Genomic DNA, 230,686 nt, shown 5'->3' with positions numbered 1-230,686 from the left:
TTGAGGGTATTTAACCTTCAGCAGAATGCCAAATCAACCTGGGGGAAATTACCGTGACTATCAAAAAGAAGGTCTTGTACGGATTTATAGGGCTTTTAGTTTTACTTCTTATCATCGGAGGCATCTCCATTTTTCAAATGAAAAAAATGGGCGATCAGTCTACAGAAATCAAAGACAATTGGGTACCCAGCCTAGCACTGGTAGGAGAGACGAATGCACTGGGCACAAATGTACCACGATTGCTTAACCAGATCGGTCTGGAAACAGACGATAAAGAAATCGCCAAACTGGACTCTCAAATACAAGTGCTCCTCGATCGAATTCAGAAAGCTACTCAAAGCTACGAAAAGCTCATCGCCACTGACGAAGAAAGACAGCTTTTCAATGATTTTCAACAATTGTGGCAGGAATTTGAAAAAGAGTTGCCTCAAATCGTCGAGATAGCAAAAGGCAACGACCAGCAAAAGACAATCGTCGCCATTAAGCAAGCCATCCCGGTATGGGAAGAGTCGCAGCAGGTGCTGATCAAGCTCAAGGATTTAAATAGTACAGGCGCGACACAAGAAACGACGGAGTCCGTAGAAATTTATCAAAACGCATTACTGAGCATTAGCATCGTCATAGCTATCGCGATCATAGCCGGAATCGTATTAGCATTCATCATTTTCCGCGACATCCGTAGTGTAGCAGACAGCATTAATGCTTCATCGCAAACAGTTGCCACATCATCCGAGGAAATTTCGGCGAGTGTTCAAGAGGTGGCGACGGGTACCCATCATCAAACGAACATGGTCAACAGCATTTCTGAGATGATTGACCAAATGGATAAAGCCATCGGACAAATCGCCTCCAATATCGAAGAGACGAGCACATTGGTAAATCGGACGTCTGTCATTGCAGAGAACGGCGGAAAAATGATGAGCAATGCTCTCGTCGGTATGCAGGACATTTCGAATAAAGTACATCATCTATTGGATAATTCCAAGCAGATTGACTTGATCGTCACGACGATTAAAGACATTGCAGATCAAACCAAGCTGCTGGCACTAAACGCATCGATCGAGGCAGCGCGAGCGGGTGAGCATGGTCGAGGCTTTGCGGTCGTGGCAGACTCTGTAGGGAAATTGGCAAACCAGAGCGGAGAAGCGACAAAAGGAATCATCCAGCTCGTGCATACGATGCAGGAAAGCACGCAGGACGCAGTGGAAACAGTACGCTCAGGCAATGAATTGATTGCCAAGGCAGGCGATTCCTTTACCGAAATCATTCAATATGTAAATGAGTCTGCTGAGCGAATTACGGAGGTCGCTGCAAGCTGTGAAGAACAGTCTGCTCAAACAAATGATATTTTGCAATCGTCCCAAAACATTGCTGCTGTAACGGAGCAAACCTCTGCGAGTACACAAGAAACGGCTTCTGCTACAGAAGAGCTGGCGAGCATGGCAGAAAAGCTCAGTCTATTAGTTACGAAATTATAGAACGAAAGAACAACAAAAGGCACAATCTGCTACGTACAGTCAGATTGTGCCTTTACCTTTTTACTGCTGGCTTATCCTTTTTTTACAACACGGAAAGAAGGTGTGAACAGCTCTTCTGCTCCGAGCTGTTGATAGTCTCTTTCTACATAGCCCAGGCGCATTTTATCAAAATAGCGCTGTCCTTTGGCTTTTATTTCCTCCAGATCTACACCTGGCAGCTCGCGGTCCTTCATGACTGTACGACCTGCGATAATCGAAAGCTTTACATCACGACCTGAGCCGGACATAATGAGCGAGCGAATTGGATCATCAATCGTACCCATGTGGAAGCCGTCCAGATCAATCGCGATAATATCTGCTTTGGCACCAGGTGCCAGTCTTCCCAGATCGTCACGGCCCAGGAAACGCGCTCCACCGAGTGTTGCTGCCCGATAAATATCTGCGTAGCTTGAATCAGCTACATCGCCTTCCTGCAAGCGGGAGAACATGCTGGCTGTCCGAATGTTTTGGATGAAATCAGGCGGGAACGTATCTGTTCCGATCGCAATATTGATTCCGTTTCTTTTATAACGGGCAAATGATTCTAGAGCAGAACCGTGGCGTCCAATCACAAGCGGACAGTGAATGACCGTCGTTCCTGTTTCCTGAAGCAATGCGAGATCGTCGCCTTCCCCGATCGTCGCTTCGCTGTAGCCAGGGATAAAGTGTGCATGCGGAATAGCTGTTTTCTTTCCGAGAAAGCCGATGCTGTGCAAAAATTGCACCGGTGATTTGTTATGGCGACGATACATTTCATTGTACTCATAGCTGCCTTGTGCCGCATGCAAACGAATTGGGCAACCTAGTTCATTGCTGTAGCGCTTGGTGTTAATGAGGTTGTCCGGCGTCTGCGTCTCGATGCGCTCTGGTGCAAGCATCCCGCGAATCAAACCGTTGTGCGCACCATCAAAATCTTTGACAAACTGCACTGCGCGCTCCAAGCCTGCCCCGCCCTCTGCTTCATTCCAGAGCACCTCGATTTCGCCATTCGCCTTGACCACGCGCATACCGGATTGGTAGCTTGGCCCCATGTACATACGCAGACCCAGTCGTCCCGCATGATCGGCAGCGGCTGCAAGCTCTTCATACGTTTCTGCCCAGCGCTTGTAAAAGACCGACGTGATCGGCATCGCTGTCGTTACCCCATTCAAAATCAGCTGGCTGTAAGCAAATAGTGATTTGAACGCCTCTTCCTCTGGCGTCATCACTTCATGATAGCCTTTGCGGTAGTAGTCCTCTGACCAGAGCAGATTCTTGTTTTTGCCTGCTGCCGCTTCCAGATGAACCACGTCATGGTCAATGTCACCTAGTGCATTCAAATCGATAAAGCCCGGGCTGACCACCGCATTTCCCGCATCGATTACTTCGTCAACTTCCCCAGCATAGTCATGACCCACGAACAAAATCGTATCATTCTCGTATACGACCTCACCATCGCGAATAATGATGTGGTCCTCTCCATCGAAGCCGATCACATATTTAGCCGTTATTTTCTTTTTCATGTGCTACCTCCCTCATCGCATTTTGAGATTATCCGTACTTCCCGTCCTCTTCCAGTCCAATTTCTTTGAATCCTCCCCCATTATAGGAAATATTCTGTAAAATAAGTTTCAATTGCTTTACATCTATTTGCACAATCTTTACTACTTTAAGAACGTTAGGAAATTTTAAGAGTCCGCTTTGAAATAGCATCCTTTCTAAAAAATTCCGTAACGCATAACAAGGTGCCTCAGCGTTGCGACTGGCATTACCTCGGTAAAACTTTCCGCTAATCGCGGTCGCTCATCTTGCTAAGGCATCGATATTGTTTTTCTAAAACTAGAAACATTCCTGGTAATACGTAAAGATCATGCAAAAACAAGTAAAGATGCTGAAAATGCTTGTTCGAAATATTCACTACAATTTATTCAGAACAACTAGACGTAAACTAGCACCAGCAGATCGTATCTAGTAAAAGTGAAGGGACTGGTTTTTTGTGAGTCACGCTTTCTGGTTAACCAATGTTCGTTTGGACAGCGGATTTGAGACTGGACATGATGGAGTCGTTCATACGCTATCCGAAATCTGTCATCTCCGCATTGAAGACGGAAAAATCATGCAAATCGCATCCGCTAATGAGCCACTGGACACGACTCTACCCACTGAAGACGCAAAAGGGCTGCTCGCCCTTCCCTCTTTTGTGGAGAAGCATAATCACCTGGATAAAACGTATGCAGGCGCTACATGGAAGTCTTGTCTCCCTCCGAAAAAGCTGATCGATCGCCTGGAATTCGAAGCAACAGAAATGCCTGCCATAACAGGGACGACCACTCAGCGAGCTGAAGCCATGCTGCAATGGCTGCTTCAAGGCGGTGCCACACATGTCAGAACCCACGTCAATATCGATCCGTACATCGGGCTGAAAAACCTGGAAGGGGTCCGCACCGCACTGGAGAATTACAGTGATCGGATGACCTATGAGATCGTGGCGTTCCCGCAGCAAGGCTTATTGCGCACACAAGCCAGCTCCTTGATGAGACAAGCGATGAAGGAAGGCGCAACACTGGTCGGAGGTCTCGACCCAGCCGGGATCGACAACGAACTGGAAGGCTCCCTGCGCGAAATGATGGACATTGCAGTAGAAGCCAATGCCGATGTTGATATTCACTTGCACGATCCGGGCACACTCGGCTTTTATACGATCAAGCGCATTCTCGATTTGACAGAGGAAGCTGGCTGGCAGAATCGGATGGCGATCAGTCATGCATTTGCACTCGGCGATGTCTCTGTGGAAGAAAGCACGGAAATGGCAGAGCGTTTGTCTCGTCTAGGCGCGATGATCATGACGACCGTTCCGATCAACCGGGCGATGCCACCTGTCCCAATCCTGCATGAAAAAGGTGTACGTGTCGCACTCGGCTACGATGGCTTCTACGACTCCTGGTCACCGTACGGAACAGGTGACATGCTGGAGAAGCTGAATCGACTCGTCGAGCGCTATCGCTGGGTAGACGAGCGCTCTCTCGTTCAGTCCTTGTTCTTTATTACGGGAGGGAAAACGACTCTGGATAAGGAAGGAAACCGTGCTTGGCCGAAGGTTGGCGATGAGGCGAGCATTGTTTTTGCCGAAAGCTCCTGCTCCGCTGAGGCTGTGGCCAGAAGATCCAGACGTGCTGCGGTCATGTTCAAAGGGAAAATCGTTCACGGGGCACTTGATAGAATGGATGGAAATAAAGAGTAGTAGGATAGTTGGCTTCGCCGATTTTTGGCGAAGCCTTTTTTGTACTTGTGCGGAAAATAGATAAAATCTTGCAGCAAGAGCGTAGCTATTTCTGCCGATACGCCTCCCTTACCCGCTCAATCTGGGCAATGTGATCACGCACATGCTGGACGCGATACTCCAGCAACTCTTTGAAAGTAAACCGCGCTCCATCGGGATACACCCCTACCCGCTCGGCTTGCTGTGCGGTCAGATTGTTCAAAATGGGCAGCATACTGTTGCGGAGCGATTGGAAGAGAAGTAGATGCTCCTCGCGATCCAGCTGATCATACCCGAGTTCATTCACCCATGAGTTCTGGTCAAACGAATACAGAAACGCCTCTTTCTCCGCCAGGACTTTTCTCATCCGATGTGTCGACAAGATCTCGGAATCTGTTACATGAATAAGAATTTGGTGGATACTCCATTTGTCCGGTGCAGGCTTGAACCGAAGCTCCTCTTCATTCAACCCCTCGATGGCTTCCAGCAGCATTATGTATCCTCGGCTGTACTCTTCAATCCATGTATCCATTTCGTTCCTCCTTAAATTTAACTCAATATGAAATTTACTTCTGACTGTTAAGAATACGCCGAATAAAATCGACAGCATCTTTTTCTGTAAAGCTATCGTTTAGTTGAAAGGTGATGAAGTATGAAGCCTTACCGACATGAAAGGAATAGAAGCAGTATTTCCCTGATTCGACTTCTTTAAAAGAATACTCGACCTCTACGCCTTCAATTTGTTGAACCTTCGCATTAGCAAGCGAATTTTTCTCGTTGCTGATCTCCATTCTGATCAATGGCTTGCCTTCATACTCTCCGTAATAAAATTTCCTTCTCTGCTGTTTTTCGAGGTGCTCCTTCTGCTCGTTGGTCAATTCGATGAGTGGTCCTTTTTGATCCGTATAGACGATCGTTGCGACCCGCCGATCACCTATCACTTCATTATTTACGATGGGAGGATACACAAGCTCAGCAAATTTAACCTGATAATGATCCAACACAGGAACGACCATGTTGATTCCCAGTTCCTGTTCCATTTTCTGCTGGACCTCCTGTGGCAATCCTTTCGCATATGTCCGTAAGTCAAAACGAGCGAACTCTTCTTCGCCAACCGTAAGAATCAATATGGCATCAAATTTTTTGCTTTGCAGTTCATTCATTTGTTCTTTGGGGGGCAACAGTGGAATTTGTTGATAAGACCCTAAGTCCTCTTCAGTTCCCAATTCATAAAAGATGGAATATTCTGCTGCTGCGTTGCTCAGAATCTCACCATCCGCTTTATAGCCACCATCCATCTTTTCGAAATCCAATGCATTTGACCCAACTGTTTTTCTTAATGCTGAGATGAGCTCATCACTAGGTTCGAGTTTGAACCTGACCGGCTTCTTTCTATCACCTATCTTTTGGTTGCCCGTGTTTTTAATGAGAAATTTGTAAGAAAGAACTGTCGGGGGGACATATTTGATTACCTTGTTTCCATCCATGATGCCCCTTTGTATAGATTTGTCTGTGAAGATCTCTGCGGACACATGAACTAGCTCAACTGTAGGTTTACTTGTACAAGCAGCAGTCATAAAACAGATGACAAAAATGAGACTGAAGAGAAAAAGTCGTTTCATTTTCTTTCACCTCCGTCTTTCCTCTGTTTATTTTACCATATTTTAACTGCCCCTCTTCTAAGAACGCGAACTTACAGGATTTCAATTTTCGCAGCTTGGAAGCAAGAAAGGAATTTGGAAAGGATTAGTCGAATGTCAAAAGATATTGTCGTATCAAGGTCTTGAGAGGGTGAATGAAATGACAAGCGCTCAGGAGAAAAAATGCCATGCCATTATACATACAGCAGCGATTGGAGCGGGTGGGGGAAATTTAATTCCAGTACCAGGTGTTGGAATTGCAGCTGATATCGTTGCAATGACGACGATGACAATGAGTTTAGCGAGTGTGTTTGGAGGTAGTTTGACGGAAGAAGCCGCGAAAGCTATGGCAATTACTACCTTAAAAAATTCAATGTTGAAACAACCGATTCAGACATTAACGAAAGAATTATCAAAAATCGTCCCTATTTTGGGCCAAGTTGTAGCTCCTACGATTAGCGTTGCAATGATTGAAGCCGCAGGTTGGGCGATTGCCAAGGATCTGGATCGCAAGTTTGGAGCCTATCACTAGACAGCTACTATATTGCTCAGGCAGCAAAAAAGAGGCAAAACCACCTAAGGTTCTGCCTCTTTTTTGAAGTTTTCTTCTCACTCTTTTACAAAGAGCCTGAGACCACATTTCCACGGAACATGACTGCCTGACGCTTCGCGCGGCGAGCGACAGCCTCTGCAGCAGACGATGCATGGACAAATACGATGTCTGCTTCATCCCCGACATTTGGCCACAAGCGTTTTCCCTCTTTATCCAGCGGTGTTTTGCCGCCAGTAATAAAGCCCAAAGCCTGAGACAAGGAGCGCTCATCCTGCAAACGGAAACGCTCAGCCAAGCGACCTGCTTTTTCCAGGCTGTCTCCCTGACCGAATGGGGACCAGTGATCGGTAATGCTGTCATCCCCGAGTGAAACGGACACGCCTTTTTCATGCAACAGCGGAATCGGAATAGTCGGTTTAATGACCGGAACAGTAGAGGTGATGGAAATGCCAAGCCCAGCCAGCATTTCAGCTACATCAGCCGCTTCCTCCAGGCTGATATCGCCCAAGGAATTCGCATGGCTGATTGTAACGCGTCCTTGCCAGCCTGCTTCCTCAGTCATTTTGGCCAGTCGCTTGAAGGTGAAAATACCCAGATGATCCGGGTCATGCAAATGAACGTCGATTGGCGCATTCGCTTCTACTGCCAGCTCGAAAATAGTTGCGAGCGACTTTTCGATATTTTGGTCAACCGTTGCTGGATCGACCCCACCGACGTAGGTCGCACCCATTTTCAGCGCTTGGCGGATGTTCTCCACCTGATTGCTGCGCAGAAGACCTTGCTGCGGGAATGCGACAATCTCACATTGCAGCTTGCCGCTGAAGGTTTCGATGGCAGCCAGTGTCGCTTCCAGGTTTTTCAGACCGATGTACGGATCGATGTTGCAATGCGAACGAATCTGGGTAGACCCAGCCGACAGCAGCAATGCCAGCATTTTTTCCGCACGCTCCTGCGCTGTAGGTAAGAGCTTTGGCATTAGATCACTTTCTTCTTCCAATCGTCCCAAAATATTTTTAACCGGAGTGACCGCTTTCCATGGACCTCCGTAGTACGTTTTATCGATGTGGATGTGCATATCGCGAAAAGACGGCAGCGCCAAAAGTCCACGTGCATCCTCAGTCGGCAGCTCCGTCTGCGGCACATCGGCACCAAAGACGATCTGTGCGATGCGACCATCCTCTACCAACAGATGTGCGACCTCTGTATCTGTAGCAACTACTTTGTCATTTTCTTTGCGATATCCGCTCTCCAAGCGAACATTGGTTATCCAATAAGCTGTAGACATCTATTCATGACATCCTTTCCATTTGAAAGTAGGATCGAAAAAGAGCTTACCACTCACCAGCTACCCGTGTTCCCTGATAGAGAACGACGCGGCGCTTGGCCCGTCTGGCTACGGCTTCGGCGCTGCAAGAGGCTTCGACAGCCATCAGGCTAGCCTCATCCCCGATCAACGGCCAAATCCGGTTCCCTGCATCATCGAGCGGAATCCGTCCCTCTGTGACAAAACCGAGAGCTTCACCCAGTCTGCGCTCATCGGTCAATCGAAAACGCTCTGCGAGTCGGCCTGCCTTTTCAAGTAGATCTCCACTGCCAAACGGTGTCCAGTTATCTGTCAGACTGTCGTTCCCGAGCATTACAGCCACCCCTGCCTCATGCAAAAGTGGAATCGGGATCGTCGGACGGTTGATCGGAACGGTTGAGGCAATAGAAATACCCAAAGCTGCGAGACGCTCTGCCACTTCCTTTGCTTCCTGGGGCGATACATCGCCAAGTCCGAGTGCATGGCTTACCGTGACACGTCCTTGCCAGCCTGCGTCCTCCGTCATCGCTGCGAGGCGCTTGATCGTAAACACCCCGAGATGACCGGGATCATGCAGATGCAAATCAATGTCTGCATCCGCTTCGACCGCCAGCTCCATCATGGTGGCTAGTGAACGCTCAATATCTCCATCCACCCCGCCTGGATCGACGCCGCCCACATGGGTCGCTCCGTTTTGCAGCGCCTCACGCACGTAGCTTTTGGCATCCGTACGCAGCATTCCATAATGGGGGAACGCCACGATTTCATAGGACAAGCGATCGGCAAATGTGTTGAAAGCTTTGAGCATGCCCTCCAAAAATCCAAGTCCTACCTGCGGATCAACGTGGCAGTGAGTACGAACATGCGTGACACCTGTTTGGACGAGCAAGGACAGAATGCTTTCTGCGCCGTCCTGTGCTTGCCTGAGGTACATCGGTAAAAGACTTCTGTCCTCGGCATGCCGCTCAAACAAGTTTTTCACAGGCGTCGTCGCTTTCCACGATCCGCCGTAGTACGTTTTTTCCAGATGAATGTGCTTTTCTGCCATGGAAGGCAAAATGAGCAAGCCTTTTGCATCCTTTTTGGGAATCCCGTCCTCCAAAATTTCACTGGATGGCTCGATCCGGGTGATCTTCCCGTTTTCAATCAGCAAATCGCAAAGCTCTGTCCGCGTTTCCCTGATGACTCCTTGGTCCCACACATACCCGCTCTCCAAGCGTGCATTAATGATCCAATAAGGGGATGCTTTCATGAGTGATCACTCCTTTACTGCGGTCACTTCTTCCACTTGACCTGCAGCCAGAGTCCCTTTAAAGAATACAGCGTGACGGTTCGCACGACGCGCAATCGCCTCTGCCGAGCAGGTAGCCTCAACCAGAACGAGACTCGCCTCATCGCCTGCTTTTGGCCACTGCTGTGTGCCCTGTGCGTCCAGTGTTGTTTTGCCGCCCGTAATAAAGCGCAGAGATTGAGACAGCGCCAGCTCATCTAAATAACGGTTGCGCTCTGCCAGTCTCCATAGACGCTCCAGCACATCACCGTTTCCATATGGCTGCCAGGTGTCAAAAATATTGTCGCAGCCTACCGCTACATCTACGCCATTTTGGTGCAGCAGCTGTACAGGCGGAATGATGCGGCTGTACGGAACGCTCGTGATGATCGTAATCCCTGCCTCGCGTAAAATGGCTGCCATTTCTTCCGCTTCTGCTACAGGAATATCGCCGAGTGCAAAAGCATGGCTGATCGCTACTCGTCCTTGCCAGCCAGCATCTACTGTCATTTGCGCCAGGCGCTTCATCGTGAACGTTCCCAGATGTCCAGGATCATGCAGATGCAAGTCTACTCCTGCATTTGCTTCAACAGCGAGCTCCATCATTTGGCTGAGGGATTCCTCGATGTCGCCATCCACATTTGCAGGGTCTACGCCGCCGACATGAGTCGCGCCTTGGCGCAGGGCATCACGGAGCAGCCCTTTCGCGTCGGTACGCAGCAAGCCGTGCTGCGGGAATGCCACGATTTCATGTGACAACCGCGTAGAATAGTCAGCCAACGCCTCTTTCACCGTTTCCAGATTCGTAATGCCAGCTTCGGGATAAATATCTACATGTGTACGAACATGCGTAGCTCCATACGATTGCAGGACAGCCAGCAAATTTTTGGCGCGCTCCTGTGTAGTCGTTGGCAAACCCGGGAGCGTACGCTTTTCAATCTCACACCGCTCAATGATATTGGATACCGGAATGACTGCACGCCATGGTTCTCCCATGAGTGTCTTGTCTAGATGAACGTGCTTTTCTACAAACGATGGCAGCGCCAGCAGACCTTTGGCATCCTTTTGCGCAATCCCGTCTTCGAGCGTTTCAGTCGCCGGAGTAATCCGTGCAAATTTTCCGTCTTTTATCAAGATGTGAAACAAGGATGCCTCAGTTCCAGCCACGATACCGTTTTCCACTCGGTAGCCCGTCTCCAAACGAACATTGGTCAACCAATAGGTAACACCCATTCACCATCCATCCTCTCTTATTGTCTATCCATGCCTTCCCTACCAATTATCTAGGAAGCACGAATACTTGATTTGCACAATCTTTACGTCTATTTTCACTATTTTTACGACTTGTTCAAATTGCCTTTACTTCATACATTTTTCTGATAACTTGAGACATAAGCAAAAGGAGGGTTGCATCATGAAGGTTGAGTACGCACCAACCAATCAAGCTCTTCCGCCAAAGGCAACGACTGCACGTCCAGGCAGATGGCGGACTTTTTACAGAAAGCTGCGCAAAAACAAACTGGCCATGGTAGGCGGCTGTATTGTCGTGTTTTACATCGCAATCGCCCTCTTGGCACCACTCATCGCTCCAAGCGATCCGTACGCAATTGATTTGGTGAACAAGCTGAAGCCGCCATCCGCCGAGCACTGGATGGGAACCGATGACAAGGGAAGAGATGTGCTTAGCCGTCTCTTATACGGAACACGCCTCTCGATGTCTGTCGGTTTTGTCTCTGTTTTTATTGGTGCTTTTTTCGGAATTATTCTCGGTCTGCTTTCCGGCTACTACGGAAAATGGGTAGATACCATTATCTCCCGCGTTATTGATGTTCTGCTTGCATTCCCAGGTATCCTGCTCTCCCTGGCCATCGTGAGTGCACTCGGTCCGAGTTTGTTTAACGTAATGGTCGCCGTCGGTGTATTCTCGATCCCTGTATTTGCACGGATTGTCCGCGGTTCTACCTTGACGGTGAAAAAACTGGAGTACATCGATGCGATTCGCTCTCTGGGTGCTAATGACTTCACTATCATTTTCAAACACATTTTTCCAAACATTCTGTCTCCAATCATCGTTCAAGCGACAATGCGTCTGGCAACCGCCATTCTTTCAGCGGCTGGCCTCTCGTTCCTCGGTCTTGGCGCACAGCCTCCACTGCCTGAATGGGGTGCGATGCTCAGTAACGGACGCGACTTTTTGTTTACAGCTCCTTATCTGGCTATGTTCCCAGGTCTTGCTATTGCGACACTGGTTCTCGGCTTCAACATTTTCGGAGACGGCCTCCGGGACGCTCTCGACCCTAGAATGAAACAATAGGAGGGAATGCTCAATGTTTGTCTACATTATCCGTCGCTTGCTGCAGATGATTCCCGTCCTGCTCGGTGTCATTCTGGTCGTCTTTTTGATCATGCAAATGGTTCCCGGCGACCCTGCTGTTCTGCTTGCAGGTGAAGGCGCTTCCGCAGAAACGATCGCCAAAATCCGGACACAGCTCGGCCTCGATCAGCCAATCATGGTCCAGTACTTCCACTACGTTACAGATGTAGCTACTGGTGATTTAGGTACGTCACTGCGCTCCAACTTGCCGGTTTTTGATGAAATTATGGCTCGTCTGCCTGCTACAATCGAGCTTGCTCTTGCAAGTATTTTTGTAACCATCGTGCTCGGTATGATCGCGGGTATCATCTCTGCTACCAAGCAATATTCTTGGGCAGACATCACGATCATGATCATCGCTTTGCTCGGCGTATCCTTGCCTAGCTTTTGGCTAGGTCTTTCCTTGATCTACTACTTCTCTGTGAAGCTTCATCTATTCCCTGTTGCCGGTTGGGGCACATGGCAGCACATGATTTTGCCAGCGATCACACTGGGTACTGGCGGCGCCGCGATTGTAGCTAGGATGACACGCTCCAGCATGCTCGACGTTGTACGTCAGGACTACATTCGCACTGCCAAAGCAAAAGGCCTCAAAGAGACAGTCATTATCTACAAGCATGCGCTTAAAAACGCGTTGATTCCGATCATCACTGTCGTAGGCTTGCAATTCGGTTTCCTGCTTGGCGGTACCGTTCTTGTCGAATCCGTTTTTGCCATCAATGGCCTTGGCCGCTTGATCGTAGATGCGATTCGCATGCGTGATTTGCCAGTCGTGCAGGGCGGTGTATTGATCGCATCCGTTATCTTCGTGTTCGTTAACCTGTTAGTCGATGTTTTGTATCGCTACTTCAATAAACGAATTGATCTGAGCTAAGGAGGGAGTAATCATGCCAAAGCAACAAGATGTAATCCTGGAAGTTCGCAACCGCAAACGCATTTTTTCACAGAAGATGGCGTCAGCAAAGCAGTGGATGGCGTTGATTTCTCTCTGAACAAAGGAGAGACGCTGGGTCTGGTTGGTGAATCGGGCTGTGGAAAAAGTATCACCTCCCTCTCGATTTTGCGTTTGATCGCCAGCCCTCCGGGAAAAATTGTAGGAGGAGAAATCCTCTTTAAAGGACAAAACCTGGTGACCAAATCCGAAGCTGAGATGCGGGCCATTCGCGGCAACGAAATTTCGATGATTTTCCAAGAGCCTATGACCTCACTCAACCCGGTTTATACGGTGGGTGAACAAATTGCCGAGGTACTTCGCTTGCACCAAAACATGGGACGCAAGGAAGCATGGGACAAAGCGGTGGATATGCTGAGACTCGTAGGTATCCCCTCTCCTGAAAAACGCGCAACGCAAGAACCACATGAGCTGTCCGGCGGGATGCGTCAGCGTGTGATGATTGCGATGGCACTGGCTTGCCGTCCTGAGATTTTGATCGCGGATGAACCGACGACCGCTTTGGATGTTACGATTCAGGCTCAGATTTTGGAGCTGATGAAAAAGCTTCAGGTCGAGATGGGCATGAGCACAATCATGATCACGCATGACCTGGGAGTTGTCGCTGAGACATGTGACCAAGTAGCGGTTATGTACGCAGGAAAAGTGGTAGAGTATACAACTGCAAAAAACTTGTTTGCAAGTCCGAAGCACCCTTACTCGGTGGGTCTGATGAACTCTCTTCCTCGCCTCGATGAGGATGTGGAAGAGCTGCAAGCGATCAAGGGGAACGTTCCTAGCCCATTCAATATGCCACAAGGCTGCCGTTTCGCACCTCGTTGCCCTCACGCGACGCAGTTGTGCCACGATAAGCTGCCAGAGCTGCTTTTGCAAGAGGATGAGAGCAAAGTACGCTGCTGGATGTATACTCCTGAGTGGGACGGCGCCAACCAGACTGTTACGGGAACGGGGGTTTGACAAACATGATCACACAAGCAGAATTGAAGAAAAAGCCGTTGCTGGAAGTAAACAACCTCAAGCAGCACTTCCCGATCAAAGGCGGAATCTTTGGTCGCACCGTCAACCACGTAAAAGCCGTTGACGATATCAGCTTCACGATTTACGAAGGAGAAACGCTCAGTATCGTAGGCGAGTCCGGTTGCGGTAAATCCACCACCGGTCGTGCGATTCTCCGTCTGGATGAACCGACTAGCGGCTCCGTATTTTTTGAAGGCCAAGATTTGCTGGCGATGTCCAAATCGCGAATGCGTGACATGCGCAAGCATCTTCAGGTCATTTTTCAGGACCCGTTTGCATCCCTGAATCCACGTCAATCCGTGTCCCAAATTCTCGGTGAGGCGCTGGCGATTCAAAACATCGTTCCTGCGGGCAAGCGTCGCGAGCGAATCATCGAGCTGCTCGGCTATGTAGGCTTGCGTCCAGACCAGATTGACCGCTTCCCGCACGAATTCAGTGGCGGACAGCGTCAACGAATCGGGATTGCCCGTGCACTCGCCATGCAGCCGAAGCTGATCATTTGTGACGAGGCAGTATCCGCACTGGACGTATCGATTCAAGCGCAAGTGCTGAATCTGTTAAAATCATTGCAACGTCAGTTTAAACTAACCTATTTGTTCATCTCCCATGATTTGGGCGTCGTTCGCCACATCTCTGATCGAGTCATGGTTATGTATCTCGGAAAAGTCGTCGAGATCGCTGATAAAAAATCGCTGTTTGACAACCCGCAGCATCCTTATACCCAGGCACTTTTGTCTGCTATTCCGGTACCAGACGCGAGCAAAAAACAGGAGCGCATCATCCTGCGCGGTGATGTACCATCTCCAATTAATCCGCCAACGGGATGCCGCTTCCACACTCGCTGCCCACATGCTGTGGAGCGTTGCAAAACAGAGGTTCCAGCACTCACAAGTCTGCACGATACCCATCAGGTAGCTTGCCATCTCGTTCAATAGAGATTAAATTTTTCTAAAAAGAAAATGGATATCCAGGCAACATGATATGATGTAACTGCGAAAAATCACTACGGCATCCGTACAGAAGGGATCTCATGATAAGCTTCGAGGGTTTCACGTTGCTCATTCTGTTGTTTATTTTGGCTCCTATCATAGGAGCTATTGCTTTATTGTTTTTGTTTATTTTTGAAAAGCGGATTGATTTATTGGAGAACCGCAATGTTAAGATCGAGCTGGAAAAGGAGCTGCAACAGGCCCTTTACAATCAATTAAATCAACAGATTCAACCCCATTTTCTGTTCAATACGCTCAATGTCATCTTGAGTCTGGCAAGGCTAAACCGAACGAAGGAGCTGGTGAGAGCCCTAGAGGTTCTCTCCCAGTTCCTCAAATTCAAATACAAGTCAACTGAGCCGCTGATTTCGCTGTCCAGAGAAATCCAATATACAGAGCAGTATTTGGAGATACAAAAGCTGCGTTTTGGCAGCCGCCTCTCTATCCAACTGGACTGTCCCGATGATCTACTAATGGCCTCTATCCCCCCTTTCGTCCTCCAAACCCTCGTGGAAAATGCCTTCAAGCATGGTTTGGAACGAAAGATGGGAGAAGCCCTGCTAGAGATTCGGATTAGCCCGAAAGAGGAAGATGTTCTGCTCGAAGTCATCGATAACGGCTCCTCTGGTCTCACTGCCTTTCAGGAGGATGGCGAAGCGATAGTGGATCAACACCATGAGAAGAGCGGTCACGGATTGGACAACATCCGCAGGCGGCTCCACCTTTGTTTTGGTGATCATGCAAGCCTGGAGCTGACACCTGTGGCAGAAGGCGGAACCCATGTGACCGTACAATGGCCTTTTATTTATGAACAAATCGACGTGAGGTGAGAGCATGAACGTACTGCTAGTGGATGACGAACCGTTAGAGCTGGAACAACTAGAATATTTAATCCAGCCGATGTTTCCCTTGTGGAACTTGTACAAGGCGGCAGATGGCAGTCAAGCTATGGCTATCAGTCAGAAGGTGCCTCTTCATCTCGCCTTTCTGGATATTAATCTGCCGGGAAAATCGGGGCTGGCGCTTGGCGAGGAGCTGCGAGCTCAGCATAAAGAAATTGAGTTGATCATCGTCACTGCCTATCAAGATTTTCATTATGCCAAGCAATCGATCCGTCTTGGTGTTGTGGATTATATAACGAAGCCTGTCATTGAAAATGAGCTCGTCGAGATCTTGAAAAAATATCAAAAAAGCCCGGCGCTCTCGGCATACACGCGAATCATTTCCGATGCGATGAACATCATCCATCAAAAATTCGCGGAGAAGCTGAACCTCGCCGATTTGGCGTCCGAGGTTCATATCAATCCTACTTATTTGAGTCGGCGCTTCCATGAAGAGGTTGGCGTATCCTTTTCTGAGTATCTCATGCAATACCGAATCCAAATGTCCAAAAAATTCCTGATTGGCCACCCGGACTGGAGCATTTCAACGGTAGCAGAGCGAACAGGCTTTAACAGCCAGCATTATTTCAGCACCATTTTTCGAAAAGTGGTCGGAAAAACACCGAAAGAATATCGGGACAAGGGGAATGTAACTTGACCTACTTATCATTTCGCGAGTATGTGATGGGCGCTGCCAAGATCGGCATTGGCCTCGGCGTCGTCTCCATCCTCGCCCGCTGGGTGACGGGCAACACCATCTTTGGCTCGCCTGAGGCATTGGTCAAATACGGGATCTTTGGCGGAATAGGCTTTGCCCTGATGGGAGCTTTTGCGCTCAGTGCATTCGGGTTTTTGGGGCGCAGAGTGCGGCGTGAATTGTCTGAGGGTATGACGATCGGGGATTACATGCGGGGGAAGCTCCATCCTTTTGGCTACTGGCTGATGATTATCATTTTGCTCATCACGACTGTCGAAGGCATGTTCGTTCAAGGTATGGCGGGCGGAGTGCTTCTAAACATCCTGTTTGGTTTGCCTATTCCACTCGGTCTGCTCTGCTTTTTTATTTTTTGCGTCCTGTTTGCTGGAATTGGCGGGATTCGTTCTATCCACCGGTTTGCCATCGTTCAAATTGTCATTACCTTTGCGGCGGCGATCCTGATTCCCGTCTACTTTTTTGTGGGAAAGGGCGTAGAGCACGTCTACAACGGCTTGCGGCTATACCATCCGTACTTGCTGGTGCTAAACAATTACGAAGGACTCTTTTTCATCATCACAGGGCTTTTAATCGGCTTTGGACAAGTCTTCGTCGATCAGGCTTCCTGGCAGAGACTGTACATGATGGAGGAAAAGAAGGTAGTACCGACCTTTCTTTTGTCTGGACTGATCTTTGCCACAGTCCCTCTCTCTTTTTCTTCGCTCATCATCATTGTGATTTTCACTGGCGGCTTCGATGATATTTACTCGCTGCTCTTTGATCTGGTACGGAAGATCGATACGATGTTTTTGCTCATTTTGTTTGTACTATGCTCATTTGGTGCCATCATGTCTGCCTTTGGTGCGGGTCTTCACTCAATGATCAGCCTCATGGTAAACAACGTCTATCAATTGTTTCGTCCGCATGCAACAGAGCGGCAAAAAATTCGCTTGAGCTATATTCTGGCGATCGCGATTGGCGCCCTGTCATTTTGTCTCACCCTTTACTTTCAACCAACACTGCTTGACCTGCTGTTTTTCTTTGGGATCATATACGCCTCATTGTTTTTGCCTGTTGTCGTTATCGTTTTGACACAGGGCAAGGCACATAATTTTATTTTGATCAGTGCGGGAATTGGTTTAGCCGCCGGCTACGGCAGCAGGGTATTTGTGGACAACATGAAAGCGATCTGGATCGCTTCCTCCAGCACCGCCCTGACCTTGCTTGCGTACTTGTGTGTCACCTGGCTATGGAGAAACTATTTCCGGACACCAGAACGACCTGATTCGCAATAATTCCGCTTTGATTGAACAGGAAGGAACGAATGTCATGCTACGCTCCTATTTACTGCTCATCTTTTGTGTCACCGCCTGGGGCAGTAATTTTGTCTTTGGAAAAATGCTGGTCGCCGAGTTTTCCCCCCTGTTCTTGTCGGCGATGCGCTTATTGTTTATTTCTCTCTTTTTGCTGATTTGGGCAAAAGGACGCTTGAAAATCCCTTCCCTCTCCCGAACAGACTGGCTGCTGCTGGCAGCACTTGGGATCGTTGGTGTCTTTATTAATCAATGGTCGTTTTATAAGGGGCTTGTGACTGCTGATCCAACTACCTCGGCGCTCATTTTGGCTCTGACGCCGATCACGACAGCCCTTTTGGCAGCCCTGTTTCTAAAGGAATCCTTGACCGGTCGCATGGCCATCGGATCGGTGATTGGTACCGCAGGTGTACTGTTCGTCATCTATACGGGCGCTGAGCTGCATTTTGACGCAGGCATTCTATGGATTTTTCTGACGATGCTCACCTTTGCGGCATCCATTATTCTCGTTCGGGTATTGGGGCATCGGCTTCCCCCGCTCGTCACGACGCTTTTCTCCAATTTGATTGGCTTTGGCTCCATGCTTCCATTTGTGCTCGTCAGCCTGCCTGCGGCAACCATAAGCCCAAGCATTTCTTCTTGGCTGCTCTTGTTTGTCACTGCCGTGATCATGCACGGAATCGTGACCCTGATCTGGAACAGTCAGCTGCAAAAGGTCGGAGCTGCCAAAGCAGCAATGTTTTCCAACCTGGAGCCGTTTATCGCCATGGTCTTTGGATTTTTCCTCCTGGCGAAGCCCGTCACGGCTATGCAATTATTTGGCGCCGTGCTAATCATTGGTGGCGTGACGTTGACCACTACCTCTAAAGAGCCTAAGCAGCAGCAACAAGGTCAGCTCAAGCCTTTCTCCTCGTAGTGACGATACCTGATCGTTAGCCAAATCCTTTTCATACAAAAAAGGTCGGAATTATGGTTGTGATTCACAAATCCTGTGGAGTATACTAGCAGTAAAGCGAGGAGGAGCGATCCATGTCTACTGTAAAGCTATCCCAATGGGAAACGATGTTGCTGGAGGCAGCTCGTGCCCATGGATTTGTTGATGAAGAAATCATTCACAAGCTGCGCTCAGGAAACACAGAGCCTTTTTTGGATGTAGAGGGCGGTAAATACGATTTCACACATCTTTTTGAGCTTTCCAAAAACGATCCGCAGACGCTGGAAAAAGCGATCCGCGAGGGCTATCAAATCAAATTCACGACATTTAACGGAATCAAATTCATTTTGAACAAACGGTATGATATACAGGCAGATCGAGATTATCAGGTCGCCGGCGACACGCTTGATCAGGTGCCTCTCAAAGACGAAGCACTTGCTTGGCTGAGACAAGCGATTTCGAAAAACTGGCGGATTGTTGAGCTGGAAAAGCGTGCGGACTCTGGTGAGACGCTTGTGCGCTTTGAACTGGCGACCTCTGCCTCGTAGGAAATATATGAACTGAACAAAAGAGCACTCTCCCCCAGCGGAAAGTGCTCTTTTTTCATTCATAGATGACTCGTCAGCCTTTTACTGCACCTTGCGTCAACCCTTCTACTAGGTACTTTTGACAAAACGCAAATAACAGCATGGTAGGGATAACAGATAGTACAGTTGCTGCTGACATTGCTCCCCATTCAATATCAAACTTCTTGATAAAAGCATTCATCGCTACCGGAATCGTTTTGACCGACTCCTCGTCAATGAACAAGACTGCCATAATCAGCTCATTCCAGCACTGAACAAATGCAAAGATGAATGTGGCGGCAATCCCAGGGAGCATAATCGGAACAATGACGCGAAACAGTGCGCTGATACGGGAGCAGCCGTCCATCATTGCCGCTTCCTCCAAGGCCGTCGGAATACGCTGAAAGAAACCAGACATGATGATCGTACAAAACGGAATGAGCATGACCGTGTAGATCAGCATGAGAGATGCGAGACTGTTTAAGATATGCATCTTGGACATCATGACATACAACGGCGCCATGCCGATGAACATCGGGATCATCTGCGTGATCAAAAAGCCGAACATAACCTGACGTTTCCCCCGAAATGAAAAGCGTGCGAGTACATAGCCGCCAAGCATCGCAATGACAACTACAATGGACGAGGCGACAAGCGAGACGAGAAAGCTGTTCCAAATGTACACCTGAAAATGGGATATTCGGAAGATTTCAATGTAATTCTGAAAGGTAACCTGGTCGGGCCAATAGCTGATCGGCAGTGAAAAAATTTCCTTTTGCCCTTTGAGTGATGTGATAACAATCCAGTACAGGGGAAAAATCGCGAAAGCCAAAAAGCTACCTAGCACGACCACCCTTCCTGTCCTCCACCATAGATGGTCTCGATCCATCTAAAAGTCCCCTCCCTTCTCCACCTTGGTCGCTTTCACGTAGAAAACGGTAAATAGCAGTAGAATTAACACGATGATGACCCCAATCGCCGATGCTTGACCATAATCCTGGCCGAAGATGACCTTATCGATCATATAGGTCGCAAAAATATGCGTTGAGCCTGCAGGACCTCCATTTGTCATCGAATAGATGATATCAGGGAAGTTCAGTATCCAGATCACCCGAAGCAAAATCGTCACAAGCATGGTAGGCATAATGTATGGCAGTGTCACACTCCAAAACTGCTGAAACCGCCCAGCACCATCCATCGCTGCCGCTTCATACAGCTCCTCGGGAATCGACTGGAGTGCAGCCAGAATCATGATCGCAAAGAAAGCGACTCCGTACCAAATGTTTGCGATAATGACTGCAGCCATCGCCCATTTTCCGTCCGCTAAAAAAGGAATGGGGGCATCTATCAAGCCTGACCTCAGCAAAAGATCGTTGATCACGCCGAATTGTGCATTAAACATCCAGCGCCAGATCAGCCCGATCAAAAAGCCGGACATCGCCCACGGAAAGAAGACAAACGCCTGATAAATTCCTCTCCCCCGAAAACGACGACGCATCATCAGCGCAAGTGCGAAGCCAAACAACAGCTGAAAAAACAAGGAGATAACTACCCAGTAGGCACTGTTCATCGCAACCCGCGGGAATTCGGGGCTCGTCACTACATTTACGAAATTGTCCAATCCGATAAACTCGATATTTAGCAGATCAAACAACGTGTAGTTTTGAAAGGACATGATCACGCCGCGCAAAAGCGGATAGTACGTAAATACAGAAACAAACAATATCGCAGGCAAAAGGCACAGGAGGATGAATGCTCCTTCCCTCGAGATACGAAATGTTTTTTTCCGTTCCGGTACGAGCGGCTTCGTCTTTATGACGATGGGTTTTTGTGTTTGCACGACTGTCTTCCCCCTCGCCTATTTCCGTTCTGCCTTTTCTTTTGTCCAATACTGATCCCACTTCTTCAAGAGATCCTCTGCAGACAGCTGGTCTAGCAAATAGCTCTGGATTTCTTTGTCTGCCGTGCTTTGCCACGCTCCCCAGCCCTTGTAATCAACTGGTCTGGAAACATCCAGGAAGGTAGCTGGCTGTTGATTCATTTCGATAAACGGCTTGAAGTAGCCTGACTTGTAAAATTCATCTTCAGCTGCACTCTTCACTACAGGGATGACAGAGGTCTTTTTGGCAAAATGCGTGGCTTGCTCTGGATCGGATAGGAATTCAATCAGCTTCCACGCCTCTTCCTTATGCTTAGAATAGGCAGTCATTCCCCAGCCCGGTCCGCCTACGACCTGCTGAGCCACGCCAGATGGTCCGACTGGTATTGGAGCCGTAGCCCAAGTTCCTTCCTGCATCTTTTCTTTGGCTCCATCGATGACGTCAGGGTCTTGGATCAGCATAGCAGTAGAGCCTGCTACAAAGCCCTGGACCATCTCCTGAAAGCCCCAGCTCACGGAATCGGCTGACGACGCTTCCTTGTACAGCTGCTTATAGTACCGCATCGCTTCGAGAGACTCCGGTGTAGAAAAGAGTGTGCGTCCATCCTTTAAGAAAAATGCCGAAGCCGGATCTACTTGTGTGCCGTTGTACGCCCACATCGTGATCAGCGCGTAATCCCAGCCGGTCGAGCCGCCACGGAAGCTATACCCGAAGCGATTTTTCGCAGGGTCTGTCAGTTTTTTCCCTGCTGCCAACAGCTCGTCCCATGTTTTCGGGACCTCTATGCCCGCTTCCTTAAACCAGTCTGTCCGGTAATACAGGACTCGCTGATACAACCCATTCGGAATGTAGTACGGGGTATTATCAACCCATGTCGCGCGGCGCTTTGCCACATCTGTGAGCTGATCGTAATTTTGCCATTTATCCGTGTACGGCTTCAAATTCTCGATAAACCCGTTCATCGAAAACTGCTTGGCATTGAATTCTCGCACTTCCAGTACATCCAGCTCTTCCTTTGCCATGAGCATCTGGGTAATTTTTTGGTCTGCTCCCTCAAACGGAGGGGAAATTAAATCGACCTTGATACCCGGGTTTTTTTCTTCAAACTTTGCGAGCATCCCCTTTAACATCTCGGTCCGTTGTGGACTGGTAATGCTCTCAACCATCTTCAGTTTGACGGTTTGTCCACTTTGCTCACTGCCAGACCCCGACGCCGGTGACTTAGCCTCTGGAGCAGCGGAAGGCTGGCTACATCCTACCAGCAATGCTGTCGCGACACTCATCTGGAGTGCCATAGAAATCCAAGAACGAATTCCCATACACGAACCCCCTCGTTTATATTTGTAGGACAGTTCGTATTATAATAAATATTCTGAATAATAAGTTTTGATATCTTTACCAATCTTTGCATTATCTTTACTCGTTTTCGCTGTTAGGAAAGAGCCTCGTCAAAAACAGCTTCGATTGCCTCGGCATCCTCAGAAACCACAAACAAAATATAGGATTGATTGGCTTTTAAGACATGCCGTTCGACGAGGTAAAATTCCTTCGGGCGGTAGTCCTTCAGCTTACGCTTCTGAGCTTCAATCCTCTCCCTGATTTTTTCCTGAACGCTTTCCGCTTGATCTGCCTGTTTCACTTTGATCAGAGCCAGTTCATTCGCCTTCACGTTGGAGGTCGCGGTGTACAGTACAAAATCCTCGACTTCCTTTTCATCGATTTGGTACAGCTTCTTGAGCCTGTTCATATCCCCTTTTTGCATCTCTTCCAAAGAAACTGCTTGCTTGATACGCTCTTCAACTGCACTAATGGAAACGTCTTTGCTATCTTCGTTCATGCCGGAACAGCCTACCAAATTGCCGCATAAGATCAAAACGACGGACAGGAAACACAGACCATTCCACTTTCTTCTGTTTAGCATCGTTCTTGCCCTCCCTTGTTTTTCATTCCACAGAATCTCCTACTTTTTTTATGGATGGATCTTCAAAAAATGTAGAGATGTTGTACAAAATCAGCATTTCATCCATGTGCTGCTCTCTCGCAAGCTTCCATACATCCCCGTCGTAATATCTGAGGTCCACTACGTCAATTTCGCTGAAATGCGGCGTCAAAAAAGGGAGAAAGCTGTTGGCATACGAATCTTTCACGACGAGCAGTCTTCTTTTCTCCTGACTGCTTGTTTTGATTCGGATCAAGCCGTGATTCCCATTGAAAAACACGGTGTATTTATCCTTCTTGGCGAGATTTCCCATGTCGTACATCGAATGTGAGCTTTTCTTCTCATCGAGATTCTCCACAGTCAAGCGCTCTTGCTCCCTCGGCTCGTAAAGCTCAATGGAGTCAGGCTGTACGTGCCTGAACCCGCTTTTTGAATAGAGAGAACCATAGAACCCGCTGGTAACCTGACGAATCGTGAAATCCTCTTCATTCTTCGGTGTAAATCCCATCGCCCTCCCCAGCTCCCGATAGGCGATGAAAGCGCCCTTGGTCGTCCAGTGATGGTCTGTTTTATAATAAATCGGCTGCTCTTTGTTTGCCTCCAGCGCCGGATATACATCGATCCATCGTATGCTGCCCGGAAGAGCTCGCCTGACCTCGTCAGAGTAGGCCCGTTCATCACTGCCTGGGGCATAGCGCGGTAATTTGTCCGCAAGCACGGTAACAGCCGTAGGAACCAGCATCACATATTTGCGTAGCTTGGGCGAAGCCTCGTCAAAGGCTTGAATCGCTTTTATCTTGTCTTGTACATCTCCCTTTTCGGGACGGGTAAACTTTTGAAGCAAATACCCGTCCTTGCCGAGGTAAACTCCGTTGCTCTCTTTCTTTCCCATCCCCCGATCAACATTGGCTTTGAGTCCAATCCACAGGTTCCTTAGCATAAACTGATCGGATAGGTACGCTTCAAATTCCGAAGCAAACTTGCCTGTCACCAGCTTGGAAAGCGAAAATTTCGGGAGCTGCTGCAGCATCCTGTTCTCCGATTCGGAAAAGTCTTCACTTGGGGTCAAGAGGTTGACAGCCAATATCACTCCGGTAAACAGCAGCAGCAAAATGGCGATTGCACGATAGTAGGCCTGGGCGCATCCCTTCAAAATAAATCCCCTCCTTAAAAACGAAAGTATAGGAATGGATTGTACGTTACATGAACCAGATAGGCTGTTGACGCCATGAGCATGATGAAAGAAAGGGTGAAAGCGGCAACCGATCCAAATCGCGGGAACTTGCTTCTGATAGTTAACAGTGCTTTGCGAGGCAGCGGGGTAGCGCAAAGTCCGAGGATGAGCAGTAGCAGGGCGTTCGTCGAAAGATCGTAAAGCGACTGGTCGTCCACGAATCCATGTGCTCCCACACCAAACATCGTTCTGATAAAGGCCATAGCTGCGGACAGATGCTCAAATTCGAAAAATACCCAGCCGATGATCACGATGAGCAGTGTGTAGACATGGCTGATGAAGGCCGGGAAGCGCTGAAGCCATTTCAAGAGAACCAGCTTTTCGGCCGTGACAAAAAAGCCAAAATACAGACCCCATATGATAAAATTCCAGCTCGCTCCATGCCACAATCCAGTGACAAACCACACCACAAACAGGTTTCTGAATTGCTTTTGCATACCAACCCGATTGCCGCCGAGCGGAATATAGATATATTCCCGGAACCAGGTCCCCAGAGAAATATGCCACCTCCGCCAAAATTCTGTAATACTCTTAGAAATATAGGGATAACGAAAATTCTCCATGAATTCGAAGCCGAACATTCTCCCTAAACCGCGCGCCATATCTGAATATCCGCTAAAGTCGAAATAAATTTGAAAAGTGAAAGCGATAATGCCAAGCCAGGCTGAAAGAACCGACAGCTCACCCGCAGGCGTCGCTTTCACACTTGTCCACAATAGTCCGATATTGTTGGCGAGAAGCACCTTTTTCGCAAGTCCCGTCATCACTAATTCCGCACCTTCCCCGAACCGGTCCAGTGTGACCCTGCGGGTGGTCAATTGCTCGGCAATCTCTCCGTATTTGACAATTGGTCCTGCGACAAGCTGCGGGAACATCGTCACGTAGGCGCCGAAGGAGATCAGATTCCTCTGAACAGCCACCTTCCCTCGGTACACATCGACAACATAAGACATCGTTTGGAATGTGTAGAAGGATATTCCCACCGGCAGTGGAAGCGCCTCTGCCTGCAAGTTCATGGCAAACAACAAATTCACATTGTCGAGGACGAAGCCAGCATATTTGAAGAAGCCCAAAATTCCCAAGCTCCCCACTAGGGATAGGAGCAGAACTCCACGTGCAATCGCCTTGCGCTGCCTGTATTTCTCGATCAGTATCCCATTCACATAGTCAAATACGGTCGAGAAGATCATGAGGAAAATGTAGACCGGCTCGCCCCATGCATAAAAGATCAGGCTTGCGACGAGCAGGACGGCATTTCTGAGCGTATTTGGCGATAAATAGTAGATCAGAATAGTGACCGGCAGAAAAAGGAATAGAAATAATAGGCTGCTAAAAACCAATCTCCCGTCACCTCCAGTCGTTCACCCGTTTGCAGGTTAATTCACCTGATCTTTCAGCAAATCCAGCATACGAGTATAAAACTTCGGTTTAAAATGAACGCCGTCCGAAGTGAACACATCCTGATCGTCCGAAGCGATGGAGGATACATCCGCATACGCAATCTTTTGCTTGGCAGCCAGTTCTTTCAGCCTGTGATTATACTCACTGATATGTTTGTAAGCTGGCGTTTCCTTCTCCACTTCTGCCGTGACCGGAGTAACCGATAAAACCGTTATGGCGGCATCCGGAAGCTTCCCCTTGATGCCCTCTATCAATTTCTCGTAATAGTTCAGCGAGTATTGCATCGGGTTGTCGGTTATTTGAGGAGGCAGCAAGAGATCATCCGATCCCAGCATGATGAATACGAATTTCGGGTTGCGCTTGGTCAAATCATCGATGTTTGCTAACGCCAGCTCGGTTGTCTTTCCCGCATCTCCTATGACATTCTCCTCATTCAAAATGTCATGGTAGGACAACCCCTCTGTAATGGAATCACCCAGAAACACAGTGTTTTGAAAGATTGTTTTATAGGAAGCTGCAGTTGCTGCCTCCCCCGGATTGACTTGAATCTGAGATGTCGGGCTTTGTTGGTTTTGGCCAGCTTGCTCATTGCCGCATGCTGACAAGGCCAAAGCGAAACTTCCCATGATTAGTGTTGAAATTACTTTTTTTACCATATTCATTGTTCTCTCCTTATTTGAAATTCATCTGATCCCTCGTGCCCTCCGGTATTGAGCATCTCCTTTCTTGTTCGTTCCAGAGTGAGTTTACTAGTCAGAGATAAAGATCAGATGCAGATTCTATCAATTTGATTTATAGAAACATGACGGCAGCGTGCCAGGCAGCAACAAAAAAGAAGCTTCCCCCAAAGGTCGGAAAACCCTTTGGGAAAGCTCCTTGTGATTGGAACGGCTTGTCTACTCTTTTTTATTCAGATAAAAATAGAACATCACGCCTTCTGCAGTATTTTTTGCGCCATACGGAACGTTATGCAGCTCCAGTATCTTTTTGGCGATAGCGAGTCCAAGCCCGGTTCCTCCACTTGAACGCTGGCGGGACGGCTCGCCGCGATAGAAACGATCCCATATCTTCTCCAACTGCTCATTTGGAATATGGGCCCCCTTATTTTCGATCGTTACTTTCACGGTATTTTTCTCTTCAATAGCCGACACCATAATGGATTCTTGTTCTGGCGTGTAGCGAATCGCGTTTGTGAGAAAATTAACGATCACTTGCTCAATCCGGTTTTGATTGGCCACGACTTCGACCTGAGCAAGCTGAGAATACAAGCGCAATTGTTTGTTCTCTATCTGCAACTGCAAATTCTGGCAGATGTGCTCAATCACCGTATCGATATAAAACGAGTCCAGCTTCAGCTTATATGTGCCCGATTCATACTTCGCCAGCTCCAGCATATCTACGATCAGCAAATCCATTCTTTTCACTTCATCTTCCATCGCCGCAAAATAATACTCCCGCTTATGGCTCGCAACCCCGTCTCGAAGGATGGAGAGGCAGCTTTGAATGACGCTTAATGGGGTTTTCAATTCATGGGACACCCCGGAAATAAATTCTTTTCGTGTATTCTCCAGCTGCTTCTCCTTCTCAATGTCTTGCTCCAGCCGATTGATGTGGGAATGCAGACGTTCGGAAAGCTCGTTGATATTCCTTGATAGCTCACCAATCTCATCCTTGGTCGTTACGGGAATTTTCTCAGAAAAGTCCAGGCCGGCCATTTTTTGTGTCGTCTGATTGATTCGCAGCAGCGGACGGGCAAGCCAGCGGGAAAAATAAAACGATGCCAAGAGCACGAGCAGCAGTGTGGCGACGATGATATAAATATAATATCGCTGCATCACGCTCGCAGCTTCACTCACAGGCTGCAGCGAAGTCATCGCAAACATGTAAGCAGGCTTCCCGTTTCGATCTTCGATGCGGTCCACGAATATTTTGTAATTCACATGGTTTTCTTCAAAGCTCATCATCTGACTTTCGTTTGCGCTGCTGTCATAGTCTCCGTATAGAAGATCCGCTTGAAAGGCTTTGATCCGATCCAGAAACAAATGGTTCGTATAGCGCGAGATTCCTGCCCCATCCGGAATCCGAACTTTCGCAATGGTTCCGCTGACAAGCACAGTAGGATATTTCTCATGATAAACAGTCGGATTCTTAAATCGGGGAACGACTTCATATTCTTTCTTCACCATCTGCTGATTTGCCAGTTGATCTTCCTCTCTCAAATTGCGGCTACTCCTTCCCATCCGCTGCGGCACCAAATGATTATTCATGATTAAGCCTTCAATGGCGATCCCTCCCCCTTCTTTAATCCATGGATCAAGAAACGAAGCGCCTCTGCTAAAGTCCTCCACCTGCATGACCGTGTAGAGCGGAATGGTTAACGTTTTACCCGAAAGCTCGGGGAAGTCATCGGAGCGATCCAGCCTGACCTCCATGAAAAAATCGTCGGTCTGTTCGATATTGCCCATGGCATCCACGAATGTAATCCAGGTGTTGTGTTTTTGATAAAATTCCTGTTCGCGTCTGGCCGCATCCTCTGCGTCACCGTCATTTTTCAGGGAGTCCTGTTGATAAGACTGGAGGGCTGCCATCACATCCTCCACCTTTTGATGCTCATAAAATTGTTTGAAGAATACGGTTTGTCCTCCAAAAATGATCGCCAAAATGAACAGACACAACCCGGTCGTTACCAGAAACAGCTTACGCACAATTCCATTTTTCATAGCTGATCCTCAAATTTATAGCCTGATCGAACGACGGTGACGATGAATTTGGCATGCTCTCCCAGCTTGGAACGCAGATTGCGAATATGACTGTTAACCGTACGATCATCCCCCACGAAATCATATCCCCAAATTTTCATGATTAATTGTTCCCTCGTGATAATGATCCCTTTATTTTTCATCAGATGCGCCAAGATTTCAAATTCCGTATGCGTCAAGCTACAGCTCGCCCCGTCGACCGAAACGGTACGGGATGGGAAATGGACAGTAACGCCGCTTATGGACAGGGTATCGTCCTCTGATTCCGGTTGATGCCGTCTTTGCAGCAGCCGTTTTGCCCGTGCCAGTAGTATGGCAGGACTGTACGGCTTCGTTACATAGTCGTCCGCACCCAGCTCGAAGCCAAGCAACGCATCATCCTCGTCCGAACGCGCTGTCAGTATGATGATCGGTACGTTCGACACCTTGCGAATGCGCTGGCACACTGACCACCCATCCAATTCAGGCAGCATGATGTCCAAAATGATCAAATGCACGTCATGCTCCTGGAATAACGCCAGCCCTTGTTTCCCATCGCCTGCCTCCAGCACTTCAAAACCTTCCTCGAGCAAATAATCCTTGATGACTTCCCGTAAAATAGGCTCATCTTCCACAATCAATATCGTCTTTGCCATGTAACAACCTCACTACGTTTTTTGAAAGCAGCACTTCTACGCCTGCCTGATTTACTGGATATCCTATCACGATTGCAAAAACTAGACAAACACGTTCAAGAGTAAACCTGCAACGGAAAGATGCTATAATGAAAACGTTCAAGAAGCCATTTACGTTCTGAAATAGGAAGGAGACTCACCCATGAATACAAAGCAATTGGATCGCATTCACACGGGAAAAGGATTTATCGCTGCGTTGGACCAAAGCGGCGGAAGCACGCCAAAGGCGCTGTTGCAATACGGCATTTCAGAGGACAGCTATTCCACTGAAGAAGAGATGTATGCCCTGGTTCATGAGATGAGAACGCGTATTATCAAAAGTCCTGCGTTTCATTCCGAGCATATTTTGGGTGCCATTCTTTTTGAAAACACGATGGAGCGTTTCATTGACGGGCAATTGACCGCCGACTATCTTTGGGAGCAAAAAGGCATCGTGCCTTTTCTGAAAGTCGATAAAGGGCTCGCCGAGCTGGAAGACGGCGTTCAGCTCATGAAGCCTATCTCCGGTCTGAACGAACTGCTACAGCGGGCACGGTCGCGCAATATTTTCGGAACGAAAATGCGCTCTGTGATCAAGGAAGCCAATGCTGTCGGAATCAAAAAAGTCGTGGAGCAACAGTTTGAGATCGGCAACCAAATCGCTCAGATGGGACTGGTTCCGATTATTGAACCGGAAGTGGATATTTACAGCGCGGATAAGGCAGCATCGGAAAAACTGTTGAAGGATGAGATTTCCGCTCAATTAGCTGCTCTTGGCAAAGACGTAAAAATCATGCTGAAGCTCTCCATACCAACAGAAGACAACTTCTACCGCGATCTCATGGACGATCCTCATGTCGTTCGAATCGTTGCTTTGTCTGGCGGCTACTCGCAAGCAGAAGCAAACGAAAAGCTGTCCCGAAACGACGGATTGATCGCCAGCTTCTCCCGCGCCTTGTCACAGGACCTCACTGCTGGACAGTCTGATGAGGAATTCAACGCGACTCTCGCTTCGTCCGTTCAAGGCATTTACAAAGCCTCTCTGTAATTCCGTTAAAAGATAGACTGCAAAAATCCCGTTCCACATTGAGTGTGAAACGGGATTTTTTATATGGCAGGGAATACGCTCTAGGCACTCGCCCGAACCAGCATCCGAAGTCCTAGCAAAGCAGCCCATGCCTGGCGTTCTGCCTTGAAGAAGAAGCGTAGGGGCATTTCACTTTCTACAAAGACGAGAGTGTCGCCAGCGCTTGCACGCAGCTCGAATTCGGCTCCTGCTACATCGGCTACAGGGATGCCTTCACGCAGAAAAATGCGTAAATTTCCACCTTCTGCTGATTGATATGTACCAACCAGTCTCTCCAGCTCGTCTTTGCTCGCCTCGTAGACAGGCTCTTGCGGTTCTTTTTCCTCCACCGGCAGCTCTAGCGCTGCGTTCACAGCGGCTAGCCATACATTGCGGATCGGCACATTGTCGAGATTGGACAACACTGCTACTACCAGTCCTTGTTCTGGGACAAAGCCAAAGTTGGAGGAAACGCCAGGCTGTCCCCCTCCATGCTCCACAAGTGTAGCTCCGTGATAATCAGGAGTCATTTTGAGGGCATAGCCGTACCACGTATTTCTCGCCAATCTGTGGACCGGCTGCCACATCGTACGGAGCAGCGCTGCACTGGCTATTTCTTTTTTCTCATAGCTGCCTTCATTGACAAACAGTTGACCATACTTCATCAAGTCCAGCACGTTTGAACGAATCCCACCGCCAACCTCATAATTCCCGAGCGTGGGCCATTGTGCCTTTTCCACGGGGCGGTCTCCCCCTTTTTGCACATAAGGAACGGACACATCATCCAGGCGCGCCACCTCTTCGAGACTAAATGTGCTTCGATGCATCTCCAGTGGCTCCAGCAGCTGATCCGTCATATATCTGCGGTAGAGTCGTCCGGTTACGCGCTCAATAATGGCTCCCAGCAGCAAGAACATGTCATTACAGTAGCTAATATACTCACCAGGCTCTCCGAGTGGATCGTAAGTAAGGGAGCCTACGTACTCCAAATGATCATTTAATTTCGTCAATTCTTCCCGGCGAAGCAGTGGCGGTACTCCTGAAGTGTGGGATAGCAGATGACGGATTTTGATCTTTTCGGGATCAGCTTGTCCACCTGGACGAAAGGACGGAATGTATTTGCAAACGGGGTCGTCAAGTGAAAGCTTTCCTGCTGCAGCCAGCTGCATGATTGCCACTGCCGTAAACGACTTGGTGACAGAGGCGATTCCAAATACAGTCGATGGTGTTACTGGCTCCTTTGTATCCAGATTACGGACACCAAAGCCTTTTTGATAAATCACTTGTCCATGACGTGAGATAGCAAGAGAAATTCCCGGAACGCGATGCTCTTCCATGAATTTTTCGACATAGGCATTCAAACTCGATTCGCTTGCAAGCTTCATTACATCTCCCCCCATGCATGGACGATGCGCCCTTTTCTCCCTTTCGTCGTTACCGCTTGCGTAAGTGAATTGTAAATCGCTTCTTCTGTCGCTTCAGCAGCCGCCGCAAACAGCTGATTCATGAGGGGATGATCCTCTCGCAGCTGCATCCGCGACTCCTGATAGCCCTCTGCCTTGTGCATAATGCGCTGCGCAGTAGAAAAGGCGATCACTATATCCCCGCTGCCATGTCCAAAATGACTGCCTGTACGTCCCAGCCCGATCCCCGCGCGCTTTGCGACACGGAGCAGCTGACGATCACTTAGCGGCGCGTCTGTCGCCAGCACCATAATAATCGAGCCGTCCTCAGCCTTTTCTACGGAAGGTGCTTCTTTTAATTGATCAGCAAACAGCTTGTCTCCCAAAAATTCTGTCTTGCTGCCAAAATTACTGAGCACCAGCGCCCCTACTGTAAAAGACTGCTCATCTCCTGCAATCACTCGTGAAGAAGAACCGATGCCGCCCTTGTAGCCAAAGGCGACCATACCTGTCCCGGCACCTACCGCTCCTTCCTCTACAGGAGCTTCTGACGCTCGCAGGATGGCTTCCCTGGCATCCTCCGGCCTTACGACACAGCGCCGAATTGAATTGAGATGACCATCGTTGCATTCCCCCACCACGATGTTGATCGTCCCTGTCGTATCTCCGATTTCCTCATTCGTATCGAGCATGTATTGCAGCGTTCCCTGCGTCACAGCAGGCACGGAAAAGGTGTTGGTCAGCATGATCGGCGACTCGATCACACCCAGCTCGTTAACCTGAACGAGTCCGGTCGTTTTGCCGAAGCCATTGATCACATAGCTGGCAGCGGTCACTTTTTCCCGAAACAGACTGTCTCCATGAGGCAAAATTGCGGTTACACCTGTGCAAGCATAGTCATCGTCCGCTCCTGCAAGCTCCTGCTGAATGGTCACATGACCTACGCGCACACCTGCTACGTCCGTAATATCATTTTTTTCCCCTGTAGGGAGCTGTCCGATCGTCACGCCATATTCCCGAATTTTTTGCTTTTTCTTTTGTGTCATCCTTCTATCCAACCCTTTCTCCCGTCACCTGTGTAAAGGACCGCCTACAGAGGGCGATTGCGCAAAAAGTTTTCGGAGGCAAAGCCGCGTACTTCCTCCTCGGTGTATCGCTTTAATAGCTCATTGATTAGGTTTTGACTGACACCCGCATGCTCCAGCCCTACTACCTTTGCCGTGATGCCATCAAAATCGGAGCCCAATCCGATGTTCCGTACTCCACCCAGTGAGCAAAAATGCTCGATATGTCTGATCAAATCGTCAATCGTGGTCGCTCCTGACTCCTTGATAAACATCGGGCAATAGACAACATGCACGTTTGCCCCTTTGGCGAACATCGCTCTTGCCTGCTCGTCCGTCAAGTTCCGCGGGTTGTTACAGATTGCTTTTGCATTAGAATGACTTGCAATCGGGTATTTTGCTATTTCCATTGTATCCCAAAAGCTCGTCTCAGACAGGTGGGAAACGTCGGTCAAGATTTTATGTTCGTTATGAAATTGAATGATTTCCTTGCCAAACGTGGTCAGACCCGCATTCCTCGGCTCCAAGACACCATCTGCTGCAAGATTCGCCGGATTCCAGGTCAGTCCTACTGAGCGTACCCCCAATTGATAAAGAATGTTCAGCTTCTTCAGATCATTCCCGATCGGCTCGACCCCTTCCAGCGTCAGAATCGCTCCGACTTCTCCCTCTTGCAGCATGTCTATCTCGTGCCATTCGCGAATCTGCTTCATCTCAGGATGTTTACCCAGAACCTCTACATAAAAATAGTGGATTTGATCCAATGCCGCCTGAAATCTTTGGTCAGATGGCATATCCGGAGATGTAAAAATGGCAAAGCATTGCACCTTTACGCCACCTTGCAGCAGGCGTTGTTTGTTGACATCCAGCTCCTCTGCATCTGCAAAGGCCAGCTTCCCTTGTTTTTCCCAGATTTTCAATAACGCATCACAGTGAAAATCAATAATATTCATGCTTGTCATAGCCATCGCCGTCCCTCATTTTTTTCTGCAAAGTATACTACCTATTCTCCTGATTTTACGGTAAGGTATTTTTGAGAGCGATTCCAATAAATTATTACAATAGGCATCTTCAAAAATTTGCATAATGGAGCCTTATCTATGAATATGGAGCAAATAGAAGCGTTTATTTTCGTCGCCCTGACTGGGAGCTTCAGTAAAACAGCTGATTTGCTATACCTCTCCCAGCCTACTGTCAGCATGCGAATCAAAGCATTAGAAACCTCGCTGGACTGTAAATTGTTTCAGCGCACGGGACATACGATCTCCCTGACCAAAGAAGGGGACTTGTTCCTCCCTTATGCCAAAAGTATCCTGCATATGCTACAAGAAGGTCAACAAGCAATTCAGCGATCACATGGCGACGTCGAAGGCGAGCTCACGATCTCTGCGGTATTTGTCTCTGCCTTTTACATTTTACCAACCCTGATCGAGCAATTTCAGATGCTCTATCCCAAAATCAAGCTGACGATTCTAACGGGTCATTCCCATCAGGTACTCGATATGGTGCTCAATCACGAGGTTTCCTTTGGGATTGCAAGAGCCGTCACCCATCCGCAAATCAATCGGATTCAACTGATGTCGGATGATATGGTGCTGGCGATATTTCCAGAGCATCCTTTTGCTTTCCGGCACCAGGTCTCGATCGAAGAGGTTGCCCGCGAGCCGCTGATTTTGTTTAACCGTGGATCTCTCGACTGGAAGCTGATTAACAACGCCTTCAGCCATTATCAGCTTCAAAACAACGTCGTTATGGAGGCAGACAATATCGAGGTCGTCAAACGGATGGTCAAGCAAAAGCTGGGGATTGCCTTTTTACCCCGTTTTGCCATCATTAACGACGTGGACGAGGGTCAGCTGCAAGAGGTTGCCGTCCTCAACCTGCCTCAAATTAACCGGAACTTTGAGTTGATCTATTTAAAGGATACTCCGTTTCACGGGATCATGCGCACTTTTGTTGACTTTTTGATGCAAAGCAAAGTCATGGAATCATAAGAAAACCTCTATCGAGGCCTCCTCAAGGAGGAGCGACCGCGTTTTAGCGGAATGTTTCCATGCGCTCCGGAATTTATAAACGTCATACGCTTATAAATTCCTATACGTTAAAAAAGCCCGTAGCCAACTGGTTACGAGCTTTTTGCCTTGGTTTTTGCCGTACGTAAATTATTTGGCGAGCTTGCTTGAACACATTTCTACAATCAATTCGTTTACTTTCTCCGGGCTATCGACGTTAGGCAAATGAGCGGAGCTTTCAAATGGCACCAGTCTGGCATTCGGAATTTCACTCGCTAGGCGCTCAGCTGTTTCGATAAAGTCGGGATGGTCTAATTGCCCCAGCACTACACATGTCGGTACGCTCACTTCGCCAAGCCGTCCTCGCGGATCAGGCTGAAGCGCGTTTGGCTTATTCGACTCTCTCGGCGGTTGGTTAAAGATATCGCGATAAATGTCATGCAGCCATGCTCGTCTTTGCTGCACGCGCCCCTTTTCTTCTGCTGGACCATCTAAAACGAGATGCAGGTTTAGGTCGAGAGCTTTATCTACTTGTCCGAGACTCATTGCTTCCATTATCTTTTTGAACCATTGCTGTCGGTCCTCTGAAGGTACCTCAAAGCCACCCGGGCATACGAGGATCAAGCGCTCTACCATTTCTGGATAGGCAAGCGAGAATTCTACACTCACATAGCTGCCAAAGGATGCACCTACGAATGTCGCTTTTTTGATGCCCAGCTCATTTAGCAATGAATAGAGGTCTTCATACAAGGTAAAGGGCTGGCCCGGGTCAATCGATTTACCGAGTCCTCGCATATCATAACGAATGACTTGAAATTGTTTGGACAGCACTTCCATTTGCGGCTCCCACATCCGGCTATCCAATGGAGCACCGTGCACCAGTACGATTGGTTCTCCTACTCCTGCAATCTCATAATAAATATCCGTCTCGTTTACCGATAGAAACCCTGTTTGTCCCATGATTTTCACCCTCTATTCAGAGAATTTGGACTTATCCCCTTCATGTTATCACAGTATAAAAAGGAAAGTTTTGGATTTTTTGTGAATAGAAAACTGGCTTGCCATACCTTTTGGCAGTGCTGTGGTTACACTTATACTGGATAAAAAAAGGCTGCCGAGATTATCTCGACAACCTGCTTTTTGCCCAAGGGACATGCTATTAGCTACTGCTGCTCTGATTTTTGTACCTCTTGATTCGTGGCTGTCTCCTGCAATTGCCCTGTCACATATTTTTGCAGCTGTGACGTGTTTACAGTGAGAACCGATGCTCCATGTATTTTTTCTTCCCGCAAAAGCTCCATCGGAGGAAGCTGTGCGGTTTGAATAGAGCCCGTACCTTTATGCAGGCTTACAGCCAGCTGCAGCATTTTGTCAGGACTCATGTTTGTTTGGATGTATGGTGCCATTTCCTTCAACATACTCGGCAGCGTGATCAGCGTAGAGGTTGATTGCAGCTTCTCGGCTACTGCACCCAAAAATTTGCGTTGGCGTTCCGTTCGAGTGAAATCCGACATAGCATCTTTGCGGAATCGTACGTACTGCAACGCCTTTTGACCGTCCAAATGCTGCATTCCTTTTTTTAAGTTAATCTGATATTCCGGCTTATCGGTTGGGTCCAAATATTTCATATCTTTTTCCACTTCCAGATCTACACCGCCTACCGCATCTACCAGCTTGATAAAGCTGTCGAGATCGATGTAATAGTAATAGTGCACCGGAAGTCCTACCAGATCACTGACAGCCTTCATCGAGAGTTCAGGACCACCGAAAGCGAGCGCTGCGTTGATTTTGTTTTTACCATGGCCAGGAATGCTTACGTACGTATCCCGCAGGATGGAGAATAAATGAACCTGCTTTGTCACTGGTTCAATGGAGACGAGCAGCATGGAGTCTGATCGCCCTGCGTCTTCCACTTCCCTGCCATCCCCGCCTAGCAGCAAAATATTTACCCTCTCTGTCCCTTCCCACTCTGGCAATTCGTATACAGGAGGCTTTTGCTTTTGCACGACAGGCTCCTGAGATGCATTGCTTGTGACATCTACTTTTGGTTTGCTAATCGTCATGGCAAACTGCGCGAAGGAATACGTGTAGTAGCCTACAATCCCCAAGCACAACAAGAGAATCGACATCGTTATCCACTTCAATTTTTTAAGCATGCGAAAAATATTCCTTTCTTTATTTAGCAATACTTGTCAATTGATTCATGCTTGGATAACATCATAACAAAAATATTAATTATCGACAATTTTCTCATTTTGCAAAATGATGGTAATCGCCTGCTTGCCCATTTGATTCCAGCCTTGTTCAAAGGTTGATGCGGCCCTTCGGCTGCTTTTTTCTGCCGGTCTGAGAGGATCATGAAAATAAACGTAGGTACCATCAAATCCTGTGAGCAAAACCGAATGCTCATTACGTGTCGTCTGAATCGGTCCATCTACAGTTTGCCATTTCACCGAACGGCTTGTATCCTGTGTGAAAGTTGAAGTCACGATTACCCAGACAGGAATCCCTTGCTCTACGATGCTCGTAATATCGGAAAAATCAAGCTCGGTCAGATTCATGACCTGCTGCCCCGCATATTTTCGTGCCAAGCTCTCGATCGGCTTATGAAATACACCAAAGCCCGGCTTTTTCGCATCATACATGTCTCCGACGAAGCCTTTATACGGGTTGCCCCATCGCATATTATACCCACTGTCGTAGGTAAGAGGTGTTGGGTCCTTTACGATTTCATGGGCAAGCGTCATCTTATCCACAGTAAAGCCGTTATATTGAAGAAGCATAGCCAAGGTCGTCACTTCGCACCCACGCGGCAATTCTGGTAATTGACTAAGATAAGGCGCATCTACAATAGGATGTGCTGCCGATTCCTTTTTCGTGTCGTCATTGGACCAGATCGTTCGATCCTCTTTCGTCAGCCTGATGCTTGCTGTCTGTGGTGATTTTTTGGCAGCCAGAATCGCTTCTTTCAGATCGTTAAAATCGAAAGCAGCATGATCCCCTTGGAACAGGGTGAATCTTTTGCTCATGACTTTTTCCTGATCTGTCACATCGGTCTGCGAAAACGCTGTGGCTAGCGATCGCGCCAGCTGAAAGAACTGTTCGGGAAGGTGTTTGTTTTGGTGCAGGTAGAACACCAAAAAAACAGTGCCCTGTATCAGGCTGATCATCAGAACGATGAGTAGAGGCCTCTTCCATTTCTTGATTATCAACGAGATATTCATCCATTTCTGCCCTTCATTTATTTACGTCGTATTCGTTTGCTATTCGACAATTCGATTCTTTTCCCTTTCCTTCACGGATTTTTACTAATAATCGACAAATTTAAAAGACTCTCACATCACTTGAACAAAAAAGGTTGCCGAGAAAACTCTCGACAACCTTGAATCGTCTTATTCCTGACCCAGCAGGCCTTCAAGTACACGCTGTACCTTTACACCCGTCTCAAACGTTACGAGGCGGCCTTCACCACCTGCCAAGGCAATCGCCAGCTCATCAAGCAAGAGTGACAGGCGATCCAATGGTTGAATCTCGACCGCTGCTGGTGCTTCTCCATTTCCGCCAACAAACAGGTTGCCCCAGTTTACTACACTCAATGTGCCCTCTGTTCCATAAATGCGGTAGTCTAAATGCTCCTGATGCCCAATGCCTGCCAAACCATTGACCGTAATCGGGGTACCGTCCGCCAGACGCAAATAAGCTGATACTCCTTTTTCGCAAAGCTCTGGGTCCTCTGGATACTCTACCTCCGTGCGAACGACCTCTAAATCGCCGAACAGTGCATACGTCAAATGGGTGAAGTGAGGTAAAACCTCGCGGATGAATCCACCCTGTTCACGACCGGACAACCAAGGTGTTTGCTGCCATGGACGCGGCCATTGATGGAAATGAGTCAAAATATCGATGCGACGGATCGTTCCCAGCTTTTCCAAACGGCTGCGCAGCTCCGGAAAGATAGCCTGGTAGTAGAGCGGGAAATTCATCGCATGAACGACTCCCGCTTCTTTAGCCGCAGCCAGCATTTCTTCTGCTTCTGCAAGCGAGTTGGCTAAAGGCTTTTCGCACAGCAAATGCTTTTTGTGCGCCAGGACATCAAGTGCAATGGAATGGTGGAATTTTGGAGGAACGGCCAAATAAATGACATCCAGCTCTTCCTTTTCCAGCAGTTCTTTATAGTCTGTATACCACGGCACATCGCCGGACAGCTTGGCTGCTTCCTGCGCACGATCAGCAGAAACATCGCTCACTGCTGCTACCCGAAATTTTTCATGCGTACGCATCGCATTCATCATGCGCTCTCCCATGACGCCTGCGCCGATAACACCTACGTTCCGTTTGTTCTCGCTCATTTTGTTCCCTCGCTTTTTCCTGGAAGTATGTAACCTGACTTCAATATGTACACATACCCACTTCTCCATTTATCTGAATATTCCTTGTGAATAAACTATTTGTAGGAAAAAGAAGTGGGCGAGCTGTAGTGCCAGGGAGGAAAACGGAGAAAACGCTGCAGATTCTTGGAACACTAGCTCGGGGGATTCACTGTACGGGCACGAAAATGCTTGTTGTATGCTCACAGGCTCTTTATGCATTACACTATTTAACCCTTATATGGTTGTCGTGATACTCTACTTCATCAAAATGTTTTTCTCATCGATTTGGGGGTTCACCGTCTCATTTCGAAGGAATAAAGAACCCGGGTAGCTCGCTCTGTACCTGAACAAAATGTCACCCAGCCGATAGATCGTAATTGTCTCCGAGGCCCCGATGCGTAACTCGCCTTGCAACGATTGACGTTCTCGCTTTCATACGTAAATTTGAAAAGCAAGGCAAAGTGATTGCCTCCATCTGCGTGGGTGCTCTGCCCCTCGGGAAAAGCGGGATTTTGCAAGACGAAACACAACGACCTACAACCTGAATAACCAACTGAGACAAAAGCAGCTGGCAGCGATGGGTGCCACTGTCATCCCTGACCAATCCATCGTCATCGACAACAATATCATCACCTCGTACAACCCTTCGACCGCTTTTGATGTGGCATTCAACTTGCTGGAGTCGCTGACATCCCGCGAAAACACCGACAATGTGAAGCGCTTGATGGGGTTTCTTGTATAATAAAACCGGCATTTTGCCCAGTGCTCTTGGGTAAATGCCGGTTTCTTTCTGCTATTTAACGAACAAGCTCGCCAGCGCTCACTGTGTCTATATGAATGAGAATATCAAATGCTTGCCCAAGCGAAGTTGTTACCGTGTTTGGTTTGCTTGGATCAGCAGAACCGAATCCGATCAAAAACGGCTGTTCTTCCTCTAACCATTTTTGGGTGAGACCTGTAGCATTCCGTAAATCAACAAAGTATTGATCCTTTGAGACTTGTTCCAGAGTATGATTGAATGTTTTTGGATCATTCAATTGAATGGTAGCTGGAACAATTTTATTTTCAAGGTTAAACGCGTTGTAATCGCCTTTCGCGAATGAAGTTCCAATCGTTACATATTCCTTTCCATAATGCTCCAGTAAATGCTGACCGGCGAGCTTCGGGTATACCTCTTGCAACATATTGTTCTTTGCAATGTGCCCATTGTGACCCCATACGATTGTTTTTCCCAGCTGTTCATGAGCCCACTTCGCATTCTCAAACATCGCGATATCATGCTTCAAAAATAATTCAGATGGATTCACCGAGAAGTTGAAAAACATGCCAGTAAATTGCTCAATGACCTTGGCGTGTTGCTTAATCCTTGCGAACTCCTTGGATTGGCCGTTCAGACTGCTTTTGTTTTGTTCCAATATTTCCGTGATTTCTTTCGCTTGCTCCTGATGTTTTTCCTGAATGGCCTGTGGCAAAGCTGAATAGGTTTCCAGGTCCTTCGTAACTTCGGCAAGTTCCTTCATTTTATTATTCACACGGGGCAGCAGGTCAGGCTTATATTTTTTTATATACTCTCTGATCTCATCGTATACATTTTCACTGACATTTTGTACATCCATTCCGACCACCCGCAGTTTCTTTTCGTTCTTGGGATCGGCATTGTACTCACGCATCCATTCCAGCATGTCTACGATTTCTTTTGTTTGAAATATAGGCATTAGGAATTTACTCGGATTCCCTTCTCCTGTGAGAACGTAATGATCAAGTTTCAATGCGTTGCCCCAGTTTTCTTCTAATACAAGGGTCGTAAAGCCCATTTCCATGACGAGAAATTCAACAAACCGGTGTTTCATCGTATAAATTTCACGACTTCCATGATTTGCCTCACCTAAACCTACGATTGAAGCAGAACCGATCATTTGGCGCAGCGGTTCAATATCTTTAAGATCAGTCCCAGGCTCAGCGCTATTCAATTGAAAAGAGTTCAGCTCTAACCATTCTTTTGGACTTAGATTTTCTGCCTTCTTCCCTTGTTGTTCGCTGTCCATCTCAGTTAATGGAGCTGTATTCGTGCATCCTGTTATGAGTAGTAGACCACAAATCGATAACGCGACGATGCTACTTCTGTAAAAGTTCATTTCTCGTTCCTCCTAAAAACTTCGTTGGCGCAAAGTATCGCATGGGCACTGCCTGTACAACAAGTAGCGTTTTGTCATAAGTTTGAGACGCCCTGTTACCAACGGTTTCTCCCTGCCCCATATGACAATTTGTCATCAAAAAAAGCACCGGATCTTGAAGATCGGTACTTTTGAAATAGCATTTCCAATGTCATATGCTGCAATCGGGGATAAGAATAAGCCATCCATCACAGAGAGGGCGAAAGTATAGGAAGAGAGCTATGCTGGATAAATGGATCAATGAAGCCCATAGAACGATTTTGTGTGAGTGCAACGGATGATGACGCACTTATCATTGGATTTAATAATCTACAGTCGACGCTTAAGGGCGTGTTTCACTTTTTTCATTCCGCCTCGGTCGGTGTTCCAAAGATCTTCACTGTTTTCTCCGTTTTCCTCAGCCAGCTTTGGGTGCTCTTATTGGCTTTTTTGAAAGTAAATCAAGAGGATCTCTGTATAGATCGGAAACCTGTTTCTCCCCAACCTCAATATTTAAGTGCCAGTTTAACGATCTTCTTCCCTGATGCGCTATAAACAAGCACCTAGAAAGCACTACCACTCGCCGGAGAAACAGGTTTCCAGGCGAAGCGACTCGCGTAACCCTACTCAGTGGAGCAGTGATTTACGGGCAACAGAAACGTCACCTCTGCCTACTCTACGAAGCGGCTACCACTTTGACGTTTCCCCGTAAATCACTGCGGAGCGGACAGTCCCCTCTTCCTCGCAGGGTGAAGACCGGAGCGTAGATCGGAAACCTGTTTCTCCCCCACCACAGCTATCTTTATGCCGTCCAAAGCTTGAGGTTTAAGCGGAATTTGCAGACGAAGCTATTCTTTATAAATCAAGGATTTCAACGATTCTGCCTGATCCTTGTCCTGTTGACTGACGATTCCCTCAAATTGATACACGTACGTACCATTGTTCGAAATCTTGAGGTAGGCTACGTTCTGCTTCGCAAAACGCTCCAACACTTCATTCGCCTGCGTGATCGACAACTTGGAATTCATCGCAAGCTCAGCAGCGGTTAAATTGCCACCGTAACGCGAAGCAATTTGAAGCACCAAATTTTCCAATGCGTCTAATCTTCGGAGCTTGGAATTTTTTCTTGCCTTGAACAATAGCCAGCCACCTAACAGTGCCGGAAGAACCCCGAGCAGAAGAAAGAGTACCAAATCTGTTGTTACGGTCAATTTTGTCTCTTCGGAAGCTAGGGCCCCAACGATCATAATAAATCCAAATAGTAAAATAATTGCTCCCGCGATGTACTGAATTACTTCTGTAACAAGTCCGCCTCTTGTCGTTTTTGGGTGCATGCACAATCAGCCTTTCCTCCATCGTTAGTTTCCAGTTTATCATATCATTTCCATTGACTCATCATCGTAAATTACAAAGCTCTACACGAATCTCTACAGGATCATTGCAAAAAAGAGCCCCCATTGGGACTCTTTCACATACTCCAATCATGCCGAAGCCGAGCTTGGCTGTGCGGTCTCGGTATCTTTACGGAAAACGCCTTCCCACTTGGCGACGGCGATGCAGGAGAAGACATGTCCAAAAACGTTAACCGCTGTACGTGCCATATCGATGATGCGGTCGATCCCGATGATGAGTGCAACACCTTCAGGCGGTAAGCCTACTGCTGTAACGGTTGCCAGCAAAATGACCATCGAGGACGAAGGAACAGCAGCTACTCCTTTGCTCGTGACGATAAAGAACAGAACCATCATCAATTGCTGCTGCCAGCTCATTTCGATCCCAAACGCCTGTGCAATGAAGGGTCCAGCAATCGTCAAATACAGCGTTGTTCCATCGGAGTTCAGTGGCATACCCGCAGGAATGACAAACGAGGTGATGTACTTGGGAACGCCGTACTTCTCCAAGCGCTGCATCAGCTGGGGCACTACCGTCTCTGTACTTCCTGTAGAGGCACCTACGATCATCAAATCCCAGACCATACGATAAATTTCTTTTATGGGTACACGCAGCATAAGTGCAATGAGCGAAAAAAGTCCAAAGACGACTACTGCCAACCCCAAGTAAGCGGTTCCAATTAGCTTTAATAGCGGAATAATTAATGCAATTCCATACGTACCGATGGTTGCAGCCATCAAGGCAAATACCCCAATCGGCGCAAACATCATCACCATATTCACCAGCTTGAAGGAAGCCTTGGATGCAATCTCGATCATCGACACAAATGGTTTCGACTCATTTCCGAGCTTCACGAGAGCAACCCCAAACAGGATACAGAAAAAGATAACGGCTAGTAAATCATTTTTCGCCATCACGTCAATAATGTTCGTCGGGATAATGTTGAGGAGAAGCGTCTTGCCATCTAGCACCTTTGATGTATTGGAAGCAATCGTGGTCAAATCTGCTTGTGGAAGATTCGTCAGGTCCAAGCCCTTGCCAGGCTTTACAATATTCGCGATCGCGAGGCCAATGAACAGGATGAGCGTCGTGATTACTTCAAACCAGATGACGGTTTTTACTCCGATTCTGCCCATTCGCTTGATATCGCCAATCCCTGCTATCCCTACCAAAAGGGTCGTAACGATTACGGGAATGACAATCATCTTGAGCAATCGGATGAAAGCATCGCCCAAGATTTTAATATCTTTCCCGATTTCCGGGAAGAAGTGACCGAATGCTGCACCGAGTACAGTAGCGCCCAAAATATAAAAGGCAAATCTAGTTTTCATATAATTCCCCCTCTTCTAAAAGTTATGGCATGAAAATATTATTGCAAATTAAAATTCATCATGCAATAATATTTTCAAAAACAAAGGGGCCATGAAATGAAAATTTCATCATTACACCATACGTTCCAAGCAAACAGACCTCATTCTGCCGCTTTCTTTGAACGCGCGAAGCATACGATTTCTGGCGGAGTGAACGGAAATTTGCGTTATTTTGCTCCGTTTCCGATCATTTTTGAAAAAGCAGATTCAGCTAGCTTACTTGATATTGATGGACATCGATATGTGGACTATCTTCTTTCTTATGGTGCGTTGATGCTTGGGCACGCGCATCCTGAAATCGTGGCCGCTGCCCAAAGAACCTGGTTCGAGCAAGGCACTAGCAGCTTTGGCGCGACGCATCCTCTTGAGCTGGAGCTGACGGATGAGCTGCTTGCGCTCTATCCTGCTTTTGATCAGGTGCGCTTTACGAATTCCGGTTTGGAAGCAACATTGTTTGCTCTGCGGCTGGCAGCAGCTTATACCGGAAAAACCCATGTAGCCAAGTTTGAAGGGCATTATCATGGCGCACATGATCAAGTTTTACAAAGCGTAAATCCTGCTGCTGATCAAGCTGGGGAGTCTCTCGCCCCGCAATCGGTACCGGATTCATTTGGTGCGCCAGACTATTATCGCCAGCATAGTGTTATCCTTCCGTTCAATGATTGGGAGGCTTGCGAACGTATCCTAACCGAAAAAGCAGAGGTCATTTCTGCGGTCATCATGGAGCCGATGCTCTCTGGCTATATTGCGGCAGACCATTCGTTTATGAAAAATCTGCGGGAGCTGACTACCCAATTGGGGATTGTCCTCATTTTTGATGAAGTCAAGACTGGTTTCCGTATCGAGCTGGGTGGTGCGCAAGCTTTTTATGGCATTGAGCCTGATTTGACCGCTTTAGGGAAGGTGGTTGGTGGTGGGTTCCCGATTGGAATCGTTGGAGGGAAGCGTCGCTTCATGGAGCTTGCGTCACCGCTACGTTCGGATAAGCGCTCTGAAGTTGTGTTTCACAGCGGCACGTTCAATGGCAATCCGTTGTCCATCGCTTGTGGCTTGGCAACGATTCGCTATTTGAAGCAGCCAGGAGCATTTGCTCAGATTGTACAGAGCACAAACGACTTGCGAGCAGGTATTGATGCCCTTGCTAAGCAATATGACCTGCCATTTACGACGCTAGGAGAGGGGACAATCTTTAACGTGCTTGCGACGAAGCAGCCCGTACGCCACTATCGCGGCCTTGGAGCTAACCAAAATCAGCTTCGTTTAGCTCTAGACTTTTTGTTGATGGAAAACGGCGTGTATTCCAAACCGTTAAACCGCTTTTCATTGTCAGCGGCTCATACCAAAACGGAGATCACAGCGACATTGGATGCTTTTGAGAAGAGCTTTGCAGCGCTTAAACAAGATCCTCTGATCTAATGGCTCACCGATTGTCACCCAAGGAAACCTATCGTATACTTATTCCAGAATTTATGCTGGACAAGATAGGTGATCATGCTTGAATCCAAGTCCTACCGTTTTACAAAAGATATCTCATATGTATCAGCAAATGAGTCCTTCGCAGCAAGCGATCGCAGATGTCATCCTGCATGATCCCGAGTCGTCTGCCTTTTATAACGTAGCGAAAATGGCAAGAGAAGCCAATGTCAGCGAATCGACGGTTACTCGCTTTGCCACCTTTATCGGCTATTCCGGCTTTCCCGGCATGTCACGCGAACTGCAGGAAATGGTGCGGTCACGCCTCACAACAGGCGAGCGGTTCCAGTTGTCTCGCAATGCCACGACGGTTGGTCAGCAAGCAGTCTTGCAGCATTTTGAGGAAGATGTGCATAACCTGAACCTGATGATGGAGCGTATTGATTTGCAAGCATTTGAGCGAATCGTACAGCTTTTGTTATCTGCCAAGCGTATCGGTATCGTCAGCTCACGAAGTACCCTGTCGCTTGGCATGTTCTTTGACTTCTATCTCAATTTGCTCAATAAGGATACGCTTTTATTTAGCGGCGAGCCACGGACAGTTGACCGAATTCACCGATTTGGTGGAGATGATGTTATCGTAGGAATCGGCTTTGCCAGATATACGCGATTTAGTGTCGATTGCTTGGAAGTTGGCAAAAAACGAGGTGCCCGCATCGTCGTCATCACGGACTATCCGTCATCGCCTTTATGCCGCTATGCGGACGAAATCCTCTATACACCTACCGGGATTGCTTCGCATATGGAGTCCTTCGTCGCTCCACTTTCGCTTTTAACGGCGATTCTGCGATCCATGTCCCATCAGGATTCAGATAAGGCAACGAGCTTATTGCATGATTTGGAGGATGCATGGAACGGTCTTGGGATCTACGTCGATTCTGACAAGTAAAGCTGGCATTTTGGAAGTGAAAAGCAAACCCGAGTCGCTGCACTCGGGTTATTTCTATATTTGAAGTGAGGCAAGTTTTCTTTGGGATGGACGTGATGGTCTATGAAAAAAACGAAAATACATACAAACGGAATCGAGCTCATGGTTCATCAATACAGCACAACGGGGACGCCGATTCTTTTTCTACACTTTATCTCGGGCAATGCCTGGGTCTGGAATGGCGTCATCCCTGCATTCACAAGCGGTTACAGAGTTTACGCCATCGATATGCGTGGTCACGGAGAATCGGATCAGCCTGATTTCGGCTATGAAATCGAAGCCTTTGCCATGGACCTGCTCGGTGTACTGGATGAATTGAGGCTGGAATCAGTACATCTGGTGGGAAGTTCTCTTGGCTGTTATGTGGCTGCAGTTTTTGCTGCTATCTACCCTTCTCGCGTACGATCGATCAGTCTTTCGGACGGGGCCATGCAGAATCACTCAGGTCCTGACGGGAAGTTTACGACTACGCGTGAAGAACATGTACAGATGTTAAAACAGTCTGACCTCTTATTCCCCTCAGCTTCGGCTTATGTTCAATATGAACAGCAGCGACGCAAGGTGTGGAATTCGATTGTCGAAAAGGCCGTTCTCCAAGGGTGGGTCCCTTCCCTGCGGACTGTAGGCGATGGCTTACTTTCCCCCACAACAACGAATGACACCTACACGCAAATCATGGCCTCCCTATACGATCTTCAGCTAGAGCCGCTCTATGCCAATATCCAATGCCCCGTCTTGTTTATGCCTGCTGCCAAACATCGATTCTTTGAATGGAAGAATCAGTTTATTCAAAGGATAATAAGCGACCTCCCATTTCCAAGCAGGTCCGTAATCATTCCCGATACAGAGCACATCATAGTATTCGAGCATTACGAAGCGATGAGTCAAGTCATTCTCACTTTTTTAGAGCAAGTGGATTCAAACAGATTAAACTCTTGACGCGCAACCATTTGGTTTCATATACTCAAAAAAGCGAAACTTTTTGGTTTCCTATTTTTAATGCCAATGTTGATTGAAAACTACTTACATTTGGAGGCTCATTTATGACTAACTCTGCTAGCAATTCCATCCCGGATATTGTACAAACCCTTGTATTACAAGCTCCTTTGCAAAAAGTATGGGATGCTGTCGCTACAGCTGACGGCATTTCCGCTTGGTTCATGCCTAATGACTTTCAACCGATCGCAGGACAAGCCTTCACGATCCGTTCTCCTTATGGTGATTCGCCATGCGTGGTCAAAGAGATTGACCCTCCGAACCGACTTGTTTTTGGTTGGGGTAAGGATTGGACAATTACCTTCAGCTTGAAAGACCTGGATGGTCAAACAGAGTTTACGCTGATTCATTCCGGCTGGTCCCTGGATACAGTTACCGAGTTTGGCGAAACTCATACAGTGGTGCGCGACAGAATGAACCAGGGCTGGGATTCAAGTGTTCTGCCTAAGCTGAAAGCATATGTGGAAGCGTAAATGAGCGCGTCTCCTGCGAAGCATGACGTCTTTCAGGCGATAGCAGATCCGACTCGCCGAAAGCTGCTGGAGCTTCTTAGCGAGCAGGAAATGGCTGTAACGGCAATTAGTTCTCATTTTCCCATCAGTCGGACTGCCGTTTCCAAGCATCTGCGCATCCTGTCTGAAGCGGGACTGGTCAAGGAGCAAAAAATCGGCCGCGAAACGAGATACCGCATGCAACCAGAGCCTCTTCGGGAGCTGCAAAGCTGGTTAGCCTACTATGAGCGCTTCTGGGAAAATAAGCTGCATGCCTTGAGACGACTGGTAGAAGACGATGCCTCGTCTAAAGACCAACTGTCAGGTCCTCGTCTCGTTCCGGATAATCACGGCTCGACTACAAAACAAAGCTAGCTGATCGACAAGTAAAGAAGGATAGCGACATCAGGGCGGTGCCCCGTGTCTCTCTCCTTCTACTTTGTTTACTGAGAATCTCGCTTTTCGATCGCGTCTCGTGCCCCCTGATTTCCTTCCTTAATGATTCCACGCCACTGCTCGTTTCCATTATCCACAGACTCTCTCCACAACCCGTTGCCAACATCTACTGCATACTGCCATATTTGCTGCTTCCGATCTATGATCGCCGTATCGGTATCCATAATCTCGCCTTTTCGATTGAACCTTTGTTTCAAATATTCTCGCGCTCGAAGCAGTCGTTGTTTTTCTTCTTCGACCATCACTTTGATTTTATCCTTCGTTTCATGCGCAAGCTTTTTCTTCTCTTCTTTCATGTCCAGTGCTTGCGCTTTGCCTTTTTCCTTCCACTCATACCAAGCTAGCTTGAGCTTGTTGTATTCGCCCCGCAAATACTGCTTTAATGCTTTTTCATCCTGAACCGTTATGTAGACGCCTTTTCCCGCATCTGCGACCTGCTTTAACATGCGCTGACCGTCGTTGTCTACGTCAAAGCCAATGATATTCACGACAGTTTGAATTTTCGATTGACCGAGTGTTTTAGCTGCTTCTACGGCATTTCCCCCACATGTCTCGATGCCGTCACTCACCACATACACAATCGTTTCCGTTGTATTTGGAGGAATATCTTGTTTAACAGCTTCAAGCGCTTTGGCGATTGGCGTCCAGCCTGCCGGCTCAATTTTGGCCAGAGCCTCACCGAAAGCCTTTGCCTCATAGCCCGCTTGCGAATAGAAAACCTCCGTGCTTCCACAGGATAATGCCTTGTCTTGATCACTTCCACTACCTTTGTGACCGTACACGCGCAATGAGATGGTAGCGTTTTTCGGCAGCATGGCGGCGAATTGGTCAATGGCTTCCTTCGCAGCGGCCATTTTCGTTTTTCCGCCCACTTTTCCTTTCATACTTCCACTCGCATCAATTAACAGAGCAAAATGAGTACGCTTATCCTCTGGCAGCATTATGTCCTCAGTTGGCCGCGCAAGGTCCACCTCTACACTCGAGTCAAAATTAGCAAACGTAACGATATGCGGGCGATAATCTTCACCCATGAGTTTCAACAGCTCTTGCAAATATTGATCAGCGCTTAGATCAGCAGGCAGCTTATCCAGCTCTTGATTTATTTTCTGCTCATCATAGTTTTCACCGGCGTACTTCCCTATCGGTTGATTGGCAAGGCTGAGCTCAAAGGCGGTCAGCTCTCGTTTTAACGGCGGCAATGCTTCTCTGGCAGGCGGTTCTTCCACAAGTGTCACTGCCGTTTCCGTCACGGGCGCCTCCTCCCGCTTTGGTTGATCCTCCTGCTTAGCTATTTCCTGCTGGACAGGTGCTGATTGCACGTCAACACTTTGCTGCTGACTACAGCCTATCACCATCATCACCAAAAGAAGCAGCATCATCATCTCTTTTCTCAAAGATAACGTCCCCCTCCAAAATCACTACGCTCCATTATCCTAAATAATGGCAAGGGAGACAATTGGACCGATTATCCATTCACGCTCAGGTCTTTTTTCCTGTATTGGGACATTATCCCAAACCCTGAACCATTCATTTCAAGTACATAAAAAAGAGTAGCACAAAGCTGTAAATCCACTTTGTACTACTCTTTCGTTCCATACTAGTTATTTATGCAGCAACTTGCTTCAATTTGCGACGTCCTTCGATTCTGGACAGGAACAAGCTGAGCACCAGAATGATCGCTCCAAACAAGTAAGGCGCGTTCAAATGGAAACCGTACAATGTACCCGCAACGGCTGGGCCAAAAATATTTCCCAAGCTCATATAAGCGTTGTTCATCCCTGCCACAAAGCCTTGCTCATCTCCTGCACGCTTCGAAATCAACGTATTGATGGCCGGGCGCATAATGGATGTCAATGTGAAGAAAAGAACAGTGAGTACGAGCATGTACCAGAAGTTTCCTGACAACAGCATCAATACCATGGCTACAGCGGAAAAGAAGAAAGTCCAGTTGATCAGCTTTTTCTCGCCAAAACGAGTAATGAGCTTGCCGATCAGCGCTGCCTGAACAATCGTTCCAGCAAGTGCACCGACAGTGATAATGATGGAAATATCACGCGGTGTGTAGCCAAACTTGGCATCTACAAAAAGTGGGAAGATGACTTCGAAATTCGCTAACCCAAAGGTCATAGTGAAAATCAGCACGAGCATGATGAAATACGACGAGCGGAAGGAAGTGCCGAGCTGAATAAAGATGTTTTCCTTCTTTGACTTATCGTTTCGTGCCGCCAGTTGTTTTTCTTTAGCAAGCGACTCAGACAAGAAGAGCATGGAACCAATCGCTGCTACAGCACCAACTGCTGCTGAAATGTAAAACGGCATCCGTAATCCCAGCTCCGCAAGAAAACCGCCAATTCCAGGTCCGATAACAAACCCGAGGGACATGGCTGCGCCGAGAAGCCCCAAACCTTTTCCGCGATTTGCTTCAGACGTAATGTCTGCAACATACGCAAGCATGGATGGAATCATCGCCGCTGCGCCGATCCCACCGATCAGGCGCGAGAGATAGAGTACCCATGTATGCTCAGCCAATGCAAAAATCAGATTGGAAATCGTAAAAAGCACGAGACCAGATACGATCATAATTTTTCGACCGTATTTATCTGACCATTCCCCTGCTAAGGGTGAAAACAGAAACTGGGTTAATCCAAACGCGGCAACCAGGTATCCGGCTGTTTTTCCGCCCGCGCCGAACTCTTTTAAAAACTCGGGCAGAATCGGAATAATTAGGCCGATTCCCAGCATTGCAATAAACATGTTAATCATCAGAAAGAGAATCGGTCGTTGACTATTCCCTGAAGAACTCATTATTTTTTCCATTCCTATCCATTTATAGATTTTTCTTTTGTCTTTATCCTTTTAGCTTTGCTTTCACACTTTCAATGACAGCACGCCAGATGGTCGGATCGGAAGTGATGGTTTCCTTGAACGAACGATACAGCTGTTTTTGCTTCTCTTCAAAATCAGGCGCATCTGCTGCTGGCAGCGTCGTTCTCAAAGAAGTAATCATTTCCTGGACTTCTGGAGCCCGAGGTCCCCATACTGCTGTCTCGTGTCCTTCCTCATCGAGGAAAATAAAAATCGGAATCGCTCTGGAGGTCCCGTTGGTCAAGTACTGATCCATCAGCTCCAAATTCTCGTCGCGAATGAGAAAGCGCCATTCGATATTCGCTTCTTCCGCAATCCGCTGCAAAACAGGTACGTTCAAAGCAGCATCTCCACACCAATCTGCTGTAAGAACAATCCCTTTGCTGCTTTTCGCAGCCAGCTCTTGCCAAAATGCGTGATCCTCTTCGGTAAATTCAAGCTGTTCATAAACGCGTGTCAGCTCATCGCGATTTACCTTCATGCTCTCCAAATACTGTGCAAATGTCATTCCTTTTTCAAACCATGCGCTTTGAACGACCGTAGCCATCTTACATTCCCCTGCCTTTATTGTAAATGTGTTATTGCTCCCAAATAGCTGATCTGCCTAACCGATTTCGAACACCCGATTTTCTGGCACGATCTTCCTCAGTAATACGTTTCGATTGCTTTTTCGTTGCGTTTTTTGTAGATAGTTCAGTAAACCACTCTTTATCCTTGGTTACAAGAGCTAAATCGATCAAGTCACTCAGCTGTTCTTCATCATCAAAGGTAGAAACAGGCAGGACGTCGATCCATTGCTTGACAGTCACAACACTTTTTCCCACGGCAACATCATTATCACTGTTCACCACATATACTTTGACGGTACCTCGTAATGAATCCGTGCTTTCAACAAAGCCGTGTATCAATTCTCCATTTTTGGTTTTACCCTTGACCCAGTCACCAACTTCTACAAGCTCTTCATGATTCATACTGTCGCACCACCTTAATTGTTGTTAAAAAAGTTACAGTTAGAGTAAGAGTACTGGCAGCTACTTTTCCTTCTCTAGCGGACACGGACCTTGCTTGATTTTTTCCAGTACGGATGCAATTGTGATTCGATCCAGGTAATTGGTAAAGTAAACTTCGGCTTCACAAAAAATTTGATCCATAACACTATGCATATTAGAAGAAACCATGCAAGATTCTTCCGGGTCTCCAGAGCACCAATGCGGCTTTAGAGTTCCATTGGAAACAGAGCGATAAATCTGTGCAAGCGTAACTTCTTCTGGATCACAAGCGAGTATATATCCGCCGCCAATTCCTTCTTTTGTCCTCACAAAGCCATGGTTGCGCAAAATACTCATGATCTTGCGAATTCTCGCTGGATTGGTACGTACATTTTTTGCGATTAGCTCACTGCTAGCCATATGGTCCGGGATGTGCGCCAAGAGGGCTAAGCTGTGGACAGCTATAGTAAATTCACTATTCACGTCACAGACGTCCTTTCGGGAACGATACTGTAATCTTAAAACGTACAGTTTGGAATGTCAATATACGAAGTGTTGGTGGCGGGCGGATATGAGGAGCTGGCGTGGTGGGAGGAAAAAGGAGAAAAAGCTCCAGCTTCTTGGAACCCAGCTAAGGGGGCTTCACTGTGCGGCTTCAGGGAAAAAGCGAAACCGCGTCCAAAGTGGTTGATTCAGGTTGCTGATCAGGGGTGGACGCTTAAAGGCGTGTTTCGCTTTTTCCCTTTCGCCTGGGTAGGGTTCCAAAGAGCTTCGCTTTTTCTCCTTTTTCCTCGGCCAGCTTTTCATTATTTTGTTGCTTACATGATTGAGAGCGAATTCAAATAATGATTTTTATCTCAAAAATAGACGAAATAGGCACTTCCTTTACAAAAAGTGCCCTCTCCTAATTCCGTGATTTCCTTACAGCTTTTTCACCAACAGTATTTCATCACGAATTGGAATTCCATTATCCGCTACCAGAGGAATCTCCGGCTTGATCCTGCGGGCCTTGTCCACTGCGTTTATGTACAGCTCGCTGAATTGGTAGCCTCGTCTTTGGTAAAAGCCGAGAGCGTGCAGGTTGTCGTTGGTCGTCACTAGCTTCATTTGACTGCAGCCTGCTTGTTTGGCGGCTTCCTCTGCTTTTTGGACGAGTGCTGTACCGATTCCTTTTTGTTCGACGAGGCTGTCGAGTGAGATGATCTCACAGGTATCGCCATCAATGACGTAGGAAATGTAGCCGGTAATAGTGCCATCGTCTTCGTGCACGGCGTAGCCTTCCAGCTCATCGCATTGAAAAACACCGCTTGATATCACCATTTTCGGACTTCCCCAATGAGTGGTGAAAAATTCTTGTTTGGACTGTTTGGATAGCTCATAAGATGATTTGATTTGCATCTGATTGAACCACCTTATTGACGTTTACGTGTTTGCGGCTGTTAGGAACGCACATCGAGCAGTACTTTGCCTGTGCTGGCTCTGCTCTCTACCCATTCGTGCGCACTTGCGGCGTCTTCCAGCGCAAAATGCTTCCCGATTTTTATATCCAAGCTTCCCGCAGCCAAAAACTCCAGTACGTGCTTTGCCGTATCCTGGAGAAGATGCGGGCGCAGCTTTCTCGTCGTTCCAAAGCTGAAGCCGAGCACTGAGCGGCAGCTGGCATGTAGATCGATGGTCTTGATTTGACCGATTTGACCGCTGGCATTGCCAAAATGAACGAGGCGACCATACCAGGCAAGGCACTCCAGGCTTCGCTCACTCACGGTCCCGGAAATGGAATCGAGAATGATATCTGCTCCTGATCCATCTGTCAGCTCGCGTACCTTTTCTACAAAGTCCTCGCTGTCATTGCAAATGACATGATCAGCTCCGGCTGAATAGGCAAGCTCGGCTTTAGCTTTGCTTCCGACTGTACCGATGACCTGCCCTGCACCCAAGAGCTTGGCTAATTGAATCGCTGTCGTCCCGATTCCTCCAGCCGCTGCATGGATCAGTACCGACTCCCCTTTTTCAATACGTGCGACCTTGGCTAGCAGCTGATAAGATGTAAACGAAACGACAGGGCAGGCCGCTGCCTTTTCCGTGCTTAACTGATCAGGTACAGCGAAGGTTAGCGCCTCATCCGCAACGATATACTCCGCATAAGATCCATTTGCCGGAAACGCGATTACCCGCTGTCCTACCGTAAGATGCTGAACCTGCGATCCAACCTGCTCAATCACACCTGTCGCATCGAGCCCTGGTATAAACGGCAGCTTTGCTACTCCTTTATTTCCGTATCTGGCCTTAATGTCGGCAAAATTGACACTCGTCATCTCCACACGAATAAGGACCTGTGTCGGACCCATAGTGGGCATTTCGACCTCTGCGTATTTCATCGTTTCAGGACCACCAAGCTCCGTAACCAAAATCGCTTTCATCGCCAGACCCTCCAAATCGAGATAGAATTCTCATCTTACTTTTGCAAAATCTCCAAGATTACAGCCTTCTTTTGTGCAAATTCATCGTCTGACAATACAGGTACAAAATCATGGCGAGGAATCTCCACGAGCAGATCATGCCACGATTTGCAGCCTTGATAAGCGGCTTCGATCGGAATTTGTACTGGCTGCTGCAGGCGATACATGCGTACGAACAAAATATGAAGGGGCTGCTTTTTCTTCCAGTGCAGACGAACATCCGCGAAATTGTCTGTCCAGATGTGATACGGTGAGAGCGCACGCAGCTTGTCTTCGTCCATCAGCTCAACATCGTCCGTTACTTCGGCAAAATATTCGATCCTTACCGTCTTCTGTTCACTCGTCCAGCCCTCATAGGTAGCGTCTAGCAAGGGATGATACTCTGCTTTGACCATTTCCCGCTTTTGATGCTCGTATGTCGGATACAAATAAAATTGATTATTTTCCAAGCGGAATTCTCGTGTTTCTTCGTATAGCCCACCCTTGCGGATCGTGATGATCTGCACTCCTTCTCCGAGGGCTTTGACGGCAACCGCCCATTCCTTCAGGCTCAAAGGCGATGCCGGCTGTGCGATCGTCTGCATGAAGTTCAGCTCCCTTCTTATATCAGAATCATTTGATGACTTCAGTCTAGCAAATTTTCATGCTCGCTGTGAAGCCGTCCGGAGCAATCTGTCCACTTCATGGATTGCTTTGCTCAAACGCTCCTGATAGCTGCCAGAAATAATAACATAGGGGATGCTTCGCTTCTCGACCATCTGCTTCAGCTTTTCATGATTCGCCCAGCGTACTTGTTCTTCGCCGTGGACGCGCAGCCCATCATCTACCCAACTCACATCCGGCTCTAAAAAAAGCCACAAATCGTACCCCTGCTCGCTCGCCATTTGATCCAAGACTGCAAAGGAATGTCCAGTATACAGCTGCGAGTAAAACTGGGTGACAATCGCCTCGGTATCCACAAACAGCAGCTTGTTTGCCTGTCTCTGTGCCTCATATTCCTTCACTTTATGCGCGTAGGCAATGTGCGGAAAGTATTCTTTGGTCATAATCGTTTCACAGCCACCGATCTCTTCACACATCGTCCGTCCGTATTCTTCTACAAAGGCCGTGTTGTAGATTTTTGCGAGATAGCGCGTCAAGGTCGACTTCCCGCAGCTTTCGGTTCCGATAATCACGACCTTCTTGACGAAATCGGGGCGCACGTAAGCTGGTATATGCTCCCAGTGGCGAAAAACACCCTCTATTCTGATTTGTGTTGCAGAAATCTGCACGTGAGCGCGTGCTGCATCAATTACCACGTGCTCGGCCTCTGGATACAAGCTGCGAAAAATCGGATCGTATGCGACTTCCGAGCTGAATACAAAATCAATTTTCTTGGCAATCTTGCGCTTTATAGCTGCTGCTCCTGTCTCCCAATCATACACCTCATCGCTTTCTGCCTGATCTTCTACCTCGATGACTTGGACGTTCTCCATATCCTTGACCAGCGTCGAGAGCCATCTCAGCCTGACCTCATAAGGCATTTCCTTGATCCCGGCCTCCTGACACAGCTTTTTATCACGCAGAGGACTGTGGGACAGCACGACATACAGCTCATCACAGCGGCAAGCGGCTTGAGTAATCGCGTATACATGCCCTTGATGCAGCGGTAAAAACTTCCCACCAATAAAGCCTACTGTACCCATACCGCTCCCTCCTTTTGCAGCCGGTATTGCTTGATCCAGTTCCACAAGCCGTAGACGGCATTCACCAAATAGGCGCACCACATGACGAGAATCGAAATATCGCTGCCATCAGCCATGAATGCAACCAGCCACATATAAATCGTAAAAATGTCGATGATGACCCAAACGACCCACTGCTCAACCAAGCGCTTCACCATAAAAATCATGGCGAGAATCGAGAGGATCGCGGTCAACGAGTCGACAAATGGCAAAGCGCCGCCCATTTGCTTCAGCACCAATCCGTAGATGACTGTAGCTGCGATGCTGAGCGCACTCCAGCCGAGACGGGCACGATTGGTTAATACCGCTACTTTTACATCGTTTTGTTTCGTTTCGGACACCCGATTTTTGCGCCACATGATCAGTCCAATAAACTGCATCGGCAAAAAGTAAAGAAGATTCAGCATCACTTCTCCGTAGTATTTTTGCCCATAAGCGATAAACGCGTAGAGCACGACATTGACGATGCCCGGGTAGTAGTTAAACGTTTTGCCTTTGGCGACGAGCACCACGCAGAGCATACCCGTTAGCGATGCACACAAGCCGATCACGGTATCATCCAGGGCAAAAAACAGATAGACCGTAATCAGTGTAAATGAGAGCAGCCATAGACGCTCAAACCAGCTCCAATCAGCGAATAAACCCAACCGTTTGGCATTCATGCGAATCTCTCCTTAAATGCTCGCAGATTTTCCTGCCGAGCAGAGTTGTCATAGATGGCGAAGACGATTCGCTCAAAATGGTTCGCGAGCTTTTCTTCCAGCAGCACTTCTGCAAAGTAGCCAGCTACATCCTCAGCCGGGTTCCGAAATACTCCGCATCCATACGCTCCCAAAATGATCGTGCGATTCTCGTGGATGACTGCGGCTCTTAAAACCTTGCGTATTCTCTCCTTCATGACATCACGAATCATCGCTGCATTTTCCGGTTCCCGCTCCCGAACCACTCCTGCATTCACTGCCGGCGCGGTAATAAAGGAAAGGAGATACGGAGAGTCCAGCAATTGATCAGCATGATCGCGGATGACGGGCACACGCGGTGAATAGATCATGTAGTCGGAGTAAAAGCATGTTTTCAGCCTGCGATTATGGCTGTACATTTCCTGCATCTGGACAATGCACGGATACAGTCCGGATGATCTCGCCAAGCTCTCTTCCTGTGCTTGACTTCCTCCGAGGAAGCCGCCGCCCGGATTTTTTGCCGAGGCAAAGTTGAGACAGACCGTGTCTGACCGTTTTTCTGTGACAACGAGCCTTTGCGCTGCTTCCAGGCTCGATTCAGAGGTGACCTCGATCACCGGTCTGGCTTCATTGTCCTGTCCCGTTATTACCTGTTCCCCCAGATCATCGGGTCGATACAAGACGGAATGCTGGATCGCATTCGCCAGCTCCTGTGACAGGCTGATCTTTGTTCCTTGCGCATTTTTGTAATATCCTTGCTCCAATATTTTCAGCGTTTCTTCCGCGATTTTTACTCGTTGACTGCGATTATATCCCTGCTTCATGATTGTTTCCCCCTAGTGAAAAGAGCTATGCCTGATCCATCCACTCCGGATTAAACCGAAAGTATTTGGACGGCCTGTGCCCAGCGTTTTTTCGATATTGATTCGTTTCAATTACTTTGTCGGCAACCTTTCTACGAAAGGCGGCAGCCAGCAGCTCCTTGCCCAGAATGACTTCATACACCTGCTGCAGCTCTGTCAAAGTAAACAGCTCCGGCATAAGGGCAAAAGCGATATCCGTATATTCGATCTTGTTGCGCAGACGCTCCAGTGCATATTGAATGATCTGGGCATGGTCAAAAGCGATTTGATTCGCTTCTACGATTTCTCGGGTTTCCCGGACGCTTCGGCCTGTGACGGTTTTCGTTACCTTGATCGTCGCTGACAACTCCACATCTTCATGTCTGAGGTGCAGCTCTATCCATTTTTCTGTGATCGAGCCGTCAGGAGTTGCTGTCTTCGTCTCACGTAGCCACTTGTCTTCGAGCTGGAACCACTCTGCTTCATCTGCGTCATCCCCTGCGATCACCTCCAGAGCTTCGCTATTCACTAACGCCATATACGAGGTACTGATGACGCGGGTTCGAGGATCTCTGTCCACCTCTCCCCATGTGTAGAGCTGCTCCAAGTAAATGTTGTCGAGGTTCGTTTCGGTGCGCAGCTCGCGTCTGGCTGCCTCCTCCAGACTTTCGCTTGGTGAAACAAAGCCTCCTGGCAGTGCCCACTGTCCCATAAAAGGGTGATCACCGCGTTTGACCAGCAAGATGTTCAATGACTTCGGTGAAAGCTTACGGTAGTTTTTCTCCTCCTCATCGGAAACAGTAAAAACGAGCATATCGACAGTAACGGATGGTCGGTCGAATTGGCTGGCATCGTAGGCTTGCAGAAATTGCTGCTCTGTCTGACCCTGTTTGTTTACTGGCGATGATTGTTTCATGGCACATGGCACCTCTCTCGCGAAAACTTATTATTAGTTTGTTATTATCAAAATGTTATTATCAAGTTATTGGTATCATATTACTGCTTCCAGCAAATGGTGTCAAGACTTGTTCGGGCATTAGTGGAGGCAGCATTTGGTTTCTTACGCGCAAAAAAAAAGAACTTCAATAGACGACTATTCGAAGTTCACCGGAGGAAGCAAGGGCTTATTTGGAAAATACGAAATTCTTTTGAAACATTTCTCGAAAACTAGCGATTGAATCTCCTCTTGCTTGAGGTTTTATAATCGGGACCAGGGGGCTGATGCGTTGACAAATCGGCGCTTTGCATCTAAAGGAGGTCAGATATCTTTCAACATTATGTCGTCATGTAGATATTTTAAACAACACAGAACAAAGGAGCTGTAACATGGTAAAGAAGAAACAGAGATTTCACGGTATTATTTTAGGATTACTAATAATGATATGTACGTCGTTGGTGGTTGCATGCAGCACACAATCAACCACCCCTGAACCAAATCAACAGCCAGAGGCTGACAAACCAAAGACAGGCGGAACCATCACTGTGGCTTACGCAAGTGAAGCAGATACCTTAGATGTTCACAAGTCAGTTGGCAACGATATGGGTGTTACTTGGAATATGGGCGGATCACTGGTCTACAAGGATCCAGTTACAAAAGAATTCAAACCTAATCTTGCAAGTGAATTCAAGATTTCAGAGGATGGAAAAACGTACACCTTTACCATTCGTACTGATGTTACGTTTCACGATGGAACACCTCTGACTGCCAAGAGTTTCAAAGATACCTTTGAACGCATTAAGAATCCGAAAACAAAAGCAAAACTGGCGGGAATAGTTATGATGCCGGTGAAGAGCGTCAGTGCCCCTGATGATAAAACCCTCATCCTGGAATTACATGAACCCAATGTGTCGATTCTTGAAGATTTAGGCACTGGTGTAACTCAACCGCTATCCATGAAGGCCATTGAAAAATATGGTGAGGAATATGGACGAAATCCTGTAGGAATGGGTCCATGGAAGTTTGAGAGCTGGAAGGCTGGCGAGGGGGTTACATTGGTTCGCAATGAAGCCTTTAAGTGGGCCATGCCGCTCGATGAAAATCAAGGACCGCCAAGAGCTGATAAACTGGTGATCAAAACCATTCAAGATAAAAGTGTTGTGTTGTCCGCTTTGGAAAGCGGTACCATCGATGTTGCATTCGAAGTACCCGCAAAAGATATCAAGAAGTATCGAAACAACCCAAAATATCAGGTTCTGGAACTCTTACGGGCTGGGATACCTCTTAGTTTATATATGAACTTGACAAAACCGGAGTTCGAGGATATCCAAGTCCGAAAAGCATTCAATATGCTGGTTAACAAGCAAGCGATGGTCCAGGCGGTTTTGATGGGTGAAGGAGAAGTTGCCCAATCGTTGTTATCCCCTTCAACATTGGGGTACGATAAATCATTGGAAAAATATGGGTACCAATACAATGTGGAAGAAGCAAAGAAGCTCCTTGACGCTGCTGGATGGAAGGTAAACGGAGAAGGCCTAAGAGAAAAGGATGGAAAAGTATTTACCCTTTCCTTTTTGAGTTCGTCTAGGTTTGAGAAGCAAGCTCAGTTGTTGCAAGCTATGCTGGGCGAGGTGGGTATCAAAGCTACCATTCAAAATTTAGAGGATGCAGCGTTTAGTGATGGCCAAATGAAAGGAAATTTTGATGTGACGCTGGTTACTTATAGTTACGATGACCCTGATGCTTTATACCAAAGTTTCCACTCTAGCCAAATTGGTGCTGGCTTTAACATAAGTAGTCTAAATGACAGCAAGCTGGATGCCTTATTAACAAAAGGACGTGCAACCGCTGAAACGGAAGTCAGAAAACAAGTATATGTAGATGCCCAAAAACATCTCCTTGAGCAAGCATATGTTGTTCCCATCTATAGTGACAAGCTCTTTGTGGTAGTAAGCTCGCGAGTAAAAGGCGTGAAATGGACGTCTTATCTTCCCAATTTCCAAGATAGCTGGGTAGAATAGCCTCTTTTTTAGAATGACTTGGAAGATTGCAACCGAGACAAGATTAAAATATTGCATCAGTCGAGGGGGAATGATCGATGAATTTTCAACATGTGATTGATAAGGTGCCAAACTACAAGGTTTTTCTAACAGTTGATGAAATGGATGAAAGCACCAGAAAGCTGGCCGAAGAGTTTCCTGATGCTGTAACCGTATTTGAGGCGGGAAAGTCCCGCGATGGACACCCCATTCAATGTATCAAAATCGGAGACGGGCCCAAAAATGCGTTATGCTTTGCCTGCCCGCATCCTAACGAGCCAATTGGCGCGATGACGATGGAATATCTCTCCCGCGCATTGGCTGAGGACAAGGCTCTGCGCGACGAGCTAGGCTTCACGTGGTACATCATCAAATGTGCTGACCCTGATGGTACGCGACTAAATGAAAATTGGTTTAAAGGACCATATAATATTTTTAACTACATTAGAAATTACTATAGACCTGTCGGCTACGAGCAGGTGGAATGGACTTTTCCGTTTGAATATAAAGAATATCGCTTTGACAAACCATTGCCTGAAACGCAAGTGCTCATGAAAATCATAGACGAGACTAGACCTGAGTTTATGTATTCTCTGCACAATGGGGGGTTATGCGGTGCTTATTGGTATATTTCTCACAATTTTCCAGAATTATACGAGGGATTTCACAATTCAGCAAGGAAGGAAGACGTGCCTTTAGATCTAGGAGAACCAGAGACACCATTTGCGACAGAGTTTGCTCCGGCCATCTTCAGTTTAAACGGGCAAGACGAATACTTTGATTATATGGAGAAACATACAGGAAAACCCCCGACACTTGATGTGGGGGCAGACAGCCACACATACGCCTCTTCGAAGGCGGATTGTGTAACATTAATCACCGAGCTGCCATATTTTTTCGATCCACGAATAGAGGATCAGAGTGACTCAGATATCTCCCGCAGAGAGGCACTTCTGACCGAAGCAGATCAAAGTGAGGCTTTTTTTGAAATGCTGGAGGGACTTGTGGGTGGCATACGGTCCTATATTTCGCAGGATAACCCGTTTTTCAAGTTGATGGACCCCTCTTCCCCGGCACGCAAAGAAAGGAACGAAGCACAGAGAAAACGGGCAATGAGCGAACCTGAATTTGAAAAGCCGGCAAAGGGTTCCCAAGTTTTCAGCAGTTTCGTGGTATCGAAGTTTTATCGAGGATTGAGCTTAGGACTAGCGGTCCGCACTTGCGAATTTGAGCTACAGCGGCTAGCAACGGAAGACTCAAACGACCAAGAGGCAATTACAAAACTGACAGGAGTGCTGCAAGAAGCGCTTCACCAACTGCGACAGTATACGGATGAGCTTGAACGAGAACTAAACTATACAGTTATTCCCATTCAGAAATTGGTACGTATTCAGTTGGAATGTGGTTTATTAGTCTCCAATCACATCAGTAAGAATCGGTAGTCTTGCTGATGAATTCGCCAGCACTTCTATAGAGGTTGAACGTGTAAGGGAACCGAGCAAAAAGAGCGTTTTGAATATGGTTTAAAAAAACGATTATCTATTGTTCATTTCTACTGGCAAATCTTCTTTCTCCCAGTTGGTCGGTCCTTCATTGCTCGGGATAAACTTTCTCCACATTTCGCCTGTTTGCTTATTGAATAAGACGACGTTGTTGTCGTTTACTCTGATGAATTCGTAACGGTTTTCGATTGTTAGTCCCGTGGGTTTTAGTGCGGTGGTGTTTACGTTCCAAAAAACGCCGCACGCGACGATGACTGCTGCAAGGATGGATACACCTATGATCAGAGCTGAAAAGCTTTTCATTGATGGATAACCTTCTCCCCTGTTTAATTTACCAGTATATTCCTGTCACTCTTTAGTCTAACAATTCTCTACACTCGTCGCAACTTTCGGCCATTCGCCATATACAAAAAGAAGCCTATTGCCAGTACAACCTGACAATAGGCTTCTTGCTATATGACTACTTAAGCAGCAGTTGTATTTGCGTTTGCTTTCACTTCATGAAGGTATTCGCCAGCTTTCTTTTTATCAAACTGACCTTCCCAACGAGAAATCACAACCGCAGCCAGCGCATTTCCAACTACGTTTACGACTGTACGAGCCATATCGAGCAAACGGTCAACCCCTGCAATAAAGGCGAGACCCTCAAGCGGAATCCCTACAGAGCCCAGAGTTGCAAGCAATACGACGAACGATACGCCTGGCACGCCCGCAATTCCTTTGGAGGTAACCATAAGCACGAGCATAAGCGTAATTTGCGCACTGATCGGCATATGAATTCCGTACATTTGGGCAATGAACAAAGCAGCGATCGCCTGATACAAGGTAGAACCATCTAGGTTAAACGAATACCCCGTCGGAATAACAAATGAGGTAATCGCCTTCGGACAGCCCATTTTCTCCATTTTTTCCATGATCTTCGGCAGTACTGTTTCAGAGCTGGACGTGGAGTAAGCCAAGAGCAGCTCGTCCTTGAGCACACGCAGGATCATCGTGATTTTGATACCGCTGATCCGTGCAATCACACCCAGAACGACGAGAATAAAGAACAGCATTGCCAAATGAACCAGAATGACTAATTTCGCCAACGGAACGAGTGAAGAAAGACCAAATTTGGAAACGGTAACACCAATCAAGGCAAAAACCCCAAACGGAGCAAAACGCATGATTGCATTTACTACCCAGAACATCGCGTCTGCTACACCTTGAAAGAAGGCGAGAACGGGCTTTCCTTTTTCGCCTGCAGCAGCAACTCCCAAGCCAAACAAAACAGAGAAAAAGATAATGGCCAACATGTCTCCACGGACAATGGCATCAAAAATGTTTTTGGGAACAATATTCACAAATGTATCGATCATGCTGTGACTTTGCGTCGATTCAGCAGTTTCTACATACGTATGAATATCGGTTTTGGCCAGATGGGACATATCGACACCCACACCCGGTTGAAACACGTTGGCTGCCAATAGACCAACAAAAATAGCAACTGTGGTAACGATTTCAAAATAGAGAATCGTCTTACCACCAATCTTTCCTAGCTTCTTGACGTCCCCTACCCCTGCTACTCCGACGATGAGAGTGGCAATGACAATCGGCACGACAATCATTTTAATCAACCGAAGAAAAATATCACCAATTGGCTGCAAATAGGTTGCCACGGCAGGGTTGCCAAAGAAGATGGCACCCACCAGGATACCCAGAATGAGACCGATGACAATCTGAATCGCTAATCCAAACCGCTTCATTCTGACACCTCGCTATAAGTATTAGATTGTCGTTTTGCAACGCTATATTCATCACCGTAATAATAATTGTTGATGATATAGATCAAAATCATAGCATAAATTTTTTCAAACTCCCTTTTTTCTATTTTTGCTCCTACTCACATTTTTTTGACTTTTAGCGAAAAGTCCCGTCTGATGCGGCCAGATTGTTTTATAGCTGGAAAAGATGCTAAAATAAGTGAATCATTATTTCATAGAATGACCGCTAACAGAATGGAGCCTTTTGATGACGATTCGTAAAATTCTATTGTTGGGATTTATACTTGCAATCGCTCTCTATTTACTGCCCTATTCAATTCCATTTTTACTCGCTCTCTTGACCGCGATTTTGCTCGAGCCTCTCGTCTTGCTTCTCATTCGCGCCCTAAAAATCAACAGAATGGCGTCTGTCATCCTTTGCTTTCTCATTTTCCTTGTCACATTTGGCCTTGGCTTATACTGGATCGGTACCCAAATCGTGATCCAAGGCATTGAATTGGCACAGCGCTTACCAGCACTTTCACAGCATTTATTTGAGCTCGTAGAAGCAAACCTGTTGAGCTGGGAAACGTATTACGCCTCACTTCCACCGGAAGCCATCGATCAAGTGCAATCGGTATTTTCCGGCTTGAAAACATGGGCGATTAATGGAGCTTCCAGTTTGGCCAAAGGCATCTTAGGTGTGGCTGCTGTTGTCCCTGGCTTTTTAATTTCAACAATTATTTACTTGGTAGCCGTATTCCTCATGAGTCTTGACCTGCCGCGTCTTCGTGCCGGCTTCATGCGCATGTTTACCACCTCGGCACGAGAAAAAGTGGATGTCGTCCTGTCCCAGCTGAACCGTGCGACAGTCGGCTTTTTACGCGCCCAAATCATCCTCAGCTTCATGACGTTTGGGATGTCATTTATCGGGCTGCTGATTTTGCAGGTTAAATATGCTGCTGTGATCGCCTTGTTGATCGTTCTCGTAGACATCCTTCCAATTCTCGGAACAGGCTCGTTTTTAGTTCCCTGGGCCATCTACAATTTCTTTACCGGGCGCTCTCACTTGGCGATCGGCTTGATTATCCTTTTCCTCGTAATTACGGTGGTACGCCGGATCATCGAGCCCAAAATTCTCGCCTCCCATTTGGGAATCAGCGCGCTTGCTGCATTGGTCAGTATGTTTCTCGGTTTTCAGATTATGGGATTCTTCGGTCTGATTCTGGGTCCTGCTCTGGTCATTATTTACGAGGCGCTGCGCAAGGCTGGCTTCCTCAACTTTAAAATCGACTTCTAGGCAATTATGGTCCATCCAAAGAAAGGCCGTCCGGTAATGAAACCCGAACGGCCTTTTTCCTTCCCTATTTCCTTGGCTTTACACCTGACGGATAACTGTTCCACCAGTCACACCGGTAAACTGCCCATTTGATACCGCCATCTGCCCATTCACGAGCACATACTGTATTCCGAGTGACTGCTGTAGCGGATGCTCATACGTAGCCTGATCCGCCACGGCGGCTGGGTCAAAGACAACAAGATCCGCCCGGTATCCCTCACGCAGAAAACCTCGATCTCGCAAGCGCAATAGCTGTGCAGGTGCGCCCGTCATTTTTCGAACAGCTTCCCAGATCGGAAAGGCCTCCTTCTCTCGTGAATAATGTCCCAGCACTCGTGCGAATGATCCGTAGAGACGCGGATGCGGCTTTCCACCGAACACACCATCGGAACCGACCATTTGCAATGGATGCCTCATGACCCTCTCGACATCCTCCTCATTCCCCCAGTGAATAATGATCATGACCTCGCCCTCTTCTTCGAGCAGTAAGTCAAATGCTGCATACGCGGGTTCCGTCCCTTTTCGCTCAGCCACTTCAAGCAAGCTCAATCCTTCCAGCTCCCGGTTGCCCTCAGAGGAGACTGACGCAATGACGAGATTACCCCAGCCATTGTTTCTTACCGGATTGTCGTACTCTCCGCTGTGTAAAATCTCTTCCTTCGCCTCTTCTCGCATTCTTCCATCACGCAACCGCTCAAGCATTTTGGGGACACCCCCGTCATGCATCCACGGCGGCAAGATCGCATGTAAAAAAGTAGATGCAGCGGCATACGGATATTGATCAAATGTTATCTCGATTCCCTCAGCACGCCCCCGATCCATCTTCTCCAGGGCGATGTCCAGCTTTTCCCGGTTTCTTTCGCCGCACACTTTGAAATGAGACACATGCAGCCGAACACCCGAGATGCGAGCTGCGTCGATAACCTCGTCCAAAGCCTCCACCGAATAATTGCTTTCGTTGCGGATATGCACCACGAAGCAGCCATCGTATTTGGCGGCACCCCTGCAGATTCCAACCAGTTCGTCTTTATTTGCGTAGACACAGGGTGGGTATTGAATGCCCGATGACACTCCGAATGCCCCTTGCTGCATCCCCACTTCCACCAGCTCCTGCATGGCGGCAATTTCTTTTGGTGTAGCCTCCCTGCCGTCGAATCCCATCACCATGGAGCGGATATTTCCATGTGGTACGAGATAGGCGATATTTCCTGTCATTTTGGTATTTTCCAGGAAACGCAAATATTCATCAATACTATTCCAAGGCCATTCTCCGATGTCGCCGTTGACTCTATTCAATTGCTTTCTCCATAAAGGCTTCGTTTCCGGCGTAACGGGGGCAACAGAGACTCCATCCTGCCCCGCCAGCTCCGTAGTAATTCCTTGCAACACCCTGATGTTGTGGATATCAGGCCTTGTGCACCACAAATCGGAGTGAACATGCGCATCTATAAATCCCGGTGCTACAACGAGGCTAGCAGCATCTATTTCCGTATCTCCTCTCGCCGCCCCCAAATGAGCAACACTGGAAATCACGCCATTTTTTATACCAATATCGAGTCGCGTCCATGGATTTCCTGTCCCGTCGCAAACCATACCGTTACGGATGATGAGATCAAACGTTTTTTCTTCCATTTTTCGCCTCACTCATTTCGCACAATCTATTGGACAGACACATTCCAAAACGGTGAATCCATGAAGTATTGATAGCCTTTGACGTAATTCCGATGAGCAGCAAGTCCATGCAAGTCTCCTAGCTTCACACTCGGGAGATCTTCCCAGTAAAGCGTCTGGATCTTGTCAAAAATCGCTTTTTGGTCTTCAAATGTGATCGTATGACGAAGCTCGTCTAGCAAAGCATCCATCTCGGAATTGTTGTACCAGCCGGGCCATTTGTTACGCGAATCCAGGTATAAGGTTTGGACCGGGTTGGTGTAGGTAGGAAATCCGGTAAAGAATATGTTCCATTTCGTTTCGTCAGAACGTTTGCTGACCAGGGTTGGCCAGTCGTATATTTCAAAATTGACTTTGACACCGATCTTTTCCAGCTGGTCTTTGACCATCAGTGAGCTTTTATAAATATAGTCGTAATCCTTTGTTGTGATGATAGTGACGGGCTCTCCTTTGTAGCCGGCATCACCCAGCAGTTTCTTAGCCAATTCAGGGTTCTTTTGATTGTATTTTTCCTTCCCTGCATCCGAATGCCACGGCTGCTCCGCAAACATCAGACTATGATCCAGACGGAAGAAATCCGGGTTTCCGGTTATTCCGATCATGATGACTTCCTGGTCTAGTGCTGCATTCACCGCTTGCCGTGCCACTACATTGGAGAACAAGCCTTGCTTCTTGTTGAAAATCAGACCGACATACTTTTGCGGCTTCGCGACGACTGTCACCAAATTCGGATCGGCTTTCAGCTGCTCGTAATTGTCAAAGGGAAGCTCATCCGCAAAATCGTATTCGCCCGATTGCAAGCCGGCAACCCGTGTAGCCGCGTCTGGAACGGTGTGGAAATAAATGCGGTCTACTTTCGCTTCCTTTTTCCCACCAAGTCCATTGGCAGGCTCGGACAGTGCTTTATAATCAGCAAACTTCTCCAGCAGAATGTACTGATCTTGCTTCCATTCCACAAATTTGAACGGCCCTGTGCCGATGTATTCTTTTACACCCTCTTCTGTTGCAGCTTCGATGACTTCCTTTGGCATGATGACTGCACCCTGCTGGGGAAATGCCAGGGACGTCAGCAACGTGCCGGACGGTTTTTCTAGCGTGATGACTACCTTGTCATTTTCCTTTGACGAGATCGTCGCACTAGCAAGCGCTGTTTTTCCGTTGGGAGAAAGCTCCTTCCACCGATTGAGGGAAGCGATCACATCCTCGACACCAAGGACTTTTCCGTTGTGAAAGGTAATACCCTCCCTGAGTGTAAACGTCACTTCTTTCCCGTCTTCACTTACTTCAAAGGACTTCGCAAGCATTGGCGTAGGTTTATAGTCTTTATCAAGCGTGACCAGCGGCTCAAAAATATGCCAGCCTACCTGAAGAGCGACTGTCGTCGATGTTTTCACCAAATCAATCGAAGGCGGAGATACAGACAAGGCTACACGCAGCTCGTTCTTTTCCTTAGGCACTGCCTCAGCTTGCTCGTTTATTTGGCTAGAGCTGTTAGCCGTTGGTGAAGAAGAACATCCCCAGAGCAATAGCGTGATACTCAGTACCAATGTCAAAAGAATTCCGACCGGCTTTCTGACCATGGAAAATCCCCCTTTTGTCCGTTGAATATTCAGGTAATTTTCAAGCTGATCTCTTCCCTACGAATTACTTTTCCTGCGGTCCTGCCGGTAAAAAGCGAGTTGTTTACGGCTATTTCTCCATTCACAAGCACATAGTGGATGCCTGTCGGCTCAAGAAGCGGCTCTTCGTATGTCGCAAGGTCCGCCACCGTGTTCGGATCAAAAATTACGATATCGGCCCAGTACCCTTCTGCGATGTACCCTCTGTCCTTTAATCGAAGCAATTGAGCAGGAGCTCCCGTCATATGGCGAATCGCCTCAGACATCGTGAGAATCTCTTGATCGCGGACAAAGCGTCCAAGTATTCGCGGGAAGGTTCCGTATAGTCTGGGATGCGGTTTTCCTCCAAAAATTCCATCCGACCCGACGATCTGCATTGGATGCGCAAGTGCATTGGTGATATCCACTTCTTCACCCCAGGAAATGACCATTGTGACGCCCGCATTTTCCTCCAAAAGCAGGTCAAAGACCGCATCAGCAGGCGATGTTCCCCGCATTGCCGCTATCTCCAGCAGATTTTTTCCTTCTGCTGCGCGATTTTTCTCCGTTGTCACGGAGGCGATGACAATATTTCCCCAGCCACAGCTCTCCACCCAGTTTTCAAAATCATGGTTGTGATCAAAGTCAGCTTTGATCTTGTTGCGGATATCCTCGTCTTTTAATTTGGCAAGCAGCTCTTCCGTCCCCCCATCGTGCATCCAAGGGGGCAGCAAAGCGTGCAGTACCGTCGAGCCAGCGGTGTACGGATATTGGTCAAATGTAACCTCGATCCCCTCCGCCCGGGCCTGGTCCATTTTTTCCAATGCCTTTTGAAAGCTGGCGCGGTTTCTTCGTCCAATTACCTTGAAGTGAGAAATGTGGAGACGAACACCCGAACCGCGAGCTACATCAAGCATCTCGTCAATCGCTTCGAGGATATGGTTGCTCTCATTGCGCATATGGACAACGAAGCAGCCATCGTATTTGGCAGCCCCTTTACATATTTCGATCAACTCTTCTTTGCGCGAGTATAGGTTCGGAGGATAGATGAGTCCTGACGATAATCCGACAGCCCCCTGACGCATCCCTTCTTCTACGAGCTCACGCATCTTTTGCATTTCCTCTTTTGTAGCCCGGCGCCCTTCAAACCCCATCACCAGCGTACGGACAGCACCATGCGGAACCAGATATGTGACGTTTCCTGCTAAAGATGATTCGCTTAGAAAATCAAGATATTCATCAATCGAATTCCACGGCCAATCTCCGATGTCACCATTCAATCCGCGGAGCTGCTTTTGCCATAACGGCTTTGTCTGGTCATTGACAGGCGCAACGGAAATGCCGTCTTGACCGAGCAGCTCCATCGTCACGCCTTGGAGTACTTTTATTTTGTGAATGTCCGGCTTGGTGCACAATAAATCCGAGTGAACATGGGTATCGATAAAACCGGGAGATACTGCCAGTCCTTTAGCGTCAATCTCTACCATCGCCTCCTGTTTGTGCAGCTTGCCCAGCTTCACGATCTTGCCATCCTTGATTCCGATATCCGTACGGGTCCACGGATTACCTGTCCCGTCGTACACCTGCCCATTTCTTATGATCATATCCAGCATTGTCATTGCTCCTTTCTTCTTTTCACATCCATAATTTAAACGAGATGACAAGCGACACGGTGATGATTAGAGAATTCCCGTAGAATCGGAACCTCTTTCTTGCAGCTCTCGATCGCTTGTGGACATCTCGGGTGAAACACACAGCCACTCGGTAGATTGATGGGGGAAGGCACATCGCCGGAAAGGACGATCCTTTCTCTTCTTTTCTTTGGATTGGGCTCAGGAACGGCTGACAGCAATGCCCGGGTATAAGGGTGCAGCGGCTCGGAGAATAGAGCATCCGTAGGAGCTTCTTCTACTAAATGACCCAAGTACATCACACCGACGCGATCAGAAATGTGTCGGACAACACTAAGGTCATGAGCGATAAACAAGTAGGTGAGCTGAAAGTCTTCCTGCAGCTGCTCTAATAGATTGAGTATTTGCGACTGGATGGAGACATCAAGCGCAGATACAGGTTCATCACAAACGATAAAAGCCGGATGCACCGCCAGTGCCCTCGCCAAAACGATCCGTTGTCTTTGTCCGCCTGAAAACTCATGCGGATATCGGTCATAATGCTCCGGCTGCAGCCCCACTTTTCGCAGAAGCTCAAGAACTGCCTCTTTGTGCTGCTTCGGGTCACCGATGTTGTAGATGCTCATTGGTTCCTGAATCGCTTTTCCAATTTTTTTACGGGGATTGAGAGCCGAGTATGGATCTTGAAAAATAATCTGCATCTCTTTTCGGATGTTTCTCAGTTCTTCCTCGGAAAAACGGGTCACTTCTTTTCCTCGGTAAAGTACACTGCCAGACGTCGGTTCAAGCAAGCGCAGGATCATGCGGCCTGTTGTGCTTTTTCCACAACCTGATTCCCCCACTAGTCCATACGTTTCTCCTTGGTAGATCGTCAAGGATAGGTCGCTGACCGCTTTTACATAGGTTTTCTCTCCGAAATAGCCTCTTTTCATCGGGAAATGCTTGACGAGATTGGATGCTTGCAAAAGTGGCGCTTCCTTGACCTCATTGGTTACCAATCGCAATCGTGCTTCCTCCCTCCATACCGATTCTTTCATGATGCCAGCACCGGGCTTTATGACTGTGACCCACCTCAATTAAATCTGGTGGATGACTCCTGCACTTTTCATCGGCAAACGGGCATCTCGGTGCAAAACGACAGCCCGCCGGAATCTGGTGCAAAGACGGGACCATCCCTTCAATCACGTGCAGCTTTTCACCGCGTTTTCCATCAATTGTCGGGATCGATTTCATCAGACCGATTGTGTACGGATGCTTTGGATTCTCAAACAATGTCTCAACAGTCGCTTCTTCTACGATTTGACCCAGATACATTACAAGAACGCGATCGCAAACCTCCGCTACAACGCCCAGATCGTGGGTGATGAGCATGATTCCCATCTGTAACTGCTCTTGCAAACCTTTCATCAAATCAAGAATCTGCGCCTGAATTGTAACATCCAAAGCTGTCGTTGGCTCGTCTGCAATTAGCAGCTTCGGATGACAGCACAGCCCCATGGCAATCATCACGCGCTGCCTCATCCCTCCTGACAGCTGATGCGGATAGTCGTTTACTCTCTTTTCTGGCGAAGGGATCCCGACCAACGAGAGCATTTCAATCGTTTTTTCATACGCCTCCTTCTTGGACAGTTTTTGATGCAGCATAAGTGACTCACTGATCTGATTGCCTACTGTGTACACGGGATTGAGAGAGCTCATTGGGTCTTGGAAAATCATAGAGATTTGGTTGCCGCGAATCTCTTGCATCTCTTCCATGGACGAAGTGAGCAGCTCTTTTTGCTCAAAAAAGATTTCGCCCGCAAGCTTTGTTCCACTATGCTTTCGAAACAATCTCAGGATCGATAAGGATGTAACACTTTTCCCGCATCCCGACTCCCCAACCAGTCCGACCGTTTCCCCAGCATTCACATGAAAGGAGACTCCGTCGACAGCGGTTACCTCCCCGAGCTCTGTGCAGAAGCGCGTTTTTAAGTTTTTTACTTTCAAGAGCGGCACATAAACCATCTCCTTCCCGGCTAGCTGCGTTTATTTTTTCGCTTTGTTTGTATGCGGGTCTAATAAATCGCGGAGACCATCTCCGAGCAGGTTGAGTCCGAGTACGGTCATCATGATGGAGAGGCCAGGAAATACGGTCATCCACCACGCTTGCTTCATGATTGTCCTGCCATCATTCAAAATGTTTCCCCAGCTGGGCTCAGGTGGCGGTGTTCCCGCTCCCAAAAAGCTGAGCGATGCCTCAGTAATGACGGCATACGCAAAAATGAACGTGGCCTGAACAATCAACGGAGACAAACAGTTGGGAGCGATGTGCAGCCATATGATCCTCCACGACTTCCCACCGAGTGCGCGAATCGCTTCAATATACGTCTGTTCTCTCACGGTGATGGCAACCGACCTGATCGCACGGGCGACGGTAGGGATATAAACGACGCTAAGTGCAATAATGACATTGCTCATTTTCGGTCCAAGCGCAGCCAGTATTGCAATCGCAAGTAAAATCGCAGGAAATGCCATTAAGCCGTCATTGATCCGCATGAGAAAGTTGTCCAATCGGCGGTAATAGGCTGAGTACAGTCCGAAAATCAGCCCGATGATCGACGTGATCATGACGACAGAGAATCCGACTCCCATGGATATTCGGCTTCCGTATACGACCCGGGTAAATACGTCTCGTCCGAATTCGTCGGTGCCAAACCAGTGATTTGCACTTGGCGGCTTTAGCCGATCTTGTACATTCATTTCTATTGGGTTGTAGGAGGTGAGCACAGGAGCGAGGATACAAATCAAGGTGATAAGTAAAACCAGGATGCTTCCAGATACCGCCAAACGATTTGCAAAGAAGCGGTTAATCACAATTTTCGCATGATGCTTTGGAGGTGTAGCCGTTTGCGTTCCGATCATCGTTACAGAAGATGTTTCCATTCATCCATCCCCCTTTAGCTTTTGTCGTATCGCACACGCGGATCGATGTACGCGTACAAAATATCAACAATCAGATTGATGAAAACATACGCAGCCGCGATCATTAGGACGGTCCCTTGGATGACCTCGTAATCTCGTCTTAATACAGAGTTGACGATTAATTTGCCAATCCCCGGAATGTTAAACACCGTTTCAGTTACAACAGCTCCGCCAACGAGTGTCGCAAAGGATAACCCAATCACTGTGAGAATCGGGATAAACGCATTGCGCAGCGCGTGCTTGTACGTCACGATCCACATCTTCAAACCTTTTGCTTCGGCTGTACGGATATAGTTCTCATTTAGCACTTCCAGCATTGAAGATCGGGTCATGCGAGCGATCAGCGCTCCTTGCATAATGCCCAGTGAAATGGCCGGCATGATCAAGTATTTCAAATGGTTGAAAATCCCGCTGGACAACGGCTGATAGCCTGCAGCAGGCAGCCAGTTAAACTGGACGGCGAATAGCAAAATCAAGTTCAACCCGATCCAGAAGCTTGGGAGCGAAATACCGAGCATGGCAAATGTCATAAAGGATTGGTCCATCCAAGAACCTCGTCTGTTAGCCGCCATCACCCCCAACGGTATGGCAAACAAAATCGCAATGATCTCTGCCAGGATCGTCAAGGAGAGGGTAGGGCCCAAGTGCTCCCAAATCGCTTCGGTTACTGGCATATCCATGAAGATCGACCACCCTAAATCTCCTTGCAGGATGCCGATTATCCATTGAAAAAATCGGGTGTATATCGGAAGAGTCAAGCCCAGCTGCTCCCGTAATTTCGCCAGCTCCTCTTCCGTGGCTTGAGATCCCAGCATGACGGAAGCAGGATCACCCGGTGTCAGGTGGATGATAATAAAATCCACAATTGCTACAACCAAAAGCACAGGCAATAATGAAACGATCCGCTTTAACAAGTAGCCTCCCATATACGCTTGCCCCTCCTTGTTCCGTTACTCACATTTGCAATTTCAGCTCATACATCTGGCGCGGCCTTCCTTTACAAAGCGGCTGCTCTTCTCCAATAATTTCAGCCAGCTGACTTTGCTCTAGCTTGCTAAGAATTCGTCTGGCACTGCGTAATGAAACACCAAATCGGCTGGCCAAATCTGCAGCAGTAATTTGGGAGCTCCCATAGCTTTGACAAAACGAGATGAGCTTGTTTATCGTTCCGATACTAAGGCCCGATTTTCGAGCAGCATTCAATCGCTGTGGGTCATTGCTTCGGAGAGAGTATGCCAGCTGAAATTCTTTCCCGAGTGGACCGACAACATTTCCGTCGTGCATAGCAATGAAGCAGCTTCCGCCATCACCTACTTTCGCTTTTGACAATGCTTCTGAGGCTTTACTCTGTGCTTCGTTCGCTGTGCGTCCCAACCCGATTCCGATGCTAGCGGATATGTTTAATCGGTGGACAATTCTCTCCAAAAGGGGAAAGCGGGTAAACATGCTTGTCGTCCGCTCAATTACCCCGCGAGTCGTAACAAAAATGACCTCATTTCGATCCGGCCAATTCATTAATGCCTGAATTTCTTCCCCGTAATCGATCAAAATTTCTTGAATTGCGATTTTCTTGCGCTGAAGCTCGTATTCGGAGGCACTCCACTTTTTCACGATGTTTTCGATATTGATGATGCCTATCGCGATTTGGGTATCCGCTAACTGAAAGTTCCTTCCTTCGATTTGCGCTCGCTGTAAACCATCTTGAATCGTTGTTTTCGTTGGAGTAACTCTGTAGCAGGGGATACCGAGTCGCGTCAGCTCCCAATAAACAGATGCTACACACGTAAATATCGCGTCTACCTTTTTGCTTGTCCACAAATCGTAATGAAACCGAAGTATGTCTTCTGCACGTTGATTGAGCTGATATTCCATCGCATACATGTGATCAACATGGATAGACAGCTCATCCAATCTCTGCTCCACCTCTTGCAAATTCAATACGTCGATGCTAAAGCGCAGACGACTCTCAGTAAAAAGAGTGCCGCTATCTCTCAGTAATTGAAAGAATACACGGTATAGGCTCGTTCCATTGTAGGGCAGATAAACCATGGGCTTTGGATCGCCAACATGCTCGCGAGCAATTTGGTACGGAATCGGACCGGCAAATAAAAAAACATCGATCTCATCTTGGCATTGAGGGACGATTTGTTTTACCTCTTGAACGTCTTTGTAACCGAGCGGAAGCACTGTTAAGGCTGGATATGTTGCTGCAATACACATCACCTCATCAAGCAAATCATAAGGACCTATCACTGCAACCCTGATTTCCATCGAACCCTGCCACTTCCTCCCCCATTTTTTACTTCCAGAAACACTTTGCTTAATATTCAAAAAATTCTTTCCATCATCATACATTCGGACATCTTTATATGCAATTTCCGTTAGTTGTCCGTATATTCTGCTTCAAAACGAGAAAAAACGCGGGGGAGCCCGCGTCTTTTTACTGGATATTCATACTAGTAGGCCTACGCATTTTCAATCAAAAGGAGCGACTTCTGACCAATATCCCTCAGCTCAGCATCTACCACTTTCGCTTCCATTTGGAGCTCGCCAAGCAGCTTTTCGATTTTTGCCTTTTTGTCCTTTGCCTGCTGCAGCGATGTGGAAATACGATCCTGAACAATCCAGTCGGTAATGATATTATCGAAGAAAAAGTCCGCAAAAGTCAGCATTTCACCAATATCGATCTGAATACGGCTTTCGCGCTGAACATCGTACAGTTCACGTTCAAATCTTCGCAAGCTTTTTTGTGCTAGGTGAATGGCATCACGTGCTTCGTTGATCCGCCCGTGCTTGATATAGGTGGACATCGCGCCACCACCAAGCATATCCCATGCACCCCAAGAGCTTGCCGATTCCAGCTTTTCGATGGCTTTATCCACGTGCCGCTTCGTCGCCATACCAGCCTCTATGGCTTCATTCAATTCCTTTTGGCTCGCTTGCAGCTGTGACTGTTGATTGGTATAATCCCTGAGCTGCATCACGAGATCAGGTCGTTTTTCCCGAATCAGCCGCTCCTTTTGAAGCAGCAGCTCAGCGTACACACTCTCCGCGTCAGACAGGCGAGAGAGCTGCTCCTCTATCATTTGAATTTCTTCTGCCAGATCCTTTACGGCTGCCGCGGCTGCCTCATATTTGATCTTCGCCTGCAGCAGCTCTTCCTTTTCTTTTGTGAGCTTTTCATCCTTTTTTCCAATCAAGCTGTAAAAAAATGCACCGAAGGACATCCCCATTAATTTATCAACATCTTGCTGCTCAGATTGCAGCTTCTTATGTAAGGCTTTGAGCTTGCTTACTTCTTGTTCATACTGCTCTCTCAGCTTTTTACTATTATGCTCCCCATGCAGCTTTTGGCGCAGCTCTACTTTTTGTGCAGCCAGCTGCTCATTTATCTCTTGAAACATCGCTAACACTCCCCTCAATCTCTCCTTTTCTATACGACTGGCACTTCGATTTCGTTTCAAGTATTTGGAATCGGCTAGAAGAAAAAAAGCCCTCGCTATTCCGGTTTCATGACCGGATAGCCAGGACTTGTCAGCAATCTCTATTGTTTGGTTTGCATTTGTGCTTCTTTTCCACTCTGCACACGCGCCAGCAAATCTACCAGATGGACAGCCTCCATCTTTCCTTCCAAACCAGCACGTTGGATACCGGCTTTCATTTGCAGAAGGCAGCCTGGATTCGAGGTCACGAGAATATCTGCTTGGGTCGCAGCGACATGCTCCATCTTTTCATCCAGCAGACTTCCCGCCATCTCTGGCTGCACGAGATTGTAGATGCCTGCAGAGCCACAGCAGCGATCGCCCTCGCAAAGCTGTACGTAGGTCGCACCCGGAATACTTTGCAGCAGGTTCACTGGCTCCTTTGTTACCTTCATCCCATTCCGCAGATGGCACGAGGACTGATACGTTACCCGCTGCGGCAGCGCCTGCCATGTCTGCGGCTCTACTAAATCACTTAATACCTCACTGATATCCTTCACGCGGGATGAAAACCATTTTGCCTGTTCATGCCACTCATCGTCCTCTGCCAGCAGATGATCATACTCCTGAAGCAAGGCTCCACAGCCGCCTGCATTGGAAACGATGATATCTACATCGGCTTTGCGGAAAGCAGCAATATTTTTCCTTGCCAGCTCACGTGCTCCTTCTCGCTCACCGCTATGTGCATGCAGTGCGCCACAGCATACCTGATCGGGAGCGATGACCACTTCACAACCGGCTTCCGTCAAAAGCCGCACCGTATTGAGATTGGTTTCGCTGAACAGCACATCCATGATGCAGCCGTGGAACATGCCCACACGCATCACTTTCACACCGACAGCCGGGATCACGGTTGCGCCGAGAAGCTCACGCGTTCCTTTTCCAGAAGCTTCTGGCATGATCGCTTCCATTTCACGTAATTGCTTTGGCAAAATGCGCATGACACCCGTCTTGCGAACCGTTTTTTGCAGACCAGAGCGCTGATAAAAACGCAGGAGCCCGCCTAGCTTGTTCATCCGCTTTTGGTGAGGGAACAGATGGGTAAAAGCTACCTTGCGCATCGAGCTTACCCACCATGGATGCTCCTGCACGTCTTCGATCGCCTCACGCGTTTGCTCAATCAATTGTCCATAAGGTACTCCCGCTGGACAAACCGGCTCACAGGCACGGCATCCGAGACAAAGATTCATTTGGTCGATGAAGTCTTTGTCCGGCTCCATCACGCCATCTGCTACGGCCTTCATCAGGGCGATGCGACCGCGCGGCGAGGCTGCCTCATACCCAGTTTCGCGAAAGGTCGGACACGCTGGCTGGCAAAAGCCGCAGCGCATACAGTTGGACAGCTCATCGTAATCCAGTTTGTTTATGAGCGCTTCTTTAAGCACGATTAACCACCACTCTGTTCCGCGATTGCTTCGCAAACATCTTGTCGGGATTCAGGAGATTGTGAGGGTCAAAGGCATGCTTGATGCCCTTCATGACCTCCATGCCAGCTGCTCCCACTTTCCACTCCAAATAAGGCGCTTTGACGATCCCGACACCATGCTCTCCGGTAATCGTTCCACCGAGATCGATTGCTGCGGCAAAAATTTCCTCGAAGGCATGCTCGACCCTCTCGATCTCTTTTTCGTTGCGCGCATCCGTCATACAGGTAGGATGCAAATTGCCGTCACCGGCATGACCAAACGTACAAATCTGCAAACCGTAGCGATTCGTAATTTCTTGAATAGCGGCAACCATCGGAGCGATTTGCGCACGCGGGACAGTCGCATCCTCCAAAATCGTTGTCGGACGCATCCGGGATAAGGCAGCAAGGGCACTGCGTCTCGCCGTCATAACGTCATCCGCTTCCTCTGGTGTTGTTGCGACTTTGATCTGGACAGCTTCGTTGTTTTCACAAATGGCTGCGATCCGTTCCATGTCCTTGTCTACGGTCTGTGGTTCCCCATCCTGTCCGATCAATAGAATGGCAGCTACATCTGTAGGCAAGCCAATTTGTTTAAAATCTTCAACCACACGAATCGTTCCCTGATCCAAAAACTCCAATGTACCCGGGATGATCCGATTCGCAATAATATCCGAAACCGATCGTGCTGCCTGATCCATATCGGCAAACATCGCCAGCATGACGCGTTGCGATAGTGGCTTTGGAATGAGCTTGAGGATGGCCTGTGTAATAATTGCCAGTGTGCCTTCGCTGCCTACGAGCAGCTTGGTCAGGTCGTATCCCGCTACATCCTTCATCAGCTTGCCCCCGGTACGTATGATCTCCCCGTTTGGCAGCACAGCTTCCAGCCCGAGCACATAATCCTTGGTCGTTCCGTACTTCAATCCGCGCAGTCCACCGGAATTAAGTGCAATGTTGCCGCCAATGGTCGAGATCACCATGCTTCCCGGGTCTGGAGGATAAAACAATCCACGCGCTTCTACCGCCTGATGGATATCTACCGTCCTCACTCCCGGCTGAACGGTGATAGTCAGATTTTGCTCGTCGATCTCCACAATCTGGTTCATACGGGAGAGCACAAGCACGATTCCACCACCAACAGGAATCGTCCCTCCGCACAAATTCGAGCCTGCTCCACGGGTCACAATCGGTATTTGATGACGAGCCGCAACCCGCATCACCTGCTGCACCTCTTCGGTACTTTTTGGCAAGACCACCACGTCAGGCAGTGCTTGCTGCATCGGTGTCGCGTCATACGAATAGGCAACCAGTGCTTCCTGCCGATCGAGACAATTTTTCTCTCCGACGATTGCGACCAGCTCGGAGCGTATCGATTCTGACAACATGGAAATCCCTCCTCCCTATAGACATCGAAGTGATTGGCTTCAAACGTTTAGCTAAACTGCTGAATCGCTTCTCTGATTCTTCCATTGGTTACATTCAACAGACGCAGTGCTTCTTCCCTGCTCGCACCTGTCAATTTCATCAGGATGGCTGTCTTGGCGTCACCTTCAGCCAGCTCGGACAAGCGCTCTGCTTCGGCGTAGCTCACACCGGTCACTTCCATCACAATTCGCTTTACGCGTTCTTTCAGCTTGAGGTTCGTCGCTTGCACATTCACCATCAGGTTTCCGTACACTTTGCCCAGTTTGATCATTGTTGCTGTCGTGAGCATGTTGAGCACCAGCTTTTGGGCTGTCCCTGCCTTGAGTCTCGTCGATCCAGTCAACACCTCAGGACCGACCACAACATTGATCGCTACATCTACACCTTTGTTTATAAAAGATGGCTGGTTGCAGGAGAGAGCAATCGTTTTAGCCCCGATGTTCTGCGCTTCAGCCAATACGCCGAGCACATAGGGAGTTCTACCGCTTGCCGCGATACCGACGACAACATCCGCTTTGGTCACTTCGTACTTGTGGATATCCTCCTGCCCCAGCTCGTAGGAATCCTCCGCGCCTTCTACCGCACGAATCATCGCCGAAGGACCGCCAGCAATGACGCCCTGAACCAGCTCTGGATCAGTCCCAAAGGTAGGAGGGCATTCGGAAGCATCCAGGATTCCGAGGCGTCCGCTCGTTCCTGCTCCAAAGTAAAAGAGTCTTCCTCCGTTCTCCAATGCGTGAGCAATTACTTCAACCGCTTCGGATACGTGATCCAATACACGCTCAACCGCGTACGGAACTTTTTTATCTTCATCATTCATCATTTGTACGATGCCCCTGGCACTCAACCGATCCAGTTCCTTGGAGCTTTCGTTTTTTCCTTCAGTCGTTAATTGTTGCAAGTTCTCCAGCTTCATGCTCTGACGAACCTCCTCTTAATGTACTAGCAGCCTTTTGCTTACACGTGATCCAGATGGCAAGAGACAAAATGGCCAGCTGTCACTTCTTTAGCTGCAGGAGCAACCGTTTTGCAAATATCCATACAATGGCGGCAGCGTGGATGGAACGTGCAGCCAGATGGCGGATTTGCCGGGCTAGGCAGGTCTCCCTCTAAAATGATTCGCTCGGTCGTCAGGTGCGGATTAGGAACAGGAACAGCCGATAGCAAGGCTTGTGTATACGGATGGGTCGGCTTTTCATATAACGAGTGCTTATCTGCCACCTCAACCACTTTGCCCAAATACATGACAGCCACCCTGTCGGATATATGGCGAACGACACTGAGGTCATGAGAAATAAACAAATAGGTGAGCTTGAATTCCTTTTGCAAATCTTGCATCAGATTCAGGATCTGCGCCTGAATGGATACGTCCAGCGCTGATACCGGCTCATCGGCAATGATCAGCTTCGGGCGTAAAATCAGTGCCCGTGCAATTCCGATCCGCTGTCTTTGCCCTCCAGAAAATTCATGTGGGAATCTGTCCAGCTGCTGCTTGGACAATCCGACGATGCCAATCATCTCTTCGACCTGCTTGCGGCGCTCTGCCGGGGTACCGATCCCGTGAATAATAAGCGGGTCCTCCAGCAGTTGGCCAATCGTTTTGCGCGGATTGAGCGATGCAAACGGGTCCTGAAATACCAGCTGCATATTTCGTCTGGTACGGCGCAGCTCAGCTTCGTTCAATTTGCGAATATCCTGACCCTCAAACAAAATTTCTCCGTCCGTCGGCTCAATCAAGCGCAAGATGCAGCGACCCGTAGTCGATTTTCCACAACCGGACTCGCCGACAATGCTGACTGTTTCGCCAGGATAAACGGTCAGATTGACGCCATCGACTGCGCGTACGACCTTTTCCGGACTGAAAAAGCCTTGCTTGCTTTTGAAATGCTTGGTCAGCGATCTGACTTCGAGCAGTGGTTTTGTCATTGTACTTCCCCCTCACGATACAGCCAGCACCGGCACTTTTGCGTGTCTGAGACGGGCAGCAGCTCGGGATTTTTCTCACGGCAAATATCCATGACCTGAGAACAGCGCGGTGCAAAACGGCAGCCTGCGGGCATTTCGCTGAGCAGCGGAACCGCTCCCGGGATCGCATCCAGACGCTCCTGATTGACATTGACACTCGGCATCGACTTCAAAAGCCCGCGCGTGTACGGATGCTTCGGATCGTCGAACAGCTTCCCTACTGCGGCTTCCTCCACAATTTGTCCAGCGTACATCACAATGACGCGATGACACATTTCAGCGACGACACCGAGGTCATGTGTGATAAGCAGGATCGAAGTGCCTTGTTCTGTACGCACCTTTTTCATCAATTCCAAAATCTGTGCCTGAATCGTAACGTCCAATGCTGTTGTTGGCTCGTCGGCAATCAACAGCTTGGGCGAACAAGACATCGCCATCGCAATCATCACACGCTGACGCATACCCCCGGACAGCTGATGCGGGTACTCTGAGAAAATTTCTTCCGCGCGCGGAATTCCTACTAGCTTCAGAAGCTGAATCGTCTTTTCCTTTGCTTCTTGCTTGGACAAGCCCTGGTGGCGCCGCAACGGCTCACTGATCTGCTTGCCGATCGGGTGTAAAGGGTTAAGGGAAGTCATCGGCTCCTGAAAAATCATCGCAATCTGATTCCCGCGGATTGCTTGCATTTGTTTATCTGAAAGTGAAAGCAGCTCTTGATCCTGAAAACGGATGCTGCCTGTCATCTCTACATTTCGTCCCAATAGCTGCATGATCGACATGCTGGTCACGCTTTTACCGCATCCTGATTCGCCGACCACCCCGACGGTTTCTCCCGGTTCGACGCTCAGGCTGACGCCCTCGATCACGGTCAGCTTTTTGCCTGCTTGTTTAAAAGATGTGCGCAAATCTTGGATCGTAAGCATTGCTGCCATGGGTACTCCCCCTTTTCTTTAGGATGTGCCGACAATATTGAAGCCTGAAAACAGCTGGTTATGATGAGCTTGCCTCCAGGAACCAATCAATGGACTTACTTCTGGATGAACACGATTGGTAAGCGTAATGATTGTCACTTCTCTGGCCGGGTCTGACCAGATTGAGGTGCCCGTAAAGCCTGTGTGCCCAAAACCGCTCGCCGATACCACATCTCCTCCGGTACAGCCCGCTGCGATTTGCTCAAGCGACCCACCTGTTGAGGAAACGATCCAGCCAAGCCCTCTACGGTGTACAGACGGATCGGTGAGTGAGCGAGTGGACAGTGAAAATAGCGTAGGATCAATGCTCACAGGAGCATCCTCTGTCGTCCATATTTGCATGTAGCGCTCTGTATCAGCCAGGGTGGAAAACAGTCCGGCATGCCCACTGACTCCTCCGAGACCATAGTAAGCATTGCAATCGTGAACGGTTCCACAGATGATGCCTTTGCGCCATGTGTAGGTGGCCAGCATTTGCTTCCATTCTTTTGCAAAAAGTGGCTGTCCTGCTGACAGTTCAGCCATATAGCCCGCTGCCATGTTTCTTTCAAATGAATTGCCGTTTTCTGTTGGGGCTATCGTCCAAGCTGAGCTTCCTGCCTGATTGAGCGGCAAATAACTCGTATGAATCATCCCGCTCGGCTGAAAAATCAGCCGTTTGGCAAGTGCATCCAGCTCCTCGTCCCAAATCCTTTCCAATAAAAAACCGAGCAGCATAAAGCCTAGATCACTGTAGATCACTTCGCGTCCTACAGCGTCTGCCATCTGTTCACGAGCGATGAGACGCAGATACTCACTCTTGCCAGCTCCGAGCAAAAAGAACGGCCGCCATGCAGGCAATCCAGATGTATGGGTCAAGAGATGGATCACCTTGATCTTCTCTTTGCTTTCTTTGTCCTCGCCTTCTGCTAGTTCAGGCAAATATTTTGTAACCGGATCAGTTAGCGAGAGCTTGCCTTCCTGCACACTGATGAGGACCAGCGGCAGCGTAACCATCACTTTTGTTAAAGAAGCCATATCGTACACCGTATGAGTATCTACAGGCTGAGCATCGGGACCGTTTCCTGTCATGCCCTTGCAAACGGTCAGGGCTGACTTGCCCCCTCGCAGAACACTGACTGCGCCCCCTGGAAATATTTCCTGGTGAATGCCGCTATCCAAGCTACGTTCTATACGTTCCCTGATTTGCTCCGTATTCATTGCTTCTCCTCCACGCTGTAAATCCTTTTTGGGCTGCCTTACTTACTCCGATGACGCGGGTCCAGGATGTCGCGAATCGCATCCCCGAACATATTACATGCAAGAATAGTCACCGTCATGGCGATACACGGCCAAATAATCATGCCTGGAGCCAGCTCCATGTATCGGCGTGCTTCGGAAATCATGCCACCCCACGAAGGATCAGGCGGCTGGATGCCCAGTCCCAAAAAGCTGAGCGCTGATTCGGTCAGAATGGCACCTGAGATTGCCAGCGATGATTGAACCAGCAGCGGTGCTGTTACGTTCGGGAAAATTTCCAAGAACAAAATTCGCTTTGTGCTCGCGCCAATGGCTCTGGCGCTTTCCACGTATTCGAGGTTTTTAATCGATAAGACCGCGCCCCTCACTGTACGCGTAAAGATCGGGATATTCACAATACCGATTGCCATTATCGTGTTGAACGTCCCTGGTCCCAGTGCAGCCACAATCGCCAAGGCCAGCAAAATTTCCGGGAAGGCAAAGAGCACATCCATGACACGCATGATAAAGCCATCGACCCAACGACCGAAGTAGCCTGCAATCAAGCCAAACAATGTACCAAATGCCACGCTAACCAGTACAGCAGAAATTCCGACTACCAGCGATACCCGCGCTCCATAAATGATTCGACTCAAAAGATCGCGCCCAAACTGGTCAGTCCCCAGCAAATAATCAGCAGAGCTTCCTTCCATCCGGTGGTCCTGAAACATTTCAGTCGGGTCATGCGGAGCCAAGACCGGTGCCAGCGCTGCTGTCAAGCAAAGCAATGCCAGCAATATGGAGCAGAAGACGGCTGTTTTATTCGTCAAAAAACGCTTACGAAAAGTGCTCATGTCGCATTCCCCTTGTCAATACTTGATACGCGGATCAATCCAGGTATAAATCAGGTCGATGAGCAGATTGACCAGGACAAACACCAGAGCGACGAAAAGCACGCCTCCCTGTACTACCGGATAATCACGCTGATAAATTCCCTCCAGAATGTACTGGCCAAGGCCAGGAATCGAAAATAGCTGCTCCACGATGACTGAACCGCCGAGCAGGTATCCAATCTGCATTCCTGCAATCGTGACAATCGGAATCGAGGAGTTGCGGAACGCATGGCCCATGACGATGGTCCATTGGCTGTTTCCTTTAGCCCGCGCCGTACGAATAAAATCTTTGTCCATCGTTTCTAAAAAGGCAGAACGCGTCATCCGCATGACACCTGCTGCCACTACGATTCCCATCGTTGTCGCTGGCAAAATAAATACCTTGAACGCCTCGACCGGATCTTCCCAGAAGCTGACGACATCAATTGGCGGGAACCAGCCGAAATAGAGGGAAAAGCCGAGCAAAAGCAGTGTCCCTATCGCAAAATTCGGTACTGAAATCCCTAACAACGTAGCAACACGTACGACGATATCTGTTTTGGAATGGGCGCGAATCGCCGACAAAATACCAAACGGGATAGCAAGTAACCAGCCGATCAATACACCCAATACCGTCAGTTGCAATGTGATCGAAAAGCGTTTAATAATTTGCGGCAAAATTTCTTCGCCAGTATGAACAGATACCCCAAAATTCCCTTGCAGCATTCCTGTAATCCAACTCATGTATTGACTTAGCAATGGTTGGTCCAGGCCCATGCTCTTATTCAAAGCCGCAATCGCTTCCGGTGTGGCATTGGTCCCCAGCATGATGGAGGCTGGATCACCTGGCACCAAGTGCAGGATCGTAAAGACCAATACGGAAATGCCAAACAGGATGGGAATCAAGCTGGCGACGCGTTTAAGTAGATAAGACCCCACTTTTTTTCCCTCCATATTTAGAAACTTGGCTCCGCCTAGCAACTGGCGGAGCCGTAAATAACTCGTACTATTACTTGATAGATGTTTTGATCAGCGAGTACACTTCACCAGCAGCTGTTGGTGTGAAGTCGATATTGTCACGAACAGCATAGTAGTTTTTCGGGGAAGCGAGGAACAGGTTCGGTGCATCTTGAACCAGCATCATTTGTGCTTCTTCATACAGCTTTTTGCGTTCTGCTTGATCTACAGTGGACAGTGCTTTCTCTACCAGCGCATCGTATGCCGGGTTGGCGTAGTTCCAAACGTTAGCAGAGCCAGTAGAAGCGAAGAAGAAGCGCATGGAACGGTCAGCATCTACACCGGAAGTGTTGCGTCCAACCATCAAGTTCATATCTTTTGATTTCCAAGTATCAATGTAGTTACCCCACTCGAGCTGGTTGATTTTCGCATTGATACCGATCGCTTTGAGTTGTTGCTGGATCACTTGCGCAGTTTCTACCATGTCTGGGTAAGTAGCAGCTGTTTCAATCTGGGTTTCGAAGCCATTCGGGAAGCCTGCTTCAGCCAGCAATGCCTTTGCTTTTTCTACATCCGTTTTGTAGCTTGGGTAAGAAGCTGTATCTACAGCCCAGTTTGTGAGCGCAGGTGCGATTGGTCCGGTTAGAGACGCTTCGCCTTTCCATACGGTTTGAACGATTTGGTTACGGTCAACCGCATAGCTGATTGCTTCACGTACTTTCGGGTTGTCAAACGGCTTTTTGTTCACGTTGATACCCAGGTAGCTGTACTCAAGGGATTGATAGTTTTTCACCTGTACGCCAGGCTTGCCTTCCAAAAGCTTCGCGGAGTCAGCAGAAATCACGCTAACGTCGATTTTGCCGGAGCGCATTGCTGCCAGACGCTCTGCTTCATCCTTCATGATTTGGAATTTGATTGTTTCTACTTTAGGCAAGTCTTTATTGAAGTAGTCCGCATTTTTCTTCAGGAGAACATATTGGCCAGATTCAGCCTTTTCCAATTTGAATGGGCCAGTACCGATTGCTTCCTTGGTCAGATCAGTCGAGCCTGCTGGAACAATAGAAGCATACGCACTTGCCGTATTGGCAACGAACGCTGCGTCTGCATTTTTCAGCTTGAATACGACAGTCGTCGCATCTTTTGCTTCAATAGACTCTACGGAAGAGAAGTACGATTTCGCAATCGCTCCCGTATCTGGGTTCAGAATGCGCTCGAAGCTGTATTTTACGTCTTCAGCTGTCATGTCTTTACCGTTGTGGAATTTCACACCTGCATGCAGGAACATGGTGATGGTTTTGCCATCTGGTGCAATCTCCCATTTTTCTGCCAGGTTCGGAACGATTTCCATGTTTTCATCCAGCTTGGTCAAGCTGTCGTAAATCAGTGCATACACACGCACACTGGATGCCGCTGGAACCTTGTGCGGGTCATAGCCCACTGGCTCTTGCTCAGCTGCAACGATCAGCTCCGTTTTAGCTGCAGCAGCTTGCCCGTCTTTTGGCTTAGCTTGGTCAGCCGGAGCAGTTCCTCCACCGGAACAGGCGGAAAGCATGAGGGATAAAGATAGGAAAAAGCCTGCCAACACTCGTTTTTTCACGATGGTACCCCCTACGTTATTCTAGTTAGAAGCATATATTTCCTAACGGTACGGCCTTCTTCGCTCCCGTTACAGAAGGAACATTGGAAGGACGTCCCATTAGTGTCTCATGGCCCAAAATGGCAAACGCAACTGCTTCCTTCGCGTCATCCGGCATGCCGAATTGCTGTGTCGTCGTGACAGTTATACCTGCCGGCAATTGACTTTGCAGCATATGAAGAAGAGTTTGGTTATGAGCGCCTCCACCAGAGACGATCACTTCCTCCACTTTGGTGGTTGGTAAAACGAATTGCTTGTACGCATTAGCGATAGAAGTTGCAGTCAGGGCGGTAACAGTAGCTAGCAAATCAGCTTGACTGATGCCCAGCTGCGTCGCTTGTGTCAGCAGCTCCTGTGCAAACGCTTTGCCGTATACTTCCCGACCTGTGCTTTTTGGCGGTTGTATTTGGTAATACGGGTCTTGCAGCAGACGATCCAAAAGCTCTTGGGAAACGGTGCCACTCGCTGCGATTTCTCCACCCGCATCGTAGCGTAATCGTCCATCTGTCATGACCTGCACGATCTGATCCATGATCATATTGCCAGGACCTGTATCGAATGCAACCACTTTTTCAATACTCTCTCCAGCAGGAAGTACCGTGACATTGGCAATCCCGCCGATATTTTGCAAAAGTCGTCCTTTTTGAGGATCACGGAACAAGATGTAATCCGCATACGGCACGAGTGGTGCGCCTTCGCCATCCGCAGCCAGATCTCGTGCACGGAAGTTTCCTACCACCGGAATTCCTGTGCGTTCCGCCAGTGTAGACAGCTCGCCGATTTGCAAGGACGCTCTAACCTCAGTCATACCTGTAGGTCCTGGAAACGGCGTACGTCCGGCAATATGCCAAACCGTTTGACCGTGCATGCAGACCGCATCGACGTCTTCAGCTGTTACATTGGCTTTTTTTATCAATTGCTCTACGGCATATGCATACCACTCGGATAATCCGTAATGAACCGCAGTGAGCTGATCCAGTTTGGCAGTCTCGACGCTGCACAGATTCATCACCCATTCACGCAGATCCTCTGAGTATGGCATATAGAAAAAATCGCGGAGTGTAACGTCAGCAATCTCTCCTTGCTCATCTGTTCGAATCGCAACCAATGCTGCGTCAATTCCATCCAAGGATGTGCCAGACATAAGGCCAATGAGCAGATGTTCACTCTTTGTGCGATAATCCAGTAAATTTGCTGGTTGATTCAAGTCATCGCCCCCCATTTGGGATTCGAGAATAGTAGAAATATTCATTGTGTTTCCGTTTTCATTATATGTAATAAAATTACGTCAGTCAACTTAATAATAGTAAACTTTATTTCTTTTTGGCAACAATTATTCTCTCATTAGTGCGTGGAGGGAACAAATAAAAAAAGGACGCATTACACGTCCTTTTTTGTCTTTCTTCTATTAGAAATCAAAGTTATCCGGATCTGGACCTACGCGGTGATTTTCATTCAGGGCATCGATTTTCTCCATGTCTTCAGCTGTCAGCTCGAAGTTAAATACATCGGCGTTTTCCTGGATTCGGTGTTCCTTCGTTGATTTTGGAATAGTCACGATACCGTGCTGCAGGTCCCAGCGCAGGATGACCTGAGCGATCGATTTTCCATGACGCTCTGCGATTTCTTTGAGCACCGGGTTGTCCAAAAGCTGCCCTTGCATCAGGGGAGACCATGCCTCAACTTGAATACCTTCTTGCTTACAAAAATCACGAATCTCTTTTTGCGTCAGGCGTGGGTGAAGTTCGACTTGATTGATCATCGGCTTGATTTCGGCATCCTGCATCAAGTCTTGCAGGTGATGGATTTGGAAGTTACTTACGCCGATTGCTTTTACTTTGCCTTCTTTATATAGCTGCTCCAGAGCACGCCAAGCATCCTTGTATTTTCCAGCTACTGGCCAGTGAATCAGGTACAGGTCCAAGTAGTCGAGACCGAGCTTTTTCAGACTGAGATCAAAGGCAGCCAGCGTGGACTCATAGCCGAGGTCAGCATTCCATACTTTTGAAGTCACAAACAGCTCTTCTCTGCTGATTCCCGTTTCTTTCAAACCTTGGGCAATTCCTTGGCCCACTCCCTCTTCGTTACCGTAGATCGCCGCTGTATCAATGCTTCTGTAACCATTTCTGATCGCTGCTTGTACGGCATTAACCAGCTCTGGTCCTTCTTCTACTTTAAATACGCCAAGTCCAAACCACGGCATTTTCACACCGTTATTCAATGTAGTTGTTGCTTGCAATTGTGTTGTCATGATAGTTGTACCTCCTGTTTATTGTTTAAGCTTGCTTTAAGCCTTTTCGCTCAAGCAGTTGACTCCACCCTGTAAGGATAACCGCTCCCGTCACCATTAATCCTCCAATCCATGTCGTATGGATCAGACCAATCGAATCTGTGATGATTCCACCCAGATAAGCACCGATTGCAATACCAGCGTTGAAAGCGGCGATGTTTACAGCAGAAGCCACATCCTTCGCGCTTGGTACGTAGCGTTCAGCCAAGATTACAACGTATACCTGCAAACCAGGCACGTTCATAAAAGCCATAAGCCCCATGAACATAATTGTGATCAAACCGGCAATCGGGAATGGCGCTGTAAAATATAGGATAAACAGGACGAGAGCGTGCACGATAAACATACGAAACAAGGCAGACAGCGGATTTTTATTGGCGACCTTCCCTCCAATCACATTGCCGATTGCAATTGCGATCCCGTATACGAGCAGAATGACTGCGATTGCTCCACCAGAAAAGCCGGTGATACTCTCAAGCATTGGGGACAAATAAGTAAAGACGACAAACGTCCCACCATATCCCAGCGCAGTAATGAGGAACATGAGAACTAGACGGCCATTTGTTACCAGCTTCAGCTGATCACGGAGTGTAGTTCGTACACCTTTTTGCAAACGGCTAGGAATGAGTATGCTATTGGCAAAAAGGGCAATCAAACCAACAACAGCAATGGCGACAAAGGCGAATCGCCAGCCAACCTGCTGACCCAAATACGTTCCCAGTGGCACACCTGTTACTGTGGCAACTGTCAGTCCTGTAAACATCATGGAAATGGCACTCGCTCGCCGATTCTCAGGCACTAAATCCGCTGCAATCGTAGAGCCGATCGACATGAAAATCCCGTGGGACAACGCCGATACGATCCTACCCACAAGCAGCACGCCGATACTTGTCGACGCTGCAGCGATACTGTTTCCGATAATGAAAACAATCATGATCCAGAGCAGCAAATGCTTGCGTGATACTCTGGACGTTACTGCGGTGAGAACTGGTGCTCCAAATGTAACTCCCAATGCATATAAAGTAACGGTCAATGCTGCTGTAGTGACCGGAATCTGCAAATCATTGGCGATCAGTGGCAGCAGACCCACGCTGATAAATTCGGTCGTTCCGATAGCGAAAGCACTCACTGCCAAAGCGAGCAGCGCCAAAGTGCTTCGATTTGTTTCCTTCACGAGGTATCTCCTCCCCTTCATCAAATTGTGTATGGTGTTTACCAGCTGGCAAATGCTATTATGGATGATAGGGTGAATATTGAAAAGTACACACTTTCAAGTGCCCTAGATACCAAAAAGTAATATAGGCACTTTTTAGTGCCTATAGAAAGAAGGAGCGATCATGGAGAAAAAGAAATACAATATTTCCGTGGAGGCCACACTGGAGGTTATCGGTGGCAAGTGGAAATGCGTGATATTGTGTCATCTGACCCACGGGGAAAAGCGCACGAACGAATTAAAGCGGCTCATGCCCGGAATCACGCAAAAAATGCTGACCCAGCAGCTACGAGAGTTAGAGGATGACGGAATCATTAATCGGATCGTCCACCATCAGGTACCGCCCAAAGTGGTATACGAGCTAAGTGAGTATGGCTGGAGCCTCAAAGGCATATTGGACACACTGTGCGCTTGGGGAGAACGGCATATCATTCGCGTCTACGGTGACACCACTGATATGCTTGAGGACAGCATCCTCAATCAGAAACAGACCACATAAATTAGATTTCCCTTTTCCAATGAAAAAAGCCGATTCCCTGTAAGTTGCGGGCGTCGGCTTTTTTATACTCCATCTACACTGGTCTATGAAGAAAATGCGTTATACAAAAAGACTGATGAGATTACCGTCCGGGTCTTTGACAATTGCATAGCGCTGCCCCCACACTGCATCCCATGGCTCTCGGTGGCCTACATATCCATGTGAAGTGACCTTTGCATACAATTCGTTCAATGAGTTGGCGTCATCGCAAGCAAAAGCAAGCTCGATCCGATGACCGGTTGCTTCCTCCCAGCCTCCATACACGCTTTTGGCAATCTCAATCGTATCAAACGCCAAACGAACACCGTCTCCGGCTACCTCTACATGATGGTCCTCATTTGCACTCTCTGGAATTTCCAGACCAAGCAGGCGATAAAAATCCAACGCTTTTTTCATGTCTGCCACAACGATACCGACCATATCCAGCTTTAAACCCATAGCGACTCACTCCTGTTCTCTATTTTTACAAAGCCGATTACTTACAAAACAACTTCCTGCTGCACACGCTTGGGGAGCTTTTGCAAGACCAGCGTATAAGAATGCTCAATCAGCTTTTCCCACAGCTCCTCAGGAATATCCGTATCAAAATAGAGAGAATTCCAATGGGTTTTGTTCATATGGTACCCGGGAATAATCCCTTCGTAGATTTCTCGCAGCTCATCTGCACGAGCCGGATCGCATTTTAATGTCAGGATCGGTACGCCTTTGCTATCTGCTCCCAGCATCGCAAACATTTTGCCACCAATATGGTAACGATCCGCTTCCCAGTCCACCTGATAATCATGCGTCGATCCCTTTTGTTTGCGGCACAATGCATCTACTGTTTGTTTGTCCACAGTTATTCTCCTTCCGATCTTTAGAGTACCAGCTTTCCCCGCTCTTGAATTGTAAAAAACGGACATGTTCAAGTCTCCAGCAACTCTTTCCGATCAAGTAGAAAAAATGTGCCGAGGTGACACGCCGTAATATGCTTTAAAATTTTTGATGACGTGTGATTGATCATAATAGCCATATTTGAGGGAGACGTCCGTAAACGTCGCTTCGGTACCTCTATATAGCTCCTGCAGCAAGCTTTGGAATTGAATAATTCGAATCAACTCCTTAGGACTGACTCCCAGCTCGCTTTGAAAGATTCTGCGCAAGTTTCTTTCACTGTAGTTTACCTTTTCTGCCAAAGAGCCAATCGTCAAGCTGCCTCGACACTCGTATATGTATTGCATACTTGTCTCAAGCAAACCGCCTGCACGGATGGGGCTCCTGAGCAATAGCTGTAGCAAGCTCTCTTCGATCATTGCGATTCTACCAGTGATATCAGTCGCTTCGCATAAGTCCTCCACAATCGTGCGGGCATCATGTCCCCATAAATCCTCCAAATACACCCGGTTGTCATTGATCGAGGATATCGGATAGCGCAGAAAAAGATGTGCCGTTTCCGAATAGAGGCGAATCCCGAATAACGATTGATGCCCCAGGATCGGCATGAGCTCATAGGTTCTCATCAAGCCTGAAACAAACGCCCCTTTTGAAGTAGAGGTAGTCCTCAGGTCAAAAATGATGTCTACACAGCCATCCGGGATGACCCGATTCCATTGGTCCCCATCGATTTCCCCAGTAAGCGAGGTCCAATAGCAGGCCACATACTGCTCCAGCCTTTTGCTAGGAGCGTATTCCTGATAGTAGGCAGACATTTGACTATGCTTCAATACAGGTGGCTGAACGGGACGAAACAATCGCATCTGATTTCGCATCCTTTGCACATTCTCTTACCCCTTCCTATTTTCCATAAACCGTCTTACTCCTGCTCACTCTTTATCATTTTTGCGTATATCATGGGTAGGAATGGATTTTTCGAAGCGAGGTGCATGAAATGATCTCTTCTTCCAAATGGAGCCTGCATCAGTTCTTTTCCAAGAACGCGTACATCCGTCCATTTTTGCCCCCCACTTCCCTATATCAGCCTGCTCTTTTGGGCACTTATCTTGCCAAATACCAATCTGTCTATATCAAGCCGACCCGGACCCATATGGGAAAAGGAATCATGCGGGTCTGGAAAACGGACGCTGGCTATCAATTTGTAAAGGAGCGAGGCGAGCCTGAACACGCGAGCTCCCTGGAGGACTTGCAGAGCAAAATCGCAAAGCAATGCAGCGAGAAAAACTATATCATCCAGAAAGGGCTAGACTTGGCCCAAATCGATGGACGTTCTTTTGACATTCGGGTCATGATGATGCGAAACGGCCAAGGCAGATGGCAATACGCCGGGATGCTCGCCAAGGTAGCGGGTTCAGATAGTGTCATTACAAACGTAGCCCGCGGTGGCGGCTATGCGGTAACGGTCCCACACGCTCTTTTGAAATCAAAAGCGGTAGATGCTACTAAAGTCAAAAGCATCGTCACGCAATTGATCCAAATCAGTCATCGCGTCTGCACCCACTTCAAAAAGTATAGACATACTTCCCAGATCGGAGTCGACTTTGCCATTGATAAGCAAGGGAATATTTCCATTATCGAGGTCAATTACGATTTTCCCTCCCATGCCTTGTTTGCCAAGCTCAAGGACAAAACGTATTTCCGTACGATCAAGCGCCTGCACTTCCAATATCGCAATCGGGTGAAGGCCAAAAAGAAGAAAGTTTAATTGCTTACACAAAAAAGGATAGGGCGCCAGTTGTCATCTGTAGCTCTATCCTTTCTGTGTGGTTTCTCTATGAGGATTGCGTCCCAAACCGCTTTGCATTTCTCGCACGAGCACGCTCCATCTCGACTTCCCGATTTTTTGGCTCTGCATTGGAAACGAGCGAGGTGAGCAATTTTTGTGCTGCCACAGTTACTTCTTCAACAGCTTGTTCAAAAGCGGCTTCGTTCGCCTTTGAAGGCTTTTGAAAGCCTGAGAGCTTTCTCACAAACTGAAGTGCTGCGGCCTGAACCTCGTATTCTGTTGCTGGAGGATCAAAGTTGAACAATGTTTTGATGTTTCGGCACATAAGGTTACTCCTTTCGGCTATTTGTCATGTATACTTCCTCTTGTGGACGAGCCCTTTTTGATTTTTCAAAGCCATACCAGATGACGTGAAACAGCATGTGACAAATCATAGCGGATAACAAGCCACTTTTCCAGAACAACCACCCGCAACAAATACCAACAAAGACATTGGCCGTGATCGCATACGTAAGTAAGGGCGGAGTCAGCTTTCCGACGGTTTGTTTGGCACCTGGCAGGTGAATCAAGGCGAACAGCAGAGAGGAAATCACGATCGCCAGCCAGTACACCAAATTCACATCACTGATTGCCAACCACTTGTTCATGCTCCAAACGAGAATGCTCATGAGTCCCCAGCGGAAGATCAGCTCTTCGACGATCCCACCATATAATACCCTCGTATCAAATCCTACATTTTGTCTTGCCCGATCAATCTTTGCAATCACGTTTTTTTCAGTGACCTTTACGAGATAACCGTAGTAATAAATCAGATGTGCACCAGCACATAGGAGGGAGATGAGGAAGGTCATGACTCCTATCTCAGAAAGAGTTGGTGCTGCGAAACCAGCGTCCTTGTATAACCAGGTACCAACCAGAACACTCGGGACAACGAGAACCATGTGGCTCACCAAACGAGCGAAATACGGGATGTCTTCAGCGCCAGTTTCTTTGATGAGCTTTGGCTCTATTCTTAGCATCGCGAGCACACCCGGTAATGCCAAAGCGAACAGCAGCACTGCCAACAACCAATCCATGCTCCATCTCCCCTTATCCAACGCGTCATCAGGCTCTCGTTATTTCGATTTTTCCGCAAGTATCAAGTCATGCAGTCTATTCGTGAAACGCTGAAAATGGATCATTTCTTCTTCTTCCAGTTTGGAAAAGTATTTTTCAATGACGACATCGTCGATAGCCTCGATCTCTGCATACATCTGTATCGCCTTTTCTGCCAGCTTGACAAATGTCTCACGCCGGTTTGCTGAATTTACTTCACGTTTTACATAGCCGTCCTGCTCTAGCTTCGCTACCAGCTGACTAGTTGAGCTAAGAGACATATTCAAATGCTTGGCGAGCTCACCAATTGTGATCTTTTCATGCTCCTGCACCTGCTGGAGAAGGATGGATTGCTTTGGGGTAATTTCAAAATGGTAAAGGGCCTGAAAATCCTCTGCTAATAAGGTATTGATTTTATCCATCATTTTGAGTGTTTCTTTTATCGTTTCTATCTTCATCAGAAAAGCACCTCATAACACTTTAAAAACTTAAACTATTTATTTTTATTTAATGTTAAAGTGAGAGAAATGTCAAGTAATGCCATGATTGTTTACCCCACATCCCGCACTCCCTGAATAAAAAAAGTGGGTGACTATGCCAAACTCCACATAGTACCCACTCAAAATCACTTATGTCGCAAAAATGATGCTAGCTGTGCGCAGGCTCCGTTCCTTTTACCTCGAGCATCGACGTGCAATTCGGGCAACGAGTCGCTTTAATCGGAATAGACGTGATGCAGTGCGGGCACTCCTTGGTTGTCTCAGGAGCTTTGACCACTTCTTGCTTGCGTTTGAAACGATTCAATTGCTTGATGACGATAAAAATGGAGAAGGCAATAATGATAAAATCGATCACGCTGTTGAGAAAAAGGCCATAGTTCAGAGTAGCTACACCACTCTTTCTTGCTTCCTCTAGCGTATTGAAGTGTTCTCCGTTTAAGCTAATATACAGATTGGTAAAATCCACTTTCCCGAGTAATAGCCCAATGAGAGGCGTAATAATGTCATTGACCAAGGACGTCACGATCTTACCAAAAGCAGCCCCGATGACAACCCCGACTGCAAGGTCCATTACATTTCCTTTTAAGGCAAACTCTTTAAATTCCTTTAACACGGCGAATCCCTCCTGTTAATCCATCACATATTGCAAAAAATGACTGACAAACCTCTCTGAATCTACTTCCAAACACACTTCTATATTCGGTGCTTTCTCAGGATGCTCACGCCTGTCTCCAATTGTGCGGGCATCGCTTGGTCCACCTGATGTATCTACCTCCACATGCATCGGGACAGTACGCACAAATGTCGGATCGATCACGACACCAACCGCCAGCGGATCATGCAGGCCGCAACCGCGAACATTTCCAACCGTAACATACGCATCCATATAGACATCGCACATGTCAGCAAAGAAATGGCTGAGCTTTGTATCACGGGCTCTCCACTGTGCCAAATGCTCACGCGTAAGCAGTGTCTGCATCGTTACATCCAATCCGACGAGGGTGAGTGGTATGCCTGATTGAAAAATATACGATGCAGCTTCTGGATCGGCGCAAATATTGGCTTCTGCTACTGGTGTGCGATTGCCAGGCACCGTAACGGCTCCGCCCATGACGACAACCCTCTCCACCAAGGAAACGATTTCTGGCGCAGCCATGATGGCCAAAGCCAGATTGGTCATGCTGCCGACGGTAACGAGAGTGATTTCGTGTGGATTTTCCTTGATCGTAGAAATCAGAAACTGCACGGCACTCTGAGACTGCGCTGATGAAACAGGAGCAGGCAATACTACATTACCCAATCCATTTTCACCATGAAACAGTCTGGCTTTGGCTGTGACTTCGCGAACAAGCGGCTTGGCTGCACCCTGGTAAACGGGAATATCCGCAGCCCCGATCAGCTCAAGCACTTGCAGCGTATTGCGCGTCGCTTCCTCCACGGTAATATTGCCGAATGTCGTAGTGACACCTACAACGTCAAGCTCAGGCGAATGAACAGCATACGAAATCGCCATCGCATCATCAATACCAGTATCCACGTCAATGATGACCTTTTTCATCGTCTGTTCCCCTCCTGTTCCAATGCCGCCTGCAGCCATAGATACTGCTTTTCTGTTTCGATACGTACGCAAACATCCATATCGCGCCCTACACTCGGTTTCGCTCGCAGGTCAGCCAAAACCGCTCCTCGGGACAGCGTACTGGTGCAATCGATCGTCAGCTTCATTTGCTGAGTAGCTATGACAGACGGATCGAGAGCTGCAATCATCGCTCCCCACGCAGACAAGCGCAAATCGGTCGCATCTGGCTGCCAGTCTACATGGATCATACCAGTGTCTCTGGCAATCGAAACAACCGCCTGTGCTTGCTCATTTGTCATAGTTAGCTTATAAGTAGCATCCATGGGCACCATGAGGAGCGGCAAGCCAGCTGCCAGGACGAAAGAAGCTGCCTCCGGGTCCGCATGCATATTTGCCTCAGCAATCGCGGTTACATCACCAGGTACACGAATCGCCCCTCCCTGTATGACGACGCGCTTCAACTGTTTTGCGAGCATCGGTTCAGCTGCTACTGCTTTTGCCAACGTCGTCAAACGCCCAAGTGTAACAAGCGTCAGCTCACCCTCTGCTTCCTGCGCTTTTTCCAGCAAAAGACGTACACCCGCTGAGGACTCGTCCACTCTAGCCGTATTGCCAGACAGTGACGCGAACAAAGGGCGCTGCTCTCCTGCTACAATATCAATCTCGTATCCAGGCTTTGCCCAATCGATTACTTTTTGCGCTAGGCTGATCCCTCGCCCTGCATCGGTATCGCTGCATATGACCCCAACAACCTTGGTGTCTGGAGCTTGCAGCGCATACGCCAAAGCGATAGCATCATCGATTCCCCCACAAAAATCAATGAGCAACTGTTTTTGTGCCAAATCCCTCACCTCTCCCTCTTTCAATCAGGTTTCTAGTAAAAATCGCTGTTCTTTATGCTATCCAAATCAGCAGTAGTCGTCAAATGACTATTCACCTATACGTATACTGCGATTCTCTCTTGCTTCCTGCCAGCAACTATTTTACACTTAATCGTGAATTCGACAAAATACGTCAGATTCCCCAAGCACCCTGACTGATGTAGAAGCCTCTACATAAAAGAGCAAAGGAGCATGGAACATGCTTTCTCAGACTCAGCAAGCTACTGAATCGATCTCACTTGCAACCAATCAGCTCATTTACGTGCTGACTCTCTATAAAAAGAAACCTTATTTGCCAATCTGGGGGGAGATCTTTCACGCCTTGCGCGAAATCGCCAAGCTCGGACGGAGGCATCAGGAAAATATTTTTATCTATCACCTGGAGCATTCAGGAAGTCTCTGGTATCGCTATAAAGAGGATCAATTTCTCGCTGACCTGCCCGATCACTCGATCACGATCTCGCTTTCTGGCGAACAGCTGATTGATGCTTTGATGAAAGGAAGCTTTGCTCCAATGCAAGAGACATTCCCAAGCAAATACAAAGAAAACCCAGAGTAGCTATTCTGGGTTTTCTTTGTTCTATAGATGCAGGTCACCCTGCTTTTTGGCGAAATCGCGGTTTCACATATACTGAATAGAGCGTATAAATTCCTTACGTTAAAAAAAGAGGCGGCCCTCCTGCACAGTTTGGGTGCCGCCATCCCGAACTTCCCCAAGTTCGTTCATACAGGAATTGTACTATGAAACTCTCTTATCGAAAAGTGTCAGGTTTTGTTTTATAGCGAAATTATGGGAATTTATATGTAGAATTCGGAAAAAAATCGAAAATCCCTGACCCACCTCGGTGAATCAGGGCGCTTATTACTTGCTATCATTGCCTACCACATCTGCTGCTCTAGGTCCAAAGATGATGTACAAATAGACATATTGACTGACGCTAACTCGTGGAAAAACGAAAGCAATGTTCGTTTTCCCTTCCATCTGTTTGACAAAATACCGCAATTTACTTGATTTGATCTTTTTGATAATACGTGTCGCTTCTCGCCACGGTACGGAAAACTGGACGTTTTTTTCCATAGTACAAACACCTCACCCGGCTAGTATGCCCGGATTGGAAAAAAGTAACACATCCCTCGTTATTCATAGCGGAGCGCATCAATTGGCTTTAGCTGTGCCGCTTTTCGCGCTGGATATACACCAAAGATCACACCTACCAGCGATGACGTCAAAAATGCATACATGATCGGTGACAAGCTGATCGAGGTAGCCATGCCCCCCAGCTTGCTGATGACGAGAGCTGCACCTACTCCGAATAATATCCCCACAACCCCGCCGATCAGACTAAGCGTAACAGCCTCAATCAAAAACTGCCGAAGAATATCGCTTCGTTTTGCCCCGATCGCTTTGCGAATCCCAATCTCCCGTGTACGCTCTGTAACGGACACGAGCATGATGTTCATGACTCCGATTCCACCTACTATCAGTGAGATCGCAGCGATCCCTGAAAGCAGTGCGGTCATCGAGCTGGAAACCTGTTGCGCCGTGCTCAGGATATCTGATTGAGAGGTGATCCGAAAATCATCTGCCGCTGTTGGTCTGAGATTATGCTGCGCGCGGATAGTAGACGCGATATCCAGCTTGGCTTGGTCCATCTGGTCAGATGAGGTGGCGGAAACATAAATCGTTCCGACATTTTTCCCACCAGTCAAGCGGCTCATCGCAGTTGTAATCGGAATGAGAATGCGATCGTCATTGTTTGTCATGCCAGAGCTTCCTTGACTTTTTAGGACTCCGATAATGGTGAACGGAATTCGGTTGATCTGAACGGTTTGTCCAATCGGGCTCGTGCTTGAATTCGCAAACAGATTGTTCACCACTTCAGTACCAACTACAGCCACATTAAACTGCTGCTTTACCTCAAAGTTTGTAAAAAAGCGTCCCTGCGCTACCTCGACATTGCGCACATCAGGAAAGGCAGCCGTCGTGCCTTCCAGCGAGCTTGAATAGTTATTGCTGCCCCAAACGATCTGACCACGTCCATTCACGCTAGGGGCGACACCAGCTACCGACTCCTTTTGTGCAATGGCTTCTGCATCCGCCAGCGTCAAGGTGTTCAAGGAGCCAGCTCCCAAGCTCACTCGTCCTTGCGTCGCCTGTCCTGGCGCTACAATCAAGAGGTTACTGCCCAGCCCGTTGATCTGGGAAGCAACGCTAGAGGACGTTCCTTCCCCAATCGCTACCATGGCGATAACCGCTGCGACCCCGATAATGATTCCCAGCATCGTGAGTATGGAGCGCAGACCGTTTGCTTTTATACTTCGAAATGAAATGCGTACACATTCCAGAAAGCTCATCGTCTCACTTCCTCTGACAACACTCTTCTACGCTCTGCCACCAGTTCATTCGCGATAATCTGACCATCACGAAAACGGACGATCCGTTTGGCGTATTCCGCGATATCCGGCTCATGCGTAACCAGAATGACGGTTTTTCCTGCATCGTTTAGCTGCTGGAAAATCCCCATGATCTCTTCGCTCGTTTTAGTGTCCAAGGCTCCTGTCGGCTCATCCGCAAGTAGAATGACCGGATCATTCACCAGAGCGCGTGCAATGGAAACACGCTGCTGCTGCCCCCCCGACAGCTCGTTCGGTTTATTGTTCAACCGCTCGGCCAGACCGACACTGATAAGTGCCTGGACCGCCCGCTGTCTACGCTCCTTTGCCGAGACGCCACCATAAAGCAAGGGAAGCTCAACATTTTCAACCGCTGTCGTTCGCGGGAGCAAATTGAAATTTTGAAACACGAATCCGATTTTTTGATTGCGGATTTCCGCCAGCTCATCATCATGTGCTTCTGATACAGGAAAGCCATCTAAGTAAAACTCACCAGAGGTAGGCTTATCCAGGCAGCCAATCACATTCATCATCGACGATTTGCCAGAGCCCGAGGGACCCATGATCGCAACGAAGTCCCCTTCCTCGATCGTGAGGCTTACTCCGCGCAGCGCCTGGATTTCCTGATCACCGATCTGATACTGTTTTTTCAACGATTCGATTTGAATAACGGGTTTCATCTCATCATCGTCCTCTCATTTGGACGACGCCTCCGCCACCGAAGCCTCCACCGCCTCCAAAACCGCCCATACCTGGCATACCACCCGTGCGGCCAGAGTTTTGGTTTGAGCTAGACGTCGCTGTATTCATGAGGATGGCAATACGATCACCTTCTTGTAAACCTTCGGTGATTTCTACCTTGTCAGAAGCGAAGTAACCAATCTTGACCGGTTGGAAACGATACGGCAAGTTTGCTCTGCCTTCACTCGCTCCTGCTCTTGCTCCTTCCCGATTTTTCCCGCGCTGCTGCTGCGCATCGCTTGCTGCCGGCTCTGTTGCCTGTGCTGCACCATCAGTATTGCCCGCCAGCAAATAAACCCCATCTTGGCCATTACGCGTTTGCAGGGCTTGAGCAGGAACAAGCAGTACATTTTGGTGTGTGCCAATCTCTATCGTAACGTTCATCGTCATCCCAATTTTTAGCATACTGTCCTTGTTTGCTACAGAAAGCAGCACGTCATACGTCGTAACACCGGAAGTTGTTTTCGCCTCTGGGTAGACGAGCTTCACCTTCCCGCTGAAGTTCTGATCGGTATAGGAGCTTGTCGTGAACGAAACATCCAAGCCTTCCTTTACTTTACCGATATCGCTTTGGCTGATTTCCGCCAATACTTCCAGGTCACCGGAATTTGAGTTGTCCATGATGATGAAGTCATTCGCAGGAATTTCTCCCACATTTCCATTCAGCTGCACAATCACACCATCCATCGGTGCTTTCAGCGTCACGGCTTTCAACGCTTTTTGCGCTTGCTGAAGCTGTGCTTTTGCCTGTTCCACGGCAGCTTTGGCAGCGAGAACCGTAGCAGCTTCTGGACCTTCGTTCGCATCGCTTAATGCCTCCAGCGCAGTTTGGTATGCTGCCTGGGCTTGCTCTACTTTTGCCGACGACTGACCTTTTGTCTGACCAGCCGTTAGCACCGCGGTATTATAGTCCCTCTGTGCCTGATCGAGCGCGTTTTGTGCACTGTCATATTCAGTTTTGGAAATCGCTCCTGCCTCAAACAACGCCTTTTGTGAGGCGAAGGTTTTTTGCGCGGTTTCCAAATTCGCTTTCGCCTTCGCTTCGTCATTGGCTGCTTTTTGGGTATCAATGCTCTGTTTTGCCACGTCCAGCTCGGCTTTCGCCTGATTAACGTTTGCTTGCAGGGTGCTGATTTCCGCAGCCGATTTGCGCTTTTGGGCATCCTCCAGCTTGGCCTGTGCGGAGAGCAGGTTCGCCTCTGCATTTGTTACCTGGATTTTGGCTACCGAGTCATCCATCATAGCCAGTACCTGACCTGCTTTTACATGATCGCCTATTTTCACCTCAATGGATGAGATCGCATCCTTGGCGTCTTCTGCGTCAGAAAAGGAAAGGGAGGTTCGCTTGGACGCTTGAACAGTACCCGACGCCAGCACTGTTTCCGAGATGTCTCCCCGTTTTACCGTTTCCGTCAGAAAAGCAGCCTGTGCGCTTTGCGGGGTCATCAAGGTCTTATATCCAAACACGCCACCCCCGCCAACCAGAACAACAGCCAGGCATGCCAAAATGATTTTCTTTTTTTTGCTTTTTGATTTTGAAAGAAATGATTGCTTCTTTTCTGTTTCCGCCACAAAAAGACCCTCCTACCCTCTGCGGTTGTACGTGCCCGCAACTGATGGGATCAATATACGGAACGAATACGTCAGGGAAAAGTCAGATTGTCCCGTATAAAAAAGAAAAAACGACCTTGCCCAATCGCAAGGTCGCTTGCCAATCCACAATCATTATTTCCGCAAGATCAAAGTAAATGCACTGCCCTGCGGCGAGCTCGTTGTGAGCACGAGATTACCGCCCATCGCCTGTGCAATCATCCGACTAAAGGACAAGCCCAGCCCGAGCCCCCGCACGAGTTGTTTTTTCTCCTCACCACGGTAAAACCGGTCGAAAATAAGGGACTGCTCCTCCACAGGAATTCCCTTGCCATTATCCTTAACTTCAATCATGATTTCCTGCTGGGTCTCGGACAAAGTAACCTCGATCCTACCTTCTCCTGGTATCGCCTGGGCCGCATTATTTAACAGGTTGTAGACGATTTGCTGAATGCGCAGCGGGTCCGTAGTGATCGTAATCTCATTTGGCGGCTTATTGACGCAAAGCTCCAGCCGCTCCTCTTCCTGTCCGATCCGCCATTGATGCGTAATTTCCTGAACCAAATCATTCAGATTTTGACTCTCCCGCTGGATGCGAATATCTCCTACGGCGAACGTATTGAAATCGAGCAAATCCTCTACCATTTTTTGCAGGCGGGTCGTCTCTTTTGTACAAATATCCAAAAACTCTTTCGCTTCATCGCCAGTAACAATGTCGTCCTTAACTGCCTGGACGAGGCCACTAATCGAGGTGACCGGTGTCTTCAGCTCATGCGTCACGCCTGCAAGCAGCTCCGTGCGCATCAACTCCAGCTGCTTCAATCGATCAGCCATTTCCTTAAAAGAGTGGACCAGCTCATAAATTTCATCTTCCCGACTGTTTTTATCGAGATGAATCTCATAATTGCCCATGACAATTTGCTTGGCTGCGTCCGCTACATCCTTGATCGGCTGTGCCAGCTTTTTGGTCAGCAAATAAATCACCAGCCATCCGAGCAGTCCGAGGCCACCCAGCATAATAAACAGCAGCTCGAATTCTGTACTGCTTCTCGTTATGTCCTTTTTATGCGTAAACAGGACCACCCAACCGACATGCTTCTGGTTGACCTGTATGCTTCTTTTCACATAGAGCAGTTCATCCCCACGCTCGAGCTTGACCTGTGTCGTATTGTCATTTGCCTCTACCACTTGCTCGGCCATTCTCGTCAGCTCTCCTGAAAACGGACCGGGAGCATTGAAGAGGGGGCGTTTCTCCTCATTGAGAATGAGAAAGAAAGGCTTGATATTCAGCCGCAGTGATTCCTGGCGCCTGTCCAGAATACGAAACAAGAACGGGTCTGTCTTCAGCTTTCCATCTGCGTCAACGACTCGATCGGAAATCTCTGCTGCCATCAAGCGCATAATATCCAGCCGCTTCTGGGTTTCACTGTAGGTAATCCACAAACTGGAAAGAACTCCGATGACGAGCAAACCGATACAAAGCGTAATGACGTAGCGCGTTGTCCAATACCGAAAAAGCGAGGTGCGTCCTTGTTTACTCATACACACACAACTTGTATCCCAAACCTCTAAAGGTTTTTATTTCGCCTTCGGTAACGGGCCAGTTTTCCAACGATCTTCTGATGCGTTTGATTGACAGGTCCACGGCTCGATCACTCCCCTCATAATCCAGGCCCCATACTTGCTCAATAAGCTGCTCACGGGTAAAGGTCTGATTCTTATACTGAGCAAGAAACAGAAACAGTGAGAGGTCTTTTGGAGTAAACGTGAGCTCGACTCCGTGCAGGGTGACCGAATACGCTTTGAAATCGATCTTGAGGCTGCCAAACTGCTTTATCCGATCACCCTCGATAATTTGTGTAGATCGGCGCAGCACGGCCTGAACACGTGCCACCACCTCGTCAGCTATAAAAGGCTTGGTTATGTAATCATCTGCTCCCTGGCCGAGACCAGCCAGCTTATTTTCAATCTGACCAAGTGCGGTCAGCATGATAACGGGGCAAGAGCTTTTCGCTCGTATGTATTCTAAAATGCTCCATCCACTCCGCCCAGGCAGCATTACGTCTAACAGGACGAGAGCCGGGTTGACCGAGTCAAATTTACGCTCTGCCTCATCTCCGGTAAATGCTTGTTCCACTTGAAACTGATGCTTCTCCAAATACGCTTTCAATACACGGGAGATGGGTAACTCGTCTTCCACAATCAGGATGTTTTTCATTCCCGGTTCCCTCCTCTTTCGCTAGGACAGACTCTTACCTAAGAGTAAATCAGGAATATGTCAAGCGGAAGTCTGGAATGACTCTATCTTTCCTATTAAAATGAAAAAGAGTCTACGTAGAAGATCAGGAGGTTTCAAAGATGAATCGCTTGACCGAGGAAGAAAAAAACGGGCTGTACAAGGCCATAAGCAATCGCAGAGATATACGCACGTTTCGCAAAGAGCCGGTCCCACCCGAAAAATTAGCAATGATTCTCGCTGCCGCCCATCACGCACCTTCTGTCGGGTTTATGCAGCCATGGAATTTTATTCTCGTCCAAGACGATGCGCTGAAGCAGGAGCTGGCGGATTGTGCGGATAAAGAGCGCCGTGCACTGGCTATTCATTATGAAGGAACAGGAAGAGAATCGACCTTTCTCGATTTGAAAATTCAGGGGATCAAGGAAGCTCCCGTCACGATCTGCGTCACCTGTGATCCAACTCGCGGCGGTGACCATGTTCTGGGACGCAACTCCATCCCGGAGACCGATATCATGTCTGTCAGCTGTGCGATTCAAAACATGTGGCTCGCTGCTTACGCAGAGGACTTGGCGATGGGCTGGGTCAGCTTTTATAAAAAAGCGGATGTTCGCCGTATTTTGGATATTCCGCCACATATTGATCCAGTCGCACTGTTGTCTATTGGCTATACGGACCACTACCCGGATCGACCGCTACTGGAGCTGCATAAATGGAGGGAACGAGAAGCTTTGCAGGAGTTGATTTACCGGGATCGTTGGGGTGTCAAGCCTCCCGGCAAAAAGTAGCTGCACAAAAAAAGGGTTGCCCACTTGTTTGAGCAACCTAGATGCAATGGAGGGGTAGTACGTGAATAAAACAGTACCCTCCAGACGTGATAGTTTCCGTATAGGTTTCAAAAAATAGCTTACTCACGAACATTGAACTAGCAAAATGGGAACGTTCACCCAGGCTGAGGGTAGATGGTACAAGCCAAAGCAGACTTGATTTGGGTCTATGTGCGGGGGCGAGTCCTGTTCGTAGGCATAGCCTGCAGGGGATCTTCCGGCCAATAATGCTTCGGATATCGTCCCTTCAAGTCTTTCTTTACCTCAAAGTATGTGTTTTTCCAAAAGCTCTGCAAATCTTGTGTCACCTGCACGGGGCGATGGGCCGGTGACAATAAATGAAGGGTCAGTGGCACCCGCCCTCGTCCTACCCTTGGCGTATCCTGCCAGCCGAACAGCTCCTGCAATCGGACGGAAAGAACGGGCGCTTCGGGATTGCTGTAATCGACAGGTACACGCGAGCCGCTCGGTACGACGATATGTGTAGGTGCGCTCACGTCCAGCTCCCGTCGCTGCTCCCAGCTAAGCATTTCTTCGAGAATCGACGACAAAGACAAGTGCTGCAGCTCCGCCAGCTTTTTACAACCATACAGATGCGGCCCCAGCCAGTCTGCAAGCGAGCCAATCAATGCCTGTTCTGATACATCTGGCCAATTTGCATCAAGCATGTGCATGAAAAGCAGTCGTTCCTGGAATGACCGCGCATGACGATTCCAAGGCAGTATGTTCAGTCCCTCTTCGGCAATTCCACCGAGCAATGCGGTGAGCACTGCCTCTGGATCATGAGCTGCTTCTGGCGCTTCTTGAATCGTCAACGCCCCCAAACGCCTGCGGGCCCTCGTACGAACAGATTGGGATGACCGCTCCCACCATACCTTCACTTCCTCCTGTATCTCATCTGCAAAGTCCCTCTCCAGATCGCTTTCATCGAGTCGTGCTGCCAGTGTGATACGACTATCCACGCCTTGGTCGTCGAGCATGGCTGCTACGACGTACTTTTCATAGGCGAGTGGCTGATTGATCATAAATGCGGCACCTCGTCCATTGCGGAGCAAGTATCGCCCATCCCCTCTGCGCTGGGCGATGCGATCAGGATAGGCGTAAGCAAGCAGCCTTCCTGTTGCTGCTATGTCTGTTGCCTCAGCATTTTCAAGCTCACTCCACTGCCGCTTTAGTTGAGCCGCTTCTTCCCAAATCCGCCGGACCGCACCTTCATCAACCTGTAGCTCGCCAAGATGCGCTCGCTCTAATTTCTTGTGGCGACTGATCATTCTGAGCAGCTCGACGCGCACCTGCAAGTCTGCATCCTGGCTCGCCCCCCTTCCTCGGATGATATCTCGCTCGTTTATGAGCACAGCAAGCTCACAGGCAAGCGAGCGAAGCCCCAGCTCCTCCGCTTTGCAGATCATGTGTCCCAGTCTTGGATGAAGTCCCATTTCTGCCAGCTGTCTGCCATGCTGAGTAATCCGGTTGCTCTCGTCCATCGCACCGAGCTGAATCAGCAGGTCGCTGGCCTGTGCCATCGCTGCCTTTGGAGGCGAATCCAGCCACGACAACTCGTCTGCATCCGTGACTCCCCACGCAGAAAGCTCCAGTGCTAGCGGCGCTAAATCAGCTTCTTTGATTTCTGGTGGCTGATGCGCCGCGAGCATTCTGTCCTCCGACTCTGTCCACATCCGGTAGCAGATGCCGGGCGCAAGTCGTCCCGCACGGCCTCGTCGCTGATCAGCCGATGCTTTGGATACTTGGATCGTCTCCAGTCGTGTCATGCCTGTCCGCGGGGAGAACCTGGGCACGCGCATAAAGCCGCTATCAATTACAATGCGCACGCCCTCTACCGTTAAGCTTGTTTCAGCAATCGAGGTCGACAATACAATTTTTCTCTCTCCAGGCTTTCCTCGACTGATCGCTCTATCTTGTGCTTCCTGCGGAAGTGCTCCATACAATGGGGCAATTTGTACACTGGGACTTATACCCGCCTCCCGGAGCAAGGCTTCTACCCTGCGAATCTCTCTAGCACCTGGTAAAAATACGAGCATATCTCCAGCTTCAGCCACCAGGGCCTGTTGTATCACCCGCGCTATTTCCGGCTCCATGCGACCGTCCAGTGGCCGAGACAAAAATCGTGTCTCTACCGGATAATGACGTCCTTCACTCTTAATGACGGGAGCATCGCCGAGGAGCGCCGCTACCGGCTCTGCATCCAGCGTCGCTGACATGACCAGAATCCGTACGTCTTCACAAAACAGGCTGCGTGCCTGCAAGCTGAGGGCAAGTCCCAAATCTGCGTGAAGATTCCGCTCATGAAATTCATCGAAAATGATGAGCCCCACATCCTCTAGTGCCGGGTCAGCCTGGAGCATACGGGTAAGCACTCCTTCTGTAATGACCTCAATGCGAGTTTGCGGCCCGACCTTTGCATCCATTTTGACGCGATAGCCTACCGTCTCTCCTACCTTTTCACCCAGCAAAGCCGCCATGTAGCCGGCGGAGGCACGTGCTGCCAAACGACGCGGTGTCAGCATCAATATTCGCCTTCCTGCTAGCCACGGCTCGTCGATGAGCGCCAGTGGCACTCTGGTCGTTTTTCCTGCGCCAGGTGCGGCGACGAGGACGGCACTTGTTTGTTTCTGTAATACTGCCTTTACTTGCGGTAGAACCTGATCGATTGGCAGCTGTTTCATTTTTTCACCTCTCGCTTGCGTAACCTCATTTGTTCATCATACACACAATTGACCTCATTCAAAAAGCACTTCAAAAAATGACTGAATAATCATTCAATAGTATAATCAATTTGTTGCCCGGAACTAGAAGGAGGTGTCCAATGTGCTCCGCATTCACCAGCATGAAGCTGTCACCTGCGCAGAAGGAATCGTGCAAAAAGCAGGCCGTGATTCTTCGATTTATGTATTTATTACCGATGGAATGATGATCGACACGGGTCCCCAGATTATCGCGGACGACCTGATTCCTTTTCATCAGGAAGCGTCCTTTGATTCTGTCGTACTCACTCACAGCCACGAAGACCATGTAGGAACCGCAGGTTGGATTGAACAGCACACACAGGTACCTATTTACATTCACGAAAACGGCCTAGACAACTGCACTGCAAAAGCACGCTATCCCAAATACCGCCAGCTCACGTGGGGTATTCGCGAGCCATTTACAGCTTTGCCGATACGAGCTACTCATCATTCCCGTACCCTTGACTGGAAGGTGCTTTATACACCGGGCCATGCTCACGACCACATTGCCCTCATACACGAGGGAACCGGACGCTTGTTCTCGGGCGATTTATTTTTAGGAATCAAGACAAAAGTGATTTTGCAGGAGGAATCCATCCCGCTTCAGATCGAATCCATCCGGCTTGTTCTTTCCCATGACTTCGGAGCCATGTATTGCGCACATGCTGGATACATCGCAGATGGACGCACTGTATTGCAACAAAAGCTAGACTATCTGGAAAATTTGTCGGGGGAGATTTGTCGTCTCCACTCCCTAGGGCTTGCGGAAAACGAAATCCAAGCACGCCTGTTTACAGCAAATCTACCGATCGTCGAAATATCCGAAGGGGAGTTTGATTCACTTCACATCGTTCGCTCTGTGCTTGCAGACAAGCGAAAAGAAGAGAAAAGCTGCTAGGGGCATGTCAGTCGAAGCTGCTTACAAAACGAAGAGACCGACTGATTTGTCGGTCTCTATTCTTTATCAATCGGATTGGACATCTGGTCATCGTACAAATCGAAAATCACTTTCCCATTGGAGTTTTTCACCGCATAGTTCACCTGATCAAGACGCAATCCTTTTTTGTTCAAAAGGCCCATCAGCCAATCGAGTTGGAGCTGATTCTGTTTTAAATTATGGTGAATGATCTTGCCGTCCATGATTAACTCGATGGGAAACCATTGTCGTTTATTATATTTTAGCTTGAGATCCTTACGTGTGACAGGAAGGTATTCCGCCTTGCGTAAAATAGACAATTCACCGTTCAGCTCCAGCACCGCGAACTGGACTTCTTCAATGTTGTAAATGTTTCTTTCCCGTAACTCCTGATTCAGCGTATCTAGGGAAAACTTTAGCTTTCGCATGTTATCTTCCAATATTTTTCCGTTTTGAATAATAATTGTTGGCTGTCCGGAGAACCATTTACGTAAATAGCGGTTTTTGAGGGACAAAATCATTAGCAAATAGGCAATCGCACTAAACGTAAGTAATGCCGCAATTAACTGTCCCATTTTAATTTGGAGGTTAAAAGCGAGGTTGGCCGTAAGCGCTCCCAACGTAATCGCTGCAACAAAATCATGATACGTCATTTGGGCGATTGTCTGCTTGCCCAGCAGCCTTGTAATGATCATCATAATGGTAAAAGCGAGAATTGCTCTTCCGATCGTTTCGATAATCGTGTCCATCATGCACCGCCGTATAGTCGATATGTTAGTCTCGCTATAGTTATATCCAGTATTTCACTCTCCAAATCAATGGTCGCAGCTGTATACAGACTTTTGCGGAAAAATCTTCTACAATAAATAGTAATCTCATACGTGGCAGGAGTGAAATCAATGGCGATCAAAAAAGTAGAGCACGTCGGTTTGATGGTAAAAGACCTGGATACTTCTATCGACTTTTATACCAAGGTGATCGGAATGGAGTGCTTGGGCAAGCTAGTGCATACCAATTCTGCCATTACCCTTGCTTTTCTCGGGTTCGCTGGCAGCAAGGAAACCGAGCTCGAATTAGTCCAGGGCTACAACGATTCACTTCCCGAAGAAGGCAAGGTCCATCATCTCGCTTTTGCCGTAGACAATCTGGAGGAAGAAATCGAGCGTCTCAAGGGGGTTGATGTAGTTTTCATTGACGCTGAAATTACGACTTTGCCGAACGGCTCACGTTACATATTCTTCAAGGGTCCTGATGGAGAATGGCTGGAGTTGTTCGAGAGCACACGCTAAATGCCTTTTAACAAGACAAAGACCATCCAGGCACTCAATTCCTAGGATGGTCTTGTTCTGTGGTAAAAAACGTCTCGACGTTTTTCATAAAAGTAGATGTGACCGCTTACTATTTTATTTATCCACGCTGATAAACGGAGTCGCTCCACCTGTCACGTTAGGCAATTTTCCATCCCATTTGCGGATAGCTTCCAGCTGTGCTTCGATTTGTCTGAGCTGGATCAGCTCCGGCGTTACTTCCTGCTTTTGCAAACGCAATGCTTCTGCTTGTGCTTGTGCTCTCGTAATTTCCTGTTCCTTTTCTATTTTGATCCGCTCCAGGTCCAGCTTGGATTTGAGCGCCTGCTGCTCGGCTACCTGCTTGGATTCGATGGCACGGTTGAATTCATCGCTAAATGTAAACTCGCGAATATTGATCTCATCCAAAATAATGTTATAAGTGGACAGCTTTTCGCGCAACACTTCTTTTACCTTGGCGCTTACTTCAGAACGCTTGGAAATGAGTTCTTCTGCTGTATATTGAGCAGTAACCGCTTTCAACGCTTCCGCTATGGCGGGGTCAACAATCCGGCTATTGTATTCCAATCCGACCTGCTGATACAGTTTATTTACATTTTCAGCATCCAGATGGTGGTTGACTGCGATCGTAGTCGATACGGTTTGCAGGTCACGCGACGCCGATGTCTGACTCATCTCTGACTTTTGTACACGGACCTCGATTGGTATTACGGTTTGAATAAACGGAATTTTGAAGTGCATGCCTTCTTGCATTACTTTTGGCTGTACGGCTCCCAGCTGCAACACGATTCCACTGTGTCCGGCCGATATAATCGTAAAGGATTGACTTCCGAGTAGTACCAATACCGCAAGAACCAGGATTGTCGCAATCAGCTTGCCCCCTGCTTGAAAGGGACTCATCTTTACTACATTGTTGTCGCTCATGTTCCGCCTCCCCTTTATATATATCATCATTTATGCATACGTTTCAGAAAACAATTAGTTTCAAAAACTTTCTGTATTCGCTGCTGCCTCTACTAACACCCTTCCCATCCGCTCTGCTTCGAGCCTGCACAGCTCAAACTCGACCTCGCCTGATACATGCGAAATAAGCTGGATGACTTCCTCGCACCCATGGCTGCAAATGAGAAACTGCTCCCATTTTACTTGGGCACGAGGTACTTTACGTGCATGAAATCCGCTTTGGAATCCTCCGATAGACATTATGGGCGCCTCCCTTATCCAAAAAACAAATCAACAATATCACGTGTGGCAGACGGGTCTCTTTTATACATCTCACTGTATCCACACGCGACACAACTAACCACATCAAACCGTTGGTACTGTAAATTTAACATCCGCGACAAAATTCCGCCCGTCGCCGACATTTCCGTTATCGTGGCCGAGGTGCAGCCGCATTTGAGGCAGCCTTTTCTGGCATTTGCCTCATCTCCTACTCGCGTTGTCTTTCTTGTACAGCTGCATTGGAAGCGATAGTCGAGCGGCTCACTACAAATTCCACATATATCCGCCATGGCTATATCCTCCCTTTTTTGGTTTTACGATAAGAAAGCTGAACAGCCACAGATGCAGATAAAGCAGAGACGCCACGACCTCAAAGCGGAAGTCTCCATTTGCAAACAGTGATGAGCCCGATTTTCCTCCTGACATGACGAACATAAACAGCATCATCGCAACCAATCCGGCCAAGCTATATGCAATCAAGCGGAATACATAATTGACAACAGAGTTAACCCAGCCAATTTTTGCAGTGATAAATTCGATCAAGATTGACAGTGGCACTCCTCCTAGCAAATATACAGGGGCTGCGTACATCAGATACACCATGACCAAGGAAGCATATGACCAATAATATGTATTTGCTTGTTGCTCATCCAGCGGGGTGTAATTCAACCAGGCTAGTCCCATACAAAAGATGATCGCTGAAAGCAGCGCGACCACAATTTTGCGAATCATAAACCTATCCACCTCTCATCCTATTTACCAAACTCCCCCATAATGATACCCTTTATTTGGCAGTGGGGAAAGAAAACTTCCCCTCATAGCTTGAAAAAAGCAGTGAAAATAGGCGACCTAAACGGGAAAAGGGGCTTTTCAAATGAGCGATCTGAAGTTGATTGATGCGTACAAAAGCAACTTGCAAGCATACTCATTAGAACAGCTAAGACATATCCCTGAGCGAGGAACCTGGTCTCTTGGTCAAATGTACAGCCACTTGATTCTCGTGGCGCTGGAGTACCTAGACAATGTGGAAGCTTGTGCAGAAGCCGTATCGGAGCAACCGCTAGGAAAAACGACCGCTGGTGAAAATTTATACGCGAGGGGCGGATTTTTGCCCATTAAAATCAAGCTTCCGGACTTGCCCGAAAATACCCCTAGCAATTCGGAAGAAAAAGAAGACCTATTTGCAGGTCTCGATCTCGTTCAGAAGAGAATGCGGGAATGGAAAGGAAAAGTAGACCTCGTAAATCCAAACCATAAAGCATTACATGGTGGCTTTGGATGGCTGAATGCGCGGGAGTGGTACGATCTTGTCGATATGCATTTTCGCCATCATCTGAACCAGAAGCAGGAATTAGAACAGAAACTGAGCTTATAACGTAAAAAACCGCGGGATATGAGCTCCGCGGTTTTCATTATAGAATCTGGATGAACGTCAGCTTTTTACAGGTACGTCGTTATCTAACGAAGCTGTACTGCTTACAGGAACGACTTTGGCTAACCGCTGAACGAGGACAAATCCGATCAGCATAAAGATGACAATCATCCCTACGACTCCGCTCCAGCCAAAGGAGGACCAGAATACGCCCCCCATCGTTCCTCCAATACTTGAGCCTGCATAGTAAAAGAACAGATAGAGCGAGGATGCCTGAGCTTTGTCGTGCAGAGCGCGACGCCCTACCCAGCCGCTCGCGATGGAATGGCTACCGAAAAAGCCAAATGTGAGGATCGGCAGTCCGAGTATTTTTATCCACAGCCATTCATGAAGTGTCAGACAAGCCCCGATGAGCGTCAACAAAAGAGAAATCATCAGTACTTTTTGCCGGCCGTATTTATCCGCCATTTTTGCCATCCACACGGAGCTGAACATCCCTACCAAAAACACGATGAAAATCCAGCCGACCAGTGTCTGGGAAAGCGAATAAGGCTCCCTCGTCAGCACATAGCCCATGTAGTTGTACATTGCGACATTGCTCCCCAAAATAAGAAAGCCGATTCCGAACAGGCATAGGAGGCCAGGGTCCTTCAGATGACTGCCCATCGATGCCATCAGCTTTTTGAATTCAGGTGTACGAGCATGAAAGTTTTGTGATTTTGGCAAGCAAAGCCAGAAAATGAGGCTTGCTACCAAGCTGATAAAGCTGATTGAGCCCATCGCCACATGCCAGTTGAACAGATCAGTAAGCGTGCCCGATATGATGCGTCCAGAGACCGCCCCAAGTGAATTTCCGCTTATGTAGAGCCCCATCGCGACACCAAGGCTTTTGGGCTCCATTTCCTCTCCCAAATATGCCATGGCAATAGACGGCAGGCCCCCTAAAGCAATTCCCTGAATGATGCGAAATAGTAATAATGATTCAAAAGTCGAGCTAAAAGCAGTCAAAATTGATAAAACGGATGCCACGAGCATGGAGCTTATCATGACGGGTTTTCGTCCCCACACCTCTGACACAGTCCCGAATAGCAGCATGCTGATCGCAAGTGAGATCGTCGTCATGGATAGTGACAAGCTTGCCATCGTGGGGGAGATGTGAAATTCTTTGGTGAATTCTGGCATGAGCGGCTGCGTGCTGTACAAAATCGCAAACGTATTAAACCCTGCTGCAAAAAAGGCTAGATTGGACTTCCGAAAAGCAACAGTTCCTTGCTCGATGTAGCCCATGATGATGAACCTCCCTGAATCCTTTCCGTCTCACCGTTATACTATCACCCCCAATTCATAATGTATAATTTATTGTAATCATGATTTTCATGCATACGAGTAATGATATATTCAGCTTTTCTGACACAGACTGGAGGGTTACTTGATGGAATGGCAGCAGCTTGAATACTTTCAAACCTTGGCACGGATTCAGCACGTCACTCGTGCCGCCGAGCATATGTCGCTCTCTCAGCCAGCACTAAGTCGATCCATCGCTCGACTGGAGGAGGAGCTGGGTGTTCAGCTGTTTGAGCGGCAAGGCAGAAACATCATGCTCAATCGCTATGGTCAGCTTTTTTTGAAACGGGTCAATCGCATTCTCAAGGAATTTAACGACGGGAAGCAAGAGCTGCATGATTTGGTCCATCCTGAGCACGGCGAGGTTGCCTTGGGCTTTCTGCACACGCTGGGAACCAATCTGATTCCTGATTTGATCGGGGCCTTTCGCCAGCTCTCCCCTTCCATCAGCTTCACGCTTTTACAAAATCACAGCTATTCGCTGCTAGAGCATTTGAGTGCTGGTGAGCTCGACCTCTGTCTGCTTGCGGAGCCTACTGAAACCAAGCTGCCGATCCACTGGACACCGTTGTGGACCGAGGAGCTTTTTGCCGTAGTCCCGCTCGGTCATCCATTGGCAGATCGGGAAAGCATTTTGCTTCAGGAAATCGCCAGCGAGTCTTTTATCTTTTTGAAAAAGGGCTATGCTCTTCGGCGTACAACCGATCAGTTGTTTCAGCAAATCGGGGTCACTCCGCAAATTACGTTTGAAGGTGAGGAGGCGGCTACGGTTTCGGGGCTTGTCGCAGCAGGTCTTGGGGTATCGCTTTTGCCTGACTTGCACGGGATTAACATGAGCAAAATTGTACAAATCCGCATTCGTGAGCCCAAATGTCAGCGGGTGATTGGGATGGCTCTCGTGCAGGGAGGGTATCTTTCTCCAGCTGCTGGACGGTTCAAGGAGTTTGTATTGAACCATTTTTCGGAATCGCAGTAGTACTTGCTGTAGTGAAAGAGAGGAAAACGGAGAAAAAGCTCCAGGTTCCGCCTGAGCTGTGCCCCAAAGACCTTCGCTTTTTCTCCGTTTTCCTCTCACTAGCGTTGTAATTTATCCGAAAGTCATTCAAAAAAATAGGGGAACCACTCTTCGTGGCTCCCCTTTGTGCAACATTATATGCTTCATTTTTTTACCCCAGCTGGTTGATCTATAGAACGGGGGCTACTTCGTATGAAACCCGGCTACAATCGATTTCAAATGCTCCGCTCGGGCACGAATCGTCTGTGCCATCTGGCTGACCTGCTGGGAGGCGGTGAGCTGCTCTGTTGCATGCGTGACAACCTGCTGGCTATGGGTCGATACGGTTTGTGCAGCGGAGGTGAGCTGCTGTACGGAAGCAGAGGTTTCCTGCGCGCCGGCGCTTACCTGCAAGGAGGTAGCCGATATTTCCTGCAGCTGTGCCGTAACCTCTTCGATCAGGATCATGATTCGTTCAAAGGCTTGTCCCGTTTGATTGGCTGAGTCTAGTCCAGATTCTACACCAATCACCATACCCTCCATCGCGCTGACTGCATTTTGCGAGCCGCTCTTGATCTCCGCTATCAATTGTTCGATCTGGGCAGCGGAATGCTGCGATTCCTCGGATAGCTTTCGTACTTCGTCAGCGACCACGGCAAATCCGCGTCCATGCTCGTTTGCCCGTGCTGCCTCAATCGCTGCGTTGAGCGCAAGCAACGAGGTTTGCTTGGATATTCCCGAAATGACGCTCAGGGCTTGGACGATCTGCTGTGATTTCTCTCCCAGGTTTCGTATCGTGACAGCTGTTTCTTTTACTCTTTCATCCATAAATCGGATTTGCTCCACGACGGCTCGCAGCAAGCCATCCCCTTGCTGAGCTTTTCCTGTCATCACGGAGGACGCATCTGCGATTGCTGTCGTCCTGTCCGCAATTACCTGCACGCCCGTACTCACCTGCACGACAACAGCCGCCACCTCCTCTGTGCTGCACAGCTGCTCTGCCGACAGGGCCGAGACTTCATGCATCGAGGTCCTGGCGCCTGTCGATGCTGCATGGGACTGTGTGGCACTTTGCTGCAAGCGCTCAGCTGATTGAAGCAGCTCGTCGACACTCTCCTGTGTTGTATGGACGATCTCCTGTACCTTTTCGATAAACAGATTAAAGGAAGTGATGAGCGTACCGATCTCTCCGGATGCCTTCACCTGAATACGCTCGGACAAGTCCGACTCGCCAGTCGCTGTTTTCTCGGCGAATGCTGTAATCCACTTGGTTACCTTTTGCACAGGCTGTGAAACGGTGCGCGCAATCCCGATTCCAAAGAGTACGGACAAGAGGCCCGCCCCTATAAGAATCGCAATCATGATCTTGTTCGCATCCCCACCGTTCTCCGCTGTTTGGCGGTAGTTCTCGAATGCCTCGGTTTCCTTAACTGTCATCAGCTCCTGGAAGCCGTTGTTGATTTTCTGCAGCAAGGGCGATAACGCTTGATACTGGCTCGCTGCAGCACTTCCCTCCTGGTGAAGCACCAGCTGAATCAGCTCGGAGCGCTTTGCCTGGTATTCCTTCAGCATGACCATCAGCTCATCCAGCTTTTGCTTTTCCGCAGGCTCCTTCACCTTCTCGGCGAACGAAGCAATCAGCTGGTTATTTTCACTGATTAGCGCCATCATTTCTCCGATAATGGCATTATGCTTGGCAGTGTCCGTTTCCAGCGTCAATTGATAGAAATGGGTTTCCAGCGTACGCAGATTCGTTCGCACCTTGCCAATTTCCAGAATCGGCACCAGATTGTCTTCATGCACGTGATGCATACTGTCATTTGCCTTGTCCAAATAGTAAAAGCCGGAGAACCAAATTCCCGTCATCGTGATCAGCAAGATGGCCAGCATGATCATGATTCGCGGAAAAATCCGCAATTGATAGAGCCTCTTCACAATTTTTCCTCCTGATGTATGACTAAACAAGTGAGCGAAAAAAACGGATGGGGAGCAATCTCCCCCATCCGCTGTTAGCACAAGAAGTCTTTAGCTGTTCACGATGACTGTACTGTTACTCGAACCGATGCGAGAAGCGCCCGCTTCGATCATGTTTTGCGCCGTTATCAAATCACGGACACCACCCGAGGCTTTCACGCCCAAGCGATCTCCCACTACCTCTCTCATCAGAGCGACATCCTCAGCAGTAGCTCCTCCTGTAGAAAAGCCAGTAGAGGTTTTGACGTAATGTGCCCCTGCCTTCTCAGACAATTGGCATGCGAGAATCTTCTCTTCGCGAGTCAAAAGGCACGTCTCAATGATTACCTTGACCAGCTGCCCCTCTGCCGCTTCTACCACTGCACGGATTTCATCCTCCACAAGCTTGGCATCGCCTGCTTTTAGAGCGCCGATATTGATGACCATATCGATCTCCTCTGCGCCCTCACGGATAGCCTGCTTGGTTTCCTCCACTTTTAGCGCTGTGGTGTTAGCACCCAGAGGGAAGCCTACGACCGTGCATACTTTTACTTCCGTATCCTTGAGCATAGAGCTAGCCAGCTCAACAAATGCAGGATTGATGCACACCGATGCAAATTTGTACTCGCGCGCTTCCACGCACAGCTTCATAACTTGTTCTTTTGTTGCCTCTGGTTTCAAAAGGGTATGGTCAATGTAGCTTGCAATCATCGTTGTAGCCTCCTTATTTCATTTGGGCAAATACGTCTTTTTCGTTATAAACATCCTTTGCGTTGGTTGCATCGATCAGGCCCGTGCCACCATCCACGTATTCTGGAACCTGTTCGCCTTTTGCTACCTTGAGTGCTGTATCTACTACGATGGAGCCAAGCTTGGTTGGATCATTGAACACCGTTGCGCTGTATTTTCCATCCACGATCGCTTTTACCGCTTCAGACAGGCCGTCAATACCTACGATTTTTACTTTGTCGAGCATTTTGGCTTGCTCCAGTACTTGTAGGGCGCCAAGTGCCATGTCATCGTTGTGTGCATAGACCAGGTTTACATCCGGGTTTGCTTGCAAAAGGTCTTGGAATGCTTTTACAGCTTTTGCGCGAACGTAGTCTGCGTATGGACCTTCCACGATTTTTACCCCAGATTCCTTGCCTACGATCTCATGAAAGCCATCATGACGATCCATCATTACTTTACCGCCCGCGTCACCTTGCAGCTCGATAACTTTTCCTGTTGCTTTGCCTTCTCCACCGAGGATAGCAACGGCTTGTTTACCTGCGATACGGCCCATTTCCTTGTTGTCACGTCCTACGAATGCTGCTACTTTTTCCTCAGTTGGACGGTCGACAGTAACTACCTGGATGTTTGCCTGCTTCGCTGCGTTCAGTGCTGGTACTACGGCTGTCGGGTTGGTTGGGTTCAGGATCAGCACGTCAATTCCTTTGGTGATGAGATCCTGTACATCAGCGTTTTGCTTCTCGATGTCGTTTTGTGCATCCATGACAACCAATTCTGCGCCTTGCTTCTGAGCCTCTGCCTTCGCGCCATCAACCAATGCCGTGTAAAACGGTGATTCAGATGTTACCTGAGAGAAGCCAATAACGATTTTTTTGTCTCCGCCACCAGCATTTGCGCCTCCACCCTCAGCTGCAGGCTGTTGAGAGGAGCAGCCTGCAAATACCAGGCTAGTTAACAGTGCTGAAACAACGAACAGTTTGTTTCCCTTCTTCATATAAAAATCCCCCTTACTATTTTTTAGAGAATTTGAAACCTAGTTCAGGTGTTACCCATTCTTGCTTTGCTTGGAGATAACAAAGCGGTTGAGCACCAGCGCCAGAACGATAATGACGCCCATGAAAATAGATTGGTAGTAAGACGACAGCCCCAGCAGGTTGAAGATATTGGTGATGATGCTCATCAGCAATACCCCGACGAAGGTTCCGCCGACGCTGCCCACGCCTCCAAACAGGCTCGTCCCACCAAGAACAACGGCTGCGATCGCATCGAGCTCAATGCTCTTTCCTGCGGTTGGCTGCCCTACAGTGAGCCAGGAGGCAAGAACGATTCCCGCCAAGGCAGAAAGGGCGCCGCAGATGATGTACGTATAGGTGATATATCTGTTTACATTGATACCTGACAAATGCGCGGACTGCGGGTTGCCTCCAATGGCATATAGCTTTCGTCCAAATGTCGTGTAGCGCAGAACCAGCACCGCCAGAATCGTGAGAACAATCCAGATGATTCCCGAGACCGGGATACGGTCAAACAGATTAGCCCCGAAAAAGCGAATCGATTCAGGCAGGTTGTAAACAGGCTTTCCGTCTGTAAAGAGCAGAGCCAGACCGCGTGCCGCTACCATCATGGCCATCGTGGCGATAAAAGCAGGTACCTTGAGTTTGGTTGTCACCAAGCCATTGATTAATCCCATGGCAGCACCAGCGATAATTCCAAGCACGATAGCTCCAAAAACCCCCACATACGGAATAGAAAGTGCCATGACCATCCCCGCCAAAGCGAGGACCGAGCCGACTGACAAATCAATTCCGGCTACGATGATGACAAACGTCATTCCAATACTGATGATCCCGACCACAGCGGATTGCTGCAGCAAGTTCAAGAAGTTTTGGACCGTCAAAAATTTAGGCGACAGCGCTGCGCCAATCGCGATGAAAACAACCAGCAAGAAAAAAAGATTGTACTTGCGCAAAAATTTTCCAAACTCAAATGAGGGCGCTTTCTTTTTCACGTTGCTGACTTCCTTTACGTGTTCCATAACGTTGTCCCCCCTGTCACTGCCGATTTTAGAATCTCTTCTTTCTGACTTAGTGGATCGCGGAATTCCCCGACGATGCTGCCACGGAACATGACGAGAATGCGATTGCATATTTCCTGCAATTCATTGATCTCTGACGATGCGACGATGACACTCGCTCCATCAGCCACAAGCCGCTGAATGATCTTGTAAATTTCTTGCTTGGCTCCGATATCCACACCTTGGGTCGGCTCATCAAACAAGATGATTTGGGACTGGCGGATCAGCCATTTGGAAATGATGACCTTTTGCTGATTTCCTCCACTCAAATTGCCCATCAGGGTCGTCGCATCCGGGGTTTTCACGTTCAGCTCGCGAATTTTGTCCGCAATCTCGCTACGAATACGTCCTGGACTAATGATCCCGCCACTGGCAAAACGGTCGTAGGCTGGTAAAACAGCATTTTCCTCAACAGAAAGACCGAGAATTGCCCCTTCTGTCTTGCGATTTTCCGGCACGAGTCCCATCCCTACGCGAATCGCTTTGCTCGGGCTGTCGATCTTCACCTGACTGCCTTCCAAATAAATGGCTCCAGATGATAATGGATCGACTCCGTATAAAGCCTTCAACAGCTCTGTCCGACCAGCTCCAACCAGCCCGTACAAGCCGAGGATCTCTCCCTTTCCCAGTGAAAAGGAGACATTCGAGATCTGCCGGGTTTGCAGTGCCTCTGCTCTCAGCAGCTCCGGAAAGTGAAGCTGCTCTCGGCTGCGCTCCTGCTTTTCCATTTTGTAGCCAATGATCAGCTCCGTCAGGCTCGTCTGATCCAGCTCGCCAAGCTCTCGGGTCGCGACCCATTTGCCATCACGTAGTACCGTCACTCTGTTCCCGATCGCGAACAATTCCTCCAGCTTGTGCGAAATATAGATGATCGTGATCCCTTGCTTGATCAGCTCTTCGATAATCGTAAAGAGCGTGCGGATCTCGTTTTCTGACAATGTTGTGGACGGCTCATCCATGATGATGACTTTGGCATTGCTCTCCAGTGCTTTGGCTAGCTCTACAATCTGCTTGTGACCCATGCTGAGCTCTGACACAGGCGTATCGACATCAATAGCAATTCCCAGACGATTAATCAGCTCCTGCGCCTGTTTGCGCAAGCGCTTCCATGAAACAAAGCCAAATCGCGGTTGTGCGTACGAACCCAAATAGATGTTTTCTGCCACAGTCAAATGCTCGACCAATGACAGTTCCTGGTGAATAGTAATCACACCGAGCCGTTTACTATCTGCCGGGCTTGAGATTTGAATCTTCTCCCCTTGGAGATAGATCTCTCCCTCGTCCTTTGGATAGACGCCAGCAAGAATTTTCATCAGTGTGGATTTTCCTGCCCCGTTGGCGCCGATCAAGCAGTGAACCTCCCCCTTACTTACAGAGAAATCCACGTTTTGCAGCGCTTTTACACCGGGAAATGACTTGGAAATATTCTGCATCTTGAGTATCTCGCTCATCACATCTTAAGTCCCCTTTCTCAGGTGGCGCCAAGCTCCTTCATGATGGGAAAGAGTGCTTTATGCAAATCCAAATAGGCGGCAAAATATCGATTGTACTGCTCATGAGCGTCCCTGCTCGGCGTATAAACATGCGCTTTTTCCGCATTGGTCCTCGCAGCATCAGCAAGGCTCGGGTAATGACCCAATCCATACGCTGCCAGAATCGCCGCCCCTTTGCTGCCTGCTTCGGTCTCCTCCAGCGTTTCAATGACGAGTCCGGTCACATCGCTTAAAATTTGCATCCACAAAGCATTTTTCGTACCGCCTCCACACGCAATGATTCGTGTGATCGGCACATTCGAAGCAGCAAACGTAGAGATGATATTGCGCGTACCATAGGCTGTCGATTCTAGAATCGCACGGAAAATATGAAAGCGTGTGTGCGCCAAAGTGAAACCGACCATAGAGCCAGTCGCATGCGGATTCCGGTAAGGGGTACGATTTCCCTGCCAGCTGTCCATCATGACCAGCCCATCGCTTCCGGGAGCAATTTTTCCTGCTTCCGCAACGACTTCTTCATATACAGCTCCCAGCTCTTCAGCGGGAACATGCGGGTAAAACTGCTGCAAAAACCAGGTCGTCAAGGAACCGCAGGAGAGCTGTCCGCCCTCGATCAACCACTTATCAGGAAGGATGGCATTTTCATATGGCCCCCATAGCCCTTCGTGAAAGACAGGTTCTTCTGTATGAACCAAATGGACAAAGCTCGTTCCCATCACCAGACTCATGATCCCCGGCTCGACTGCACCCGCACCCAGCATGCCAATATGGGCATCAATCCCGCCCTGAAAAACGGGAATTCCTGCTCTAATACCAAGCTCGGCTGCTGCTTGCTCAGTAATTTCGCCTACCTGACTGCCGACCGGAATCACTTCGTCTGGCCATAGCTCTTGATAGTCAGGCAAACCGATTGCTTCATAAAAGGCTGGAGAAAAGCCTTTGCCTCCCAGGTAGTTCCATTTGCAAACGGCATTGCATTGGGACGCTACCCACCGGCTCGTCAGTCTGAAATTCATCCAGTCCAGCTGCTCTACGACTTTTGTCCCTGGGATCAAAAAGCCGTTTTCCTTTAAATACAGTGCTTTGGCGACCATCCATTCCTCGGACACCTTGCCACCTGAATACCGCAGAACTTCTTTTACGATCGGGTCCGGGTTTTCATTGATGGCGATTGTTTGGGCAACCGCTCGTTTATCCATCCACATGAGGGCTGGTGTTTGCGGTACACCCGCTTCATCTGTTACCAACACTGTCGATGATGTCGCACATACTCCGATCCCTTCGATGCGGGATAGTGAAACAGATTTCGCCGCTTCTGCCAGCACCCGCACCAAAGCTTGCCACCAATGCTCAGGCTGCTGCTCAGCTCTTCCTGTGAGAGGAAAAGAGGTCGGATAAGAGCTCTCCCCTCGCCAGACGAGTTTTCCTTCTCGTGTATACATGCTGACCTTCAGTGCTTGTGTGCCAAAATCAAAGCCAGCTACGATGGTATGATTATCAGTCATGTTTTCTCCCCCTTTGCTTAATTGGGCAGAAACATTATTTTATTGAAGATCAGCTCTTTATTCTTAATCTTTTGAAACACCTCAGGAGCTTGATCGAGCTGGTAGCGATGCGAGATCAATGGCTCTGCCTTCAGCTTTCCTTCTGCCATCAGCTCAGCTGTATACGACCACTCACGACCTGGGAAAGGATTAGAGAAAGAGTTCCAGGAACCGAACAAAGCCAGCTCGTAACGCAGAACGTTGTTCATCGCTTCTTTACTCAAGGTCAGTTCACTGTTGGAAATGCCAAGGAATACGATGCGTCCTTGCTTGGCTGCTGAGCTTACGGCTTGATTTTGCGCAATAGGCGATCCCGATGTATCCAGAATGAAGTCTGCGCCGCCTGTTTGCGCTGCGATTTCGCTAGCCGGATCGACTTTCAAGGAATTCACCACAATGTCTGCACCGAGTTCCTTTGCCAGCTCCAGCTTTTCATCGTGAATGTCCACTGCGATCACTTGCTTTGCCCCAAGCACCTTGGCAAACTGAATTGCGAACAGCCCGATTGCACCAAGACCAAAGACCGCTACCGTATCGCCTTCTTTGCAGTTTCCGCGCCACAATCCGTGAATCGCATTGGCTGCTGGATCGATCATGGCTCCAGATTCGTAGGAAACCGAATCGCCGAGGCGCACCAGATTTTCTTGTGTCACCTTGATGTAATGAGCCATGGCACCATCCGTGCGCGAGCCGTAGTAATTGTAGTCCTCGCATAGTGAATAGTCGCCTTGTCTGCAATATTTGCACTCATTGCAAGGGATCAAGGGAGCTACAGAAACACGATCTCCTTCTTGCCAGCCTGTTACCTCAGCACCACACTTGACGATCTGTCCTGCAAACTCATGTCCAAGCGTCAAGCCTTGGTAATAAGCACCTTTATACAACGCGCGTGGAATGTCTGATCCGCATACGCCAACCGCTTTTACCTCTACCAGTACTTCACGTGCTCCGATTTCCGGGACGTCAATCTCTTCTACTTGCAAATTTCCAGGCTCATACAGTTTAACCGCTTTCATTTTTGCTGCACCTCCGCTGTTTGCACTAGATCATGCTGTTTGATTAATTCTCTTGCCGTATTTTCATCAGTAAACAATGTATTGAAGTATTTGCCTCGCACTGCGCCAAGCACAGCCGGAACCTTTTCCTCTCCGCAAGCGATGGCAATCGTGTGCTTTTTACGGCGCAGATCCTCCAGCTGTAAGCCGATAGTCCGATCGTTGAGCTGCTCGTCACTAATCGTTCCGTCTATGGAGTAAAAACGGGAACAAATATCTCCGACCGCCCCTTTTTGCAGCAGCTTGTCGTATTCGTCCTGTTTAAAATATCCCGCCAGATTCAGCACGGACTCATAAGAAGTACGACCGATTCCGAAGACTGCAATATTCGCTTCTCGCCCCACCGCCATGATGTCACGAATACTTGAGTCACTCATTAGAGCAGACGCAATTTCACGTGAATCCAAAATCGTCGGTACAGACAAGGCATGAGGCTGCGCTTCAAAGGCTTTCGCAAACTGATCGAGAATGTTTGTCGCACCGGTTGAGAAAGCAGTCGTGCTCACTCCTCCGTTCAACTGCACCACACGAACATTTTTGCGCTTCACGGACAGCAGCTGCTTCGCTGCATACGTGAGACTGTTCCCCCAGGAAATGCCGATCGTATCACCGTCCGATACCAGCTCGTTTAAGTAATCGCTTAGCAGCTTGCCCACATCTGTCAGGATAAAGGAGGGCTCGGGAATAATGACTGGAGCGACACAAACCTTCATGAGCTCGAATCGTTTTTTCAATTCGTCTTCCAGATCATCAACCGACTCCAGCGGATACTGGATCGTAAAAGTGACTATCCCTTCCTGAATCGCTGCGTCCAAAATACGGCTGACGGTTGGGCGCGATATATTTTCCAGCACCGCAATTTCTTGCTGGGTCATCCCTTTTTCGTAGTAGAGCTTGGCTACCCGAATCATTTCTCTTTGGGAGTACATCATGTCCCTTCTTTCGTGAAATTTTGTTCACGCGCTTGCACTTTGTTTCATTTCACACCTTGATTATAGCCAGCAGGGGTACGTTTCGCTACAGAATTTTACTAATCATTAAAATATTGCACAAAATTTCATTTTTGCCTCTGGGCAACTTTTAGTTTTTAGTCCGTGGGATTTCGTTGAACTTGTGAAATCGAGTGTTCTAGCTACTCGTTTTCTGTCATCTACACATGCTAAAAAGACCCTTGAGCAAACTAAGGGCCGGAGCGTATATTTGTTTGAATCGTACACGAACATCTTTGACCCTGACTCATGATCGTACACTGCAAGCTCCAATTAGTGAATTATACTTTTTTGTATCAACTTTGCCTATCAGGAGGTCTCTATGAACCACGTACACCTGCTTGACATTGAATTTGAACAAAACGGACAAAAGCAAATCATCACCCCTGTCCTGCTTCACGACGATAACCATACGATATTGATCGACTGCGGCTACCCGGATTTTCTCCCTCTTTTGGAAAAAGCGGCGCAGAAGCATGGCATTCTTCTCGAATCGCTGACAGCCGTGATCGTCACCCATCACGACATGGACCATATCGGATCGCTGGCTGCATTAAAGCGCACATATCCTCAAATCGAAATCATTGCGTATGAGTCGGAAGTTCCTTACCTTGCCGGAAGCAAAAAATCGCTGCGCATCGAGCAGGCAGAAGCAACTCTGGATGATCTCTCGCCTGAGGAAAAACCACATGCGGAAGCATTCATCCGCTTTCTTGAATCAATCGAGCCTGCCAACGTGGACAGGACAGTGTCTCATCAAGAACGGCTGCCTTGGTGTGGGGGGATCGAGATCATCCATACGCCAGGTCATATGCCTGGTCATATCTCGCTGTATCTGCTGGAAAGCAAAACCATGATCGCTGGTGATGCGGTAGTAGCCTCTTCCGGTAAGCTCGAAATTGCCAACCCACAATTTACGATGGATATGGAGACGGCCATTCGTTCTGTCCAGCTTTTGCTTACTTACGACACCCGGCAGCTCATTTGCTATCATGGCGGATTGTTTGTAGGTGACGCCAGACAAGCGCTGCATCAGCTCATTCAAGCGCATACGACTAACGGACTGTCTGAAAAGTGAAGAAGACAGAAAACGGCTACCCCAATGAGGTAGCCGTCCCTTTTATTCCGAAGCCATCTGGACATTTTTAAACTGGTTAGAAAACAGCTGGTAGTAGAAGCCTTGCTGCTGCATCAGCGAATCATGGCTGCCTTTTTCGACGAGCTCACCGCGGTCTACAACCATGATCGTATCTGCATCTCTGATCGTATTCAGTCTGTGGGCGATGACAAAGCTTGTGCGCCCTTGCATGATGCCAAGCAAAGCATCCTGGATATGCAGCTCCGTCCGGGTGTCGATACTGCTGGTCGCCTCATCCAAAATCAAAAGAGACGGCTTGGCGAGAATCACGCGGGCAATCGCCAAAAGCTGCCGCTGCCCCTGACTCAGATTGCCTCCATTTTCCGTCAAAAGCGTGTCGTAACGCTTTGGCAATCGATTGATAAACACATCCGCATTGGCAAGCGCCGCCGCTGCCTCGATTTCGGCGTCTGTCGCATCTGGCTTGCCGTATTTAATATTTTCCTTGATCGTTCCCGAAAACAGGTACGTATCCTGCAAAACAAAGCCAAAGCTTTTGCGCAAGCTGTCTCGGGTGTACTCGCGAATATCTTTGCCATCCAAATAAATGTTGCCGCTCGTCACATCATAAAACCGCGTCAGCAGATTTACGACCGTCGTTTTGCCTGCCCCTGTTGGACCCACCAGCGCCGTAATGCTGCCCGCATCTGATTCAAAGCTAACATTTTTCAAAATCAGCTGATCGGGGCGATAGCCAAAGCTGACATTGTCAAAGACGACATGTCCCTTGGGCTGCTCGAGCAACGCAGCATCTGGCGCATCATCCGGCTCCTCCCGCTCATCCAGCACTTCAAATACACGCTCCGCCCCGGCCACACCGGATTGGAGAACGTTGAAAATACTCGCCAAATCATTCAGCGGACGGACAAACTGCCTGGAGTAGCTGAGAAAGCTGGCAATGACACCGACTGTGATCAAGCCTTTGACTGCGAGCACGCCTCCAACGATGGAGACCATCGCAAAGCCAAGGTTATTGATCACGTTCAGGATCGGCATCAGAAAGCCTGACCAGATTTGCGCCTTCATCCCGATCTTGCACAGCCGATCATTGATCTCGTCAAAATCCTCGATCGCTTTTTGCTCATGGTTAAATGCCTTCACGACCTGAATCCCGGAGATCGTCTCCTCGATGTGACCGTTGAGCTTGCCCAGCTCGACCTGCTGATTTTTGAACAGCACGCTCGTTCTTTTCGCGATTGAGCGGGTCAGCAAAAAAACGAGTGGAACCGTGATTAAGCATGCGAGCGTCAAAATTGGGGACAGAACAAGCATCATCACCAAGGAGCCAGTGAGAACAATAGCTCCAGACATAAGCTGAGTCGTTGATTGCGAGATGGAATTGCTGACGTTGTCGATATCATTGGTGAGACGGCTCATCAGCTCGCCATGTGTGCGCGAGTCAAAAAAGGCGACTGGCAGCTTTTGCAGCTTTTCAAACAACGCTTGCCTCATACTCGTTACCACTCGCTGCGAGATACCAGCAATCACCCAGCCCTGTAAAAACGTCAGTGCCCCATCCAGGACATATGAGCTGAGCAAAGCAAGGATAATGATCGATAAATAGCTGTAGGTTTCTGCTCCTCCAGCCATCGCATCAATCGCTTTTCCGATCAGGTAAGGGGCAGAGAGCATCAGCAGAGAGTCTACGAATACGATGACAAAAACAAATGGCAAAAGCCTTTTTTCCTGACCAAATGCTTGCCAGAGTCTTTTTACTGTACCTAAAAAGTTTTTCGGTTTGCTTACAGGTCCACGCCCTGCCCCATGCCTGAAGCCGCGTCCAGGCTGTGTCGGAAAAACAGGCTGTTCCTTCTGCTGCTGTGCCATCCTACTTCACCTCCCTGCCGATTTGCGACTGAAAGATTTCCTGGTATACCTTGCAGCCAGCGAGCAATGATTCATGTGTCCCGATGTCCACGATTGCACCGTTATCAAGCACGATGATCTTGTCCGCATCCATGACGGACGTGATCCGCTGCGCAATCAGGATGCAGGTGAGACCTCTCGCATAGGTTTTAAGCGCTTCCTTTATTTTGCCTTCCGTCGCTACATCGACGGCACTCGTGCTGTCGTCGAGGATGAGAATCTGCGGTTTTTTTACCAATGCCCTCGCGATGGAAATACGCTGCTTTTGTCCGCCGGAGAAGTTGATTCCGCCCTGTCCTACTCGGGTATCATAGCCCTCGGGAGTCGTGGCAATAAACTCGTGGGCCTGCGCCATCATGGCCGTTTGTTCCACTTCTTCCATCGTCGCATCCTCTTTACCCCAGCGAATATTTTCGAGGACAGTTCCGGTAAACAGCGTTGTTTTTTGCGGGACAACGGCCATTTTCTCACGGAGCTTTTTCGGGTCCAGCTCGCGGACATCCTGCCCGTCCACACGAATAGTCCCTTCTGTCACATCATAAAAACGAGGAATAAGCCCGACCAGGCTGCTTTTTCCTGATCCCGTCGAACCGATGATGCCCACAGTCTCCCCTGGCAGGCAGGTGAATGATATTTGCCTTAAAACAGGCTCTCCCTCTTCGCCTTCATATGAAAAGCTAACGTTTTCAAAATCGATGCGCCCAGAATCTCCTGACTGTTCTTGTAGCTGCCCCTGCTTCCAGGTCATCTGATTTTCCTCGGCGAAGACCTCACCGATACGGCCAGAGGATGCTTTGGCGCGTACAAACATGTTAAACACCATCGAAATCAGCATGAGGGAAAACAAAATCTGCGTCATGTAGTTGGTAAACGCAATGATATGCCCGACCTGGATGCTGCCCTGCTCCACACCAAGTCCTCCCAGCCAAAGCACTGCCACAATCCCGAGATTGACTGTCAGCATGATGGCAGGGCTGAAAATAGACATGACGCGAGTAGCGGATACCGATTTCTTTTGCAGCTCTTGGTTGGCACCGGTAAACTTGCCAATCTCAAAATCAAAGCGGTTGAATGCTTTCACGACGCGCACACCAGACAAATACTCGCGCATCGTCCCGTTCACCCGATCAAGTGCTTGCTGGACCTTGAGAAAGAATGGAAAGCCGATTTTCATATTCAAATAAATGAACAAGCCTACGATTGGAACCACGATGGCGAGCACAACAGCCAGCTCGGCATTCAATTGCGTCGCCATGATCAGTCCCCCGATGCACATCAGTGGAGCCTTGACGAAAATACGCATCATCCCGTTCACAAAAACCTGGACCTGATTGACGTCATTCGTCAAACGTGTTACCAGCGAAGCCTTGTCGAACTTGTTTAAATTATCGAAGGACAATGATTGCACCTTGGAGAACAAATCCGAGCGAAGCTGCGCTCCAAAATTTTGTGAGACATATGTAGCCAAGACATTGCGTATCGAAGCAGCGACTGCTCCGATTGCAGTAATGAGCAGCATCATGCCACCTGTCTGAAGCACGTAATCCATGTCCCGCTGTGCCACACCAACGTCAATAATCCGGGACATGATAGTTGGCTGCAAGAGATCACATACAGCCTCAATCGTCAAAAAGATCATAGAAACCGCAGCGATGAAGCCATATTTCTTTATATACTTTTGATAGAAACGCATTTGTTCACCTCATCCCCGCACTGCTTTCGCTGTAGTGAAACTTCTATGTAAAATAGGCAAGAGTACCCCCACTTCTACAAGCAGCAGGGTGAATCACTGTTCTTTTTGTCCGTTTTCGTATAGAATGAAAGCGCACAAAAGGAACGTACGTTCTGTTATAATCATTTTGAAAGGGGGTGAAACAAACAGGATGCAACAAGATAAACGATATCGAACGTACCAAATGTGGATCAAGCCAGGACATCGCTTGTTTCCGTATTTTCAAGGATTGTGCGGTCAATCCAAGAATCTGTACAACACGACGAACTTCTTCATCCGTCAGGCGTATACGGCGTTAACACAAGACAAGGAACTACAGCCCCTTCAACAAGAGGTGTTGGATACACTACATTATTGGATCGACAAGATGAATGAGGCAAAGCTGCTCGCCTATGAAAAAAAGGTCGCAAAAGAACTTCTGAAATCTGCGGATGAGCGTAAACGAGTTAAGCCAACATTATTCTCCCTTCCAAAGAAGGAGAGTCCAATGGTGAGCTACTTTTTCCTGGATGCCCTGTTTAAGGCAATGGGACAAGAAAACTACCGTTCGTTGCCCACCCAAAGCAGTCAGAATATCATGAAGGGCGTGTTTCAAAACTGGAAGAGCTTCTTTGCTTCCCGCAAAGCGTATCAGAAAAATCCTGAGGCTTTCACCGGAATGCCACGCATCCCAAAGTATTTCCGTACACTTCAAAAAGAGGTGATCCTCACCAACCAGGATTGCGTGATCAAAGAAGGGAAATACCTCAAGCTTCCGTTTACCAAACATCGTTTGAATATAGGGAAAGTAGGCTCTACGAAAGGAAATCTTATGCAAGTACGAGTGATCCCTTCGTACGGACGATACGTGGTCGAGTGCGTCTTCTCTTGTGAAAGCCATCCGCAAGAACATCCTTTGGATCGGGTAATGGCGATTGATCTGGGCATTGACAACCTGGCAACTATTGTGACCAACACTGGCAAAACGCCTACGTTAGTCAAGGGCAAGGCGGTCAAGTCGATCAATCAATTCTACAACAAACAGAAAGCCTATTATTTGGGCATCTTGCGTCAGGGGAAACAACCAAACGAAGGGCAGAAAACCTCCCATTGTTTAGAACGCCTGCATCGCAAGCGATTCCTGAAAATCAAGGACTTCTTTCATAAGGCAAGCCATCATATCGTCCAGATTGCCCTGCAAGAAAAAATCGGTACGATTGTGATTGGTCATAACACCCATTGGAAGAGCGAATCCAACATGGGAAAGCGAAACAATCAGTCGTTTTGCCACATTCCGCACACCTTGTTGATTCAGATGATTGTGTACAAAGCCAAACATCTGGGAATCGAAACCATTGTACGGGAGGAATCGTACACATCGAAGGCAAGCTTTCTGGACGGCGATGAGGCTCCCACCTATGGAGAAAAAGGCACCAAGAAGTCGTTTTCAGGGAAGCGGATTCATCGCGGCATGTATCGATCCGCTAAAGGAACGCTCATCAATGCAGATGTAAATGGAGCATACAACATTTTACGAAAAGAAGTTCCAAATGCCTTTGCAAATGGAATAGAGGGGTTGGATAGCCTGCTGGCTGTCGCTGTGTCAACTCCCCTTGTGTTAATCGTCCGATAAGGGCGACACATAAGAAACCCCCCACTGGGCTAACAGTTAGTGGTGGGAGTATTCATGTACCACGATACCTCTTGATTTTTGAATTGTCACGAGGTAAAAATTTTCCGAAGGCATGAACCTGCAAGAGATAATCACATTTACAAATCTATAAAAATAGATATAATGACTGTTATGGAACCTACCCTCATTTACAAAGCATTGTCGAACGATACTCGTCGTCAAATCTTGGAATGGCTCAAAAATCCCGCGGACCACTTTGATGATACTCCATATGTCCGGGAAGGAATCAGCTTTCAAACAGGTGTGTGCGTAAGTGATATTCAGATGAAATCGGGCCTTGCCCAATCCGTCATTTCAAGCTACTTGTTGACGATGCTAAATGCCGGACTGCTGGAATCAGAGCGGGTCGGAAAGTGGACCTTTTACCGCCGCAACGAAAAGACCATACGTGATTTTGCCGCGTACATTCAAAAAGAACTGTAAACATTCTATGGAGAAGGGAGTTTTTTTCTTCTTACATATCTATTTATCTAGATATATAGTTTGTTATATTTTATGTAGATAGGAGCTAAAACCGTCATGACAACCAAAAATCCTTTGCTCATCTTGATGCTGGCACTTGGCGTATTCGGTATCATTACGACCGAGATGGGCATTGTCGGGGTTCTTCCCCAAATCACGCAAAAATTTCATGTAACAGCAGCTGAAGCTGGCTTTCTGGTCAGTATTTTTGCCTTAGTCGTGGCGATATCGGGACCGTTCTTGACGCTGCTGGCATCCGGTATCAACCGCAAAGTCATTCTTCTGATTGCGGTCCTTCTTTTCGCTATTTCGAATCTGGCGTATGCGTACACTACCTATTTTGAAATCATGCTGGCTTTTCGTATTGTACCTGCCCTGTTTCACCCCGTCTTCTTTTCTGTCGCGCTGGTGACGGCAGCGAGGCTGGTTCCACCTGAAAAGAGCGGCCAGGCAGTCACGCAGGTTTTCGCTGGCATTACAGTTGGCTTTGCCTTTGGCGTGCCACTGACATCCTATCTTGCCGAAAATATTTCTCTCGAAGCAGCCTTTCTGTTTAGCGCAGTGGTCAGCCTGATCGCCTTTGCAGGAATTTTTGCCTGGCTTCCGTCGATGCCTGTATCGGAAAAAATGACCTACGGCAAGCAGCTTCGCATCCTCCGCAATCCGCGTCTCTGGCTGCAGATTGCATCAGTCGTCTTTATTTTCGCAACGATGTTCTCTGTGTACAGCTACTTCGCCGAGTATTTGGGGCGAGTCACGCAGATGAGTGGCTCATGGATCAGCTTCATGCTGATGGCCTTTGGTCTGATCATGATTTTGGGGAATTTCCTGTTCGGTAGCCTGCTTCAGAAAAGCATAAAGAAAACCGTCTTCGCCTATCCACTCCTCTATATCGCCGTGTATGTGCTCGTTTATTTTGCAGGTCCAAGCTTCCTGTGGATGTCCGCTGCTGTGTTCGTTTGGGGAATCGTTCATTCCGGGGGACTCGTAGTTAGCCAGGCGTGGCTTATGACCGAAGCTCAGGACGCCCCGGAATTTGGCAACAGCTTGTTCGTGTCGTTTTCTAATTTGGGAATCACGCTCGGGTCTGCACTTGGGGGCTGGTTCATCTCGGAGTGGGGTGTACATCAGCTCATGTGGAGCGGAGTTTTGTTTGCCGGATTGGCTTTTTTGATGATTTTGCTTTGGATCAAAGGCTTTACAGCTGCCAGACATAAAGACACGCAAGACGCTGCCTAGTTAAAAACCCACCAGCCATTTTCATGGAGGTGGGTTTCTTCGCGTTTATTTTTCGTCAGACTCTTTGATGGTCTGATTGAGCCGATGATACGAAGGAAGCAATCTACCTATCACAGCTACCACTGCTTCAGACGCTCCTGCTAAAAGAAACACCATTTTCGCGCCAACAAGGGCAGCCAAGCTCGTACCCACTCCGCTTGAGAGCAGGCTGACAGGCTCACTGCATGTACTGACAATCCCGTATACCCGGCCACGCATATCAGCTTTCACTGTCTTTTGAATGACCGTATCTGTAACAATACTGTTGACTGTCCCGACAACACCTAAAAATACCCAGATCGCAATTGCCGCATAAAGGTCTTTACTGACTGCGAAAATGATGACAAGAACGCCGTCCAGTGCCAAGCTGAGCAAAAATAACGGAATCATTCGGATAAACACGAGCATTTTGTTCATAAACAAGGCTCCAAGCAAACCACCAATGCCTGTTACCGAGAACAATACGCCCACAATCGTCTCCGTATCGCCATATCCGTAAAAATGCTCTTTCACGTACAGGAACGTGAGTGCTGCCTGCATAGAGATGACAAACGTCACCAACAGCTGGACGAGTATCAAATACGTGAGGGACGCTTCCTGACCAACCAAACGTACCCCTTCGAAAAAATCGTGAAGACCGCGACTACTGCTGCGTGCCTGGTTTTCGCTCTGATTCGGCTTTTCTTCAGACTTTGGAGTATGGATCGGCAGCATGAGTAAAGCCGCGATCAAACAAAGCGCACCAGCCAACAAAAATGCTTGATGGGCACCGAGAAAGGCCACTAGCATTCCGGCAGAAGCAGGACGGATGATTTGAAAAATATTTTTGAGCATAGCCTCCAGGCTGTTTAGCTCCAGATAGTGCTTTTCTTCGACCAGTGACGGCTGCAGCGCCTTTTTGGCAGGAAACGAAAAGGCATAGGCGGTTCCCGTTACGAAGGCAAGAAGATTAAGGGACCACAGCGACCCTGCGAAAAAAGCGGCGGAAATGGCGCAAGCAAGCACCAGATACGAGCAGATGATCTGCACTTTACGGTTGTATCTGTCAGCCAGCACGCCGGCGTAAGCGCTGAACAGCATAAAGGGCAGCGTTTCCAGCATCGTCATGATGCCTACATCCAGTGGATGATCACTCATTTCCATCACCAGAGCGATACTCGCAAAATAAGCGATGCCATAAGCAATCGTTTTCAAATAATAACCTGCGAAAAGCAAAACAATGTTTCTATTCAATGCCTGTCTCATAATCTCCCCCGAGATCGCTTAGAATTTGGGTATCTCGGGGGGAACAACATTCATAAGTACCACATCGTCACCTCCAGCCTGCTTGCTGTGCATTGCTAATCCCCATGTGGAAGATGTGTTGATGATTATATATGGTCCCTCAATTATATGCAAAGTATTTTGTTAATTGAATTCGACTCAAACAATCGCGACCGTAAAGCATCTCGTGTTTCTTCTATATAAACCAGCTTGCCCACTATTTCCAAACGTCCTCTCGTCTGGAGCTTCCATCCTGCTATTGCTTTTTTCAACCGATACGTTATATTAGGTATTACCTAATATTTTTAGTCGTTACCTAATAATCTGTGCAGGAGAATGTAATAAAGGAAAGGTGGGTTTGGCATGCTTGTATGGATGCTGCGAAAAGTTATGGCAGACAGAGGCATCTGGTCTGGTGCGGCACTCGCCCGTTTATTGGAGGAAAAGGCGGGTTACCATATTTCCGCGCCGTCGATCAGCGCTTTGCTCAATGGTCAGCCCAAACAGATGAAAGCTGATACGCTTGACGCTTTATGTACGGCTCTGGATTGCACCCCGAATGATCTTTGGGTCCATACTCCATCCAAATGCAAAGGCGCTTAAATAACCCCAGCGGAGGATAACGATGGCAGAAAAAACAATCGTTCCTTTTGGAGAGCCAATTCTCCGAAAGGTCGCAAAGCCGGTAGTAGATTTCAACGATAGACTCGCCAAATTGGTAGATGATATGGTGGATACCTTGTACGCCGCAGAAGGCAGAGCAGGGCTGGCTGCCCCACAAATCGGGATTTTAAAAAGAGTGGTCGTCATGGATTGCGGGGATGGCTTGATCGAGCTGATTAATCCCGAAATTCTTGATAGTCATGGCGAACAAATTGGTCCAGAAGCCTGCTTATCTTTACCCGGATATTCCGGCATCGTCAAGCGAAGCCATTACGTAAAAGTGAAGAGCAACACACGCACAGGGGAGAGCTTTATTCTCGAAGCAGAAGATTACCTGGCTCGCTGCATTCAACATGAAATCGATCATTTAGATGGCATCCTCTACGTGGACCGCATCGAGGGCACCAGCTTTTTCCACGACCGCTCCAAGCGAAAAGCGAACCTTTTAGAAGTCTTGCGGCTCACGAATCGAAGCCTGTAGCTACGAAACTGAGAGCTTTTGACGTGAAAAAATCCACCTGATTACTCAGTGTGGATTTTTCTGCTTCTATGGCTGACATGCTTGCATGTTATGACTTGGCAATGTTCTCCCCATCTTTGGCTGGATGAAAAGAGCTGCTGCTTTCAGCTTTTCTGCATCAACTCCTGTCTTCATCCCCATCCCATCCAGCATGTACAAGAGATCATCAGTAGCCAGATTGCCAGATGCCCCTGGCGCGTACGGACATCCGCCAAGACCGCCGACAGAGCTATCGAAAATCGACATGCCCATCTCGATAGATGTCAGGACATTCGCCATCGCCATGCCCCGGGTATCGTGAAAATGCATCGCCAGCTGTCCGGCATCAAAATGCCTGAGAAGCACCTCCAGCACGTCGTGTACTTGCCCTGGATTTGCTACCCCGATCGTATCACCTAGTGAGACTTCACGGACTCCCATCTCAAACAAGGCTTCTGTGACACGGATGACATTCTCGACTGGAACAGCCCCTTCATATGGACAGCCAAACACTGTAGAGACATATCCCCGGACGCTTTTTCCAGCTGCGAGAGCATCCCGCGCCGTCTCCGCGAGAATCGGCAGTGTCTGTGCAATCGACTTGTTAATATTGCTTTGGTTATGCCCTTCGCTGGCAGACAAAAAGATAGATACCTCGTCTATATTGGCAGCGAGTGCTCGTTCCAAACCACGTGCATTGGGCACCAGTGCCGCATATGTGACTCCTGGGACACGCTCGATGCCTTGTGCGACCTCTAGCGCATCCGCGAGTGCTGGAATCCACTTCGGGTGGACAAAGGATGTGATCTCGATATAGGACAAGCCAGTATGCGAGAGCTGATTGATCCACGCAATTTTGTCCTGGGTATCCACGAAGACCGATTCATTTTGCAAGCCGTCTCGTGGCGCTACTTCCTTAATGCTAATCGATATCGGTTCGATCTTCATTTCTCCATCACGCTCCCAACAGTTTTGTCATCATGTACGTGGAACCATAAAAAATCATGAATTGTACACCGGAGCTTACACCGAGTACACGGTTCAACAGTCCACCAACAGTTGCCATAGTCAGTGTCAGCATGATCCCCACCAGCCCTGCCTCATGGAAGGCAAGCAGGCATGCAAGCCCGATAAACATTCCGACAATCGCTTCCTGGCTGATATTCTTCATGACAAATACGGTAGCTGTGCGCGCGTAGTTCATCGCAAACGGATAAGCAATGATCGACGCGATGACCAGACCAATCAGGCCGTAGAGGAAAAACTCCCATGGTGTCAGCATATTATGCAGGTTGTTAACCGGATCACTCGTAAAGACAGGTGGTGCATTAAACAACGGAGAAGCAGGTCCGAGTGCAACCGGGCTGAGTGGAATCCCGAATGCCAAAAGCGGAATGATCGCCTCCGCAATATACGTGGACTCCGTTACCCCATTCATCGCAGCCAGACTGGAGGTCGACTTTTTGTAAACGCCTTTGTTTCGCGAGCCGACAATCTCCCCCATCAGCGAGGTCATTCCCACCGGGCTAAAGGCAAATGTAAGGGAAGACACAAAAGAGGTCGCTGCTGTATGAGCTGTCTGTCTGCCGGTCAACACCTTAAACGGATTCGGGAAAAACCCTTTCCAGCCCTTGACCTCTGGTGCTAGATGATACTCTTTTGGTGCAGAACGAACGAGTGATTTTCTCGCGCTCGACGACAGGGACACGAGAATATCGGAAAACATCGGACCGATCGCGATCCCCAGGAAGAAGCTGATGCTCAGATGCTTTTCTACGACACTGAAGCTGAACGTGTCGATACTTTTAATGAAGAAGGCAAACGGGATAATCATCAGGACACTTACCCATTTCCCTTTAGAAAAATAGGCAATGAGAATCGCAGCCAGAGTAAAAATCAAGCCGGAAGCCGATTTGAAAAAGTCTGCGAACTGTCCAAGAAACTGTCCGAACAATACAGCTGTTGGCAGCGCGATGAAAGCTCCGATCAAGCCACCGGACAGCATTTTGCGCAGCGCGACGTGAGGAACACCTAGTCTGCGCAGAGCGGACGCGTGGTCAATCAACGGAACAGCTGTCGTATCTCCCGGTACCCCCATGAGGGCGGTCGGTATCGCATGGGTCAAGTGCTTGGATAAAACCGCTGCCATGAAGAAGGAAAAGACTGCCTCTGGCGGAGCGCCAAGCAAAATAACCAGCAAGGTAAACGGAACAATGATAGCGGTTTCATCAGTGCCCGAAACTAAACCGATCAACGTAAAGATCAGCGCTCCTGCTAAAGCAAACAAAATCGAAATCATTAATACGCTCATTGGCTTCTCTCCCCGCTACGTTTGAATGTCTCCAAAATCCCCAGCTCTTCCATCTCTTTTTTCGTCACGGGGTCGTTTTTGATCAGTTCATACTCGGACTTGGCATCTGCTTGCAAATCTTGCAAAATTTCTTCCAAGCCTTCAGAAGAGGTCTCTTCTTCCATCAGGATGCGGCTTGGCTTGAACAGCTTGGAGCAAATAATGAGGGCAATCACACTCCCGCCGATACCGAGCAGCAGCGAGTAAGAGGAAACCATTTTTGCCTCAGCGATCTGGGGAAAAATGCTTTTCCCCAGAAAGTAGCCACCGATACTGGCGATGACGCTGATGATGACCGCCAGAAGAATACGCGATGGCACAACCGTATCTCCCAAAATCTCAATGTACTCTTGCTTGGACGTGTTCACTTGCGCTTCTTTCACGACCGCTTCAGTTTTCATTCGCAACCCCCGCCTGCAATTGTTTTGTCAGCTCCAAAATGCGATCGTACCGAACGTCTTTGGCCAAGATCGCCTGCTTCACCACTTCATCAATCTGGTCGTCCTTTGCACCAGCCATTACTGCGAGATTGCGTGCATGCAGAGCCATGTGTCCTTTTTGAATTCCTTCGGCAGCAAGTGCGCGCATCGCAGCCAGGTTTTGCGCGAGGCCAACTGCGGCAATCGTCCCTGCCAGTTCTTCTGCGTTTTGAATATCCATCACCTTGAGTGACATACGTGCTGTCGGATGGGATTTGGTTGCTCCCCCTACGATTCCAACTGCCATCGGCAATTCGATAGTTCCTACGAGATTTCCGTCTTTATTGATTTCCCAGCGGGTCAAGGAACGGTAGCGTCCAGAGACTGACGCATAGGCATGTGCACCCGATTCAACAGCACGTGTATCGTTTCCAGTCGCCAGTACGACTGCCGATATTCCGTTCATGATGCCCTTGTTATGTGTCGTCGCACGATATGGGTCACATTCTGCAAACTCGTAAGCACGGATAATGTTACAAACGACCTCGGCACCACCCAGCTCTTCTGCGGAAAAAACGGCTCTGGCACGGACGAGTCGACGATCTGCCAAATTTGAAATAATGCGCAGTACCACTCGCCCGCCTGTTACTTCTTCTATGTAAGGCGCAACAGCCTCTGCCATGGTGTTTACTGCATTTGCCCCCATCGCGTCACGAGTATCGACCAGCAGATGGATCACCAGCATGGGTTCTTTTGCACGTTCAATGACATGGACCTCTACATCGATGGCTCCCCCGCCGAGCGACACAAGCGTAGGATCTTTGGCATTACAGCGATCGAGAATTCCTTGCTTGTTTTCATAGATGCGAGCCATAGCCCCATACGGATCTGGCAAATCTACTACTTGAATTTGTCCGCGCATAATCGACCCGCTCAGTGAAGTGAAAAATCCGCCCAGCTCATACGCTGTCCGTGCAGCATTGCTCGCAGCGGCAACGACCGATGCTTCTTCTGTCGCCATTGTAACAAAGCGGTCGACTCCATTAATCTTGAAATTCGTGGCAATTCCCAAAGGGATCGACATGACGCCAACTGCATTTTCAATCATGGCGTTTGCGCTTTTGAGCGGAAAAGGTGTGGCCCCGCTGAGGATTTGCTTTTCTTCCTCACTCAGTTGTCTTGCATCTGCAACTAGATTCAGACGTTCCTGTGGAGATAGTTTGTAAAAACCGGATACGCGACTCGTACTCATTGTGCATTCTCCTACTCTATGATGATTTGTGCTAGTTTTATCAATCTTGCTTGCCTTATCGAGCGCTCGATTTGTAAAACGCTTTCAAAAAAGATATCAATACAGCTCAATCATGTTTCTTTTTATTCAACTTTGTTGAATGACCATATACTACTACATGTTGCACTGCTCTGTAAATGGGGATGATTCAAAATTTTCACGAGATCGGGTTGAGAGAAGATGCTGAGGGAAGCTGAGAGAAAGACAATTTACCGCACCTGCAAATGAAACGGTACGGTAAACATCGCGTGAGTCTTGCTAATCGGGGGTTGTTCTGATAGAAAAAGTCAGGCTAGGTGGACGGCTGAATGAATACACTCAGCACCTTGGCTTCCTGATCGCCGTGGGGGAGAAAAATATGCGGCTTACTGCCTGAAAAATAAGCGGTGTCGCCTTCTTCGAGGATATGCTTGTCTCCGTCGTAATACAAAACGATGGCTCCACTTACGATATAAATAAACTCTTCTTCCGGATGGGTGAACGGCTCTGTTGTATCAATATCCAATGGAACGGTAACAAGTACAGGCTCAATTTTACTGAACCGCGAGCGGTTTGCGAGTGTTTCATACAAATAGCCCATTTCCTTGCTGCCGATTTTGGAGGTACGTTTGTTTTGAGGGGACAGAACCAGATGCTCCTCGCGATTTTCTTCGAGAAACCACGCCAGCGGGGTCTTCAAGTGATCGGCAATCTTTGATAGTGTCGCAACAGCTGAGGCGGTTTGACCGTTTTCTATTTTAGAAAGAAGACTTTTGGTGAACCCACAGCGGTCAGCGAGCTCCTGTTGTGTGAATCCCTGGCTAAGTCTTGCTTTCCTGATTCGTTTCCCAATTTCTGATAAATCGATGACAACCATCCCCTTCTTCCGTTGTTCACTCATTGATTATACCGACTCATGATTGATCTATCAACAAAGTTGAACGAAATTCAATCACCCCAGTTATTCGGTCAACAAAAGAAAGCCTCCCTTTAAAAGGGGAGGAAATTCATTTCAATATTCTTTATTTTGCGATAATATTTTCCAGAACGATTTCGGTTGTCGTTTCGGAAACACTTTGCTGCTCCTCCTGCTCTCTTTGGATCTTACGCTTCATCGGATAGTAATACAGCACAGATGGAACGATAAGTCCCAAAATCCAGGCAATATCTGCTCCATCCAGAGCCTCAGCGACTGGTCCTACATAGAAGGAGGTGTTGATAAACGGGATCTCGACGATGACCGATACGATATACGCAACCGCCGTAATCCAGTTGACGGCACCGTATTTCCCCTTGCGATCAAAAATGTCTTTTACACTGTACTCGCCTCTGCGCAGCAGATAGTAATCGACCAGATTGATCGCGGTCCACGGAATCAGGAAGTAGCTAATGAACAAAATGAAGTTGACAAACAGACTAAGGAAATTGCCTTGTCCACCGATCTCGATTGCCGTACCGACCACCGTTACCAGAAGCATAAGGACGAAACGCACTTTTGGCGTAATTCGCAATTTCATGAAAGGCTCAATTGTCGTTGTCAGGGACATGAAGGCACCGTAGAGATTAAACACGTTAATGGATAGCTGTCCGGCTACCAGTACAAGATACATAAACAGCGCGAACGCCCCGAACATCTTGGCAAAATTCGCACCTGCCTGATCGAGATAGCCGGGAATGGCAACCGTTAAAATGACCCCAAGCCCCATCATCCACATCGTACCGGAAACAGAGCCTGCGTACGTATACCAGAACGTTTTCGCCACAGAGGTTTTGACGGGCAAATAGCGGGAATAATCGGCGACATAGGGCGCAAAGGATAATTGCCACGTAGCAACAACGGCGACGGATAGCATGAAAGCAGAGAGATTGAGGCTGCCAGGAGACCAGCTTCCTGCTGGCAAAGGTAATTGAAAGACCATGTAAGTGGCAATCAGGAAAACGATGAAGAACAGCCATGATAAATACTTCTGCATTTTATGGATAATGTCATGACCATATAACGTAATCAAAAACGTAACCCCGTTCATCAAAATGATGCTCCACGTAAGATCCAGATTGAATGCACTGGCCAAGGTTTGTGCACCGAATAAACCACTACTCGCAAAAAATCCGAGGTACATAAATATCACGATCAAAAGCGGAATAATCGCGCCGATAACACCAAACTGAGCACGGCTCTGGATCATTTGCGGTATTCCCAGCTTGGGTCCCTGCGCGGAGTGAGAAGCCATGAATAACGCGCCCAGTAAATTTCCGACGATAATAGCGACGATACTCCAGAACAGATTCAAGCCAAAGCTGATACATAGTGCACCCGTGACCAGCGTCGTGATATGCATTTGTGCGCCAAACCAGACCGGAAACAGGTCTCTTGCCTTGCCATGCCGCTCATCTACAGGAACAAACTCAATACTCCTCGTCTCTACCTTCATGCTAGCTCCCCCCATCATTTGTTGTAGTAGAAGGCAGAAGATGATTCTGCCCCCAAATCCACCTAGTCGCTTTACTGACTACTTTCTTTCTCTCTCTTTCAAAATAAAGCTGACAAAATCAAGAATGATCCGTGCGCCTACCTGGCTCGTAATCCCGGTCGTATCATAAGGCGGGGACACCTCGGTCAAATCAAAGCCGATGACCTGCCCACGCTTCGCAATTCCCTCCAGCAGCTCGTTCACCTCGTCGTAGCTGAGTCCTCCTGGTGATGGTGTACCGGTACCAGGCGCGATGGAAGGATCAAGCCCATCAATATCAATGGTGACAAAATAGCGTTCTCCTGCTGGAATTTGTTCCAGTACAGCGTCCAAGCCCGCTTTCCGCATTTGTCGCGGAGACATGATTACGCTTCCATAATTCTTGGCAGCATCGATGTCTTCTTTTTTACTGCTGCTGATCCCACGAATTCCAAATTGGAAAATCTGCTGGACATGGTCCATTTCAGACAGACGACGAATGCAGCTGCCATGTCCAAAGCGTTGGCCGGAGCGATGATCGGCCCAGTCCATATGCGCATCGACTTGAATCACATGAAAAGGTCCAACCGAATCGAGTGCTTTGCCGACTGGAATTGTAATCGAGTGATCGCCACCCAAAACGATGGGCATCGCGCCTTTGCTAACAATTTTTCGGATCGCCTCTTCGGTATTTTCGAAAGATTGGAATAAATCGCCATGTACCATATCTACATCGCCACAATCCACGATCCGCCAGTTGGGTCCGAGATACATTTCGTCGCGCTCGATGTCATAGGCACCATCCAGGCCAAAGCTGTAGAGCGTCGAGCCTTCACGTAAGCCTCTCGGACCCATTCTCGCACCGGATTTCCATTGAGCGCCCATATCATATGGGACACCGATAATTGCTACATCTGCATCCAGCTGATCCAAATCTGTACAAATCGGGTATTTTCCAAACGAACAGATTCCTGTGTACGGTAAATTCAATACTTGCTTTTCGCTTTTATCTACCATTGTTACTCCTCCTCATTTTAGGCTTTCCCTTTTTCGGTCGCATGCTCCTATCCAAAGACTCCTGTTGCTCCCCTTCTGACTATCCCCTTTCGTTTTGCACTTGCCTCTCTCTTATAGCAATTCTGATGCCAAACCAATAGAGGATAATGAAGAAAAATGTCGATTCCCGCCGTTATAAGGGTTTTCAAGCCATTTATTAAAAAGGAGGAGGTTATTCACGCTCATTCCTAGTCATTTTTGACTAACTCCTGTCCGAGGTACTTTCTAATTTTGCGGTTCGCTGTTGACTGGCTGATTCCTAGCTTTGCTGCGAGCTTTACGCTGCTCGGGTATTTTCTGTACATGCGCAGGATGAAATCCTTTTCGAGCATCTCCATATACCCATCCAGTGTCAGCTCCTGTTCGTGATCCCCCTGCTGCTGTTTTTTCCCTGTCATCTCTTCATCCCACTCGATGAGCTGATCGTTGGCGGTAATGATTGTTTTTTCAATGAAATGTCGCAGCTCTCTCACATTCCCCGGCCAATCCTGCTGACTCAGCCACGTCACCATCGCGGTCGAAAACTGCTTGTTCATTTTGTATTTCTGATTGATTTCGTCCGTGAGATCGTAAATGAGAGACACCATCTCTTCGCGTCTTTCCCTAATTGGAGGGATCTCGATCTTGATGACATTGATTCGGTAGTACAAGTCCTCACGAAACGTTTTCTCAGCAATTCGGCGTTCCAAATTCTGATTTGTCGCACAAATGATCCGGCACTTCAACTCGATCTTCTGATTGCCACCCACGCGCGTAATCGTTTGATTTTGCAGTACGGACAAAAGCTTCACCTGCAAATGCAGCGGCAGCTCGGCAATCTCGTCCAAAAAGATCGTTCCCCCTTCAGCTGCCTCGAAATAGCCCTTTCTCCCGCCTTTTTTCGCTCCTGTAAACGCTCCGTCCTCATAGCCAAACAGCTCCGATTCCATCAAGGTCTCCGGGATCGCCCCACAGTTGACCTCGATAAACGGGTTCTCTCTTCTTTTGGACATCTCATGGATCGTCTGCGCCAGATGGTTTTTCCCGACCCCTGACTCACCTACGAGCAGCACAGTCACATCAAGCCCCGCTACCTTGGAGACGACATCGTACACCTTTTCCATTTTCCCTGACCGCACATACGAGCTTGGCTTGTTGCTCTTTTTTCTTTGTTCCAGCTCCTTTTGGTAGTAGAGCATCGTTTTAGCGACCTGGTCATCTCGCTTTTTCAAGTATTCCAGCTCAGTGATGTCCCTGGAAAAGCTGACGGCACCCACGAATTCACCCTGTTCATCAAAAATGGGATAGGCGGAAGCGACATTTTTTCTTCCCGTTTGGGTGTCTTGTATGACCGTTTCTTTATTTCTCGTTTTCAGTACCATAGCGGTAACAGACGGTGAAAATATCCCTCTGGCTTCGAGGTCGTAGACGTTTTGCTTGACCATTTCCTCTGCAGGGATACCGAACATTTCTTTACAGGTAGGGCTGACAAAGATGACATTTCCTTTTGTATCAATCACAAAGATCTCGTCAAACGAGTTTTGAATGATATGTTTGAGAAAAACATCATGCTTGATTTCCATTGCTTGCACCACCTAGTCATTATTGATTATAGAATAGTCAAAAAAGACTAGATTGCCTAGAGGGGGAGGGGGAACTGAGGGCGATTTTGTCGTCGTTCTATGCGGGGTGAGGAAAAAGGAGAAAAAAGCTCCAGATTCTTGGAACACTTGCTAGGAGCATTTGATGTCCGGCTGCATGAAAAAAGCGAAACCGCGTCCAAAAGTCGCCCTTTCAGGATGCCTCACAGAGGTGGACGCTTAAAAACGTGTTTCGCTTTTTTCATTCCGCCTGGGCGGTGTTCCAAAGATCTTCGCTTTTTTCTCCTTTTTCCTCTGACTAGCTGTAATCGTCCTCGTGTTTTTTAAAACGAGAACATCGGAAAACCTAGCTAGTCGCTCGCGGATGCGCACGCCCCCCTACGCGAATACGATTGTTTTATTGCCGTAGACGATGACTTTGTCTTCAACGTGCCAGGAGATGGCTTGGGCGAGGACGTTTCGTTCGACGTGGCGCCCGGCGACTTTCAGGTCGGTTTCGTTTTGGCGATGGTTGACGCGGATGACGTCTTGCTCGATGATCGGTCCTTCGTCGAGGTCGTTCGTGACGTAGTGTGCAGTGGCTCCGATCAGTTTTACGCCGCGGGTGAAGGCGCGCTGGTATGGATTGGCCCCAATAAAGGCGGGCAGGAAGGAGTGATGGATGTTGATGATTTGGTTTGGATACTTCGCAATAAAGCGTGGGGAAAGAATCTGCATGTATCTCGCCAGCACGATGAAGTCTACTTTATCCTGCAAAAGTGCAAGCGCAGCACGCTCCGATTCTTCCTTGCTCTGCGATGACATCGGGATATGGTAAAAAGGAATGCCGTACGCCTCTACCGTTTCCTTGGCGTCAGGATGGTTGCTGATAACCATCGGGATATCCACGAGAATTTCTTTGGATTTCCAGCGCCATAGCAGCTCGACGAGGCAATGGTCCATCTTGGACACAAAAATAGCCATGCGTTTGATCTCGTTCTCCTTGCTGAGACGCCATTCCATCGGGTATTCCTCGGCCATGGCAGACAGGTCCTTTTCCAGCTTCGGGTAGGCTTCTGGGAGTGCGTCCAAATCAAATTGAATCCGCATGAAAAACATGCCGTCGCGCGAATCTGTCGTATGCTGATCGAATTGAACGATGTTGGCTTTGTAGCTGAAAAGCAGGTTGGAGACTGCGGAGATAATGCCTAGTCGCTCCGGGCAAGAAATTAAAAGTACAGCTCTGTTTTCGTTTTTCATCAGGTTGCGATTCATACTGGTTCCTCCGTTTTTTCAATTCCACGTACAAACAGGAAGCTCCCGTTGCCAGTAAAAATAAGCACGGGAGTTTTTCCTTTTGCGACGCAATGATTAATTGATTTACTTAGCCATAGTTGCTTTCTCAACCTGTTCGTGGGCGTGATAAGAGCTGCGAACAAGCGGGCCTGATTCTACGTGATCAAAGCCCATTTCGAGTCCGATTTCTTTTATCTCGCGGAACTCTTCTGGCGTGTAATATTTGATGACAGAAAGATGCTTTCTGGTAGGCTGCAAATACTGCCCCACCGTGAGGATATTGCACGCTACTGCCCGCAGGTCGCGCATCGTTTGTACGATCTCTTCCAGCGTCTCACCAAGCCCCAGCATGATGCTCGACTTGGTCATTTGCCCTTCGCGAAGCTTCTTGGCATTTTGCAAGAGTGTCAGCGAGCGATGATACTTTGCCCTCGCCCGCACACGATCGGACAAGCGCTCCACCGTTTCGATATTGTGGTTCAAAATATCTGGCTTCGCTGCCAATACGACCGCTAGCGATTCCTCGCAGCCGTTAAAGTCGGGTATCAGCACTTCCACTCCGGTGATTGGATTACGCGTGCGAATGGCACGAATCGTTTCTGCAAAAATGGCTGCTCCGCCATCCTGCAGGTCATCACGCGCCACGGAGGTTACGACCACATGTTTCAATCCCATTTGGGCAGTAGCTTTGGCTACCTTTTCCGGCTCTGCTCTGTCCAGCTCGGTAGGCAAGCCTGTATTCACGGCACAAAAGCGGCATGCCCGTGTGCAAATGCTCCCCAGAATCATAAACGTCGCTGTTCGATTGCTCCAGCACTCGTATATATTGGGGCACTTCGCCTCTTCGCAGACGGTGTGCAGCTCACTGCCACGCATGATCGCTTTTAGCTCTTTCATCTGGTCGTTCGTGTTTAGCTTTATTTTTAACCAATCAGGCTTGCGCTCAGACGTTGACACCCTCATTTACTTTGCTCCCCTCCTCTTGAAGCGCAGCTTGTTCTTCAAGAGCCTTACGATAACGCAGGATCGGTTTACGTGCAGCTGTTACCTCATCCAGACGGGAGACGACCGTAGTGTGAGGCGCTTCCTGAACAATCGCAGGATTTTCTTCCACTTCCTTGGCAATTTCGATCAACACGTCAATAAATTTATCCATGGTCTCTTTGGACTCGGTCTCTGTCGGCTCGATCATCATGCATTCATCGACAATGAGCGGAAAGTAAATCGTTGGTGGATGATACCCGAAATCAAGCAAACGCTTGGCGATATCGAGCGTGCGCACACCGAGCTTCTTTTGACGACGACCAGACAAGACAAATTCATGCTTGCAGATGCGGTCATACGCGAGATCGTAGTAAGGAGCCAGCTTGCGCATCATGTAGTTCGCATTGAGCACAGCCTCTTCCGATACACGCCGCAATCCTACGGGACCGTTCGCGCGGATGTAGACAAACGTGCGCAGCAAAATGCCAAAGTTGCCGTAGTATGCCTTCACACGCCCGATGGATTGTGGAATATCGTAGTCCAGGCGATACGTCTCGCCATCCTTTACTACTTTTGGACGAGGCAAGAACGGCACCAGTTCCTTTTTGCAGCCAATCGGACCCGCACCAGGACCACCGCCGCCATGTGGCCCGGTAAATGTTTTATGCATGTTCAGGTGAACGACGTCAAAGCCCATATCTCCGGGGCGAGTAATTCCCAGGATCGCATTTGTATTCGCTCCATCGTAATAGAGCATTCCGCCCGCTTCGTGGACGATTTTCGCGATTTCTACGATGTTTTCTTCAAACAAGCCAAGCGTGCTCGGGTTCGTCAGCATAAGGGCAGCTGTGTTTGGACCGACTGCCTTGCGCAGCTCATCGAGGTTTACGTTCCCTTGTTCGTCTGATGAAATCGTGACGGTTTCCAAGCCAGCTACTGCTACACTCGCCGGGTTGGTTCCGTGCGCCGTATCCGGTACGATGACCTGTGTCCGATTCTCACCGCGGCTCTCGTGGTAAGCGCGAATCATCATCAGTGCAGTCCACTCGCCTTGGGCACCTGCCGCAGGCTGCAGGCTCACTTCATCCATGCCCGTAATTTCACACAGCTCGGTCTGCAAATCATAAAGCACCTGCAGAGCGCCTTGCAGTGTCTCTTCCGCTTGATATGGATGGATTTTGGCGAAGCCCGCATAGCGAGCCACATCTTCGTTGATTTTCGGATTGTATTTCATCGTGCAAGAGCCGAGCGGGTAAAAGGTAGTGTCGATTCCGATGTTGCGATTGGACAGCTCCGTATAGTGACGCATCAGGTCCAGCTCGGATACCTCAGGCAGCTCTGCCGGCGTTTGACGCAGGTACTCGGCAGGGAAAACAGAATCGAGCGCAACCTCTGGAACATCACATTCAGACAAGCTGTACGCTACGCGACCTTTTTTGCTCATTTCAAAAATAAGTTCTTTCTCCTTGTTGTTACCCACGGCCGATTTCCTCCAATCCTTGGACAAGTGCATCAATTTCTTCTTTTGTACGTGCTTCTGTCACAGCCAGCAGCATATGGCCCTCAAGTTCAGGATAATCGCGTCCCAAATCGTATCCACCGACGATTTTGCGCTTGAGCAGCTCGCGGTTTACTTCTGCTACAGATTTTGGTGCCTTTACAACGAATTCATTGAATACGGGATTGTGATGAACCAGGCTGTAGTCGGGTAGCTTGGCGATTTCACGAATCGCATACTGTGTTTTTTGTACGTTCAACCGCGCCATTTCCTGTACGCCTGTTTTACCCAATGCAGACATGGCGACAGAGGCAGCGAGTGCATTTAATGCTTGGTTGGAGCAAATATTGGACGTCGCTTTTTCCCGGCGGATATGCTGCTCACGCGCTTGCAGGGTGAGTACGAAGCCTCTTTTACCTTCCTGGTCTGTCGTTTGTCCTACGATTCGTCCAGGAATTTTGCGCATCAGCTTTTCTTTCACCGCGAAATATCCGCACGATGGTCCGCCAAGCTGCATTTGAATACCTAAAGGCTGCACTTCGCCCACGACGATATCCGCGTTGTACGCTCCGGGTGGCTGAAGAACGCCCAGAGCCAATGGATTGGAGCTGACAACAAACAAGCCTTTTTGTTTATGGGCAATCTTTTCGATCGAGACCAAATCCTCCACCGCACCGAAGAAGTTCGGGTATTGAACCATTACCGCTGCTGTATTTTCATTGACGGCACTCTCCAATGCTGCCAGGTCCGTCACGCCGCCTTTGCAGTCCACCTCAATGACCTCATAACCCTGACCTTTTGCATTGACATGCAGAATCTCGCGTGCTTCCGGATGAACGGCTTTGGATACAACCACGTTTTTCCCGGATGCTCCGCCAACTGCCAGGTTCGCTGCCTCGGCAAAAGCAGTAGCTCCGTCATACATCGAGGAGTTGGCTACCTCCATTCCAGACAGCTCGCAAATCATCGTCTGGAACTCGAAAATCGCTTGCAGCTCTCCCTGGCTGATCTCAGGCTGATACGGTGTATAAGCTGTATAAAACTCGGAGCGCGAAATTACATGGTTGACCGTGCTTGGGATGTAATGATCGTAGATGCCCGCTCCGAGGAAATAGGCATACTCACTTGCGTCTACATTTTTTCTGGCAAGCTTGGTGAAATGCCGGACAGTATCCGGTTCTGATAAAGCAGCAGGAATTTGCAGGCTTCCTTTGAAACGTACGCTTTCAGGAATATCCGCAAAAAGCTCTTCGACGCTCTCAATTCCAAGAAAGGAGAGCATTTCAGCTTTGTCTTCTGGGGTCGTAGGCAGATAGCGATAATTCACCTTTATTCCTCCTCAACGAATGCTGCGTATTGCCCTGCAGTTAGCAGCCCGGACAGCTCATCTGGATTGGAAAGCTCAATCACGATCATCCAGCCTTGGCCGTATGCATCGGAGTTGATGACCTCAGGACTGTCCTCGAGCTCTCCATTTACTTCTACGACTTTTCCGCTTACCGGGGAAAACAGATCCGATACCGCTTTTACCGATTCAACCGTTCCCATCGTGTCGTCAGCGGTTACTTCGTCGCCTACTTGCGGGATTTCTACGAAAACGAGATCACCAAGCTGGTTTTGGGCAAAATCAGTAATCCCTACACGTACGCGATTTTCTCCCAATACTTCTACCCACTCGTGTTCCTTGCTGTACAACCAGTTCTCGACTACTTTACTCATGATTTGTTCTCCTCCAATGTATCTGCTAGTGGTTGATCTTTTTGTGCCAGCCTTGCTTTAGCGTTTATAAAAAGGTGCCTTTACCGTAACAGCTTCGATTCGTTTGCCGCGAATTTCGACGGTGAGTGTGGTTCCAATCGCCGCGTAATCTGCTTTAATCAAGGCCAGACCCAAATTTTTCTTCAAGGTAGGCGATTGGGTTCCCGAGGTGACATAGCCGATAGCTTCATCATTTTCCGCAGCATCTGCCGCATAGACTGGATAGCCGTTGCGCGGGATGCCGCGTCCGATCAGCTCGATTCCGACAAGCTTGCGGGATACGCCCTCTTCTTTTTGCTTTTGCAGCGCTTCCTTGCCGATAAAGTCCGCTTCCTTTTGCAGCTTTACAGCAAAGCCGATGCCTGCTTCGAGTGGGCTGATTTCTGGGCCGAGCTCCTGTCCGTACAATGGAAGTCTGGCTTCAAAGCGCAGCGTGTCTCTCGCACCTAATCCGCACGGAACCACGCCATCTGCTTTGCCTTCCTCGAGAATTTTTTCCCATAGTGCGGGAGCATCCGCTGCATCCAGATACAGCTCAAAGCCGTCTTCACCGGTGTAGCCAGTACGGGAAACCAGCGTTTTGATACCAGCCACGTCTACGTCATCCCTGAAGGTAAAGTAGACAATCTCGGACAGGTCAGTTGCTGTCATTCGTTGCAGCACCTTTTCTGCGATTGGGCCTTGCAGAGCCAGCTGCGCTGTTTTGCTGCTTATGTTTTCGATCGTCACATCGCCAATCGCATGGGATAAAATCCAGTCCACGTCCTTGTCGATGTTGGATGCGTTTATGACGAGCAGATACTTCTGCTCTGCCTGCTTGTAGACGAGCAAATCATCTACGATGCCGCCGTTGGGATAGCACAGCGCAGCGTATACCGCCTGATTGATTTGCAGCTTCGAAATGTCATTCGTAATCAAATATTGGACACAAGCGGTTGCGTCTGGCCCTTCTATCGTCACTTCGCCCATGTGGGATACATCGAACAAGCCAGCCAGTGTCCGCACGGCATGATGCTCTTCGATAATGCTGCTAAATTGAACAGGCAGCTCCCATCCGCCAAAATCAATCACCTTGGCACCATAATTGGCGTAGAGCGGGAACAAAGGCGTTCTTTTTAAAGCTTCCATCCTGGTTTTCTCCCCCAGTCTTTTATTTCATGATGCGTTCTTTAATCGCTGCTCCTGTCGGTGTTACGGCAAGACCGCCAAGTGCTGTCTCCCGCAATGCCCGCGGCATTTTTCTGCCTATGTCATACATTGCGCCGATCACCTCATCGCATGGCACCTGGCTCTCAATCCCTGCCAAAGCAATATCCGCTGCGGAAAATGCGATGGATGAACCGATGACGTTTCGCTTGATGCACGGCACCTCAACCAGCCCTGCTACCGGATCGCACACCAGACCCAGCATGGATTTAAGCGCAATCGCTGCAGCATTGATCGCTTGGCGAGGCGTCCCTTGCTTAAGCTCCACGATGGCAGCCGCCGCCATAGCAGTCGCTGATCCTACCTCTGCCTGACAGCCTCCCGCGGCACCTGAGATAAACGAACGGTTGGCAATCACATATCCGATTGCGCTCGCCGTAAACAATCCCATGACCAGATGCTCAAACGTGAACTTTTGATTTTCATGGAGAGAGAACAGGCAGCCTGGCAAAATTCCTGCTGAGCCAGCTGTTGGCGTCGCTACAATAATCCCCATCCTCGCGTTCATTTCGGACGTGGCAAAAGCGAATTTCATCGCATCGGCGACAAGATTGCCCGTGAGCTGCTCGCCTTTTTCCAGATAGCGCTCCATCTTGTACGCATCTCCACCAGAAATACCGCTCGGGGCAAGGCTTTGGTCGATGACTCCCTGGTCGATCGCTTCCTTCATTCTGACCAGACGCAGCTTCATTTTTTCGCTGATTTCCTGTTCCGACTGTCCCGACTTGCTGCTTTCGCGAGCCAGCATCGCCTCGGCAATACTCTTTTTGCTGCTTTCGCAAACCTCTTGCAGCTCTACCATTGATGTGAAGTTCATTTACGCTCCCCCTACGTACGCTGCACAGCGTGGTTTCTCCTCATACAGCACCCTGATCTCAGTCAAGTCATAATCAGCGTTCAACGGAATATCGACCGCGCATCCATTGATATGAAAGATTTTGGAGATTCCGCCTCCAAGCGAGACTCCGCCGATGACCACCGATTCATTTTCTTTTCGCGCTGTGATGAGAACGGTATTGGGATGATCGTAATAAGGGCACTCCCCTTCACATACAAAAGCAAAGGCAACGCTGCGCTCTGCTGCGATCTCGATGGCATCCCTGATTCGCTTGTCATCAGTTTCCATTCCGAGCAAGCCGCCAATGACTGCTTTATCCGTTCCGTGCCCTTTGTAGGTCTCCGAGAATGAATCGTAGAAAATGATTTGTACTGCTTCCGGTTCTCCTCCGAGAAAGTCATAAACAAACTTTCCGATCGATACCACTCCCGCCGTATGAGAGCTGGACGGACCTACCATGATCGGACCGATAATATCAAAGCAGCTATTGTATACCATGGTTGTGCCTCCTACCTACTGGACTGCGATCTTTTCGTACAATGGATAAGCCTCGCAAAGCTTGCCGATTCGCTCACGCACCTGTTCGCTGACAGCAGCGTTGCCTTTTGCCTTCAGCACGGTAGCGATTGCGCTTCCAATCACTTGCATTTCCTGCTCTCTCATGCCGCGAGTGGTGACAACTGCCGTACCGATACGTACACCGCTCGTCACAAAAGGGCTGGCTGTTTCGTACGGAATTGTATTTTTGTTAACCGTGATGCCTGCATCCTCCAAGAGAGCCTCCGCTTCCTTGCCCGTTAATCCCCATGGGCGTACATCCAAAAGCACGAGATGATTGTCCGTTCCGCCAGACACCAACGTAGCGCCTTCTTGGAGCAGGGTAGCAGCCAATGTGGAAGCATTTTTGACAACATTTTCTGCATAGGTTTTAAAGCTCGGCTGCAGTGCCTCTTTAAAGGAAACTGCCTTTGCCGCGATTACATGCATCAATGGACCGCCCTGAATACCAGGGAAAATAGCCTTGTTGATGCCTTTGTAAATTTCCTCGTCATTGGTCAAAATGATGCCGCCGCGTGGACCACGCAATGTTTTATGTGTCGTGCTCGTCACTACATCCGCGTACGGAACAGGAGACGGATGCAAGTCTGCCGCCACGAGACCGGCGATACGTGCCATGTCCACCATGAACTTGGCTCCGATTTTGTCAGCGATCTCTTTGAATTTGGCAAAATCAATCTGGCGCGGGTAGGCGCTTGCTCCGGCAATGATCAGCTTTGGACGCTCGCGCAGTGCTGTCGCTTCTACCTCGTCATAATCGATCAAGTGACTGTCTTCTCTCACGCCGTAAGCCACTACGTTGAACCATTTCCCCGAAAGACTAACCGGGCTTCCGTGGGTCAGGTGTCCTCCATGGGAAAGATTCATGCCCATGATCGTATCGCCAGGCTGGAGCAGGGAGAAAAAGACTGCTGTATTCGCCTGTGCGCCAGAGTGAGGCTGCACATTGGCGTATTTGGCACCAAACAAGGTGCAAATGCGATCAATCGCGAGCTGCTCAACCACATCTACATGCTCGCAGCCACCGTAGTAACGTTTGCCTGGGTAGCCCTCTGCGTATTTATTGGTCAGTACTGAGCCCATCGCTTGCATGACTTCTTCGCTGACAAAGTTTTCCGATGCGATCAGCTCCAGCGTCCGATGCTGCCGCTTGTTTTCGTTCTCAATAGCCGAAAAAATTTCAAAGTCACGATCCTGCAAACTCATGAACGCTCCTCCTATTTGCTACCTTTCCTCGTGCTTTGCCTAAGAAAAAAAGGACGAAGGAAAGATAGATTAACGTGTAATCTACCTTTCCTCTGTCCTTTTTACCTGAGAGTTTAGCTTCGTCGCGAGCTCCTGCGTGTATGACATCAGGCTGTTGTCGAAGCGTTCCCCTTGGGTGGCTTTTTCAAGCGCTCTCCAGAGGTGCGTCCAATTGTAGTACTCTTTACCTGAGAGATTAATCCCAAGGGTTTTTGGGACTTGCTCCTTCGGTGCCAGTCAAAGCATCTGGTCTCTCCTACAATCATCATCCGCCATATGAAATTTTGTCATTCTTGCCAAAGATTATCGGCTCAGCTGATGAATTCCTTGCCCAAGTGCTCCTTCTGCCGCTTCCATGATGATTTCGCCCAAGCTTGGATGTGCATGGATCGTATGAGCAATGTCTTGCAGCTGGTGCCCTTTTTCAATCGCCAGACCAATTTCTCCGATCAGGTTGGATGCTTCTGGTCCAACAATTTGTCCTCCCAGGATTGCACCCGTGGCGCTGTCTCCGATGATTTTTACAAATCCGTCTCCCGCATTCAAAGAAAGTGCCCGACCATTTGCAGCATACGGGAATTTCCCGATCGAAACCGTATAGCCCTGACTTTTGGCTTCTGTCTCATTCAGACCGACACTTGCAATCTCCGGATCTGAGAAGACGACGGCGGGTATTGTTTTATAGCTGACTGAGCTGTCCAGACCAGCAATGACTTCTGCTGCGATTTTGCCTTCGTATGACGCTTTATGCGCCAAGGCCAGACCCTCCACGATATCACCAATCGCATAAATGTTAGGTACACTCGTTTTACACTGCTGATCGACCTGGATGAAACCACGTTCCGTCAGCTTCATATTTACCGCTTCAAGTCCGAGCTGATCGATGTTCGGACGTCTGCCTACCGTAATTAGCAAATATTGTGCGGATATCTGCTGCAGCTCACCTTTTACTTCATACGTGATGGTGACTTCATCTACTGTTTGCTCCGCTTCTTTGGCGATCGCTCCGGTATGCACCTCTACGCCCAGCTTCTTCAGCTTTCGTCCTACGAAGCGGGACATTTCTTTCTCAAACCCCGGCAAAATCGAGTCCGATCCTTCTAGAATCGTTACTTTGGCACCGAGCTTGGCATACGTTTGCCCCAGCTCGATTCCAATATAGCCTCCACCGATCACAACCAGGCTTTTCGGAATTTCTGTGAGCGTAAGCGCTTCCGTAGAAGAAAGTATGCGTCCCTCATACGGGAAAGCTTTTAGCTCAATCGGTCTGGAGCCAGTAGCGAGGATACAATGTGAAAAGCGGTAAAGACTCGTTTCCTCTCCGTTTGTCACCTGGACCAGATCATTCCCCACGAGCTTCGCTTCGCCCTGGATTCGCTGGACCTTGTTTCCTTTGAGCAGCGATTTGACGCCACCCGTTAGTTTATCGATCACACTTTGCTTCCAATCCTGTACTTTGGCAAAGTCGACGCTGACTCCCGCTACCTGCAACCCGATCTCCTGGGAATGAGTAGTCGCTTCGTACTGATGTGCTACCGAAATGAGCGCCTTGGAAGGAATACAGCCTTTATTTAAACAAACGCCGCCGACCACCTCTTCTTTTTCCACAATCGCTACTTGCTTGCCTAATTGAGCCGCTCGAATCGCTGCGACATATCCCCCTGGACCAGAGCCAATGACCAGGACATCAAGCTGCTCCACTACTCCGTTCTCTGCCATGGTTTTCCCCCACTTTTTTCTCTCTAATTACGCGCTTTGTATGATCAGCTTGTGCGAATGCGCAGCCGATCTGAAAACAATTCCTCTGGACTCGACAGCGCAAAGCCTTGGTCCGGATTGTAGTCAAGCGTCAATACGTCACCCAGATTGCGCTTCGTCAAAAGATCCATGCAGAACGGAATCTTGTTCAGGTAGACCAGCGTATCGTTTTTTCTCAGCTCATCAACCGCCAGCTGGACGGAAAAAGCACATCCACAATCTCCCGACATCACTACGTCTATCCGCAGAGCAGTGTCCTGTGGAAAGCTGAGCTTGCTGAGTTCACTGCGAGCAGCATCCTTCACCGTAAGCTCCATGTTCTCGTTCCCTGCCTCCTTTCCCATCCCGCCATCCTCCACTTAAACCTTTTTTGCGAACACCAAAAAAGGACAGGGGAAAGATAGAGTGACGATACTCTACCTTTCCTCTGTCCTTTTTACCTGAGAGTTTAACTTCAGTCCGACTAGCCCGAAGTATTCCCCTTGGGTGGCTTTTTCAAGCGCTCTCCAGAGGTGCGTCCGATTGTAGTATCTGGTACCTGAGAGATTGATCCCAAGGGTTTTATGGGACTTGCTCCTTCGGTGCTAAACCTGTCTGTTTAGTCTCTCCTACAATCATCATCCGCCGCTATTCAATTGATGGATAACTTTTCATTAAGTAAATCACATCCATCTTATCAATGTCAATTCTGAAAAAAAATATTATTCAGTCAACCTGTTCATCCAGAAACGCTTTTACCACCCGATAAAAACCTTCAGGATCATCAGAATGAACCCCATGACCGCATTGCTCAAACGTTTCAAGCTTTGTGTTTGGTCTTCGCGATACCATCAGCTCTGCCTGGTTTGCGTCTAAGATAAAGCTCTTTTTGCCATGAATCAGCAAGATTGGGCACGTAGAGGAAAGCCAGTCTTCCCACCAGCTGCCATTGATGTTTTGCTGCGAGATTTTCATTCCTTTTAAATCAGTGCGAAACCCCCATCCTTTTTTATCCTCAAATACACTTTCAGAAAAATAATCGATGGCTCTCACACCTACACGTTCAAGCGATGCCCTCAGTTCATTTAGCGTTGCAGAACGTTCGGGGAGCTGCTCTGTGAAAGATAAATCAGCAAAAATTTCTGTGCCAACGTCCTCCACAATAACGGCTTTGACCAATTCAGGGTAGCGTGCAGCAAACTGGTATGCATTGACTCCGCCCAAGGAATGCCCCACGATCGTCACTGATTGACCGCCCAGCTCTGAACGAACCAGGTTCAGGATATCATTGACGTAGCTCTCCCTTGTGTAATCCTTTTCCGGCGGATGCTCGCTCCAGCCATGACCGCGTTGATCCAACCCAATCACTCGCCAATCTTTTTGGAAAGCTGCGGCGAATGTGGAAAAGGTGCGGGCATCATTCATATGTCCGTGCAGCAGGAGCAGTACATTTGGACTTTCTCCCCCATAGTCGAGGTAAGAAAGCTTGATATCACCTGATTGAAAAAATTTTCTTGTCGCCAAATGATTGTCCGTGGAATGAGACATGTCATTTCCTCCTTTTTTCTTCTGAATCGTAAATGACTTGCTTTCCCCTTCACTCTACCAGACAATAGTGACAGATCATGTCATAATTAAAAACGGGAGTACAGAATATCCATGTCTAAATCCAAGAGACTGCTGGAATTAATGCTGACCGTCAATCGCAAACGGAAATTCACCGTCAAGCAGCTTGCCCAGGAGTTTGGCGTATCCACGCGAACGATCCTGCGAGATTTGCAGGAGCTGAGCGAGCTTGGTGTGCCTCTGTATTCGAAAGTCGGTCCACATGGTGGCTACCAAGTGCTAAAGGAAAGAATCTTGCCGCCTATTGCTTTCTCCGAGGAAGAAGCCGTTGCTATCTTTTTTGCCATTCATGCCCTTCGCCACTATTCCTCGCTGCCTTTTTCGGCTGAAGCTTCTTCGGTCTTGAAAAAGTTTACTCAGTTTATGTCACAGGACGTCCGCGATCGGATAGAGCAGATGAAAAACCGTGTTGATTTCATTACTCCGACCAGACAAGCCAGTTCACCGTATTTACCCGTCCTCCTTGACGCCGCGATCCTGCAAAATGTGCTCCGCATCGATTACGAATCCAGAGATAAACGGGCTGATCGCCATATACAGCCGATTGGCATTTATACAAGAAATGGCCTGTGGTACTGTCGCGCTTATTGCTTCCAAAACGATGATATTCGCGTATTTCGCTGTGACCGCATCCATTCTGCGGTTCCATCCGCCACAAAGCCGAGAGATTTATGGCATATGCACCTTGGCAACAGTCCCAGCCATCCGATCGAGGAGCAGCTCGCGCTTTTTGCAGAGCTGAATAAAGCGGGCGTACAGGCTTGCGAGGCAGAGCCCGGTCTTGTAACCCAGCTCCATATTCGCGAGGATGGAACCGGCTGGCTGGAAGGCAGCATAGCAAAGAAAGACGTGCTTTATTTTGCCAAGTTCTTCATCGGCGTGGGAAAAGACGTAACGGTAAAGCATCCGCCAGAGCTTTTGGACTGCATGAAAAGCTACTTAACTGAGCTCTCGTGTCACTATTCGTTTTCTTGAACAAAGCAAAAAGCCAGGGCCAACACTCCCTGGCTAATGCATGTAACAGGCTACAGCAGTCCTTCCTCTTGCGCTTTTTGTATCGCATCATCCCGATTCCGCACACCGAGCTTGTCATACAGAGCTGAGGCATAATTACGTACTGTCCCGTCTGACAAATACAGCTTGGCTGCGATCGTTTTATAGCGCATGCCTTGGGAAAGCATCTGCAAAATCTCCCGCTCCCGCTTCGTTAACCCATAAAAATTATCATCTTTTCCGCTTATTTGTGATGCAACGAGCAACTCTTCCTGCTCGTTTACTGGCTGTGCATCCAGCATTTTATGAAACAGGTCCTGTGCAATCATCGTACCACCGCGATGAACGAGGCGAATCGTTTCCGCAAGCTCGCGTGATTCAATCGATTTCAACAGATAGCCGTCTGCGCCACTGCGCATGATTTCCTTGGCTTTTTCGGTATCCTGAAACGTAGACAGGACGAGGACACGAATATCTGGCCATTTTTCCTTCAGCCGTTTAGTCGCAGTGATCCCATCCATATTCGGCATTTCGAGGTCCATCAGCACGAGGTCTGGTTCCAGCTCCTCGCACAGCTCGAGAGCCTGTGCCCCATCCTCGGCCATCCCGACAACCTGCAGATCCCGCTGACTCTCCAGTATGGTGCGCAAGCTTTCCCGAATGAACGAGTGGTCATCAACAATAAATAAACGAATAATTTCATCGGCGCTCTCTATCAGCCTCGGCACAAAGCAGGTAACGAGAGTTCCTTCTCCCCGTTCCGAGTATACCGATACTCTTCCTTGCAAATGAGCGGCTCTCTCTCTCATCGCCGTGATCCCGAAGCCATCCTTCCAGTTTTCTACCCCGTGACCGTTATCCTGTACTTCCAGCCTCGTCTGTTGCGGTTCAAAATGCAATGAAACGACGATGTCCGTTGCTTGTCCGTGGCGTACCGCGTTCGTCAAAGATTCCTGCAAGCAACGAAATAAGGTCATTTTCACCTGCTTCCCGACCGGATACTCTTCTCCGATTGCACGAAACCGTACATTTACCTTTGCATGTGTCTGAAATTCTTCCGCAACCTGCCTCAGCGTATGGACCAAGGGAAGCGTCTCTTGTGGTGACTCCATCTGATGCAAGTACCCTCGCACTTCCTCCATGCTTTTTCGAGCAAGCTTCATGAGAGATTCGAGCTTTTGCTCCCCTTCCTGCGACGCCACCTCCGGCCGCAAGGTTTCCAGCCCCATGATAATCGAGGTATAGGAATGCCCCATCGTGTCATGCAGGTCCTTGGAAAGCCGATTTCGCTCCTCCAGCAGCGTCACTCTCTCAATTTGAGTGAGGTACTGCTCCAACACACTATTTTGCTTGCGGATTATTTCATTTTGCCGATGATTGACGATGAGCAAATGAAAGGCAAATCCGATCAAATAAGCTAGCCCGACTTGCAGAGAAATCCCCCACACATCTATTTCCCGCGAAAACAGCATCATCAGCAGCGGAAGTAAACCAATCGTAATCGGAGCAGACCAGCGATATGATTTCTCCGCACTATTGGCGGCAATCAAAAAAGCTGGTGTCAAAAACGTAAGGTACGCCTCCGGAAACAAAGACGTGAGATAAAGAGATAGTCCGCCAAACAGGAGCATTTCTGCAATCAGGTAGTAGCGGTAGCTCAGCATTAAACAGATCCACGGGATGGAAAAAGCCATAATTCCCCAGAGTACAACGATCCATAAGGGCAGAGTAAGATAATTTTCAAATTGTATAGTCGTAATGGTGAGTGAAGAGCAAATGAACAGTCGTATAAAAAACATCACCCAGTCATACCAGGCCCATTGTTTTACGATATCTAACAAACCATCATCTCCTAATTGCTTTGAACATCAAGCGCGTGTACCCACCAATGATCTGTACGAGTCCGTTCCCAATCTTGGAGCACCCGATCATGAGTATGAATCCCACAGCCATAATTTGCAATGCCCTCAGCTCTGAATCCACAGGAATCCCAAAAAAATATAACTCCAAATGCGGATAGAGTAACGGTACAAACGCACACAAAACAGGTCCAATGTAGATGAGCACTCCGATCACCAGACAAATGCACCCTAGGATGAATTTCTGCATCAGCCAATAAACCGATATCCAATTTTCTCCATTCGTTAATTCCACCTTTGCCTGTATCCATTGATTTCCCTCTGCTCTTTGTCTAGCTGCCAACGGCTCAATAGAAATATCGGTGTAAATCTTCGTCTGAATACGTTCATGCTGGACAAAAGCTTGGGTTGTACGCAGCACATTGGTGAGCAATGGAATTCCCACTACGGTAAATGACAATGCCAAGCCAAGCGCAATCCCACTCAAATAAAAACAAAAGTAAAACACACCCGAAGCAAATGTAAACAGCAAGAAGATAAAATTTTGCACGTTTCTCATGATCGCTCTTTTCAACAAAGCCAAATCTCTCCTGTCTATACCTTTTCCGACACGATGATGACGGTCTGCCCTTACCGTAATCCGCCGCGCGTCACATGAGCCAGTGCCAAAATGTCATATGACATCCAAAGACAGCAGCTTTTTTGTAATTCGGAAAAATAATGACAGGAAGTAACTACCGAGTATGACACGAGCTTTGCCATACTGTGCTCAAGCGCTACCCCTAGGAATCGATGCGCCAAAACGTGTACCACACCAAAAGGAGAATCGCACATGAAAAAAGTGATACAAAAAATGAGTCTAGTCGTTTTTCTTCTCTCCACGACCTTGATTGCCGCATGCACGCAGCCGCTTGGTGCTGTGGAATCAAAACAGACTGCTTCCATTACTGAAACCAGCATAAAAGGACCGATGGATGCCAAAGAAATAGAAGCATTTGCCGATCCACTGTTTGCAGAAAAAATGAAAGAATACAATGTGGCTGGTTCCAGCTTTGTTGTCGTCCGTGATGGCAAAGTCATCGTGAACAAAGGCTACGGCTTTGCTGACAAGGAAAAGAAAATCCCTGTTGATAAAGACACGGTGTTCCAAATTGGCTCAGTATCGAAAACCTTTACCGCCTTGGCTGCTATGCAGCAAGTCGATGCGGGTAAAATTGACCTGCATCGCAATATAGAGGAATATCTCGGTGGACTAAAAATTCCTAATAAGACAGGAAAACCTGTCACCATGTACGACTTGCTCACCTACACACCCGGCTTCGAATTGCCGGACGAAACTACCTTTACCGGTCCACAATACATCGGGCAGGACATCTCTATGGATGAATTCCTTCCAAAGCACTTGCCGACCGTCATCCGACCACCTGGCGAAGTCTATACGTATGATAATACAGGATTCTTACTCGCTGGCTACGCCGTGGAAAAAGCAAGTGGTATCCCCTTTGCCCAGTATATGGATGAAAAAGTGTTCAAGCCTCTCGGAATGGCCTCGACCAGTGTACGTTTGAAGCCTGAGCTCATGAAGAGAATGGCTGCCAATTACTATAATACTGGCGAGCAACGTCCGCTAGAAGGACACGCTCCAACTGATGGTCCGCAGGGAAGCATTATATCAACAGCAGAAGACATGGCAAAGTACATGATCATGCAGCTGCAAAACGGAAAATTTGACGGCAAAGAAATCGTCAGCCAGAAAAGCTTGGATTTGATGCATACGCACCAGATTTTCGCGGATGACATCCCGATCACAACCGTAGGCTTTGAAAACTATTTTCCAGAGTATACAAATGGTCAGCACGTTGTTTTGAAGGGCGGAAACATGCCAGGCCATTCTTCCCTAATGGTATTGATCCCGGAACATAGAACCGGCTTTTTCATGTCCTACAACAATGATTCAATGGTTAGCGCTGATATTTACAAAGAATTCATGGATCATTATTTCCCAGAAACAGAAAAAAAAGCTGAGCCTGTTTACTTGCCCTTGAGCGAAGCGGATGCGCAAAAATATTTCGGGCTGTATCAAAATACGCGTGCCTATTGGACACGCAATTCTATTACCTATGAGAATGGATCACTCGTGCTTGAGAGTGAGGCAACCGGAAAACAAAAGCTGCGAATGATTCACCCATTGCTATTTGTAGATGAGGAAGGCGAAAAAATCGCGTTCAAGGAAGACAAAAACGGTAACATCAAATACTTCTATTATACAACGGAAAAAGGCGTTAACCTTGCTGGCGAATCACAAAAAATGGAAATGGAAAAGACCTACTCAGACGTCCCTAACACTAGCAGCTATAAGACCCATATCAACAACCTCAGCGCCTTTTCCATTATGGGAGCGAAATCAGGAAGTAAATTTGATCCTGCAGGGACCATGACACAAGGCGAATTTGCTGACGCCCTGATCAAAGCCGAAGGCCATTACGTAATGGCTGGGAGTGAAGACGGGCTTAGACAGCAATTGGCCACGGGTATCCCTACTTTGAACCCACAGGCACCAATCACAAGACAAGTCGCTGCTGTCATGATTCAAAACTTGAAGCAGCTTGAGCCTGTGGCAACCAGCAAAGTGACGCTGCAAGACACAGCTGACACATGGGCAGCAGATTCGATCACTGCACTTGTTTCACAAGGCATCGTTGATCCTGATACAAAGGTAAACGCAGATGGCTCTTTCACATTCCGTGCAAAAGATTTACTGAAGCGCCAAGAAGCCAGCGCATTGCTGGATTTAGCGTTTGGCTACTATTCGCTGCCGATTAAACAATAAAAAGCATTTTCCTCTTTTTGGGATAAAGTAGGGAGTTGTTGTATACCCTACTCCTTTGAGGGAGGTGACTGGTCGTGGAAAATAGCGATAAACACAACGGACAAGCTGAACAAAAAACGACAAGCGAATTAAATGAAAAGGAAATCGAGCTTCAGCATCAATATCAAATGTTCCCTTCCCCAGATGAAAAGCGTGCTTCAAAAGTGATTACCGAGTTGAAAGATTAAAGATACGAAGAAAAAAAGAATGGGAAACTCTCTCCCCCATTTTAGGCTGTCGAGATGCTCGGCAGCCTGTCTTCGTGAAAATAAAAGAATCCGCCTAGAGGAGACGGATTCTCGCCAGTACCCTCATCATTTTCTAGTAACTGCTGCGTTTCCCAAAGATGAGAGACAGAACGAACAAGATCAAAAAAACAACGAACAAGAATTTCGCGATACCCACCGCTGCCGAAACAATCCCTGAAAACCCGAATATCGCCGCAATAATGGCAATGATCAGAAACAGCATAGACCATCGTAACATGTGGATCACCCTTTCCTGGTTTGTTTCCTCTTGTATAATCGTTCCTGCTCATTATTAACCACTTTTCTTGCGGTTGAAACAAAAAGAACCGCCACGAAAGCGATCTGTTTCATCTGCAAGCGTGGCGGTCCTCATTTTCATAGAAATGCTTTATTTCCTGTAGATTTTTTCCTGTGGATTGAAATCGGTGTAGGGAAGGCCATCCGGCACAAATAGAATCGACTCCTTACTCCCTAGCCCTAAAAAGCCCCCGTCAGCCAAGCTCCCGTAAATCAACCGATGGACATGATGCTGCAACTCTTGATCGAAATAAATCAGGACATTGCGGCACAGGATCACATGAAACTCATTCAGAGAGCCATCCGTCACCAGGTTATGCTGAGCGAACACGAGATTCTCACTCATACTGGGGCGAAAATAGGCAAAGCGATGGTCGGTGGCGTAATATTCGGAAAAGGCCTTCGTTCCCCCGGCGTCCAAGTAATTTTTCGTATACTGCTGCATTTTCTTTAAGGGAAATGCTCCTTTCTGCGCAGCCTCAATCGCCTTTTCATTCATGTCCGTTCCATAAATCCTCGTCTTGTGGGCCAATCCCTCCTCCAACATCAGGATCGCCATGGAGTAAACCTCTTCCCCCGTTGCACAGCCAGCATGCCATATTCGAATTTCAGGCAGTTTCCGTAGTATGGGCACTACTTCTTTACGGAAGGCGATGAAAAAGCTTGGATCTCGAAACATTTCTGTCAGGCGAATGGATAAGTCGTTCAGTAATCGTTCCAAAGCTCCTTGCTCATGCAGCACCTTTTCCAATAATGCTGTGATTGTGGGAAGTCCCTCCGCTATCATCCGATTTACGATTCGCCTGCGCAGCGATGCACGCACATAACCGCGAAAATCGTAGCCGTACATTTGATAAAGACCTTCCAAGAGCAGGTTGATTTCTATTTGTTGCCGCTCGTCGTGAACCACATTCTCCATAGCTGTCAAAGAATCGGTGGATAGGTCTGGTAATGGAGTGTCCATTTCGAGTTCACCTACTTCTATTTCGTCAGCCACACCCGCATGAGCGAGAACAGCTGGTCTATATTTAATGGCTTCATAATATAATCGGAAGCACCGGTTTCCAAGCATTTTTCTCTTTCGTGCTTCATCGCTTTGGCAGTCAGCGCGATGATAGGCAACTGGTCTAGCCCCAGCTCCTCACGTATGATCTTCATCGCTTCATAGCCATCCATGACCGGCATCATAATATCCATCAGGACTAGATCGTACTCCCAAGAACCCTGCAGCTTCTCCAATGCCTCTCTGCCATTCTCTGCTACCTCTACCGAGACTCCTTTTCGTTCCAGTGCGGTAACGAGCGCATACACATTTCTGGCATCGTCATCGACTAGCAGTACACGCTTTCCCTGGAAGAGCTTTTCTTCTGGAGCAGGTGTGACCATATCCAACCAGCTCGCATTCTCTTGTTCCGAAGCGACCATACTTCCGGTTGCTGCCACTTCGTCTGTCGCCAGAAGTCCCGTATCTTGTCCATCTGGAGTAGCCTCGTCCCGTTTGCTTGGAAGGTACAAAGTAAACGTACTTCCTTTATTCGGTTCGCTCTCAACCACGATAGCTCCACCCAATAGGCGTGTAAACTCACGGCAAATCGATAGTCCAAGTCCGGTCCCACCGTACTGTCTATTGGTCGTGCCATCGACCTGCTGGAACGCTTCGAAGATGAGCTCCTGTTTGTCGCACGGGATTCCGATTCCTGTATCTATCACTGAAAATTCTAATACCGTCTCTTCTTTCAGGTCAGGAAGCAGCTCCTGAACACGCAACGAATTCGCTGGTCCTATCCGCAGTGTCACACTTCCCTGTTCGGTGAATTTACATGCATTTGACAACAGGTTTTTCAATATTTGATGCAGCCGTTGCCCATCCGTCAAAATAAGATCGGGTGTGTCTGGATGGACGTGCACTTCAAAGTCCAGCTGCTTTGTCGAAGTTACTGGTTCAAACATGCTTTGCATCAGCTGCGGGATTTCCGAGACGTTGACTTCATCTGTCATGATCTCAATTTTCCCAGCCTCGATTTTGGATAAATCAAGAATATCGTCAATGAGGCGAAGTAAGTCTTGCCCCGCTGTATTAATGACCCGGGAGTACTCTTCCACTTCCGCCTCGTCCGTTTCTGACTGACTGTTTTCCATGAGCATTTGTGACAGGATCAAAATGCTGTTCAGCGGCGTGCGCAGCTCATGGGACATGTTCGCCAGAAAATCAGTCTTGTACTGCGAGCTCTCCTGCAGCTTGCGCGCGTATTCTGCCAGCTCATCCTTTGCTTTTTGCAGTTCAGCTGCCCTCTGCTGCGCAAAAAGATTTTGTTCTTCCAAAAATTCATTGGTCATGCGCAGCTGCTCTTGCTGCATCTGCAGTTCTTCCGATTGAGTCTGCAGCTCCTCGGACTGTGTCTGCAGCTCTTCGGTCATCACTTGAGACTCGCTAAGCAAGCGCTCCACTTCCATCCTTCCCATAACGCTGACGATCGATTGTCCAAACTTCTCCTGCAGCAAATCCAAGAGTGTTAAGTGCGCTGCTTCAAACGGCTGAAACGCAGCCAGCTCGACGACTGCCTCTACTCTTCCTTCTACCATGATCGGAGCGACCACTAAATGGCGAGGTGAGGCTTGCCCTAATCCAGAGGTGACCTTGATATAATCTTCTGGCAAATGATCGATGAGAAAAATACGTTTATCCACCGCACACTGACCAACTAGACCTTCCCCCAAGCGAAAGCTGTCCGCAGCATGCTCCTGATTCGCAAGTGCATAGTCTGCCACGCGAATGAAGATCGTCTCAGCGCTATGATTTTTCCGTAGATAGACGACCCCGTATGCCGCTCCGAGCTTTGGCGCAAGCCTGCCAACAAAAGCTTTAGTGAGCGTATGAATATCCGTTATGCCCTGATAGATCGTAGAAATTTCCGTCATGCTCTTCTGTATCCAGCTCTGCCGCTCCAGACTGCCGAGCAAATCATTCGTCGCAAAAGCGAGCTCCTGCAGCTCGTCTTTTGTTTGCACCTCAATCCTTGCTGTCAGGTCCACATCGGATGAGGGATCGGTTATCTCTCGAATCGTTTTCACGACCTGCTTGATCGTGCTGACGATAGTTCTGGACAGATAGAGGGACAAGGCAAAAGTGATGATCGTTACGAAGCCGATAATCGCATACCAAATATAGAGCACCTTTTCATTGCTCTGATTCAGCCTCTCGATGCGCTCTGCTGTCACTCTCTTCTCATCTACAAGAAAAGAATCAAGCTGCGTCCGCAGCTGATCCATCGTTTTTTTGCCTGTATTTTGTTCAAAATGATGCTGTAGAGCTTCTGCGTTGTTTTCCTTCTTTTTCTGGACGACGTACTCTCCGGTATTCGCCACCCAGCTTAAAATCAAAGGGCGGATTTGTTCCAGATTCCGCTGTTGCCCCGGATTATCCGCGAGCATCGTGTACAGCTTGTTGTAGTTATCCTGCCAGCTGCGGCTTCCGATCTCATAGGGCTCCAGATACTGTTCATCCCCAGTAATCACATATCCGCGCATCCCTGTTTCCATGTCGAGCACATTTTTTTGTACCTGACTGGTCAACTCGTGTACGGTCATGTCATGATTGGATATAAACTCGATTTCAGCCTGCAAATCCTTCATCGCATGATTTACGATAAGAAGGGAAACGCCCAGACAAGCCACGATCAATACGTACACGATAAAAATTTTCGCCTGAATGTTCAGATTAATACCTTTCATCGAGCTCGCCTTCTTTCATACGCTTCGTGTCGGAAAAAAATATACCAACTATTCTATCACATTTGCTGCCACGAAACGAAAAAAGGGTAGACGCTCATGAGTAAGCCTTACTCTGATAGTGCATGCTTTAGCTTATCGATGGCCCGCTTCTGAATTCGGGACACGCTCATCTGGGAAACGCCCAATTGCTCAGCAATTTGTCTTTGGGATTGTCCTTCGGCGTAAATAAGCGAAATCACTTTTTGTTCTTCTTTTTTCAAGCAGCCAAGCGCTTCATTCAAATCAATTCTCTTCTCCAGCAGCTGATAATCATCAGCGGGTGTGGCAATCATATCGGCAATCGTCGCATTACTCTCCCCTTCAGGCGAGAGCTGTGTGTCTAGCGACGTATAGTTGTAGTAGTCACGACCAACGAGAACCTCGATGGTTTCCTCCACAGTCAGCCCCACCTCATCTGCGATCTCTTCCACGTGGGGGGAGCGCTCCAGCCTGATAGTCAGCTCGTCAATCATCCGCTGAACAAGTGCGCTCTTTTCTTTAATTTTTCGCGGCACCTGTATGTACCAGGACTTGTCCCGCAAGTAATTTTTCATATGTCCGACCAGATGCTTCATGGCATAGCCTTCAAAGGGAATGCCATGCGCGATGTCATATTGCTTGAACAAGCGAAGCAAGGTGATTCGCCCCACCTGATACAAATCCTCGTTCAAGTCGGGACGGTTGCGTGACATCTTTCCTGCTGCCATCTGGACGATTTGATCATAATGCAGCAAAAGCTCGGTTGCTGCTTCGCCGCATTCGGTTTCCCGATAAATTTTCATTTTGGAGTACAGCTTGTACAAAGCCTCCGAGGGTTGGTTTGGATTCATACCCTTTCCCCTTTTCTGCTCAGCCGCTTGGACAAAACGATCCTGGTTCCTGTGGTGCTCCCCGTGTCCACCTGAACTTCATCCATCAATGCTTCCATCAGGAAAATACCAAGACCGCCTACCGAAAGCTCGCTAATTTCTTCTCGCTCGCCAGGAACGCCATTTCCCGGCACCCCTGTATTCACAAAGCTATGTCCATAGTCTTGCACAGTGATCACCAGTTGCTCCCCGTCATTCTCCAAGCGCAGGTCGATCATCCCTGTATCAGCATCCCTATAGGCGTGCAAAATGGCATTATTGCAAGCCTCCGAAACAGCCACTTTCATGTCCTCAATTTCTTCAAAAGAAAAGCCTGCTTTCGTCGCGAAGCTGTATAAGCTCAGTCTGACAATATCCAAATATTCCGCCTCGGCGGGTATTGTAATGCTCACAAATGGATTCATGGTCGCTCCTCTTTCCTTTCCTGACTCCTGCTCTCCCTACAAGTGTAACAGATTCCACTGACAGTGCTCATTCGCCCGCCCTCTTGCCAGCCGGTTGTGCGCGTGCAGACTTCATTCGCAGCCAGACATCTACCACTGCAAGAGCTCCTTCCAAAACCGCTTGCCATTTTTCTATACGCTGTGCTGGTGCTGGCCCTCTTTTCGGCTGCTTAAAAGAAGCGAAGAATCCTGTAGCCGATTGTCTGACCGTCGTCGTGAGCTCATGGACAACCTGACCGACATCACCCACACTGCTAAACAAATGATCCAGCTTCGTCAGCTTCGTGCGCAAATCAACCGCCATTTCATTTGCATTTCCTACTACTGCCTTCACTTCATCGCCAATTTCTCTGACTTCTATTTTCATCTGCCCCAAGGTCTGCGTGACTTCGTCCAGGGAGCTTTTCACCGATTGTAATGTCCGAATCAAGAAAAACGTCAGGATGACAAACGCAATCGCAACCATAACGGCGCTCATTTCTAGTAACATAACATGCCCTCCCTATTAACCATTTAAGAGCCATTACCCACCCCCGCTTCTACTGAAACAGTTGTCCGGAAAAAAATTGCCTGTTTCGATCTGCAACTAAGTGGGTAACTATTGCTATCCACACCATTCTTCAATAAACGGAGGTACTTATGATGACAAACACCGTAACGTATTCCATTTACTTGACGAAGACGCTCAATCAGCAGGTTGCCAACTTTTCAGTGCTGTATATGAAGCTGCACAATTATCACTGGTATGTAAAAGGCGAGAACTTTTTCACGCTGCACGTTAAATTCGAGGAGCTGTATACAGAGGTCGCACTACATCTCGATACTATCGCAGAGCGGATGCTGGCTCTTGGGTCCGTACCGACTGCGACGCTCAAAGAACATCTGGAAATGGCAACGATCAAGGAAGCGACAGGCGAGGAAAATGCAGAGCAAATGGTCGAAGCCTTGTCAGAAGACATGGAAACCATCATGAAGGAGCTTAAAATTGGTATTACCTTGGCAGAGGATCAGCGCGATCAGCCTACAGCCGATATGCTCACGGCCATCCACACTTCTTTTGAGAAGCATCGCTGGATGCTCAGTGCCTACCTTGGAAAATAAAGATAAATCAAAGACCCACGGACCTGACAGTGTGATTGTCAGCCCGTGGGTCTTTATTTGATCAAGCAGCCCATTTACGCGCCACCCTTTACTCCTTGCAGCAGAAATTTGGCAATTCCGGTAATTTCCAGTAGCTTAAGTACTCCTGGTGGAATATTGCGAACAGTAAGCGGCGCCCTCTTTGCATCCCGTATTTTTAAGATAGAAACGAGGATACCGATCCCTGTGCTATCTATGTAAGAGAGGTCCGTCAAATCGAGAATGAGTTCTTTTTCTGTACCAGACACCACCGCTTCCAGCTTATCACGGAATAATGTCGCTGCTACCTCCAGATCCAGCTCACCATGGAAATGAAGAACAATCGCATTGTCGGTTTCCTTCTGCTCAATCGAAAATTTTTCAGCTGCCATGTAGCTCACTCCCTCTATCTTTTTATATTGGTAGCTTTTATCTATTTCGTTGAAATCATGACCAGGCACCTATCGTCCTTTAGATCGTCTCTTCCTGCACCTAGTTGCAGCTTTTCAACAAGCCTGACTGGATCATGTTCAGCCTGTTCATGCAATCTGCTAACAATCGGGACCATTCCATTGTCATGCTCTACACCCAAGCTCTCAACCAAACCGTCCGTGAACAAAATAATTCGTGCCTGTTCGTCGTAAGAAATCTCATCTTGGACAATATCAATTCTCTCAAAAAACCCCAAGGCACAGCAACCCTTGTCGAGCATGACCGCTTTTCCATCGACCATGGCAACACCTGCGGGATGTCCGGCATTCACGTATTGAATCGTCCGCTTTTCCGTATCCAGTACCAGATAAATAGCCGTGAAGTAATAATTGATAAGTCGGTCTGACATCTGCAGCTGGTTCATGCGCCGATTGAGCTCATCCATAACCGCTTTTGGGTCACTTACCCCCATAATCGTATCCTTTAAGCCCGCGTACATGTACATGCACACCAATGAGGAGGAGATGCCGTGCCCCATCATATCAAGCAAAATGACAGCATAGCGGTTCGGCGCAATTTGATACCAGGCGTACAAATCACCAGCCAGCTCCGAGGATGGCTCATAGACTGCCGATATGTCTACTGCCTGATCATGGATCGGACTGCTGAGCATACTGCGCTGAACCTGCTTGGCTAATGCCAGCTCATTTTGAATCCGTTTATCCCGTTCCTTACGTAGATCCTTTTCATGCTTCAAGCGAAGCGTCGAACGGATACGTGCCAGCAGCTCGACCTTGTTGATCGGCTTCATGACATAATCGAGCGCACCCGCATCCAGTGCCTCCGCCATCTTATAGGAATCTCCCATCGCCGTGACAAAAATAATCGGAAGATCACGCAGTCTCTCCTGCTTCAATACGGTTCTGCATGCCTCTACCCCATCAATTTCCGGCATCATCAAGTCCATCAATATTAAATCGACCGGTACCTCTCCAGCTTCCTTTGAATCCATGCCAAGAAAATGGTAGAGCTCTTTGGCCGATGACAGCAGCACCAGATTATCATAGCCAGCTTTTCGCAAAATTTTTTCAATGATCACTAGATTGGTTCGGTTGTCGTCTACAATGACAATACTCATAGCAACCCCCTATCACGAAAAAAGTCAGGGGATACTCCCCACGTTCATTTCTTTTATCATAGCATGATACGGCAAAGAGCTCCTTCCCTTTACTACCCACCCGTTTGTTGATTCAAACAGATGAATTTGAAAAATGGATCATTTTCCTGTTTCAAACACCAAAAACAAGTTTATAAAAGAGTAGGAACAAAATACGAGACACAAAAGGAGAGATGGACGATGAATCAAACACCAGAAAACAATAAAGGCGGTCTTTTGAAAGGAATGCTGATCGGAGGCGCGATCGGAGCTGCCGCTTCATTGCTGATGGCACCCAAATCAGGGTCGGCTCTGCGAGAGGATTTGTCCAACGCCATTAACTCTCTCGGCGAAAAAACTCGCGATCTCGCCACCACCCTCAAGGAAAGAACAACCAATGCAGCAGACACAATCAGCATACAAGCTTCCGAGCTTTCGGAAAAAGCACAGGAAGGAAAACAGATCGTCGCAGATACCATACAAACAGTCAAAGAAGACATGCAGGGCAAAAGCTGAGCAGCTTCATTCCGCTTTTCGCGTAACGAACTTTCTGTAAAAGGGGAGATGTATATGGAGCCAACGAGGATGCATCAACAATTGGTAGAGCTAGGCTTGGAAAGAATCCATCACGCTGTCACCTCAACGTATCGCCTCAACATCGCTTGCGAAAAAACAGGCGTTACGTATCCGCTGCTAGTCACCGCTGTCACCTATGAACAAGGCCATCACGTCATCAACTTTGAAGAAGCGGAATTTGAATCCAACAACACCGTTCCTCTACACGTACAAAAAGCCGCTCTCGATAAGCTGATCGAGCTGGAGCAGCATTTCCGCCAGTGGACGCAAATGACACTGGAGGGAGCACAAAACAGCTCGATGGCACAAAATATAGACGAGATGAAAAAGCTCGGAGATGAAATGAAGGATTTGAAAACAGGTAGTGAGATTATTGATAAAAATCAGGTTCCCGATCCGATCCAATAGGAAGCAAACCCGATTAGCCATAGTCCGATGTGTAAACTGGACTATGGCTGTTTTTTGAGGTTGATACATCTGGCATAGAAAAAAGCCGGACATCCGCTTGTGTCGGATACCCGGCTTTCCTATTTTTTGCGAGAGTCATGGCCCTCGTCCTTTTCTCTCTGATTCAGTTTTTCGGTTTTTCTCGTTCAGTAAATAGCGATAGATAAGATTGTCCAGCTTCCGCGATTTATTCAGGATGTAAGGTTCACTCATCCCGTTAGCGCCGCTTGTCGTCGATACAGCCTTATACAGCTCCTGCCTGGCCCTTTCGATTTCGCTTAGCATCATTTCACGCAACTCCTTCATCCCCTTTCCTGTAGCGGTGATGATCAATTATTCCCAAGGAAAGAGCTTCTCCCCAATTTTCCTGGAAGAAAGCTCCCCTCCTTGAGATTTACTTAGTAGTATCTGTCCCGCTAAAAGATAGGCGGATAGTAATAAATCGTTGGATCGTAGTCGTTTCCGTCGTAGTAGGTTCCACCCCATGCGATCACCACGATATGGTCGTTCTCCATTTCCATTTCAAGGCGCTCCGCATCAGAAGCAATGAACCCCATTGACCTCAGCTTTGCACGCAGCTCCTCATCACGGGTGCGGAAAACGTTGGCAATCGCTGTGCCAAAGCCTTCTTCCAAGACGCCTATCTGCTCTGCATTTGCTCGGCTTGCCACGCGCTCGGTGCGATCTTTGTCATAGGCAAGCACATAAATCTGATCTTCTCGATAACCATCTCGTCTGAATTTTGCGACTTGAAGCTGCGCCTCATTTACGTTTCGGACTGTTTTCACTTTCGTTTCCATGGTATTCATCTTAATCCCTCCTAAGTGGAATGTGGATGATGGATGGAGACGATTGTCTCAATCCTTTGTAATTATCTTGCTGACCATTATTACCCATGAAAATAGCAGCTGAAACAGTCATCGGGCATTTCATAGATCGATCTCTCAAAAAAGGAAATAGCCGCTTCCCCTACAACCTAGGAAAGCGGCTATTACAACTAACACGCAAGCTATTGGATAAGTGTCGATTGTGTACTTAATTCTTGCACCGTTACCTCATCCACATCCACACCCAAGCCTGGACGATCCGTTACCATCAATTGATCTTTTTCATAATGCAGCTTGCCGAAATCTTTGGAAAACATGAGTGGTCCCACCATCTCATTGGAAAAAATCATGCTCTTGGCAATCGAGAGGTGTGCGCCCGCTGCAGTCGCAATCGAGGATTCCACCATGGAGCCGACCTGACAGCCTAAGCCCGCTATTTCTGCCTGTGCTACCAGCTTGCAAGCAGGATACAGTCCCCCGCATTTCATCAGCTTGATATTGATCAAATCGGCCGCCTGTCTCATGATGACTTCTCGCATTTCCTTGTCACCATGCAGTCCTTCATCGATCATGACTGGAATGGTTGTCTTCTGTCGCACCTCTGCCAATCCTATGATGTCGTCTGCCAGCACAGGCTGCTCGATCCATTCCATCTCACAGTCCTCCACCTGCTTCAACACCCGCATGGTCGTCGCGACATTACGCCATCCCTGATTTGCATCTACTCGCAGCTGGACATTTTCACCGATTGCTTCCCGTACGGCTCGAATTCGCTTGACATCAGTCGCCGGATCATCTCCTACCTTGATTTTGATGCTTGTATAACCATCCGCTACAGCCTGCGCCGCTTGGCTGGCCATTTCTTCTGGCGGCAATATGCTGATCACGAAAGGAACGGATAAGGACGCGTGCATCTTTCCTCCCAGCAGATTGTAGACGGGCTGACCCGTCGCTTTTCCCATAATGTCATAGCAGGCAATATCGATCGCAGCCTTTGCTGTTGGCGCGTGGTATACAGTGGCTGCCATGATTTTATGGAGCTTTTCGATCGCAAATGGATTTTCTCCAATCAACAGCGGTGCTACATCCTTGCTCAGCATTTCGTACGTGCTGTAAAAGCTTTCTCCCGTGACATGGGGGTCCGGCATGCCCTCGCCATAGCCTACAATTCCTGTATCCGTCGTCATTTTGACGATAATGCTTGGCAGCTTATGGAATGTATCGTACGCAACGATAAACGGCCGTACCAAAGGAAGCTCGGTGGCAAATACCTCTACGGAAACAATTTTCATGCGAAACCTCCGTTATTTAAAATGGTCCATAATGCATGAGATTCGCTACCAGGACAGCAATGAGTCCGATCGCAAATTGGGTCAAGATTAAAGGCATAATCCATTTCGCCCAGCGGCTCCACGGAATACCCGCGAGTGCCAGTCCAGCCATAAAATAGCCTGAAGTCGGGAAGATGATGTTTCCAATCCCGTCAGCCAAAGAAAAGGAGAGTACTGCTGTTTGACGGGTTACGCCAACCAAATCCGCCAACGGTGCCATGATCGGCATGGTCAATGCAGCTTGTCCACTGCCTGACGGTACGACAAAGTGAATCAGCGCTTGCAGGATAAACATTCCTCCCGCACTCATCGTAGGCGGGATCTCATCCAGAACACTAGAAGCATGGTACAAAAGCGTATCAATAATATGACCTTGGTCTAGCACAACCAGTGTCGCGCGCGAAAGACCGATGATCAGGCAGCCAGCTAGCATGCCAGCAGCACCTTTCATGAATGCTTCGATATACTGGTTGGCGGACAAGCGTCCAATGAAGGTGATTACGATGGACAGTACGACAAACAGGGCAGAAATCTCTGTAATGTACCACTTGAATTGAAGAACTCCGTAAATCAGGACCGCAAAATTAAGCAGGAAGCACGTTAGTACGATTTTGTGGGTTCTGGAAAGAGGCTGATGGTCTTCCTGCTGCGCGGTGTCATAGGAGACGCCTTCCCCGTAAAAACCAAGGGACCGGTCCTTTTTCACCTTCATCGCATAGCGATAAATAAAAGTGACAGAAACGACATACATAATGACGAACAACACGATGCGGTAGCCGATACCTGAAAAGATGGGAAGCTGGGCAATTCCTTGGGCAATTCCGACTGTAAACGGATTCATAATGGCTGTCGTAAATCCGATTGATGCCCCAACCAACACGATTGCCGTCCCGGTGATGACATCGAATCCGAGTGAGACAGCGAGCGGAACCAGCATCGGGATATAAGCCAGCGATTCCTCCGCCATTCCGGTAAATGCCCCCGCAAATGCAAAAAACAGCATCATGACGGGAATTAGCCACTTTTCCTTATTACTCAGCTTTTTGGACAGGGCTCGGATAAACGCATCGACAGCACCTGTAGCTGTCAGTACCCCAAATGTCCCCCCAATGATGAAAACAAAAAAGATGATGTCCGCTGCTTCAACCAGCCCAGTATGAATGGCACTAAACAATTGAAAGAAAGAGACAGGGGTTGATTCGAGCTTTTTGAAAGAGTGTGGATCTACTACGCTTCTACCGTCTACTTCGACGCGGGCGTATTCTCCGGCAGGCACGATGTGGGTAAGAAATGTAGCGATTAGCAGTACACCAAACAGCAACACAAAAACGTTGATCGCTTTTTTTCGGCCTGATGCTTGCACCTTGTCGTTTTGCACACCGATCTCTCCTTTTTCATAATTCTGTTTATTTATAGTAGTTCATTTGAGTATTCATGAAAAATGAGTTTGTTTAATGGTAACTATTAAAAAATCTATAGTACGGCGCTCGGGCTGGTGTGGTGGGGAGGAAAAAGGAGAAAAGGCTGCGGCTTCTTGGGCCTTCAGCTAGGAGTGGGGCTGTCCGGCTGTATGGAAAAAAGAGAAACCGCGTCCAAAAGTGGTCCTCTCGGGATGCCGCTCAGGGTTGGACGCTTAAAGGCGTGTTTCTCTTTTTCCCATTCCGCCTTGGTAGAAGTCCCAAAGAGCCTTGCCTTTTCTCCTTTTTCCTCGGACCAGCTCTCCTGCCCTCACTTGCTTCGGCAGGAAAAAAATAATAAAAGCGAAATCGGGGAGAACCGAATTCGCCTTTTTTCTATCAAGTGCGAAAGGTTGGCCATACATCCAATAGGACATCGATAAAGCTGCTCACTGTACTGTAATCTCGCAGATCTTTTGGGTAGATCAAGTGTGTCAGCAGTCGTTTTGGAAAGCGATGCAGGGCTTGCAGGGTGCCTTGTTTGAGTTCTTTTTCGATGATGACGTCGCTGATCAGGGCGATTCCTGCCTGAGACATGACAGCTCGTTTGATGGTCTCTTCACTGCCGCATTCGATTGTGGAATGAGGGACGCAGCCGATTTCGTCCAGGCACTCTTTGATGACGCCTTCCAAATCGTAGGAAATAAACGGGTACAGCTCAAATAGCTCTTGTGCGCTGTGGTCTTTGACGATAAGGGGATTGACGACGAGCACCAGATCCTCCTGATCAATCAAAATCTCCTCGATCCCCGGTCGGTTGCACGTCCCTGCAATGATTCCGATGTCGACCTGACCCGTATCGACCAGCTTGATGGTTTCCTTGCTGTTATAACAGAGCATTTTCATTTGAACCTGTGGATGAAGCTTCAGATAAATACTCAACAGCCGAGACAGGTAATAGCTGCAATAAAACTCAGGTGCGGATATGTTCAAATTCCCATAAGGCTTTTCCAGCCTGCGCAGGTCCTGCTCCAGCTCTTCCAAATCGCGGAATAGCTTATCTGTATGTCTTTTTAACAGCTTCCCTGTTGGCGTGAGGAAGGTTCGTTTCCCTACCCGATTTAAAAGGGAATGGCCGATGTCCTTTTCCAATGCCTGTATTTGCAAGCTGATCGTCGGTTGACTGTACCGAAGCCTATCCGCTGCCTTAGTCAAATTGAGGCATTCTGCAACGACGTGAAATGTTTTCAAATGACGCAATTCCATTTACAATCACCTCAGAAATCCTCAGTCGGATTCTCCCCAAGTTGGTTTTGTCCATCGTAGAACATCTCTTCGCTCCAGACAAGAAAAACTCCATTCATTACTACTGAATAGTCTCGACTGATGGTAAAAAAAGGTTGCGATAACGTTTGAAAATGTTCAGGAATGCAACGGTATCTGAGCGTTCGGGTAGCCTATAATTTACATTGAGGATACATCCAAGTGAAAAACCAATGAGAGTAAGAACGGAGTGACTGGCATGTATAGACGATTATTAACCATTCCGATGACGGCCCTCCTCGTCCTGCTGGCAGCTTGCAGCACAGGTGGCCCTTCGGGAAATTCCTCTGACAATACCGCTGAACCCAAACCGACACGAGCAGTCGAGTATCTGGGTAATAGCTACAAGGTTCCTGCCCGCACCAAACAGATTGCTTTTGTCGGGTCCCACGGCTCGTATGAAGATGCCCTTTTGCTCGGAATTCCACCATTTGCGGCAACGATGGACAAAAACGGTACGTTCCCGCACGAGTACGCGACTATCACCCAGAATGCGAAGCATCTTCCGTGGAACGTAGCAGACAACGTCAGCGAATTGTCAGCGCTGCAGCCTGACGTCATCCTGACAACGGATAAGACTACAGCGGAGGACGTCCAAAAGCTGCAAAGTGCAGCAACGGTTATCCCGGTTTCGACAAACGGCGCCTATTGGGCAGAAAATTTGCGTCTGCTGGCAGATGTTCGGGGCAGAGAAGAAAGTGTGGATACACTCATTCAAAAGCTGACGCAAAACATACAAAATACGCGTGACAAGCTCGCTTCCTTTCAGGACAAGCAATTCCTGACCGTCTGGTTTCAAGAAGGCTCCTTTTTCGTTTACCCACAAAACGAGAGGTACAACCATCTGCTCTATACCGAATTAGGCTTACAGGCACCAGACATAGTCGCAAAAGCAGCCGAGCGCACACCACTCACGATGGAAGCACTGGCACAAGCAGATCCTGATTTCCTTTTCGTCATGGTGGACAAAAGCGGTGCACCTGCCGACGCAGCTGCATTCGAACAGGTACAGCAAGGCTCCCCATGGACAGGCTTGAGGGCAGTAAAAGCAAACCAAGCCTTCCTCAATGCAGTCGATCCTGTCTTGGCTGGCGGCACTGTTTACAGCAACCAGCAGTTTTTGATCGCGCTCCAAAAGCACATTCTGAAATAATTTCGCCCGTGGGATGCATGAAAAAAGGAATCTAGATCATACTAACTTCATCGAGCTCGGTGGTGTGTTTTCAATCAGGCTTTAGTCTTCTAGGAGGCGATGTGCCATGGATGATTTACACGATCACCTAGTGAATAAGGGAAACCGCAGCAACACGTAAGAAAGCTTCTAACTCAGCAGGAGGTAGATGCGTCGCACGTGATGATCGGTAACACCCCAAAACTAACGAGCTCGATGTATGCCGTCTCCTTTTAGGAGGCGGTTTTATTTTTCCCTCCGCTATTACCACGGCAAAAAAGTACAGTCCTCCCATATGAGAACTGTACTTTATCCTTTGTTGATTTTTTACTTTTTAGTCAAACCGTCGTAAATCGTCTTGATGTTCCACTCCATCATTTTGATGTAAGTATCGCCATCCTCGCCCGGTTTTCCGAGAGAATCCGTAAATACGGTTCCGACGATTGGTACGTTTGTTTCTCTTGAAACCATTTCCATGCTGCGTGGGTCGATACTCGTTTCTACAAACAATGCCGGAATCTTTTTCTCACGAATCACATCCACAACCTGCCGGACCTGCTCCGGCGTGCCTTGGTTTTCGGCGTTGATTTCCCAGATATAAGCCGCGTCAAAATTGTAGGCTTCACTGAAATATTTAAACGCACCCTCGCTCGTCACCAAAACTCGCTGTTCTTTCGGGATCAGGTTGTATTGCTTGACTGCCTCTTGGTGCAGAGCATCGAGCTGTTCGATATATTTCTTGGCATTTTGCTCATACGTTTCCTTATGGGCAGGGTCGATCTTGATGAGGCCATCTCGGGCATTTTCTGCGTATTTGATTCCATTGCGAATATCCAGCCAAGCATGCGGGTCTTCTTCACTTTCCTTACCTTTAGTGGTCAAATGCTTTGCGGCTACGCCTTCACTCATCCGAAACACCGGGGCATCCTGACCGGATTTTCCTGCCGTATGCAGCAGCTTCTCAAACCACGAGTTACCTGCCTCCAGGTTCAAGCCGTTATAGAAGACAGCGTCTGCATCTGTCGTTTTTTGCACATCAGCAGGCAGTGGATCGTATTCATGCGGATTGGAGCCTACTGGAGCCAAGCTGTGAATCTCTACACGGTCTCCCCCTACGTTTTTGACGATGTCGTACAAAATCGAATAGGTGGTCACGACCTGCAGCTTGTCATTATCCGACTTTCCGGGCTCAGCGCCATTTTGGGGTGTGCCGCAAGCGGCCATCAATACAGTTGATACGAGAAACACAAGAAACAAATTCCACTTTTTCATCGTCGTTCTCCTTTACTTTGAAAGCTCGACTCGTTTTTGCCGAGCTCGAATTGATTTCCATACAACCCCGTGTTTGCGGGAGAACAGAAATGCGAGCAGGAAAAGCGCAGTCGCAACCATGACAATCGTTGCACCAGACGCCAGATTGTAGGTAAAGCTAAAGTACAGTCCGATAATCGCTGAAATCACCCCGAAGCCAGCAGCCAAATAAATCATGACCCATAAGCGGTCTGTTAGCAGATACGCTGTCGCTGCCGGGGTAATCAGCATGGCAACTACCAGAACGATCCCGACCGTCTGCAGAGATGCGACCGTTACCATGGTCAAAAGCGTCATCAGCAAGTAATGGATGAGATTGTTGCGCAGACCATATGCCGCGGCAATCGTCGGGTCAAATGAAGTTAGCAGGAGCTCCTTGAAAAACGCGTAGACCGTTACGATCACGACAATACCGATCCCTACCGTTACCCACATGTCAGAAGGACGCACTGCCAGGACATTCCCGAACAAGATGTGATACAGATCGGTACTGCTTTTCAGCATTGTGATCAGGATGATCCCCAGAGCAAAAGCGGAGGTAAACAAAATCCCGATCGCCGTGTCGTTCTTGATACGGCTATTTTGACTGACATAGCCAATTCCAATTGCTGTTAGTACGCCAGTCGCTACTGCTCCTATGAAGAAATTCACTCCAAATGCATAAGAGAGCGCAACACCAGGTAATACAGCGTGAGAAATGGCATCCCCCATCAGAGACATTCCCCGCAAAATGATAAAGCTGCCGATGATCCCGCATATAATACCGACCACCACTGACGTAAACAGCGCTTTTTGCAAAAACTCGTATTGCCCAATCGCTTGAATAAATTCCATCACGCAGTTACCTCCGCCTTCTCGAGAAATTGGAGCTCGCGGGCGTAAGCTTTGGACATGACCTCGCGATTCAGAACCTCATCGACAGCACCAAACTTGATTAATTCCTTGTTCAGCAAAAGCAGCTGATCAAAATACGTATTCGCTTTGCTCAAATCATGGTGAACAACCACGATTGTTTTGTGCTCCAGCTGAAGCTCCTTCAAGATGCGAATAATAGTTTCCTCACTGGAGACGTCGATGCCTACAAACGGCTCGTCCAAAAGCAGTAGTTCCGGTTTTTGGGCCAAGGCTCGTGCCAAAAATACGCGCTGCTGCTGACCACCTGACAGCTCCCCGATTTGCCTGTCCCGATATTCCTCCAAGCCAACTTTTTTCAAGCACTCAAGCGCCCAAGCCTTCTCCTTTTTCTTTGGAAATTTGAATAATCCGACACTTGGATACGTCCCGATTAAAACTGTATCCATCACAGTAATTGGAAATGTCCAATCAATTTGACTTCGCTGAGGTACATATGCGATTTGTTTTCTGACTTCATTTGTCTCTTTCCCATAAAAGCGAATGTCACCCTTATCCTTTGGGATTAACCCGAGCATCGCCTTGATCAAGGTCGATTTTCCTGCTCCATTCGGGCCAATGATGCCTACCATACTTCCCTGCTCGACGGAAAACGAGACATCTCGCACAACTTCATTCCCAAAATAGGAGACGTGAAGCCTACTTACTCTGACTGCTTGAACCATAAGTTTCCCTCCAAAGTAACCCGATTGTGATTTTTCTCGAGATGACCTTCATCCATTTTGCAATCTCATTACATATATGCTCAAACACAACAATGTGAGTTTGTTCCAATAATATTCACTCTAGTAAAATAATATGCCTGCGTATAAAAAAGTTGCCTTAATGCAAAATTAACGGATTCCCATCTTTTTGTCAATAATCATTTTCATTTATCAAACAAAAAAGAAGCACAGCCCTTTTCACGAAGAGCTGTGCTTCCTAAAAAATATACTCAGACCACCAAACGGAGCTTGTGCCACAGACGGTCCGCCATCATTCATGCCAACGATTCTGTACCTTAATCTCAAACTCACCCTCGATGGTAAGCTGTTTCCACCTTTTGAGGATAATCATGAAGGGATAATAAGAAATCAAACTGAATATCAGCCCCCAAAATGCATGAGTCAGCGGCACAGCCAAAAGCAGAAGAAGCTTAGCCGGTACACCTGTAATGGTCATACTTACGATTTGTACTTCAGCACCCCCGGTGCTTCCCGAGATCAAACTGAACAGAAAGCTGATCAAGCCATACAGGATCCCGACCGACAGCGCAGCCCATACACACAGCCTTATGTAAGAAGAAATTTTGATGGATTTGATTGTGATGCGTGTATTCATTTAAACCAGCCCCCTTTACCAATATATTACATCGAAAAAAGCGTGCCGAGGGAATATCACGCAAAAAAAGAGCTAGTCCGCACGTAGAACTCCTACGCATGGCGCCAGCCCTATTTTTCACATCCGTCTACTGCATCGGATTCGCATAGTTATTGATGAGTACTTGTGCTGCATCTCCCACCTTGATTGCTCCCGGACATTCGACGGCACACACGATGCCTCTGCGCTTATACGCTGCTTTGACAAATCGAGCCGCCAGCTTCGGATGCTCTTGTTCATCGTAATTTTTTTGGATTTCTTCTCCAGGATGGAGACAAGGCAAGTTTTCTCCCATACAAATGAGGCCTGCTCCGCTAGGCAGCAAGATTCGAGAGCCCAGTGTCAGACTCGTCAAATCAGGAAATCCACTGATCAAGAGATTCGCTCCCAGCCATTCAGGCAAAACCGTAGGAATGCCCAGGTTCTCGGCGATTCTCGCACAATCCTCTTCGGAGACAACAGTAATTTGACGCCGATTCAAAATCTCGGTTCCGCGTGGGTACATCTTTTGACGTGAGTCTGCTCCGAACGTGACACCAAAATGGCGATCACCTGGTATCCCCCCGAATTCGAGCTTTGTCTCTGGCAAACGGCGGGTTACAAATGTATCTGGGGTATCCGCTATGAGTATAGCGGCAACGGATGCTGTGATTTCCTTCATGGTGTCCTCCCTCTTTTGTGATTGATGATGCCCTAGCATCGCAATCTCTTCTCCGCTCATTGTAACACGAAACTCTTCCCTTTATTAGGAAAAGGAGTAGCACTTGTACTCGTATTGATTAGGAGGACCAATCGCGATCCATAGCTGTCCTTTGGACGGTTCGGCAATAACCGATGCAAATGTAATGGAATCCGTCCCATCGTCACCAGGCATTCTGCACAGTGGATACGGCTCACTTCCACGATCGCGCAAAATGTTCTGCATCATCTGAGCATCCAACTGGCCATGATGTCTTTCCAGCAAGCTGCGCATACGAGCATAGCGTGTCTTCGAATTTTCCAGATGCATTCCGGTCAATCTCTCCTCCGCGAGCAACTCCTGCCCGATGTAGTGGTTGGAGTGCGCCAATAACCCATTAACCGGCTCGATGAGCATATCAGTCGTCGGTGTTGTTTCCAAATCAGCAGCGTTCCCTTTTTTATCCAGCATAATCAAATTACGAGAAGATGCTCGGTGAACACTGCGCACCAGAGTAATTGCTTCTGGGACGGTCTCTTTTGTCAATGCCAGTCTCGAGAGAAGATAGCGTGGAAACCCGACTCGCCACCCGTCGCATGTGAGGAAATTAGCAAATACCCCGAGTCCATGCTTGTTAATCCCGATGTACGAAATCTGGCCTGCCGGAGTGAGCATCAGGCATGTATGACCATCGTCCGGTACAAATTCAGCGACAATCCCGATTTCAGAGTAAAAATTCGGGAGATCGGCATTTTGTCCAACCAACGGTGTACCATCTGCTGTCGCCTCCGTCTGTATAGCGAAAGTGGTGCATTCGTCATTGGAATCAAATTCGTTGTAAATTTCTGCCCGAAGTTGAAGTAGGTATGCCTCTCCTAACGTGAGGCCAGTGCTCTCCGAGATCCCTTGAATTTCTTCATCAAAGAAGGGAGCATATTTCAGTACGTATTCTCGGTATGTTAATGCAGCCTCTTCAAGCGCTTGCATCGATGGGACCCTCACCTTTGATTCCAATCGCGCCAGTGCGTAATCACGATGCTTTCGGATCAAGTCCGCGCAAGCTTCGCCGTATTGTCTGCCGATTTCACGATGGCTGCCTTCAAACCGGTAAAATGGAAAGGTTTTTTGATTCATGTTCGTGCTCCTCCCTTGGACTTTCATCGACCACTTACTTTTGTTTTTGCGAGAACGTACGTAAAGAAATCTTTTACCTCTGTTACAACCTTGCCCCCATCGTGCGCAACACCAGGAACCACATCATAGCGAACGCTAATCCCTTTCCGTTCATAATTGTCCCGGAGGGCGCCGAGCCGCTCGAGCCTAGTCTGACCATATGCATCCGTCCCTTCCATCCAGTGAGTAGACATTTTATTGTTGATCTCCCATGTTTCATTGTCCTCGCTGCCAATGACCATCTGCACAGCAACGCGCCGCATTTCCTCGAGGTCCAGCTTTTTGCCAAATACCTCCTCCAAGTCTTTAGTCCCGACATAAAATGGTTTGGACGAATCCAGATAAGTGATGATGCCAGGCGCGCCAATCGAAACCCCCAAAAGCCGCTCAGGGTGCAAATAGTAGAAGCGATGAGCAAAATGACCGCCCCCCGAAAAGCCGAAAAGCAGGAACCGCTCTTTTTTAATGCGCACCTTCTCGGAAAGCTGATCAATCATCGCCAGTAAAATGTGATCAAAGCGTATGTCATCCCACTTTATGTACTTATAAGAACTGACTTCCCACGGCGACACGATTCCGGCTGGGAACAAAGGGGCAAGAATAATCGTGCCTGTTGCCTCTGCGAAATCCGCAAATGCATCCCGGTAGGCTTGGGCAGTACGTGCTGTTCCATGAACAACGACAGCAAGCGGCCAGTCCTGTTCTTCTTCATCCTTATAGCTTTGGGGGATGTAGGCACAGAACGAAAAACGGCTGTCATACTGGCAAGCAAACATGGTAGTAGCACCGCGCTCATAAAATGAAAGACGGTTTGCAGATTGACTCATAGGGTGTCATCCTCCTCAAATTGAGTTTTCCAGTCTTCGCTCCTCCACCAGCGGAAAAAAGCATGATACCTGATGGGATTGCAAATCGTGATAAGCGAGAGTAGGTATATGATTGCGACAATGTTCCTCGGCACGTGGACACCTGACATGAAACGTACATCCCGATGGCGGATTGCTTGGTGAGGGAAGATCTCCCTTCAGGACAATGCGCTGCCTTTTCCTTTCCAGTCTCGGATCTGGCAACGGAATCGCTGACAGTAGTGCATTTGTATACGGATGGTGCGGATGCTCGTACAGCCTGGCACATTCTGCTGTTTCAACAATTCGTCCCAAATACATGACCGACACACGATTCGATATGTGTTTCACGACAGACAGATCATGGGCGATAAAAATATACGTAAGCTGAAATTCCTTTTGCAAATCTTCAAGTAAATTAATGACTTGGGCTTGAATGGATACATCCAGTGCACTGACTGGCTCATCGCATATAATCAGCTTTGGTTTTAGCGCAATTGCCCTGGCAATTCCTATCCGTTGGCGCTGTCCTCCGGAAAACTCGTGAGGATAGCGATTGTAGTGCTCCGGATTCAGTCCCACAATCTCCAAGAGGTCCTGCACCTGACGCTTCAAGTTTGTCTTTGCTCGTTGTGCCTTCAGCGGTTGTGCGATGATATTGCCTACTGTCATTCGCGGATTCAGACTGGCAAAAGGGTCCTGAAAAACGATCTGCATGTCTTTGCGCAACCGAAGCATCTGCTTTTGGTTGTAGTTCAAAATATTTTCTCCCTCAAACAAAACTTCACCTGAAGTAGGCTCCAGCAAGCGCAGCATCAGTCTGGCTAACGTACTTTTCCCACAGCCCGATTCGCCGACGATCCCGAGCGTCTCTCCTCTGCGCACCTGCAGATTCACTCCATCTACAGCTTTCACGTACCCGACCCTCCGCTGCAAGATCCCTTTCGACACAGGAAAATGCATCTTGAGATCACGTGTTTCCAGCAAAAACTCACTCATTGCCTCCCCTCCCTCCAGATTCTACCAGTTTGATGTTCCGCTCCATTTCTGCCCTGTCCAGAAGACAAGCGGCGCGATGTGCAGTACCTTTTGCTACAAGCTCGGGAACTGTAACGGAGCAATCCTCCAGCGCAAACGGACATCGCGGACGAAAGGAGCAGCCTTCAGGTAACGAAATCAAGCTGGGTGGCTGTCCTTTTATTGGAAGTAGTCTCACCTTCTCATTCGTGTCCAGACGGGGCTGCGAGCGCAACAAGGACCATGTATACGGCATGGCAGGCTGGTAGAATACGTCGTCAGTACTCCCCTCCTCCACCACTCTCCCTGCATACATCACCATAATCCGATCAGCCAAGCGTGCCACTACACCCAGATCATGCGTAATCATGATAATGGCCGTCCCATACTTTTCCTGCAGACTCACCATGAGCTCCAAAATCTGTGCCTGTATGGTTACATCCAAAGCCGTCGTCGGTTCATCGGCAATCAGTACCTTTGGATTGCAAGCAAGCGCCATCGCAATCATCGCCCGTTGACGCATCCCTCCCGAATACTGATGCGGATATTCATTCATCCGCGTCTCGGGATTGGCAATACCGACATCCCTCAGCACCCCAATCGTTCGTTCTCGCGCTTCTTGTCGGGAGACCCTTTGATGAGCCCTGATCGCTTCCATGATCTGATCCCCTATCGTAAAGACGGGATTCAGACTCGTCATCGGGTCTTGAAAGATCATGGCAATGTCGTTGCCACGAATCTTTTTCATCTCGTCTTCACTGATTTCAAGCAGATTTTTCCCCTCAAACAGAATTTCACCGTCTGGATAAAAAGCAGGTGGGGTTTGGTTCAAACGCATCAGGGAGAGGGACATCACGCTCTTGCCGCTGCCTGATTCGCCGACGATTCCAAGTATTTCGCCACGGTTCAATGTGAACGAGATGCCATTCACTGCCTTTATCAATCCGTCCGGGGAATGAAAGTACGTTTTCAGATTCGTCACTTTAAGTAGATCCACTGGTATCACCTCTCCATCCACTTTGTTATCTTGACGGCCATAGGCAAACGGTGAGTCGATTCCTGCTCTCGATTCGATAGGGATGTTTTTGGTCTGCGCCTTCTTCTCGAATGGGGATGGAGCCAATCACGCAATAGATCACCAAATAGATTGAGAGATAATACGGTAATGACAATGGCAATCCCGGGAAAAATGGAAAACCACGGGGAGACCGTCAAATAAATCCGCGACTCTCCGAGCATGTTCCCCCACGTCGGTGTAGGCGGCACGATCCCCAAGCCTAAAAAACTCAGTGCCGCTTCTGCCAAAATTGCCTCTGCAAAGATAAACGTAGCCTGCACAATAATGGGTGTCATCGCATTCGGCAAGATGTGGAAGAACAAGACACCAAAATGATTGGTTCCAGCAGCCCGCGCTGCCTCTACATACTGCATTTTGGACAACTGCAATGTAGTGGAGCGAACTACTCTCGTCATGAAAGGCCAAAAGGCAAACACTAACGCAATGATCAAATTGAGCATGTTGCCACCTAGTGCTGCTACCAAAGCAATCGCCAGCAAAATAGACGGAAAGGCACTGACACCATCCACAATCCTCATCAACACATTGTCTAATTTCCGAAAATAGCCCGTGACCAATCCGGTAACCGTTCCCAAAATGGTTGTACAAAGGGCAACAATGAAGCCGATGCTGAGGGAAATCTGTGCTGCATAGACGACCCGGCTGAAAATATCGCGCCCAAAGTGATCGGTACCAAAGTAGTGTTCTCTCGAGGGTGGCAATAGCCGTTGATCAGGTGCCATTTCAACGGGGGAAGCACTAACCCACAGTGGCGCTGAAACTGCCATCAGGACGAGCAGCAGCAGTACCACCCCTGCCAGTACACCGATACTGTGTCCCTTGCCCTTTTTATGTTTACTCTCCATCCGCGGCCCTCCTTTCGCTTTAGTCATATCTGATTCGCGGATCAAGAACGGCATATGCCAAATCAACCAGAAGATTGACGATCACATACACAGTAGCTACAAACAATACAGTCCCTTGCAGCACTGGATAATCCCGCCGTGCAATTGACTCGACAATCAGTCCACCAATCCCCGGAATGGCAAAAATCGTCTCTGTAACGACCGCTCCCCCCAAAAGTCCCGCGATACTCGCGCCAATCACCGTAGTCGTTGGTATCATCGCATTGCTCAAGGTGTGCTTGATCAGCACGACACGCTCTTTCAGCCCTTTTGCACGCGCGGTCCGGATGAAGTCTTGATGCATAATGTCTAGCATACCGTCGCGAAGCATCCGGGAGATAATCCCCGCCTGTTGAACCGACAGCACTACCGCCGGGAGAATCAAATGGCTAAGCCACGGCCACACTCCCTCACAAATCGGAACGTACCCTGCAACAGGCAGCCACCTCAAAACAACCGCGAACAAAAGGATCAACAGAAGCGCCAGCCAAAAATTCGGAATGGAAACACCGAGTAGCGTCACCGACATAAAGGCTGGATCTAGCACGCTATCACGTTTCCACACAGCCAAAATAGCAGTTGGAATCGCGATGCACAGACTCACCATACAGGCTACGATGGCCAAACTAACCGTTGGACCGAGACGATCTATAATCGTTTGAGCTACCGGCTCGCCCGAAAAAACGGATGTGCCGAGATTGCCTGTAGCGACCTGACCTATCCAAGTAATGAACTGGGACATCAGCGGTTGGTCGAGCCCGAGCGCCTGCCGTAGTTGGTCTACTTCTTCCTGTGTCGCAGACTCTCCCAGAATGACCGATGCAGGATCGCCGGGAGTCAGATGAATAATGGTAAAAACGATGACCCCAACCACAATTAATACAGGTATTAAAGCAAGTAACCGACGTCCGATATACTGTAGCAATTGCTTCCCTCCTCTCCGCCGTTTCTTACTTCGCTTTCAGCCACGTGTTCCAGAATGTTACGTTTTTTCGCTCGCCAAAACCGTCCAGCTTTGCTCCGATAACACTCATGCCGACTTCATTGGCAATTTTGATGACTGGTAATTCCTCATACATGGTCTTGTTGAAATCCCCGAGCAGCTTTTTTTGCTCTTCCTCATTGCTTGATTTTGACCACTCATCTAACAGCGCCATGATTTTGGGGCTTTCATATTTGCCTGGAAACTGCGGATAAAACCAAGGAATTGTGGTTGGATCGTATTTAGGTGAAAATCCTTGGATCTCCAAATCAAAGTTGGCTGTATTTTTCTCCTTCTCGAGCAGCGTCGCCCATTCATAAATTTGCAAATCAATCGTCAAGCCAACATCCTGGAGCTGTGCTGCAACCACTTGAGCTGTCTTGAAATGGTCGTCGTAGCTGCTTGTTGCAATCAACCGCACCGGCTCTCCCTTATATCCCGCTTCCTTCAGCAGTTCCTTGGCCTTTTCCGGGTTGTAGGAAAGATAAGCGTCTGTTCCTTCTTTGGTGTACAAGCTTTGCTGATCCGGGAAGAAGATCGCACCATCCATCTCATAAAAATTTCCGTACGTTGCAATCGCGATTTTTTCCTTATCCAGCGCATATTGAATGGCTTGGCGCATGCGGATGTCATTAAAAGGGGGCTCCGATTTGTCTGGAATAACAGCCATCCAGCTATCTGGCTTAGATACTCGTGTCGTTAGCTCTGTCGAATCTTTGAGCTGTGAATACAAATCTTGTGGAATTCTCAGTGCAAAGTCATATTGACCAGTTCGTACTCCGTCGATCCGTACTTGAGCATCCGGCACCATATCAAAGCGAACCTCATCTGCGTAAGCGACCTTTTTCCCACTCAGACCGCCCCAGTCTTCTTCTCTGGCTGCGTACTCGTCAAAACGTTTCAATGTAATTCGTTGGCCCCTCTTCCAGCTATCCAAGCGATAGGGACCTGTGCCGATGAGGTGTTCACCTTTCAACGGAGCCGTGCCTGCCGACTCTGCAATCTTGGCTGGAATGACTACCATCGCCTGCGTAGGATCAGCCAAATTACGAATCAGCGGGGCATATGGCTCCTTGAACGCAATTTCTACTGTTTGAGCGTCTACCGCTTTTACCGCTTCCATGCTTTTAAATAAACGCTTGCCGACGGCCGACATTTCTCCCCACCGCTTGAAAGATGCCACCACATCATCCGCGCTCATCGTTGACCCATCATGGAATTTGACCCCATCGCGCAGGACAATTTTATATACCTTCCTGTCTTCACTCAGTTGGAACTCTTTTGCCAGCATCGGTTTCTCCATCATGCTCTCATCCAGCGAAAACAACTGTTCGAACATATGAAAGGCAACAAGCTTGGTTGCACTTGAAGAGGTGCTCATCCAATCAAGCGTAGACGGGTCTGAATCAAAGGCAACTTTAATAATCCCGCCCTTTTGCGGTTCTTGACTGCTTGTCGCGGCAGACTGCTCTTTGGCAGCTTCTGGAATTGGGCTTTGGGCTTGCGGACTACAGCCGGTAAAAACGAGAGCCACTACTAGACTTGCAAAACTAAACCACCTTCCGTAGCGCTTGGAACTCATGACAATTCCCCCTTTTGTTCATTCATCACGTAAGTTTTACCTAATCAGGGCGGTTTTAATTTCTAAAAATTTCACCTATTCAAAATATACACCCGTTCATACCAGCTGTATATTTTAGTTTTTTTGCTTTTTTCCAAAAAAATTTTTTGGTATATACTCCTTCATCATTATTCGTGATCAGAAGAACGAGAGGAAAAAGAAGGGCGCTGACGAAACAAAGAGTATAGAAGGCTGGCTTCAGGGAGGGAACTAGATGAATGAGCGTGACTGTTTATTGTTGCAATACATTTACGAAGAGCAAAATCTGACCCGTGCAGCAGAACGTCTCTTCATTACCCAACCAGCACTCACCTATCGGATTCTTCAGCTTGAAAAAGAATTTGGGGTTGCGATTATTTCCAAACGGGGGAAAAGCATCAAGCTCACTGCCGAAGGTGAATATTTGGTTACGTACGCAAACAAGCTGTTGATCGACCTGCGAAAAACGAAAGATCATCTCGCCAACATGCAAAACGAGGTGCAAGGCTCTCTACGAATAGGCTTCACCAGTTATTTTGGCCGCTACAAGCTTCCGCCTCTTTTAAAAGAATTTATCCATCTCTATCCGAAAATTGATATTAACGTAGACTCAGGATTAAGTTCAGAAATATTCGAATTGTTGTTGAGTGAAGATATACATGTGGCGATTATACGAGGAGATTACAAGTGGTTTGACCAAAAACATCTAATTGACGAAGAACGAATCTGCGTCATTTCCAATGAAGACATTCGGTTGGATCAACTGCCTCAATTGCCGCGAATCATTCCCAAAATAGAACGAAAGGCAGCACACAAATACAAAAACTATACGTACTCCTCCCTGCACCAAACCATCGAAAGCTGGTGGAACGAACGATTTTTCGCTCCCCCCAACATTACGATGAAAGTAGACAGCTACGAAACCTGTACGGAAATGGTCAAAAATCAGCTGGGATACGCCATTGTTCCCAGCGTCTTTGTGAAGCCCGAAGACGGATTACACTGCACGGACCTGATCACTTTAGATGGGCAAGCTATCACCCGAAAAACATGGATGCTCTACCGGAAGGCTTCCTTGCACTTGAATGTCGTTGATCGATTTGTTGAGTATTTGAAAGAGCATTATGTGAGGGAATAGCCTTTTCATCGACTAGACTATGTTTCTTTGCCTATGTACGATATGATATAACGCAAATCGTTTCGAGAGGAGACTACATACGATGACTAATGCTGCATCTGTTTTCTCACGTCCGCCACTGGCAGACTGCATTCCCGACCTTGTGACTTTTTCCAGAGGGGAAAAGAAAGCAACGCTCTTTATCCGCAATGGTACCTTGGTCAATGTTGTTTCAGGAGAAATATTGCCCGACATGTGCGTAGCAGTTGTTGGCACCCGTATCGCCTACGTCGGTCCATATATGGAGGAAATGATCGATGACTCCACCCGTGTGATTGATGCAAACGGAAAATACATTGCACCTGGTCTATTGGACGGGCACTGTCATATTGAAAGCAGTATGTTGTCGGTCACACAATTTGCCAATGCGGTCCTCCCACTGGGAACGACTGGCGGTTTTTTTGATGCACATGAAATTTCAAATGTTCTCGGACTTCCCGGGCTGCGGATCATGCTGGACGAAGCACGCCAAACGCCAATGGCTGCTTATATGCAAGTAGCTTCTTGTGTTCCATCAACGAATTCGACCTTTGAGACAGCCGGAGCAGAATTCGGTCCCGCTGAAGTGGCAGAAGCACTGAGCTGGGGACCAGACATGATTGCGCTCGGAGAGGTCATGAACTTCCCCGGTGTCGTCTATGGCGATCCGAAAATGATTGGAGAAATTCAAGCTACTCTGCGTGCTGGGAAAGTCGTAGATGGTCACTATACCTGGCCGTCCAACGATCCACGTCTGTCTGCCTATGCTGCCGCTGGTGTTTCTGGCGATCATGAGTGTGTGACAAAGGAAGATGTCGCGAATCGCGTGCGCCTTGGCATGTACGCAAAAATGCGCCGTGGTTCTGCCTGGCATGACGTAGCTGCTACAATCAAAGCGCATACTGAGCAAGGACTCGATTCTCGGCGCATGATGCTAGTTTCAGATGACCGTATTTGCGATTCGTTAAAAGAAGAAGGCCACATGAATTTTATCGTGAGACATGCCATTTCTCAGGGAGTAAAGCCAGTAACTGCCTTCCAGATGGCAACCCTCAATACGGCTGAGCGCTTTGGTGTAGCAAGAGATGTCGGTTCGGTTACACCTGGCACGATTGCGGACATTATTTTGCTCGACGGAAATTTAGCGGATGTGAATGTGGTGATGACCATTGCCCGTGGCGAGGTCGTTGCGGAAAATGGAACCATGACGGTAGAGCTGGCCGCTTTTCATTATCCCGATTACGCCATCAACTCAGTAAAGCTCACCCCTGAGCTTACTCCTGCCAGCTTCCACATCCAGACACCGAATCAATTCGGAACGATCAAAACGCGTGTCGCGATGGTGAGAGAAAACCATGTAGAAACCGAGGAAATATTCGCCGATGTTCCTGTGAAGGATGGTCTGCTCGCTATTACTCCTGAGAGCACCCTGTGCAAAATGGCTATTTTTGAGCGTCACGGGAAAACAGGAGGCTCTGCTATCGGGATCGTAGGCAACGTCGGATTCGATCAGCCCGCTGCGATTGCCATGACGGTTGCACATGACTGCCACAATGTCCTCGTCATCGGAAACGACGATGAACAAATGGCGAGAGCAGCCAATGCTGTTATCGGCATGCAGGGAGGAATTGCGGTCGCGTCTTCCGGCAACGACCTGGTCGAGCTGCCGCTGCGTCTTGCCGGCTTGATGTCGACTGAGCCTTACGAAACGGTCGTGGAGCAATCGATGGCGATCAGCCGTGCACTTGCTTCGGCTGGCTGCACGATGAATTACGCGTTTATGACGCTATCCTTGCTCGCTCTCGTCGTCATCCCTACCCTCCACATTTCGGATACCGGGTTGATTCGTATCTCGGATGCTGGCTTCGAGAAGGTCTCACTTTTTGTTGAATAAGCCATGCATAAAATACGCCTAATACAAGGACAGCAGGTGCCTCAATTTCCCTGCTGTCTTTTTATTACGTTTTACATAAATAGCTGATGAATCTAGCAAGATATATTTTAAATAGTTTTTTAATTCATAATTTTTCGTTTGACTTTCATCTTTCCAATCATTAATATGTAAGGGACGCATATGAAAAACATAAGCGGTTGAGTATTGTGGGAGAGACTGGACGTAATGTTCGGCACCGAAGGAGCAAGTCCTGATCATAGGGCAAATCTCTCAGGTAAAAGGACCACAATAGGACGCATCTCTGGAGAGAGCCTTCGCGGCCACCAAAGGAGTTATACTCTCAGGTAAAAGGACAGAGAAAATGGGACTACTCCTATTTTTCTCTGCCTTTTTTTGTAATTTCATAAACTTCACTTACGATAACGCGATAACGGATGAAAGTATCATCAGCGAAAGATAGGAATCACTTAAACAGAAGGGGGGTTACACGTTTCATTCGCATCAAAAGACCCGAGCAAATCAGGGACTAAGTCATTTCTTATTAAACTAAATTTTTGTTATATTCAAATTTGTAAGCGTTTTTTCCAATAAAAATTAGACAGAAAAATAACTTTTATTGGAAATTTAATTTGCAATTCACTGATTTATATTTATTATTAACATATATAAAATCATCTTAATTGCAAACTGCTTACACAAACGAGAAAGTGGGGGATCATATGCAAGAACAAACACTAGAAAGAGGTCTGAAAAACAGACACGTACAATTAATCGCGATTGGTGGAGCTATTGGTACCGGATTATTTCTCGGCGCAGGTAAATCCATTCATTTGGCTGGGCCCTCTATTTTATTTGCCTACCTAATCACAGGGATTATTTGTTTTTTAATCATGCGCGCTCTAGGAGAGCTGCTTCTATCGAATTTGAACTACCATTCTTTCGTTGATTTTGTAAAAGACTACTTGGGCAATATGGCAGCATTCGTCACTGGCTGGACGTATTGGTTTTGCTGGATATCGATTGCCATGGCTGACTTGACCGCTGTTGGACTCTATACGCAATACTGGTTCCCGGAAGTACCACAGTGGATGCCTGGATTAATCGCACTTGTTGTTTTGCTCATCATGAATCTAGCAACGGTCAAGCTTTTTGGTGAAATGGAATTCTGGTTCGCGTTAATCAAGGTTATTGCGATTCTCGGTTTGATTGTGATTGGACTCTTCATGATTATCAAAGGGTTCTCTACTAATTCAGGCCCATCGAGCTTCTCCAATCTCTGGAGCCACGGAGGTATGTTCCCGAATGGGATAAACGGCTTCCTACTCTCATTCCAGATGGTCGTGTTTGCTTTCGTTGGGATTGAGCTCGTCGGTCTGACCGCCGGGGAAACCAAGGACCCTGAAAAAGTAATTCCGAAAGCAATCAACAACATTCCGATCCGCATCCTAATTTTCTACATCGGGGCGCTGATCGTCATCATGAGTATTTATCCATGGAGTGCTATCGTTCCAACAGAAAGTCCATTTGTCCAAGTATTCGCAGTGATCGGTATCGCTGCAGCTGCTGGAATCGTCAACTTCGTCGTGCTCACATCGGCAGCTTCGGCATGTAACAGCGCCATCTTTAGTACAAGCCGGATGGTTTACTCGCTTGCGAAAGAGAAAAATGCACCTGTCCCATTTACTAAGCTGACAGCAGGAAAAGTACCTTCCAATGCACTGTTCTTTTCCACGATTGTCATCCTGATTTCTGTCATATTGAACTATGTCATGCCTGAGGGCGTATTTACCCTCATCACAAGCGTATCGACGGTTTGTTTCCTATTTATCTGGGGAATTACCGTCATCTGTCACCTGAAATACCGGAAAACAAGACCGGATCTGGCGGCAGTAAACAAGTTCAAGCTGCCTCTGTATCCTTTCGCCAACTACTTGATTCTTGCTTTCCTCGCGTTTATTCTCGTCGTTCTGGCACTGGCAGAAGACACGCGTGTGGCACTGTTCGTCACTCCGGTATGGTTTATTATGCTGGTAGCGATTTACAAAATGCGCAAGCCAAATGCTGATCAAATCAATCATGGTGACGTAGCAGATAACAAATCTGTTAGCTAGTAAAAACGCAAGCATCCCGCTTTCACTTGAAATGGTGAAAGCGGGATTTTTTTGTTTGAAAGCCCTCCTTCTAAATTTCTGTACCGGTACAATTAGTCTTTTTCTACATTGATGATAGAGCCCACTCGACTTACGATGATGTCAAGGCGCCTGTGAAAAGCTTTGATACATTTGCAAACCACCACTAAAAAGCGAGGATCTTTCTTATGAATACAATCAACTACTTGCTCCTGCTTGGTATCGGCATCATCTGGGGATCGCAGTTTTTCTTTGTCGATTTGGTCATCGGCTCTATCACGCCAATTACGCTCGCCGCGTACAAAGCCATTCTTGGCACTGTCACCCTTGCTGTCCTCTATATGTTCAATGGAAATAAAGAAAAACGGTCAGCTGGCCTTGGTCGAAAAGTGTGGAGCTTATTTATTTGGATTGCACTTCTTGAGGCTGTTATTCCTTTCATTTTAATCGGCTGGGGGCAGCAGTACGTCAATAGCAGCACAGCTTCCATTTTGCTTGGCACGGTGCCGATTTTCACCCTGATTTTCATGAAAATAGCAGTACCACGCGTAAAGCTGTCACCCTGGAAATGGGTCAGCATTTTCAGCGGCTTTGGAGGCTTGTGCCTGCTGTTTGGCCCTACCCTTTCCTCCCTTTCTTTTAGCGGAAATGTAATGGGCTATTTAGCTCTCGTTGGAGCATCCATGAGCTTTGCACTCTCTCTAATTTTACTGAAGCACCTGCCACCCATTTCATCGACTTTAGCCATGCGCAATGTTTTATTTGTTGCCTCCGTGCTGTTGTTGCCGCTTGCCTTTCTCTTTGAAGATCCCTTTCACATGAGCTTGGGCAGGCAGCAGGTTATAGACGTCTTGATCTTGGGTGTGGTTCAGGCCGGGATTGTCTACATGCTCTACAACACGTTTATCAGGCGCACGAACGCCGCATTTGCATCGCTTACGAACTATTTGGTCCCGCTGTTCGGCATCCTGCTCGGAACGCTCATTTTAGGGGATCAGGTAACATGGAACTCCATTGCCGCGCTTGTCGTGATTTTCATCTCTCTGGCGATTGGAGAGAAAAGCTAGGAAGCACTACCACCTCTCGCTTGCTGCAAGCTCTAGCTCGAACATCTCCAAAAATAATGCCAGCAAATAAGCCGCTTCCTCTTTCCCACCGCAATACTCGGGAGAAAGAGCAACAGTAACCACATCCCATTGATATAGATTCCGCAAGGCCTGCAGTTCGTCGCGAATCTGTGCTTCTTGCATGAGCTTGGGTGCTATCTCTTCGGACACATTGAAATAATCAAGATCGAGATCAAGAATCTTCGTTTGCTCTGTGCTCCACCTCTGATAGTCACAGCTGCTTAAAAATGAAGGCACATCCATATAGCGCTGATGCTTGTATGTACAGCCCTCTGGCAGCTTGGCAATAATATTTTGGCAGTTTTCATTTCGTTTTTGGACGGCATCATGGCGAAGCATATCCAATGACAGCACCTCGTCATCCTGATGAGACACAAAAATCGTTTCTCCGATCGTGTCTCTTGCTACCGCTGCCCAAATAAAATTATCAATTTGCATACAGTCGGGCGGACATACTCGCCCGCTCGCATAGTCATGTCCTTGTGCCACGGCGATCAGCTGCTCCACACTCTGTGCCTCATGCAAGCCCGGAACAAAAACACCATCCGGGGTATCATCCAAATGAGCATCTACATGCACGAGCAATGACTTTGGCTGCAAATTTCCTTTTAGCCTTTCGATCTCCCACGCCGCAAACGCCCAGTTATGCTGCCGCATGAGATAGATTCGCTTTTCTGGAAAAGCGACTTTCCAATCAAAATCGTAAAACCACTCCAAGTCAGTACCCTCCGATATAAACACGATTCTTTTTTTTTTCATTGTAAAGCAAGTACGCATACCGTCACCACTGAAGAGCCTACAATAACGAAAAAAACCAATCCTGATCAAATAAGATTGGTTTTTCTCGCTTTCTTCTGTTCACTAGTTCGTATTCGTTGCGGCAACAGGTGTATATCCAGTCTTTTCTACGAGAGACTGTCCCTGCTCGGACAATATCCACTCGATCAAGCGTGGGACATTCGGGTTTTTACTGCCCGCTGTCACCGCATAAAATTCCGCTGCGAAAGGATACTCTTTACTCACGATTGCCCTTTTTTCTGGCTTGATTCCGTTCACTTCAAGCAGCCGGATATTCCCGTTGTTCACCATTTCTGTAGCGAAAAACAAGAATGAATACCCGATTGCATTGTCGTAATTTTTATAGTTGGCAGTTCTATCAATAATTCCCCCCATTCCTCCCACCACATCGTCCTTAGGCGGCGTCATGATCTTTTTATTTACCATGATTTTTTCCAGCATCGTCTGGCTGCCACTATTTTCTGGGCGTTGGAAGGCACGAATGTTTTCATTTTGGCCGCCTACCTCCTGCCAGTTTGTAATCTTCCCTTCATAAATACTTTGGATTTGCTCCATCGACAGTCCCTTTACCGGATTTGAAGCGTTGACAAAAAATACGAATGCCTCACGTCCGATCGGGGTCAGCTTCAGCTCCACGCCTTTGCTTTTCGCTTCTTCCAGCTGCTGCTCTGACGGTCCCGCGGCAAAGATGATATCTACGCTTCCGTCCATCAAATTTTTATAGGCCTCTGGAGTAGTACTCGCCATAACCTCACTATCGAATTGGTTGTACTGCTTCTTCGGATAAACCGCCTGGGCAAAGGCTGCGTACAAGGGGTACAGCGCAGTCGCTCCGTCCATTTTCGGCAGATCTCCCTCTAGCTTGAGCGTTGACGACTCGTCCAGCTTCGCTGCCTTTGTATTCTCACGGTATGGCTGGTATTCATCCAAAACAAAATCCTGCTCGCTTACGGTCGGAATGCTGTTTACATAGGCTTCCTTGATCTCGTATCCCCCTACAGTAAGTGCTGCTAGAGAGAAAAAAGCAATGAGCGAGCGATTAAATATCCGCGCGCGGACCGGGATGAAAATTCGCCAGATGATAAATATAGCAAGCACACTCGTTGCGACTATGACAAATAGCGTGTAGAACTTCGTATCCTCAGAAAATAACGAGAATATCATGGCTACGAACCCCATGAGCCCAAGGAAAAAGAGCAAAATAATACACATCAGTATTTTTTCTAGCCAGTTTACTTTCACGATGCTCAGCCCCACTTTGTTATATTTCCATTTTTTGGGTTGTTATTATAAATATTTCGTTATCTTTTTATTACTTTTACTCGTCTGATACTTATTTTTCTTTATAATGGGAAAGGTAACCAAATTACTCACTTTAGGAGGACTTCATGAGGCAAAGAAAACACGTTACACTGCTCTTATCGTTTTTCCTGCTATTCACTACGCTCTTTGCGAGTATGGCTGCCGCCCAAACCTATACGGTGAAAAAAGGGGATACCCTGTGGCGCATCTCAAGAAATCACGGAACGACTGTAGCTGCCATGCAAGAGGTTAATCAACTACCTGATGTGAACTTCCTGCGTATCGGACAAGTCCTTCAATTGCCTGAGGGGACTGTGGCAGCAGTAGTTCCTGCGGCAAAACAAGCACCGACGACGCAAACAGCAAATACTTCAAAGCCAGCAGCACCTATCGTACCGGCAACCAAGCCACCTGTGGCGCCTGCACCGGTCGCACCTGCTCCAGCCGCTACAACAGAAGCAGGAGCAGACACAACCACCATCACGATTCTCGGTACATCTGATGTTCACGGCAACCTGTACGGCTATGTTTATGAGGATGGAAAAGAGACCTCAAACAATGGTCTTGCTAGAATCGCAACCTATGTAAATGAAGTAAAGAAATCCAATCCACATGTACTTCTTATCGACAATGGCGATACTTACCAAGGCAATATTTTGACAGATGATATTTATCGGAAAAAACCTGAGGTTACGCACCCTGTTTCGGTAGCCATGAATGCTATGAACTATGATGCCATGACCTTAGGAAATCATGAATTCAATTTTGGTCTCGACTTGATCAAGCGAATCGAAAAAGAAGTAAAATTCCCTGTCCTCGGCGCAAATATCTCGACCAAGGATGGAAAGTCTTTTGTTAAACCATACACAATCGCCGTTGTAGATGGAATCAAAGTCGGGATTATTGGCGTAACGACACCGAACGTTCCGCGCTGGGACGGTGAAAAGGTAGACAGCCTTTCCTTCCAGCACATGGGTGAAACTGTAAAGAAGTATGCGAAAGAGCTGCGGGAAGTTGAAAAGGTAGACGTACTGATCGCAAGCGCCCACTCTGGCATGATTGCCGAGTTTGACGAAGACGGCGGATCTGATGCGGCAGCCAAAATCATCGAAATGGTTCCTGATCTCGATGCCCTGCTCGTAGGACACATGCACATTATCGTAAAAGACCAAGTGGGACAAACTGTTGTTGGCGGTCCTCGCAATCTGGGACGCGATATCGTTCGCTTTGATCTGACAGTGAAAAAAGAAGCTGACAAAGCAACTGTCACAGATCGCAAGGTAGAAGTCATCGATATGACGGGCTACGAGCCTGATCAAAAAATCAGAGATATCATCAAAGACGCCCATGAAGCAACGATTTCGTTCATTGCTGGTGGCGGCGGCGCTGGTGAGGCAGGCGGAAGTGGCGGTCTTTTTGGACAAGCAAGCGCAGATTTCCAGCCTGAAAATGAGATCAACGGAATTCCTGAGGGCAAGCTGAAAGATACAGCGGTAGTCGACCTCATCAATAAAGTACAGCTAAAAGCAACTGGCGCAGATGTTTCTGCTGCGGCGTTGTTCAAAGATACATCCAACCTGAAAAAAGGCGATATCACCTACGCCAACATTTTCGATATCTACAAATTCGACAACACCCTGTATACCGTAAAAGTAACCGGCAAAGAACTGAAGGCGTACATGGAATGGTCTGCTAGCCACTACAACCAGTGGAAGGAAGGCGATATTTCCATCAGCTTCAATCCGGATGTACCGGGCTACCTGTATGACATGTTTGCAGGTGTAGATTATAAAATTGATCTGTCCAAGCCTGCCGGAGAGCGCATCGTTGATGTCATGTACAAAGGCAAACCTTTGTCTGATACCGAAGAGCTGAAGCTCGCTGTCAACAACTATCGCTACAGTAGTGGACTTAAGGCTCTCAAGCTCGTGAGCGCAAATCGCGACTGGGAATCTCCGCGCAGCATTCGCGACTATTTGGTTGAATACATCCAGGAGCAAAAGGTAGTCTCCCCAGAGGTCGACAACAACTGGGAAATCATCGGAATCGACCTCAGCAGTCCATACCGGGATGAAGTAATCAAGCTCGTGAACAATGGCAAGATTGAAGTGCCTTATGCAAAATCCTTGAATGTAAACGAGCTTATGCAGCAAGGGATTATTCAAGCAAAATAACCGCAGCTGCTCGTTTCGTGGGTATCCCGTTTTCACATCAGGTTGTGATAACGGGATGCTTTTTTTATAGCTCGGAGTCACTTTCGACTTTTTGAAACTTATCTGCATAATTCTCAACGATTCTTTTTATCATGTCATTCCCATACCCTCGTGAAAAAGCATTCTCATCGAGCCAGTACAAAACGGAAAAGCTGGAGTTGTCATGAAGATAAAAACGGACAAGATAATCTGATTCACGATTCCTCGATTGCTTCTTATACATCTCTTCAAAGGGAACATAGTCCAGGTTCACAAAGCTTTCAGCAAATTGAACACTGTCCTGTTCCGAGAATTCAACCGAATAGCGATCATAGTCATAAGGAGCATCCTGACTTTCTTTTGTATACTCCAACGTCACCTTTTTTACTTTTCCAGCCACATCGAATAAATCTCCCATCGTTTTTGCATCTGGACCATCCATGGCTTCGTATAGATCATCGCCAACAAAGAGGCGGAACCTTTCATCGTAGCCTTTCACTTGAGAGATTGGAGTTCCAATTTCTGCCCAAGTCGCATCACCATTTTGGATTCGATATCCGGGGCAGACATTACCACCCAGTTTAAGTGATACCTCAGCGATTTTTTTTCCTTTCTCAAGCTCACTCGTGTCTGATTCCCGGTTCCACATATACCTGATGTCATTCCATTTTAGCTCGTAATCATATTCCTCTATCTTACTGATACAGTTTTCCGTAAGCTGGATTAGCATTGGCACTTTTCGGGGTTTCTGCTGCGGCTCCTCCGCGTAAGCTGTCCCCTCTACTAAAAACATGAGCGTCAATGAAATGAGAGCAGATTTCATTCGTTCACCTCCGTACATTCTCTTACTAAGACGTATTCCGATGACCATTTGCCACATATTTACATAATATTTTTCCGATACTTTCTAAATTCACACCTTGATACTCGGATATAAAAGCGTGTAAGATAATGGTAACGAGCATGTGAATCACTTTCGAGCAATCTTACAAGGAACGAGGATGAGGTGAGCTTATGGCAAACGAATTAATCAGAGCATTCCAATTATTGAAAGAAAAAGAGTGGGTGGACCTGACACATACATTTGGTCCGGAATCTCCTCATTTTGCCGCATTTGCTGATGCTGAATTTACGACGTTGTTTAATCATGATGACGGCTTTTTTGCTCAACGCTTTTCATTTGCGGGGCAGTATGGCACTCATTTAGATGCTCCGATTCATTTTGTGCGGAACAAACGGTTTTTGGATGAACTGGATTTGAAAGAGCTTGTGCTGCCACTCGTTGTGATCGATAAATCTAAAGAAGCCGAAGCGAATCACGATTATTCCATCAGCGTGGACGATATTCTGAAATTCGAGGATGAGCACGGCAAGATCGAGGAAGGAACGTTTGTAGCCCTGCGTACAGACTGGAGTAAACGCTGGCCGGATAAAGAAGCCTTCAACAACAAAGACGCTGATGGCAATAACCATGCGCCTGGCTGGTCGCTTGAAGCCCTCCAGTTTTTATTCCAGGAAAGAAAAATCAAAGCGGTTGGTCATGAGACGTTTGATACGGACGCGAGCATCGACTATTTGAAAAATGGAGCATTGCTTGGCGAGTATTACGTACTGGAGCAAGATACATACCAGGTGGAGCTGTTGAAAAATTTGGACAAAGTCCCGGCAAAAGGAGCCATTATTTTTAATATCGTTCCCAAGCCGGAAAAAGCATCCGGGTTTCCTGCGCGGTCCTTTGCAATTTTGCCATAGAATTAGCGTACAACACGAAAAAACACGCCCGCTTCCTCGCAGGCGTGTTTTCTATCGCTTTTACACCATGATTTTACAAATATCGTTGGTAAACTCAACCGGGTCTTGCAGTGGCAAGCCTTCGATCAAGAGCGCCTGACTGTACAACAGATTCGTGTACAGTTTGAGCTTTTCCTTGTCGTTAGCATAGGCGTCCTTCAACGACTGGAATACATCGTGATGAATATTGATCTCAAGCACCTTATCAGCCTTTACGTTCGGGTTATTTGGCATCGCGTTCAAGATTTTTTCCATCTCAATCGTGACTTCACCCTCGGTGGACAAGCATACCGGATGTGACTTTAGGCGCTTGGATGCTTTGACCTTGGTTACTTTGCCAGACAGCTGGCTCGCCATGTAGTCAAATAGCTCTTTGCTGTCCTCGTTATTTGCATCGGCGTCCTTGTCGTTCTCGTCTGCTTCTATTCCAAGATCGCTGCTGGATACAGATCTGAACTCTTTTTCTTTGTAGTTCATGATCATTTTGATCGCGAATTCGTCGATGTCCTCTGTGAAGTACAAAATCTCGTAGCCTTTATCCGCAACAAGCTCAGTTTGCGGCAGCTTCTCGATGCGTTCGATCGACTCTCCAGATGCGTAGTAGATGTATTTCTGATCCTCTGGCATACGGGATACGTACTCATCCAGCGTGACCAGTGCTTTTTCTTTCGAAGAGTAGAACATGATCAGGTCTTGCAGGACGTCCTTGTGCGCTCCGAAATCGCTGTAGATTCCGAATTTCAGTTGGCGTCCAAATGCTTTGTAGAATTGCTCGTACTTCTCGCGTTCATTTTTCAGCATGCTTTGCAGCTGGCTCTTGATTTTGCTGGCGATGTTTTTTGCGATCAGCTTCAATTGACGGTCATGCTGGAGCATCTCTCTGGAAATATTCAGAGACAAGCTCTCCGAATCTACCATCCCTTTGACAAAGCTGAAATAGTCCGGGAGCAGATCGGCGCATTTGTTCATGATCAGCACGCCATTGGCATACAGCTCCAGACCTTTTTCAAACTCCTTGGAATAGTAGTCAAATGGAATGTTCTCCGGAATGTAGAGGATTGCCTGATAGACCGCTGCTCCATCCGCGCTGATATGGATATGCTTCAGCGGCTTGTCGAAGCCATAGTGCTTGCTGGTGTAGAATTGCTCGTAGTCTTCATCCGTCAGCTCGCTCTTGTTTTTACGCCAGATCGGAACCATGCTGTTGACGTTTTGTTCTTCTACATACTCTTCAAATTCGTTCTCGCTGCCTTCGACTGGTCGCTTTTGCACAACATCCATTTTAATCGGGTAACGGATGAAGTCAGAGTATTTTCTAATAATCGCTTTGAGGCGGTATTCATCCAGATACTCGTCGTAGCTTTCTTCTTCAGCATTCTCTTTGATTTTCAGTGTGATTTCTGTACCGACAAAATCACTTTCCCATGGTTCAATCGTGTAGCCGTCTGCTCCGCTCGACTCCCACTTGTAGGCACTGTCGCTGCCAAGTGCTTTACTGATTACGGTAACAACATCGGCAACCATAAAAGCTGAGTAAAAGCCCACGCCGAATTGACCAATGATGTTGTAGCCATCTTTGGATTCATTCTCTTTTTTGAACGACAAAGAGCCGCTCTTGGCAATCACACCGAGGTGATTTTCCAGCTCGTCTTTTGTCATACCGATCCCGGTGTCGCGAATCGTCAGCGTCCGGTTTTCCTTGTCCACACTCACCTTGATGAAATACTTTTCTTTATCAAAAACCAAGCTCTCATCAGTCAAGGCCTTGTAGTAAATCTTGTCAATCGCATCACTAGCATTGGAAATGAGCTCACGGAGAAAGATTTCTTTTTGCGTATAGATGGAGTTGATCATCATATCCAATAGTCGGGTAGATTCTGCTTGAAACTGCTTCTTTTCCATTCGAATTGCTCCCTTCTCAGCTACGTCATAAAAGAGTTTGTTTTATGGTCATAGGCTTATGTTAGCACTCTCACCCCGAGAGTGCTATTCATTATTTTTTATAGCAGTCTTCCATTTTTCTGTCAATATGTGTCTTTACTCTAACAACTGAAGGGATCGGCACAAGGCATACAAATAGTACATGCCACGCAGCTGTTTTTGATTCATCTTGTCCAAATATTGTGCTGTCTGTTGGGCAATTTTTCTCGCGTGGGCTACATCTTCATGATTCAGCTCTGCGATAGCCTGTTTGAGCTGGACAACTGTATCCGAATAAACAGCCGAACGTAATGTGCGCAAAAGTGAAATTTTACGCAGCTGAGAACGATTGATCCTGCGATAGCCATTTTGCGGGTCACGCTCCAATGTGATCAGCCCTATCTTTTCCCAGTGCCGTATGGTTGAGGCGGGTATCGAGGTCTCTGCCGAAGCCTCACCGATCGTCATCCACTCTAGCTCTGTCCTCTCCTCCCTGCTGCTCGTCTCCTTTTCTTGGCTTTCCAGCATCTGAATATTTTTCTCAGCTAACTGTCGATCACGGTACAAATCCGCTTGTGATTTCGTAACCATCCAGAGGACTGAATCCACCTGTTTTGCTTGCAGCCCTCGAACAACCTGTGCCGTTATTTCCATCCCGAAGCCTGGAGACATTGCCTCGATGCATTCGAAATAAGCGAGATGTTCTTGTGTATACATCCGATAGCCAGTTGACGAGCGCTGACTTGGTGGAACCAGTCCTTGTCGCTCATAATTGCGTAAGGTGCTCGTGCTCAGCCCAAGTCTCCTTGCGATATCGATTGGTCTCATCAATCGTGATCACCTCGTGCACGTATCTACAAAAGATTAAAGTAAGATTATAAGGTTATTGGTAGTATAAGCGCTTTAATTAAACACTTTCAATCATCAAAGCTTCCAATTCGCTTCACTGTTGTAAGATAAAGTCGTATTCGCAACAAAGCTACAGAAAAAGAGCATAACGGGAATTGAAGGAGGTACCTGCCGTATGTTACAGCAAGAGTTTGAGCGTCAAATCAGCAATCTCATTCAAAAAGGCTATCCCAGTATTACGGACAAGAGTGAAGAGGACTTCCGAAAACAGCTTGAACCTCTCCGCCAAAAGATTGTGGAGCTGGAGCATATCGGGGTATCCGCACAAAAAGGGGAGGTTCCGTTTGTCATTGTTATCAAACGTGAGTGGATCGACGCGGAACGGGCGATGCAGCTAGTCGAGAGGAAAAATAAAGCCGGGTTTAGCATCATGGCCTCTGAGGAACTCAACCGTTTTACACCAATCGAAGGAATTGAACTGCCAGAAGGGTTCGCCTATTTGCTCGTCGATATTGATACAGGACAAGAAACGCTAAATGTCACCCCAATACAAGCGATGGAGATGATCAAAAACGAAAATCGCTCTCCGTTAACAATCGAAGAAGGAGTTGCCCTGATCACCCATTTTCCCGAGGTAGTAAAGAAAAATAACGGTTTTTCCTTGCTCGCCTCTCGCTGTGGTGATAAGAGGGTGACTGCTTTATGGATCAGTGAAGGCAAGCCGAAGCTTGGCTGGTGTTGGGCAGGCAATCCTCACACGTGGCTGGGTTCGGCATCTTGTCAGTACCGCTTCGGATAAATAAAAAGCAGCCACGAGGACTGCCCTTGTTCCTCCTGGCTGCTACCTATTTGCTTAATAAGGCTCTGCTTCATGCCCCTTCTGTACAGCCTCCTGTGGCGCTTTATCTCCGCCACGGTTCCCAAGCGGCTTTTGGCTGGAGCCGCTCTTTATCGCTTTTTCCAAGCCTTCTCGTAGTCGTCTTCCATACTCCTCGTCGGCTTCCTCTGCGAGTGCGATCATTTTCTTTTGAATCCGCTCGTCACAGGAAGCGAGATCAGCAACCAGATTGGAGATCAGATCGTCTTTTTCCCAAGCCTCGAATTTGCGGTAGGTTTCACCCGCTTGCTTCGTGTTGCTTTGCCTATCGATCGATGCGCGAACCAGCTCACCCTCAATGAACGGGGTGTATTCTTTTCCAGGCTGGGTCGCTTCCTTTAGCCCACCCAAAATGGACGGTTCATAATTGATATGCGGGTTTTGCCCTGGTGCGAGGTCGACTGTGTATTGCATTTGACCGCCTCGCTGATTCGTCGCCACCTGTTTTTTCGGGGCATTGATCGGGAGCTGCAAATAGTTCGGACCTACGCGGTAGCGCTGTGTATCGGAATAAGAAAACGTCCGGCCTTGCAGCATTTTGTCATCTGAGAAGTCAAGACCGTCTACCAGGACTCCCGTACCGAATGCGACCTGCTCCACCTCTGTAAAATAGTCTTCCGGATTTCGGTTCAGCACCATTTTCCCGACTGGCAGCCACGGGAATTGATCCTCTGGCCATAGCTTTGTATCGTCGAGTGGATCAAAGTCGAGCTCAGGATGCTCTCCATCGCTCATAATTTGGACGAGCAGCTCCCATTCGGGATATTCACCACGCTCAATCGCTTGGTATAAATCTTGTGTGGCATGATTAAAATTCGTCGCCTGAATTTCACTCGCTTCTTTTTGCGTTAAGTTTTTGATACCTTGCTTCGGCTCCCAATGGTATTTCACGAGGACCGCTTCTCCCTCGCTGTTTACCCATTTGTATGTATTCACGCCTGAGCCCTGCATCATCCGATAGTTCGCAGGAATCCCCCAAGGCGAATATACAAAGGTCACCATGTGAAAGGTTTCGGGGGAGCTGGCACAAAAATCAAAGAAGCGCTCGCCATCTTGAATGTTTGTCACTGGGTCTGGTTTAAAGGCATGGACCATATCCGGGAATTTCATTGCATCGCGGATAAAGAAAATCTTCAGGTTATTGCCGACCAAGTCCCAGTTTCCGTCTTCTGTATAAAATTTGACGGCAAAGCCACGTGGATCGCGCAAGGTTTCCGGAGAATGACCTCCATGTATAACTGAAGAAAAGCGGACGAATACCGGGGTTTGCTTGCCCTTTTCCTGAAACAGCTTCGCCCGTGTATATTTGGACACCGGTTCGTTACCTACAGCTCCATACGCCTCGAAATAGCCGTGCGCCCCAGCACCACGGGCATGAACAACACGCTCGGGAATCCGCTCGCGATCAAAGTGGCTGATTTTTTCGATGAAATCGTAATTTTCCAATGTACCCGGACCGCGATTGCCGACGGTTCTGATGTTTTGATTATTCGTGATGGGATGCCCTTGCCGATTCGTCAAAATATGGTTGTCTTGCGATTCCTTCGTCACCTGTAGCCCTCCTGAATCGATGTAGTTGAACATTTGCATTTACAAGCCATATTTTGCCGCTACGATTGGATAAATATTCTGGTTCAATTTCATTTCCAAAAGGCAAAAACCCATTGGCATGCCAACGGGTTTTCGGGTCCTATCATGTGTGCTATTACGAAATTAATTCACTGCGCTGAGGCTCTCGTTCGTCACATCGAGCAAGACAGCATTGATTCCGTTCAAGAAAGCCATTGCACTCGCTTTGATGATATCGGTGTCCATCGCCCGGCCAGAGTAAATCTTGTCTTGGTAAGCGATGCGGATATTGACCCGTCCAATCGCTTCCTTGCCTCTGGACAAGCTGTTGATTTTGTAATCCTTCAGCTCTACATCTATTCCTACCAACGTCTTAATGACGGTGTACAGGGCATCGATCGGGCCGTCGCCTACAGCACTGTCTTTGAAAATTTCTCCGCCTTTGCGCAGCTTTACTGTTGCTGTCGGATAGACGTCATTGGTGACGACCTGGAAGGCTTCCAGCTCATACAGATGACCGCTGTTTACGTCCATCATCCGGTGATTCGTCACCAGGTAAAACACATCATGGTCGTATACTTCTTTTTTGGAGTCAGCCAATTTGAGGAACTTATCGAACAGCACCTCAAAATCCTCGGTGTCGCCGATTTCAAAGCCCATCTTTTCAACTGCATTTTTGAAGGCATGACGTCCAGAGCGAGCAGTCAAAATCAGCTCCATACTCTCTGCTCCGACTTCTTCTGGCTCGATAATTTCGTATACCTGCTTATCCTTCAGCAAGCCATCCTGGTGAATACCTGAGGAATGGGCAAAAGCATTTTCACCTGTAATCGCTTTGTTTACCTGAACATCCAAACCTGTCAGGTATGTAAGCAAACGGGAGGTGCGCAGCAGCTCTGGCGTCTTAATACCCGTAGACGCTTGGTAGAAGTTCTCTCTCACCTTGAGGCCCATTACGACTTCCTCCAGTGATGTATTACCAGCCCGCTCACCCAATCCGTTGATCGTACACTCTACTTTTTCTGCGCCATTTTTGATCGCACTGAGTGTATTGGCTGTCGCCATCCCGAGGTCATTATGACAATGGACACTGAGAATCACGTCTGGATTGAGGTTTTTCAAGCGATCGTTGATACGGCGGATCAAATCCCCGAATTCCTCAGGAACCGCGTAGCCAACTGTATCTGGCACGTTGATGATCGTTGCGCCAGCTTTGACAACCGCCTCAATCGTTTTCCACAAATATTCAAACTCCGACCGCGATGCATCCTCTGTTGAGTATTGCACATGCGGGAGTAATGTTTTCGCATATTTTACCGCGTCTACCCCTTGCTGCAAAACAGCATCCTTGGAGCGGTTGAATTTCTTTTCTACGTGAATGTTGGATGTCCCTAAAACGATATGAATGAACGGATTTTGCGCGAGCTTGATGCTATTGTATACCGAATCGATATCGCCTTTTACAGCGCGTGCGAGGGCAGTAATGGAAACCGTGTCTCCAACGCTGCGTGCAATCTCCTGTACCGCTTGAAAATCGCCTTCAGATGAGGCAGGAAAACCGGCTTCGATCATGTCTACACGAAGACGCTTTAGCTGCTGGGCAAACTCCACCTTTTGATTGACGTTCAGCTTGGCGCCCGGAACTTGCTCCCCGTCGCGCAGAGTCGTATCCAAAACGATAATTTTACGGTTCATCTTCATTTCCTCCTAGACCATGTTTTTTTCTTTATAAGCCCTATATATCAAGCGGGGTCGGTTAAACCCGGAATTTAACCAACAAAAAAACCCCGTCTCTACGTATAGAGACGAGGTTGAACCCGCGGTACCACTCTAATTCATTTCATTTAAGAAATGAGCTCATTCGATGGCCATCACCATCTATCCCTGTAACGGTGGAATTCCGGCTTACCCTACATTGTCAGGCAGCTGTTCATAGACGAGTTCGAAGTGAATTCTACTACCGTTTCGCACCAACCAACGGCTCTCTGAAAGATCATTGCACTTCTACTATTTCTAATCGTAACATTTTGATTTATTTGCGAAAGTCTTAATTTATTGGAAATTATATGGCATGCGATCTATATTGTCAACAGTTGAATTTTTCACTTCTTATCCAGGCTTCTTTTTGCTCTCGCCACAATTCGTTTTGTTTCCTTGGAATCCGAGCGCTTCAACCAGTCCCCTCAATGCTATTCTAGGCTGCTATTTGATTAGTTGAAAGGTCTCTTTGATTTTTTCGACATCTTGAAACATATCGTTATACGCTTTTTTCAAGCTTTCATCTGTAGCCGTATATTGCACATCAGTTGGTGTACGAAACGTGTAGACCTCACCGTTTGCTTCTGCCAACTTGGTTAAACGGATGATTTGGGCGAGCTCCTCTCCCTCTGCTTTCCACTTTTCCTGTGTCCAAACCTCGATTTGAAACAGCTCACCGCCTGCTGCTTCTTTATTCGCTTTATTTACAAATACGACTCTGCTTTCCGTCTCGATGACTTCATACTTTTCAGCCCATGTTGCTGGAAGCTCAATTTTGAATTTGTGCGCAGTGTTCTCATAGACGATATTTTGAGTTACGCTGGTATTCGTCGAACAGCCAGTCAGCAATACGAATAGAACTAATAGCGCCGATTGTATGGATAACAAAACTCTCACCCGTAGTTCCTCCCCTTCCTAACCCCTCTCCTTTTTCTATATTTTTCCACAACCCTCGCGATTCCCCTTCCTCTCTGCCAAAAAACCTTTATTGACGCATTCTAGCTATCTTTCAAACAAAAAACCCTTGGTATACAAATATCCAAGGGTCTCGTCTATCCTTTGTCTGCTTATGCCTGTGGCATCTGACTCATGTCCATATACAATACATTCCAGCGATGACCGTCCACATCTGCAAAGCCAGCACCATACATGAAGCCTTGTTCGCTTGGCTCGGCAAATATTGCTCCCCCTGCCTGCCTCGCCTTCTGAATCAACTCATCAACCTCTGCTTTGCTTTGTGCGTCAATGGAGAGCAATACCTCTGTGCCTTGTCTGGTGTCAGCCAGCTCGTTTCGCGTAAAGCTTTTGAAAGCACTTTCGGGAAACAGCATCACCAATACTTTATGTTCTCCGATGATGAGTCCCGCTACCTCGTCACTTTTTTCATGGCGAGGATGAAACGAAAATTCTAGTGCAGCGTAAAACTCTTTTGCTTTTTTCAGGTCTTTCACGGGCAGGTTGATCCAAAGCTCTTTTGGCATTTATATTTCCTCCCATATACCAGCATAACTATAGTATATATCAAACACTTTTACTTACCGAAGCTTTTTCACCTATCAACGACGCTGCCACTAATCCCAGAGTCAAGATCAAAGCCAGCAAAATGAACGTTTGTGTATAGCCCCCTACTTCCATGAAGCGAATCGAGATGATCGGACCTAGGCTCGTTCCCACAAATAGGATAAACGTATAAACGGACACGGCAATCCCGCGAGACTTCCCTCCCAATTGCCCCACAAGTGCTACGAGAGACGGTACAGCCAAGGCGATTCCGGCGACGAACAGTACGCTTATGGCAACTAAGAGAGGAAGAGATGTGGTTAACCCCATTGCTGCAAGTCCGACAATCGCCACGGCAAGGGCAAAACGCAGCATAAAACACACCTCTTTCGCTTAATTGTATGAGAAAAAGTACCCGGAAATATAGTTAGACAATCTAATTATTATTCGAAATTTATCTTCCTACCCCTAACCGATTCTCTATCACGCTGTTCAATTTTACTAGAACCTTCTCGAATACTTGTTGTTCATCTGGCTCAAGCTCACTAACTAACGAGGAGGAGGTAGACCAAAAGGTAGGAAGAACGGCTTCTACCAGTGCTCGCCCTTCTGTCGTAATCCTGACATGAACCATACGGCGGTCTGTTGAGCTCTGCTCTCTGGAAATCCAATTTCTCTTCTCTAGCCAATCCAGCAGGGCTGTTACCGAAGCGCGCCGAATGATGTTTCCATATCTTGCAAGCCCTCTTTCTAAACTGAATCATTTTCATATACAAATCGTTCTGAGCCCGGCAACAAACCGAGCTCGCTCTTACTACCGTATTTCCTTTGCGTCAGAAGGCAAATTCCGCACGCAGCTCAAATATTCCATCATGCTCGCATCGTCTTTGGCAGGATACGTAAATCCGAGAGAATCTGCCACATCGAGTGCCAATCGGCGGAACAATTCACAGGTGACAAACAAGGCATCCCACGTATGCTCGTAATCGCTATCGGAGTAGGTCTTCTTGTACAGCTCCCAATAAGGTTCGGGAAGATCGTTCTTGAAGTATTTTCCCAGCTTGCCGGTGGAAATTTGGAAGTCATGTCTCGAGCCGATCCACCAGGAAACCATCTGGTCCAAAAATTCTCTGTTCGTTAATTCATACATCCTTTTGGCGTATGGCAGTTCATCCCGCCATATCCCTTTCGCCACGTTTTGCAGGCACCACAAAAAATCATTGCAGCAGCTAAAATAAAGCGCCTCCGTTGGCTTTTTCACATGGTAGTCGATATCTGTCGGGGCAGGGATGTGCGGCAAGCAATTGTCCTTATCGAGCAGGGGCATGGTGAGCTTATCCTTGATGTAATTCTCCTGCATGGCTTCTTTTGTTTCGATATGTAGATCAATCCGGTTTCCATCGGTAAACAGCATTAAATATCCATACGACCGATCAAAATCCATCTGTATGCCAACCATTTGGTCATTTTTATCAGGCTCTTGTATCATAATCAGATCGCCAAATTGCTCGATCCAATGCTCATCGTTGATAAATGAGGCTGTTTCCGTCACAACATACACGATATCGTAGTCTTGAAAAATATCTTTGGGTGCATTTGCATTTGTTCTAGAGCCATTCATGTAAACAGCCCGAATACGCTCATCTTTTTCAGCAATTCCAAGGATCAAATCAAGCATGTCTTCTTCACTTCTCATCGAATGACCCCCCCCTCATCATATCACGATGCTCATCCCAACAATTTTATTTCGTAATCTCGTCGAATAAAATTGCTATCCATTCAAAATCCTGTTATGCTTGTAGAGAATTATTTTTGTTCGCAGAAAAGGATAGCGTAGATAACACATTCGTCTTGAACATCCTGAAGAGCAAGGATAGTAACACATGTGCGTATTGCACTAGGAGGCAACAACAATGGAACAAGGTACAGTAAAATGGTTTAACGCAGAAAAAGGTTTCGGCTTCATCGAGCGCGAAGGAGCAGAAGACGTATTCGTTCACTTCTCCGCTATTCAAGGCGACGGCTTCAAATCTCTTGACGAAGGTCAAAAAGTAACTTTTAACGTAGAGCAAGGTCAACGTGGCCCACAAGCTTCTAACGTTCAAAAAGTTTAATTACCACACATATAAAACAGACTCTATTTTTAGAGTCTGTTTTTTTTGTTTAGCTGCAGACGTGCGACCTTATTTCCAAATGGAAATGTACCGACTGTCCACTATGTCAGCTAACCACACCATCTCATTCCCGTGGTAAAAGCTGACGCCATCCTCCCACGCTTTTTTTGCCTGAATGAGCAGAATAACTGGAACGTCATCTCTTCTTTTACCGACTTGCAGAGCCGTCTTCGTTTCTTCAGAAAGATGGACGTATTGTCTTCCTTTTGGAACAAGCCCTTGCTTCATAATCGAATCGACAAACTTTTTTGGAGTTCCATGATAAAGAAGCTCGGGCGGCTCGCTTTTCTCTTTGACGACTTTTTTCGGGATCGAATGACCGTAGAGAGCACGGATTTTTCCTTCTTTCATTTCATGACGCTTTTTTTCTGACTGGGCGATCATTGTGTGCAAATCGCTCTCATTCAAGTGGCGCCACACGTGCTGCTCCTGCAAAGAATAGAGAAGCTGCTGGATATCTACCCAGCCGTATTCGTCCAGCTCAAGCTCGTATTCATGCGGCGCGTGACGAAGCGCATAGGACAGCTCCTTGCTTAATTTTTGGTAATCCATTCTCCCGCCACATCCTTTCTTCGTTTCAAACGTGCAGGATAAAACACAACCAGCTTCTTGGTTATCAGTAGACTATACTTGGGGCTTTCACCCCATAGAAAGCTCATTTACCTTTCCTTTCATTCTTCTCTATTTTTCCTCATCAGTTCCGTTTATGATTCCAATTTTCCCCATCTCTCTATACTTTTCATATCGCTGTTGCGTAAGCTCTTCTGGAGACATTCGTACCAATTCTTTTAGAGATGATTCGATTACAGATTCAACCATTTCCGCCTGCCATTTTATATCATTTTGTGCTCCACCTTTCACTTCAGGGATGATTTGATCAATAATTCCTAAGTGCTTCAATTCTTTTGCTGTAATTTTCATGTATTCAGCCGCTTTTGGAGCATACTTAGCATCTTTCCATAATATCGATGCCGCTCCTTCCGGAGAAATAACTGAGTACCATGAGTTATCTAACATATGAATATGATTGCCAATACTAATACCAAGGGCTCCACCACTTGATGCCTCTCCTATTACAATACAAACAATCGGTACTCTAAGTGTTACCATTTCAAATAAATTACGAGCTATTGCCTCGGAAATTCCACGTTCTTCAGATTCTTTCCCGGGATAAGCACCTGATGTATCAATGAATGTAATAATAGGGCGATTAAATTTTTCAGCTTGCTTCATAAGTCTTAAAGCTTTTCTATAACCTTCTGGGTGTGCCATTCCAAAATTTCTTTCTATGCTTTCCTTTGTGTTCCTACCTCTTTGGTGACCAATAATCGTAACTGGCATGCCTTTATATTTCGCGATTCCACCCATTATTGCTTTGTCATCTCCATATAGCCGATCGCCATGAAGTTCGATAAAATCTGTAAACAATAACGGAATATAGTCCAATGTTGTAGGCCGGTTACGAAGCCGAGCAATTTGAACTCGTTGAAATGGTGAAATATTAGTATAAATTTCACATTGCATTACTTTTAATCGTTCTTTTAATGCATGGATTTCTGAAGATAAATCGAGATCATTTTTTTCCATATACTTCTGTAATTCATCGATTTTTTCTTTTAATTCTATAATTGGCCCTTCAAAATCCAAACTCATTCATTGCCTCCATATACTACGATTTTCCATTCCTATTTAAGGCAGCGGATTTAGATATCGTTTCGATTAAGAGTTCAAAGCCATTGACAACTGTTTTCCGTTCGGATTCTGATAAATCATTAAGAATTCCTTGATAAAAACTTATCGATTGCTCCCGTAAAGAATTAACAGTTATTTGCCCCTTTTCTGTAAGATGCAGATAAACCTCCCTTCTGTTATTTTCATTTACTTCACGGCAAATAAGCTCATTTTTTACCAGCTTGTCTACTAATCTACTTACCGTTGATTGTTCTAATTTAAGCTTATTAGCTAATTCCCAAATAGTTAATTTCTTGAGCTCTAGTTCTTCTAACGCCATCATTTGGGAAACCGATAAAGGTTTTTCAAACAAATCCTTTGGGATTCTTTCTGGTTCGAGAATTCCAGTCATTCTAATAAATTTTTTAATATCTGTTCTTAGTTTCAAGGCTTCTTCTCTATTCATAAGAAATTAATTACCTCCTTAACTAGTGTGTTATACATAATATGTACAATACATTAATTTCATTATACATGAGATTGATGTAATAACAAGTCACCGCCTTATTTCACATCCAAATAGAAAAAGCCTGCCGTATTGCGACAGACTTCTTCCCTGCTTCCGTGCTTATACTGAACGTGATACTATTTCTTGTTTGCTAATAATGTATTTACGATTGTGTCCAACTGAAGCTCCATGGAGTACGGATCTTCCATTACAAACTCATCATGGAACTGATCACCGTATCTATACACTTGATTCTTCTTCGTAGCAGGCAGGTTCTTCCACAGCTCCGTGCTCATTACTTGCTTCACTACTTCTGGAAACCCGTTGTAAACAAAGATATGGTCTCCCAAATATTCCGGCAGGACTTCCATCGAGACAGACTCAAACCCATCCTTCATGTTCCATGCACTCTGTGTCGGAGGCAACCTGAGCATTTGATAGATCGTAACAGAGCCATAATTTCCGTCTTTAGCTGCAAGAACGTATGTAGCCTTTTCAGAAAGCTGCACGATCGAAACGTTTCACCCTCTTTAATGATTCCCTCGATCTTTTTCCGCGCCTCCGCTACTTTCTTCTCATATTCCGTAATCCATGCTTCTGCTTCCTTCTCTTTCCCGAAAATTTCACTGACGCTCCTGAATTTCTCTAATGGTCCGGCTGTTGTTTTGCCTGTCCAATATGGCAAAAAGACGATGATTCCTATTTTTTGGTAATTCTCGATATCATCTTCCTTTGAACCGATAATCAAATCTGGCTCTAAAAAGACCATCCCTTCAGCTATCATTCCGGTCTAACAAAACTAGGTTCATTGTAATTGATAACGATTCTCACAAACAACATTTCATTCGTTCGCTTTTATCGGCGCTAGATGTAATTATGCTAGCTTAAGAGCAAAAAAGGGGTTTTAGTTAAAATATGGAATATCATCATATAACTCTCTTTTTAAAAAAACAAAGGATCATCTATGAAAAAAATCGCACATAAGCAAGGCGCCAAAAAATGGATAAAACGCTTGGGGTTAAGTATACTTCCCCTAATCATCGGAGGCATTTGGCAAAATGTGATGCAAGAAAAAGAGTCACAGCTGTTTCCTCCGCCAGGAAAGATCATTGACGTCCAATCACATGACATGCACCTTTATGGTACAGGCACAGGTAAGTCCACCATTGTTTTCATTCCCGGCTCGGGTACGCCGAACGCTTTTAGCGACTTCTACTATTTGCAAAAGGAATTGCAGCCCTACGCACGAACCGTCAGCTATGACCGTGCAGGGTATGGCTGGAGCGCAAAAACAACGAATCCAAGGACGATCGACACAGTCACAGAAGAACTCCATGCGCTGCTCGAAAAAGCAAATGAACCCGGACCATATCTATTAGCTGCTCATTCTTTAGGATCTCTGGAGGCACTACGGTTTGCTCAGAAGTATCCTGATGAAGTAAAAGGGATTGTGTTACTTGATGGAGGCAGTCCTGAATATTACGCTAATGATTCGGAAGCAAAGTCCTATGTATTGAATCGGATAATGGCTGGGTTACGTGTGACAGGTCTTGTCAGGGCATTAGGAAATGTAGGCATCCTTCTTCCTTTTTCCGGCGAGAATTTACGCTATCCTTTACTGCCTGTCGAAATGAAAGAGTTGGATGCAGCTATGTACTACAATCATCTTGGCGACGCTAGCAATCTATCGTTTATTACCCATATGAATGAAAATGCGCAAGCGGTAGTCGAAGGAGGATATCTGCACGATATTCCACTCCTGATTCTATCCTCGGATGGTGACCAGGAATGGGGAGAGGTGCAGCAGCAGCTGTTGCATTGGTCCAATAATAGCGTCCAAGAAACCATTCCCGCATCTGCGCATTATATTCATTGGTCACACAAGGAGATTGTTGCTTCGAAGCTGGTGGAAATGCTGCGCATGGTAGAAAAAAAGAGCCTTGGAATCCCATTCGATTCCTAAGGCTCGGGTCTTGTACTCGTATTTACTTAGTCAGGCTCATCATAACGTCTTGAATATACGGATCAGGCTGCGTCCCCAGCTCTTGCTGCAAGGTTTCCTCTAGCAAACGGTATTGCCTAATCGCGTCATTCTTTCGCCCCAATTCGATGTACAAGAGGATGATTTCATGACTGATATCCTCTCTTAGTCCATCTACTCTTAAAATTTCCAGAAAATAATGTAATGATTTATGCAGTTGATTTTGGTTGAGATGACTTCTTGCGGCAACCTCCAACAAGGAGATGTACTCCTGTTCCAGCCGTCTGGTCTTTTCGCTCGCCCACTCATAAGCTTTTCCGTTTAGAAACGGTCCTGTATACAGCACTTCAATGCGCTCCAGCAAATCCGCTCGAGCGTATGGCTGGAGCCTGATTTGCTTCATCACCTGTTCAAATTCATACAAATCGCAGGATACAACGCTCTTGTCAATCCGAATCTCATTTCTGCCAGCTTGGATACACTCGCCCACTTCACTTGTGCCAATTGCCTTTCGAATATAGTACAAGGTGGAGTTCAAATTTTTCAATGCTTTTTCATGCTCAAGCTCTCTCCACAGCGTATCGATAATTTCTTCACGGCTAACCGTGCCTTTGAAAATAAGAAAAGCAAACAATTCTTCCGTTTTCGGGCTTCTCAATTTAATGGACTGCTCCTCTTGACCCTTCCAATAAATTTTTAGACCGTTAAACAGCTGAACAGCCAAGGACGGTGTGGCCTTTTCTATCCGATGCCTTGCTCGAAGCTTGTCTAGCGTTTTGGACATACGCAAAGCGGAAACGGGCTTCATCAAATAATCCAGTGCACTCATGTCAAAGGCTTGAACAGCATACTCATCGAACCCAGTTACAAAAACAATGTCAAGCTCCCTGTATGATTCACGCAACAAACTAGAAAGCTTCATCCCGTTAATTTCCGGCATGGAAATATCTAAAAAGGCAAGATCAATCTTGTTGTTCTTGGCATATTCATACGCATCGAGTGGGTTTTGAAACGTTTCTCGTATGTCAATCAAATCGTTGTCAGACAATATTTTCTTCAAACGCTTCACGGACAGTTCTTCATCATCCACGATAATTGCTCGCAGCAATGCTTCACCCCTCCATTTCTACCTTTGGCAGAGCGGGTATGTCAAAAGAAACCTTTGTGCCTATTCCTTCTTTGCTTTCAATCCGAATACTGCTGCCATAAAGAAGCTTGATACGCTGACTGATGTTCCACAGCCCTACTCCTTTTTTGCGCACATCGGCGGCCATGAGTTCTTCGATTTTCTTATCACCCATACCGCATCCATCGTCTTCTACTGTAAATTTGATTGCATTGTCCGCCGACTGCATTATTGATACTTTTACAGTCCCACCCCGGAAATTCGACATCAGCCCATGTCTGATTGCATTTTCTACCAATGGCTGCAAAATCAGCGGTGGAAGTTGAAAGTCCAAATTCGCCTCTATATCATATTCCACTTGTAGCCTGCTTCCAAACCGCGCTTTTTCGATCATAATATATGCATTTACAAGACTTAATTCATTTTCGATCGTCGTCAAAGAATCGAGCTGCTTAAAATCGAAGCTGCCTCGCAAATACTCAGAGAGCTGAAGAGTTAGCTCCTCCGCCTTTTGCGGTTCATCCATGCACAGTGCCGCAATCGAATTCAAGGCATTGAACAAAAAGTGTGGCTTGATTTGGGAGCGCAAAAAAGCAATTTCAGCATCCTTGGCCATTTTTACGGATGCTTTCAATCGGGTCAGATTTCTCACCCGCGCCATCAGTTCTTCGGCTTCAAATGGCTTCCCGACAAATTCATTAGCGCCATTTTCCATCGTTACGATCATGTCAGATACTCTATTTTTTGCCGTAAGCATCAGCACAGGCAGCTCAGAGGTAGAATATCGCTCGCGAATCAACCTCAGAACCTCATAGCCCGACATGTCTGGCATCATAATGTCCAAAATAACCAAAAAGAAATTCGTTTTCTTGCTGAGCTCCTCCAGCGCCAATCGCCCGCGATTGACGACAACAATCGAATACCCTTCCAGCTTGAGCAAATTAATCATCGCTTGCAGATTAGCAAAATCATCGTCCACTACCAAAATCGTTTCATCCCGCATCCCTTTGATAGAGATCGGATAGGCTCCGTGAGTTTTCGGGGGAAGCTGGTGCAAGCGCTGCTCCGTAATCCGTCTGATGGTGCGATCTGCTTTTTTGGCTGCGGGTATCGTGAAAATGAATATCGAGCCCCGACCCGGACTGGATTCTACCCGAATCTCACCCCCGTGTAGCTCTACAAGTTTTTTAGTTATGCTCAACCCAAGGCCCGTTCCGCCATAATTTTTCGTTACCGAAGCGTCTTCCTGTTCAAATGCATTGAAAATCCGTTCTTGCATAGCTTTCTCAATCCCGATTCCTGTGTCTGCTACTCGAACCTCTACCATCTCACGGACAGCAACGGCACTTATCTCAACGATACCCTTTTCCGTGAATTTGATTGCATTGTCGAGCAAGTTATGCAAAATCTGGATCAAGCGATTCCCGTCCACATACACCTGTGGAGCATCTTCCGCTATTTTATTTACCAGCGTGATTGGCTTTCCCCCCAGCAAAAACATGTGAATTCCAATGACCGAATCGACCGCAGCCTTCAGGTCAATTTGGCTTTTATACAACGAAATATCGCCATGCTTCATTTTGGAGTAATCAAGCAATTCATTGACGAGATGAGTCAGTCTTCGCCCGCTTTCTAAGACGATTGCCAGATTGGACGCTTGCTTTTCTGTTATAGGTCCTTCAACACCCTTGATCAGCGTATCCGTAATGCTCACAATTGCATTGAGCGGCGTTTTCAGTTCATGTGAAGTATTCGATAGAAAATCATCCTTAATCTTGTCTAATTGAAGCAATTGGTCCTTCATCTCATCGATAGTATGATAGGCTTCGAAAAAGCGAAACACAATCAAGAAGACCATGATGATATTAAACGCGACGATATAAAGCTGCCCTAACCAAATATTATCCTTGATTGAAAAAGCAAATAGGATAAGGTCAAGGGAATACAGATTAATCGTAAGAATCGCCATGAACATCAAAAATGATTTAAAGGAGTTGTTATTTGTTTTTTTGATATATAAAATGGCTGTTCTCATTAATAGCCAAAATAACATCAGCTCGTACAAGACCATAATATAACCCTGAAATTCCATGTAAACGTGAATCGGCAGGAAAACAATGAGCAGAAGATAGGCTCCTAAAATGGCTGAAACGATTTGTGCAAATTTCAAAGAAATAATGCTCTTTTGCAATTGATAGAAAAAAATGGCGAGAACAATAAAGCAGATCGTGGAAACAATATCCTTCCATTTGTACATGGCTTCAAATGAAACTTGATGGAAAAACAGCAAAAGCGGCCGCTCACTGATCAAACCGCTGTATATGGCATAGAGGAAACAAACGATAGCAAAGAACAGCAGGGAATAATCTTTTTTTCCGTACAGGCTCGCGGTTATGAAGCAAATGAAGTAAATCGTCGCCAGCGTCCCCAGAATAACAAAAGTGCCCAGCTCGTACCCCATGTTTCTCTGCTGAATTTCGTTCATATCCGTTTGCCCGCCAAAATAAATCGATAGCGGAATGCCTGAATTGATGTAATCATAATTGGCAACTTGAACAATGATCTCGATGTCCCCTTTTTCGCTTGAAAAAGAGCCGAACTTCGGGACATTTCCAGCACGATATGTAGTGACATCACTAGTAGGCTTGCCATCCTCAAACAGTTTATGTCCATTTGCATAGACCGCACTTGAAAAACGAATATTTGTTTTTTTCAATGCAAAAATTCCACTGTAGGGTACATTTTTGAGGACCATCCGGTAGGTAGCATAACCGTAAGCAGGCAATGGCTTGTTATCGATTATTTTTCCGTTCCATTGAGAGGGTACCGTCATGAAAGTAGTGGGAGAGGGCTTGTCTCTTTGCTTGAAGTCTTCGGGGGTTAACAGCTGATTCCAATAAAATTCCCATTCGCCATCCAGCTTGATTCGCTTATCGTGTTCATAATCCCATGCCGTCAAATCCATGACACCATGTCGAACAACCAAGTCATTCATCGGTTCATCAAGATCCCAAAAAACGGATAATGGTAGAAGCGAAAAGGACAGCAGGCTAATAAATATGATGATAAAAGTCCTTTTGAGCAATCGTATCGCCCCTTAATGAGGATGCGTCTTTCTATTTCTTCTCGATTTTACTTATAGATTGGGAGCGATTCAACAATTTTCGACTAGTTGGATTTATAAAAACAGCACTTTGTGCAAAAAAAATACGCTCGGAAATCCAAGCGCCATGCATGAGATAACATTTATTAAACTGGCATCTAGTCAATCGCTCTCTACGAAAGTGATTTTCTTCATGAGCTTCCTAATTCCCTTTGGCAAGAAATAGGCAGTTGGAAAAGCCAGTGCAAACGCCATAGGCCAAGCGTGCAGCCATTTTTCTAGTAAAAGCGAATTGAATCCAAAATTAACTGCCATCATGAAGAAAGAGATAAGGCAAGACATCCCGAATGCCATGAAAAAGGTAAACAAAACATGCTCGTATTTTTTATTGATCTTCAAAACAATCACCCTTCACCGAATTTGCTTTTTCATCCACAAGCAATGGCTTGTCGATTAGCCCAGTCCACTCATTCATAAATCGTGTAATGACTTCTAATTCATGATCTTGAAAAGAGTCCAGCATTTGTTCATATCGCCGGATTACTTTTTGGTGCTGCTCGTCATATAGGATAGCAAGCCTTTGACCTGCCTCTGTTAGCGAGTAATATACGCATTTTTGATCATCTTCTTTTTTGCCTGATACGACCATCCCCTTTTCCAGCAAACCATTAACAGCTTTCGTAATCGCTGGCTTGGATAGACGTAACTGACAGGCGAGAAAAGTGTTGTTCGCCGAAGATGAATGCTCCTTTATAAGTGAGACGATGTGCAGCTGTGTCATTGTCCACTCATTTTCAAGAGAGCTCAGCTGCGTCGTGCGCTCTTTCGTTTTTTTCTCTCGTAGTATAATGAATGACCGAATTGCCTGTAGCGTTTTTTCTTTCTGACTAGGTGACAAATATATAACCACCTTTCAACATCGTTAACCGGTTAACAATAATGAAATACTTTACTGTACCAAACCGGATTCGTCAACTCTTTATTTGAAGTCAAAAAATTTCCTCATAAAACTGAAAGATGCTTATACCCTTATGCGTCTTTACAGTGGACATTGGAGGTGGAAAACAATTGGATGACAATCGCATCGAACAATGGTTTCGAGCATACAGCAATGATGTATATCGTTTTCTTGTCTACTACACAGGGCGAAAGGATATAGATGATCTTGTCCAAGAAACCTTTATCCGAGCTCTAAAAGCTCACCAGCATACCGAGATTGTGAACCCAAAGACGTGGCTTTTTGCCATTGCGCGAAATGTCGCCATCGATGAGAAGCGCAAGAAAAAACTGCGAAACTGGTTGCCCGACCTATTCTTGCAGCATCTTGTCTCACGCGACAAAACACCGGAAGAGTCTTTGGAGCTTGGTGAGAACAAACGGATTCTCTATGACACCATCAATCAGTTGAAAAGGTCGTATCGGGACGTGTTAATCCTGCGCGGAATCAAAGGCTTATCCAGCACGGAAACCGCGGAGGTATTGGGATGGAGCGAAGCCAAGGTACATATTACTTTGCATAGGGCGTTGAAAGCTGTTCAAAACAGCAAGAATGCTCCTGCCACGGAGGCGATGACAGATGCCGTCACAAGATAAGCAAATAATTTGGGATGAACTACAAGATTTCCCCGAACAGGTTCTGTCCGGTGACCGAAACGAAAAAATACTAGAGAACATACGAGAGGAACGTCGAAAAATGCTTTCACAGCAAAAGCAGAGAAAATATTTAGTATGGGTGGCAAACGGACTAGTCACATGTGCCCTGTTTTTTGTGTTTATCTGGATGAAGCCATTCTCATTTCCAGCTGAAACAACGGGAAGCACTTCTAACGTGGACCAAGTGTATAGTATAGCTGCCCAAAAGGCGATTGAAGCCGTTGGCATTACTAAAAAATTTCAATTTGAGGAAACGGAACAAGATACAGATTTCTTTGTCGTACGGACAAAGAATCGCGAGGCCATCGTAACTTTTTTACCGAATACGAAGGATGTTCGTACTGTCTCCGTAATTGTAGCTAGCGATGAATTACCGGAAATGTACCAATCGTACGCGAATACTGCACGAGCTGCTTTTCAGGAAGCGAAGCAAGATGTGTATATAGAGCAGGCTCATCTGTTTAAAGACACGGAAGGAATAACCCTTTCTTTTTATCCAAAAGACCCGAGCAAGATCAACAATCAGCATGTTAGCGTCGACGTGAAAACAAATGAAGTGACCTCTTTCTCGATCCATTACCAGCCTACGGATGTCGATCAAAAGGTTGTATCCATCGCTCAAAAATCGCTGATGCATCTGTCAAATAATAAGAGCATCTCCTTTTCCGAGGCGACAAAATCAACAGATAAGAAAGAAGAGGTTTGGACGCTCGGTAATACAAAAGACAAATATTCCGTTAAAGTAGGAGCAACATCCGGAAAAATCTATTACACCCGTTATGTATCGGATTACAAAATCAAGTCCATACATGAGGCTATCTCTGTGACCAAACCACTTATCCAAAACATATTTGGGTTGGATATCACGGGGTATACGGCTTATGGCGGGAGAGACTGGGGCGGATATGTGTTAAAGCAACAGGGCAAACCGGAAATTTCTGTAACACTCGAAAGCTTGGACATTGGCAATATTAGCAATATCACTGTGAAATGGTAGAGTCGGTAACGGCAATACCATTCCATTGAACAGCGACTGGCCTAGGATGATATTGTTTCGTCCTTTGGCTGCCGCTGTTTTTTACTTTTGGGAGCTGCTTCCATAAACAAAAAAATCACTCAGGCAGCCGTATCGGTTCACCTGAGCGAGAATCGTACCCGTATTCGTTTTGTTCATTACTCATTTATTTCTTGTTTCCGGTCGCTGCCATAATATCAGCATACGCCCAGAAACTAACTGGAACATCTGACCAGCTCTGCTCTGCAGTCTCGTTGAATGGCGCTCTTCCGGTCAAGCGATTTAAGATCGTGACAGCCTCTGCACGAGTCAGCACCTGATTCGGACGGAATGATCCATCCTTAAAACCGATCATATACCCTTTTTCAGCTACCGCAGCGATGCCCGCTTCTTGTGCGAGACCTTTTGTATCTGTAAAGACTACCGTCTTACCGCTGTTAGTAAGCTGTTTCCACCTTGCGATGACGCTTGCCATCTCTGCCCGGCTGACTTTGGCATTCGGCTGGAACATACCGTTTGCATCTCCTGTCATCAGCTTTTCACTAGAAGCCAGCGAGACCGCATCAGCTGCCCAATGTTCTGGCCCTACATCACGATAACTCACCAGAGCTGAGGCTTGTTTTCCTTCTGCTTGTAGTAATTTGTACAGGATAGCTGCCACTTCTGCTCGAGTCAACTGGCTGTTTGGTCGAAATGTTCCATCAGGATATCCTGTTATATAAGGCTGCTGCTTCTTCCCCTTCAAGGACAAAATCGTGAACGTACTAAACTTGTCAATTTCAATTTCGATTCCTAAGAATTTTCCATTTTGATCGTACTTAAGCCTGCCATCTAGCAGCTCTGTTTCTCCATCTTTATGCTCCACATACACGGACAAGGAGGCGAGAAGGGCTTGCCGCTCAATAGGGTTGGTAGGCAAGTCGGCGTCTTTCAACTGGAACAGGATCGATGTGGTTCTGTTTTGATAGTTGGCTTCGATCACCATCGGAGCTCCTACGACTTGAATGTCTTGTCCTCCTGCTGCTTGCTTCACTTCTTTTGCGTTGATAGCTCGTTCAATAGCCTCTTGCTGCTCATTTTTATCAGGAACAGGAACGATGTGGAAATACAGTTCGTCTGTCGAAATTGTTGCTAACATTTCTTTGGAAATCGTAATGATCAGAGACGGTGTCTGGATTTCCAGTGAAACCTCATTCTGTAGTCGGTCGAGTGCTCTCTTCATGATATTGATAACCACTTCATCAGCTGGATCTCTCGGCAGATCGTCTACAACGATTCGAATGGTTTCCTTTTTGTTTTCCTCGGCAAGATTCAAAATTTCTTTTGCATCGTTTGTATCCAACACAACTTCATCGATCTTTTTGCCGTTGGAAGATTCCTTTCTCGTAATTTTGATCTGTTCCCGCAAACTATTGGACGTCCCTGCTTCTACTACAGCTGAACGCGTGGAGTTAGATCTGCTTCCCGAGCTGCTACCTGAACTTCCCGAGCTGCCTCCAGATTTCCCACCCTGATCTTCATCGTCGTCGCGGTCATGATCCCGAGGCGCTGCAGCTACTGTTATCTGGATTTTTGCCTTCAGCTTTTTACTGTTACTTACTCCAGTTGGAAGCTTCGTCAGTACTCCCTCAACCGTAAAGCGTTGCCTTTTGGTGCTGCCAGGATTGTAGTCCGCTTCATCCAAATCCCAGTTGACACCAACAAAGAGCGTTTTGCCATTATCCAGCGTGACTTCTACTTCATCCGGTAAACCCAGTGCAGATGCAGTTTTCCTGGTCCCGTTTTCGACACCTGTAATGTCATCAGGGTCTGTTACAGAGACGATGTCCCTGTTCTCACCCTCTGTATCTGCTGCGTCAACACTGACTTGGATGCTTGCCCGCTGGTTCTTGGTATTGGTAATCCCTTTTGGCAGGATCAGCTGTCCACGTACCCTAAATGTCTGTGCTTCTTCATTTTCGGGATCGTAGTCTGTGCCCTCTACATCCCAATCCACACGAATATCCATGCTGCTTTCGTCATCCAGAATAACTTCTACCAGCTGAGGCAAACCCAGTGCCTTTGCGGTTTTCGCTGTCCCATTTGCCACACCTGTAATCGCTTCAGGCGTCTGGACTGAAACAATGTCTTTCGGTTCTGTTTCATCATCTGCTGCATTTACTGTGACACGAATGGTTGCCGAATGTTTTTGGCTATTGCGGACATCCCTTGGCAAATTGACTAATCTGCCGGTTACGGTAAAACGCTGCTCCTCCTCTACCGCAGGGTCGTAGTTCGCATCTGCTATTGCCCAGCTAACATCAATATTGATTGTGCTGCCATTGGACAAGCTTGCCTCTACCTGTGAGGGCAGTCCGAGAGCAGAGGAAGTTTTCGCCGTACCGTTTGGAATGTCTGTAATTTCCGCCGGCTGTGTGACAGACACGATTTCATCGAAGACTGGTACGGGTGTGTAGGTCCATTGGGCGTATAGTGTGATGTGGGCTGTACCCATTGTTAGTGTAGAGCCTGCCGCATACGATGTGCCACTTCCGTTTGCTGCGGTGTTCCAGCCTGCGAAGGTGTGGTCTGTCTTCGCAAGGTTTCCACTTCCCAGAACCGCTACGGTATCTCCTTGTTGGTAGGTGTAGTTGTCTGTTGGAGCTACTCCGCTGGTTTCTCCGTTGCCGTTATACGTTACCGTGTAGGTCGGCACTTGAACTGGCGTCCACTGCGCGTACAGGACGACATTCGCTGTGCCCATAGTCAGCGTGGAGCCTGCTGCATAGGAAGTTCCGGTTCCGTTTGCTGTGGTGTTCCAGCCTGCGAAGGTGTGACCCGTTTTTACGAGAGATCCGCTTCCCAGTACTGTTACGGTATCGCCTTGTTTGTACGCACTGCTATCAGTAGGAGCTGTTCCGCTCGTTTCTCCATTTCCGTTATACGTTACCGTGTAGGTTGGCGCTTGGACAGGATTCCACTGTGCATACAGGGTGACATTCGCTGTGCCCATAGTCAGCGTGGAGCCTGCTGCATACGATGTGCCACTTCCGTTTACCGCTGTGTTCCACCCTGCGAAGGTATAGCCTGTTTTTGAGAGAGAACCGCTTCCCAGTACCGTTACGGTATCACCCTGTTCGTAGGTGCCGTTATCTGTTGGAGGTGTTCCACTTGTTGCTCCGTTGCCGTTATACGTTACTGTGTAGGTCGGCACTTGAACTGGCGTCCACTGTGCATACAGAGTGACATTCGCTGTGCCCATAGTCAGCGTGGAGCCTGCTGCATAAGCAGTTCCGCTTCCGTTTGCTGCGGTATTCCAGCCTGCGAAAGTGTGGCCGGTTTTTGTCAATGTGCCGCTTCCAAGTACCGTTACGGTATCTCCTTGTTCGTAGAGACTGCTATCTGTTGGGGCTGTTCCGCTCGTTTCTCCATTTCCGTTATACGTTACGGTATAGGTCGACGCTTGAACTGGCGTCCACTGCGCGTACAGGATGACATCCGCTGTGCCCATGGTCAGCGTCGAGCCTGCTGCATAGGGAGTTCCGCTTCCGTTTGCTGCGGTGTTCCAGCCTGCAAAGGTGTGGCCGGTTTTTGCGAGAGAGCCGCTTCCCAGTACCGTTACGGAATCACCCTGTTTGTAGGTGCCACTATCTGTTGGGGCTGTTCCGCTCGTTTCTCCATTTCCGTTATACGTTACGGTGTAGGTCGGGGCTTGATCTTGCGTCCACTGCGCGTACAGGGTGACATTCGCTGTGCCCATAGTCAGCGTGGAGCCTGCTGCGTAGGCTGTTCCACTTCCGTTTGCTGCTGTGTTCCATCCTACGAAGGTATAGCCGGTTTTTGCGAGAGAGCCGCTTCCCAGTACCGTTACCGTATCTCCTTGTTCGTAGGTGCCACTATCTGTTGGGGCTGTTCCGCTCGTTTCACCATTTCCGTTATACGTTACCGTGTAGGTCGTCTCTTGAACTGGCGTCCACTGTGCATACAGAGTGACATTCGCTGTGCCCATAGTCAGCGTGGAGCCTGCTGCGTAGGCTGTTCCACTTCCGTTTGCCGCTGTGTTCCATCCTACGAAGGTATAGCCGGTTTTTTCGAGAGAGCCGCTTCCCAGTACCGTTACGGTATCTCCTTGTTCGTAGGTTACGTTATCTGTTGGGGCTGCTCCGCTCGTTTCTCCATTTCCGTTATACGTTACGGTGTAGGTCGTCTCTTGAACTGGCGTCCACTGTGCATACAGAGTGACGTTCGCTGTGCCCATAGTCAGCGTGGAGCCTGCTGCGTAGGCTGTTCCACTTCCGTTTGCTGCGGTATTCCAGCCTGCGAAAGTGTGGCCGGTTTTTGAGAGAGAACCGCTTCCCAGTACGGTTACGGTATCTCCCTGTTCGTAGGTGCCACTATCTGTTGGGGCTGTTCCGCTCGTTTCACCATTTCCGTTATACGTTACGGTGTAGGTCGGGGCTTGATCTTGCGTCCACTGCGCGTACAGGGTGACATTCGCTGTGCCCATGGTCAGCGTGGAGCCTGCTGCGTAGGCTGTTCCACTTCCGTTTGCTGCTGTGTTCCATCCTACGAAGGTGTAGCCGGTTTTTACGAGAGAGCCGCTTCCCAGTACCGTTACGGTATCTCCTTGTTCGTAGGTGCCACTATCTGTTGGGGCTGTTCCGCTCGTTTCTCCGTTGCCGTTATACGTTACGGTGTAAGTCGGCACTTGAACTGGCGTCCACTGTGCGTACAGGATGACATTCGCTGTACCCATTGTCAGCGTGGAGCCTGCTGCATAGGCTGTTCCACTTCCGTTTGCTGCTGTGTTCCATCCTACGAAGGTGTAGCCGTTTTTTGCGAGAGAGCCGCTTCCCAGTACCGTTACGGTATCTCCTTGTTCGTAGGTGCCACTATCTGTTGGGGCTGTTCCGCTGGTTTCACCATTTCCGTTATACGTAATGGTGTAGGTCGGCGCTTGAACTGGGGTCCACTGTGCATACAGAGTGACATTCGCTGTGCCCATAGTCAGCGTTGAGCCTGCTGCGTAGGCTGTTCCATTTCCGTTTGCTGCGGTATTCCAGCCTGCGAAACTGTGGCCGGTTTTTGAGAGAGAACCGCTTCCCAGTACGGTTACGGTATCGCCCTGTTCGTAGGTGCCGTTATCTGTTGGTTCCGTTCCGCTCGTTGCTCCGTTGCCGTTATACGTTACGGTGTAAGTCGGCACTTGAACTGGCGTCCACTGTGCGTACAGGATGACATTTGTTGCACCCATGGTCAGCGTCGAGCCTGCCGCATAGGGAGTTCCGCTTCCGTTTGCTGCGGTGTTCCATCCTGCGAAGGTGTAGCCTGTTTTTGCGAGAGAGCCGCTTCCCAGTACCGTTACGGTATCTCCCTGTTCGTAGGTGCCACTATCTGTTGGGGCTGTTCCACTCGTTTCACCATTTCCGTTATACGTTACGGTGTAGGTCGGGGCTTGATCTTGCGTCCACTGCGCGTACAGGGTGATATTCGCTGTGCCCATGGTCAGCGTGGAGCCTGCTGCGTAGGCTGTTCCACTTCCGTTTGCTGCTGTGTTCCATCCTACGAAGGTATAGCCGGTTTTTGCGAGAGAGCCGCTTCCCAGTACCGTTACGGTATCTCCTTGTTCGTAGGTGCCACTATCTGTTGGGGCTGTTCCGCTCGTTTCTCCGTTGCCGTTATACGTTACGGTGTAAGTCGGCACTTGAACTGGCGTCCACTGTGCGTACAGGATGACATTCGCTG

General features: G+C 47.8%; 215 protein-coding genes, 3 pseudogenes, 4 riboswitches and 1 other annotated feature. Of the genes and pseudogenes, 56 read left to right on the top strand and 162 right to left on the bottom strand.

Annotation, left to right across the window (positions count from 1 at the left end; genetic code table 11):
• Nucleotides 1-53: 53 nt before the first annotated feature.
• On the top strand, nt 54-1,478 hold the full coding sequence (locus C3B52_RS08755) for a HAMP domain-containing methyl-accepting chemotaxis protein (RefSeq protein ID WP_103105698.1): 1,425 nt from the start codon (nt 54-56) through the stop codon (nt 1,476-1,478).
• 71 nt (nt 1,479-1,549) lie between these two features.
• On the opposite strand, the gene C3B52_RS08750 is transcribed toward C3B52_RS08755, so the two are convergent.
• Nucleotides 1,550-3,019, bottom strand: a complete 1,470-nt coding sequence (locus tag C3B52_RS08750; protein WP_103105697.1) for an amidohydrolase family protein — start codon at nt 3,017-3,019, stop codon at nt 1,550-1,552.
• Between the two features lie 473 nt (nt 3,020-3,492).
• Between C3B52_RS08750 and C3B52_RS08745 the strand changes: the two genes are divergently transcribed.
• Nucleotides 3,493-4,737 (top strand): amidohydrolase family protein, encoded by a 1,245-nt coding sequence (locus C3B52_RS08745; RefSeq protein ID WP_103105696.1) that lies wholly within the window; start codon nt 3,493-3,495, stop codon nt 4,735-4,737.
• A gap of 85 nt (nt 4,738-4,822) precedes the next feature.
• On the opposite strand, the gene C3B52_RS08740 is transcribed toward C3B52_RS08745, so the two are convergent.
• Together C3B52_RS08740 and C3B52_RS08735 are read right to left on the bottom strand one after the other, a co-directional pair.
• Entirely contained in the window at nt 4,823-5,287 is a 465-nt protein-coding gene (locus C3B52_RS08740; RefSeq protein ID WP_103105695.1) for a DinB family protein, read from the bottom strand.
• 34 nt (nt 5,288-5,321) lie between these two features.
• Nucleotides 5,322-6,053, bottom strand: coding sequence for a hypothetical protein (locus tag C3B52_RS08735; protein ID WP_235615643.1), 732 nt, complete (start codon nt 6,051-6,053; stop codon nt 5,322-5,324).
• A 502-nt stretch (nt 6,054-6,555) separates the two neighbouring features.
• Between C3B52_RS08735 and C3B52_RS08730 the strand changes: the two genes are divergently transcribed.
• Entirely contained in the window at nt 6,556-6,927 is a 372-nt protein-coding gene (locus C3B52_RS08730; RefSeq protein WP_103105693.1) for a hypothetical protein, read from the top strand.
• An 85-nt stretch (nt 6,928-7,012) separates the two neighbouring features.
• Here C3B52_RS08730 and C3B52_RS08725 read toward each other — a convergent pair whose 3' ends face one another.
• Genes C3B52_RS08725 through C3B52_RS08715 form a run of 3 tightly spaced genes read right to left on the bottom strand, consistent with a single transcriptional unit; the run spans nt 7,013 to nt 10,754 of the window.
• Nucleotides 7,013-8,233, bottom strand: coding sequence for an amidohydrolase family protein (locus C3B52_RS08725; RefSeq protein WP_103105692.1), 1,221 nt, complete (start codon nt 8,231-8,233; stop codon nt 7,013-7,015).
• A 46-nt stretch (nt 8,234-8,279) separates the two neighbouring features.
• On the bottom strand, nt 8,280-9,503 hold the full coding sequence (locus C3B52_RS08720; RefSeq protein WP_103105691.1) for an amidohydrolase: 1,224 nt from the start codon (nt 9,501-9,503) through the stop codon (nt 8,280-8,282).
• A 6-nt stretch (nt 9,504-9,509) separates the two neighbouring features.
• Nucleotides 9,510-10,754, bottom strand: a complete 1,245-nt coding sequence (locus C3B52_RS08715; RefSeq protein ID WP_103105690.1) for an amidohydrolase — start codon at nt 10,752-10,754, stop codon at nt 9,510-9,512.
• Nucleotides 10,755-10,935: 181 nt separating this feature from the next.
• Here C3B52_RS08715 and C3B52_RS08710 point away from each other — a divergent pair, with 181 nt between their 5' ends.
• The 9 genes and pseudogenes from C3B52_RS08710 (at nt 10,936) to C3B52_RS08670 (ending at nt 19,223) form a co-directional block, all read left to right on the top strand.
• Nucleotides 10,936-11,835: an ABC transporter permease gene (locus C3B52_RS08710; protein WP_103105689.1), complete on the top strand. Its 900-nt coding sequence runs from the start codon at nt 10,936-10,938 to the stop codon at nt 11,833-11,835.
• A gap of 13 nt (nt 11,836-11,848) precedes the next feature.
• Nucleotides 11,849-12,769, top strand: a complete 921-nt coding sequence (nikB, locus tag C3B52_RS08705) for a nickel ABC transporter permease (RefSeq protein WP_103105688.1) — start codon at nt 11,849-11,851, stop codon at nt 12,767-12,769.
• Between the two features lie 13 nt (nt 12,770-12,782).
• A pseudogene (locus C3B52_RS08700) lies at nt 12,783-13,804 on the top strand (ABC transporter ATP-binding protein).
• A gap of 5 nt (nt 13,805-13,809) precedes the next feature.
• Nucleotides 13,810-14,799 carry an ABC transporter ATP-binding protein gene (locus tag C3B52_RS08695; RefSeq protein ID WP_103105687.1) on the top strand — a complete coding sequence of 330 codons (990 nt, stop codon included), beginning with the start codon at nt 13,810-13,812 and terminating at the stop codon, nt 14,797-14,799.
• A 95-nt stretch (nt 14,800-14,894) separates the two neighbouring features.
• A complete protein-coding gene (locus tag C3B52_RS08690; protein ID WP_103105686.1) occupies nt 14,895-15,683 on the top strand; it encodes a sensor histidine kinase in 789 nt (262 codons plus the stop codon).
• A 4-nt stretch (nt 15,684-15,687) separates the two neighbouring features.
• Nucleotides 15,688-16,392, top strand: coding sequence for a response regulator transcription factor (locus C3B52_RS08685; protein WP_103105685.1), 705 nt, complete (start codon nt 15,688-15,690; stop codon nt 16,390-16,392).
• Entirely contained in the window at nt 16,389-17,723 is a 1,335-nt protein-coding gene (locus tag C3B52_RS08680; RefSeq protein WP_103105684.1) for a sodium:solute symporter family transporter, read from the top strand. Before C3B52_RS08685 ends, C3B52_RS08680 begins: the two co-directional genes overlap by 4 nt.
• Nucleotides 17,724-17,757: 34 nt before the next feature.
• Complete coding sequence (locus C3B52_RS08675) at nt 17,758-18,657, top strand: DMT family transporter (protein ID WP_103105683.1); 900 nt, start codon at nt 17,758-17,760, stop codon at nt 18,655-18,657.
• A 113-nt stretch (nt 18,658-18,770) separates the two neighbouring features.
• Nucleotides 18,771-19,223 (top strand): hypothetical protein, encoded by a 453-nt coding sequence (locus tag C3B52_RS08670; RefSeq protein ID WP_103105682.1) that lies wholly within the window; start codon nt 18,771-18,773, stop codon nt 19,221-19,223.
• Between the two features lie 73 nt (nt 19,224-19,296).
• Here C3B52_RS08670 and C3B52_RS08665 read toward each other — a convergent pair whose 3' ends face one another.
• The 9 genes from C3B52_RS08665 to C3B52_RS08625 all read right to left on the bottom strand — a co-directional run bounded on the left by C3B52_RS08665 (nt 19,297) and on the right by C3B52_RS08625 (nt 29,089).
• Nucleotides 19,297-20,130 (bottom strand): carbohydrate ABC transporter permease, encoded by an 834-nt coding sequence (locus C3B52_RS08665; RefSeq protein WP_103105681.1) that lies wholly within the window; start codon nt 20,128-20,130, stop codon nt 19,297-19,299.
• Nucleotides 20,131-21,081, bottom strand: a complete 951-nt coding sequence (locus C3B52_RS08660) for a carbohydrate ABC transporter permease (RefSeq protein WP_103105680.1) — start codon at nt 21,079-21,081, stop codon at nt 20,131-20,133. It abuts the gene before it with no gap.
• An 18-nt stretch (nt 21,082-21,099) separates the two neighbouring features.
• Nucleotides 21,100-22,440 carry an ABC transporter substrate-binding protein gene (locus C3B52_RS08655; protein WP_103105679.1) on the bottom strand — a complete coding sequence of 447 codons (1,341 nt, stop codon included), beginning with the start codon at nt 22,438-22,440 and terminating at the stop codon, nt 21,100-21,102.
• A gap of 113 nt (nt 22,441-22,553) precedes the next feature.
• Entirely contained in the window at nt 22,554-23,042 is a 489-nt protein-coding gene (locus C3B52_RS08650) for a DUF4358 domain-containing protein (protein WP_103105678.1), read from the bottom strand.
• A 22-nt stretch (nt 23,043-23,064) separates the two neighbouring features.
• Nucleotides 23,065-24,213 carry a DHHW family protein gene (locus C3B52_RS08645; RefSeq protein ID WP_235615641.1) on the bottom strand — a complete coding sequence of 383 codons (1,149 nt, stop codon included), beginning with the start codon at nt 24,211-24,213 and terminating at the stop codon, nt 23,065-23,067.
• Between the two features lie 14 nt (nt 24,214-24,227).
• The gene (locus tag C3B52_RS08640) at nt 24,228-25,634 is read right to left on the bottom strand and encodes an MBOAT family O-acyltransferase (protein WP_103105677.1); all 1,407 of its coding nucleotides are present in this window, start codon (nt 25,632-25,634) and stop codon (nt 24,228-24,230) included.
• 36 nt (nt 25,635-25,670) lie between these two features.
• On the bottom strand, nt 25,671-26,357 hold the full coding sequence (locus C3B52_RS08635; protein WP_103105676.1) for a GDSL-type esterase/lipase family protein: 687 nt from the start codon (nt 26,355-26,357) through the stop codon (nt 25,671-25,673).
• 234 nt (nt 26,358-26,591) lie between these two features.
• On the bottom strand, nt 26,592-28,415 hold the full coding sequence (locus C3B52_RS08630) for a sensor histidine kinase (RefSeq protein ID WP_103105675.1): 1,824 nt from the start codon (nt 28,413-28,415) through the stop codon (nt 26,592-26,594).
• A complete protein-coding gene (locus tag C3B52_RS08625; protein WP_103105674.1) occupies nt 28,412-29,089 on the bottom strand; it encodes a response regulator transcription factor in 678 nt (225 codons plus the stop codon). The genes C3B52_RS08630 and C3B52_RS08625 overlap by 4 nt, the downstream gene beginning before the upstream one ends.
• A gap of 181 nt (nt 29,090-29,270) precedes the next feature.
• Between C3B52_RS08625 and C3B52_RS08620 the strand changes: the two genes are divergently transcribed.
• Complete coding sequence (locus C3B52_RS08620) at nt 29,271-30,155, top strand: fructose bisphosphate aldolase (protein ID WP_103105673.1); 885 nt, start codon at nt 29,271-29,273, stop codon at nt 30,153-30,155.
• 80 nt (nt 30,156-30,235) lie between these two features.
• On the opposite strand, the gene C3B52_RS08615 is transcribed toward C3B52_RS08620, so the two are convergent.
• The 3 genes from C3B52_RS08615 to C3B52_RS08605 are packed head-to-tail and all read right to left on the bottom strand — an operon-like array spanning nt 30,236 to nt 33,602.
• The gene (locus C3B52_RS08615; protein WP_103105672.1) at nt 30,236-31,558 is read right to left on the bottom strand and encodes a serine hydrolase domain-containing protein; all 1,323 of its coding nucleotides are present in this window, start codon (nt 31,556-31,558) and stop codon (nt 30,236-30,238) included.
• On the bottom strand, nt 31,558-32,622 hold the full coding sequence (locus C3B52_RS08610) for a P1 family peptidase (RefSeq protein ID WP_103105671.1): 1,065 nt from the start codon (nt 32,620-32,622) through the stop codon (nt 31,558-31,560). Before C3B52_RS08610 ends, C3B52_RS08615 begins: the two co-directional genes overlap by 1 nt.
• Nucleotides 32,623-32,666: 44 nt before the next feature.
• Complete coding sequence (locus tag C3B52_RS08605; RefSeq protein WP_103105853.1) at nt 32,667-33,602, bottom strand: dipeptidase; 936 nt, start codon at nt 33,600-33,602, stop codon at nt 32,667-32,669.
• A 138-nt stretch (nt 33,603-33,740) separates the two neighbouring features.
• Here C3B52_RS08605 and C3B52_RS08600 point away from each other — a divergent pair, with 138 nt between their 5' ends.
• Nucleotides 33,741-34,634 carry a LysR family transcriptional regulator gene (locus C3B52_RS08600; protein ID WP_103105670.1) on the top strand — a complete coding sequence of 298 codons (894 nt, stop codon included), beginning with the start codon at nt 33,741-33,743 and terminating at the stop codon, nt 34,632-34,634.
• 168 nt (nt 34,635-34,802) lie between these two features.
• On the opposite strand, the gene C3B52_RS08595 is transcribed toward C3B52_RS08600, so the two are convergent.
• The 4 genes from C3B52_RS08595 to C3B52_RS08580 all read right to left on the bottom strand — a co-directional run bounded on the left by C3B52_RS08595 (nt 34,803) and on the right by C3B52_RS08580 (nt 39,001).
• The gene (locus C3B52_RS08595; RefSeq protein ID WP_103105669.1) at nt 34,803-35,612 is read right to left on the bottom strand and encodes an alpha/beta fold hydrolase; all 810 of its coding nucleotides are present in this window, start codon (nt 35,610-35,612) and stop codon (nt 34,803-34,805) included.
• A 203-nt stretch (nt 35,613-35,815) separates the two neighbouring features.
• Entirely contained in the window at nt 35,816-36,808 is a 993-nt protein-coding gene (locus C3B52_RS08590) for an LCP family protein (protein ID WP_201264861.1), read from the bottom strand.
• A 75-nt stretch (nt 36,809-36,883) separates the two neighbouring features.
• Nucleotides 36,884-37,822, bottom strand: a complete 939-nt coding sequence (locus C3B52_RS08585) for a C39 family peptidase (RefSeq protein WP_164684724.1) — start codon at nt 37,820-37,822, stop codon at nt 36,884-36,886.
• A 222-nt stretch (nt 37,823-38,044) separates the two neighbouring features.
• Nucleotides 38,045-39,001, bottom strand: coding sequence for a Gfo/Idh/MocA family protein (locus C3B52_RS08580; protein ID WP_103105666.1), 957 nt, complete (start codon nt 38,999-39,001; stop codon nt 38,045-38,047).
• A gap of 598 nt (nt 39,002-39,599) precedes the next feature.
• Between C3B52_RS08580 and C3B52_RS37270 the strand changes: the two genes are divergently transcribed.
• Complete coding sequence (locus tag C3B52_RS37270) at nt 39,600-39,764, top strand: hypothetical protein (RefSeq protein WP_235615640.1); 165 nt, start codon at nt 39,600-39,602, stop codon at nt 39,762-39,764.
• Nucleotides 39,765-39,819: 55 nt separating this feature from the next.
• Here the strand turns inward: C3B52_RS37270 and C3B52_RS08565 are convergent, their stop codons facing one another.
• The gene (locus C3B52_RS08565; protein ID WP_103105665.1) at nt 39,820-41,157 is read right to left on the bottom strand and encodes an erythromycin esterase family protein; all 1,338 of its coding nucleotides are present in this window, start codon (nt 41,155-41,157) and stop codon (nt 39,820-39,822) included.
• Nucleotides 41,158-41,436: 279 nt separating this feature from the next.
• Here C3B52_RS08565 and C3B52_RS08560 point away from each other — a divergent pair, with 279 nt between their 5' ends.
• Nucleotides 41,437-41,730, top strand: a complete 294-nt coding sequence (locus tag C3B52_RS08560) for a hypothetical protein (protein WP_103105664.1) — start codon at nt 41,437-41,439, stop codon at nt 41,728-41,730.
• 293 nt (nt 41,731-42,023) lie between these two features.
• Here the strand turns inward: C3B52_RS08560 and C3B52_RS08555 are convergent, their stop codons facing one another.
• Complete coding sequence (locus tag C3B52_RS08555; RefSeq protein WP_103105663.1) at nt 42,024-42,509, bottom strand: hypothetical protein; 486 nt, start codon at nt 42,507-42,509, stop codon at nt 42,024-42,026.
• 147 nt (nt 42,510-42,656) lie between these two features.
• Nucleotides 42,657-43,898: a dicarboxylate/amino acid:cation symporter gene (locus C3B52_RS08550; protein ID WP_103105662.1), complete on the bottom strand. Its 1,242-nt coding sequence runs from the start codon at nt 43,896-43,898 to the stop codon at nt 42,657-42,659.
• Between the two features lie 96 nt (nt 43,899-43,994).
• Here C3B52_RS08550 and C3B52_RS08545 point away from each other — a divergent pair, with 96 nt between their 5' ends.
• The 5 genes from C3B52_RS08545 to C3B52_RS08525 all read left to right on the top strand — a co-directional run bounded on the left by C3B52_RS08545 (nt 43,995) and on the right by C3B52_RS08525 (nt 48,200).
• Nucleotides 43,995-45,353, top strand: a complete 1,359-nt coding sequence (locus C3B52_RS08545) for an aspartate aminotransferase family protein (protein WP_103105661.1) — start codon at nt 43,995-43,997, stop codon at nt 45,351-45,353.
• Nucleotides 45,354-45,432: 79 nt separating this feature from the next.
• A complete protein-coding gene (locus tag C3B52_RS08540) occupies nt 45,433-46,299 on the top strand; it encodes a MurR/RpiR family transcriptional regulator (RefSeq protein ID WP_164684723.1) in 867 nt (288 codons plus the stop codon).
• 102 nt (nt 46,300-46,401) lie between these two features.
• Nucleotides 46,402-47,277 (top strand): alpha/beta fold hydrolase, encoded by an 876-nt coding sequence (locus C3B52_RS08535; RefSeq protein ID WP_103105659.1) that lies wholly within the window; start codon nt 46,402-46,404, stop codon nt 47,275-47,277.
• Nucleotides 47,278-47,381: 104 nt separating this feature from the next.
• The gene (locus C3B52_RS08530; RefSeq protein ID WP_103105658.1) at nt 47,382-47,807 is read left to right on the top strand and encodes an SRPBCC family protein; all 426 of its coding nucleotides are present in this window, start codon (nt 47,382-47,384) and stop codon (nt 47,805-47,807) included.
• Nucleotides 47,808-48,200, top strand: coding sequence for an ArsR/SmtB family transcription factor (locus tag C3B52_RS08525; protein WP_103105657.1), 393 nt, complete (start codon nt 47,808-47,810; stop codon nt 48,198-48,200).
• A 68-nt stretch (nt 48,201-48,268) separates the two neighbouring features.
• On the opposite strand, the gene C3B52_RS08520 is transcribed toward C3B52_RS08525, so the two are convergent.
• The 12 genes from C3B52_RS08520 to C3B52_RS08460 form a co-directional block, all read right to left on the bottom strand.
• The gene (locus tag C3B52_RS08520; RefSeq protein ID WP_103105656.1) at nt 48,269-49,675 is read right to left on the bottom strand and encodes a VWA domain-containing protein; all 1,407 of its coding nucleotides are present in this window, start codon (nt 49,673-49,675) and stop codon (nt 48,269-48,271) included.
• Nucleotides 49,676-49,886: 211 nt separating this feature from the next.
• On the bottom strand, nt 49,887-51,086 hold the full coding sequence (locus C3B52_RS08515; RefSeq protein WP_103105655.1) for an MFS transporter: 1,200 nt from the start codon (nt 51,084-51,086) through the stop codon (nt 49,887-49,889).
• 43 nt (nt 51,087-51,129) lie between these two features.
• Nucleotides 51,130-51,693 carry a thioredoxin family protein gene (locus C3B52_RS08510; RefSeq protein WP_103105654.1) on the bottom strand — a complete coding sequence of 188 codons (564 nt, stop codon included), beginning with the start codon at nt 51,691-51,693 and terminating at the stop codon, nt 51,130-51,132.
• Nucleotides 51,694-51,724: 31 nt separating this feature from the next.
• Nucleotides 51,725-52,117 (bottom strand): IDEAL domain-containing protein, encoded by a 393-nt coding sequence (locus C3B52_RS08505; RefSeq protein WP_103105653.1) that lies wholly within the window; start codon nt 52,115-52,117, stop codon nt 51,725-51,727.
• Between the two features lie 60 nt (nt 52,118-52,177).
• Nucleotides 52,178-52,618, bottom strand: coding sequence for an Rrf2 family transcriptional regulator (locus C3B52_RS08500; RefSeq protein WP_103105652.1), 441 nt, complete (start codon nt 52,616-52,618; stop codon nt 52,178-52,180).
• Nucleotides 52,619-53,056: 438 nt separating this feature from the next.
• On the bottom strand, nt 53,057-53,533 hold the full coding sequence (locus C3B52_RS08490) for a GNAT family N-acetyltransferase (RefSeq protein ID WP_103105650.1): 477 nt from the start codon (nt 53,531-53,533) through the stop codon (nt 53,057-53,059).
• A gap of 41 nt (nt 53,534-53,574) precedes the next feature.
• Nucleotides 53,575-54,555, bottom strand: coding sequence for a quinone oxidoreductase family protein (locus C3B52_RS08485; RefSeq protein WP_103105649.1), 981 nt, complete (start codon nt 54,553-54,555; stop codon nt 53,575-53,577).
• A 35-nt stretch (nt 54,556-54,590) separates the two neighbouring features.
• Nucleotides 54,591-55,178, bottom strand: a complete 588-nt coding sequence (locus C3B52_RS08480; protein ID WP_103105648.1) for a DUF1802 family protein — start codon at nt 55,176-55,178, stop codon at nt 54,591-54,593.
• Nucleotides 55,179-55,235: 57 nt separating this feature from the next.
• Entirely contained in the window at nt 55,236-56,279 is a 1,044-nt protein-coding gene (gene nadR / locus C3B52_RS08475) for a multifunctional transcriptional regulator/nicotinamide-nucleotide adenylyltransferase/ribosylnicotinamide kinase NadR (RefSeq protein ID WP_103105647.1), read from the bottom strand.
• Nucleotides 56,267-56,980, bottom strand: coding sequence for a nicotinamide riboside transporter PnuC (gene pnuC / locus C3B52_RS08470; RefSeq protein ID WP_103105646.1), 714 nt, complete (start codon nt 56,978-56,980; stop codon nt 56,267-56,269). Before pnuC ends, nadR begins: the two co-directional genes overlap by 13 nt.
• On the bottom strand, nt 56,977-57,822 hold the full coding sequence (locus C3B52_RS08465) for a TIGR02452 family protein (RefSeq protein ID WP_103105645.1): 846 nt from the start codon (nt 57,820-57,822) through the stop codon (nt 56,977-56,979). The genes pnuC and C3B52_RS08465 overlap by 4 nt, the downstream gene beginning before the upstream one ends.
• Nucleotides 57,823-57,847: 25 nt before the next feature.
• Entirely contained in the window at nt 57,848-58,756 is a 909-nt protein-coding gene (locus tag C3B52_RS08460; protein WP_103105644.1) for an NUDIX hydrolase, read from the bottom strand.
• Between the two features lie 410 nt (nt 58,757-59,166).
• On the opposite strand from C3B52_RS08460, the gene C3B52_RS08455 reads away from it, so the two are divergent.
• Both C3B52_RS08455 and C3B52_RS08450 read left to right on the top strand, forming a co-directional pair.
• The gene (locus tag C3B52_RS08455) at nt 59,167-60,798 is read left to right on the top strand and encodes an ABC transporter substrate-binding protein (protein WP_103105643.1); all 1,632 of its coding nucleotides are present in this window, start codon (nt 59,167-59,169) and stop codon (nt 60,796-60,798) included.
• 77 nt (nt 60,799-60,875) lie between these two features.
• Nucleotides 60,876-62,258 carry a M14 family zinc carboxypeptidase gene (locus C3B52_RS08450; protein WP_103105642.1) on the top strand — a complete coding sequence of 461 codons (1,383 nt, stop codon included), beginning with the start codon at nt 60,876-60,878 and terminating at the stop codon, nt 62,256-62,258.
• Between the two features lie 93 nt (nt 62,259-62,351).
• Here the strand turns inward: C3B52_RS08450 and C3B52_RS08445 are convergent, their stop codons facing one another.
• Complete coding sequence (locus C3B52_RS08445) at nt 62,352-62,621, bottom strand: hypothetical protein (RefSeq protein ID WP_103105641.1); 270 nt, start codon at nt 62,619-62,621, stop codon at nt 62,352-62,354.
• 161 nt (nt 62,622-62,782) lie between these two features.
• Nucleotides 62,783-64,063 (bottom strand): glutamate/aspartate:proton symporter GltP, encoded by a 1,281-nt coding sequence (gene gltP, locus C3B52_RS08440; protein WP_103105640.1) that lies wholly within the window; start codon nt 64,061-64,063, stop codon nt 62,783-62,785.
• Between the two features lie 265 nt (nt 64,064-64,328).
• Here gltP and ytvI point away from each other — a divergent pair, with 265 nt between their 5' ends.
• Nucleotides 64,329-65,360, top strand: coding sequence for a sporulation integral membrane protein YtvI (gene ytvI / locus C3B52_RS08435; protein ID WP_103105639.1), 1,032 nt, complete (start codon nt 64,329-64,331; stop codon nt 65,358-65,360).
• A gap of 78 nt (nt 65,361-65,438) precedes the next feature.
• On the opposite strand, the gene C3B52_RS08430 is transcribed toward ytvI, so the two are convergent.
• The 21 genes from C3B52_RS08430 to C3B52_RS08330 all read right to left on the bottom strand — a co-directional run bounded on the left by C3B52_RS08430 (nt 65,439) and on the right by C3B52_RS08330 (nt 90,658).
• Nucleotides 65,439-67,031: an N-acyl-D-amino-acid deacylase family protein gene (locus C3B52_RS08430; protein WP_103105638.1), complete on the bottom strand. Its 1,593-nt coding sequence runs from the start codon at nt 67,029-67,031 to the stop codon at nt 65,439-65,441.
• Between the two features lie 26 nt (nt 67,032-67,057).
• Complete coding sequence (locus tag C3B52_RS08425; protein ID WP_103105637.1) at nt 67,058-68,650, bottom strand: ABC transporter substrate-binding protein; 1,593 nt, start codon at nt 68,648-68,650, stop codon at nt 67,058-67,060.
• A gap of 29 nt (nt 68,651-68,679) precedes the next feature.
• The gene (locus C3B52_RS08420) at nt 68,680-70,332 is read right to left on the bottom strand and encodes an N-acyl-D-amino-acid deacylase family protein (RefSeq protein WP_268811881.1); all 1,653 of its coding nucleotides are present in this window, start codon (nt 70,330-70,332) and stop codon (nt 68,680-68,682) included.
• On the bottom strand, nt 70,317-71,231 hold the full coding sequence (locus C3B52_RS08415) for an ABC transporter ATP-binding protein (RefSeq protein ID WP_235615652.1): 915 nt from the start codon (nt 71,229-71,231) through the stop codon (nt 70,317-70,319). The genes C3B52_RS08420 and C3B52_RS08415 overlap by 16 nt, the downstream gene beginning before the upstream one ends.
• A 52-nt stretch (nt 71,232-71,283) precedes the next feature.
• Nucleotides 71,284-72,303, bottom strand: a complete 1,020-nt coding sequence (locus C3B52_RS08410) for an ABC transporter ATP-binding protein (protein ID WP_103105634.1) — start codon at nt 72,301-72,303, stop codon at nt 71,284-71,286.
• A gap of 21 nt (nt 72,304-72,324) precedes the next feature.
• Entirely contained in the window at nt 72,325-73,221 is an 897-nt protein-coding gene (locus C3B52_RS08405; protein WP_103105633.1) for an ABC transporter permease, read from the bottom strand.
• A 14-nt stretch (nt 73,222-73,235) separates the two neighbouring features.
• A complete protein-coding gene (locus tag C3B52_RS08400) occupies nt 73,236-74,186 on the bottom strand; it encodes an ABC transporter permease (RefSeq protein ID WP_103105632.1) in 951 nt (316 codons plus the stop codon).
• Nucleotides 74,187-74,214: 28 nt separating this feature from the next.
• A complete protein-coding gene (locus C3B52_RS08395) occupies nt 74,215-75,531 on the bottom strand; it encodes a transcriptional regulator (protein WP_103105852.1) in 1,317 nt (438 codons plus the stop codon).
• Between the two features lie 194 nt (nt 75,532-75,725).
• Nucleotides 75,726-76,664, bottom strand: coding sequence for a hypothetical protein (locus tag C3B52_RS08390; RefSeq protein WP_103105631.1), 939 nt, complete (start codon nt 76,662-76,664; stop codon nt 75,726-75,728).
• Nucleotides 76,665-76,804: 140 nt separating this feature from the next.
• Nucleotides 76,805-78,127, bottom strand: a complete 1,323-nt coding sequence (locus C3B52_RS08385; RefSeq protein ID WP_103105630.1) for a (Fe-S)-binding protein — start codon at nt 78,125-78,127, stop codon at nt 76,805-76,807.
• Nucleotides 78,120-79,535, bottom strand: a complete 1,416-nt coding sequence (locus tag C3B52_RS08380) for an FAD-binding oxidoreductase (RefSeq protein WP_103105629.1) — start codon at nt 79,533-79,535, stop codon at nt 78,120-78,122. Before C3B52_RS08380 ends, C3B52_RS08385 begins: the two co-directional genes overlap by 8 nt.
• Nucleotides 79,536-79,582: 47 nt before the next feature.
• Nucleotides 79,583-80,491 (bottom strand): N-acetylmuramic acid 6-phosphate etherase, encoded by a 909-nt coding sequence (murQ, locus tag C3B52_RS08375; RefSeq protein WP_103105628.1) that lies wholly within the window; start codon nt 80,489-80,491, stop codon nt 79,583-79,585.
• A gap of 41 nt (nt 80,492-80,532) precedes the next feature.
• Nucleotides 80,533-81,501: an ABC transporter ATP-binding protein gene (locus tag C3B52_RS08370; RefSeq protein ID WP_103105627.1), complete on the bottom strand. Its 969-nt coding sequence runs from the start codon at nt 81,499-81,501 to the stop codon at nt 80,533-80,535.
• Complete coding sequence (locus C3B52_RS08365) at nt 81,498-82,472, bottom strand: ABC transporter ATP-binding protein (RefSeq protein ID WP_103105626.1); 975 nt, start codon at nt 82,470-82,472, stop codon at nt 81,498-81,500. Before C3B52_RS08365 ends, C3B52_RS08370 begins: the two co-directional genes overlap by 4 nt.
• 18 nt (nt 82,473-82,490) lie before the next feature.
• Nucleotides 82,491-83,711, bottom strand: coding sequence for a serine hydrolase domain-containing protein (locus C3B52_RS08360; RefSeq protein ID WP_103105625.1), 1,221 nt, complete (start codon nt 83,709-83,711; stop codon nt 82,491-82,493).
• Nucleotides 83,712-83,749: 38 nt separating this feature from the next.
• A complete protein-coding gene (locus C3B52_RS08355; RefSeq protein WP_103105624.1) occupies nt 83,750-84,583 on the bottom strand; it encodes an ABC transporter permease in 834 nt (277 codons plus the stop codon).
• A gap of 15 nt (nt 84,584-84,598) precedes the next feature.
• Nucleotides 84,599-85,540 carry an ABC transporter permease gene (locus C3B52_RS08350; RefSeq protein ID WP_103105623.1) on the bottom strand — a complete coding sequence of 314 codons (942 nt, stop codon included), beginning with the start codon at nt 85,538-85,540 and terminating at the stop codon, nt 84,599-84,601.
• A 70-nt stretch (nt 85,541-85,610) separates the two neighbouring features.
• A complete protein-coding gene (locus C3B52_RS08345) occupies nt 85,611-87,155 on the bottom strand; it encodes an ABC transporter substrate-binding protein (RefSeq protein WP_103105622.1) in 1,545 nt (514 codons plus the stop codon).
• A gap of 25 nt (nt 87,156-87,180) precedes the next feature.
• Complete coding sequence (locus C3B52_RS08340) at nt 87,181-88,401, bottom strand: anhydro-N-acetylmuramic acid kinase (RefSeq protein WP_103105621.1); 1,221 nt, start codon at nt 88,399-88,401, stop codon at nt 87,181-87,183.
• Nucleotides 88,402-88,602: 201 nt separating this feature from the next.
• The gene (locus C3B52_RS08335) at nt 88,603-89,445 is read right to left on the bottom strand and encodes an aldo/keto reductase (protein WP_103105620.1); all 843 of its coding nucleotides are present in this window, start codon (nt 89,443-89,445) and stop codon (nt 88,603-88,605) included.
• Between the two features lie 25 nt (nt 89,446-89,470).
• Entirely contained in the window at nt 89,471-90,658 is a 1,188-nt protein-coding gene (locus C3B52_RS08330) for an MFS transporter (RefSeq protein WP_235615639.1), read from the bottom strand.
• A 163-nt stretch (nt 90,659-90,821) separates the two neighbouring features.
• Here C3B52_RS08330 and C3B52_RS08325 point away from each other — a divergent pair, with 163 nt between their 5' ends.
• A complete protein-coding gene (locus tag C3B52_RS08325; RefSeq protein WP_103105618.1) occupies nt 90,822-91,196 on the top strand; it encodes a winged helix-turn-helix transcriptional regulator in 375 nt (124 codons plus the stop codon).
• Nucleotides 91,197-91,295: 99 nt separating this feature from the next.
• Here the strand turns inward: C3B52_RS08325 and C3B52_RS08320 are convergent, their stop codons facing one another.
• The 3 genes from C3B52_RS08320 to C3B52_RS08310 all read right to left on the bottom strand — a co-directional run bounded on the left by C3B52_RS08320 (nt 91,296) and on the right by C3B52_RS08310 (nt 92,971).
• A complete protein-coding gene (locus tag C3B52_RS08320; RefSeq protein WP_103105617.1) occupies nt 91,296-91,673 on the bottom strand; it encodes a VOC family protein in 378 nt (125 codons plus the stop codon).
• Between the two features lie 41 nt (nt 91,674-91,714).
• A complete protein-coding gene (locus C3B52_RS08315; protein ID WP_103105616.1) occupies nt 91,715-92,071 on the bottom strand; it encodes an MmcQ/YjbR family DNA-binding protein in 357 nt (118 codons plus the stop codon).
• A gap of 93 nt (nt 92,072-92,164) precedes the next feature.
• Entirely contained in the window at nt 92,165-92,971 is an 807-nt protein-coding gene (locus tag C3B52_RS08310) for a helix-turn-helix transcriptional regulator (RefSeq protein ID WP_235615638.1), read from the bottom strand.
• Between the two features lie 131 nt (nt 92,972-93,102).
• Between C3B52_RS08310 and C3B52_RS08305 the strand changes: the two genes are divergently transcribed.
• Complete coding sequence (locus C3B52_RS08305; protein ID WP_103105614.1) at nt 93,103-93,873, top strand: YheC/YheD family protein; 771 nt, start codon at nt 93,103-93,105, stop codon at nt 93,871-93,873.
• Nucleotides 93,874-93,940: 67 nt separating this feature from the next.
• Here C3B52_RS08305 and C3B52_RS08300 read toward each other — a convergent pair whose 3' ends face one another.
• The 6 genes from C3B52_RS08300 to C3B52_RS08275 form a co-directional block, all read right to left on the bottom strand.
• Nucleotides 93,941-94,219, bottom strand: a complete 279-nt coding sequence (locus C3B52_RS08300; protein ID WP_103105613.1) for a DUF2277 domain-containing protein — start codon at nt 94,217-94,219, stop codon at nt 93,941-93,943.
• 4 nt (nt 94,220-94,223) lie between these two features.
• The gene (locus C3B52_RS08295; protein ID WP_103105612.1) at nt 94,224-94,970 is read right to left on the bottom strand and encodes a CPBP family intramembrane glutamic endopeptidase; all 747 of its coding nucleotides are present in this window, start codon (nt 94,968-94,970) and stop codon (nt 94,224-94,226) included.
• 39 nt (nt 94,971-95,009) lie between these two features.
• Complete coding sequence (locus tag C3B52_RS08290; RefSeq protein WP_103105611.1) at nt 95,010-95,447, bottom strand: MarR family winged helix-turn-helix transcriptional regulator; 438 nt, start codon at nt 95,445-95,447, stop codon at nt 95,010-95,012.
• 190 nt (nt 95,448-95,637) lie between these two features.
• Nucleotides 95,638-96,102, bottom strand: a complete 465-nt coding sequence (mscL, locus tag C3B52_RS08285; protein ID WP_103105610.1) for a large conductance mechanosensitive channel protein MscL — start codon at nt 96,100-96,102, stop codon at nt 95,638-95,640.
• Between the two features lie 15 nt (nt 96,103-96,117).
• Entirely contained in the window at nt 96,118-97,047 is a 930-nt protein-coding gene (locus C3B52_RS08280; RefSeq protein ID WP_103105609.1) for a nucleoside hydrolase, read from the bottom strand.
• Entirely contained in the window at nt 97,044-97,910 is an 867-nt protein-coding gene (locus C3B52_RS08275; RefSeq protein ID WP_103105851.1) for a nucleoside hydrolase, read from the bottom strand. The genes C3B52_RS08280 and C3B52_RS08275 overlap by 4 nt, the downstream gene beginning before the upstream one ends.
• A gap of 238 nt (nt 97,911-98,148) precedes the next feature.
• Here C3B52_RS08275 and C3B52_RS08270 point away from each other — a divergent pair, with 238 nt between their 5' ends.
• Nucleotides 98,149-98,508 (top strand): hypothetical protein, encoded by a 360-nt coding sequence (locus C3B52_RS08270; RefSeq protein WP_103105608.1) that lies wholly within the window; start codon nt 98,149-98,151, stop codon nt 98,506-98,508.
• A gap of 303 nt (nt 98,509-98,811) precedes the next feature.
• Here C3B52_RS08270 and C3B52_RS08265 read toward each other — a convergent pair whose 3' ends face one another.
• The 6 genes from C3B52_RS08265 to C3B52_RS08240 form a co-directional block, all read right to left on the bottom strand.
• Nucleotides 98,812-99,027 carry a hypothetical protein gene (locus tag C3B52_RS08265; RefSeq protein ID WP_103105607.1) on the bottom strand — a complete coding sequence of 72 codons (216 nt, stop codon included), beginning with the start codon at nt 99,025-99,027 and terminating at the stop codon, nt 98,812-98,814.
• Between the two features lie 59 nt (nt 99,028-99,086).
• Nucleotides 99,087-100,304 carry an ABC transporter permease gene (locus tag C3B52_RS08260; RefSeq protein WP_103105606.1) on the bottom strand — a complete coding sequence of 406 codons (1,218 nt, stop codon included), beginning with the start codon at nt 100,302-100,304 and terminating at the stop codon, nt 99,087-99,089.
• Nucleotides 100,301-101,023 (bottom strand): ABC transporter ATP-binding protein, encoded by a 723-nt coding sequence (locus C3B52_RS08255; RefSeq protein ID WP_103105605.1) that lies wholly within the window; start codon nt 101,021-101,023, stop codon nt 100,301-100,303. The genes C3B52_RS08260 and C3B52_RS08255 overlap by 4 nt, the downstream gene beginning before the upstream one ends.
• 4 nt (nt 101,024-101,027) lie before the next feature.
• Nucleotides 101,028-102,656, bottom strand: coding sequence for an efflux RND transporter periplasmic adaptor subunit (locus C3B52_RS08250; protein WP_103105604.1), 1,629 nt, complete (start codon nt 102,654-102,656; stop codon nt 101,028-101,030).
• Between the two features lie 153 nt (nt 102,657-102,809).
• Nucleotides 102,810-104,216: a HAMP domain-containing sensor histidine kinase gene (locus C3B52_RS08245; RefSeq protein WP_103105603.1), complete on the bottom strand. Its 1,407-nt coding sequence runs from the start codon at nt 104,214-104,216 to the stop codon at nt 102,810-102,812.
• A complete protein-coding gene (locus tag C3B52_RS08240) occupies nt 104,209-104,892 on the bottom strand; it encodes a response regulator transcription factor (RefSeq protein ID WP_103105602.1) in 684 nt (227 codons plus the stop codon). The genes C3B52_RS08245 and C3B52_RS08240 overlap by 8 nt, the downstream gene beginning before the upstream one ends.
• Before the next feature lie 140 nt (nt 104,893-105,032).
• Between C3B52_RS08240 and bluB the strand changes: the two genes are divergently transcribed.
• Complete coding sequence (gene bluB, locus C3B52_RS08235; protein WP_103105601.1) at nt 105,033-105,698, top strand: 5,6-dimethylbenzimidazole synthase; 666 nt, start codon at nt 105,033-105,035, stop codon at nt 105,696-105,698.
• Between the two features lie 206 nt (nt 105,699-105,904).
• Here bluB and hrpB read toward each other — a convergent pair whose 3' ends face one another.
• A complete protein-coding gene (gene hrpB, locus C3B52_RS08230) occupies nt 105,905-108,421 on the bottom strand; it encodes an ATP-dependent helicase HrpB (protein WP_103105600.1) in 2,517 nt (838 codons plus the stop codon).
• Nucleotides 108,422-108,563: 142 nt separating this feature from the next.
• On the opposite strand from hrpB, the gene C3B52_RS08225 reads away from it, so the two are divergent.
• The gene (locus C3B52_RS08225; protein WP_103105599.1) at nt 108,564-109,379 is read left to right on the top strand and encodes an MBL fold metallo-hydrolase; all 816 of its coding nucleotides are present in this window, start codon (nt 108,564-108,566) and stop codon (nt 109,377-109,379) included.
• A gap of 56 nt (nt 109,380-109,435) precedes the next feature.
• Here the strand turns inward: C3B52_RS08225 and C3B52_RS08220 are convergent, their stop codons facing one another.
• On the bottom strand, nt 109,436-110,146 hold the full coding sequence (locus tag C3B52_RS08220) for a DUF421 domain-containing protein (protein ID WP_103105598.1): 711 nt from the start codon (nt 110,144-110,146) through the stop codon (nt 109,436-109,438).
• A gap of 150 nt (nt 110,147-110,296) precedes the next feature.
• Between C3B52_RS08220 and C3B52_RS08215 the strand changes: the two genes are divergently transcribed.
• On the top strand, nt 110,297-110,686 hold the full coding sequence (locus C3B52_RS08215) for a VOC family protein (RefSeq protein WP_103105597.1): 390 nt from the start codon (nt 110,297-110,299) through the stop codon (nt 110,684-110,686).
• Between the two features lie 114 nt (nt 110,687-110,800).
• Here C3B52_RS08215 and C3B52_RS08210 read toward each other — a convergent pair whose 3' ends face one another.
• From C3B52_RS08210 to C3B52_RS08195, 4 genes are read right to left on the bottom strand one after another with little or no spacing between them, the layout of a single operon-like run.
• Nucleotides 110,801-111,628 carry a prohibitin family protein gene (locus C3B52_RS08210; protein ID WP_103105596.1) on the bottom strand — a complete coding sequence of 276 codons (828 nt, stop codon included), beginning with the start codon at nt 111,626-111,628 and terminating at the stop codon, nt 110,801-110,803.
• A gap of 60 nt (nt 111,629-111,688) precedes the next feature.
• Nucleotides 111,689-111,907, bottom strand: a complete 219-nt coding sequence (locus C3B52_RS08205; protein WP_103105595.1) for a hypothetical protein — start codon at nt 111,905-111,907, stop codon at nt 111,689-111,691.
• A 14-nt stretch (nt 111,908-111,921) separates the two neighbouring features.
• On the bottom strand, nt 111,922-112,218 hold the full coding sequence (locus C3B52_RS08200; RefSeq protein ID WP_103105594.1) for a zinc ribbon domain-containing protein: 297 nt from the start codon (nt 112,216-112,218) through the stop codon (nt 111,922-111,924).
• Complete coding sequence (locus tag C3B52_RS08195) at nt 112,193-112,660, bottom strand: hypothetical protein (protein ID WP_103105593.1); 468 nt, start codon at nt 112,658-112,660, stop codon at nt 112,193-112,195. The genes C3B52_RS08200 and C3B52_RS08195 overlap by 26 nt, the downstream gene beginning before the upstream one ends.
• Nucleotides 112,661-112,802: 142 nt before the next feature.
• Here C3B52_RS08195 and C3B52_RS08190 point away from each other — a divergent pair, with 142 nt between their 5' ends.
• Nucleotides 112,803-113,303, top strand: a complete 501-nt coding sequence (locus tag C3B52_RS08190; RefSeq protein WP_103105592.1) for a DinB family protein — start codon at nt 112,803-112,805, stop codon at nt 113,301-113,303.
• A gap of 57 nt (nt 113,304-113,360) precedes the next feature.
• Here C3B52_RS08190 and C3B52_RS08185 read toward each other — a convergent pair whose 3' ends face one another.
• Nucleotides 113,361-114,587, bottom strand: a complete 1,227-nt coding sequence (locus tag C3B52_RS08185; protein WP_103105591.1) for an MFS transporter — start codon at nt 114,585-114,587, stop codon at nt 113,361-113,363.
• Between the two features lie 145 nt (nt 114,588-114,732).
• On the opposite strand from C3B52_RS08185, the gene C3B52_RS08180 reads away from it, so the two are divergent.
• Nucleotides 114,733-115,620: a LysR family transcriptional regulator gene (locus C3B52_RS08180; RefSeq protein WP_103105590.1), complete on the top strand. Its 888-nt coding sequence runs from the start codon at nt 114,733-114,735 to the stop codon at nt 115,618-115,620.
• 222 nt (nt 115,621-115,842) lie between these two features.
• Here the strand turns inward: C3B52_RS08180 and C3B52_RS08175 are convergent, their stop codons facing one another.
• The 8 genes from C3B52_RS08175 to C3B52_RS08140 form a co-directional block, all read right to left on the bottom strand.
• Nucleotides 115,843-117,573 (bottom strand): methyl-accepting chemotaxis protein, encoded by a 1,731-nt coding sequence (locus tag C3B52_RS08175; protein WP_103105589.1) that lies wholly within the window; start codon nt 117,571-117,573, stop codon nt 115,843-115,845.
• 90 nt (nt 117,574-117,663) lie between these two features.
• Nucleotides 117,664-118,302 carry a deoxyribose-phosphate aldolase gene (gene deoC / locus C3B52_RS08170; protein ID WP_103105588.1) on the bottom strand — a complete coding sequence of 213 codons (639 nt, stop codon included), beginning with the start codon at nt 118,300-118,302 and terminating at the stop codon, nt 117,664-117,666.
• A 13-nt stretch (nt 118,303-118,315) separates the two neighbouring features.
• Nucleotides 118,316-119,317 (bottom strand): substrate-binding domain-containing protein, encoded by a 1,002-nt coding sequence (locus C3B52_RS08165; RefSeq protein ID WP_103105587.1) that lies wholly within the window; start codon nt 119,315-119,317, stop codon nt 118,316-118,318.
• 51 nt (nt 119,318-119,368) lie between these two features.
• Complete coding sequence (locus C3B52_RS08160) at nt 119,369-120,358, bottom strand: ABC transporter permease (RefSeq protein ID WP_103105586.1); 990 nt, start codon at nt 120,356-120,358, stop codon at nt 119,369-119,371.
• On the bottom strand, nt 120,346-121,830 hold the full coding sequence (locus tag C3B52_RS08155) for a sugar ABC transporter ATP-binding protein (protein WP_235615636.1): 1,485 nt from the start codon (nt 121,828-121,830) through the stop codon (nt 120,346-120,348). Before C3B52_RS08155 ends, C3B52_RS08160 begins: the two co-directional genes overlap by 13 nt.
• A 38-nt stretch (nt 121,831-121,868) precedes the next feature.
• Nucleotides 121,869-123,395 (bottom strand): FGGY-family carbohydrate kinase, encoded by a 1,527-nt coding sequence (locus C3B52_RS08150; RefSeq protein WP_103105584.1) that lies wholly within the window; start codon nt 123,393-123,395, stop codon nt 121,869-121,871.
• A gap of 17 nt (nt 123,396-123,412) precedes the next feature.
• Entirely contained in the window at nt 123,413-124,450 is a 1,038-nt protein-coding gene (locus C3B52_RS08145) for a galactitol-1-phosphate 5-dehydrogenase (RefSeq protein WP_103105583.1), read from the bottom strand.
• Nucleotides 124,447-125,418 (bottom strand): sugar-binding transcriptional regulator, encoded by a 972-nt coding sequence (locus C3B52_RS08140; protein WP_235615635.1) that lies wholly within the window; start codon nt 125,416-125,418, stop codon nt 124,447-124,449. The genes C3B52_RS08145 and C3B52_RS08140 overlap by 4 nt, the downstream gene beginning before the upstream one ends.
• Before the next feature lie 382 nt (nt 125,419-125,800).
• Between C3B52_RS08140 and C3B52_RS08135 the strand changes: the two genes are divergently transcribed.
• Nucleotides 125,801-126,556: an MBL fold metallo-hydrolase gene (locus C3B52_RS08135; protein ID WP_103105582.1), complete on the top strand. Its 756-nt coding sequence runs from the start codon at nt 125,801-125,803 to the stop codon at nt 126,554-126,556.
• A gap of 42 nt (nt 126,557-126,598) precedes the next feature.
• On the opposite strand, the gene C3B52_RS08130 is transcribed toward C3B52_RS08135, so the two are convergent.
• The gene (locus C3B52_RS08130) at nt 126,599-128,443 is read right to left on the bottom strand and encodes an ABC transporter ATP-binding protein (protein WP_103105581.1); all 1,845 of its coding nucleotides are present in this window, start codon (nt 128,441-128,443) and stop codon (nt 126,599-126,601) included.
• Nucleotide 128,444: 1 nt separating this feature from the next.
• Nucleotides 128,445-130,175: an ABC transporter ATP-binding protein gene (locus tag C3B52_RS08125; protein ID WP_103105580.1), complete on the bottom strand. Its 1,731-nt coding sequence runs from the start codon at nt 130,173-130,175 to the stop codon at nt 128,445-128,447.
• A gap of 190 nt (nt 130,176-130,365) precedes the next feature.
• On the opposite strand from C3B52_RS08125, the gene C3B52_RS08120 reads away from it, so the two are divergent.
• From C3B52_RS08120 to C3B52_RS08110, 3 genes are all read left to right on the top strand, one after another.
• A complete protein-coding gene (locus C3B52_RS08120; protein ID WP_103105579.1) occupies nt 130,366-131,826 on the top strand; it encodes an RNA-guided endonuclease InsQ/TnpB family protein in 1,461 nt (486 codons plus the stop codon).
• Nucleotides 131,827-131,997: 171 nt separating this feature from the next.
• Nucleotides 131,998-132,309 carry an ArsR/SmtB family transcription factor gene (locus C3B52_RS08115; protein WP_103105849.1) on the top strand — a complete coding sequence of 104 codons (312 nt, stop codon included), beginning with the start codon at nt 131,998-132,000 and terminating at the stop codon, nt 132,307-132,309.
• A 96-nt stretch (nt 132,310-132,405) separates the two neighbouring features.
• The gene (locus C3B52_RS08110) at nt 132,406-133,587 is read left to right on the top strand and encodes an MFS transporter (protein WP_103105578.1); all 1,182 of its coding nucleotides are present in this window, start codon (nt 132,406-132,408) and stop codon (nt 133,585-133,587) included.
• Between the two features lie 45 nt (nt 133,588-133,632).
• Here C3B52_RS08110 and C3B52_RS08105 read toward each other — a convergent pair whose 3' ends face one another.
• A complete protein-coding gene (locus tag C3B52_RS08105) occupies nt 133,633-134,871 on the bottom strand; it encodes an MFS transporter (protein WP_103105577.1) in 1,239 nt (412 codons plus the stop codon).
• A 381-nt stretch (nt 134,872-135,252) separates the two neighbouring features.
• On the opposite strand from C3B52_RS08105, the gene C3B52_RS08100 reads away from it, so the two are divergent.
• Nucleotides 135,253-135,492, top strand: coding sequence for a helix-turn-helix domain-containing protein (locus tag C3B52_RS08100; RefSeq protein WP_103105576.1), 240 nt, complete (start codon nt 135,253-135,255; stop codon nt 135,490-135,492).
• Between the two features lie 22 nt (nt 135,493-135,514).
• A complete protein-coding gene (def, locus tag C3B52_RS08095) occupies nt 135,515-136,033 on the top strand; it encodes a peptide deformylase (protein ID WP_103105575.1) in 519 nt (172 codons plus the stop codon).
• A gap of 66 nt (nt 136,034-136,099) precedes the next feature.
• Here def and C3B52_RS08090 read toward each other — a convergent pair whose 3' ends face one another.
• The 20 genes from C3B52_RS08090 to C3B52_RS07990 form a co-directional block, all read right to left on the bottom strand.
• On the bottom strand, nt 136,100-136,999 hold the full coding sequence (locus C3B52_RS08090; RefSeq protein WP_103105574.1) for a hydroxymethylglutaryl-CoA lyase: 900 nt from the start codon (nt 136,997-136,999) through the stop codon (nt 136,100-136,102).
• A gap of 7 nt (nt 137,000-137,006) precedes the next feature.
• Nucleotides 137,007-138,362 (bottom strand): tripartite tricarboxylate transporter permease, encoded by a 1,356-nt coding sequence (locus tag C3B52_RS08085; protein ID WP_103105573.1) that lies wholly within the window; start codon nt 138,360-138,362, stop codon nt 137,007-137,009.
• A complete protein-coding gene (locus C3B52_RS08080; RefSeq protein ID WP_103105572.1) occupies nt 138,359-138,802 on the bottom strand; it encodes a hypothetical protein in 444 nt (147 codons plus the stop codon). The genes C3B52_RS08085 and C3B52_RS08080 overlap by 4 nt, the downstream gene beginning before the upstream one ends.
• A complete protein-coding gene (locus C3B52_RS08075; protein ID WP_103105571.1) occupies nt 138,792-140,072 on the bottom strand; it encodes a hydroxymethylglutaryl-CoA reductase, degradative in 1,281 nt (426 codons plus the stop codon). Before C3B52_RS08075 ends, C3B52_RS08080 begins: the two co-directional genes overlap by 11 nt.
• A gap of 331 nt (nt 140,073-140,403) precedes the next feature.
• A complete protein-coding gene (locus tag C3B52_RS08070) occupies nt 140,404-140,991 on the bottom strand; it encodes a helix-turn-helix domain-containing protein (RefSeq protein WP_235615634.1) in 588 nt (195 codons plus the stop codon).
• A gap of 121 nt (nt 140,992-141,112) precedes the next feature.
• Nucleotides 141,113-142,522, bottom strand: a complete 1,410-nt coding sequence (locus C3B52_RS08065) for a purine-cytosine permease family protein (RefSeq protein WP_103105569.1) — start codon at nt 142,520-142,522, stop codon at nt 141,113-141,115.
• Nucleotides 142,523-142,600: 78 nt separating this feature from the next.
• Nucleotides 142,601-143,557 carry an agmatinase gene (gene speB, locus C3B52_RS08060; protein ID WP_103105568.1) on the bottom strand — a complete coding sequence of 319 codons (957 nt, stop codon included), beginning with the start codon at nt 143,555-143,557 and terminating at the stop codon, nt 142,601-142,603.
• 227 nt (nt 143,558-143,784) lie between these two features.
• Nucleotides 143,785-145,158 (bottom strand): sigma-54 interaction domain-containing protein, encoded by a 1,374-nt coding sequence (locus C3B52_RS08055; protein ID WP_103105567.1) that lies wholly within the window; start codon nt 145,156-145,158, stop codon nt 143,785-143,787.
• Between the two features lie 396 nt (nt 145,159-145,554).
• Nucleotides 145,555-146,430 carry a formyltetrahydrofolate deformylase gene (purU, locus tag C3B52_RS08045; RefSeq protein ID WP_103105565.1) on the bottom strand — a complete coding sequence of 292 codons (876 nt, stop codon included), beginning with the start codon at nt 146,428-146,430 and terminating at the stop codon, nt 145,555-145,557.
• A 105-nt stretch (nt 146,431-146,535) separates the two neighbouring features.
• Entirely contained in the window at nt 146,536-147,414 is an 879-nt protein-coding gene (gene lipA / locus C3B52_RS08040; protein WP_103105564.1) for a lipoyl synthase, read from the bottom strand.
• Nucleotides 147,395-148,915 carry an aminomethyl-transferring glycine dehydrogenase subunit GcvPB gene (gene gcvPB / locus C3B52_RS08035; protein WP_103105563.1) on the bottom strand — a complete coding sequence of 507 codons (1,521 nt, stop codon included), beginning with the start codon at nt 148,913-148,915 and terminating at the stop codon, nt 147,395-147,397. The genes lipA and gcvPB overlap by 20 nt, the downstream gene beginning before the upstream one ends.
• Nucleotides 148,908-150,215 carry an aminomethyl-transferring glycine dehydrogenase subunit GcvPA gene (gene gcvPA / locus C3B52_RS08030; protein WP_373419715.1) on the bottom strand — a complete coding sequence of 436 codons (1,308 nt, stop codon included), beginning with the start codon at nt 150,213-150,215 and terminating at the stop codon, nt 148,908-148,910. The genes gcvPB and gcvPA overlap by 8 nt, the downstream gene beginning before the upstream one ends.
• Nucleotides 150,216-150,262: 47 nt before the next feature.
• Nucleotides 150,263-150,652 carry a glycine cleavage system protein GcvH gene (gcvH, locus tag C3B52_RS08025; protein ID WP_103105561.1) on the bottom strand — a complete coding sequence of 130 codons (390 nt, stop codon included), beginning with the start codon at nt 150,650-150,652 and terminating at the stop codon, nt 150,263-150,265.
• 57 nt (nt 150,653-150,709) lie between these two features.
• Nucleotides 150,710-151,819 (bottom strand): glycine cleavage system aminomethyltransferase GcvT, encoded by a 1,110-nt coding sequence (gene gcvT / locus C3B52_RS08020; protein WP_103105560.1) that lies wholly within the window; start codon nt 151,817-151,819, stop codon nt 150,710-150,712.
• Nucleotides 151,820-151,841: 22 nt separating this feature from the next.
• Nucleotides 151,842-152,714 carry an L-serine ammonia-lyase, iron-sulfur-dependent, subunit alpha gene (gene sdaAA / locus C3B52_RS08015; RefSeq protein WP_103105559.1) on the bottom strand — a complete coding sequence of 291 codons (873 nt, stop codon included), beginning with the start codon at nt 152,712-152,714 and terminating at the stop codon, nt 151,842-151,844.
• Nucleotides 152,715-153,233, bottom strand: coding sequence for a serine dehydratase beta chain (locus C3B52_RS08010; RefSeq protein ID WP_103105558.1), 519 nt, complete (start codon nt 153,231-153,233; stop codon nt 152,715-152,717). It lies immediately after the preceding gene.
• Between the two features lie 15 nt (nt 153,234-153,248).
• Entirely contained in the window at nt 153,249-154,499 is a 1,251-nt protein-coding gene (gene glyA / locus C3B52_RS08005) for a serine hydroxymethyltransferase (RefSeq protein ID WP_103105557.1), read from the bottom strand.
• A 204-nt stretch (nt 154,500-154,703) separates the two neighbouring features.
• Nucleotides 154,704-154,807: riboswitch (glycine riboswitch) on the bottom strand.
• A gap of 34 nt (nt 154,808-154,841) precedes the next feature.
• Nucleotides 154,842-156,257 (bottom strand): dihydrolipoyl dehydrogenase, encoded by a 1,416-nt coding sequence (lpdA, locus tag C3B52_RS08000; protein ID WP_103105556.1) that lies wholly within the window; start codon nt 156,255-156,257, stop codon nt 154,842-154,844.
• 44 nt (nt 156,258-156,301) lie between these two features.
• Complete coding sequence (locus tag C3B52_RS07995; RefSeq protein WP_103105555.1) at nt 156,302-156,640, bottom strand: iron-sulfur cluster biosynthesis family protein; 339 nt, start codon at nt 156,638-156,640, stop codon at nt 156,302-156,304.
• Between the two features lie 171 nt (nt 156,641-156,811).
• A riboswitch (glycine riboswitch) is annotated at nt 156,812-156,917 on the bottom strand.
• Nucleotides 156,918-157,001: 84 nt separating this feature from the next.
• A complete protein-coding gene (locus tag C3B52_RS07990) occupies nt 157,002-157,823 on the bottom strand; it encodes an alpha/beta fold hydrolase (RefSeq protein WP_103105554.1) in 822 nt (273 codons plus the stop codon).
• A gap of 111 nt (nt 157,824-157,934) precedes the next feature.
• Between C3B52_RS07990 and C3B52_RS07985 the strand changes: the two genes are divergently transcribed.
• Nucleotides 157,935-158,876 (top strand): helix-turn-helix transcriptional regulator, encoded by a 942-nt coding sequence (locus C3B52_RS07985; protein ID WP_103105553.1) that lies wholly within the window; start codon nt 157,935-157,937, stop codon nt 158,874-158,876.
• Nucleotides 158,877-158,926: 50 nt separating this feature from the next.
• Here C3B52_RS07985 and C3B52_RS07980 read toward each other — a convergent pair whose 3' ends face one another.
• Nucleotides 158,927-160,735 (bottom strand): helix-turn-helix transcriptional regulator, encoded by a 1,809-nt coding sequence (locus C3B52_RS07980; protein ID WP_103105552.1) that lies wholly within the window; start codon nt 160,733-160,735, stop codon nt 158,927-158,929.
• A gap of 4 nt (nt 160,736-160,739) precedes the next feature.
• On the bottom strand, nt 160,740-161,327 hold the full coding sequence (locus C3B52_RS07975; protein ID WP_103105848.1) for a sensor domain-containing protein: 588 nt from the start codon (nt 161,325-161,327) through the stop codon (nt 160,740-160,742).
• Nucleotides 161,328-161,585: 258 nt separating this feature from the next.
• Here C3B52_RS07975 and C3B52_RS07970 point away from each other — a divergent pair, with 258 nt between their 5' ends.
• Both C3B52_RS07970 and C3B52_RS36340 read left to right on the top strand, forming a co-directional pair.
• The gene (locus C3B52_RS07970) at nt 161,586-163,583 is read left to right on the top strand and encodes a serine hydrolase (RefSeq protein ID WP_103105551.1); all 1,998 of its coding nucleotides are present in this window, start codon (nt 161,586-161,588) and stop codon (nt 163,581-163,583) included.
• A 74-nt stretch (nt 163,584-163,657) separates the two neighbouring features.
• Nucleotides 163,658-163,810 carry a hypothetical protein gene (locus C3B52_RS36340; RefSeq protein ID WP_164684722.1) on the top strand — a complete coding sequence of 51 codons (153 nt, stop codon included), beginning with the start codon at nt 163,658-163,660 and terminating at the stop codon, nt 163,808-163,810.
• A gap of 133 nt (nt 163,811-163,943) precedes the next feature.
• Here the strand turns inward: C3B52_RS36340 and C3B52_RS07965 are convergent, their stop codons facing one another.
• The 6 genes from C3B52_RS07965 to C3B52_RS07940 form a co-directional block, all read right to left on the bottom strand.
• Nucleotides 163,944-164,108 (bottom strand): DUF1328 domain-containing protein, encoded by a 165-nt coding sequence (locus tag C3B52_RS07965; protein ID WP_103105550.1) that lies wholly within the window; start codon nt 164,106-164,108, stop codon nt 163,944-163,946.
• 150 nt (nt 164,109-164,258) lie between these two features.
• Nucleotides 164,259-165,086, bottom strand: coding sequence for a CheR family methyltransferase (locus tag C3B52_RS07960; protein WP_103105847.1), 828 nt, complete (start codon nt 165,084-165,086; stop codon nt 164,259-164,261).
• Between the two features lie 62 nt (nt 165,087-165,148).
• The gene (locus C3B52_RS07955; RefSeq protein WP_103105549.1) at nt 165,149-167,899 is read right to left on the bottom strand and encodes a CHASE3 domain-containing protein; all 2,751 of its coding nucleotides are present in this window, start codon (nt 167,897-167,899) and stop codon (nt 165,149-165,151) included.
• A 107-nt stretch (nt 167,900-168,006) separates the two neighbouring features.
• Nucleotides 168,007-168,768, bottom strand: a complete 762-nt coding sequence (locus C3B52_RS07950; protein WP_103105548.1) for a sigma-70 family RNA polymerase sigma factor — start codon at nt 168,766-168,768, stop codon at nt 168,007-168,009.
• Nucleotides 168,765-169,211 (bottom strand): ATP-binding protein, encoded by a 447-nt coding sequence (locus C3B52_RS07945; RefSeq protein ID WP_103105547.1) that lies wholly within the window; start codon nt 169,209-169,211, stop codon nt 168,765-168,767. Before C3B52_RS07945 ends, C3B52_RS07950 begins: the two co-directional genes overlap by 4 nt.
• A 67-nt stretch (nt 169,212-169,278) precedes the next feature.
• Complete coding sequence (locus C3B52_RS07940; protein WP_103105546.1) at nt 169,279-169,740, bottom strand: DUF948 domain-containing protein; 462 nt, start codon at nt 169,738-169,740, stop codon at nt 169,279-169,281.
• 152 nt (nt 169,741-169,892) lie between these two features.
• Here C3B52_RS07940 and C3B52_RS07935 point away from each other — a divergent pair, with 152 nt between their 5' ends.
• The gene (locus tag C3B52_RS07935) at nt 169,893-170,351 is read left to right on the top strand and encodes a Dps family protein (RefSeq protein ID WP_103105545.1); all 459 of its coding nucleotides are present in this window, start codon (nt 169,893-169,895) and stop codon (nt 170,349-170,351) included.
• 74 nt (nt 170,352-170,425) lie between these two features.
• On the opposite strand, the gene C3B52_RS07930 is transcribed toward C3B52_RS07935, so the two are convergent.
• Together C3B52_RS07930 and C3B52_RS07925 are read right to left on the bottom strand one after the other, a co-directional pair.
• Nucleotides 170,426-170,761: an STAS domain-containing protein gene (locus tag C3B52_RS07930; protein ID WP_103105544.1), complete on the bottom strand. Its 336-nt coding sequence runs from the start codon at nt 170,759-170,761 to the stop codon at nt 170,426-170,428.
• A gap of 41 nt (nt 170,762-170,802) precedes the next feature.
• Nucleotides 170,803-171,939 carry a PP2C family protein-serine/threonine phosphatase gene (locus C3B52_RS07925; RefSeq protein WP_103105543.1) on the bottom strand — a complete coding sequence of 379 codons (1,137 nt, stop codon included), beginning with the start codon at nt 171,937-171,939 and terminating at the stop codon, nt 170,803-170,805.
• A gap of 219 nt (nt 171,940-172,158) precedes the next feature.
• On the opposite strand from C3B52_RS07925, the gene C3B52_RS07920 reads away from it, so the two are divergent.
• Together C3B52_RS07920 and C3B52_RS07915 are read left to right on the top strand one after the other, a co-directional pair.
• A complete protein-coding gene (locus tag C3B52_RS07920; protein ID WP_164684721.1) occupies nt 172,159-172,473 on the top strand; it encodes a YtxH domain-containing protein in 315 nt (104 codons plus the stop codon).
• Between the two features lie 69 nt (nt 172,474-172,542).
• Entirely contained in the window at nt 172,543-172,941 is a 399-nt protein-coding gene (locus C3B52_RS07915; protein WP_164684719.1) for a hypothetical protein, read from the top strand.
• Between the two features lie 135 nt (nt 172,942-173,076).
• Here the strand turns inward: C3B52_RS07915 and C3B52_RS07910 are convergent, their stop codons facing one another.
• The 5 genes from C3B52_RS07910 to C3B52_RS07890 all read right to left on the bottom strand — a co-directional run bounded on the left by C3B52_RS07910 (nt 173,077) and on the right by C3B52_RS07890 (nt 177,801).
• Entirely contained in the window at nt 173,077-173,268 is a 192-nt protein-coding gene (locus C3B52_RS07910; protein ID WP_164684720.1) for an aspartyl-phosphate phosphatase Spo0E family protein, read from the bottom strand.
• Nucleotides 173,269-173,396: 128 nt separating this feature from the next.
• Nucleotides 173,397-173,789, bottom strand: coding sequence for a general stress protein (locus C3B52_RS07905; protein WP_103105539.1), 393 nt, complete (start codon nt 173,787-173,789; stop codon nt 173,397-173,399).
• A 200-nt stretch (nt 173,790-173,989) separates the two neighbouring features.
• On the bottom strand, nt 173,990-175,099 hold the full coding sequence (locus C3B52_RS07900; protein ID WP_103105538.1) for a mandelate racemase/muconate lactonizing enzyme family protein: 1,110 nt from the start codon (nt 175,097-175,099) through the stop codon (nt 173,990-173,992).
• A gap of 16 nt (nt 175,100-175,115) precedes the next feature.
• Complete coding sequence (locus tag C3B52_RS07895; RefSeq protein ID WP_103105537.1) at nt 175,116-176,522, bottom strand: YfcC family protein; 1,407 nt, start codon at nt 176,520-176,522, stop codon at nt 175,116-175,118.
• Between the two features lie 412 nt (nt 176,523-176,934).
• Complete coding sequence (locus tag C3B52_RS07890; protein WP_103105536.1) at nt 176,935-177,801, bottom strand: LysR family transcriptional regulator; 867 nt, start codon at nt 177,799-177,801, stop codon at nt 176,935-176,937.
• 256 nt (nt 177,802-178,057) lie between these two features.
• Between C3B52_RS07890 and C3B52_RS07885 the strand changes: the two genes are divergently transcribed.
• Nucleotides 178,058-179,011: an ABC transporter substrate-binding protein gene (locus C3B52_RS07885; protein WP_103105535.1), complete on the top strand. Its 954-nt coding sequence runs from the start codon at nt 178,058-178,060 to the stop codon at nt 179,009-179,011.
• 345 nt (nt 179,012-179,356) lie between these two features.
• On the opposite strand, the gene C3B52_RS07880 is transcribed toward C3B52_RS07885, so the two are convergent.
• The 12 genes from C3B52_RS07880 to C3B52_RS07825 all read right to left on the bottom strand — a co-directional run bounded on the left by C3B52_RS07880 (nt 179,357) and on the right by C3B52_RS07825 (nt 190,851).
• The gene (locus tag C3B52_RS07880) at nt 179,357-180,301 is read right to left on the bottom strand and encodes a metal ABC transporter substrate-binding protein (protein WP_103105534.1); all 945 of its coding nucleotides are present in this window, start codon (nt 180,299-180,301) and stop codon (nt 179,357-179,359) included.
• Nucleotides 180,302-180,313: 12 nt separating this feature from the next.
• Nucleotides 180,314-181,174, bottom strand: a complete 861-nt coding sequence (locus C3B52_RS07875) for a metal ABC transporter permease (RefSeq protein ID WP_103105533.1) — start codon at nt 181,172-181,174, stop codon at nt 180,314-180,316.
• Nucleotides 181,174-181,917, bottom strand: coding sequence for a metal ABC transporter ATP-binding protein (locus C3B52_RS07870; protein ID WP_103105532.1), 744 nt, complete (start codon nt 181,915-181,917; stop codon nt 181,174-181,176). The genes C3B52_RS07875 and C3B52_RS07870 overlap by 1 nt, the downstream gene beginning before the upstream one ends.
• A 310-nt stretch (nt 181,918-182,227) precedes the next feature.
• Nucleotides 182,228-182,572 (bottom strand): hypothetical protein, encoded by a 345-nt coding sequence (locus tag C3B52_RS07865; RefSeq protein WP_103105531.1) that lies wholly within the window; start codon nt 182,570-182,572, stop codon nt 182,228-182,230.
• 127 nt (nt 182,573-182,699) lie between these two features.
• Nucleotides 182,700-183,272: an MOSC domain-containing protein gene (locus C3B52_RS07860; protein ID WP_103105846.1), complete on the bottom strand. Its 573-nt coding sequence runs from the start codon at nt 183,270-183,272 to the stop codon at nt 182,700-182,702.
• Nucleotides 183,273-183,356: 84 nt separating this feature from the next.
• Nucleotides 183,357-184,424: a C45 family autoproteolytic acyltransferase/hydolase gene (locus C3B52_RS07855; protein WP_235615632.1), complete on the bottom strand. Its 1,068-nt coding sequence runs from the start codon at nt 184,422-184,424 to the stop codon at nt 183,357-183,359.
• 23 nt (nt 184,425-184,447) lie between these two features.
• Entirely contained in the window at nt 184,448-185,290 is an 843-nt protein-coding gene (locus tag C3B52_RS07850) for a hydrolase (RefSeq protein ID WP_103105529.1), read from the bottom strand.
• Between the two features lie 15 nt (nt 185,291-185,305).
• The gene (locus tag C3B52_RS07845) at nt 185,306-186,307 is read right to left on the bottom strand and encodes an ABC transporter ATP-binding protein (protein ID WP_103105528.1); all 1,002 of its coding nucleotides are present in this window, start codon (nt 186,305-186,307) and stop codon (nt 185,306-185,308) included.
• Nucleotides 186,300-187,322 carry an ABC transporter ATP-binding protein gene (locus C3B52_RS07840; RefSeq protein WP_103105527.1) on the bottom strand — a complete coding sequence of 341 codons (1,023 nt, stop codon included), beginning with the start codon at nt 187,320-187,322 and terminating at the stop codon, nt 186,300-186,302. Before C3B52_RS07840 ends, C3B52_RS07845 begins: the two co-directional genes overlap by 8 nt.
• Nucleotides 187,323-187,327: 5 nt before the next feature.
• Nucleotides 187,328-188,248, bottom strand: coding sequence for an ABC transporter permease (locus C3B52_RS07835; protein WP_103105526.1), 921 nt, complete (start codon nt 188,246-188,248; stop codon nt 187,328-187,330).
• A 19-nt stretch (nt 188,249-188,267) separates the two neighbouring features.
• A complete protein-coding gene (locus tag C3B52_RS07830; RefSeq protein ID WP_103105525.1) occupies nt 188,268-189,212 on the bottom strand; it encodes an ABC transporter permease in 945 nt (314 codons plus the stop codon).
• A gap of 25 nt (nt 189,213-189,237) precedes the next feature.
• Complete coding sequence (locus C3B52_RS07825; RefSeq protein ID WP_103105524.1) at nt 189,238-190,851, bottom strand: ABC transporter substrate-binding protein; 1,614 nt, start codon at nt 190,849-190,851, stop codon at nt 189,238-189,240.
• Nucleotides 190,852-191,104: 253 nt separating this feature from the next.
• On the opposite strand from C3B52_RS07825, the gene C3B52_RS07820 reads away from it, so the two are divergent.
• The 4 genes from C3B52_RS07820 to C3B52_RS07805 all read left to right on the top strand — a co-directional run bounded on the left by C3B52_RS07820 (nt 191,105) and on the right by C3B52_RS07805 (nt 197,115).
• Nucleotides 191,105-192,007: a LysR family transcriptional regulator gene (locus C3B52_RS07820; RefSeq protein ID WP_103105523.1), complete on the top strand. Its 903-nt coding sequence runs from the start codon at nt 191,105-191,107 to the stop codon at nt 192,005-192,007.
• A gap of 82 nt (nt 192,008-192,089) precedes the next feature.
• Complete coding sequence (locus C3B52_RS07815; protein ID WP_103105522.1) at nt 192,090-193,919, top strand: adenine deaminase; 1,830 nt, start codon at nt 192,090-192,092, stop codon at nt 193,917-193,919.
• A 197-nt stretch (nt 193,920-194,116) separates the two neighbouring features.
• A riboswitch (glycine riboswitch) is annotated at nt 194,117-194,215 on the top strand.
• Nucleotides 194,216-194,217: 2 nt separating this feature from the next.
• Nucleotides 194,218-194,278, top strand: a riboswitch (glycine riboswitch).
• A 360-nt stretch (nt 194,279-194,638) separates the two neighbouring features.
• Nucleotides 194,639-196,030 carry an amino acid permease gene (locus tag C3B52_RS07810; RefSeq protein WP_103105521.1) on the top strand — a complete coding sequence of 464 codons (1,392 nt, stop codon included), beginning with the start codon at nt 194,639-194,641 and terminating at the stop codon, nt 196,028-196,030.
• Nucleotides 196,031-196,236: 206 nt separating this feature from the next.
• Nucleotides 196,237-197,115 carry a DMT family transporter gene (locus tag C3B52_RS07805; protein ID WP_103105520.1) on the top strand — a complete coding sequence of 293 codons (879 nt, stop codon included), beginning with the start codon at nt 196,237-196,239 and terminating at the stop codon, nt 197,113-197,115.
• Nucleotides 197,116-197,121: 6 nt separating this feature from the next.
• Here C3B52_RS07805 and C3B52_RS07800 read toward each other — a convergent pair whose 3' ends face one another.
• On the bottom strand, nt 197,122-197,892 hold the full coding sequence (locus C3B52_RS07800; protein ID WP_103105519.1) for a UPF0489 family protein: 771 nt from the start codon (nt 197,890-197,892) through the stop codon (nt 197,122-197,124).
• A gap of 144 nt (nt 197,893-198,036) precedes the next feature.
• Nucleotides 198,037-199,185, bottom strand: a complete 1,149-nt coding sequence (locus C3B52_RS07795; RefSeq protein ID WP_103105845.1) for a PstS family phosphate ABC transporter substrate-binding protein — start codon at nt 199,183-199,185, stop codon at nt 198,037-198,039.
• A 176-nt stretch (nt 199,186-199,361) separates the two neighbouring features.
• Here C3B52_RS07795 and C3B52_RS07790 point away from each other — a divergent pair, with 176 nt between their 5' ends.
• The gene (locus tag C3B52_RS07790) at nt 199,362-201,449 is read left to right on the top strand and encodes a 5'-nucleotidase C-terminal domain-containing protein (protein ID WP_235615631.1); all 2,088 of its coding nucleotides are present in this window, start codon (nt 199,362-199,364) and stop codon (nt 201,447-201,449) included.
• Between the two features lie 64 nt (nt 201,450-201,513).
• Here C3B52_RS07790 and C3B52_RS07785 read toward each other — a convergent pair whose 3' ends face one another.
• The gene (locus C3B52_RS07785; protein WP_103105518.1) at nt 201,514-202,290 is read right to left on the bottom strand and encodes a hypothetical protein; all 777 of its coding nucleotides are present in this window, start codon (nt 202,288-202,290) and stop codon (nt 201,514-201,516) included.
• A gap of 191 nt (nt 202,291-202,481) precedes the next feature.
• Here C3B52_RS07785 and C3B52_RS07780 point away from each other — a divergent pair, with 191 nt between their 5' ends.
• The gene (locus C3B52_RS07780; RefSeq protein ID WP_103105517.1) at nt 202,482-203,219 is read left to right on the top strand and encodes a cyclase family protein; all 738 of its coding nucleotides are present in this window, start codon (nt 202,482-202,484) and stop codon (nt 203,217-203,219) included.
• A 60-nt stretch (nt 203,220-203,279) separates the two neighbouring features.
• Here the strand turns inward: C3B52_RS07780 and htpG are convergent, their stop codons facing one another.
• Nucleotides 203,280-205,160 (bottom strand): molecular chaperone HtpG, encoded by a 1,881-nt coding sequence (gene htpG, locus C3B52_RS07775; RefSeq protein WP_103105516.1) that lies wholly within the window; start codon nt 205,158-205,160, stop codon nt 203,280-203,282.
• 135 nt (nt 205,161-205,295) lie between these two features.
• Complete coding sequence (locus C3B52_RS07770) at nt 205,296-206,006, bottom strand: MerR family DNA-binding transcriptional regulator (RefSeq protein WP_103105515.1); 711 nt, start codon at nt 206,004-206,006, stop codon at nt 205,296-205,298.
• Between the two features lie 196 nt (nt 206,007-206,202).
• On the opposite strand from C3B52_RS07770, the gene C3B52_RS07765 reads away from it, so the two are divergent.
• Nucleotides 206,203-206,826: a DUF5701 family protein gene (locus C3B52_RS07765; RefSeq protein ID WP_103105514.1), complete on the top strand. Its 624-nt coding sequence runs from the start codon at nt 206,203-206,205 to the stop codon at nt 206,824-206,826.
• A gap of 54 nt (nt 206,827-206,880) precedes the next feature.
• Here C3B52_RS07765 and C3B52_RS07760 read toward each other — a convergent pair whose 3' ends face one another.
• The 7 genes and pseudogenes from C3B52_RS07760 to C3B52_RS07730 all read right to left on the bottom strand — a co-directional run bounded on the left by C3B52_RS07760 (nt 206,881) and on the right by C3B52_RS07730 (nt 213,427).
• Nucleotides 206,881-208,455, bottom strand: a complete 1,575-nt coding sequence (locus C3B52_RS07760; protein WP_235615630.1) for a catalase — start codon at nt 208,453-208,455, stop codon at nt 206,881-206,883.
• Between the two features lie 162 nt (nt 208,456-208,617).
• The gene (locus tag C3B52_RS07755; protein ID WP_103105513.1) at nt 208,618-210,168 is read right to left on the bottom strand and encodes a 2-isopropylmalate synthase; all 1,551 of its coding nucleotides are present in this window, start codon (nt 210,166-210,168) and stop codon (nt 208,618-208,620) included.
• Nucleotides 210,169-210,271: 103 nt separating this feature from the next.
• Nucleotides 210,272-210,503 (bottom strand) — a binding site (T-box leader).
• A 172-nt stretch (nt 210,504-210,675) separates the two neighbouring features.
• Complete coding sequence (locus C3B52_RS07750) at nt 210,676-211,128, bottom strand: methyltransferase (RefSeq protein WP_103105512.1); 453 nt, start codon at nt 211,126-211,128, stop codon at nt 210,676-210,678.
• A 170-nt stretch (nt 211,129-211,298) separates the two neighbouring features.
• On the bottom strand, nt 211,299-211,712 hold the full coding sequence (locus tag C3B52_RS07745) for a VOC family protein (protein WP_103105511.1): 414 nt from the start codon (nt 211,710-211,712) through the stop codon (nt 211,299-211,301).
• A gap of 40 nt (nt 211,713-211,752) precedes the next feature.
• Nucleotides 211,753-212,106, bottom strand: a pseudogene (locus tag C3B52_RS07740) (MFS transporter); the annotation flags it as partial.
• Between the two features lie 79 nt (nt 212,107-212,185).
• Nucleotides 212,186-212,452: pseudogene (locus C3B52_RS07735) on the bottom strand (MarR family winged helix-turn-helix transcriptional regulator); the annotation flags it as partial.
• A gap of 93 nt (nt 212,453-212,545) precedes the next feature.
• Nucleotides 212,546-213,427 carry an aminoglycoside 6-adenylyltransferase gene (locus C3B52_RS07730; RefSeq protein ID WP_103105509.1) on the bottom strand — a complete coding sequence of 294 codons (882 nt, stop codon included), beginning with the start codon at nt 213,425-213,427 and terminating at the stop codon, nt 212,546-212,548.
• A 217-nt stretch (nt 213,428-213,644) separates the two neighbouring features.
• Between C3B52_RS07730 and C3B52_RS07725 the strand changes: the two genes are divergently transcribed.
• A complete protein-coding gene (locus C3B52_RS07725; RefSeq protein ID WP_103105508.1) occupies nt 213,645-213,845 on the top strand; it encodes a cold-shock protein in 201 nt (66 codons plus the stop codon).
• Nucleotides 213,846-213,914: 69 nt separating this feature from the next.
• Here C3B52_RS07725 and C3B52_RS07720 read toward each other — a convergent pair whose 3' ends face one another.
• The 5 genes from C3B52_RS07720 to C3B52_RS37750 form a co-directional block, all read right to left on the bottom strand.
• A complete protein-coding gene (locus C3B52_RS07720; RefSeq protein ID WP_103105507.1) occupies nt 213,915-214,457 on the bottom strand; it encodes an RNA 2'-phosphotransferase in 543 nt (180 codons plus the stop codon).
• A 129-nt stretch (nt 214,458-214,586) separates the two neighbouring features.
• Nucleotides 214,587-215,558: an acetyl-CoA carboxylase carboxyltransferase subunit alpha gene (locus C3B52_RS07715; RefSeq protein WP_103105506.1), complete on the bottom strand. Its 972-nt coding sequence runs from the start codon at nt 215,556-215,558 to the stop codon at nt 214,587-214,589.
• A gap of 16 nt (nt 215,559-215,574) precedes the next feature.
• On the bottom strand, nt 215,575-216,042 hold the full coding sequence (locus tag C3B52_RS07710; protein WP_103105505.1) for a MarR family winged helix-turn-helix transcriptional regulator: 468 nt from the start codon (nt 216,040-216,042) through the stop codon (nt 215,575-215,577).
• Nucleotides 216,043-216,221: 179 nt separating this feature from the next.
• Entirely contained in the window at nt 216,222-216,593 is a 372-nt protein-coding gene (locus C3B52_RS37755; RefSeq protein WP_268811880.1) for an ABC transporter substrate-binding protein, read from the bottom strand.
• Nucleotides 216,479-216,868 carry an ABC transporter substrate-binding protein gene (locus tag C3B52_RS37750; RefSeq protein WP_268811879.1) on the bottom strand — a complete coding sequence of 130 codons (390 nt, stop codon included), beginning with the start codon at nt 216,866-216,868 and terminating at the stop codon, nt 216,479-216,481. Before C3B52_RS37750 ends, C3B52_RS37755 begins: the two co-directional genes overlap by 115 nt.
• A 180-nt stretch (nt 216,869-217,048) precedes the next feature.
• On the opposite strand from C3B52_RS37750, the gene C3B52_RS07700 reads away from it, so the two are divergent.
• Nucleotides 217,049-218,047 carry an alpha/beta fold hydrolase gene (locus C3B52_RS07700; protein WP_103105504.1) on the top strand — a complete coding sequence of 333 codons (999 nt, stop codon included), beginning with the start codon at nt 217,049-217,051 and terminating at the stop codon, nt 218,045-218,047.
• Nucleotides 218,048-218,069: 22 nt separating this feature from the next.
• Here the strand turns inward: C3B52_RS07700 and C3B52_RS07695 are convergent, their stop codons facing one another.
• The 4 genes from C3B52_RS07695 to C3B52_RS07680 all read right to left on the bottom strand — a co-directional run bounded on the left by C3B52_RS07695 (nt 218,070) and on the right by C3B52_RS07680 (nt 223,192).
• Entirely contained in the window at nt 218,070-219,173 is a 1,104-nt protein-coding gene (locus C3B52_RS07695) for a response regulator (protein ID WP_103105503.1), read from the bottom strand.
• A gap of 4 nt (nt 219,174-219,177) precedes the next feature.
• Complete coding sequence (locus C3B52_RS07690; protein WP_103105502.1) at nt 219,178-222,276, bottom strand: sensor histidine kinase; 3,099 nt, start codon at nt 222,274-222,276, stop codon at nt 219,178-219,180.
• Between the two features lie 180 nt (nt 222,277-222,456).
• Entirely contained in the window at nt 222,457-222,693 is a 237-nt protein-coding gene (locus C3B52_RS07685) for a DUF2798 domain-containing protein (protein ID WP_103105501.1), read from the bottom strand.
• Nucleotides 222,680-223,192 (bottom strand): MarR family transcriptional regulator, encoded by a 513-nt coding sequence (locus C3B52_RS07680; RefSeq protein ID WP_103105500.1) that lies wholly within the window; start codon nt 223,190-223,192, stop codon nt 222,680-222,682. Before C3B52_RS07680 ends, C3B52_RS07685 begins: the two co-directional genes overlap by 14 nt.
• Before the next feature lie 170 nt (nt 223,193-223,362).
• Here C3B52_RS07680 and C3B52_RS07675 point away from each other — a divergent pair, with 170 nt between their 5' ends.
• Together C3B52_RS07675 and C3B52_RS07670 are read left to right on the top strand one after the other, a co-directional pair.
• Nucleotides 223,363-223,887 carry an RNA polymerase sigma factor gene (locus C3B52_RS07675; RefSeq protein ID WP_103105499.1) on the top strand — a complete coding sequence of 175 codons (525 nt, stop codon included), beginning with the start codon at nt 223,363-223,365 and terminating at the stop codon, nt 223,885-223,887.
• Nucleotides 223,871-224,944 (top strand): hypothetical protein, encoded by a 1,074-nt coding sequence (locus C3B52_RS07670; protein WP_235615628.1) that lies wholly within the window; start codon nt 223,871-223,873, stop codon nt 224,942-224,944. The genes C3B52_RS07675 and C3B52_RS07670 overlap by 17 nt, the downstream gene beginning before the upstream one ends.
• Before the next feature lie 184 nt (nt 224,945-225,128).
• On the opposite strand, the gene C3B52_RS07665 is transcribed toward C3B52_RS07670, so the two are convergent.
• Nucleotides 225,129-230,686, bottom strand: a 5,558-nt coding sequence (locus C3B52_RS07665) for an InlB B-repeat-containing protein (protein ID WP_201264855.1), incomplete at its 5' end; no start/stop codon positions are given.

Source organism: Brevibacillus reuszeri (genome assembly GCF_002897295.1).
Lineage (GTDB): Bacteria > Bacillota > Bacilli > Brevibacillales > Brevibacillaceae > Brevibacillus > Brevibacillus reuszeri_A.
The sequence above is the reverse complement of the archived record's forward strand: the minus strand, read 5'-3'. Positions and strand labels throughout refer to the sequence as shown.

Coding starts and splice junctions, on each gene's coding strand:
- C3B52_RS08750 (WP_103105697.1), bottom strand. CDS start 3,019: ATGAAAAAGAAAATAACGGCTAAATATGTGATCGGCTTCGATGGAGAG.
- C3B52_RS08740 (WP_103105695.1), bottom strand. CDS start 5,287: ATGGATACATGGATTGAAGAGTACAGCCGAGGATACATAATGCTGCTG.
- C3B52_RS08735 (WP_235615643.1), bottom strand. CDS start 6,053: ATGGATGGTGGCTATAAAGCGGATGGTGAGATTCTGAGCAACGCAGCA.
- C3B52_RS08730 (WP_103105693.1), top strand. CDS start 6,556: ATGACAAGCGCTCAGGAGAAAAAATGCCATGCCATTATACATACAGCA.
- C3B52_RS08725 (WP_103105692.1), bottom strand. CDS start 8,233: ATGTCTACAGCTTATTGGATAACCAATGTTCGCTTGGAGAGCGGATAT.
- C3B52_RS08720 (WP_103105691.1), bottom strand. CDS start 9,503: ATGAAAGCATCCCCTTATTGGATCATTAATGCACGCTTGGAGAGCGGG.
- C3B52_RS08715 (WP_103105690.1), bottom strand. CDS start 10,754: ATGGGTGTTACCTATTGGTTGACCAATGTTCGTTTGGAGACGGGCTAC.
- C3B52_RS08710 (WP_103105689.1), top strand. CDS start 10,936: ATGAAGGTTGAGTACGCACCAACCAATCAAGCTCTTCCGCCAAAGGCA.
- nikB (WP_103105688.1), top strand. CDS start 11,849: ATGTTTGTCTACATTATCCGTCGCTTGCTGCAGATGATTCCCGTCCTG.
- C3B52_RS08695 (WP_103105687.1), top strand. CDS start 13,810: ATGATCACACAAGCAGAATTGAAGAAAAAGCCGTTGCTGGAAGTAAAC.
- C3B52_RS08690 (WP_103105686.1), top strand. CDS start 14,895: ATGATAAGCTTCGAGGGTTTCACGTTGCTCATTCTGTTGTTTATTTTG.
- C3B52_RS08685 (WP_103105685.1), top strand. CDS start 15,688: ATGAACGTACTGCTAGTGGATGACGAACCGTTAGAGCTGGAACAACTA.
- C3B52_RS08675 (WP_103105683.1), top strand. CDS start 17,758: ATGCTACGCTCCTATTTACTGCTCATCTTTTGTGTCACCGCCTGGGGC.
- C3B52_RS08670 (WP_103105682.1), top strand. CDS start 18,771: ATGTCTACTGTAAAGCTATCCCAATGGGAAACGATGTTGCTGGAGGCA.
- C3B52_RS08665 (WP_103105681.1), bottom strand. CDS start 20,130: ATGGATCGAGACCATCTATGGTGGAGGACAGGAAGGGTGGTCGTGCTA.
- C3B52_RS08655 (WP_103105679.1), bottom strand. CDS start 22,440: ATGGGAATTCGTTCTTGGATTTCTATGGCACTCCAGATGAGTGTCGCG.
- C3B52_RS08650 (WP_103105678.1), bottom strand. CDS start 23,042: ATGCTAAACAGAAGAAAGTGGAATGGTCTGTGTTTCCTGTCCGTCGTT.
- C3B52_RS08635 (WP_103105676.1), bottom strand. CDS start 26,357: ATGAATATGGTAAAAAAAGTAATTTCAACACTAATCATGGGAAGTTTC.
- C3B52_RS08630 (WP_103105675.1), bottom strand. CDS start 28,415: ATGAAAAATGGAATTGTGCGTAAGCTGTTTCTGGTAACGACCGGGTTG.
- C3B52_RS08625 (WP_103105674.1), bottom strand. CDS start 29,089: ATGGCAAAGACGATATTGATTGTGGAAGATGAGCCTATTTTACGGGAA.
- C3B52_RS08620 (WP_103105673.1), top strand. CDS start 29,271: ATGAATACAAAGCAATTGGATCGCATTCACACGGGAAAAGGATTTATC.
- C3B52_RS08615 (WP_103105672.1), bottom strand. CDS start 31,558: ATGAAGCTTGCAAGCGAATCGAGTTTGAATGCCTATGTCGAAAAATTC.
- C3B52_RS08610 (WP_103105671.1), bottom strand. CDS start 32,622: ATGACACAAAAGAAAAAGCAAAAAATTCGGGAATATGGCGTGACGATC.
- C3B52_RS08605 (WP_103105853.1), bottom strand. CDS start 33,602: ATGACAAGCATGAATATTATTGATTTTCACTGTGATGCGTTATTGAAA.
- C3B52_RS08600 (WP_103105670.1), top strand. CDS start 33,741: ATGAATATGGAGCAAATAGAAGCGTTTATTTTCGTCGCCCTGACTGGG.
- C3B52_RS08595 (WP_103105669.1), bottom strand. CDS start 35,612: ATGGGACAAACAGGGTTTCTATCGGTAAACGAGACGGATATTTATTAT.
- C3B52_RS08590 (WP_201264861.1), bottom strand. CDS start 36,808: ATGCTTAAAAAATTGAAGTGGATAACGATGTCGATTCTCTTGTTGTGC.
- C3B52_RS08585 (WP_164684724.1), bottom strand. CDS start 37,822: ATGATCAGCCTGATACAGGGCACTGTTTTTTTGGTGTTCTACCTGCAC.
- C3B52_RS08580 (WP_103105666.1), bottom strand. CDS start 39,001: ATGAGCGAGAACAAACGGAACGTAGGTGTTATCGGCGCAGGCGTCATG.
- C3B52_RS37270 (WP_235615640.1), top strand. CDS start 39,600: ATGGGTGCCACTGTCATCCCTGACCAATCCATCGTCATCGACAACAAT.
- C3B52_RS08565 (WP_103105665.1), bottom strand. CDS start 41,157: ATGAACTTTTACAGAAGTAGCATCGTCGCGTTATCGATTTGTGGTCTA.
- C3B52_RS08560 (WP_103105664.1), top strand. CDS start 41,437: ATGAAGCCCATAGAACGATTTTGTGTGAGTGCAACGGATGATGACGCA.
- C3B52_RS08555 (WP_103105663.1), bottom strand. CDS start 42,509: ATGCACCCAAAAACGACAAGAGGCGGACTTGTTACAGAAGTAATTCAG.
- C3B52_RS08550 (WP_103105662.1), bottom strand. CDS start 43,898: ATGAAAACTAGATTTGCCTTTTATATTTTGGGCGCTACTGTACTCGGT.
- C3B52_RS08545 (WP_103105661.1), top strand. CDS start 43,995: ATGAAAATTTCATCATTACACCATACGTTCCAAGCAAACAGACCTCAT.
- C3B52_RS08535 (WP_103105659.1), top strand. CDS start 46,402: ATGAAAAAAACGAAAATACATACAAACGGAATCGAGCTCATGGTTCAT.
- C3B52_RS08530 (WP_103105658.1), top strand. CDS start 47,382: ATGACTAACTCTGCTAGCAATTCCATCCCGGATATTGTACAAACCCTT.
- C3B52_RS08525 (WP_103105657.1), top strand. CDS start 47,808: ATGAGCGCGTCTCCTGCGAAGCATGACGTCTTTCAGGCGATAGCAGAT.
- C3B52_RS08515 (WP_103105655.1), bottom strand. CDS start 51,086: ATGAGTTCTTCAGGGAATAGTCAACGACCGATTCTCTTTCTGATGATT.
- C3B52_RS08510 (WP_103105654.1), bottom strand. CDS start 51,693: ATGGCTACGGTCGTTCAAAGCGCATGGTTTGAAAAAGGAATGACATTT.
- C3B52_RS08505 (WP_103105653.1), bottom strand. CDS start 52,117: ATGAATCATGAAGAGCTTGTAGAAGTTGGTGACTGGGTCAAGGGTAAA.
- C3B52_RS08490 (WP_103105650.1), bottom strand. CDS start 53,533: ATGCAAATCAAATCATCTTATGAGCTATCCAAACAGTCCAAACAAGAA.
- C3B52_RS08485 (WP_103105649.1), bottom strand. CDS start 54,555: ATGAAAGCGATTTTGGTTACGGAGCTTGGTGGTCCTGAAACGATGAAA.
- C3B52_RS08480 (WP_103105648.1), bottom strand. CDS start 55,178: ATGCAGACGATCGCACAGCCGGCATCGCCTTTGAGCCTGAAGGAATGG.
- nadR (WP_103105647.1), bottom strand. CDS start 56,279: ATGGGTACAGTAGGCTTTATTGGTGGGAAGTTTTTACCGCTGCATCAA.
- pnuC (WP_103105646.1), bottom strand. CDS start 56,980: ATGAATGCCAAACGGTTGGGTTTATTCGCTGATTGGAGCTGGTTTGAG.
- C3B52_RS08465 (WP_103105645.1), bottom strand. CDS start 57,822: ATGAAGCAGGGATATAATCGCAGTCAACGAGTAAAAATCGCGGAAGAA.
- C3B52_RS08460 (WP_103105644.1), bottom strand. CDS start 58,756: ATGAAACAATCATCGCCAGTAAACAAACAGGGTCAGACAGAGCAGCAA.
- C3B52_RS08455 (WP_103105643.1), top strand. CDS start 59,167: ATGGTAAAGAAGAAACAGAGATTTCACGGTATTATTTTAGGATTACTA.
- C3B52_RS08450 (WP_103105642.1), top strand. CDS start 60,876: ATGAATTTTCAACATGTGATTGATAAGGTGCCAAACTACAAGGTTTTT.
- C3B52_RS08445 (WP_103105641.1), bottom strand. CDS start 62,621: ATGAAAAGCTTTTCAGCTCTGATCATAGGTGTATCCATCCTTGCAGCA.
- gltP (WP_103105640.1), bottom strand. CDS start 64,063: ATGAAGCGGTTTGGATTAGCGATTCAGATTGTCATCGGTCTCATTCTG.
- ytvI (WP_103105639.1), top strand. CDS start 64,329: ATGACGATTCGTAAAATTCTATTGTTGGGATTTATACTTGCAATCGCT.
- C3B52_RS08430 (WP_103105638.1), bottom strand. CDS start 67,031: ATGGAAGAAAAAACGTTTGATCTCATCATCCGTAACGGTATGGTTTGC.
- C3B52_RS08425 (WP_103105637.1), bottom strand. CDS start 68,650: ATGGTCAGAAAGCCGGTCGGAATTCTTTTGACATTGGTACTGAGTATC.
- C3B52_RS08415 (WP_235615652.1), bottom strand. CDS start 71,231: ATGAAAAGAGGCTATTTCGGAGAGAAAACCTATGTAAAAGCGGTCAGC.
- C3B52_RS08410 (WP_103105634.1), bottom strand. CDS start 72,303: ATGGTTTATGTGCCGCTCTTGAAAGTAAAAAACTTAAAAACGCGCTTC.
- C3B52_RS08405 (WP_103105633.1), bottom strand. CDS start 73,221: ATGGAAACATCTTCTGTAACGATGATCGGAACGCAAACGGCTACACCT.
- C3B52_RS08400 (WP_103105632.1), bottom strand. CDS start 74,186: ATGGGAGGCTACTTGTTAAAGCGGATCGTTTCATTATTGCCTGTGCTT.
- C3B52_RS08395 (WP_103105852.1), bottom strand. CDS start 75,531: ATGGAAATCAGGGTTGCAGTGATAGGTCCTTATGATTTGCTTGATGAG.
- C3B52_RS08390 (WP_103105631.1), bottom strand. CDS start 76,664: ATGTTTCAAGAGATAAATGAGCAGCTGGCTGCACAAAAAGTAGAGCTG.
- C3B52_RS08380 (WP_103105629.1), bottom strand. CDS start 79,535: ATGTTGTCAGAATCGATACGCTCCGAGCTGGTCGCAATCGTCGGAGAG.
- murQ (WP_103105628.1), bottom strand. CDS start 80,491: ATGAAGCTGGAGAACTTGCAACAATTAACGACTGAAGGAAAAAACGAA.
- C3B52_RS08370 (WP_103105627.1), bottom strand. CDS start 81,501: ATGACAAAACCACTGCTCGAAGTCAGATCGCTGACCAAGCATTTCAAA.
- C3B52_RS08365 (WP_103105626.1), bottom strand. CDS start 82,472: ATGGCAGCAATGCTTACGATCCAAGATTTGCGCACATCTTTTAAACAA.
- C3B52_RS08360 (WP_103105625.1), bottom strand. CDS start 83,711: ATGAATACGGAGCAAATCAGGGAACGTATAGAACGTAGCTTGGATAGC.
- C3B52_RS08355 (WP_103105624.1), bottom strand. CDS start 84,583: ATGAGCACTTTTCGTAAGCGTTTTTTGACGAATAAAACAGCCGTCTTC.
- C3B52_RS08335 (WP_103105620.1), bottom strand. CDS start 89,445: ATGACAACACAATTGCAAGCAACAACTACATTGAATAACGGTGTGAAA.
- C3B52_RS08325 (WP_103105618.1), top strand. CDS start 90,822: ATGGAGAAAAAGAAATACAATATTTCCGTGGAGGCCACACTGGAGGTT.
- C3B52_RS08320 (WP_103105617.1), bottom strand. CDS start 91,673: ATGGGTTTAAAGCTGGATATGGTCGGTATCGTTGTGGCAGACATGAAA.
- C3B52_RS08310 (WP_235615638.1), bottom strand. CDS start 92,971: ATGCGATTGTTTCGTCCCGTTCAGCCACCTGTATTGAAGCATAGTCAA.
- C3B52_RS08305 (WP_103105614.1), top strand. CDS start 93,103: ATGATCTCTTCTTCCAAATGGAGCCTGCATCAGTTCTTTTCCAAGAAC.
- C3B52_RS08300 (WP_103105613.1), bottom strand. CDS start 94,219: ATGTGCCGAAACATCAAAACATTGTTCAACTTTGATCCTCCAGCAACA.
- C3B52_RS08295 (WP_103105612.1), bottom strand. CDS start 94,970: ATGGATTGGTTGTTGGCAGTGCTGCTGTTCGCTTTGGCATTACCGGGT.
- C3B52_RS08290 (WP_103105611.1), bottom strand. CDS start 95,447: ATGAAGATAGAAACGATAAAAGAAACACTCAAAATGATGGATAAAATC.
- C3B52_RS08280 (WP_103105609.1), bottom strand. CDS start 97,047: ATGAAAAAGGTCATCATTGACGTGGATACTGGTATTGATGATGCGATG.
- C3B52_RS08270 (WP_103105608.1), top strand. CDS start 98,149: ATGCTTTCTCAGACTCAGCAAGCTACTGAATCGATCTCACTTGCAACC.
- C3B52_RS08265 (WP_103105607.1), bottom strand. CDS start 99,027: ATGGAAAAAAACGTCCAGTTTTCCGTACCGTGGCGAGAAGCGACACGT.
- C3B52_RS08260 (WP_103105606.1), bottom strand. CDS start 100,304: ATGAGCTTTCTGGAATGTGTACGCATTTCATTTCGAAGTATAAAAGCA.
- C3B52_RS08255 (WP_103105605.1), bottom strand. CDS start 101,023: ATGAAACCCGTTATTCAAATCGAATCGTTGAAAAAACAGTATCAGATC.
- C3B52_RS08245 (WP_103105603.1), bottom strand. CDS start 104,216: ATGAGTAAACAAGGACGCACCTCGCTTTTTCGGTATTGGACAACGCGC.
- C3B52_RS08240 (WP_103105602.1), bottom strand. CDS start 104,892: ATGAAAAACATCCTGATTGTGGAAGACGAGTTACCCATCTCCCGTGTA.
- bluB (WP_103105601.1), top strand. CDS start 105,033: ATGAATCGCTTGACCGAGGAAGAAAAAAACGGGCTGTACAAGGCCATA.
- hrpB (WP_103105600.1), bottom strand. CDS start 108,421: ATGAAACAGCTGCCAATCGATCAGGTTCTACCGCAAGTAAAGGCAGTA.
- C3B52_RS08220 (WP_103105598.1), bottom strand. CDS start 110,146: ATGGACACGATTATCGAAACGATCGGAAGAGCAATTCTCGCTTTTACC.
- C3B52_RS08215 (WP_103105597.1), top strand. CDS start 110,297: ATGGCGATCAAAAAAGTAGAGCACGTCGGTTTGATGGTAAAAGACCTG.
- C3B52_RS08210 (WP_103105596.1), bottom strand. CDS start 111,628: ATGAGCGACAACAATGTAGTAAAGATGAGTCCCTTTCAAGCAGGGGGC.
- C3B52_RS08205 (WP_103105595.1), bottom strand. CDS start 111,907: ATGTCTATCGGAGGATTCCAAAGCGGATTTCATGCACGTAAAGTACCT.
- C3B52_RS08200 (WP_103105594.1), bottom strand. CDS start 112,218: ATGGCGGATATATGTGGAATTTGTAGTGAGCCGCTCGACTATCGCTTC.
- C3B52_RS08195 (WP_103105593.1), bottom strand. CDS start 112,660: ATGATTCGCAAAATTGTGGTCGCGCTGCTTTCAGCGATCATCTTTTGT.
- C3B52_RS08190 (WP_103105592.1), top strand. CDS start 112,803: ATGAGCGATCTGAAGTTGATTGATGCGTACAAAAGCAACTTGCAAGCA.
- C3B52_RS08185 (WP_103105591.1), bottom strand. CDS start 114,587: ATGGGCTACATCGAGCAAGGAACTGTTGCTTTTCGGAAGTCCAATCTA.
- C3B52_RS08180 (WP_103105590.1), top strand. CDS start 114,733: ATGGAATGGCAGCAGCTTGAATACTTTCAAACCTTGGCACGGATTCAG.
- deoC (WP_103105588.1), bottom strand. CDS start 118,302: ATGATTGCAAGCTACATTGACCATACCCTTTTGAAACCAGAGGCAACA.
- C3B52_RS08165 (WP_103105587.1), bottom strand. CDS start 119,317: ATGAAGAAGGGAAACAAACTGTTCGTTGTTTCAGCACTGTTAACTAGC.
- C3B52_RS08160 (WP_103105586.1), bottom strand. CDS start 120,358: ATGGAACACGTAAAGGAAGTCAGCAACGTGAAAAAGAAAGCGCCCTCA.
- C3B52_RS08155 (WP_235615636.1), bottom strand. CDS start 121,830: ATGCAGAATATTTCCAAGTCATTTCCCGGTGTAAAAGCGCTGCAAAAC.
- C3B52_RS08150 (WP_103105584.1), bottom strand. CDS start 123,395: ATGACTGATAATCATACCATCGTAGCTGGCTTTGATTTTGGCACACAA.
- C3B52_RS08145 (WP_103105583.1), bottom strand. CDS start 124,450: ATGAAAGCGGTTAAACTGTATGAGCCTGGAAATTTGCAAGTAGAAGAG.
- C3B52_RS08140 (WP_235615635.1), bottom strand. CDS start 125,418: ATGTACTCCCAAAGAGAAATGATTCGGGTAGCCAAGCTCTACTACGAA.
- C3B52_RS08135 (WP_103105582.1), top strand. CDS start 125,801: ATGAACCACGTACACCTGCTTGACATTGAATTTGAACAAAACGGACAA.
- C3B52_RS08130 (WP_103105581.1), bottom strand. CDS start 128,443: ATGGCACAGCAGCAGAAGGAACAGCCTGTTTTTCCGACACAGCCTGGA.
- C3B52_RS08125 (WP_103105580.1), bottom strand. CDS start 130,175: ATGCGTTTCTATCAAAAGTATATAAAGAAATATGGCTTCATCGCTGCG.
- C3B52_RS08120 (WP_103105579.1), top strand. CDS start 130,366: ATGCAACAAGATAAACGATATCGAACGTACCAAATGTGGATCAAGCCA.
- C3B52_RS08115 (WP_103105849.1), top strand. CDS start 131,998: ATGGAACCTACCCTCATTTACAAAGCATTGTCGAACGATACTCGTCGT.
- C3B52_RS08110 (WP_103105578.1), top strand. CDS start 132,406: ATGACAACCAAAAATCCTTTGCTCATCTTGATGCTGGCACTTGGCGTA.
- C3B52_RS08105 (WP_103105577.1), bottom strand. CDS start 134,871: ATGAGACAGGCATTGAATAGAAACATTGTTTTGCTTTTCGCAGGTTAT.
- C3B52_RS08100 (WP_103105576.1), top strand. CDS start 135,253: ATGCTTGTATGGATGCTGCGAAAAGTTATGGCAGACAGAGGCATCTGG.
- def (WP_103105575.1), top strand. CDS start 135,515: ATGGCAGAAAAAACAATCGTTCCTTTTGGAGAGCCAATTCTCCGAAAG.
- C3B52_RS08090 (WP_103105574.1), bottom strand. CDS start 136,999: ATGAAGATCGAACCGATATCGATTAGCATTAAGGAAGTAGCGCCACGA.
- C3B52_RS08085 (WP_103105573.1), bottom strand. CDS start 138,362: ATGAGCGTATTAATGATTTCGATTTTGTTTGCTTTAGCAGGAGCGCTG.
- C3B52_RS08080 (WP_103105572.1), bottom strand. CDS start 138,802: ATGAAAACTGAAGCGGTCGTGAAAGAAGCGCAAGTGAACACGTCCAAG.
- C3B52_RS08075 (WP_103105571.1), bottom strand. CDS start 140,072: ATGAGTACGAGTCGCGTATCCGGTTTTTACAAACTATCTCCACAGGAA.
- C3B52_RS08070 (WP_235615634.1), bottom strand. CDS start 140,991: ATGAGTGAACAACGGAAGAAGGGGATGGTTGTCATCGATTTATCAGAA.
- C3B52_RS08065 (WP_103105569.1), bottom strand. CDS start 142,522: ATGAAGGTAGAGACGAGGAGTATTGAGTTTGTTCCTGTAGATGAGCGG.
- speB (WP_103105568.1), bottom strand. CDS start 143,557: ATGGTAGATAAAAGCGAAAAGCAAGTATTGAATTTACCGTACACAGGA.
- C3B52_RS08055 (WP_103105567.1), bottom strand. CDS start 145,158: ATGGAAATCAAGCATGATGTTTTTCTCAAACATATCATTCAAAACTCG.
- purU (WP_103105565.1), bottom strand. CDS start 146,430: ATGAATCGCAACCTGATGAAAAACGAAAACAGAGCTGTACTTTTAATT.
- lipA (WP_103105564.1), bottom strand. CDS start 147,414: ATGAGGGTGTCAACGTCTGAGCGCAAGCCTGATTGGTTAAAAATAAAG.
- gcvPA (WP_373419715.1), bottom strand. CDS start 150,215: ATGCTCTCCTTTCTTGGAATTGAGAGCGTCGAAGAGCTTTTTGCGGAT.
- gcvH (WP_103105561.1), bottom strand. CDS start 150,652: ATGAGTAAAGTAGTCGAGAACTGGTTGTACAGCAAGGAACACGAGTGG.
- gcvT (WP_103105560.1), bottom strand. CDS start 151,819: ATGGAAGCTTTAAAAAGAACGCCTTTGTTCCCGCTCTACGCCAATTAT.
- sdaAA (WP_103105559.1), bottom strand. CDS start 152,714: ATGAACTTCACATCAATGGTAGAGCTGCAAGAGGTTTGCGAAAGCAGC.
- C3B52_RS08010 (WP_103105558.1), bottom strand. CDS start 153,233: ATGGTATACAATAGCTGCTTTGATATTATCGGTCCGATCATGGTAGGT.
- glyA (WP_103105557.1), bottom strand. CDS start 154,499: ATGAGTTTGCAGGATCGTGACTTTGAAATTTTTTCGGCTATTGAGAAC.
- lpdA (WP_103105556.1), bottom strand. CDS start 156,257: ATGGCAGAGAACGGAGTAGTGGAGCAGCTTGATGTCCTGGTCATTGGC.
- C3B52_RS07995 (WP_103105555.1), bottom strand. CDS start 156,640: ATGGGAAAGGAGGCAGGGAACGAGAACATGGAGCTTACGGTGAAGGAT.
- C3B52_RS07990 (WP_103105554.1), bottom strand. CDS start 157,823: ATGTCTCATTCCACGGACAATCATTTGGCGACAAGAAAATTTTTTCAA.
- C3B52_RS07985 (WP_103105553.1), top strand. CDS start 157,935: ATGTCTAAATCCAAGAGACTGCTGGAATTAATGCTGACCGTCAATCGC.
- C3B52_RS07970 (WP_103105551.1), top strand. CDS start 161,586: ATGAAAAAAGTGATACAAAAAATGAGTCTAGTCGTTTTTCTTCTCTCC.
- C3B52_RS07965 (WP_103105550.1), bottom strand. CDS start 164,108: ATGTTACGATGGTCTATGCTGTTTCTGATCATTGCCATTATTGCGGCG.
- C3B52_RS07960 (WP_103105847.1), bottom strand. CDS start 165,086: ATGGAGAATGTGGTTCACGACGAGCGGCAACAAATAGAAATCAACCTG.
- C3B52_RS07955 (WP_103105549.1), bottom strand. CDS start 167,899: ATGAAAGGTATTAATCTGAACATTCAGGCGAAAATTTTTATCGTGTAC.
- C3B52_RS07950 (WP_103105548.1), bottom strand. CDS start 168,768: ATGAATCCAAACCAACCCTCGGAGGCTTTGTACAAGCTGTACTCCAAA.
- C3B52_RS07945 (WP_103105547.1), bottom strand. CDS start 169,211: ATGAATCCATTTGTGAGCATTACAATACCCGCCGAGGCGGAATATTTG.
- C3B52_RS07940 (WP_103105546.1), bottom strand. CDS start 169,740: ATGTTACTAGAAATGAGCGCCGTTATGGTTGCGATTGCGTTTGTCATC.
- C3B52_RS07935 (WP_103105545.1), top strand. CDS start 169,893: ATGACAAACACCGTAACGTATTCCATTTACTTGACGAAGACGCTCAAT.
- C3B52_RS07930 (WP_103105544.1), bottom strand. CDS start 170,761: ATGGCAGCTGAAAAATTTTCGATTGAGCAGAAGGAAACCGACAATGCG.
- C3B52_RS07925 (WP_103105543.1), bottom strand. CDS start 171,939: ATGAGTATTGTCATTGTAGACGACAACCGAACCAATCTAGTGATCATT.
- C3B52_RS07920 (WP_164684721.1), top strand. CDS start 172,159: ATGAATCAAACACCAGAAAACAATAAAGGCGGTCTTTTGAAAGGAATG.
- C3B52_RS07915 (WP_164684719.1), top strand. CDS start 172,543: ATGCATCAACAATTGGTAGAGCTAGGCTTGGAAAGAATCCATCACGCT.
- C3B52_RS07910 (WP_164684720.1), bottom strand. CDS start 173,268: ATGATGCTAAGCGAAATCGAAAGGGCCAGGCAGGAGCTGTATAAGGCT.
- C3B52_RS07905 (WP_103105539.1), bottom strand. CDS start 173,789: ATGAATACCATGGAAACGAAAGTGAAAACAGTCCGAAACGTAAATGAG.
- C3B52_RS07900 (WP_103105538.1), bottom strand. CDS start 175,099: ATGAAAATTGTTTCCGTAGAGGTATTTGCCACCGAGCTTCCTTTGGTA.
- C3B52_RS07890 (WP_103105536.1), bottom strand. CDS start 177,801: ATGGAATTGCGTCATTTGAAAACATTTCACGTCGTTGCAGAATGCCTC.
- C3B52_RS07885 (WP_103105535.1), top strand. CDS start 178,058: ATGTATAGACGATTATTAACCATTCCGATGACGGCCCTCCTCGTCCTG.
- C3B52_RS07880 (WP_103105534.1), bottom strand. CDS start 180,301: ATGAAAAAGTGGAATTTGTTTCTTGTGTTTCTCGTATCAACTGTATTG.
- C3B52_RS07875 (WP_103105533.1), bottom strand. CDS start 181,174: ATGGAATTTATTCAAGCGATTGGGCAATACGAGTTTTTGCAAAAAGCG.
- C3B52_RS07870 (WP_103105532.1), bottom strand. CDS start 181,917: ATGGTTCAAGCAGTCAGAGTAAGTAGGCTTCACGTCTCCTATTTTGGG.
- C3B52_RS07865 (WP_103105531.1), bottom strand. CDS start 182,572: ATGAATACACGCATCACAATCAAATCCATCAAAATTTCTTCTTACATA.
- C3B52_RS07860 (WP_103105846.1), bottom strand. CDS start 183,272: ATGAAGGAAATCACAGCATCCGTTGCCGCTATACTCATAGCGGATACC.
- C3B52_RS07855 (WP_235615632.1), bottom strand. CDS start 184,424: ATGAATCAAAAAACCTTTCCATTTTACCGGTTTGAAGGCAGCCATCGT.
- C3B52_RS07850 (WP_103105529.1), bottom strand. CDS start 185,290: ATGAGTCAATCTGCAAACCGTCTTTCATTTTATGAGCGCGGTGCTACT.
- C3B52_RS07845 (WP_103105528.1), bottom strand. CDS start 186,307: ATGAGTGAGTTTTTGCTGGAAACACGTGATCTCAAGATGCATTTTCCT.
- C3B52_RS07835 (WP_103105526.1), bottom strand. CDS start 188,248: ATGGAGAGTAAACATAAAAAGGGCAAGGGACACAGTATCGGTGTACTG.
- C3B52_RS07825 (WP_103105524.1), bottom strand. CDS start 190,851: ATGAGTTCCAAGCGCTACGGAAGGTGGTTTAGTTTTGCAAGTCTAGTA.
- C3B52_RS07820 (WP_103105523.1), top strand. CDS start 191,105: ATGAATGAGCGTGACTGTTTATTGTTGCAATACATTTACGAAGAGCAA.
- C3B52_RS07815 (WP_103105522.1), top strand. CDS start 192,090: ATGACTAATGCTGCATCTGTTTTCTCACGTCCGCCACTGGCAGACTGC.
- C3B52_RS07810 (WP_103105521.1), top strand. CDS start 194,639: ATGCAAGAACAAACACTAGAAAGAGGTCTGAAAAACAGACACGTACAA.
- C3B52_RS07805 (WP_103105520.1), top strand. CDS start 196,237: ATGAATACAATCAACTACTTGCTCCTGCTTGGTATCGGCATCATCTGG.
- C3B52_RS07795 (WP_103105845.1), bottom strand. CDS start 199,185: ATGTGTATTATTTTGCTCTTTTTCCTTGGGCTCATGGGGTTCGTAGCC.
- C3B52_RS07790 (WP_235615631.1), top strand. CDS start 199,362: ATGAGGCAAAGAAAACACGTTACACTGCTCTTATCGTTTTTCCTGCTA.
- C3B52_RS07785 (WP_103105518.1), bottom strand. CDS start 202,290: ATGAAATCTGCTCTCATTTCATTGACGCTCATGTTTTTAGTAGAGGGG.
- C3B52_RS07780 (WP_103105517.1), top strand. CDS start 202,482: ATGGCAAACGAATTAATCAGAGCATTCCAATTATTGAAAGAAAAAGAG.
- htpG (WP_103105516.1), bottom strand. CDS start 205,160: ATGGAAAAGAAGCAGTTTCAAGCAGAATCTACCCGACTATTGGATATG.
- C3B52_RS07770 (WP_103105515.1), bottom strand. CDS start 206,006: ATGAGACCAATCGATATCGCAAGGAGACTTGGGCTGAGCACGAGCACC.
- C3B52_RS07765 (WP_103105514.1), top strand. CDS start 206,203: ATGTTACAGCAAGAGTTTGAGCGTCAAATCAGCAATCTCATTCAAAAA.
- C3B52_RS07755 (WP_103105513.1), bottom strand. CDS start 210,168: ATGAACCGTAAAATTATCGTTTTGGATACGACTCTGCGCGACGGGGAG.
- C3B52_RS07745 (WP_103105511.1), bottom strand. CDS start 211,712: ATGCCAAAAGAGCTTTGGATCAACCTGCCCGTGAAAGACCTGAAAAAA.
- C3B52_RS07730 (WP_103105509.1), bottom strand. CDS start 213,427: ATGAGAAGTGAAGAAGACATGCTTGATTTGATCCTTGGAATTGCTGAA.
- C3B52_RS07725 (WP_103105508.1), top strand. CDS start 213,645: ATGGAACAAGGTACAGTAAAATGGTTTAACGCAGAAAAAGGTTTCGGC.
- C3B52_RS07720 (WP_103105507.1), bottom strand. CDS start 214,457: ATGGATTACCAAAAATTAAGCAAGGAGCTGTCCTATGCGCTTCGTCAC.
- C3B52_RS07715 (WP_103105506.1), bottom strand. CDS start 215,558: ATGAGTTTGGATTTTGAAGGGCCAATTATAGAATTAAAAGAAAAAATC.
- C3B52_RS07710 (WP_103105505.1), bottom strand. CDS start 216,042: ATGAATAGAGAAGAAGCCTTGAAACTAAGAACAGATATTAAAAAATTT.
- C3B52_RS37750 (WP_268811879.1), bottom strand. CDS start 216,868: ATGATAGCTGAAGGGATGGTCTTTTTAGAGCCAGATTTGATTATCGGT.
- C3B52_RS07700 (WP_103105504.1), top strand. CDS start 217,049: ATGAAAAAAATCGCACATAAGCAAGGCGCCAAAAAATGGATAAAACGC.
- C3B52_RS07670 (WP_235615628.1), top strand. CDS start 223,871: ATGCCGTCACAAGATAAGCAAATAATTTGGGATGAACTACAAGATTTC.